Below are 230,686 nucleotides of genomic sequence, written 5' to 3'. Positions count from 1 at the left end.
ATGCGATTGATGAAGCCTTTGGTGATTTCGAAAAAATGAAAGAAGAATTTAAAACTGCTGCAACTGGTCGTTTTGGTTCTGGTTGGGCTTGGGTAGTTGTCAATAATGGAAAACTAGAAATTACCTCTACACCAAATCAAGATACGCCACTTTCAGAAGGTAAAACACCTATTTTAGGTTTAGACGTTTGGGAACATGCTTACTATTTAAAATATAAAAATGTTCGACCTGACTACATCGCAGCTTTCTGGGATGTTGTGAATTGGGACCAAGTGAATAAAAACTTTGAAGCAGCAAAATAATTTTGAAGTAACGAGACACTCATTTCTTGAGTGTCTTTTTTGGTTACTTGTGAAGTTTCAAGGGTTTAAACTTAAAATTTTTTATAGAGAATTTTGCTCTTTTATGAAAAACGTTGAAAACTTATCGGCTATGTGAGAAAATGAACTGTAAAAATCGTAAATAGAGGTGTGCCATGAGTCGTTGGAAGAAAGTCATCGTTGGAATATTAATTCTCGTAAATTGCCTAGTTGGAGGCGCAACAATTTATGCGGTACAGGTAACAAAAGACGCTAGTCAAATGGTGGACAATATTCGTCAAACTGTTAAACGAAACAGTTCAAGGGCAGATAAAGATACACCAAATATTGATAATGCTGAGCCGTTCTCGATTCTTTTATTAGGCGTAGATACTGGAGATTTAGGTCGTGATGAACAAGGGCGATCAGATAGTATGATGGTAGTAACGGTTAATCCTCAACAGAAGAAATCCACTATTGTGAGTTTGGGTAGAGATACACTATCGAAAATTGTTGGGTATGGTACCAACGATAAATTGAATCATGCCTATGCTTTTGGCGGCGAGGGTATGGCGATGGACACCATCGAAAATTTATTAGATATTCCAATTGATCATTATGTAACGATTAATATGCGTGGTCTGAAGGACCTAATTGATGCAGTTGGTGGTATTGAGGTTGATAATCAATATGATTTTGAGCTTGATGGTATCGAAGTTGCAAAAGGTAAACAAACCTTAGACGGTGAGACAGGTTTGGCTTATGCACGTATGCGTTATGAAGATCCAGAAGGTGATGTTGGTCGTCAAAAACGCCAACGTGAAGTTGTTACAAAGATTTTGAACAAGGCAATGTCGATCAATGGTGTAAGCAATTATCGGAAGATTTTAAAAGCTGTTGAAAAGAACATGAAAACAGATCTTTCTTGGGATGATATGTTAGATATTGGGACAGATTACTTGCCAGCCTTTAAAAAGATTGACCAGAAACAACTGGATGGCGAAAGTCAGCTGATTGACGAAATTTATTACCAAATTCTCGGAACCAATGAATTGCTCAATATTCAAAATACTTTGAAGAAGCAATTGAATCTACCAACAGCTAAAACTTTACCCAATTTGGCAGACCCTGACTCATACAATTTGTTTTATGATGATACAGATGGTAGTTCTTCAGAAGCTGGTACTCAAGATACAACTGAGTATGACGCTACCAATACTTACGATCAACAAGGCACCTATGATCCAGGAACAGCCAACGACTACGGAAATACCTATAATACAGAAGATACTACTGGTTATGATCAAAACCAACAACAGTATGACAATGGCTATAATCAACAAGCACCTGCTGAGGACTATTTGCAGCCTGCGACAGGATATGGCTACTAAACTAAATATTACACAGGCTAGGCAGAAATTTCTGTCTAGTCTTTTTTTTACTGACAAAAAAATGGTTTGCTTTAAGTAAAAAACAAACCATTTCCAAGACTATTTTTTTGTCAGTTTTACAACGACTTCACAGCGAGCAGTTTGGGGAAACATATCAACTGATTGCAGGTAATCAACAGTGTAAATTTTTGACAAGGGCTTAAGATCTCTTGCTAATGTTGAAACATTGCAGGAAATATAAATCAATTGTTGGCTAGGTTGTTTTACTATAGCAGTCAATAACTTTTCGTCCAGCCCTGTTCTGGGTGGATCAACGATAATAGCATCAGGTTTAAAGCCTTCTCTCAACCATTTGGGCAGCAGTTCTTCAGCAGAGCCTACTTCATAATGGGTATTTGCTAACCCCATTTTCGAAGCATTCTTTTGCGCATCTTGAATAGCTTGAGGAATTATATCCATTCCTCTGACCTCTTTGGCCTGATCAGCTAAAGACAACCCAATCGTACCAACACCACAGTAAGCATCTACAATAGTCTTATCTTTTTTTAAATCTAAGGCTTTCAAAGCTTCTTCATACAAAACTTTGGTTTGTGACGGATTCAACTGGAAAAAAGCCCGAGCAGAGAGTTCAAAAGAAACTTGATTGATTTGTTCATCAATTGTTTCTTTTCCCCATAAGTGGATCGTCTCATCTCCCATAATCAGAGAAGTTTTTTTATCCTGAATATTTTGCATCACCGAAACGACTTCCGTACAACGCTGATTCAGTTCACGAATAAACGCATTTACTTGAGGAATTTTTTTTGTTTTTGAAATAAGGACTAATTGAACTTCTCCAGTCTCAATACCTATACGAGCCATCAATGTACGCAAAATTCCAGAATTTTTCTTTTCATTATAAATGGGGATTGAATATTTTGTCAGCAACTGTACAGCTGTATTCATTACCTGTTGAGTTGTTGGTTGTTGAACGAGACAATCGGTAATCGGTACTAAGTGGTGTGAATTATTCTGATAAAGACCGGCTTCCACTTGATTCGTTTTGTCATTCTTCCGCAGTTGAAACTGTGCTTTGTTACGGTAGCGCCAAGGATTTTCCATCCCTAGAGTACTGCGGAGTTCGTATTGCTGGAAGCCCTCCGGTTTGTATTTTTCCAGAGCTTGCTTTAATAAATCTTTTTTAAAGATCAGTTGTTGGTTATAAGCCAAATGCTGCAGTTGACAGCCGCCACATTCTTCATAAACAGGGCAAGGAGGTGTGATCCGAGCATTGCTTGCCTCCTTGATACGAACCAACTCTGCTTCAGCGTAACGAGGAGTAGCTTTAGTGATTTTGGCAATGACAGTTTCTTTAGGGAGAGCTCCCTTGACGAAAACGATGAGCCGCTTATAATAAGCAATGCCTTCGCCGTTAATACCTAGTCGCTTAATTTTTAGAGTTAGAGATTGATTGGTTTTCAATTGAACAGCCATAATCTGCTCCTTTCTGGCTACATTTTAGCATAATTTTACCAAAGAAGCTGTTTTCTATGATAGAATTAATGTTCGCAAAGGAGGTCTATCAATGATTATTACTATCAGTAAAGTAAACAAGGGCCGGAATGCTTTTTACGAAGTAGAACTGTCTAACGGAGAAGTTTTGCGTGTTTCAGAGGATACATTAATTACTTATCGTTTATTAAAAGACCGAGAAATTACCGAAGCAGAAATTACTGAAATAAAAAAAGCCAGTAATGAGGATGCGGGGTTTCAATTAGCATTAAACTATTTAAGTTATCAGATGCGGACAGAAAAAGAAATTTATAGCTATTTAAAGGAAAAAGAGATCGACTTTTCTGATCGAAAGAAAATTGTTGCGCGTTTAAGAGAAATGAATTTGCTAGATGATACAACATTTGGTGAGAGCTTTGTGCGAACTCAAATGCGTTTAGGTGACAAAGGCCCCCGTGTTATCAGACAAAAACTTAAAGAAAAAGGACTAAATGACCAAGACATTGAAATAAGTCTTGGTCTATACGAAGAAGAGATACAATACGAGATCGCTTTACGTTCAGCTGAAAAAGCTATGCGGAAATTCCATGATAAAAGCGTAAGAGAAACACAGCAGAAACTGCAACAAACGTTGATGACGAAGGGATTCTCTTCTGACATTATCAAACTAGCAATTGACGGATTGGATTTTGAAGAAGTGCAGGAACAAGAAGAAGATGCACTAGAAATACAAGGTGATAAGCTTTGGCGAAGGAATCAACGTTTTGATAGAGCTAAAAGAAAGCAAAAAGTGAAGCAAAGCTTATATCAAAAGGGCTTTACATTAGATGCCATTGATGTATTTATTGCGAAAAAAGAGGAAGAAGAAGATGAATAACAATTCTTGGGAATCTTGGACAACAGAGAGGATTCAGCAATTTCAAGTTGAATTTTTGGAGTGGTATCAAAAGGAAAAAAGAAATTTGCCATGGCGATACAATCAAGATCCTTACCGGGTTTGGATTTCGGAAATCATGCTGCAGCAAACACGAGTAGATACTGTGATTGACTACTACTATCGTTTTATGGAAGCTTTCCCTTCAATAGCAGATTTGGCTGAAACACCGGAAGATAAGTTGCTGAAAATCTGGGAAGGGTTGGGTTATTACTCACGAGCTAGAAACTTACAAACTGCAGCCAAACAAATTTTGAACGAATTTAGTGGTCAATTTCCTCATACCATTGATGATATCAGATCTTTAAAAGGAATTGGTCCTTATACAGCGGGAGCAATTGGTAGTATTTCTTTTAAACTGCCAGAACCGGCAATAGATGGAAATGTAATGCGGGTAGTCAGCCGGTTATTTTGTATTGAAGCTGATATTGCTAAAGCCAGCAGTCGGAAAATTTTTGATGAAGCGATGCGGAAAATCATCAGCCATGAAGAACCAGGAGATTTTAACCAAGCAATGATGGATTTAGGTTCATCTATTTGTACTCCGACTGCACCAAAGTGCGAAGTGTGTCCGATACGTGAGTTTTGTTTAGCTTTCAAAGAACAGCGCCAAACGGAATTCCCAGTAAAAAGTAAAAAAATGAAGCCTAAGGATGTTTACTATGTGGCAGGAATAATTGAAAACAACCAGCAGGAATTTTTATTGGAGCAGCGGCCTGATTCAGGATTACTAGCCAGCATGTGGCTGTTCCCATTAGAAGAAATTTCAGCTGCAAAATTCACGGAACTAAAAAGCAGTTATACAGAAGAGTTGAATCTCTTTTCTAGTGAACTAGTAGCAGAAGACAGTCCAATAATTTTTTCTGCTGATCCGGTAGTTTGGCAGAAAAAAATACTGGGAGAGGTCACCCATATCTTTAGTCATTTGCGTTGGCACATTTTAGTTTTTTATGGTCGAACGAATGATACACTTATAGATCGCGGTACATGGGTAAAAAGAGCAGATTTTGATGACTTCGTTTTTCCAAAACCTCAGCAAAAAATGCTTGGAGTATGGGAAAAGAATCAAACATCTGACAATCATTGGTAGGCAAGCGCCTGATTTATTGCTATAATAATTTTGATGTCGGTGTGATAACACCCAAACAAATGCGAAAACTAAATTTCGCTGAGGGAAGGGTAGCTATGGGAGTTCCAAAAGAAGGAGAGTTTATAACCATTAAGAGTTATAAACACGACGGCAGCTTGCATCGAACGTGGCGGGATACCATGGTATTAAAAACAAGTGAGTGCTCGATTATCGGATTGAATGATCATACATTGGTCACCGAATCAGATGGTCGCAGATGGGTTACTCGTGAACCAGCAATTGTTTATTTTCACACGAAATACTGGTTCAATGTAATAGCAATGATCAGAGAGAAAGGAGTTTCCTACTATTGTAATCTAGCATCACCTTATGTATTGGATGATGAAGCTTTAAAGTATATCGACTATGATTTAGATGTCAAAGTCTTTCCAGATGGAGAGAAACGACTGTTAGATGTTGATGAATATGAAGCCCACAGCAAACAGATGCATTACTCCAAGGAAATTGATTTTATTTTGAAAGAAAATGTCAAGATTCTCGTTGATTGGATTAACAATGGCAAAGGTCCTTTTTCTCCAGGCTATATTGATATTTGGTATGACCGCTACAAGCAATTGTCGCGGAAATAAAAAGAAACTGCTGATTTGAATCAGCAGTTTTTTATAGGTCTTTTTTCATGTGAATATGATCAATGCCGACTTCTTGGAAAACTTCACCATAGGTCTGATAATCATGTGCTTTATAAAATGTTTGAGCACTTAACTGAGCATCTAGCCGAATCTGTTGGAAGCCTTGCTGCTTAGCAAAGAGCTCAGCTTCCTGAAGAAGAGCATCTCCCAATTTTTGACCACGAAATTCTTTTAGGACAGCCATTCGCTGTAGTTTCAACTCTTGTGTATTCAACGGAAGCAAGCGAACAGTAGCCGCAGCGTTTTGTTCATCGGTATACAGGACGAAGTGAATGCTGTAGGCTTCATCCTTATCGATTTCTCGTTCTAAAGGAACTCCTTGTTCTTGAATAAACACCTTGTGACGGATTTTGACAGCGTCCAAATAGATCTCGCTCATTGTATCTTTAGTGATTAAGATTTTCATTTTTTTCACCTTCCTAGTTCAAAAAAACTGCTTCAATGGACTCACTGTTGTATACTATATAACAAATCATATAAAAGAGGTATCTAAATGTTTGAAAAACTCAAAAATTCAAAATTGATGTTCTGGTCTTTAGAGCTATTGATTTTAGCAACCTTGATTTGGGTTTCGTCGCGGATTGATTTTGTCTTTCAACCGATTGGCACATTTTTCACGACGTTATTTGCTCCGGTCTTGATTGCTGGCTTTTTGTATTATTTATTAAATCCCCTTGTACGATTACTGACTCGTTTAGGAATGAAACGGATTTTGGCAATAGCTCTCATTTTTCTTTTATTAATCGTGCTGATTGTTCTGATGGTCATGAGTATTATTCCTAATCTGATCCAGCAATTGGCTTCACTGGCTGCCAGTATACCAAGCTTTATCTTGGATATGCAATCCTGGCTGAAGGAAATCAGTGATCAGGCAACTCATTTTCCTTTGTTCCAACAATTGGATGTCGACAAATACATCAATAATCTTGATGTTTCTGCGGGGACAATTTTACAACAGTTCTTAGGAGGAGTGACTACTAGTTTAAGTTCATTAATTAGCAAAATAGCCACAGTCGCTGTCTTGCTTGTTACAGTGCCGTTTATTCTATTTTACATGTTGAAGGATGGCGAGAAATTAGTTCCTAATATCGAACGAGCTTTACCTGCGAAACAACGTGAAAATATTAAAGAGTTATTAGGACAAATGAATAAGACCTTGTCAGACTATATTAGTGGTCAGGCAATTGAATGCTTATTTGTTGGAACGTTTACTTTTTTAGGGTACTTATTAATTGGCGTCGATTACGCCTTCTTGTTTGGAGTTATTGCTGGATTGACTAACCTGATTCCTTATTTAGGGCCTTATCTAGGTTTAGCACCTGCACTAATCTACAGTTTTTTTGATAGTCCAGTTAAAGCACTTTTGTGTATCGTTATAGTTGTAATTGTTCAACAAATTGATGGAAATGTCATTTACCCCAACGTAATTGGTAAATCTTTAAATATCCATCCCTTAACTATCATCTTAATTCTATTGGTTGCTGGGAACTTAGCAGGTATTTTAGGAGTCTTTCTAGGGGTTCCCGTTTATGCAATTTTAAGAACACTGGTGATTTTTATTGTAAAAATTTTCAAGGAAAGTAAAAAAGAGGAACGGGAACAAGAGATTTTAAGTTAAATTGCAACAAAGATTGCATAAAAACTAGTGTTGTGATACGATTTTATTGTGGCCGAGTGCCACTTTTTTTTAACAGTTTATAAAATAAGGAGCGAATGCAATTATGAATGCTGACCCCGATAGTCAGTCGTTAGTCTTCCAACTTTTACTATTAGTTGTGTTGACTTTGATCAACGGATTTCTTGCTGCGGCAGAAATTGCGGTTGTATCAGTTAATAAAAACCGTGTAGAACAAAAAGCTGAAGAGGGAAATCTTAAATCCAAGAAGCTTTTGGAAATCATAAGACACCCAAACAACTTTTTATCAACAATACAAGTTGGGATCACTTTAGTTAATATCTTGTCAGGGGCTTCCTTGGCAGATAGTCTCTCTGCTCGTTTAGCACCTGTTCTAGGTGGGACTGCAGTAGCTAAAACTCTCGCGAATGTATTAATCATGCTTTTGTTAACTTATGTTTCAATTGTATTTGGTGAATTATATCCTAAGCGAATTGCTATGACCCATACAGAGAGTGTGGCCCAAGTAACATCAAGTGTGGTTAGAAAATTAGGCGTCATTGCTAAGCCCTTCGTTTGGCTGTTAACAGCTTCAACGAACCTGCTGGCTAAGATAACACCAATGAAGTTTGATGATGAAGATACAAAAATGACTCGTGATGAAATGCGGTACATGCTTGAAAACGAGGGCATCCTTGAGACAGAAGAACTTGAAATGCTGCAAGGTGTTTTCTCTTTAGATACAAAAGTAGCCCGTGAAGTCATGGTTCCCCGTACCGATTCATTTATGATTGATATTAATGACCCGGTAACTGAAATTGTCGATGAAATTTTAAGTGAGAGTTATTCACGTATTCCTGTGTACGATGAAGATAAAGACAAGATCATAGGAATCGTTCATACGAAAAACTTACTGAAAGCAGCAAGAGAATGCGGCTTTGAAAACATCGATCTGCATAAAATTATTCAGGAGCCGTTGTTTGTACCAGAAACTATCTTTATTGATGATTTATTGTACGAGTTGAAAAAGACGCAGAATCAAATGTCTATTTTACTAGATGAGTACGGAGGAATGGTAGGCCTGGTAACTTTAGAAGATCTATTGGAGGAAATCGTTGGCGAGATTGACGATGAATCCGATGAAATTGAAAAACTTTATGAGAAGGTTTCAGATACGGAGTACTTAATCAATGGAAAAATGTTGATTGATGAGTTTAATGAAGAATTTGACACTAGTCTTCATATGAGTGATGTAGATACAATGGCTGGTTATTTGATCACTGCACTAGGGACCATTCCTGATGAAGGTGAAAAACTTTCTTTTGACGTTGACAATTTAACCTTGATCTCTGAAGAAATGGAAGGCTCTAGGGTATTAACCGTCCGCGCAATTTTCCATCCTGATGAAGATAAAGGTGTAGAACCTGAAGAAGAACGTCGTTTGTTTACTAAGGATTTTGAAGATGACGAACCAAGAAGATAACCGTTAAGGACTAATCTCGTTTAGAGAATTAGTCCTTTTTTTATCAAATTTCTTCTCCGTAGTCGACAGGTTTATCATATTCACCTGGGGCATAATCGTAGGTGTGTCCATAGATGAAAACTGGCATACCGATATAACTGTACTTGTAAATTTTCTCCACTTTATTTAAGGGTGTGTTGATGCAGCCGTAGCTTCCAAATCCAGTTTTAAAAGCTTCAGGGTCGCCAAAGGCTTCTTTTTTGTGTTCAGTATCATGTATCCCAATTTCGGTGATGGTTTGACCATAGCTCAAAAAAGGCATCCAGTAGTTCACTGGCACACGGTAGCTACCATCACCTGTGATGAGCGCTCCGCTTAAGTAAGTATTTTTTTGTTTATCCATAATTGTGTGAAAACCAGGGATAGTGGCTGTTTCTTTGATAAATTGACCAGTAATCACATTGGTACTAACCACTTTTTTACCCTTGTGAAAGCAATACATTTTTTGATTTTCTAAATCAACCTCAATATAATTTTGTTTTACGTGCAGCGGTTGCTTTGATGGATTACCTTTTAAAGGAAGCTCGATTGACTCAATTTTGCTGTCTAACAATTGTTTATTTAATAATTTTACTGCTTTTTCTGTATCAATGTACCAACCGTAGTTACCGACATTTTTAAAACGCAAATGTTCGCCATGCACATTTACAAAATCAACGGGACGATCGATTGTGGAATACTTTTGATTTAGTTTTTGAACCAATTGAGTAGTCAATAAAGAATCCAGCGTTCCAGACTCATTTACAGAAGCAATAATCATATTTTTTGATAAAGGAATTTTCTTTTTAGCAATGATTAATGATCTATCCTCAGTTAGAAGCTGGTTCAAATCTCGAACGGTTGATTTTAGGTTTTCACTTGTGAGCTCAGGTTTAACATAAAAGTCCGTTAGCTGGTATACCTCCTTCAAACTTCCAACAGTCATATCTTGATAAAGAACCTTAATCAATTGTTGTCGATCGATCTGAGTGCCTTGCTTCTCGGGCTGAATTACAAATTTCTGATTTTTATGACTTACAAGTGCTGATTGATTTTCTATCTCAATACCAAAGTCAGCAGCATTGATTTGGGTAGTTACCTGTTCCATTGTTCTATTTGCTAGGGGCAGTAAAGTAGAGGAATGGTGCAGATTAGCTTTTAGAAAATCCTCCGAGATCTTGTAAGGCTGGTCGATTGTTAAGAGAATCGGAGTATTATTTTGTGTTAAAGAGATAGAAACTGTTTGATATGTTTTTTCTAATTTCTTCTGAGATTGTTGGATAGTTAAGCCGCCAACTGAAGTAGTATTTACTTTTGCCAAGGGGAGGAAATGGCTCCTGAAATAGATAAAAAGAAAGAGCGAACTCAGAAACAGCAAGAGTAAGAAATTTTTAATAAAATTTTTGGATAAATACATAAGATTCTCCTTTAAAATGAGTTAGACTAAAGCAAGGGTGTAAATAGACGTTTTCGAAATATTTGTAATCATATTGTAACACAAGAAATATTTTTGTAAATATAGTCGATTAAAAAGTATGTGCTTTTTTAATAAAAAGTTTTCAAAAATCAGAAAGGGATGAAGATTTTCTGTAAAATCGTTTTCAACTTTCCTATTTCTGGGCATCCATGCTATACTAATTGGGTTGAAATTTGTTAAAGGGAGTAAACTCATGAATAATCCTAAATTAAAAGAACAGGTTGACAGTCGTCGTACATTTGCGATTATTTCCCATCCAGATGCCGGGAAAACAACGATTACTGAACAACTTTTACTATTCGGAGGCGCAATTCGCCAAGCTGGAACGGTCAAAGGTAAAAAGACCGGAAACTTTGCAAAATCTGACTGGATGGATATTGAAAAACAACGTGGGATTTCAGTTACCAGTTCAGTAATGCAATTTGACTATGAGGGTAAACGTGTCAATATTTTAGATACACCAGGGCACGAAGATTTCTCGGAAGATACTTATCGTACATTAATGGCGGTTGATAGCGCTGTGATGGTAATTGATAGTGCAAAAGGGATTGAGGCACAGACAAAGAAACTATTCCAAGTTGTTAAACGACGAGGAATTCCTATTTTTACTTTTATAAATAAATTGGACCGAGATGGTCGAGAACCACTAGATTTATTAGAAGAGTTGGAAGAATTGTTAAACATTGAATCTTATCCGATGAATTGGCCAATTGGTATGGGTAAAGGACTTGAAGGTCTTTATGATATTCATAACAAACGAATTGAGTTGTATCGTCCAGAACAGTATGAAGGTGAACGGTTTGTTGAATTAACTGATGGTGAAATTGCTGGTGAACATCCATTAAAAGAACAATCAATTTATCAGGATGTTCTAGGTGAAGTAGAATTAGTCCAAGAAGCTGGTGATGCTTTTGACTTGGAAAAAATTGCTAAAGGGGAACAAACACCAGTATTTTTCGGATCAGCCTTAACTAATTTTGGCGTTCAGACATTTTTGGAAACCTTTGTTCATTTAGCGCCAAAACCCTACGCGCATAAAACTGAAGAGGGAACTGAAATTTCCCCTTATGAAGATGAATTTTCAGGTTTTGTGTTCAAGATTCAAGCCAATATGAATCCTAATCATCGTGATCGGATTGCTTTTGTACGAATTTGCTCAGGTACTTTTGAACGCGGAATGGATGTAAACTTAAATCGAACAGATAAAAAGATGAAATTGAGTAATGTAACCCAGTTTATGGCAGATGCTCGAGAAAATATCGAGGAAGCTGTTGCTGGTGATATTATTGGGATTTACGATACTGGTAACTATCAAATCGGAGATACACTGTATGAAGGAAAACTAAAAGTTGCTTATGAAGAACTGCCTTCTTTTACACCGGAATTATTTATGAAAGTTACCGCAAAAAATGTTATGAAACAAAAATCTTTTCACAAAGGAATTAATCAGCTTGTACAAGAAGGTGCAATTCAACTGTATAAAACCTATCTTACTGACGATTACATCATAGGAGCGGTAGGACAGCTGCAGTTTGAAGTTTTCCAATATCGGATGCAAAATGAGTACAATGCAGAAGTAGTTATGACGCCAATGGGACATAAAATTGCTCGTTGGATTAAACCAGAAGACTTGGATGAGCGAATGAGCTCTAGCCGAAATATTTTGGCTAAAGACCGTTTTGATCAACCACTATTTTTATTTGAGAACCAATTTGCTATGCGTTGGTTTGCCGATAAATATCCGAACGTAGAATTGAAGAGTTTGATGTAGAATATTACGGACCACTTTTTAGAGGAGATGTTCAATGTTAAAACAGCTTAGTAAGTACAACCATTTACTGATTCTATTCATCTTGAGCATTTTTTTTATGATGCCGATGTTTTTGTATTCGGGTATCATCCATTTTAGCATGCAAGACACCTATTTTCATTTATCGCGTATAACTGGAATGAGTAATGTATGGACTAGTCCAGTAAATTACGCGTCTTTTCACCATAATGGATCAATGATCAACCAGTTTTATCCCTGGTTGACCATTTATCCTGCTTATTTATTCTATAAAATAACTGGGAGTATGGTTTGGGGTTATAAAATATATTGTTGGTTCATCACCTTGGCAACTTTACTTATTTCTTATTATTCAATGTTCAAAATGAAAAAAAGTACCAATATTGCTCTGATATTTTCAGCTGTCTATACATTTTCGGCATATCGGGCTACGGATCTTTTTTATCGAGGGTCTTTAGGTGAAGCTGTGGCAATGACCTTCTTTCCGATGGTTTTAGCAGGGACGTATGAAATTTTTATTGGAAATGAGAAAAACTGGCGCCTTTTAACCTTTGGTATGACTTTAATTGTCTACACCCATCTACTTTCCGTAGCGATGCTTGCGGTACTGATTGCTTTCTTTCTAATCATTTCTTTTCCTTTTTGGACGAACAAAGTGAAACGTTTAAAAGCATTGTTTAAAGCGACAGGAACGACTGTTCTGCTTTCTCTGGCATTTATTGTTCCATTTTTAGAACAAATGACTCAACTGAATTTGTACACTCCTAAAGGTGTATCTTTGGAAGGGTTTGACTATCGCCGTCTATTAGGTAATTTGATTTTTAATCGCATCAACGGATTTTCAATCGGTTTGTTTTTATTGCTAGCTATCTTTATGACCATAGTAGGTTGGAAAAAATTGAAGAAACCAGATATCGTCATTTTCATTGTTGGCGTACTGATGTTTATCTCTACAACAAGATTATTGCCTTGGGATAAGCTTAGCACAACACCGTTGTTAACTATTCAATTTGTATGGCGTTTGAATGCCATTGTAACTTTGTTATTGGCCTACAGCTTTAGTGTTTCCTTTGACTCTAAAAAGGCAGTTGTAAGAATAAATAGACAGATATTACTATTGCCAATTATTGTAATTCTTCATATTGTGTCTATTTTTAATCTTTATAATTCAGATAAAGTATACAATTTAGTAGCAAGAAATGATGACATGAGAACGGTAATTCAAGATAGTGATATAACAGGAATAGATAATTTACTGCACAACATTGATTATGCCAATCAACGAGTAGTAGAGAATATGGATGTGGTCGCTAATTATAAGTTTGTCCTGAATGGAAAAGAAATTAAACCTGAGTTCAACTTAACGGATAGCGAAGTTACGATTGTTTTAAAAGGTATAAAGGACTCTAGCGATTTAGTAACACCTCTTTATCGATATATTGGACAAAAGGTTACTGTCAACGATAAAGAAACCAGAACGAAGCTATCTTCTTCGGGTACAACTGAATTGCACATTCCTAAAGGCAACTCTAAGATTAAAATTTCTTATCGCTATACTCGATGGGCTGTGATCGGTCGGACGATCAGTGTAATTGCCCTTATAGTTATATCAGTACCTAAGAATCTAGTCCAAAAACTAAAGAAAAAAGGCGAACCCGCGAAGCAGTGAGTAATCACTACTTCGTAAGTTCAGCCTCTTTTTTTGTTATGGATATCTCAACAAGTCCTGGCGCTTCGATCATAGTCAAATTTTCAAAATCATAACTATCATCCTTTAGTTTTCGTCTAAAGTATTTATGTATAAAATCGATCTCTTTTTGCTGTATGTTTCGTTTGTCATTTTTAATCACGATTTCTGCATGTTTGTACGCGTCAGTGAAGATGACTGTTGTATTGCCAATGGTATAAACTTTGATCATGTTCGCATCTGTGTTCTCAAGTTGATTAAATACTAAACGCGAATGGCTATTAGTAACATTCACTAGTTTCATGGACAAGCTCCTTCCCTGAAAATTACATTCCTATGATAATTATATAAAAAAATTCAAAAAAAATGAAGAGTAAAGCTCAAAAAAGCTGAGATAGATTTCTATCTCAGCTTTTTTCGCTTACTCTTTGCCATCTTCTTTGACTAAACGCTCTGGTTTAGAGGTAATAACAATGTTATCTTCTTTATCCAATTTTGCCTTAAGCTCACGGATAGTTGGATGGTCCAGATAAAATTCAGCAATTCCGTCTTCAATAGTTTCTTGTATTGTTCGACGAAGAGGGCGAGCTCCCATGGATGGGTCGTAGCCAAGATCTACTAATTTTTCCTTAACATTGATAGGAACATCTATATGCAGCTTTTGACCAGCTAGCATATTGTTTACATCATTAATCATCAAAGAAACTATTTCCATTAGACTTTCTTTGTTTAATGGACTGAATTCAATGATTCCGTCAAAACGATTCAAGAATTCTGGAGCAAAGAAATCTTTTAGTTGTCCAAGGACGGAACGAGTCGTTCCTTCTCGAGCTGCGCCAAAGCCAACATTAGCCTCAATTTTGCCAGTTCCAGCATTGCTTGTCATGATAATCAAGGTGTCCTTAAAGCTTACTGTTCTCCCTTGAGCGTCTGTTAACCGACCATCATCAAGTATTTGCAAGAACATGTGTAAAACATCTGGATGAGCTTTTTCAATTTCATCTAGCAGGATTAAGCTGTACGGGTTACGACGAACACGTTCAGTTAATTGCCCAGCTTCTTCATAACCGACATATCCTGGAGGAGAGCCAATCAATTTTGAAACACTGTGTTTTTCCATATATTCAGACATGTCGAAGCGAATCATTGATTCTTGTGATCCAAACATTTCGTAAGCAAGTTGTTTAGCTAATTCTGTTTTACCAACACCAGTAGGTCCGACAAATAAGAAGGAACCGATTGGTCGATTCTTCTTATTCAAGCCCACGCGATTCCGGCGAATGGCTTTAGAAACTTTTTCTACGGCTTCATCTTGACCGATTACATGTTTCTTCAAATCGTCTGCTAAGTTTTTCAACTGTGTTTGTTCTTTTTCTTTAAGGTCGCCAACAGGGATACCAGTTTGTTTTTCAACAATAGACTCCATATCTTTCTCCGTAATGACAGGTATTTCTTCATCACTTATTTCGCGATCTTTCATTCGTTGAAGTTTGTTGATTTGGTCCCGATAATAAGCTGCTTTTTCAAAGTCTTCCTCCTGAGAAGCTAACCCTTTTTGTTCTTCAGCTTCGGCCAGTTTTTTATCGATTACTTTTGGATCAACAATTTGAATCGTCAAATTCTTTTTCGAACCCGATTCATCCAACAGATCAATGGCCTTATCCGGCAAGAAACGATCTTGAATGTATCGGTTAGATAGTTCCGCGGCTGATTTGATTGCTTCATCAGTATATTTCACATGGTGATAGTCTTCATAACGAGGTTGCAAACCTTTCAAAATCTCAATAGTCTCTTCAACGCTAGGTTCATCAACTCGCACAGGTTGCATACGACGTTCCAGCGCAGCATCCTTTTCGATGATGCGGTATTCATTTAAAGTAGTAGCTCCCACCATTTGCATTTCGCCACGGGCAAGAGCTGGTTTTAAAAGATTTCCAGCATCCATATTTCCATCACCAGCTGAACCAGCACCAACTATTTCGTGTACTTCATCAATAAATAAGATAATATTTTCAGCTTGACGTATTTCCTCAATTAATTTTTGCATGCGCTCTTCAAATTGACCGCGAATGCCCGTACCTTGAACTAATGAAGCAACGTCTAAACGAATAACTTCTTTGTCCATTAGTTTTTGCGGAACATCACCATTGACAATCTTTTGAGCTAATCCTTCAACTACCGCTGTTTTACCAACACCGGGTTCACCAATTAAAACTGGATTATTTTTAGTACGGCGATTTAAAATCTCTATGACACGTTGAATTTCATCGTCTCGTCCTACGACAGGATCGATGTTTCCATCACGTGCGGATTGAGTAATATTAATTCCAAATTCATCAAGAAGTCCGCCGCCATTCCCACGAGGGGGCTGTTGTCCATTGAAACCATTTCCGCCGCCAAATTGGGTAGGGGGAGTTTGGTCCACGGCACCTTGCTGCTGCATTTGTTGAGACATGGATCGGAATAAGTCATCTAGACTTCCAAATCCGAATGGATCGTTTGCTGCCATTTGTGGAGCACCTCCTGTAGCTTGATTTTTTAGTTTTTGATAGCAACTCTGACAATAGTCCAACTGTTTTCGTTGTCCATTGACATTTGCATACAAATGAATCGTTGCTTCATTTTTATGGCAATTTTGGCAAAGCATTTTATTCACCCTTTCACCTTTTCTTCCATTGTACATCTAGGAAGGGATTCTCGTAAAAAGATACGCTGGTCAAAAGTTTGACTTTATCTGACCTTAAGTCATATTATACTGACTTCTACAATAAAATCAAGTGGAAGGCTCAAAAAATTAGCACTCGCATGCCGAGAGTGCTAATCACAGAATTTTCTCATGAAAATCTTTTTCTAGGAGAGCAAGTGTTATGAAAAAAAGAATGAAAACAGAAAATTTCAGCGATTATTTCATGAAAAAGAGGTATTTTAAGAAAGGGCATACATTTCGTTGAAAGAAATCGTATAAAATTGTTGTATCGATAACCAAAAAATGGTAATCTTTAGGAATGAAGGGCTTGAAGAAACAAGTAATGTTGCGAAAGCCCTAACATAAAAACAAAATTTTCTTGTACAAAGGAGAACGGTCAATATGGAAAAAAAAGATTTTCACGTAGTAGCAGAAACAGGGATTCATGCACGTCCAGCAACATTATTAGTGCAAACTGCAAGCAAATTTAACTCTGATATCAATTTGGAGTATAAAGGAAAATCAGTTAACCTTAAATCAATCATGGGCGTTATGTCTCTAGGTGTTGGCCAAGGTTCTGACGTTACTATTTCTGCTGAAGGTGCTGACGAAAAAGAAGCAATGGAAGCAATTGTAGAAACTATGAAGAAAGAGGGACTATCTGAATAATGGTTGAAATGCTAAAAGGTATTGCCGCTAGCGACGGAGTTGCCGTTGCGAAAGCTTACTTGCTAGTTCAACCGGATTTGTCTTTCCAAAAGAAAAGTATTGAAGATACAGCTGCTGAAGAAAGCCGTCTTGATGACGCTTTAGCAGCTTCTTCTTCAGAACTTCAAAAAATTCGGGATAAAGCTGCAAAAAGCTTAGGTGAAGAAGAAGCACAAGTGTTTGATGCCCATTTAATGGTTCTATCAGATCCAGAAATGATCGGTCAAATCAAAACACATGTTCAAGATAATAAAGTAAATGCAGAATCAGCATTAAAAGAAGTTACTGATATGTATATTGGTATGTTTGAAGCAATGGACGATAATATGTACATGCAGGAACGTGCAGCAGATATTCGTGACGTAACAAAACGCGTAATGGCACATCTGTTAGGTGTAAAATTACCAAATCCATCAATGATTGATGAAGAGGTAGTAGTAGTAGCTCATGACTTGACACCAAGTGATACGGCACAACTAAACAAAAACTTTGTAAAAGCCTTTGTTACTGACATCGGCGGACGTACTTCTCATTCTGCTATTATGGCGCGCTCGTTGGAAATTCCGGCTATTGTTGGAACAATGGAAATTACTTCAAAAGTAAAAGAAGGCGACATTTTAGCTGTAAATGGTATTGCTGGTGAAACGATTATCAACCCTACTGATGAGCAGGCAGCTGAATTTCTTAAAGTTGGTGAAGACTACGCCGCTCAAAAAGCTGAGTGGGAAAAACTGAAAGATGCTGAAACAGTAACGGCTGATGGCAAACATTTTGAACTAGCTGCTAACATTGGAACACCAAAAGATTTAACTGGTGTACACAACAATGGCGCTGAAGCAATTGGTTTGTACCGTACAGAATTCTTGTATATGGATTCTCCTGATTTCCCAACTGAAGAAGATCAGTTCGAAGCATACAAAGCAGTTCTTGAAGGTATGGGCGAAAAACCTGTAGTGGTTCGTACCATGGATATCGGTGGGGATAAAGAACTCCCTTACTTGAAACTTCCTCACGAAATGAACCCATTCTTAGGCTATCGCGCATTACGTATCAGTTTATCAGAGCTAGGTGAAGATATGTTCCGTACACAGTTACGTGCATTATTGCGCGCTTCTGCTTACGGTAATCTACGTATTATGTTCCCAATGGTAGCGACTCTTAAAGAGTTCCGTGCTGCTAAGAAAATGTATGAAGAAGAGCATGAAAAGCTTGCAAAAGAAGGCGTTAAAGTATCTGATACCATTCAAGTTGGTATCATGATTGAAATTCCGGCAGCAGCAGTATTAGCCGATAAATTTGCAAAAGAAGTGGACTTCTTTAGTGTTGGAACAAACGATTTAATCCAATACACAATGGCAGCTGACCGCATGAACGAACGCGTTTCTTATTTATACCAACCATATAACCCTTCAATCTTACGTTTGATTAAAAACGTTATTGATGCAGCACATGCTGAGGGCAAATGGGCTGGTATGTGTGGAGAAATGGCTGGCGATCAAACAGCTGTACCGTTGTTAATGGGTATGGGTCTTGATGAATTTTCTATGAGTGCTACGTCTATTCTTAAGACTCGTAGTTTAATGAAACGTCTAACTACTTCAGATATGGCTGAATTAGCGGATAAAGCATTGAACGACTGTGATACAATGGAAGAAGTTGTAGAACTAGTTGAGTCTTACGTAAAATAGTTCATATTCAACGCCACTGTCTACTCAAGGCAGTGGCGTTTTTATTTGTCCAAATTAGGACTTCCGATTGATAGAATTAGATTCGCCCTATGGTATAATGGATTTGCTGTTGAAGAGGAGTGAATTGATTGAAAGTCTTATTATATTTCGAAGGACAATCAGTTATAGGCAAATCTGGGATCGGTCGAGCCCTAGTCCATCAAAAACGGGCATTATCATCTATAGGGATTCAGTACACATTGGATCCATCAAGTACCGATTACGATATATTGCATGTGAACACTTATGGCCCCAAAAGTGCTAAACTAGTAGCTAAAGCAAAAAGACTAGGTAAAAAAGTTATTTACCATGCTCATTCTACTGAGGAGGATTTTCGGAATTCTTTTATTGGATCAAATAAACTAGCACCATTTGTTAAAAAATGGTTGGTTCATTTATATAGTCAGGCTGATTTTTTGATTACTCCGACTCCTTATTCAAGAGAACTTTTAAGAAGTTACGGATTGACGCAACCAATTGCTGCAATTTCCAATGGAATTGATTTACAGCGTTATTACCCAAGTAAAGAAAAGGAAAAGGCTTTTCGAAGTTATTTTTCGTTATCCGAGGAACAAAAAGTAATCATTAGTGTAGGGCTCTTTTTTGAGCGTAAGGGACTGATTGATTTTGTTGAGATTGCTAAAAAAATGCCAGATTATACGTTTATTTGGTTTGGCGACGTTCCTATGTACTCAATTCCACACAATATTCGTAGAATTGTAAAAGTAGACCATCCAAAAAATGTACTGTTTCCTGGATACATCAAAGGAGAGGTCATTGAAGGTGCCTATTCGGCCGCTGATTTATTCTTTTTTCCTTCTTATGAAGAGACGGAAGGAATTGTCGTACTCGAGGCCTTAGCCAGTCGGCAGAAAGTCTTGCTTCGTAATATTCCAGTTTATCATGGTTGGATGGAAAATGGTGTCAATTGTTACATGGGAACCTCCAGACAAGAATTTATTACTTTAATTGAACAAATTACCAGTCAGCAACTATCGAATATAACTGAGGCAGGCTTTAAGACAGCCCAGAGTAAGAGTATTACAGAAATTGGTCGGGAGCTGCAGATTGTTTATCAGGCGGTACTTGATGAATCATACAATCAATCGATGTATCAACAAATCGTTGAATAGTTTGGAGGAGAAAACGTGCGTATTGGTTTCTTTACAGATACCTACTTTCCGCAAGTTAGTGGAGTGGCAACATCAATCAAAACCCTAAAGGAAGAGTTGGAGAAAAAAGGACATGAAGTCTACATATTTACCACGACCGACCCGGATGCTGAAGATTTCGAGAAAGATATTGTGCGAATGCCAAGTGTTCCATTCGTCTCATTTAAAGATCGGCGAATTGTAGTTCGAGGTATGTGGTTTGCCTATCAAATTGCCAAAGAACTAGAGCTGGAATTAATTCATACCCATACTGAATTTGGGGCAGGATTGTTGGGTAAGATGGTTGGCAGCCGTTTAAAAATTCCAGTAGTCCATACCTATCATACAATGTATGAAGATTACCTTCATTATATCGCTAACGGAAAAGTTGTGCGTCCAACGCATGTAAAACATTTTATTCGTATGTTTATCAATCGGTCAACAGGTGTAGTCTGTCCAAGCCAACGAGTAGTAAACACATTAAGACGATATGAAGTAGAAATTCCTATGCGAATCATCCCAACAGGGATCGAAATTGGAGAATTTATTCGTCCGGATATTACGGATCAGATGCTAAAAGATTTACGAAGTAAGTTAGGAATTACTGATGATCAGTTGATGATACTGTCCTTAAGTCGAATTTCTTATGAGAAGAATATACAGGTCATCGTTCAACAGTTTCCCAAGGTGCTAGAAAGGTTACCTAATGTACGATTAGTAATTGTCGGTAAAGGTCCCCATAGAGAAGCTCTAGAGGAGCTTGTGGAAGAATTGGGGCTTCAAGAGTTTATACAATTTACTGGAGAAATCCCTCACGATCAAGTTGCAGTCTATTATCGTTCTGCTGACTATTTTGTGAGTGCATCAACTTCAGAAACGCAAGGATTAACCTATGCGGAAGCAATCGCCTCAGGCACGCAATGTGTGGTCGAAGGAAATGATTATTTAGAAGCGCTCTTGGATGATGAACGTTTAGGAGTAACTTTTGAGAAGGATGAGGATTTTTCTGAGTCTTTAATCAATTATGTTAGTAAAGGGTTCATCTTGGATGATACATTGAAAGAGAGAAAATTAACCGAAATATCCGCCCAGAAGTTTGGTGATGAAATAATTGATTTTTATCAGCAAATGTTGGAGTATTATCAGAATAATCACCAAAAGTCGTCTCTTAGTCAAAGACGTCCTGTAGAAAAGGTTCGAGTAAAAATTGCTTCACTGAAAAATTCAGTAGATAAATAAGGTCTAAATCCATCTCTTCAGGTATACTAGAGATGGATTTAGTTTTTTTAGGAGGGATTAAATTTATGGAATTAGGTTTTATAGGCACAGGCGTTATGGGGAAGGCAATTGTTGCACATTTAATGAGCGCAGGGCACAAAGTTAATGTATATAACCGGACTAAAAGTAAAGCTGACGAATTAGTTGAAGGTGGTGCTGTTTGGCAAGATACACCGGCAATGGTAACCGAAAATTCAGAAATAGTTTTTACGATGGTTGGTTACCCTAGTGATGTAGAAGAAATCTATTTTAAGAAAAATGGCATATTTACCGTTTCAATTGAAAATAAAATTTTAGTGGATTTGACAACTTCTACTCCTACTCTAGCTAAAAAGATTCAACAAACAGCTATTGAAAAAGGAGCAGATGCATTGGATGCACCTGTTTCTGGTGGAGATCTTGGTGCAAAAAATGCTACATTAACGATCATGGTTGGTGGCCATTCATCTACTTATGAGAAAGTTGTTCCTTTATTTAAAATTATGGGAAAAGCCGTTTCACTTCATGGAGATGCCGGCAGCGGTCAGCATACTAAAATGGCCAATCAAATTATGATTGCTGGCACCATGACAGGTATGACTGAAATGCTGGTTTATGCTCAAAAAGCTGGCTTAGATTTACCTCAGGTTTTAAAAACACTAGGTGGCGGTGCAGCTGAAAATTGGTCCATGATGAATTATGGTCCGAGAATCTTGAAAGAAGACTATTCTCCCGGTTTCTTCGTAAAGCATTTTATCAAGGATTTAAAAATTGCTCTTGATGAAGCGGCAGAATTATCTTTGGAACTTCCAGGAACCAAGCTAGCTGTCGAATTGTATGAACAATTAGCTAACGATGGATATGAGAATGATGGGACCCAAGCTTTAATTAAATTATGGTGGTCTGAAGGGAAAGTTGGCTTTTACAAAAATTAAGAATTATTTTGGCAAAATCAATGCAAGATAAGGTCTGATTTGATACAATAATACAGAATGATTGGAAGGGAGGCACCTAGATGAAACACTCGCAATTAGTTGCCATTATTAAGCGCTTGGAAGCTATGACAGAATCCACAGATAATGAAGTTCAAGTTCGCCGTTTTGAAAAAGATGGAGTCGAAAAATGTACGGTAACTTACGATAGTACAACTGAAACATTTGAATTGACTGAAAGTGATAGTAAACAAACATACCAATTCGATAATATTGATATTGTCGCAATGGAAATTTACGACTTGATTCAATAAAGCGGGGGAACCCGTTTTTTTGTTTCCTTTATGTTGCATATTATTTGAACTTATCTTTCTTTTGGAAGATTATAGAATATGTAAGTAGAAGTGGAGGAAATAAAATGTTAGACAAAGAAGTTTACAATCAATTATTTAAGCCATCTTTTTCCAAAAAGACAGAGGTAGTTTATTGGGATGGAAGTGTAAAGGAATATGGTGAAACTTCGGGTGAGACAGCCTTTAAAATTACTTTTCATGAAAAAATTCCAGTAAAGGACTTGATGAACAATGCCTCGTTAGCTTTAGGTGAAGCCTACATGGAAAAACGAATAGAAGTGGAAGGGAATCTACAGGAGCTGATTTATGATGTCTATAATCAGGCAGAAGGTTTCTTTCATAATAAGAATTTTAAAAAATGGCTGCCGAAAGAAAAGCATACTAAGAAACAATCGCAAACGGACATTCACAGTCATTATGACTTAGGAAATGAATTCTATGAGCTTTGGCTAGACCCAACTCTAACCTATTCTTGTGCTTACTTTGTTACACCAGAAGATACATTGAAGCAAGCGCAAATTAATAAAGTCCATCATATATTAGATAAATTGTTTATTAAGCCAGGAGAAACCTTGCTAGATATTGGTTGTGGCTGGGGAACGTTAATTTTGATCGCAGCCAAAGAATATGGAGTTAAATCAACAGGTATCACTTTGAGTGAGGAGCAATATCATCATATTCAAGGAATAATTCAAAAGGAACATCTTGAAGATAAGGTGTCAGTTCGTCTAATGGATTATCGAGATTTGAAAGACGAAACCTACGATCATATTACAAGTGTCGGGATGTTTGAACATGTTGGTGCAGAAAATTTGTCCGAATATTTTAATGTAGTGAAGAAAAATTTGTCAGCTAAGGGAACAGCACTCATTCATGGAATTAGTCGACAACAAGGCGGAGCAAAGAATGCTTGGATAAATAAATATATTTTCCCAGGGGGGTATATTCCAGGTGTTACAGAGCTTGTGGGTCACATGACGGAAAATGATTTACAGCTGATCGACTTAGAAAGCTTGCGCAGAGATTATCAACTTACGTTAGAGCAGTGGACTAAAAATTTTCATGAGGTTAAGGATCAAGTGGTGGAACAAAAAGATGAAGCATTCTACCGAATGTGGGACTTGTATTTGCAAGCATGTGCTGCTTCTTTCCAGGCCAGCAACATTGATGTCATTCAGTATTTGCTGACACATCCAAATAATAATGATATCCCTATGCACCGCAGAGGATAAAAGCAGGAGTGATCTTTTTTGATCACTCTTTTTGTTGTTCTTGTTAAGAAAATTTTATAAAATGAATATTGAGTACATTGCAAGCTGAAAAGTAGTAAATATTTCAAGAAAAGCTTTGATGTTCAAAGTTTCTTAACGTTTGGATTATCGAAATTTTTGCTTTTTGACTACACCAATTTTCTGTAAAATGACAAAAGCGGCTTGCATTGAAAATAAAAATAGGATATAGTTTGATCATCAAATGATTTGAATGTCAAACTAATTGGGTGAGGGAAAATGGAACACAATTGGGAAGAAATGAACAACTATTTAGTGACTATCTTTAATGACGTTCTGTCAATTGAAGAAAATGAGCTGAAAAAATCGAGGTTTAGAGATCTAACAATCACTGAAATGCATACGATAGATGCAATAGGTATGTATAAGAAGAAAACCACGACGGAAGTAGCACGGGAGCTTTTGGTCACTGTAGGAACCTTAACAACATCGATAAATCGTTTAGTGAAAAAGGAATATGTTGAACGTATCCGTAGTGAAGATGACCGAAGAGTAGTCAAACTATCTTTAACAAAAAAAGGAAAGTTGGTTTTTCGTGTTCATCAGCACTTCCATCGCGAAATGGTACGTCATGCGACAGAAGGTTTAAACACTGAAGAGCAGGAAGTTTTCTTACGAGCACTGAAAAATCTATATGAATACTTAGAGGAAATCAAATGAGCATCGATCAATATGGAAAGATTACGGCAACTGCCCGTTATCTTCCAAACAATATTGTTACAAACGATGAATTGGCTCAATGTATGGATACATCAGATGAGTGGATTCAATCAAGAACGGGAATCAAACAGCGCCATATTGCTGAAAAGGAGAATACATCTGATCTTTGTACCGAAGTGGCTCAGAAATTGTTGGCTAAAGCACAATTAGATGCGTCTTCATTAGACTTTATAATCGTTGCGACAATGTCTCCTGATTATTCGTCACCTTCTGTTGCATGTCAGGTGCAAGGGAGAATTGGTGCTCGTCAAGCGATGGCTTTTGACCTAACAGCTGCTTGTGCTGGTTTTGTCTATGCTTTAGCAACGGGGGAAAATTTTATTCGTACCGGGCTGAAAAAGGGAATAGTAATTGGTGGTGAAAAGACTTCTAAGCTAATTAACTGGGAAGATCGTTCAACAGCTGTTCTTTTTGGAGATGGTGCAGCCGGCGTATTGCTGGAGGCTGAGAATAAACCCTCGATCATTCGTCAGATGCTGCGAGCAGATGGAGAACGTGCTAATTCATTGGTTGCTGGTTTTAGACCAACAAAAACCAAGTTTTATCAAGACGACGATCAGTCAGGTCTAACCATGGATGGTCGCGGTATTTGGAACTTTGCATTAAACGATGTTGTCGAAGATCTTCAAGCTTTTGTTGAGGAAGATCCCATTGACCTTTATCTTTTTCATCAGGCGAATCGCCGGATCATTGAAAAAATGGCTAAGAAATTAAAAGAGCCGATTGAAAAATTCCCAATGAATTTGACTAACTATGGCAACACTTCCGCAGCGAGTATTCCAATTTTATTAGACGAGCTGGTAGAAGCAGACATTATTCATTTGAATGGTTCACAAAAAGTGGTATTAACAGGTTATGGTGGTGGTCTTGCCTGGGGCAATCTATTACTGGAACTATAACTGTTTACAAATAATTTAAGAATATTAAATGGAGGAAACAACTCATGACTTTTGAAAAAATCCAAGGAATTATCGTAGAAGAACTAGGTGTAGAGAAAGAGAAAGTTGAATTAACAACAAATATTCAAGAAGATTTAGAAGCGGATAGTTTAGATCTATTCCAAATCATCAATGAAATTGAAGATGAATTTGACGTAAAAATCGAGACAGAAGATGGTATTGCTACTGTAAAAGATTTAGTTGAATACGTGGAAAAACAACAAAACGCATAAAGGACTAATGGCGAGGCGAGAGCCTGGCCTTTCCTTATATTAGGAGAAAATTTATGAAAACAGCATTTTTATTTAGCGGCCAAGGAGCTCAATATGTTGGTATGGGGAAAGAACTTTATCAACAGGAACCAATTGTTCGTCAAACTTTTGAAGAAGCTAGTGACTTATTAGGATACTCAATGAGCCAGCTTTGTTTTGAAAAAAATCAGAATATTCACGAAACGGAGTATACCCAACCTGCTATTTTAACTGTCAGTACGGCATTTTTACGTGTAGTAGAAAAAATGGGTATTACTAAGAAGGCGGTTGCTGGTTTGAGTCTAGGTGAGTATACAGCGCTGGTTGCAGCAGGGGCTCTAGATTTTGGAGATGCTGTTCAATTAGTTCAAAAACGAGGTCAATACATGAGCGAGGCAGTTCCTAGCGGTAACGGGAAAATGGTTGCCGTATTGAATACTCCGGCAGAAGTAATTGAAGATTGTTGTCAGCAAGCTTCTTCAATAGGTGTTGTTTCTCCAGCCAATTACAATACTCCGCAGCAAATTGTTATAGGTGGAGAAACTACAGCGGTTGAGAGGGCAGAAGAATTACTTTCTGCGGCAGGGGTTAAGCGAATGATTCCATTAAATGTGAGTGGACCTTTTCATACAGCTTTATTAGAGCCAGCCAGTCGTCAGTTAAATAAAGCACTGCAAAAGATCATATTTCATGACTTCAACTGTCCAGTTATTTCAAATACAACAGCAAAAGAAATGCCAGTTTCAGAAATCGTGTCCTTATTAACGGCTCAAGTGATGTCTCCAGTACGATTTAGCGACAGTATTCTTAAATTGAGAGAAATGGGCATTGAACGGATGATCGAGATTGGTCCTGGTAAAACATTAACTGGTTTTATTAAAAAAATTGATCGCTCGATTCAAACGAGTCGAGTGGAAGATGCTGAAACATTGCTGGATACAATTCAATTATTGGGAGGAACCGATGGAATTAGCGAATAAAACTGTCTTTATTACTGGTAGCAGCCGTGGAATCGGCTGGGGAATTGCTCAAGCCTTTGCTAAACAAGGTGCCAACATTGTACTAAATGGTCGTAAAGAAATTTCACCCGATAAGGTAAGCGAGATTGAAGCGCTTGGTGTCAACTGTACTTTTATTTGTGGTGATATTAGCTCATTTGAAGATGCGGGACGAATGATTGCTGAAACGAATGAAGTTTTTGGTTCGATTGACATCTTAATAAATAATGCTGGAATTACCCAAGACAAATTGTTGCTCCGGATGAAGCCAGAAGAATTTGATGCCTGCTTAAATATCAACCTTAAGGGTACGTTTAATATGACTCAGCAAGTCTTGAAACAGATGATGAAGCAACGTAGTGGAACTATCATTAACATGGCAAGCGTCATTGGACAAATTGGTAATGTCGGTCAAAGTAATTATGCTGCTAGTAAAGCTGGCGTGATAGGCTTTACTAAATCAGTTGCTAGAGAAGTTGCCCCAAGAGGTATTACTTGTAACGCATTAGCCCCAGGTTTTATCGCCACAGAAATGACGGATCAATTAAGTGACAAAATAAAACTGCAAATTGAAGACCAAATTCCATTGAAACGCTATGGCAGTGTCGAGGATGTGGCTAAAGCAGCTGTATTTTTAGCAGAAAATAAATATTTAACAGGTCAAGTGATTAATGTCGATGGTGGCATGGTCATGTAAAGAAAGGATGTATAAAATGAATCGTGTTGTAATTACCGGATACGGTGTTGTATCACCTATTGGCAATGACAGAGAAACATTTTTAACTAACTTAAAACAAGGAAAACACGGTATTGGTCCTATTCAGCAATTTGATGCTTCTGAGACCGGCATTACTATGGCTGCAGAAGTTAAGGACTTTCCTTTAGAAAAATATTTCGTCAAAAAAGATACAAAACGTATGGAACGTTATTCTTTATATGCTATTTATGCAGCTTTAGAAGCGATGGAAATGAGCGGTATTAATACTGAAGACGAGGATATGGAACGAGTAGGTGTCATGATCGGTTCTGGTATTGGCGGACTTGGAACGATTCAAGACCAAGTTTTACGTATGGATGCCAAAGGTCCTGGCCGAGTTTCTCCAATGTTTGTTCCTCTGGCTATTGTAAATATGGCGGCTGGCAATGTTGCTTTACGTATTGGAGCGAAAGGTATTTGCACGAGTACGGTTACAGCATGTGCAAGCGGCACTCACTCGATCGGCGAAGCTTTCCGAAATATCAAGCATGGTTACTCTGATGTTATGATCGCAGGAGGAGCCGAGTCTTGCATTAACAAGATTGGTATTTCTGGTTTTGCAGCTCTTACGGCGTTAAGTGATTCTACAGATGCCGCTCATGCGTCAATTCCTTTTGACAAAGATCGTAACGGTTTTGTAATGGGTGAAGGTGCTGGTGTTTTAGTATTGGAATCATTGGAACATGCACAAAAACGCGGAGCAACTATTTTAGGTGAGGTTGTTGGATATGGCGCGACTTGTGATGCTTACCATATGACTGCTCCAGATCCAGTGGGTGCTGGTGCCGCGCGTGCGATTACTCAAGCAGTTCAAGAAGCTCAAATTGATCCTGCAGATGTGAATTATGTGAATGCTCACGGGACAAGTACTCAAGCAAATGACAAAGCAGAAAGTAAAGCAATTGCTCATGCTTTAACTGATAAGGTGTATGTCAGCAGTACTAAATCCTTAACTGGACATTTGCTAGGTGGAGCTGGCGGTGTGGAAGCTGTAGCTACTTTGTTAGCGATTCAAGAACAATTTATTCCACCAACAGCTAACATTAATGAGGTTGATCCTGAAATTGAAGCAAATATTGTGGTAAATGAAGCCAAAGAAACTGTAGTGAATTATGCAGTAAGTAATTCACTAGGTTTTGGCGGACACAATGCAGTGATTTGCTTGAAGCGCTGGGAGGCCTAGTAAAAATGGACATCAAAGAAGTCAAAGAATTGATGGAGCAGTTTGACCGCTCCTCTTTAACTGAATTTGACCTTCATGAAGGCAGTTTTGAGTTATACATGAACAAAAATAAAGGTAGTCGGCAAGCAGCTCCGACTGTTGAAATTGAGAGAGTTGCTGTAGATCAGCCTAAAGAAGTAGTAACAGCTGAAGTTGAAGTCAACGCGACGTCAACTTCAGCTCAACCAGAAGTTGGAAACATTGTCTCTTCACCAATTGTTGGTGTCGTTTACCTGCAGCCCTCGCCAGATCAACCAGCTTTTAAAGAAGTGGGGGATTCAGTGGGAAAAGGTGAAACAGTATGTATCATTGAAGCAATGAAGCTGTTGAATGAAGTTGTTAGTGATTTTGACGGAACAATTGTTGATGTTTTAGTAGAGAATGAAGATGTTGTGGAGTATGGGCAACCTTTGTTCCGTATCAATTAAATTTCTAAAAAACTAGAGAATTCATAATATGATTAGGAGTGAAAATATATGATGACCATTGAAGAAATCAAAGAAATCATTCCTCACCGTTATCCTATGCTGTTGATTGACCGTGTAGAGAGTGTGGAACCAGGGAAATCAATTGTAGCTAAGAAGAATGTTTCAATCAACGAACCGTTCTTCCAAGGACATTTCCCCCATGAGCCTGTTATGCCGGGTGTACTAATCGTTGAAGCAATGGCTCAAGCTGGAGCGGTAGCTTTGCTGTCAATGGACGAGTTTAAAGGCAAAACCGCTTATTTTGGCGGAATTGACAAGGCGAAATTCCGTAAAAAGGTAGTTCCCGGTGACACGTTAGAAATAGAAATAGAATTAACAAAAGTTCGTTCTTCTGCAGGCTGTGGCAAAGGAATTGCACGAGTTGATGGCAAAAAGGTAGCCGAAGCAGAATTGACCTTTATGATTGGATAGATGTCTATGTTTTCAAAAATATTAATTGCTAACCGTGGTGAGATAGCAGTTCGAATTATTCGCGCTTGTCGAGAGTTGGGAATCCAAACGGTTGCCGTTTACTCTGAAGCTGATAAGGAAGCCTTGCATACTGAGATGGCTGATGAAGCGATTTGTATTGGACCGGCTCGGTCAAAGGATTCTTATTTAAATATGCAGGCAATTTTGAGTGCAGCACTTGTTACTAATGCTGAAGCGATTCATCCAGGTTTTGGCTTTTTATCTGAGAATAGTTTGTTTTCGACGATGTGTCGGGAATGCAGCATTAAGTTTATTGGACCTAGTGAAACAACAATTGATGAAATGGGAAACAAAATCCATGCGCGTCAATTAATGAAAGCTGCGGGCGTTCCAGTTATTCCTGGAAGTGATGGCGCTATTCATACTCTGAAAGAAGCTGAAAAAATTGCGGACACTGTAGGGTATCCAGTAATGTTAAAAGCTGCAGCCGGAGGTGGGGGTAAAGGAATCCGCAAAGTTTTGAAAAAAGCTGAGCTGGAAAAGAACTTTAATTCTGCCAAGGCTGAGGCTAAAGCAGCCTTTGGCGATGATTCAATGTATTTGGAGAAAATCATTTATCCCGCACGTCATATTGAAGTTCAAATCTTAGGAGACCAAGCCGGAAATGTTATTCATTTAGGCGAACGTGATTGTTCTTTGCAAAGAAACAATCAGAAGGTGCTGGAAGAAGCTCCATCGATTGTAATTGATCAAAAACAACGAGATATGTTAGGATCAATTGCTGTCAGAGCGGGGAAAGCGGTCAATTATGAAAGTGCTGGAACCATTGAATTTTTAAGAGATGAAGCAGGTAATTTCTATTTCATGGAAATGAATACCCGTATTCAAGTTGAGCATCCAATTACTGAAATGGTCACGGGGATTGACATTGTCAAAAAACAGATTAAAATTGCATCAGGGGAACCACTTGGTTTAAAACAAGAAGAAGTCACCTTTAAGGGACATTCAATTGAATGTCGAATCAATGCTGAAAATCCTGCATTCAATTTTGCTCCATCACCTGGTAAGATTCATACACTGCTTTTGCCAAGCGGAGGTTTGGGATTGCGTGTGGATAGTGCTATGTACAGTGGTGTGACGATTCCACCTTATTACGATTCAATGATTGCTAAAATTATTGTTCATGGTGAAGATCGCTTAGATGCGCTAATGAAAATGCAGCGTGCTTTAGGAGAATTCGTTTCTGAAGGTGTTATTACTAACGTAGAATTTCAAATGGATTTAATCAGCCATCCTAATGTACTTTTTGGTGATTATGATACAAGCTTTTTACAGACTACTTTCTTACCTGAGTGGCAAGAAAGTGAGTAGGAGGAAGATAGATGGGACTTTTCAATAAAAAAAAGAACTATATTCGTATTAATCCCAATCGTAATCAGACTCCCACGAGCAAACCTTCTGTTCCGGATAACATGTGGGCCAAGTGTCCTAGTTGTAAGCGAACATTATATAAGAAGGAAATGGGGGACGAAAAAGTTTGTCCTCACTGCGGATATAGTTTCCGTATCAGTGCTTGGGAAAGATTAGCGATTACCATTGATGAAAAGAGCTTGGAAGAATGGGACAATCAACTTCCAGCAAAGAATCCCATCAACTTTCCTGATTACGAAGATAAATTAGTGAAAACAAAAGAAAAAACTGGCTTGGATGAAGCAGTCCTCACGGGCAGGGCCCTAATTAAAGGTCGCCCACTTGCCATAGGTGTGATGGACACGAATTTTATTATGGGCAGTATGGGGACAATTGTGGGTGAGAAAATCACTCGCCTATTTGAACGGGCAACCAAAGAAAGACTACCAGTCATCCTGTTCACAGCTTCAGGTGGTGCTCGGATGCAAGAAGGAATATTTTCTCTTATGCAGATGGCCAAAATTTCTGCTGCTGTCAAACGTCATAGCAATGCAGGACTTGTGTACATTACTGTATTGACTGATCCTACGACTGGCGGTGTGACTGCCAGCTTTGCAATGGAGGGAGATATCATTTTGTCTGAGCCGCAAACCTTAGTTGGCTTTGCAGGGCGTCGAGTGATCGAACAAACCATTCGTCAAAAGCTGCCGGATGATTTTCAAAAGGCCGAATTTTTGTTAAGCCACGGATTTATTGATCAAATTGTTCCTCGCACAACACTACGGTCCAGGCTGGCAGAATTGCTGGATTTTCATCAAGTTAAAGGATGGTGTCATGAATGAGTCTGTCGGCAGGAGAAGTTGTAAAACTGGCGCGTTCTACAGAGCGATTAACTAGTTTAGACTTTTTTGAAGGGGTATTTGAAGGATTTCAGGAATTTCATGGTGATCGATTTTATGGTGATGATCCCGCTATCGTTGGCGGTGTGGCTTATCTAGATAATAAACCTGTTACAGTTATCGGTGTCCAAAAGGGTGCCAATCTAAAAGAAAACATGGAACGAAATTTTGGACAACCGAATCCAGAAGGCTATCGTAAAGCAATGCGTTTAATGAAGCAAGCTGAGAAATTTGGACGTCCAGTTATTTGTTTCGTCAATACACCAGGTGCTTTTTGCGGAGTTGAAGCAGAAGAGCGGGGTGAAGGAGAAGCCATTGCCAGAAATCTATTAGAGATGTCTGATTTGAAGGTACCGATTATTTCCATTATTACGGGAGAAGGCGGTAGCGGTGGAGCACTTGCTCTAGCTGTAGCAGATAAAGTTTGGATGATGGAGCACAGTATTTATGCAATATTATCTCCAGAGGGTTTTGCTTCCATTTTGTGGAAAGACGGCAAACGTTCAGAAGAAGCAGCTGAATTAATGAAAATTACGGCTTCAGAGCTGTTGGAATTAGCAGTCATTGATAAGATTATTCCTGAAACCTTCAGAGGTGAAAATTTATCGCAAGACAAAATGTTGCGTATGCTAAAAAAATCATTGATTGAAACTTTAGAAAAACTAAGTAAATACTCCACAGAAGAATTGATTGAACAACGCTATCAACGCTTCCGGAAATTTTAACAGCAGAGACTCTGCTGTTTTTTTATGCTTAAATTCGGTCTTTTTTTAAATAATTATGCAATAAATACTCGACATTTTGTAATAATATGCTATACTAATTTCAATCAAGAATTGGAAATTAGGAGGAAACAAAATGAAAAAGGGTCTGTTATGGGGGATAATTTGTTTAAGTATGTTAACTCTATCTGGTTGCGGAAGCTCAAATGAGGCTGAAGATAAATATGATACCATCAAAAAAAGTGGTGTTCTTAAAGTAGCAACATCACCTGATTATGCGCCGTTTGGTTTTCATACCACCATTGATGGCAAAGATCAGATAGTCGGTGCTGATATTGATTTGGTTGAGTCCATAGGTGAAAAGATGGGTGTAGAGATTGAATGGTTAGATATGAGTTTTAATAATGTTCTGGCAGCTACTAAAGAGGGAAAGGCAGATATGGCTGTGTCAGCAATTTCAGTTACCGATGAACGCGAAGATAGTTTTGATTTTACGACGGATTATTATACATCTCCTCAAGTAATTGTCATCAACAAGAAAAATCAAGATTCGTTAAATTCGATTGAAAGTCTGGCTGATAAAAAAGTAGGAGCTCAAAAAGGAACGATCCAGGAAAATATTGTCAAGAACCAATTGGAAGGAACTCAGCTTGTTTCAATTGAAAGGCTGCCAAATATTTTTATTGAAGTGAATAATGGTTCATTAGATGCCTTAGTAGTTGAAAAAATGGTTGCCAATTCTTATGTAGAACAAAATCCTGAGTTAATGATTGCCAAAATTCCTTTAAAAAGTATGAAGGAGGATTCATTTTCAATTGCTGTCCCGAAAGGAAACCCCAAATTAATGGGGGAGCTAGATAAATTAATTAATGAAATGAAGGAAAATGGTGAGATTGAAGAAATGGTTAATAAAAATAGCGAGCTAATGAATACAGTCAGCAAATAAATCTTTATACAATACAAAGAAAAAAAGCCACTTAATGAATAAAAATGACCGTTTTATCTATATATATGCATCGTTTTTCTGTTTTTTTTGAAATTTCATGCTATAATGAGTTCATTCGTCAAATAGAAAATTTAGGGGGAATTAGGATGAAAAAAATGACCGGCTTAGCAGTAACACTTTTAGCCTTAGTAGCGTTAGCAGCTTGTGGTGGTGGAGGTAATACTAGCAGCTCTAGCGATTCTAATGGAGCAAAAGAGAATCAATTGGCAGCTATTAAGGAATCAGGAGTTTTAAAGGTGGCAACTTCGGCGGATTTTGCACCATTTGAATTTCATACAATGGTTGACGGCAAGGACCAAGTTGTAGGAGCAGATATCGATTTGGTAAATGAAATAGCTAAGGAGCTTGGTGTTAAGTTAGAAGTTTCAGATATGAATTATAATACGGTTTTGGCTTCTTTGAAAGAAGGAAAATCGGATATTGCAGTAGCGGGTCTTTCTGCAACTGAAGAGCGTAGAGAACAATTTGACTTTTCTGATGATTACTATAATCCACCACAAGTGATGGTTATCAATAAATCAAATGAAAGTACATTGAATAGTATTAAAGCTTTTGACGGCAAACAAGTTGGCGGACAAAAGGGCTCAATCCAAGAAGATGTAATCAAAGAACAACTACCGTCTGCTCGTTTAGTTTCAATTGATAAAGTACCAAACATGATTGTTGAAGTGAACGGAGGTTCACTAGATGGTGTCGTTTTAGAGGAAACAACAGCAGAGTCTTATGTTCAGCAAAACCCAGATCTAATGATTGCTAATGTTGAACTAAAAACAAATGACGACGAAGCATATGCTATTGCTTTGAAAAAAGAAGGCAGTAACGAGTTGAAGGATGAAATCAATAAAGTAATTAAAAAATTGAATGATGAAGGCAAGATCGAAGAATTTGTTAAGAAAAACAATGACCTTGCTAATTCATCAGCAACTGAAGAATAGAGGGCATTGACGTGGATTTTTCGTTTTTAGATAAGTATTTTCCTTATTTTATTTCGGGAACTGGTGTAACAATAATCATTTCATTAGTCACCGTCTTATTAGGTACCTTAATCGGACTAGTAATGGCTTTAATGAAATTATCTAAGAACAAACCATTGAATTGGTTAGCTAATATTTATATTGAAGTTTTGCGTGGAACTCCTATGCTGCTTCAAATTATGATTGGTTTTCTCGTGTTACAAGGTTTGTTTCCTTCAAGAGATCTGGAAGTAGGCGTTCTCACTGTTGATCTGGGTCGTCTTTTTCCTGGGATGGTAGTTTTGTCGCTAAATTCAGGAGCCTATGTCGCCGAGATTATTCGTGGAGGAATTACCGCAATCAACTATGGTCAAAGTGAAGCAGCATTTTCTTTGGGGCTTCGTCCGTCTCAAACGATGCGTTATGTTGTTTTGCCACAAGCATTGCGAAATATATTGCCTCCTTTAGGTAACGAATTTATCACTTTGATTAAGGATTCGTCTTTACTAACAGCAATTGGAATCAATGAATTAATGGGCTCGGCGCAAATTGTTATTTCAAGCTCGTATATTCCATTGGAACCGTACTTTATTGCCGCAGCTCTTTACTTTGTGATGACGTTTGCCACTTCCCGTTTGTTAAACTTGTGGGAGAAAAAACTTGGTAAAGGTTATCAACGATAGGAGGAGATGGCAATGACGGAAGCTTTAATTCAAATCGAACATTTAAGTAAAAAATTTGGTGAGAATGAGGTATTGAGAGATATTTCTGCTAAGATTCAACCGGGAGAAGTTGTGGTTATCATTGGCCCATCAGGTTCAGGTAAAAGTACTCTTTTACGTTGTATTAATTTACTGGAAGTGCCTACTTCAGGTATGATTAAGTTTGAAGGTACAGATATTACAGACAAGAAAACAGATATCTTTAAAACAAGAGAAAAAATGGGAATGGTGTTTCAACAATTTAATTTGTTTCCTAATATGACTGTTGTTGAAAATATTACCCTTTCGCCAATCAAAGTAAAAAAGATGACCAAGGAAGCAGCAGAAGCCGTTGCTCATGAATTGTTAATAAAGGTTGGACTTTCTGATAAAGCAGATGCTTATCCACAATCATTATCCGGCGGACAACAGCAGCGGATTGCCATTGCTCGAGCTTTAGCAATGCAACCAGATGTAATGTTGTTTGATGAGCCGACTTCAGCTCTTGATCCAGAAATGGTCGGAGACGTACTGGCAGTCATGCAGCAGTTGGCTAAAGAAGGTATGACAATGGTCATCGTTACCCATGAAATGGGCTTCGCCAAAGAAGTTGGTGATCGGATTCTATTTATGGATGGCGGCGTAATTGTTGAAGAAGGAACCCCAATTGAGGTTTTTGAGGAAACAAAAAATACACGAACCATCGATTTTTTATCAAAAGTATTATAAACGATTGGGTGATTTCACCCAGTCGTTTTCTTTTGGTGACAAAAGTGGAGTTTTCAAGGGTTTTGCGTTATAATGTAGTTTTGTAGAAGTATATTTTAAGAAAACATAGGAGTGGCCATGTTAGATAAATACAAACCGACCTGGATGGTGGATGCCATCTATCAAATTACCCCTGAACAGTTGAAGAAACAAGGAATCAAAGCGGTGCTAACCGATTTGGATAATACTTTGATAGCTTGGGATAATCCAGACGGTACCAAAGAATTGTTAGATTGGCTAAAAGTTATGGATGAAGCTGGAATTCCGGTCGTTGTGGTTTCAAATAATAAGGCGAGCAGAGTAGCTCGAGCAGTGCAGCAATTTCGTTTGGATTTTGTTTCGCGAGCAATGAAGCCCTTTTCTGCTGGAATTAAGAGTGCACAGAGTAAATTAGGTTTGTCCAGTAATGAGATTATTATGATCGGTGATCAGATTATGACGGATGTGCGAGGTGCAAATGCTGCTGGAATAAGAAGTGTTTTAGTACGCCCAATTGTTGATACTGATAATTGGAATACTCAAATCAATCGTTTTTTTGAACGGAAAATTATGCGCTATTTGTTGAACAAGTACCCTGAAATGAAATGGAAGAGTGGATTATAATGGAAGAAGAAATATATTGTATCGGTTGTGGTACCAAAATCCAAACGGATAATCCCAAAGAATTAGGGTATAAACCTCAATCAGCTTTAGAAAAAGGTCTGAAAAATGGAGAAGTCTATTGTCAACGTTGTTTCCGTTTGCGCCACTACAACGAAATTCAAGATGTTGCCTTAACTGATGATGACTTTTTAAGATTGCTAAATGAACTAGGTAAAACAGATGCCTTGATTGTTAACGTAGTAGATATTTTTGATTTTAATGGGTCAATTATTCCTGGATTGCATCGATTCATTGGGAACAATCCGGTATTGATGGTGGGAAACAAAGTTGACCTTTTACCAAAGTCCTTGAAAAAGGGGCGCTTAACTCAATGGATGAGAGAACGCGCCTATGAAGAAGGATTACGGCCGATTGATGTGCTGCTAACCAGTGCCCGCAAATCAAATCAGATGCAAGAACTATTAGCGAAAATTGAAGAATATCGTGAAGGCCGCGATGTATACGTCGTGGGTGTAACAAATGTTGGAAAATCAACTTTAATCAATCAAATTATTAAGCAAACTGCTGGTGTGCAAGACTTAATCACGACTTCACAGTTTCCAGGAACAACTTTAGATAAAATTGAGATTCCTTTAGATGATGGTCAGTATTTGATTGACACGCCTGGGATTATCCATCGTCACCAAATGGCTCATTATCTTGGAACAAAAGATTTGAAAATTATTGCACCTCATAAAGAAATTAAGCCGAAAGTCTATCAATTAAATGCAGGACAGACTTTGTTCCTGGGTGGTTTAGCTCGTTTTGATTTTATTCAGGGGGACCGAGGTTCTTTTATTACTTATGTAGCCAATGATTTGACGATCCACCGCACCAAGCTTGAGACAGCTGACGAATTTTATCAAAAACATGTGGGCGGCCTATTGCAGCCGCCGCGTCCTGGTGAAGTTGAAGAATTCCCGGAGCTGGTTCGCTTTGAATTTTCAATCAAAGAAAAAACTGATATTGTCTTTGCTGGATTAGGCTGGGTAACGATTTCTAAACCAGCTGTAATTGCCGGTTGGGCACCAAAAGGCGTGGATGTATTAACACGAAAAGCGCTAATTTAAAGGAGAAAAATATGACATTACGAGGAAAACAAAAACGCTATTTACGTAGTGAAGCACATCATCTTCAACCGATATTTCAAATTGGAAAAAATGGTGTTAACCCAGCTATGTTGACTCAAATCAATGAAGCGTTGGAAAAGCGTGAATTAATAAAAGTAAACTTACTGCAAAATACGGACGAAGTAGCCGAAGAAGTAGCACATACACTTGAACAAGAAGTGCACTGTGAGATTGTTCAGATTATTGGTCGTGTATTAGTCTTATACAAACCATCAACTAAAGAAAAATTTCAAAAGATTTCGCGTGAAGTAACAACAATCTGATTGGAGGAGTAGACGTTGTATCAGCAAAGTGTAGTAACGATTCCCAAAGTAGAAACAATGGTGGATACACATGAAGCTAAAAAACAGGTTGGACTTTTAGGCGGGAATTTTAATCCCATTCATCTTGCACATTTGATGATAGGAGAACAGGTCGGTCAAAAGTTAGGTTTTGATCGTGTAGAGCTTTTGCCATCGTATCTGCCTCCTCATATTGATGAAAAGAAGACGATTGATAGTCAACACCGCTTGAACATGGTAGAATTAGCCGTTGAAGATAATCCTCATTTGATCGTTAATACAGTCGAATTGATGCGTAAAGGGAAAAGTTATACTTATGATACAATCAAACAATTAACAGCAGAACATCCTGACACCGATTACTATTTCATTATTGGGGGAGATCAGGTAGACTATTTATCAACTTGGCATAAGATTGATGAATTGGCGCACTTGGTTCAATTTGTTGGTGTGAAACGGCCAGGTTATGAGGTAGAAAGCTCATATCCTATTATCTGGGTGGATGTGCCACAAATTCAATTATCTTCCAGCTATATTCGTCAGCAAGTTAGACAAGGTTGTTCGATTCGCTACTTGGTACCAGAGAAGGTTCGTGAGTATATCGAAGAAGAGGGGCTGTATCTAAATGAATTATAGCAAGCATTATTCACAATTGGATCGGGAAACTTTAATACAAGCTGTCCAAATGCGCATGAGCGAAAGACGCTTCCAACATGTATTAGGTGTAGAAGAAACGGCGATTGTTTTAGCAGATCGATATGGCGCATCAACTGAAAAGGCCAGCATTGCTGCTTTGACACATGATTATGCTAAGGAAAGACCTGACGAAGAATTTCAACTTGCTATTGAGCAAGGGGATTATGAGAATAAAAAGGAATTATTGAAGTTCGGCAACGCCATTTGGCATGGTTTGGTAGGCGCGGACTTTGTAAAGCGTGAGCTTAATATTGACGATGAAGAAATTTTGCAAGCTATCCGGTTACACACGACTGGTGCTGCCGATATGACTATGTTGGATAAAATTATTTACGTAGCAGACTATATTGAACCGGGACGCAACTTTCCTGGTGTAAATGATGCGCGAACGATCGCTCTACGTGATTTAGATGAAGCTGTTGCCTTTGAAACAACACATACATTAAGATATTTAATAGAAGAAGAACGATTGGTTTACCCGAAGACGATCGAAACATATAATCGTTGGGTAGCTGGGATACGTTAAGGAGGAGAATTACCATAGATAGTAAACAAATATTGGAAATTGCTGTAAAAGCTGCTGATTCAAAACGAGCAGTAGATATCGTTGCTCTAGATGTTTCTGAGGTATCGTTGTTAGCCGATTATTTTCTGATCTGTTCAGCCAATTCTGATCGACAAATTAATGCGGTTGTTGAAGCAATTGTGGAAAAAGAAGAAGAAAATCAGGTAAAAGTAAAACGTGTTGAAGGAAAAGACGGCGGAAAATGGGTACTGATTGATTTGGGTGATTTGATTGTCCATGTTTTCAGCAACTCTGAACGTGAATTTTATAATTTAGAAAAGCTTTGGTCTGATGCGCCCATGGTGAACATTGACGCTTGGTTAGATTAATGGCTTATGAAACTTTTGCATTGGTTTATGATGAAGTAATGGATGACAGTCTATATCAAAAGTGGTTAGACTTTTCACTGCGTCATTTACCATCGGATAATCGTAAACTATTAGAGTTAGCTTGTGGAACAGGTGCCTTAGCGGTTGCTTTTGCTAAAGCAGGTTTCATGGTAACTGGTTTAGATCTGTCTGAAGAGATGCTGATGTTGGCTCAAGATCGAGCGCTATCGGAAGGTACAGAACTCCAATTGATTGTGGGTGATATGCTGGATTTAACCGACATTGGCACTTATCAGGCAGTTACTTGCTTTTCTGATTCACTTTGTTACATGGACAGTCAAGAACAAGTATCGAAGGTTTTTCAGGGAGTTTATGATTTATTGGAAGATAATGGGGTCTTCATTTTCGATGTCCATTCACTTTATCAAATGGATTCTGTTTTTCCAGGGTATAGTTTTCATGATCAAACGGAGGAGTTTGCTTTCCTCTGGGATAGTTACGCTGGGGAAGTTTCTCACAGCATTGAACATTTCCTGACTTTCTTTGTCAAAGAAGGCGATCGGTTCGAACGAATTGATGAACTACATCAAGAGCGAACTTATCCGCTGGAAACTTATCAGGAAATGCTGAAAACTGCTGGGTTTCAAAGTGATGTTTATGCTGATTTTGAAGACGAAGTGCCTAATGAATTGAGCAAACGCTGGTTTTTCGTTTGTCATAAGTAAGATGAGACAGTCATTGTCTCATCTTTTTTCGAAAGGAGACAGTTTATGCGTAGCTGCGGGATTATCGTAGAGTACAATCCATTTCATAATGGGCATCGTTACCATGCTGAAATGGCTAAAAAACTAAGCGGAGCTGACGTTGTAATTGCAGTAATGAGTGGAAACTTTCTGCAACGGGGTGAGCCTGCATTTATGGATAAATGGATGCGAGCAGAAGCTGCTTTAAATAATGGTGTTGACTTAATTGTGGAATTACCTTTTTCTTGGGCGGTTCAATCAGCGGACTATTTTGCTAAGGGTGGTATTAAACTGCTCCAAGCATTAAAGTGCGATGCTCTTTGTTTTGGAACAGATAGCCAGGAAACGATCGATTATATGCACTATGGGCAACTATTTGCTGACAATCAAACAGCTGTTGATTGTCTATTTCAACAATTACCTGTTGGGATGAGTTACCCGGAGAAAATGGCTGAGGTGGTTCGACAGTTATTTCCTACGATTCAAGAGTTTCCGCCTAATCATATTTTAGGCTTAAGTTATGCTAAGGAAAACGCTAAATATCCTAATCCGATGGCTATCTATCCCTTAATTCGTAAAGACCAGGGATATCATGATGTTGAGATAGTGAGTGAACATTTTGCTAGTGCTACTGGAATTCGCAAAGCGTTTAATAGGGGGGAAGATATTACATCCTTTGTTCCCAAAGAAACTAGTGAACAATTAGAACAGTCGATCTCTTGGGACAATTTCTGGCCGTTTCTCGCGTATCAATTGACAGTCAACACTGCTGATCAGATGATAGACATTTACCAAATGAATGAAGGTATTGAGAATCGTTTGAAAACCATTCAGGCGGATAACTTTACTGCTTTTTTGCAGCAAGTTAAAACAAAACGCTATACAGCAACCCGTTTACAGCGTTTATTTACATATTTCTTGTTGCAGGTTAGCCCAGAGGAGATCAGAAGAGAACAAGAGCAAAGTAGGCTGCATATATTGGGGTTTACTAAACGTGGTCAAGAATATTTGAGTCAGCATAAAAAAAGTTTTAGTTTACCAGTGGCTGCTAAAATTGGTCTGGAAGAAAAAGAAAGCCATTTTCTAACTTATCGTGCTGATCAGCTCTACCAGCTTATTCATCCGGTAGAACAAAATTTAGGTCGTACGCCGATTCGATTGTAAAAAAATCTTTTAAAACTTAGTAGTTATGGGTATAATGGGAAAGTATGAAATTAACGAAAGTGAAGTGAAATTATGGGTCGTAAATGGGCAAACATCGTTGCGAAAAAAACAGCAAAAGATGCAAACAACAGTCGAGTTTATGCAAAATTTGGTATTGAAATTTATGCTGCAGCTAAATCAGGTGATCCAGATCCACACGCGAACCAAAAGCTACGTTTTGTTATTGAACGGGCAAAAACTTACAATGTACCAAAGCATATTATTGATCGAGCGATTGAAAAGGCAAAAGGCTCCGGTGATGAGAATTATCAAGAGCTTCGTTATGAAGGCTTTGGACCAAATGGCTCAATGGTAATCGTTGACGCGTTAACTAATAATGTGAACCGTACAGCCGCTGATGTGCGGGCTGCTTTCGGCAAAAATGGCGGGAACATGGGTGTTTCTGGAGCGGTTTCTTACATGTTTGACAATACTGCTTTATTTGGTTTTTCCGGTGAAGACGCTGATGAAATTCTTGAATATTTAATGGAGCAGGATATTGATGTAAGAGATGTCGTTGATGAAGAAGGACAAGTGATCGTGTATGGCGAGCCTGAAGACTTTAACAGCATTCAAGAGGCATTAAGAGCTAAAGGAATTACAGAATTTTCTGTGGCAGAGATGCAAATGATTGCTCAAAATGAAGTAACCCTGAGCGGGGATGATTTAGAAAAATTCGAAAAAATGATCGATGTGCTGGAAGAATTAGAAGATGTTCAGCAAGTTTTTCATAATGTAGAATTCGAGGTTTAGAAAAGCGCGCTGTGTTTTTGCACAGCGCGTTTTTTTGTATTTAATTGCGTTACATTAAGCTAAGAAAGATTTCCATTAGTACTAGGGCTCCTGAAACTAAGGCCCGCCAGAACCGATTGCTGATCTCAAGTTCACGGTAATGAATAGCAGAGGTTCCGCAAATGTATAAACTTCCGATAATACCAAGCAGTACTATTCCCGCAATCATCCAACCATTCATACAAAACGCCTCCTTGTTACTATTATACTCCATTATATCGGTAAAAACCTTCAGACCAAAGTCTTATTTTATATTAACCAAGTAAAGACGAGGTCTCAAGCAGAGAATAGAAAAACACAGCCAAGAGGGACTGTGTTAAACATGTTCTATTTGATAAAGCTCTTCTGGCATATGTTCCAGCAATGGACTTTTTTGTTCAATTGTCAACAGTTTCAATTCATGCATCGCACGAGTACATAAAGTATACAAGATTAATTTGTCTTGTTCTGTATTATAGTTTTCCGGAGAGATATTCCAGCCGTAAACACGGTCAAACTCTAACCCTTTAGCTAAGTAAGTCGGAATGATAATCAATGACTTTCGCATAAAATCTTCTTCATTAATTAAAAGCTGTATTTCTTCTTGCTGATCAGTAGACAACTGATTGTATAGTTCTTTGCAATCCTCTACGGTTTTGCCAATGATTGCTGTTCGCCAATATTTCGCTTTTTCAGCTGTTTGATTAAGCTCATTTATTAAATGACTGAGCATGGCGGATTGATCCATTGAGTAATAGATGGACGGTCGATCTCCTTTGCGAGCGGTCAACTGCACACGGTTTTCCTGTGTTAGGAACTGATTGGCAAAATGGGTAATTTCTTCAGTTGAACGATAGCTAGTTGTTAATTGGTGATGTGTTATGGATTGCTCAGGAAAGATCGCTTCCAGCGCTTCAACCATGCTTTCATTACCAAACACTTTCTGGTTCAAATCTCCGGAAAAAGTATAAGTAGCTTTAGGATAAAGCTGTTTTAATAAGGCAACTTGAGCAGGTGAAAAATCTTGCATCTCATCAATAAAAATGAATCGTGCTTTTTGCTTAACATGTAATGGATACATAGATTTCATCAATACAAACATTAAAGTGCCATCTTCAAGACTAAGATCACGACGTTGAAAGTCTTTACGTAAGGTTAGTAACATATCTTGCCAATCGTTTTTTGTTAGCTGATAACGATTGAGCAGATCATCAGGAATAGTTTGCAGAAAATGCAAATACTGCTTGCCGTAGTTAATAAAGGTAAAACGCATGATTTTTCGTTTGATTGGGCGCATTTTTTTGCGGACAACCTTTTGTTGGAATTGTCGTTGCATACGTCGTTCAGCTTTTTCAGAATCTTCTAAGTTAGGGTTGTCGATATAAGCCTGCTGCAGTAATTCATCTGCTGCTTGCTTGACCCAATCCTTTTTCATTTCATCTTTTTCTAAGCCACCGAGTTTTTTCAATAGTTTAGTTTGCAGCAACTGCATCCGCTGATACATTGGTAAACCAGGGTTAGCCTCTTGGTACCAATTTCTAATCTGTTCTTTTTTGATAAGAGGCGATCCGTCTAAAGTTAAATCTTTAAACAATGGACCAAGCGGTGTTATTTTTTTGCAATAATAAGCCAATGCTTTGACAATCATCCAACTGCTTTTTGCTCGCAGTACGCGGTCATCTTGTCCAGATAAGAAAACTTCCTCATGACTTTCTTCTGTATGAATTTGATAAAGCGGCAACAGTTTCCCTAAAAAGCTTTTGAAGGTTTCAGTAGGAATTCCACTTTCTCCTAATGAAGGTAAAACTGTTGAGATATAGTCAGAGAAAATATGGTTAGGTGAAAATAATAGGACGTGTTCATTATCCAACCATTTCCGGTTGTGGTATAAAAGGTACGCAACTCGTTGCAAAAGAGCTGAAGTTTTCCCACTGCCTGCGATTCCTTCTACTACCAATAGTTTGCTATGAGTATCACGAATAATCTGATTTTGAGCTTTTTGAATAGTGGATACAATATTTTTCATATGATTAGATGAAGCTTCGTCTAAAATTTCTAACAAAAAATCGTCGTTTATTGCTTCAGATGTATCTACCATCGAAAGAATTTGACCATCACGAATTTTAAATTGGCGTTTGACCAACAATTCTACATCTACAGTGATATCATAGGTTTCATAATTAGTTGCTCCAAGTTCACCTTCATAATAAAGGTTGGCAATTGGGGCACGCCAGTCAATAATCACTGTTTCTTCAGTAGAATCCCGCAAAGAAGCAATCCCTAAGTACAAGGTTTCAGCTTCCGCATCTTCCTTAAAATCTATTCGGGCAAAATAAGGATTTCCTCTCATCAAACGCAGAACTTTCTGTCTTTTTTCTTGAGAAGCCAGCGTTTGATAGCGAACGAATAGTTCTTGTTCATGTTGGCGAGTGTCCGCCATTGTTTCAGCTAACGCCTCAAACGAACCGGATTGAATTCTTTGTCCAGCATTTTCTTGCATATTTTTTTGGAATTGCGTTTTATTTTTATTTTGTTGTTTATCTAGTAATTGTTGTTCTAGTTCTATTAACGTAATAGTTTGTTGCAGATGTTGCTGCTCTTCCTGTCTAGCATTCATGAATGGTTCCTCCTCGCTGATAACAGCATATTAGTATAGCACAAAAAGTAGTAAAAGTAATCTTTACTGGACAGTCTATTTTTAAGCGATGAAATGACTCTATATTTACTTTAGATGATGGCTGCCATTAAAAGCATTGCGGTAACTTGGAACAGTAGTATAATAAAATGGTAGTAATCATTTAAGAGGAGGAATAAGGGATGCCATTTGTTCATATTGAATTAGTTGAAGGAAGAAGTCAGGAGCAATTAACTAGAATGATGGAGGAAGTAACTGAAGTTATATCCAGAAATACAGGAGCTCCTAAAGAAAATATCCACGTTATTTTAAACGAGTTAAAAAAAGGTACTTACGCAGTAAATGGCAAGTGGAAATAAATAATTTTGTTTATGGGTTGCTTTTTTAGAATCTAAGTGTTTTAATGTGAATATAAATTGATTGTTGATGAAAGACACCTGAACTTGATAGCTGTTTAACAGAGAGGAAAAGCTTGGCTGAAACTTTTCTAAACATCGCACAAGTGATGACCACTTTCACAGACCTCTGTAAAATGCAGGGGCGGTAGGAGCGCCGTTATCGCATTGAGGAGCAACTTTGCTCAAAGATTAGGTGGAACCACGTTGATTCGTCCTAGTACCGTATATGGTACTAGGACTTTTTTTATTTTCAATCAAATGAAGGAGGAATTTATCTATGGCAGTAAATATTTCATTTCCAGATGGTTCGGTCAAGGAATTTCACGAAGGTGTAACTGGACGAGAAATTGCAGAAAGTATTTCAAAATCATTGGCCAAAAAAGCGATGGCTGTAGTTGTAAATGGTGAACTAGAAGATTTGACTCGTCCTATTGATCAAGATGCCGAGTTAAAAATTATTACCGATAAAGATGAAGAGGCGTTGTTTTTGATGCGTCACTCAACAGCACATCTAATGGCACAAGCAATGCGTCGTTTGTTCCCAAATATTCATTTTGGAGTAGGACCAGCGATTGACTCAGGTTTTTACTATGATACTGATAACGAGGATGGCCAAGTTTCTGAAGAAGATTTTCCAGCAATTGAAAAAGAAATGAAAAAAATTGTGAAGGAAAATCTGCCAATTGAGCGCAAAGTAATGAGTCGAGAAGAGGCTTTAGATTTCTTCAGTTACGATCCATATAAAGTAGAATTAATTCAAGATTTACCAGAAGACGAAGTGATCACTGCTTATACACAAGGCGAATTTACTGATTTGTGTCGTGGACCACATGTTCCTTCAACAGGAAAAATTAAAATTTTCAAATTATTGTCAGTTGCGGGAGCTTACTGGCGTGGTAATTCAGATAATAAAATGATGCAACGGGTTTATGGAACTGCCTTCTTTAACCAAACTGATTTAGATGAGTTTTTGCGTTTGCGTGAGGAAGCAAAAGAACGAGACCATCGTAAATTAGGTCGTGAATTGGACTTATTTATGATTTCACCAGAAGTCGGTTCTGGCCTACCATTCTGGTTGCCAAAAGGTGCAACCATTCGACGCGAGATCGAACGTTACATTGTTGATAAAGAATTATCTATGGGTTATGAACATGTGTATACTCCTGTTTTGGCTAACACTAGTTTATATAAAACTTCCGGTCACTGGGATCATTATCAAGAAGACATGTTCCCAATTATGGATATGGGGGACGGGGATGATTTAGTCTTGCGTCCAATGAATTGCCCACATCACATGATGGTTTATAAAGATCGGATTCACTCTTACCGAGAATTACCAATTCGACTAGCTGAACTAGGCATGGATCATCGCTACGAAAAATCTGGTGCATTATCCGGGTTGCAGCGCGTTCGTGAAATGACTATGAATGATGCACATATTTTTGTTCGTCCTGACCAAATCAAAGAAGAGTTCCGTCGTACTCTAGATCTAATTTTGGAAGTGTACAAAGACTTCGGGTTTGAAGACTACCGTTTCCGTTTAAGCTACCGTGATCCCAATAATACTGAGAAGTACTTTGACGATGATGAAATGTGGGAAACTTCTCAAAGTTTGCTGAAAGAAGTAATGGATGAATCTGGTTTTGAGTACTTTGAAGCAGATGGTGAGGCAGCCTTTTATGGTCCAAAATTAGATGTTCAAGTACAAACAGCTTTAGGAACAGAAGAAACATTGTCCACTATTCAATTTGACTTCTTACTGCCTGAACGCTTCGACTTAACTTATATTGGTGAAGATGGTAAGGAACATCGCCCAGTCGTTGTTCACCGTAGTGTTGTTTCAACAATGGAACGTTTCACTGCTTATCTGATTGAACAATATAAAGGCGCCTTTCCTACCTGGTTGGCACCGGAGCAAGTTGTGGTCATACCTGTTTCAGTTGAACATCATGGTGATTATGCTTATGAAGTGAAGAACCGTCTAAAAGTAGAAGGTGTTCGAGTGGAAGTCGACGAACGCAACGAAAAAATGGGTTACAAGATTCGTCAGGCTCAAACTCAAAAAATTCCATACATTTTAGTTGTAGGGGATAAAGAAGTTGACAGCTCCTGCGTAAACGTTCGTCGTTATGGCAGTGAAGAGCAGGAAGTGCAAGAGTTAAACATCTTTGTTGAAGCGATCAAAGATGAAATCCAAAACTTTAGCCGTAATCGTTAATTACAATATAGACAGGAATAATTCTCTTAAGTAGGACAGATAAGGTTCTGCTTAAGAGAATTTTTTTGTCCGAAAAGTCAGAAAATTGAATTGATTGTGGATAACATTTTTATTTAGACCTTGAAGCTACCCCGATTTGGACGAATTGATTCAATTGAAGTTTTCCACATTTTTTAATGAAGGAAAATGTTTCACGCACCTTTGGGGGGAAGATGAATAATTTTGCTTATTTTAAAGGTTTTTCTCTTTATATCAAACTAAAGAAAATCTCCCTGTGAAACAGAACAGTCAACTAGTAAAAAAAGTTTAAACTAAGGAATAATTTAATCAAATCTTCTTTTTAAAAAAAATATTATCGGATACAATAGTAAAGGTAGACAAAACGAAAGGAATTTCTTATGAAACAAACCAACCCATTTAATAGATGGTTCGACAAACTAAAAGCTGCTGATGAAGCAGGACGTAAACACAATAAAAGCCATGTACCGTTTCGACTAAATTTCTTGTTTTTTGTTATTTTTACTCTATTTGTTTTACTAGTCGGGCGATTGGGCTATTTACAAATTGTTAATGGTGATGAGATGAAGGAGCAGTTAAAAGCCTCTACAACCATTAAAGTTACTGGAAGTACTCCCCGTGGTTCAATTTATGATGCAAATGGTGTTGCGTTAGTAGACAATCAATCTAATAAAGCCATTACCTTTACCCGAGGGAACACTATGGAAGGTAAAGATATTTACGAAATAGCTAATAAATTGAATGCTTTGATTGATGTTCCTGTAGATGAAAATCTAACTGAACGGGACAAGAAGGATTATTGGTTAGGCGATCCGGAGAACTTAAAAGCGACTGAGGATCGTTTGTCCTTTAAAGAAAAGAATTTGGATTCTTCTAATGAATACCAAAAACTGGTCGATAAGGTAGAAGACAATGAGATTCAATTTGATGAAAATCAGCTGAAGGCGGCAACTATTTTTAAGCGAATGAGTGGTGCTTCGGCTTTAAGTACAGTTTTTATCAAGAACGAAGATGTTACTGACCAAGAATTAGCCATAGTAGCAGAACGAACAGCAGAATTGCCAGGAGTCTCTACGGGGATTGACTGGCAACGCAAGTATAACGATGAGCTAGATGATTCCTTGCGCAGCATTTTAGGAACAGTTTCCTCTGTACCAGCGGAAGATTTAAAGGAATACCTGAAAAAAGGCTATGCTCGAAATGACCGTGTAGGAACAAGTTATCTTGAGAGACAGTATGAGGATGAACTGCAAGGTAAAAAGAGCGAATACGAAGTTTCTCTTAATCAGGAAGGAAATGTTACTGGTCAAAAAGAAATTAGTGAGGGTGAAAAAGGCTCTAACTTGATGTTAACAATTGATACCAATTTCCAAAAGAAAGTGGAGGATATTGTGAAAAGTCACTACCAGACATTAGTTGACAATGGTCAAGCGCAATATTCACCAGGTGTTTATGCGGTTGCTCTAGATCCAAATAATGGACAAGTAATGGCTATGACCGGTTTTTCTCATACTCCAGGAAGTAAACAGGTAGAGGAATTTACTTTAGGAACTATTCTAAATAACTTTGAACCTGGTTCCGTTGTGAAGGCTGGAACAGTGACAGCTGGCTATGAAACTGGAGCTATTACCGGAAACGATGTTCTAATTGATGAACCAATTAAATTGGCTGGAACGGCTTTAAAGGGTTCGATTTACAATAAATCGTTGGGGAATAGAATGCCATTAGATACTGTAAAAGCATTAGAAATTTCTTCCAATGCTTATATGATGCAGATTGTTCTAAGAATGTTGGGAGTAAATTACAGCTATAACATGAGCCTACCAGAAAGTGCCAGCTCGAAAGAAATGTATGATAAGTTGCGAAATGCTATGGCTGAATACGGTATGGGGGTTAAAACCGGCATCGATTTACCTGGCGAATCCTCAGGTTTAGTAAATACTAAATTTGGGCAACCGGATGGACCTGGTGGTGGGAATTTGCTGGATCTGTCTTTTGGTCAATACGATACCTATACAGCAATGCAACTTGCTCAGTATGCAGCTACTGTAGCTAATGGTGGCACAAGAATTGCTCCTCATGTTGTTAAGGGAATCTATGCTAATAATGATAGTGGTGGTTTAGGCGGTATGCAAAAAGAAATTACTGGTCAAGAATTAGGCAAGGTAAATATAACGCCAGAACAGATGGGAATTATAAAACAAGGTTTTTATCAGGCTGTTCATGGTAGCGATGGATATACTACTGCTAAAGATTTGCAAACTGCAGCTCTAGATACCTCAGCTAAAACAGGTACTGCAGAAACTTCTGTAACTGTGAATGGACAGGTCGTCCAAACAATTAATAGCAATTTGGTGGCCTATGCACCTTCAGATGCACCAAAAATTGCAATTAGCGTTATGCTGCCTAACCTTTCTGTGGATCATGATGATACAAATAAAGCAATTGCTAAAGATATTATCAATGCCTACGCAGAAATGTACGGTGGAAATTAGAGAAAAGATCAATCGATCTTTTCTCTTTTTTTTAAGCAAAGCTTAGTCTTAAAAAAATTTCCGTCATAAATTATTAAAAAGTTGAATAAGACTGGCATAACCCAAGACAGAATGATAGGTGAATCGCTAGCACTGCGAGTATACTTTTGTAAGATACAAAAAGCTGGGAGGAATTATTTATGTCAATTTACGATTTTACGATTGAACAAACTGATGGATCAAGTAAGAAAATGACTGGCTATCAGGACAAAGTTTTGCTTATTGTAAATACCGCTACTGGATGTGGGTTCACCCCGCAATATGAAGGGCTGCAAAAGCTGTATGAAGATTATCAAGCAAAAGGATTTGAGGTATTGGACTTTCCATGTAATCAGTTTGGAAACCAAGCACCTGGAAATAATGAAGAGGTAGCAACTTTTTGTCAGATAAATTATCAAACAACTTTTCAAACCTTTGGCAAAGTAAATGTTAACGGAGAAAATGAGTCTCCACTCTATACTTACTTAAAAGCTGCGCAAGGTGGTTTACTTAACAAAGACATCAAATGGAATTTCACCAAATTTTTAGTAGATCGTCAGGGTAAAGTAATAAAACGCTATGCACCACAGACCAAGCCAGAAGAAATAGCTGAAGACATCGAAGCGCTGCTCAATTGACGTCAAGTAGAATTACTTAACGAAATTGACGAAAATACTAGTCAAACCTTTTAAAACATGGTATGATGTTCAAGTCTGAGAGTTATCTTGGAAAGATTGCTATGTATGGGAGGGAAAGACATGCGCGTAAACATTACTTTAGAATGTACTTCTTGTAAAGAACGTAATTATCTAACGAATAAAAACAAACGTAACAATCCTGATCGTTTGGAAAAGAAAAAATACTGCCCACGCGAACGCAAAGTTACTTTGCACCGTGAAGTAAAATAATAGTAGTAAGGCCGAAATCTTTCTTTGTGAAGATTTCGGCCTTTTTTTGATAAAATAAAAACCGGAATCTCAAAGGATTCCGGTAAAGAGTTAGCTGATTTTTTTCCGTTCTCTTCTGGCCCACATTGGTAAGATCATGCCTAACAATATCAACACAAAAGGTGTCAAAATATTTGAAATTAGTTGGAAAATCCAAGAAGAAGGATCGGCTGCATAATCTGCTTTAGGAATCATTCCCAGGATACAGGCAAAGGCAGTAAAGACAAAACACCATAGGCCGACAATAAATCCTAATTTCGGATTTTTAATAAATTTGTATTCCGATTGGAACTTCTTGATTTGTCGATTCAACATCATATAGGCAAAGAATACCCAAATATAACGCATCGGCATTACCACCGAATTCAGATTGGTTAGCCATTTAACTAATTCACTCATGTTTTTGATACCAAAGATTGGCAAAATAATGATGATACTAACCAGCACACCTGTTAACAGATAACCATTAATCAAAGTTCCTTTGTTATTACGTTTACGCAACCAGCTAGGAACAAACTCAGGGTCAGCCTCAGATAATAAAATTTTCAACGGAGCATCAATTGAGAAGGCCAAGGCAGATGCTTGAACAGCGGTTTGAGCAAACCCGTAAACAATCATGAAAAAGTCGCCCACGCCAAAGTGATTACCCAAAATTTGAAAAGCACTGTAGGCACCATTGGCCATCAAATCTTCTGGGATACGATGACTGTTAAACAATAGACCCATAGCAACTGATCCTAAAACCGCACTCAAACCAATCATTACAGCCATAAAGATCATTGCTTTAGGGAAGTTCTTTGTCGGACGATCAATAGAGTTTACATAAGGAGATATTTTTTCTGCGCCCCTGACAGCAAACACCAGCATGGATATGGTGGCAAAATAACTTAAATTAAAATCGGGAATATAAGTGCTAAGTTGATTCATTTGTGGCGTAGCTGCTGTAAAGGAAGAATCCATAAAAGGAATCGCTACCGCCAGAATAATAAATAGAATTGACATAATCAGCATCGCTGATCCGGCAACACTTCCGATTACTTTCAAGGTCGTTAAGCCCTTTGTTGATAAGAAAAGGAAGAATAAAAAAATAAGCAAAGAAACAATGGCAACTGTTTGAACACTCATACTGGTCGCTACATCACCGTTTCGTTTAAATACCCACCCAAGTGCTATTAAAACGGATTGGGGTTTTTGCGCCAAATAAGTGATGTGAACCACCCAATAAGTCCAAGCCGCGTAGTAAGCCAAGCGGTGACTATTTGTCGTCTCCTTAATCCAAGAGCTGACACCCCCTGCATTACTTTTAAAGGTTGAACCAAGCTGCCCAACAATCAATGCATAGGGAATAAAATAAAGAGCCATAATTAAAATCCAGGAGGTGACTACCGAAATACCTTGTTGTGCATAGTTGTTAACAACGTTACCAAACCCCCATACCATACTAAAGGCTATCATCGACACCGTAAACCAACGAATCTTCTTCTCGTCCATCATTTTTCTCCAATCTTTTTTTTGAGAGAGCCCAACTAACCAATTTTCTTATTAACTGACAAGATCACTCCTTCACAATAAGTATAAAACGTTTTCTATCTCTTAAATGAAAAGGTAAAAAAAATTTCATTTATCCAGAAAATCTATTTTAAATTTCACGATAAAACAGCGGTTTTACAGCATCAAAAAATAATTTTTTTCTAATGTCTCTCACGGTAAACTAATCTTGAGGAATAGCTGATTTAATGTAACCGTATTCCTAGCTTTGCTCTTTACAAATGAAAGGAAAAGTTGAAAAATATTCATAGTTTCATAAGGAAAACCTAAACTTCAAGTGTTAAAACAGAAGATAACGTATTTTGTCTGTTTTTGTAGAACGATTTTTATTGACTACTTCTACAAGAATCAATCCAGCAAGCAGCAATTTTTTTCCAAAAAAGAGGAGTGATTTATTTGCGGAAAGTACCACCGATTTTAAAACCAATTGCTCTTTTGACAATCTCGATTTTAGTGGCTACGGCTACTGGTGTAGCAAATGGCGCAAGTTATCGTCAACCAAGTACCGGAAGTTCGAGTACAACAGAGCCCAGTACTAGTGAAGGACCGACATCTTCTACAACTTCAACTGAGAATCAAATGACGCCAGAATCTAATTCTGTCAATGAAAATATTCAGCCTAGCACACCCAGTTCTTCTCAGGGAAATCAGCGAAATATCCCTGAAAGCTCAGCAGCAGATTCTTCAAATGAAAGCCAGACAGTTCCGTCTTCTGGCCAAACCGAAGAAACTGTGCCTTCGCAAGAACAAGACAATGTTCCGGCACAACAGCAGAATCAACCGGCAAGTTCACCTGAAACGAGGGACGCACAATGACCTTTTTACTAGATATTATTAATGGGTTGAATAAATTTTTGGGGTATCTGGACATTAGTCCGAAGTATTTAAATCGCGGATATACGGTTCTGAGTATTTTTCCAACCGTGTATATTTTGCGGATTGTGTATGGACTATGGTTAAACCAAAATTACCTTCAGTTTTTCTTATATAGTATTGTTTTTATCGTACTCGTGTACTTTTTGATTTTGAATGTCTTCTATTACTTTTTAGATAAGAATAGTAAACTGGATGTTACCCAGCTATTTGTTAAGTACCTGCCTGATGATGCTTTTAACATTCAAGTCGAGGGAAAAAAGACCAAATCAATGCCAACTGAGGATGCCAAAGAAATTCAAGTTGATTTTGTAGAAGACTATCAATTGAAGTTGGCAGGAAATATTCAAGCTTTAATTGATGCCAAGGAATTGGCAGTAAGAGATATTGAAAAGGAAGAGGGATTTTTGATTAGTGAAAATACCTTGTATCCTTACTATTATTTGAAACAGGAAAATGCAACAACTTACTCCTTGCAAATTGGAACTAGTTATCACGACTTAGAAAAAGTAGGGGAAATTCATCAAACAACGGAATTGCATCCACTAGGTTTGTTTATTGTAGGTGGAGATTTCATCAAGAATGGCACCCGTTATCATGAACCTTATCGGCTGAAGCTGTTAGCTCGACCAGAAGCTCCCAAGAATGATGGGGCTAGAAGCCGCAGACATAAAAAATAGCAACAGCTCCTCGCAATTATTTTTGCGAGGAGCTGTTTTGATTATTTCAAGACTTCTTTGATGCTCTCTACCATTTTGGTATAAGCAATCGGTCCATTGTACAACCAGCTTGTTTCGGGACCAAACTCATGCAGCTGATTATTTTTTACAGCTGGAATATTTTGCCATAATGGATCTTCAAACATAGCTGCCCCTTGATCACTGTTAACTAAAAACAAATAGTCAGTATCTAATTGAGATAAACTTTCTAAAGATACAGCTGACCAATCGGAGGTGGCTTTTTCGCTAACTTCTTTGGTCAAGGTTGGAACTTCAAAGCCAAGGTCGTCGTAAAGCAGTCGGCCGCTAGAACGATTTTCAGCTACCATAAAGGCTGAATTATTAGTTACCCAAAGAACAGCAGCTGATTTTCCATCAATTTTATCACTTAACTCTTTTTTAGTTTGTGTGATTAAAGTTTGATAGTCTTCCTCTACTTGTTTAGCTTGGTTTTCTTTATTAAAGACTTTCCCAATCTCGTTTAGTTGCTCTTCCCAGGTAACACCATCCCCATTTTTTACTACATAGGTAGGTGCGATTTTAGCGTATTCTTTGTACTTTCCGCCTTCAACAGTCGCATTGGAACCGATTAATAAAAGATCTGGTTCATATTTCAATACTTCTTCGTATGGCAAATCGTAGTTAATAGTAGGTATATCTTCTAACTCATCCTGCAGATAACCTTGGATGCTGCCTTTGCCGACAGTCCATTGAGCGACTGGCTTTTCATCCAGTGCTACTAAATAATCTTCTAGATACGAAGCAATTACTCGTTTCGGCTTTTCTGGTATCTCAACTTTATGATCTTGTGCATCAGTAAGCTGACGCGTTGATGTATCGTTGGAGCTAGATTCAGTTGTACCTGATTGACCGCAGGCGGCCAATCCTACCAAAGCAAACAGTGCTGCTGCCGCTAAAACAATTTTTCTATTTTTAATCATAATGAACTCCTTTATGCTTTAATTGAGAATCCTTCTCAATAGCCATTATTACTGAAAGTCTCAGTAGTGTCAACAACGAATTTATCTTAAGAATGGTTGACGTACAGAAAGATTAAAGGGATAATTGAGAATGGTTATCAAAGGAATGGAGAATACATATGACCAGATTAACAACAACAGAGCTTTCTGTTGGTTATGATAAAAAAATAATTTTGAATGATGTAACCATTGAAATCCCGGATGGTAAAATTACTAGCTTAATCGGGCCGAACGGAAGCGGCAAATCGACATTGCTGAAGGCGATGTCTCGTATTTTGCTGCCCAAAAAGGGTGAGGTACTGATAGATGGGAAAGATATCCATCAGATGGATACCAAAACCGTCGCACAAAAAATTGCTTCGTTGTCCCAAACTAGTGATCAAATAAGTGGTTTGAGTGTGGAGGAGCTGGTAGCGTATGGAAGGTTTCCATATCAAAGCGGTTTTTCTGGCTTGAAAAAGAGCGATCACCAGTGGATCGAGTGGGCTTTAGAGGTGACAGATTTGATTAATCTTAAAACTCGACCATTAAATACACTCTCTGGCGGACAGCAGCAACGAGTTTGGATTGCTATGGCTTTGGCACAAAATACTGATATCTTAATTTTAGATGAGCCGATTACTTTTTTAGATCCGGCTCATCAATTAGAAATTTTGGAGCTGCTGCAGGAGATTAATCAAAAGGGAAAAACCATTTTGATGACGATCCATGATTTGAACCATGCTTCACGATTTTCTGATCATATTCTAGGAATGAAGGCCGGGAAATTAATTTTTCAAGGCACGCCTTATCAAGTCTTTACCACTGAAAATATGGCAGAATTATTTGAGATTGAAGCGATCTTCTATTCCTCTGTTAGTCAGCAGAAGCCGATGATTTTGTCTTATGAGTTATTAAAGCGGGGGAAGACAGATGAAACGTAGAGTTTTTTTTATTGTGACAAGCCTGCTTTTGCTGGTAGCCATGGTGGCTTCCTTGAAATATGGAGCAGTCTCGATTACCTGGCAGGAAATTGGAAATTCCTTTACTTCATTTGATGTATCTGAACAGGGACAGCAACTGGTCCGCACCTTACGATTGCCGCGTATGCTGGGATCAGTACTAGTAGGTGCTGGTTTTGCGACTGCGGGTGCTTTAATGCAAGGGATTACTAACAATCCGATTGCTGACTCTGGCTTACTTGGAATTAACGCTGGCGCGGGTTTGGGATTGGCGCTGGTATTTGCAGTCACAGCAAGTCCTGCTCCTTTAATGGCGATTATCGCTTCTTTTTTTGGCGCATTTGTGGCGTTAATAATTATCTATGTCGCTTCCTCAAAACTTTCGATAGGTTTTAATCCGATTCGGATTGTCTTATTAGGTGCGGCTTTAAGTGCTTTCTTTTCGGCAATCAGCCAAAGCATTAGTTTAGTTTTTCAATTGAATCAGGATTTAACCTTCTGGTATGTTGGAGGAACGGCTAATATTTCGTGGCAGCAGCTGCGTTGGGCTTTTCCGCTAGTACTTTTTGGTTTATTAGGAACCATCTTTTTGGCGCCGCAAGTAACGTTATTAAGTATGGGAGATGAAACAGCAATTACTCTCGGCAAAAAGCCTGCAACAATAAGAAAATGGAGCATGGTTCTTGTCTTGTTATTAGCTGGCACCTCCGTTTCCTTAGTTGGAGCAGTTAGTTTTGTTGGTTTAATCGTTCCTCATGTGGTTCGTTATTTTGTTGGACAGGATTATCGAATGGTTTTGCCGGCGTCGGCGTTAACCGGTTCATTGTTCTTTATAGTTGCTGATATTGCTTCGCGCTTGATTGCACCTCCTCTGGAAACTCCAGTTGGCGTGCTGGTTACCATTATTGGTGTACCCTTACTGCTCCTGCAGATCAGAAGGGGGAGTGTGACATGAGGAAGCGAATTAGCTGGCCGGTTTTAGCAGGGCTGCTGATCATCGGTTGTTTATTGAGTCTGACACTAGGAACCCTGCCTTTAAGTTTGGAGGATTTATTCCATGTTATAGCTGGTCAGGGGACTGCTGCACAAAAATTAATTGTTGTTGATTTTCGTTTACCGCGGTTGCTGATTTCTATTTTGGCCGGTATGGGACTGGCGTTATCTGGTTATCTTTTTCAAACAATCACCCATAATGATTTAGCTGATCCAGGGATTTTAGGAATTAACGCTGGAGCTGGATTTACAGTACTGGTTTACTTAGGATTTTTTGCAAATAATCAGGCGAGCTGGATGCTGCCTTTAATTGCTTGTTTGGGAAGTATTAGTGCTGCATTCCTTGTCTATTATTGCGGGAGACAGGCTGAAAAAATTGTTCCTAACCGTTTGCTTTTATCAGGTGTAGCGGTGAATGCTGGGATTTCGGCGTTGACCTTAATTGGCACCATCCGAGCGTCGGAGGACAGCTATACATTTGTTACCAGCTGGTTAGCAGGTACGATTTGGGGAACCACTTGGCAGCATTTTTTTCTATTATTGCCCTGGTTAATAATCCTTTTTCCTTTTCTCTTAATGCGGGGAAGAACCTTGCGCGTGATGAGTTTAGGGGATGAAACTGCGATCGGATTAGGTGTTCGTTTGAAGGTTTCTCAATTGTTTTTCCTATTGTGTGCTCTTTGCTTAGCTGCAGTTAGTGTTTCAGTAGCCGGCAGCATCAGCTTTATTGGATTGATTGCTCCGCATATTGCGAATAATCTTGTAGGGAAAAAGAATAATGTCAGTTTAGTGATGACAGGGATTATTGGCAGTTTGCTGTTGCTTTATAGTGACATTGTTGGGCGACTGATTTTAGACAGCGGCGAAATAGCAGCTGGAATCATTGTATCAGTAATTGGAGCTCCTTATTTTGTCTATCAACTGCTTAAAAACAAACATTAGGAGGAATTATTATGGCTTGGACAACCGTGTGGAGTCATGCGCAGCGCGGATTTGCATCTTTTGGAACACCCAAGGGAGAAGTTCGTCTGCGTTTCCGACGTTTCCCTCTATTAAAAAGGATTCGGTTAGTATTTTCTAATGAATACGGAACTGAGCCGCTAATAATTCGCGAATTAACCTGTCAAAATGAGCTAGTAGCATCAGTGTTCAACGTTCTACCCGGAAAGCTTTATCGGACGGGCAGCATATTATTAGATGAAAAACTCCCTAATTGGGAACTTGCTTTCTCGGCAGAGCAGGTTGTTAGCGGCTTCGGCTTTGTGGATAGTGATCTTATTGGACGACCAGAAAAATTAAGTACGATGAATTTTTGTCCGGGCTTGCTGGCAGTTGAGGCTGAGCTTAAGGATAGTCAATGCGTGATTGCTTTAGGTGATTCTTTAACTGAAGGAGCTACTTGGTTAGCACCGCTGCAGCATAAATTGAGAGCTGAAGGTATTTTTCTGGTGAATCAGGGAATTAATGGCAGTCAGCTATTACAGGATAGTAGTGACCGCAGAACCCAAGATCAGCGAGAATTCTTTTATGGATTTGATGGGCTGACTCGACTTCAGCATTGCTTTGCAAGTCATCAAGGAATCAGTACGGTGATTTTTTCATTGGGAATCAATGATTTGTTGAGTGAAATAGTTACTTTGGAAGAAATGCAGCAACGAATGGAGCAAGTAGCTGCTTTATGTGAGCAACAGCAAGTTCGACTTTTCGTTTGTGGAATCACGCCTTTTTCAGGAAATGAAAAAGCTACACAAGCAAATTTAGCATTGCGCAGGGAATTGAATCGTTGGCTTCGGCAACGATTTCAGGCAAATTTTTGGGATTTTTCACCGATGGTTGGGGACGGCGAACAGCTGCTTTCGACTTTTGACAGCGGGGATCATTTACATTTTAATGCTGCCGGTGGACTTGCTATTGCTAGAGGTATTGATTTAGAATTGTTAAAGGGGAACTAACCCCCTTTTTATTTATGCTTTTTTTTGGTAGTATCGTTGGATAGGAGATGGATCTATGGAAAAAAACAAGATGCGTCAATTGATGATCGAAAAGTTGAACAAATTAGCTGTTGATGAGAGTCGTCAGGAGCAGATAGAATCAATTTATCGCCGATTTTTTCAAAGTGATCTTTGGCTTTCAGCAACCAGTATTGCCGTAACTATCGCCACCGATTTTGAATTTCCTACGGCACCTTTGATCCAGCAAGCTTTGTTTGAAGGAAAAAAAGTTGCTGTCCCTAAATCATTGCCAAAACGTCAGCTAGTATTTTATTGGATCAATGAATCAACCACCTATAAACTCTCTAAGTTTGGGGTAGAGGAACCAGTCAGTCAGGATAAAGCTCAACCTGAGGAATTGGATTTAGTCATTGTTCCAGGACTAATCTTTAAAGAGAATGGCTATCGTATTGGTTTTGGCGGCGGTTTTTATGATCGCTTTTTGGCGGATTATTCTGGAAAAACAGCCAGCTTTGTCTTTATCGAACAACTAATGGAAAACTGGGAGGAAGCACTTTTCGATCTGCCAGTTCAACAATTATTCATTGGAGAAACGGAGGAACAATGAGAAAAAATCAACCTTATGTAACGTATACTTTTTTAGGGATCAATACAGTGTTTTTTTTACTGGAATACTTAATTCCTTCTTTACGAATCAATGAACGCTTGGGAATGTTTATTCCCTCAGTTATCTTAGGTCATGAATATTGGCGGTTTTTAACGCCGATGGTCATTCACTTTGGCTTGATGCATTTCGTTCTAAACTCAGTTGTCTTGTACTACATGGGACAGCAATGTGAAGCGATTTTTGGTCACTGGCGTTTTGGACTAGTGTATCTGGTGAGTGGTTTGATGGGGAATATGGGCAGCTTTGCCTTTAATGGATTGGGCGTCTTGTCTGGTGGTGCCAGTACAGCGATCTTTGGGTTATTCGGAGCTTTCTTAGTCGTAGGGTATCATTACCAGGACAATCCGGCAGTTCAGGGATTGACCCGGCAGTTTGGACTATTCATTTTGCTGAATTTAGTTTTTGGTCTATTTGATTCCTCCATCGATTTATGGGGGCATTTAGGCGGATTGTTGGGTGGAGCATTATCTGGCTTGATGTTAGGGGTTCCTCACGGAGAAGATCGGTTTTCAGTCCGCGGACGTATTACCGGGGGATTGTTTTTCATCTTTTTTGTTGTTATAGCAGTGTTGTTAGCATATCGCAAGATTGGACTGCCTATTATTTAAAATCGGGAAATTGTTTCCCGATTTTTTGTCGGCTATTCAAGAAAAAATATACATAGAAGCTTTGCCGGTTGAAACAGAATAAAAATTGCTGCTTCTTTGAGAACGTGTCAATTTTCTCTGTAAAAAAAGGGCATTTACCTGTATAATATTTGAGGATGTGTATTGAATGGAGAGTTTGTATGATGTGCAGCAATTGCTTAAGCAATTTGGCATTTATGTTTATGTAGGAAAGCGTATTTATGATATTGAACTGATGCAAATTGAGTTGAAGAATTTGTACGAGGGACGATTGATTGATCATGATACCTATTTAAACGGCTGGCGCATTTTAAAAAGAGAGCATCACATTGAAGAAAGTCGGGAAGGTGAACACTGATGGATAAAAAATTATTGGGAATTGATTTAGGCGGCACGACCGTAAAATTTGCGATTCTAACTCAAAATGGCGAAATCCAACAAAAGTGGAGCATTGATACTAATATTTTGGATGAGGGAACGCATATTGTACCGGATATTGTCGAATCAATTAATCATCATTTGGCATTATATGATATGAAGCCTGAGCAATTTATGGGCATTGGAATGGGAACCCCTGGAAGTGTCAATATTACAGAGGGAACTGTGATCGGAGCGTATAATTTAAACTGGAAAACCTTGCAGCCAGTTAAGGAAATGATTGAAAAAGGAACAGGTATCCCTTTCTTTCTTGACAATGATGCAAATGTTGCAGCATTAGGTGAGCGTTGGAAAGGCGCTGGTGAAAATGATCCTGACGTTGTTTTCGTAACACTTGGTACAGGTGTCGGCGGCGGAATTGTCATGAATGGGCAATTGCTTCATGGTGTAGCTGGCTGTGCCGGCGAAATTGGACATGTTACTGTAGACCCAGAAGGCTTTGAATGTACATGTGGCAAACGCGGCTGTTTAGAAACCGTAGCTAGTGCAACGGGTGTCGTTCGGGTTGCTCGTCAATTGGCGGAGGAATATGCTGGTGGTTCTGAGTTGAAAGCCCGTTTGGATAATGGGGAAGACATTACTAGTAAAGATGTATTTGAGTTAGCAGCTACAAATGACGATCTTGCATTACGAGTGGTTGATAAGGTTACCTTCTACTTAGGATTGGCTTGTGGAAATATCGGCAATACGTTGAATCCTTCAGCAATTATTATTGGTGGCGGCGTATCTGCTGCTGGAGAATTTTTGCGTAGTCGGATTGAGGTTTATTTTGAACAATTTACGTTCCCTCAAGTTAGAAATAGTACAAAAATTAAATTAGCTGAATTAGGTAATGAAGCTGGAGTGATTGGTGCTGCTTCACTAGCACGATAATCTTGAATTAAGAAGGGAAGTTTCGTATGTCATTTTGGTGGACATTAAATATTATTTTATTAGCGGTGATTCTCCTATTCGTCGGGTATGAGGTATTCGTTCGAATTATGGTGAAACGCTCAGCAAAAATGCTGACTCAAGAGGAGTTTCAAGCGGGAATGCGCAAGGCACAAGTGATTGATGTGAGAGAACGGGATGAGTTTAATGCCAAGCATATTCTTGGTGCCCGCAGCTTTCCGTATTCTATGTTAAAGGAAACAAAGAGCTCACTACGCAAGGATCAGCCAATTTATATTTACGATTTCAATAAATCGGTTAGTGCGCGAGCAGCTAACCTGTTGCGTAAAAATGGCTATACTGACTTGTACATTTTAAAGGGCGGCATCGAAGAGTGGCAAGGCAAGGTGAAAAAGAAAAAAATTGATTAATTGAAAAAAAAGATTGTGATAGAGTTTCTTCAGTCACGTCATTTATCCGTTTTTTAGGGCTTGTGGCATTTCGTATGTCAAAGCCCTTTTTTTGCGTTATTTACTTTACCAAGCTGTTGTTTTGAGTTGCACTTTCGTCTATTTTTCTTTACTCTTGAATTGAGGTGAGGGAAATGATAAAAATCAAACGAGCTTACGAAGCAGCTTCGGCTGACGATGGCTATCGTGTACTGGTAGATCGTATTTGGCCTAGAGGAATTTCTAAAGAAAAAGCTGCTATCAATGAATGGTTGAAGGAAGTAGCCCCTAGTAATGAGTTGCGAAAATGGTTTGATCATGATCCGGCAAAGTTTTCTGAGTTTTCTGAAGGATATCTAGAAGAACTGAAGGATGTTGATCATCAAGCGGCCTTTGAACGACTAAGTCAATTAACTAAAGAATATGATCCGCTTACTTTAGTTTATGGTGCTAAAGATCAGGAACATAATCAAGCAGTGGTGCTAAAGGAAAGGTTGGAGCAAATCAATGGGTAAGATTGCGGTTGTTGGTGCGGGGCCTTATGGGTTGATTATGTTGGATCGTTTAGTTCAAAACTACAATAAAAATGAAAAGTTGGAGATTTTGTCCTTTGACCCTGATGGACCAGGTGGTAAAGTTTGGAGCCCGCAACAAAATGATGCTGTTTTGATGAATAGTGTAATGGAGCATGTGACTCTGTTTACAGATCAAACATTGATCTCTGGAGGAGCTGTCGCACCTGGGCCGAACTTATATGAATGGAGCAAAAAAGAAGCACCCGATTTTATTAAACAAGAGGTAAAAGAAAATCAGGAGGATTTTTTAACTCAAGCGGCTTCGTTGGGAAGAAATGATTGCTGTCAACGCAGGTTTTATGGGTTGTATCAGCAATGGTTCTTCTTAAATTTGAAGGCTCATTTAACCGAACGAATTACTCTGACCTTTCGTCGAGAAGCGGTAAAAAATATAATTATTGAGGACAAAATTACGCTAATTGCTAATGAAGAACACTTGGTAGATCAGGTGATTTTGGCAACCGGACATGCTGAAAATGAATTATCTAAAGAAGAAGAACGACTTTCAATTTTTGCTGAAGAGCAGGGATTGACGTATCAACCACCCAAAAATCCAGCCACAGTTTCTTTAGAAAATATCAAGCCTAATGAAGATATAATCTTGAGAGGAATGGGTCTTAGCTTTTTTGATTATATTGGATTACTTCCTAAATATTGGGGAGGAACTTTTATAGAAAAAGACCAAGAAATACAGTACCAACCATCTGGCAGAGAAGGAAAAATAATAATTGGCTCTGGTAGAGGATTACCTTATCACGCTCGACCAGTTAATCAAAAGCGAGCTGGGGAAGATGCACAGCCGCAGTTGCTTACTGATGAGCGGCTTGATCAGTTTAAGCCGGGTGAAGGAGCTGAATTTTTCGACCTGTTGAGAAAAGAAGCTGAGTTAGTCTATTATGAGAAAAAATTGGCGGATACCTCGATTGATGTGGAAGCATTTCTGGCTGGGTACCGTGAGGAAGATCGAAAAAGTGTTTTGACACGCTTTAATGTTCCGAAAGATCTTCAATTGGATTGGGAAGATCTTTTGAATCCGGGAAAAGTAATTGATCCGCAGCAGTTTCCAGCTTTTGTTCGTGAATATATGAAAAAAGATATCTGCGAAGCTGAACAGGGCAACATGACTGGTGCAATTGCTTCAGCCTTGGATACCTTGAAAGAGCTGCAGTTGCCAATACACAAACTGATTGATCGGGAAGCATTTACACCAAAAGAATACTGGGAGGAACTGTGGGGGAAATACAATCCAGACTATGGATTTTTGACAGTGGGACCGCCAGTGATTCGGATGAAGCAGCTAGCTGCTTTGGAGAAAGCAGGAGTCGCTATTTTCTTAGCTCCGGATATGGCTGTTGAGTGTGAGGGAAATCAATTTGTGGCTTACAGTAAGAAAAACGAAGCAGTGACGTATGCTGCTAATCATTTATTGGAGGCCCGGATACCGTCAACGAATTTTCGGCGAACCCTTAACCCACTGATTCAAGCGCTGAAAGAACGAGGTTTTTTAGCCCCTCATACAGTAAACGTAGAGGGCGAGCTGCGGGAAAGTGGTGCGATACTGGTAAGCCGCAAGACCCACCAAGTAATCAATCAACAAAATCAAGTCTTAGAAAAGCTTTACTGCTATGGTGTGCCAGTTGAAGGTTTGGATTGGTTGAATGCTTCTTCACCAAGACCCAAAACCAGTGATCGTATTTTTGAAATGGCAGATCAGATCGTACAATCGATCTATCAAAAATAACGCAAAAAAAGAAAGCAAACTGCTTTCTTTTTTTAACGAGCAATCCGTTTTCTACGGGCTTTTTTACGGTTTTCATCAACTTTAGATTCTTTTTCTTCTAATGGTTCAATGACTTTTTTCTTCACACCTACTAAAAAGCCGGCAACGATTGCTGCAGTTGCTAAAGTTCCTGTGAAAAATCCAGATGTAAATTTACGCATAACATTTAGCCTCCCTCTTATTACTACTTTTATTATGAAACAAAATGACTAAAATGGAAAGCTAAAAGATTAGTTAGCGAAAATTATTTAACAAAGCTTGGCTTGTTGAGAAGGAATTGGGTATAATAAGAGTTATTAAAACATGATAAGGGAGAGAAAAAGATGGAGCGTTTAAATTCTGATCAAGCACCAAAAGCTTTAGGTCCTTATTCTCAAGGAATGGTAACTGGCAATACGGTCTTTTTATCAGGACAATTAGGAATTGATCCAGCTACAAATCAATTAAAAGAAGGCGTGGAAGAGCAAGCGAAACAATCTTTAGCCAATATCAAAAACGTATTGTCAACGGTTGATTTGTCATTGGAAAATGTAGTGAAGGTGACTGTGTTCTTGAAAGATTTAGATCATTTTGCAGCGGTAAACGAAATTTACGCGGATCATTTCGAAGAACCATACCCAGCTAGAAGCTGCGTTCAAGTTGCGAAGCTTCCAGCCGATGCGCTAGTTGAAATTGAAGTAATTGCTGAAAAAGCATAAAAATGTACAGGTAAATTCCTACTGCTAGGGATTTACCTGTTTTTACTTAGTAAATTCGAAGGATCATCGATACTTTTGAGATAGGTAGTAAGATTGGCAGATCATTCTTTGGTAAAACAACTTGTATTTTTTTAGTAAAAATATTATAATTTTTTTAGTAAATATTTTAAAGGAGTGAAGATATGTCAATTTTAGTTCTAGGTGGGGCAGGATATATCGGGTCGCATACGGTCGACCGACTAATTAATCAAGGATATTCAGTAGTAGTAGTGGATAATTTGCTGACAGGACATCGTGAAGCGGTTCATTCTAAGGCGGCATTTTATGAAGGGGACTGTCGAGATCAGACGTTTATGCGGGAAGTTTTTCAAAAAGAAACGATTGAAGGGGTCGTCCATTTTGCAGCTAGCTCACTAGTTGGCGAATCGGTAGAGAAGCCTTTGAAATATTTCAATAATAATGTAGTTGGTATGGAAATGCTGCTGGAGGTTATGGAAGAGTTCAAAGTGAAGAATATTGTCTTTTCTTCTACTGCGGCAACTTACGGCGAACCGGAAGTTTCACCAATTAGTGAGGATACTCCCACTAATCCTAAAAATCCTTACGGCGAAAGCAAGCTGATGATGGAAAAAATGATGCACTGGTGTGACAATGCTTATGGTATGCGTTATGTAGCCTTGCGCTATTTCAATGTTGCAGGTGCGAAGGCCGACGCTTCCATTGGAGAAGATCATGATCCAGAAACTCATTTAGTCCCAATTATTTTACAGGTTGCACTGGGACAAAGAGAACATTTGACAATTTTTGGCGATGATTACAATACGCCAGATGGCACATGTATTCGTGACTACGTCCAAGTAGAGGATTTGGCAATGGCTCACATTTTAGCGTTGGAATATTTGAAGGCCGGAAATGAGAGCAACGTCTTTAATTTAGGTTCTAACAATGGTTACTCAGTGAAGGAAATGCTGGATGCTGCTCGAGAAGTAACTCAAAAAGATATCCCTGCAAAAATTGGTCCTCGTCGAGCAGGTGATCCTAGTACGTTAGTCGCTTCAAGTGAAAAGGCTAAAACCGTTCTAGGCTGGCAGCCTGAGTATACAGACATTCAAGAGATCATTCAAACAGCCTGGAATTGGCATGTCAGTCATCCGAATGGATATGAAGACTAGGAGGAAAAGTAATGTTGATTAGTCAAATAGTTAGAGACTTTGTCAGCCTCGCGATTCATTCTGGTGGTTGGATGGATATGGACCGTATCTACTTGGAAAATCAGGTAATCAGACTGATTGGTGAAGATGGGCTGGAAGCAGCTGAAATTCGTCCGGTAGAAGCTTCTGCCGCGGAGTTGGTTCAACCATTAGTGGCACAGGGAGTAAAGAATCAGGTGATTGGTGAGCTTTCGGCTGAAAAGGATATTCTGGAATCGCAGCTGATGGATTTCATGACACCGCCGCCTTCAGTAGTAAATGCGTATTTTGCACAGTACTATGCTAAAAATCCTAAGGAAGCGACGGACTATTTCTTCCAATTAAGTCAAACAAACAATTATATCAAAACACAGGATATTGCTAAAAATATTGTGTTTCCTGCCGAGACCGAGTATGGAACTTTGGAGATTACGATCAATCTTTCGAAACCAGAAAAGGACCCTAAGCAAATAGCCGCAGAACGTGAAGTGGTTCAGGTGGATTATCCGAAATGTCTTCTGTGTATGGAAAACGAAGGATATAAAGGCAGATTGAATTATCCAGCACGTACAAATCATCGAATTATTCGAATGAATTTGGATGGCGAAAGCTGGGGATTGCAATACTCACCTTATGCTTATTATGATGAGCATTGTATTGTTCTTTCTGAGGAACACCGTCCAATGAAGATTACGCGGGAAACATTTGCCCGTTTACTGAAGATTACTGAGGTCTTACCTCATTATTTTGTCGGCTCAAATGCTGATTTGCCGATTGTGGGCGGTTCTATTCTGTCCCATGACCATTATCAGGGGGGACGTCATACCTTTCCAATGGCAGTAGCACAAGTAGAAAAAGAAATTGAGTTGGAACTATTTCCTTCTGTTGCGGCTGGAATTGTAAAATGGCCGATGTCAGTGATTCGTTTGCAAGGCAAGCAACCTAAGGATTTAGTAGCCGCTGCTGAATACATTTTTGAATCATGGAAACAATACACGGATGAAAGTGTTGATGTTGTTGCTTTTTCAACGGATGGAACGCCTCATCACACGATTACACCGATTGCTCGACGTAAAGGAGACCTTTTCGAACTGGATCTTGTCTTGCGAGATAATAATATTTCTGAAGAATTTCCTGATGGGATTTTCCATCCCCATCCTGATGTTCAGCATATCAAGAAAGAAAATATTGGTTTGATTGAAGTTATGGGACTGGCAGTATTGCCTCCACGTTTGAAAGAGGAAATGCAAGAGGTTGAAAAATACTTAGTGAATCGATCAAATGAGATACAGGCATATCAACAGGAGTGGGCAGATGCTATTAAGGCTGAACATGCAATTACTGCTGATAACGCAGAGGAAATTCTGCAGCAGGAAATTGGGAAAGTATTCGCGCGTGTTTTAGAAGATGCCGGTGTATTTAAACGAGATGAAGCGGGGCAGGCGGCCTTTGCACGCTTTACTGCGGGATTATAGTCAGGAGGAAATAAAATGGCGACCATTCGCGATATAGCGGAATTAGCTGGCGTTTCTCCGGCGACAGTCTCACGGGTGCTTAATTATGATCCGCAAATATCAGTGGGCTTGGAAACTAAACACAAAATCTTTCAAGCAGCTGAAGAGTTGAATTATACCAAGCATAAGAAAAATAGTAAGACAGAAACAACTGTTCTACGTTTAGTTCAATGGTACGATGCGGAGGAAGAGTTGGCTGATCTCTACTATTTAGCTATCCGTCTAGGAATTGAGAAACGGGCGGAGGAACTAAACATTCAAGTGAAGCGCGAAGCTTTGACAGAACTAACGACCTTAAAAACGGTAGGAACAATTGCTTTAGGAAAATTTGATACGGAACAGATCAAACAAATTCGCGAAGTGGATGAGAACCTGCTGTTTGTTGATTACGATGCAACTTCGGAAGGTTTTGATTCATTAGTTGTTGACTTCAATCAGAGCGTAGATTCGGTTATCGATCACTTTGTGGCCCGAGGTCATGAAAATATTGGAATTTTAGCCGGAATTGAACATACCAAACAAACCCATCAGCCGATTCTGGACCCACGTTTAACGGCTTTCGAGCAAAAAATGCGCCGGTTGAAGCTTTATAAAAAGGAGTATGTTTTGCAGGCTGAGTTTAGTGTTGAAGCTGGAAAAGCTGCAATGGCAACCTTTTTACAGCAGCATTCAAAGCTGCCTACTGCCTTGTTCGCTTCTAGTGATGCATTGGCTATAGGCGCTATGCAGGCAATTCAGGAAACAGGAATGAGTATTCCTGAAAACATCTCAATTATTGGCTTTAATGATGTGAGTGTTGCTAAGTATGTTTCACCAAAGCTTTCAACCATCAAAGTGGAAACCGAGTGGATGGGGGAATTAGCGGTATCCACCGTTTTGGAACTGGCCAAAGAGTGCGCCCCTGTTTCAAGAAAGATTATGCTGGGAACGAAGCTGGTTCTTCGCGAGTCAACCAAATAACAAAAGAAGCCTGGGAGGTTCGCTAAAAGCGATTCTCAGGTTTCTTTTTACTGTCGAGGCAAGCATGATAAGAAGATGCAGGATGTTGGTTCTCTAAAACTCATTCTATCAGAGAGAAAAGAATGAAATGTTGCTCACTTGCCTCGTTTCCTATAGTAAGGTTTATTTATTTTAGAAACAAGATAAATTGCTGAATTAAAAATTCAAAATATTTAAGAAAAATATTTAAAACAAATAATTGGGAATTTCTTCACTTTCAAGTAAGAACAAAGCTTAAAAACATGCGATTCCTTAAATAAATTAAGCACAACTATATTGAAAAAAGATTTTATGGTAAAATGTGGCTATCTGAAAGCGGGGAATCAATAAATATGAAAATCTTAGCATTCGATACGTCGAATCAAACGTTGGCTGTAGCAGTTTTAGAAGATCAGCAGACGGTCGCATCATTTCAGCTAAATCGTAAAACGAATCACAGCTTAACCTTGATGCCGGCGATCGAACACCTAATGAAGGTGAGTGGTCTGACACCTAAAGAGTTGGACCGTATCGTAGTAGCTCAAGGACCAGGATCTTATACAGGGATTCGAATTGCTGTGACAACGGCTAAAACATTAGCTAGTACACTGAATATAGATTTGGCTGGAATTTCCAGCTTAAAATCATTAGCTGCTAATATCCATGATTCTCGTTTGATTGTTCCGATTATGGATGCTCGCCGGAATAATGTATACGCGGGTGCTTATCAATGGAAGCAGGGCCAGCTGACTACAATTATTGCTGACCAGCACATCTCCTTAGACGACTTGCTAAATGAAATTAAGGAAGAGGCAGTTTTTGTAGGGGAAACCGAAAAATTTACCGAACAGATTCAAGCCGTACTTCCAACTGCTAAAATTGAAACAGATGACCGAATAAATCTTCCAAATGGAGTCACATTAGGACAATTAGGTAATGTGACTGAACCTGCAGCGGATATTCAGGATTTTGTACCGGCGTATTTAAAGCGAGTCGAAGCAGAGGAGAAATGGTTGGAAACACATCAGCCAGGGGATGAGAATTATGTTGAAAAAGTTTAGCGGTTTGCTCCGAACGGTTGTAAAGCGCAAGCAGCAGCCCTTTGAAGCTCGCAACGTCACGATAAAAGAGCAGGAATATTTTCTGCGTAGTATCAACGACTATGACATAAAAGAATTGATTGCTTTGGAAAAGGATGTTTATTTAGGTGAGGTACCTTGGACAAAGAGTGCTTTTATGGCGGAAATCCATTCACCAATCCCACATTTGTATATCTGCTTGACGCACCAGGAAGAACTGGTGGCATTTATCGGCGCCCGAGTGATTGGCAATGATGCACATATTACGAATGTTGCGGCTAAAAGGGTATTTCAAGGTCGTGGACTAGGCACCTTTTTGATTGACGAAGTGGAAAAATTCGCTATAATGAAGAGCTGTATTACTATGTCCTTAGAAGTGCGGATTAGTAATAAGGATGCTCAGCGTTTATACCGTCGCTTAGGTTTCGAAGGACAAAAAATTCGCAGAAATTACTATACTGAGAATAATGAAGATGCGCTGGAGATGGTTAAGCCATTAGAGGAAGAAAAATGAGCAGCGAAACTCAACTGGAGCAATTATCTCAGCAGCTATGGCAAATCAATACAGCTGCCTATGGTGGAACCTCGCCTTGGACGGTTACTGAATTTTACAGTGATTTGCAGCAGAAGCATAGCCATTATTTGTTAGAGGAAAAATCAGCATTGATCGCCTTTTTAGGATTCCATCAGGTGCTGGATGAAATTGAAATCACTAACATAGCAACCTTGCCTGCCTACAAGCGGCAAGGGGTGGCTGAAAAAATGTTTAAGCGTCTTTTTGAGTATGCTTTGCAGGAAAAGGTGGAACAAATATTTTTAGAAGTACGTGCGTCCAATTTGGCGGCACGTCGTCTTTATGAAAAGATGCATTTTGAAGTGATTGGTGAAAGGAAACATTACTATCACTCACCAGTGGAAGATGCAATAATTATGAAATGGAAAGCAGGGAGCACTTACGGAAACGAATGAATATATATTAGCTATCGAAAGCAGCTGTGATGAAACTAGTGTTGCGGTGATCCAAAATGGTGAAACTGTGCTATCAAATATTGTCGCTTCGCAAATTAACAGCCATCGCCGTTTTGGCGGAGTTGTTCCAGAGGTGGCAAGCCGCCACCACGTAGAACAAATTACTCTTTGTTTAGATGAAGCATTAGCTGAGGCCGGAGTAACACTGGATCAGCTGCAAGCAGTAGCAGTAACTTACGGACCAGGATTAGTAGGGGCTCTGTTAATCGGTTTAAGTGCCGCCAAAGCCTTTGCTTGGGCCCACGGTTTGCCTTTGATTCCAGTGAATCATATGGCTGGCCACATTTATGCAGCTCGTTTAGTTCAGCCGTTGGAATTTCCACTGATGGCTTTATTAGTCAGCGGTGGACATACGGAATTAGTATACATGGTTGAAGACGGCTCTTACGAGATTATTGGTGAAACACGGGATGATGCCGCAGGTGAAGCCTACGATAAAGTAGGCCGGATCTTAGGCCTTTCTTATCCTAGCGGTAAGGAACTGGATCAATTGGCTCACCAAGGGGAAGATACCTATGATTTTCCGCGGGCCATGCTGAAGGAAGACAATTTTGATTTCAGCTTCAGCGGATTAAAAAGTGCTTTTATCAATTTAGTGCATAACGCTGAGCAGCGTGGGGAAGTCTTAGATACAGCTAATTTAGCTGCCAGCTTCCAGGCAAGTGTAGTGGAGGTACTAGTGACGAAAACAATTCGCGCTTGCAAAACCTATCCAGTGAAGCAGCTAGTAATTGCTGGCGGAGTAGCGGCTAACCAAGGCTTGCGTGAAGGAATGAAGCTGGCTTTAGCTGAGGAACTGCCAGAGCTTGAGCTAGTGATCCCACCATTGAAATTATGTGGCGACAATGCAGCAATGATCGGAGCTGCAGCACATGTAGAGTTGCAGAAGCAGCATGTAGCAGCGATAGATTTAAATGCAAATCCAAGTTTAGCCTTTCAACACATTTAAAAAAAGCGGGTGCCTCTATCCTAATCCTAGGACGGAGGCACCCGCTTTTTAAATTTTAAGAGACAATTTGCCGATACCGGGGCAAAGCTTTTACCGCACTAATTACTAAGCTGACGGCTAGCAATTTGTCTAGATAATCCGTTCCAATTTGGACTAAAAAGACGCTTAAGGTTTGATTGACTCCTAGGCCATGAATTACCTGAACGATCAAACTTGAGCCAGAAGAGGTAATCCCACCAAAGAGCAGAACCGTAATCAAAGAAGCGCTTATCGTTCCAGGCAACGTAATTGCCAAAGCCTTCAAGGGTAATGACCAGCTGGCCTTTTTATTATGAAGTAAAACGCCGGCCATAAAGCCGACACACAGCTGAACTGGCGCAAAATAAAGCGAAAATAAATCAGTAGTCACGCCAGTAAATAAGGCACTGCATAAACCGGTAAGAATACCAGCCCCAGGTCCTAGGACTGTGGCTGCGAAAATAGTACCGACTGTATCTAAATAAATGGGCAAGCGTAAGAAGAGCGCTAAATTTCCCAATACAATATTTAAAGCAACTGCTAAAGCAATCATCGTTAATCGTGGTGCTGTTTTTTCCATTCGTCTCATCCTAACTGTAATAGGTTTAGATCAGAAGCAATCATTGCCTCTGGTGCATCTAAAAGGACGGTTAAAAACTGGGTGAAAAAAGCTTTGGTATTAACGGTTTCCAAAATTTTAGTGTTGGGTTTCTTTTTCCAAAAATTGTAATGATCAACCAGAGTTTGGCCAATACTTAGGCTTTCGGTTTCTACGGTAGTATAGCTTTCAAAACCGGTACAGATTTCTGGAGAAATATAATAAGCAACGGCTAATGGGTCGTTGATGACACAACCTAACAAATGCTCATACTCCCAATGAAAATCAAAATAGAACTGGGTAATTCTTTGTAAATAGTCATGGGTATCCGGATTAATGCGTCGACAGTATTCGAGTATCGTTGGACTAAAAACAATTTCTCGCGTTACATCCAAACCGACCATTTCAATTAGTTGACCCAAGTTTTCATAGACTAGCTTGGCTGAATCGGGGTCACACCAATAATTATATTCTGCAACGGGGGAACAATTTCCGTGGCTTTTATAGGTGCCGCCCATAGTAACGAAGCGCTGCAGATTTCTCCCCAGCTCAGGATTGAACTGCAATGCGAAGGCAATGTTAGTCAAGGGTCCCAAGGCTAGAATACCGACTGTCCGCTTTTGGGCAAAAAAGTCTGCCAGAAATTTCTCAGCGCGTTCCTCTTGTGGTTGAACTTGGGATTGTCGATTAATGTCGCTTTCGCCTAATCCATCCATGCCATGGGTATCTTGTGCTGACACGTAAGGCCTTTTAAGAGGTGCCTTCGAGCCGCAATACACTGGGATGTCTAACCGGTCACAACGCTCCAGTACTTTGAAGGCATTGTTCACGCCGATATCTACCGGCGCATTTCCGGCGACGACAGTGATGGCTAAGACCTCTAACTCTGTTGATTTGATCGCATATTCTAAAGCCAGGGCGTCATCAATCCCTGGATCGCAATCAATAATCACTTGTTGCATTTTTTCCTACCTCCTTTGTTGAGATTCTTAGTTTTTTATTCTGGGAAGTTTCCGAACCAGTCCGGGCAAAAGCCTGATTTTAAATGCACTTCCTTATAATAGAGGAAAATCAGAAGATTTAAAAGAGGCATTGCTATTTTTTGAATTATCCGGTATCATGTATAAAAATAAGAAAATTTACTAAATAACGATTAAATATACAAAAGGAGGAACAGGATGAATTCAGTGTTTCAAGGGAAGAGCTTTCTAAAGGAAAAGGATTTTACAAAAGAGGAATTAATGTATCTGATTGATTTTGCTGCACATTTAAAGGCGATGAAAAAGCAGAATATTAGTCATCGCTATTTGGAAGGAAAGAACATCGCCTTACTGTTTGAGAAAACTTCTACTAGAACGCGTGCGGCTTTTACCACAGCAGCGATTGATTTAGGGGCACATCCTGAATATTTAGGCAAAAACGACATTCAGCTTGGTAAAAAAGAATCAGTCGAGGATACTGCTAAGGTGTTGGGAAGTATGTTCGACGGCATCGAATATCGCGGCTTCTCACAAGTAGCAGTGGAGGCATTGGCTGAGTTTTCTGGGGTTCCAGTTTGGAATGGACTAACCGATCAATGGCATCCGACACAAATGTTGGCTGATTTCTTGACGGTGAAGGAACAGTTCGGCAAAATTGAGGGACTTACCTTAGCTTACGTAGGGGATGGACGAAACAACGTGGCAAATTCCCTGTTGATTACCGGAGCGATCTTAGGTGTGAACACGCACATTGTGACGCCTGAAGAACTGTTCCCTGAAGCTAAATTAGTTGAATTGGCGCAAGAATACGCCAAGGAATCAGGAGCTGAAATTTTGATTACCGCGGACATTGATGCTGGGGTAAAAGGAGCAGATGTTCTTTATACCGATGTTTGGGTATCCATGGGTGAAGAAGCCGAGTTTAAAAAACGGATTGATCTGTTACTGCCTTATCAAATCAATCAAGCGATGGTAGATAAAACCGGCAAAGCAGAAACGATCTTTTTACATTGTTTACCAGCTTTCCACGATGTACAAACGGAAGTTACCCAGGAAATTAAGGATACCTACGGTCTGGCAGAAATGGAAGTGACCGATGAAGTCTTCCGAGCATCCTACGCCCATCAGTTTGAACAGGCAGAAAATCGCATGCATACAATTAAAGCAGTAATGGCGGCAACCTTAGGAAATCTTTTTATCCCTGAAGTTTAGTCTTGACTTCTCGCTGGTATCTGGTACTATGAAAGCCAGATAAAATATTTCATCAAGGAAAAAGAGAAGTCTATTGGGTAGTTTTTTTAGCGAGTCTGGGAGGGTGTGAGCCAGATAAACCAAGATAGAGGGCGCACTTTGGAGATGAAACGGCAGCTACCGTTATAGTAAAGCAGGTCGTAAAGACAATAAGAGTGGTACCGCGGGAAAGTCTCGTCTCTGATGAAGGAATCTTCATCAGGGGCTTTTTTTATTGCTTAAGGAGGAAAAAGGATGAACAACAAAGAGATTGTAGCACAGGCAGTTTATGAAGTAGTTAAAGAAGATTTAACACTGGAGGATGTAGCACGCTTACTAGAAAACCCTAAGTCAGCAGACCATGGGGATGTAGCTTTTCCAGCATTTTCGTTGGCTAAAATCTACCGCAAAGCACCTCAGCAAATTGCAGCGGATTTAGCCGGAAAAATCAATCCTGAACATTTTGAAAAGGTTGAGGTAGTCGGACCTTATTTAAACTTCTTTTTGAATAAAGAAGCTGTTTCCGGCAACGTATTAAAAGAAATTATTGAAGCCGGCAGTCAATTTGGTGCTAGCACGATTGGTAACAATGGCAATGTAACGATTGATATGTCTTCACCTAACATTGCTAAGCCTATTTCAATGGGTCATTTAAGATCAACAGTAATCGGCAATTCCATTAGCTTAATCTTAAGCAAGGTTGGTTATCAACCAGTTAAGATCAATCACTTGGGCGACTGGGGCACGCAGTTTGGTAAATTGATTGTAGCCTATAAAAAATGGGGCTCTGAGGAAAAGGTAAAGGCTGAACCGATCAGCGAACTATTGCGTCTGTATGTACAATTCCATGAAGAAGCAGAAAACGATGCAGCTTTGGAAGATGAAGCACGGGCCTGGTTCAAGCGGTTAGAACAAGACGATGCAGAAGCAGTCGAGCTATGGGAATGGTTCCGCAGTGAATCGTTGAAAGAGTTCAACAAGATTTATGACATGCTGGAAGTCAGCTTTGATTCATTCAACGGCGAAGCCTTTTACAATGACAAAATGGATGAAGTCGTGACGATGCTGGAAGAAAAGCATTTGCTGAAGGAAGACCAAGGGGCAGAAATTGTTGACTTAGAAGCCTACGATTTAAACCCAGCGTTAATTAAAAAATCAGATGGTGCCACCTTGTATATTACCCGGGATTTGGCAGCGGCGATTTATCGCAAACGGACTTACAACTTTGTGAAGTCATTATATGTGGTAGGTAATGAACAAAGTATTCACTTTAGACAATTGAAAGCAGTTCTAAAGGAAATGGGCTTTGACTGGTCTGACGACATGAAGCACATTCCATTTGGTTTGATTACCCAAGGTGGTAAAAAGCTGTCTACTCGTAAAGGTAAAATTATTTTACTAGAGGAAGTATTGAACGAAGCAACCGAATCGGCTTTAGCACAGATCGTTGAGAAAAATCCGGATCTGCCAAACAAAGAAGAAGTTGCTCGCCAAGTAGGTGTCGGCGCCGTTATTTTCCATGATTTGAAAAATGACCGCTTAAACAACTTTGACTTTGAACTGGGAGAAGTGGTTCGTTTTGAAGGGGAAACTGGACCTTATGTTCAATATACGCATGCCAGAGCGATGACTATTTTGGATAAAGCTGACTTTGCGCCAAGTATAACAGGAGCGTATGCCTTAAATGATGCGGACAGCTGGGAAATCATCAAGCTATTGCAAGCATTCCCTGATGCGGTTTCTCAAGCGGCAGAGCAATATGAACCTTCTGTTATTGCTAAGCATTCATTGAGATTGGCACAAGCGTTTAATAAATATTATGCACATACTAAGATTTTAGTAGATGATGAGCAAAAGGACGCTCGTTTAGCTTTAGTTTATGCAGTTACTACGATTCTTAAAGAAGATTTGCGCTTGCTAGGCGTTCACGCACCAAACAAAATGTAAAATCGAAGGCCATCTCATTCAATTAAGAGATGGCCTTTTTTTAAAAACGATGAGGAGGAAGCCGCATGAAATTAATTTTGGATTTAGATACGGGAATTGATGATGCTTTAGCTTTAACTTATGCATTAGGCCATCCAGAAGCAGAAGTGATTGGTGTAACTACTACCTTTGGCAATGTAACCCTTGAACAAGCAACGGCAAATACTTTGGATTTATTGTCACTTTTGAAACAGGAGGATACCCCAGTTTTTGAAGGAGCAGCTTTTCCTTGGGGAACGGCTGATTATCAGACAACGGATGATTTGCATCGGATACATGGCTTCAATGGGATCGGAAAATGTTTCACTTCTTAAAAGCAAGCGGATCAGTGAATCAGAATCTGTTGTGGACTTCTTTCTGCGTGCAGCGGAAACCTATGGGAATGAGTTGACAATTGTAACTGCTGGACCTTTAACTAATTTAGCCGAAGCGATTAAAAAGGATGCCGAAGTCATGAACAAAGTCGGACGGATTGTTATGATGGCCGGTGCCTTAACTATTCCAGGGAATTTAAGTCCATTTGCTGAAGCGAATATTTATAATGATCCTTTGGCAGCAGAATTTGTTTTTACGAGCGGCGTTTCCTTTACGATGGTGGGTTTGGACGTGACACTTCAAACCATGATTACGCAAAAGGATATGGAACAATGGACTACTATTCAAACTGAGGCAGCTCAAGCCATTACTGAAATGACGACTTACTATTATACGAATGAGTACGGTGAGGGAGAGTTTGGCGGAGCACTGCATGATCCTTTAGCAGTAGAGGTTGCCTTAAATTCAGAAATTCTGACTGAGACTTTAGCAATCAATCTAACCGTTGAGACTACCGGTCCTTCAATCGGCAGAACCATCGGAGAGCTGGCTCGTTTGAATCAGCCGTTAAAGACAGCGGTCGTCGGCTTATCAGTGGACAGCCCTCAATTTTTAGAACGTTTTTTCACAGTTACAAGTCAGATTTTAGCAAATAATTAACTATTTCTGATTCATCAGCAAAAGCAATCGAGAAGTGCAAAACTCGCAAAAAGACCGAACTTTTTGAGGGTGGCGGACCTTTCCGATTGCTTTTTTTCTAGGACTTTCTAAAAATTAAATAAAATGAACTTCCCATTTGGTTAGTGCAATGAGTAAATAAGGTGGGGAGTACTTAGTGAAATAAATCATTTGTTGCAGGCTGTTCTGACAAGGTTTTCAATTTTTTCTTTAGAAAAAAATGGGCCATTTTGCAAATTTAGCAAAGGGAAAGGGCAGGCGGTTGCACTTATCAAAGTGCAACAGGTTTGTATTGCACGATAGTAAGGATGAACTTATAGTTACACATGTAAGGAGCTAAAGCAGGATGCAATTATCAAAAAGAGAAATTAAAGTTTTATTACGGCTGTTGGAAAATGAAGATAGTTTAACGACAAAAGAACTAGCCGAACATTTTCAAGTAAGCGTGCGCACAATTAAATATGACTTGGATAATATTCGACTGTGGTTGAATGATCGCGAAATTATACTTCATGCTCAACGAAGTAAAGGACTTTGGTTTGAATTAACCAAAACGCAGCGTTTAACTTTAAAAAATGAGTTATTAGAAGAGGAACGCTTTGACATTTTTCCTGATCAGAAATTACGGGTTGAACAAATTGTTCTAAAGCTGTTGTTTACTGAAGAGGCGACAACAACGAATCAGCTAGCCAATTGGTTAGGTGTTTCGAAAAACACCATTATTACTGATTTAGAAAAGGTCGAGCTGTTTATCGCTTCGTATCAATTAGAGTTGAAACGGCAAAGCGGACAAGGACTGTGGCTAAATGGATCGGAGGAAGCTTGTCGTTCATTGATGGATTATCTTTTGCATCACAACCTTACAGAATACGATATCTATCAAATTATGAATCGACTGACGAATCACGATCAGCCTAAACAGCCTATTCACATTGGAAAAGGCTTACCGTTTTATGAAGTCTATCAGGTAATTGTTCAGCAAACCTCACAACTGTTAGATCCGATGGTTACTAACGAATTTGACTATGCTGAATTGTTAGCGATTACCTTTAGGGTAGCCATTTCAGTTTGTCGTTTGCAGATGAACCATGCAATTGGTGCTTTTGTGATGATGGGAAATGTCCCAGAATTATTGAAGAAGCAGGATATACCCATGATGCTGATGCAGGCGGTGTTTGGTGTCTACGATCTGCCGTTGTTTAAGGATGAATATGAGTATATTTGCAGCGACCGTGCCAAGGGGAATGATCAGGAGGATATTCTGAAGCTGACCATTCAGCTGGTTCGGCACATATCTGAAGAGTTAAATGTATCCTTCAGTGATGATGCTCAGCTAGTCACCAACTTGTTTGCTCATTTATCTCTGCGCTTAGGGAAAAGACATCTTTATCCCAATGAGTACAATCCCTTTGTTGAAGACATCAAGTCGCTACATCCGCAACTTTTTACCGCAATTGGAAAGGCGTGTGAGCAGATGCCAGCTACGAAACAGCTGGTTAACGACTCTTTCATTGCCTATATTGCTCTGCACTTCTTAGTTTACTTTGAAAAAGAGAAATTTGAAAAAGGGGTTGCCCGAGTCGTTTACGTCTGTTCAACAGGCTTAGGAGTCACCAATTTGATCCAGCAAAAAATGGAAGAGGAAATTCCCAATGTAGAAATTGTTTGTTTCGCTTCCGTGTTGAATGCAGCTAACGTTATCAAAACCTACAAGCCTGATCTGGTTATCAGCATTTTCCCAATGGAGGACTTGAACTGTCCGACGATTAAGGTGAATGCCATTCCTTCAAAAGAGGATATCCAGAACATCAAACGCTTTACGCGACAAACTTTAGGGGATAAACGTTCGCTTTCAACCCCGATTTTCCGTATTCCTGAGTTAAGCTCGGAGGAATTATCGCGAGAGGTAATACTAAAAGGGTACGTCATTTACGAGGGGCTGAAAAAAATCTCCGGCAATCTGCTAAAGCGTGAGACCGAAGAAGCCTTTTTATTGCATGTTTTTCTGATGGTTCACCGAATCATGTTTAAGCATCAGTATCAATTAGAGGGCAATGTAAATCCCGATATTCTTTCATTGAATCAAACCTTATTTAAACAAGCGGAGCAATTATTTTCCGAAAATGATTTAGCCGTTAATGAGGCAGAATTAACTGCACTGTTTAATTATGTCGACAACAGGTAGAAAGGAGGACCGAAATGCAATTAACTGAAGAAAGCCAAAAAATTCTGCAAAGCAATCCTTATAAAGAGGAGCTGCAGGAGGTTGTTGACTATACTGCACAATTGCTGCAAGAAAAAATGATCCGCCCGACGGATCTTCAATGGACCATTTTAATTAATCATTTAAGTGAGATGGTCATCCGTGAAAAGGAAAACCGGACAATTTTAGAAGTTGATCCAGCAATGTTTTCAGAAGTATCGGAGGAAGCGCTGCTGATTTCTCAGTTAGTCGTTGATAAAGTTGGTCAACTGCCAAAAGATGAAACCTATGTATTATCCATTCACTTTGAAAGTGCAAAACAAAACGAGGAGGAAACAAAATGATTACAGTAGTTATCGCAGATCGATTAGGTAAAGGACAGAATGTAGCAAAAGGAGTAGAGGCAGCTGGCGGAAGAGCAGTTGTTGTTCCAGGTATGGGTGCGGATATGCGTTTAGGCGATGTAATGCAGCAGGAAAATGCGGATATGGGCATTTCGTTTTGCGGAAGCGGCGGCGCGGGAGCACTAACCGCAGCTACTAAATATGGATATTCAGAACGCCACGGTATGCGTTCAGTTGAAGAAGGCGTAACCGCTATTCAAGATGGAAATACAGTCTTAGGGTTTGGTTTTATGGACCAAGAAGAATTAGGCAAACGTTTGACGGAAGCCTACATAAAAAAATACGGAGAATAAAAAGGAGCAGGTACAGTGAACACGACAGAGAAAAAACAACAAATAATTACCGTTAACGGACGAGGGGAAACGAAAGCAGCGGCCTTTTCAGATGCCTTAAATCAAGTACAAAAGCAAGTGCTCAAAGGAACCTCAGACGTGATTTTGCGAATTGAGCCTAAGTCGGTCACTGTACTTTCTGCTGAAGAACAAAAATATACGGAGCGCTTCTTGTTTTTCTTCTTCCCGCGGGAACGAGTGAATTACAGCGTTAAGCTGGATGTCGAAGTGGAGCTGTTGATGATTGACATGGCATCAGTTCCTTTTGAGTCAGTAGTACAAGCAGCGCCAGATGCCGTAAATGTACCATTTTTATCAAAAAAAGTGTAAGAGGGTGAGACGAAGTGGAATTTGTAATTATTTTATTGAAATCATTGATTATCGGCGGTTTGTTAGGCTTCGCCGCAGGTGCGGGAGCAGCAAGAATGTTTCATGCTCCAAGTACGCAGGGGCTAGGGGCTTTTCGAACATTGGGGGAAATGAACGCCTGTGAAGGCGACCCAGCTTCCCACTTTTCTTTCGGTCTAGGATTTTTCTTCAATGCTTGGGCATCAGCAGTAGGTGCCGGCGCGTTCACACAGGATGTTACTCACCGGGTTATTCCTAACTGGGCAACAGCCGCATTGTTGGTTAAAAACAAAAATGTCGAAGAAACTATGCATAATCCCAAGAAAATGGGGATTTCTGGTGCTTTAATCGGAATGGTGCTGGTTGCTTTCCTAAATACGACTGCAGCAGCGATTCCAGAAGCTTTGCAAGTAACAGCGGTTGCCGTATTAGTGCCAGCGGCTACAACGTTGATCAATATTGTTATGCCGGTTCTATTCTGGTTGGCAGCGATTGATGCAGGTAAGCGTTCTGGGTTTTGGGGAACTTTATTCGGTGCATTTGCTCAGATGATTATGGGCAACGCGGTTCCAGGTGTGGTACTAGGGATTTTAGTTGGTAAGGGTGTTGACGAACAAGGCTGGACTAAGATCACTAAGATTATCCTGACAGCAGCGATCTTGTTGTTTGTATTTAGTGGTTTCTTCCGCGGGTTTGATTTGCAGATGCTGGAAAGCTTCCGCTTGGATGCACCAAACTGGTTAAACAACTTACATGATGTCTTTACGGTAGAATAGGGGGCTTTTAAATAATGGAATTTACAGGACTAACAGAAGAACAGAAAAAGAAAAGTTTTTGGTTTGGTGATTGGGCCTTTCCAATTTTAGTAGGGCTAATGTCCTCCGCTGTATTCACAGGGACTCACATGTATGTTGAGTACGGGGTTGGTGCGTTTAACGAAGTGTCAATTGTTGCGATGCTTAAAGCCGGTTTAGATGGCGGGTCTTATGGAGCGGCAGCTGCCTTTGGTGCCAGCTTCCTATTTGCCAGAATTTTAGAAGGATCACTGGTAGGGATTTTGGATTTAGGTGGTTCAATTCTGACTGGTTTAGGGATTGGTATTCCAGCTATCTTCCTATCAATGGGGATTGATGCGCCGATTAAAAGCTTCCCGTTAGCACTATTAACAGGTGCAGCGCTGGGCTTAGCAGTAGGCGGGATCATCATTTTGATTCGGAAATTTACGATTAATCAGTCTAATTCAACCTTTGGTGCAGATATTATGATGGGTGCTGGTAACCAGTCTGGCCGTTTCTTAGGACCACTGATCATTTTGAGTGCAGCTTCAGCTTCTATTCCAATCGGGATTGGTTCCACGATTGGGGCAATTATTTTTTACAAATGGAAAAAACCGATTGCTGGTGGCGCAATTTTAGGCGCAATGATTTTAGGGGCGTTATTCCCAGTAACCTTGGAACAATAGGAAAAGAGGAAGATCAATGTCGGAGACAGTATTAAAAAATGGCCGCTTGATTACAGGTGAACCTTGCGAAGTTGTTTTTGCAGAGGGCAAGATAGTTGAGGTTGCAGAAACCATTGAGACAAATGGACGAGAAGTAATTGACTTAAATGGAAAGTATTTCTCGGCCGGCTGGATTGACAGTCATGTTCATTGCTATCAAGAAATGAATTTGTATTACGACTATCCAGACCAAATTGGTATTGAAAAAGGCGTAACGACAGTTGTTGATGCCGGAACAACCGGTGCTGAAAATATTGCTCGTTTTTATGAATTGGCGAAAGAAGCTAAGACTAATGTTTATGCCTTGTTGAATATTTCGAAGTTTGGAATCGTTGAGCAGGATGAGCTGGCTGATTTGTCGAAGGTTCAATCAGATTTAGTGAAACAGGTGTTAGCTGATCTGCCAGAATTCATTATTGGAATTAAGGCACGTATGAGCAAGACCGTTATTGGTGATAACGGGATTACACCGTTGAAATTGGCTAAAGAAATCCAAGCTGAGAACCAACAGCTGCCTTTGATGGTTCACATTGGCTCGGCGCCGCCTGAATTGAATGAAATTCTGGATGTTATGAGCAAGGGCGATATTCTTACTCATTGTTTCAATGGTAAGCCTAACGGTATAATGGATCAATCAACTGGAAAAATTAAAGAGTTTGTTTGGCAAGCTTATCGTGATGGCATCTTGTTTGACATTGGTCACGGCACTGACAGCTTCAATTTCACGGTTGCTGAAGCAGCCTTTAAGGCGAACATGCTGGCTAATACTATCAGTACCGATATTTATATTCGTAATCGTACAAATGGTCCGGTTTTCGACTTGGCAACGACCTTGGAAAAACTGCATACAGTGGGTTATTCTTGGCCGCTGATTATTGAAAAGATCACTTCGGCGGCGGCTGATCAGTATCATTTATCCCAAAAGGGACGAATTGAGGCGGGGGCCGATGCAGATTTTACTATCTTTAAGCTGATTGATGAAGAAAAAGAATTAGTGGATTCGAATGGTAATTTTCGTCAGGCAAAACAACAGATTATTCCAGTACAGACAATTATTGGAGGCGTAAGCTATGACAATCAGCTATGACAAGTTTGACCTGAAGCAAGTAATTAATGCTTCTGGTCGCATGACGATTCTTGGGGTATCAAAGGTCTCGGAATCGGTGATAGCAGCCCAACGTTTTGGGAGAGAACACTTTTTTGAAATGAGCGAGCTGGCCGTACAAACCGGCAAATACCTGGCTAATTTACTGAAGGTAGAAGACACTCAGATCGTTTCCTCTGCTTCTGCGGGAATCGCTCAATCGGTAGCCGCGGTTATTGGAAAAGGAGATATGTATCATGTGTATCATCCCTACACAAATCGTCTGCAAAAAAGAGAAATTGTCCTACCGAAAGGGCACAATGTAGATTATGGAACACCAGTTGAAACGATGGTTGATTTGGGTGGTGGTCAGCTGATTGAAGCGGGTTATGCCAATATGTGTTCACCTGAACACATTGAAATGATGATCACTGACAATACGGCGGCGGTTCTTTACATCAAGAGCCATCACACCGTTCAAAAAAGTATGTTAACGGTGAAGGAAGCAGCGGAGGCCGCTCATCGCCATCAACTTCCTTTGATTGTAGATGCGGCAGCTGAAGAAGATCTGTTTCAATATATTGAGGCGGGTGCTGATCTAGTTATTTACTCGGGAGCTAAAGCAATTGAAGGCCCTAGTGCCGGTTTAGTTATTGGGAAAAGTGAGTACGTTAAATGGGTTCGTCTGCAAAGTAAAGGAATCGGCCGAGCAATGAAAATCGGCAAAGATAATATCTTAGGCTTTACCCAAGCGGTGGAGGATTACTTGACTAACGGCAGTGAATCAGGTGATTCCATGAAAGAACGTTTAGCGCCATTTGTTGAGGCAGTTAATCAGCTTGCTGATTTGCAGGCGACAGTGGTTCAAGACGGTGCCGGGCGCGACATTTACCGGGCAAGCATGAAGGTCAATGGTAAAAAGACTGCTAAACAGGTGATTGAAGAATTAAAAGCAGCTGATCCGGCGATCTATACCCGAGAATACCAAGCCAACAATGGCATTATTGAATTTGATATACGTTCAGTTAATCAAGCTGAAATGGATGCAATTGTCCAACGACTAAAAGAAATTATGGAAGAGGAATAAAACATGTCATTGATCCCAAATTATTTAGAAGAACGAATTTGCTTAAATGTATTAGCGAATTCGGTAGAAAATGCCAAAGCTTGTTACGAAGCAGCAGAAGGACACGTTGTTTTAGGGGTTCTTTCTAAAAACTATGATAGCGACGAAGCAGCAATTGAAGATATGAAAAAATATCAGGAGGAAACCGACAACGCATTATCCGTTGGTTTAGGGGCTGGCGATCCGAACCAAAGTCAAATGGTCTCGCGCATCTCCGCTGTTTTGCAGCCGCAGCACGTTAATCAGGTATTTACTGGAGTAGGAACTTCCCGAGCACTTTTGGGCCAAAAGGATACGGTGATTAATGGTTTGGTTTCACCGACAGGGAAAGTTGGCTACGTCAATATTGCAACTGGTCCGTTAAGTTCACAGGCGCCAAGTGGAGAAGTACCGATTGAGACGGCTATTCAATTATTAAAGGATATGGGCGGCAGCTCGATTAAATATTTCCCAATGAAGGGCTTGGCTCACAAGGAAGAATATCAGGCAGTTGCTAGGGCCTGTGCTGAGTATGATTTCTATTTAGAACCAACTGGCGGAATCGACTTAACCAACTTTGAAGAAATCGTTCAGATTGCTGTTGATGCCGGAGTGAAGAAAATCATTCCTCATGTTTACAGTTCAATTATCGACTCAGCAACGGGTGATACGAAACCAGAGGATGTTCAAACGTTGTTAGCTATGATGAAAAACACTTTGAAATAGAAATGGCCCGCACGTTCTGACTGAATGTGCGGGTTTTAATCGTTATACCGATACGGAAGATTGTCTAACTAACTCTTTATCATGGATAAAATAATCCAACAGTTCGGTCAGATTTAGTATACAAAGGTCTGCACCAGCTTGATAAAAACGATCCATGACCTTTTGGATCAGCTGATCTTTGTCGGTTACTGACAAGTCGCTGTATTCTTCTAAGGATAAGCCCATCTCGGAACTGCCTTCCACCACTGCAATCGTAAACACCCCAGCATTTTTTCCTTCCTGAACATCGGCAACTGTATCGCCAACCTTCACTACTTCTGCCACAGATAGATTGTTGAAATGCTGCATGTTTTGGAAAATCATATAGGGATGGGGTCTGCCTAAGTTACCAACTGCATCAGGAGTAGACATGAAATCTGGACTGTAGCCGGCTATTTTTGCTGCTGCGGTAACAATCTTCATCATTTCATTAGTATAGCCAGTTGTTGAGCCAATATTAATTCCGTGTGCTTGCAGCTGCTGAATAACCTCAGCCGTTTCTGGCTTCAATTTTGAATATTTGGCTAAATCTTCGAATAGGAAAGTTTCAAAACGCGCATAAATTTCCTCAGTATCGGTATCTTGCGGTGGCTGTTGATAGCTGTTCAGCCATTGTTCTTGAACAGAAGGCAGCTCCAGTAAGATTTTGATATGTTCTCGTTTTAACTTCCCCATTGGTTCACGAATTTCATCAAGAGATAGGGTAATCCCTTTTTCATCAAAGGCCTTTTTGAAGGCTATGACTGGAGCCATACAACCAAAATCAACGGTTGTCCCGGCCCAATCAAAAATAATTGTTTTAACTGACATAGGCTACCTCCGAATATTTTTCAATGATCTCTGCTAAGCGATGAATATCTTCTGGATAAATCTCACCGATGTTGCCAATGCGGAAGCAATCATGGTCGCTGATTTTTCCTGGATAAATTACAAAGCCGTTGTGCTTCAAATGGTGATAAAAATTATTGAAATCAAATGGCCGGTCCTGAGGATACAGGAACGAAGTGATGAAAGGCCCCTGATATTTTTGAATAAAGGTCTCATAGCCTAATTCACTCATTTTTTGTCGCAAAAGGTGATTGTTGGTCAAGTATCTCAAATAGCGTTGTTCAATCCCGCCTTCTAACTCTAATTCCTTCAAGGCCTGTAAGAAAGCTAATACCGTATGGGTAGGGGAGGTAAAACGCCATTTGCCATCTTTTTCCATCGCCTGATATTGATCGTAAAGATCGAGGGAAAGTGTGCGCGCATAACCTTTTCGTTTCTCCAGCTCTTGTTTTTTACAAATGACAAAGGAGAAGCCGGGTACACCTTGAATACATTTATTGGAGCTGGAAATCAGAAAATCAATTGACAGCTGGGAAATACTCATCGGGATGCCGCCGAAACTGGACATGGCATCCACAATAAACAACAAGTTGTTTGCTTTAGCTAAGGCAGAGATTTCATCCAACTCATTTAGAATCCCGGAGGTTGTTTCACTATGCACCATTGCGATGGCGGAAATGCTTGGGTGGTCGTTCAATAGTTTTTGCACCGCTTCGGCTTTAGGTATTTTATTTTCCGGCACTTCGTAAACAGTGTGAGTGATGTTGTGTCGCTGACACATCGCTGCCATCCGCTGACCATAAGCTCCGTTTGTGCAGATAAGCAAATGATCTTCAGGAGTGATCACCGTGCTCAAAACAGATTCCACACCGAAGGACCCGCTGCCTTGCATTAGGACAGTGGTGTATTCTTTTTCTGATACCTCGGCTAAGTTCAGCAGACGCTGACGGATTTCCTGAGTGATTTCTTTGTAGTCCTGGTCCCAGGTGCACTGATCTGTCAGCATGGCTTTTTTTACGGTCATAGTGGTGGTCAAAGGACCTGGAGTTAATAGTTTATACTGCATGGTAAGCCTCTCAATCTACTAATTTTTGGTGCTGCTCTAACAATTCAGCGGTTAATTCTTCAGGGAACACTTTTTGATCACTGGCTATTTGGACACTATCGGCTTCTTCACCGTCATAAATAGGACTGGGATAGATCGCCAGCAAATCTTTGCGTCCTTTTTCCATAATCGTGTTTAGCATTTTTTCTGCTTCAGGATTGGTAGCGTCGCCTTTGTTAATTACTGCTAACGATTCAGTTAGAGTGTAAGTTCCCTCGGCAGGCTCTACGTATTCAATCGGCAAACCTTCATTTTTATCCTTCACAGCTTGGTGGCGCAAGCCAAAGCCAAGAGCGACTTCACCTAAACGAACTTTTTTAATCGGACCAGAACCAGAGCTTTCCAAGTGATCGCCGGCATTGGCATAAATATCTTTCAAAATAGTTTTCGCTTCGTCTTCACCATAATTATCAATCAAGGCTTGGAACAAAAGCCAAGCAGTGGAAGATTGCTTGATATCTGAAATTGCCAAGACACCTTTGTATTTGGAATCAGCTAAATCTTTTAAGTTTTTAGGGACTGCCAGCTTTAGTTCTTTCATCATGTCGGTATTGTAGAAAATGGTTCCTTCTTGCATGGTAAATGGTGCAGCGTAGGTTGGGATTTCAGTTAAAGGATCAACTGTTAGCTTCAAATCCTTGAACATTTCGTCTTTCTTTTGTGCACTGGTTAAATAGAAGGTACTCATGGTTACTAAATCTGCTTCAATGTTAGTACCTTCTGCCAGCAGTTTTCCGCCCAGTTCAGAGGTTCCAAAGGATTGCAGGGTGTAGTTGCCCTCGAAGCCATTTTTGTCTAAAACATCTTTGATCACTTCAACGGGTTCTTCATCAGCATTGGTGTAAATAACTACCTTTTCGTTTGCGGCGTTACCGCTGCTGCAGGCGCTTAATAAAAGGGCTAAGGCGGTGCAGCCAAGTAGGGCGAAAATTCTTTTTCTGTTCATTGGTTAATCCCCTTTTGATAAGTTGAGTTAGCAACTGCATGATTAAGTTAATCAGCAGCAAAAATAGAGAAAGCATAAAAATATCGTTAAATCGGCCAAAATGCTGAAGCTCTTTTAGTTTGGCGGTAATAACTATGGTATTGGCACTGGTCAAGAAAACCACGGCGCTGATCGTTACCATTGAATTGAAGAGGTAATAGGAAAACATATCGACGATCGTTAGCTTAGAGTTGGGTATCAAAATACGCCAAACAGTCGTAATCCAGCGATCGCCCATCAATTTTGCGGTATTTTCCCAGTTCAGATTCATTTTTTGCAGAGCCTCTTTAGCCATTTGATAGGGTGTAGCAAAATAATGAACCACCGTCACAATTACTAAGATCATTAAAGTGTTGTGGAGACTGCTGTTAGCGAAGATCAGCAGATAAGCCACACCCAAAACCATTCCGGGAATCGAATTAGTAATCGTTGAGACACTGTCAATTAGTTGATTGATCGTATAGATTTTCTTTTCTCTAGACGTCATCAAAGCTGCAAAATAGGCAAAGATTGTACCGATTACAGCAGTCAACAGAGCCATCAGTAAAGAATTCTTCAAGGTAGTCAGCAAGCTGTCATCCTGCAGGAACGTAGTAAAGTTCTGCAGGGTTGGCTGCAGATTAAAAGGCCAATTAGTTAAAAATGGAATAACCAGCAAAATCAGAAAGACTCCTAAGATAAATACAGACGTCAGAATAAAGAGACTGCGAAAGGCCCAATCTCTAAAACGGTTCTTCTTTAAGACGAGTGCTTGCGGTTTTTCGTAACGAACGACCTTCTTCTGAAGATGATTCAAAATCAGAATACTTATAATAGAAGGAAACAGCATCGTTAGTGCTACCAGGGAACCATATTGAAAATTGGGGATGGTCCCCATAAAGCCGTCATATAACAGAGTCGTAATAAAAGGCGTCTGCCCACCAACAGCACTGGGAATCCCAAAATCGGTAAAGGACATGAAAAAGCCTTGTAAAAAAGCCACGGCCAAAACGCGATAAAGGGGACTGAGAACTGTCCGATGTAAAGACTGCCACCAAGAATCACCCATTAGACGTGAGACAAGAAATAAGCGGTTGTCCAAGTACGCCATGGAATTGTTGATCAAAATGAAAATGGGCGGCAAAGTATAGATAATGAACCCTAGCAAAATTCCAATCGTGCCATAAATGTTGAACCATTCATGCTGCAGCAGCTTTGTCCAAAGACCTTGCTTGCCGAAGGCGTAAATCAGAACAAAGCCATAGGTGATTGTCGGCAGCAGCATGGGAAATTGTAAAATCCCCGTATTTATTTTCAAAAAGCGGCTGCCGGCATTAGTAAAATTGTTTCCGTAAGCAAGAAAGAAGCCTAAAAGAGTCGAGCAGCTGGCGGCAATCAAAGAAAATTTCAAGCTGTTCAGAAAGGACAGCTGCCATTTTTGATCAAAAAAATGCTTTAGACTTTCCACCAGAGTGCCATTTTCTACTGACAAAGCGGTCAGGACTACTTTTCCTAATGGTAAAACCAAAAAGATGAGAAAGAATACTAGAATGAAGCCACTAGTGATTCTTTTTAAGGACCAGACTTCTCTCATGCTTCCGCCCGCTGCAAGGCTTGTTGGAAAATTTGCTGGATGTTTTGCTGCTTAACCATTAGCTGATTAATGATAAATTCCTGAACAAAGTGACAGGAAGCTTGAGTCATGATTTCTACTGGTGAACTGTATTGAGCAATACGGCCATTGTCTAAAACCACGATTTTGTCTGACATGGTTAGCGCTTCTTCCGGATCATGGGTTACGATAATAATGGTTAAGGAAAGCTTTCGAGCAATCTCCTGAATTTTTTCCTTAATCGATTCTTTGATAACACCATCTAGTGCGCTTAATGGTTCATCCAACAGCAGCAAGTCAGGCTTCATAACTAGGGTACGACCTAAAGCAACGCGCTGTTTTTGCCCTCCGGACAATTGCTGAATCGGTTTATCGAGATGCTTTTCCAGATTTAATAAGCGAATCAGCTCTTGGACCTCTTCCTCAGAAGAACAATTTTTCTTGTTCTTTAAGCCGTAGGTCAGGTTCTGATAGGCAGTTAGATTCGGGAACATGGCATAATCCTGAAATACGATATTGAAAGGCCGCTTCTCCATGGGTGTATGGGTAATATCCTTTTCTCGAAAGAATAATTTGCCGTCGCTGGGTTCTTCCAAACCTAAAATAATATTTAGCAGCGTTGTTTTTCCTGATCCTGATTGTCCTAAAATAGAAACGATTTCTCCTGTGTTGATTTCTAAACTGATCTCTTCTAAAACCGTACTTTGCTGAAAGTTTTTTGAGATATTTTCCAGCTTCAACATAATTACCAGCTCCTTGATTTATTTTTTTCGTGCATCCTTTTCAACTGAACCCTTGTGTGGGTAGTTCGTTTTCCTTTGATTGAAGTATAGCGAAGCTTTGTAAAGGTATAATCAAGGATGTGAAAAGATAAAATAAAGTTTGTTATGTTTGTGTAAATAATGTTAAGATTTTTTGCTGTACGAGGTGTCAAGACACACTGGGAGAGGAAGAAGGATTCATTGATGAAGCTTTTACGTTTAGCTATGTTTTTAGGTTCTGTTTTATTATTGGCAAGCTGTGGGCAAAAAGAGGCGCAAACCACGGAAGAAAAGGATACACCCAAAATTGCGCTGGTTTTAGGGTTTGGCGGGGTCGATGACCGCTCGTTTAATCAAGCAGGCTGGGAAGGATTCAAGGATTGGGGCCATGAAAAAGGCTTAAAGGAGAAAAAAGACTTCCTATATATAGAAACAAATCAACCACAAGATAATAGTACAAATGTTAATCAAGCAGTCGAGAATGGTTTCAACACCATCATCAGTCTCAGCTATTTGCAGGCAGATGCAATCAAGGAAGCGGCGGTTGCCAATCCTGATTTAGATTTTGCTTTAGTCGATGGAGAGATAGAAGACCAGAAAAATGTTGTTTCGGCTACGTTTAAGGATCAGGAGAGTGCTTATCTAGCTGGGATCGCTGCAGCCTATACCACTCAAACGAACCGGGTAGGTTTTATTGGCGGGATGGAAGGGCCGGTAATTCAACGTTTTGAAACTGGTTTTGAGAACGGAGTAAAAGATGGTGCGAAGGCACTAGGAAAAGAAATTACTGTTGATAGCCGTTATGCTGCTTCGTATGATGCACCAGATCGCGGAAAGGCGATTGCTTCTTCCATGTATGAGGAAGGGTCAGATATTATTTATCAAGCAGCAGGCAGTACCGGGGCTGGTGTATTCCAGGAGGCCAAGACTCGTAATGAACGAGAAAATAGTCAAAAGATTTGGGTGATCGGCGTTGACCGTGATCAAAACGATGAAGGTGTCTATCAAACACCAGCAGGGCAAGAGGATAATTTTACGTTAACCTCTACCTTAAAGAATGTTGGAGCAGCGGTTTCGGAAATTGCTGAGGCTAGATACAATCAGAAATTCCCTGGCGGTGATCATTTGGTTTTTGGCATTAAGGAAGCTGGTGTGGATTTGACGGAGGGTCAGTTAAACGAGGAGGCTCTTCAGGCAGTTGCGAAGGCAAAAGAAAGAATTATTGCCGGAGATCTAACTATTTCGGAAAATTAGCGAAGAAAGAGGCTGTGACATAAAACGTCACAGCTTCTGAAAACCGTATAATCGGTGTAAGTTAAGCAACTCCTTCAGAAATAAGCCGATAATCATAAAAATATGAGAAGCTCCAAGTAGGTACTGTTCGACATCAACTCCAATACTCGTTGTGTCTCTCAGCAAATTTAGGATTATTCGGCTTATTTCTCGGAGCTGAGCGTTGCTGTCACAACCTCTTTGTCCTAGTTAATAGTTGTAGAATGCGGATCTTTCAAGAAAGCTGCAACTTGTTGTGCATCTTCGTCGGTTCGTGAAATAATAATGATCGTATCGAAGCTGGCCATAGTTGCTACGATTGTTTGGAAGGTTAGATCATCCAAAACAGCAGCCAAAAGGTTGGCGTTGTCAGGAAGTGTTTGGATTACCGTCATGAACTGAACTCGTTCGACTTTTACGATCACTTCGTCAATCATTCGGACTAAACGCTTCGTATCTTCATCATCAGACGGCTGGTTAGGCTCTTGAAACAGTTCGAAACGCGGACTGCCATCCTCATCGATGGTTTTGACGATCTTTAAATCACGGATATCACGGGAAATCGTTGCTTGAGTAGCAACCACACCTTGTTCTTCTAAATAGGTCATTAATTCGCTTTGGTTGCGAATGGAATGCGTGACGATAATTTGTTTGATTAATTCATGCCGATCTTTTTTACGCATAAAAATTCTCCTAATCGATTTTTATGCAACAATTATAACAGAAATACGCAGCTTTAGCAGGTCAATTCGATAAATATTAATCAGATTCTTTTACTTGGAAAATTAGCGGGAAATGATTGATTTCTATCTAGTCCTACTGTATAATTACTAATTGTGTGTGGGCGACCACAGACAAATCCACATCTTAATTTTATTGGCAGCAGGGTGCTTCATTGGAAGTCTGCCGCTGAGTTTGACAATTAAGAGAGGGAACAAAAAACCAAATTGGAGGAAACAAAACATGTCAGTATTGTCTATGAAACAATTACTAGAAGCCGGCGTACATTTCGGTCACCAAACTCGTCGCTGGAACCCAAAAATGAAGAAATACATCTTCACAGAAAGAAACGGAATCTACATCATTGATTTGCAAAAAACAGTGAAATTAGTAGATGCAGCTTACGATTACATGAAAAATGTTGCTGAAGACGGCGGCGTTGCGTTGTTCGTAGGTACTAAAAAACAAGCACAAGAAGCAATTAAAGAAGAAGCAACTCGCGCTGGCCAATATTTCGTTAACCACCGTTGGTTAGGCGGAACTTTGACTAACTGGGATACTATCCAAAAACGTATCGCTCGTTTGAAAAACATCAACGCTATGGAAGCAGACGGTACTTTTGAAGTATTGCCTAAGAAAGAAGTTGTTGGTTTAAATAAAGAACGCGAACGTTTAGAAAAATTCTTGGGCGGTATCGCTGATATGCCTAGAATTCCAGATGTAATGTACATCGTTGACCCTCGTAAAGAGCGTATTGCGGTTCAAGAAGCACATAAATTGAACATTCCAATCGTTGCTATGGTTGATACAAACTGCGATCCTGATGAAATCGACGTAGTAATCCCTTCAAATGATGATGCTATCCGTGCCGTGAAATTAATCACTGCTAAAATGGCTGATGCATTTATCGAAGGCAACCAAGGTGAAGATCAAGTAGCTGAAGCAGACTTCGTTGCAGAAGATGGCGGACAAGCAACTTCAATCGAAGAAATCGTTGATGTTGTAGAAGGCGACAACACTTCTACTGGATCAGCAGAATAATTTCGTAGCTCAAGCTGCTTCAAAGAAAATAACAACCTTTGAAGCAGCTTTTTTAAAAAATTAGAGGAGGCCCATGAAGATGGCACAGGTAACAGCTAAGTTAGTAAAAGAACTACGCGACATGACTGGCGTAGGTATGATGGATGCGAAAAAAGCATTAGTAGAAGTAGAAGGCGAGATTGAAAAAGCTGTCGATCTTTTACGTGAAAAAGGTATGGCTAAAGCTGCTAAGAAAAATGACCGTATCGCTGCTGAAGGTTTAGCTTCAGTTGCTGTTAACGGCAATGCTGCAGCAATCGTTGAAGTAAACTCAGAAACTGACTTCGTTTCTAAAAACGAAATGTTCCAAAACCTAGTGAAGGAAATTGCTGAACTAGTAGCTGCTAACAAACCAGCTGACATGGACGCAGCAATGGAATTAAAAACTTCCAAAGGTACAGTTGCTGAAGAATTAATCGAAGCTACCCAAGTTATCGGTGAAAAAATCAGCTTCCGTCGTTTCAAAGTATTGGAAAAAGGCGACAATGCTGCTTTCGGCGGATACTTGCACATGGGCGGACGTATCGCTGTATTAACCGTTTTAGACGGAACTACTGACGAAGAAATTGCTAAAGACGTGGCAATGCACGTAGCAGCAATCAACCCTCGTTATGTTGATGAATCTCAAATTCCTCAAGAAGAATTAGATCATGAGAAAGCTATTTTAACTGAACAAGCTTTAAACGAAGGCAAACCTGAAAAAATCGTTGAAAAAATGGTTGTAGGCCGCCTAAATAAATTTAAAGCAGAAATTTCTTTAGTTGACCAACCTTTCGTTAAAGATCCTGACATGACTGTCGAAAAATACGTTGCCTCAAAAGGCGCTTCTGTTAAAGAATTCGTACGTTTCGAAGTTGGCGAAGGCATCGAAAAACGTGAAGATAACTTTGTTGAAGAAGTTATGAATCAAGTGAAAAAATAATTCTGTTTTTTAACAGTCGGGAACGCATGTGAAATTGCGCTCCCTTTTTTTAAGCGAAATCAGATAAAATGGCTTCAAATAAAGCAGAATATGCTAAAATGGCTATAGAGTGACAGTGGGGGAATCGAAATGAAAGAACCAAAATACAAACGAGTAGTACTTAAACTAAGCGGTGAAGCATTAGCCGGCGAGGAAAAATTCGGCATTAATCCGCCAATTATCCAAGATATTGTTGAAGAAATCAAAGAGGTCCACGAGCTGGGAATCGAAATGGCGATTATCGTCGGCGGCGGCAACATCTGGCGCGGACAAATCGGTGCGCAAATGGGCATGGAACGGGCACAAGCTGACTATATGGGCATGCTGGCAACCGTGATGAACGCATTGGCTTTACAAGATGCTTTAGAAAACATCGAAGTACCAACCCGCGTACAAACATCTATCGAAATGCGCCAAATTGCTGAACCATATATCCGCCGCAAAGCGGAGCGTCATTTAGAAAAAGGCCGGATTGTTATTTTTGCTGGTGGTACCGGAAATCCGTATTTCTCAACCGATACAACTGCTGCGTTACGGGCTGCTGAAATCAATGCAGATGTCATTTTAATGGCGAAAAACAATGTAGATGGTGTCTATTCTGCAGATCCAAAGCTGGATCAAAATGCGATTAAGTTTGATGAATTGACTCATTTGGATGTCATTTCTAAAGGATTGCAAGTAATGGATTCAACCGCAAGTTCACTAAGTATGGACAATGATATTCCGCTTGTTGTCTTCAATTTGAATGAACCAGGAAATATTAAACGAGTTGTTCAAGGTGAAAATATCGGAACAACTGTAAGGGGGAAATAACATGGCAGATGCAGTAATGAACGAAGCGCAACAAAAGATGAAAAAAGCAGAAGAATCTCTGCAACGTCAACTAGGACAAATTCGGGCTGGACGTGCGAATGCCAGCTTGTTAGACCGAATCACGGTTAACTATTACGGAGCACCAACACCGGTCAATCAATTGGCATCAATTACTGTTCCAGAAGCACGAGTATTAATGATTACACCTTTCGATAAAAGCACAATCGAAGACGTTGAAAAAGCAATTTTAGCTAGTGATATTGGCTTGAATCCGGCAAATGACGGGAACGTAATCCGTTTAGTGATTCCTCAATTAACAGAGGAACGTCGGAAAGAATTAGCTAAAGAAGTGAAAAAAGAAGCTGAGAATGCTAAGGTTGCTGTCCGCAACGTACGTCGTGATGCGATGGATGATTACAAAAAGCAGCAAAAAAATAGCGATATTACTGAAGATGACTTACGCAGCATGGAAAAAGACATCCAAAAATTAACCGACGATAGCGTGAAAGAAATTGACAAAATTGTCAGCGAAAAAGAAAAAGAACTACTAGAAGTTTAATTAGAAGTTAAGGCAGCTGTCCAGCTCTTTAGACAGTTGTCTTTTTTTATGGAAATTAGAATCTCTAAATATGCCAGAAAATGCTTGTAATCAGAGATTTTTATTTAGGCAAATGTTTGAAAAAAACTAAATACCTGCGGATATGCGTAGGCAAGCTTTAGGTTTATTGCTATAATGGCAAATGAGTTGCCGGTCCAGCTTCTTTAATCAATGAGTTGTTTATTGGTTTTTAAAGCTGATTAGTTGGCGGGCATTTGTCTTGAAGAATAAGAATTGAGGGGGAAAATTAATGGTATTACGTTTTTTTCCACAAAAAGAGAAATATACACCAGAAGAAAGTGAACTGACTTTCAATCCAGAAGGTGCAATTCCTAAACATGTGGCAATTATTATGGACGGAAACGGACGTTGGGCTCAAAATAGACGACTTCCGCGAGTGGCCGGACACAAAGAAGGCATGGAAACCGTTAAGCGCATTACTAAATATGCCAATAAATTAGGGATCAAGGTATTGACGCTGTATGCTTTCTCAACGGAAAACTGGAAACGTCCTGAGGATGAAGTGAAATTCTTGATGCAATTACCGGTGGACTTTTTTGATACGTTTGTCCCTGAGTTGATTGCTGAAAATGTTCAAGTAAAGGTGATGGGCTATGAGGAATATTTGCCAGCTCATACCCAGGATGCGGTTAAACGCGCGATCGAACAAACAGCTTCTAATGATGGCTTGGTATTGAATTTTGCTCTGAACTACGGCAGCCGGGCTGAAATTGTCAGTGCAGTGCAGACAATTGCTAAAGAAGTAGAGAAGGATCAAAAGAAGCCAGAAGATATTAATGAAGAAACGATTGCCAGTCATTTAATGACCGGTTTTCTGCCAGCAGATTTGCGGGATCCTGAATTGGTGATTCGTACCAGCGGCGAAGAACGGATCAGTAATTTTCTGCTGTGGCAATTGGCTTACAGTGAATTATTCTTTACCAAAGCTTTGTGGCCTGATTTCGACGGTGCTCATTTGGAGACCGCGATCGCTTCATTCCAAAACCGCAATCGCCGTTTTGGCGGGTTAAACAAGGAGGATACTAAATGAGACAACGAGTAATTACGGCTGTAGTGGCCTTGGCAGTCTTTTTGCCGATTTTATATGTAGGCGGCATTGCGATTGAGCTGGCTGCAGCTGCTTTAGCCGGTGTCGGCGTATATGAGTTATTCCGCATGAAGGGCTTAGCAATTTTAAGCTTTGAAGGAGTACTTTCGATTTTAGGAGCAGTATTTTTAGTACTGCCGGCGGAGCGCTGGTTTCCATTTTTAAATGATACATCAGGCAACTTTTTATTATTTTATTTAACAGTCATGATTATCTTAGGTTTTTCGGTTGTTTCGAAAAATACTTACACGATTGATGAAGCTGGTTTTCCAGTTATTGCCAGTTTATATGCCGGAGTAGGTTTCCAAAATCTGGTCATCGCTCGCTCAGAAGGCTTGGCAATGATTATCTTTGCTTTCTTTATTGTTTGGGCAACAGATATTGGGGCGTACATGGTTGGCCGCAAGTTCGGTCAGCGCAAGCTTTGGCCGGATATTTCTCCCAATAAAACGATTGAAGGCGCGTTAGGTGGAATTGCTAGTGCCTTGGCAGTAGCGGTTATTTTTCTAATTGTACAGCCTAACTTAACCCAACATAATTTAATAACGATGCTATTATTCACGATTGTTTTCTCAGTGGTTGGTCAATTTGGTGACTTGGTGGAATCGGCAATCAAACGACATTTTGATGTGAAGGATTCGGGTAATATTTTACCGGGACATGGCGGAATTTTGGACCGGTTTGACAGTATGCTTTTTGTCTTTCCTATGATGCATTTGTTAGGTGTTTTTTAAAAAGCTCGCGTTAAGAGCTTTTTTTTCGTGGTTTTATGATACACTAGCTCTAAGAAAAAGCTAAAGGCAGGTAAGCTTATGCGTACAGTGATTACATTTTTGATTGTTTTTGGAGTATTAGTTATCGTTCACGAATTTGGCCATTTTTTCTTTGCCAAGCGTGCTGGTATTTTAGTTAGAGAATTTGCGATTGGGATGGGACCTAAAATTTATGCCCATATGGGTAAGGATGGGACCACCTACACGCTACGTTTATTGCCGATTGGCGGTTATGTGCGGATGGCCGGCTTAGAGGATGAGGAAACCGAATTAAGTCCTGGGATGCCGATGTCATTAGAGCTGGATGCGCAGGGGCATGTTCAGCGTATCAATGTCAGCAAGAAGGTTCAACTGCCAAACAGTATTCCAATGGAGCTGATTGCGGCTGATTTAGTGGATGATTTAACCATTAAGGGCTATGAGAATGGCGATGAAAGTCAAGAAGTTGAATATACAGTCAATCATAATGCGACGGTTATCGAAGAGAATGGTACAGAGGTTCGTATCGCGCCGAGAGATGTTCAATTCCAGTCAGCGAAAATTGGGGCGCGGATTTTAACGAACTTTGCAGGACCGATGAATAACTTTATTTTGACAGTTATTTTGTTTATTGCGTTAGCCTTTATGACTGGCGGAGTACCGGTCTACAATACTAATCAAATTGGACCTGTTGAAGCGGGCAGTCCGGCAGCTGAAGCTGGCTTGAAGGAAAATGACCGCATTGTTCAAATCAATGATAAGCAGGTTGCTTCATGGGAGGATTTAACGACTGAAATTCAGAAGAATCCCGGCAAAGAAGTAACAGTGGTTGCCACTGAAAATGGGCAAGAAAAGACGCTTTCGTTAACACCGGAAACCTCTAAGGTAAACGGTGAAAAAATTGGTAAAATCGGTATTAGTGCCTTTATGAAGACGGGCTTTGTGGACAAGATTGTTGGCGGAGTTACCCAAAGCTGGAATGTAGTGACTCAAATCTTTAAAGCGTTAGGTTCACTATTCACCGGCTTCAGCTTGAACAAGCTGGGTGGTCCAGTGATGATGTACCAATTGTCTTCTCAGGCGGCTAGCCAAGGCGTGCGGACAGTGATTTCCTTGATGGCTTTTCTATCAGTCAATTTAGGGATTGTTAACTTGCTGCCGATTCCAGCCTTTGATGGTGGAAAAATTTTGTTAAATATTATTGAAGCATTACGAGGAAAACCAATGGATCCAGAAAAAGAAGGTTTAATTACGATGGCCGGCTTTGTATTCATCATGGTATTGATGATTCTGGTTACCTGGAATGATATATCTCGCTTCTTCTTTTAACTGATCAAGGAACTCGCTGCGGCGGGTTCCTTTTTTCGAATGGTTTAGCGGTTAGATTTTTAAGTTTAAGCTTGTGGCTTGATGGGATAATTTTAATGCAAAGCTCAAAAAAAACAGTTATACTAGATAGTACTTGAAAAAAGTGAAGGAGATGTTCTTTTGTCTCAAAATCGGGAATTATTCGAAAATTTATTGCGTCAAATTGAGCTGAGTGATGAGGACCAGCAGCATCCGTTTATTCAAGCGGCTGAAATTAAACAAGTGGTGGTCCATGAAAAGTCACGGGTGTGGGAATTCTTTATTCAGGCACCGCAAATTTTGCCAGCTAAGCTATACTATGCCTTTCACCAGAAATTGGTGCTGGCCTTTCAGTCAATTGCCCAGGTTAAACTACATATTGAAGCAGCCGATTCCCAGTTTAATGAAGAATTGCTGCAGCATTATTGGCGTTTGGCTTTAAGCGAACAGGATTGTGATACGCCGTTAGTTAAACAGGTGTTAAGCAAACCGCTGCCAGTCCTGCAGGATAAACGGATTGTCCTTTTGATTGATAATCAAACGGTCATTCCTTTTTTGAAGCAGCAGTATTTGCCGTTAATTGAAGATAATCTGGTTTCTTACGGTTTTCCTAAATTGCGGATTGATCCTGAGGTGGATGAGGAGCAGCAGGAACGGGTTTTGAAGCTGTTTGAAGAACGCAAGCAGGAACAGGATGCGGCTTTCCAAGAAAAAGCTGCTGAAACTATGGCGCAGCACGAAGCGAAGAAGAAGGAAAAATCAGAAGCGGCCTTTGATGGTCCGATTCAAATGGGCCGCAACATTCCAGCGGATGAAGCGATTATGCTGATGGGAAATATTTTGGAGGAAGAACGCCGGGTAACGATCGAAGGCTTTATTTTCGATAAAGAAGTTCGTGAGCTGCGTTCCAAACGTAAGATCCTGATTTTAAAAATGACGGATTACACCTCTTCCTTCGTAGTAAAGAAATTCTCTAATGGCGAAAAGGATGAAAAGATTTTTGACGCGATTAGTGAGAAAAGCTGGATTCGGGTTCGCGGAAGCGTTCAGGAAGACACCTTTATGCGGGATTTAGTTATGAATGCTCAGGATATTCAAGAAGTGAAGCATCCTGACCGCAAGGATTACAGCAAAGAAAAACGGGTGGAGCTGCATTTGCACTCTAATATGAGTACGATGGATGCGACCAACAGTATTAGCGACCTAGTTGCTCAAGCGGGCAAATGGGGGCACAAAGCAATTGCGATTACTGACCATGCCGGCGCGCAGGCTTTTCCGGATGCCCATGCGGCAGGTAAAAAAGCGGGAGTCAAGATTCTTTACGGTGTCGAGGCCAATGTGGTTGATGATGGGGTATCGATTGCCTATAATGATCAGCACATTGCCTTAACTGATGCTACTTATGTTGTATTTGACGTGGAAACGACCGGTTTGTCAGCTGTTTATAACAAGATTATCGAGCTGGCGGCGGTCAAAATGCACAAGGGAAATGTCATTGATACCTTTGAAGAGTTCATTGATCCAGGCCATCCTTTGTCAGAAACAACGATTAACTTAACTGGGATTACTGATGAGATGGTTCGCGGGTCTAAATCGGAAAAAGAAGTGCTGCAGCTGTTTGAAAAATTCAGTGAAGGAACGATTTTAGTGGCCCACAATGCGGCCTTTGATATCGGCTTTTTGAATACCAGCTATGTCCGCCATGATATTCCAGAAACGACGAATCCGGTCATTGATACTTTGGAGCTGGCGCGTTATCTGTACCCGGAATTTAAACGGTTTGGACTAGGTGTCTTGACGAAGAAATTCGGCGTAAACCTAGAACAGCATCACCGAGCGGTCTATGATGCAGAGGCAACAGGCCATTTAGGGTGGATTTTTGTTAAAGAAGCGATGGAAAAACACGGGATGCTTTACCATGACCAGTTGAACGATCATGTAGGTGAGGGAGATTCCTATAAACGGGCCCGACCTTTCCATGCAACCTTACTGGCTAAAAATCAGGATGGGTTGAAGGATCTGTTTAAACTGATTTCCATGTCGAACATCAATTACTATGAACGGGTACCACGTATTCCTCGTTCACAGCTGAAAAAACTGCGGGAAAATATTTTAGTCGGTTCGGCTTGTTCTCAAGGTGAGATTTTTGAAGCCATGATGCAAAAAGGGGTCGAAGAGGCGAAGAATCGTGCGAGCTTTTACGACTACATTGAAGTCATGCCAAAGGAAGTTTATGCCCCGTTGCTTGAACAGGAGCTGGTGAAGGATGTAGCGGATCTGGAAGATATTATTCGCAATTTGGTGCAAATCGGTAAAGAACTGGACAAACCAGTCGTTGCTACGGGGGACGTCCATTACCTTAATAAAGAGGATGCCATTTATCGTAAAATTCTGGTTACCTCTATGGGCGGTGCCAATCCTTTGAACCGCCACAGTCTGCCGGAGGTTCATTTCCGGACTACAGATGAAATGCTGCAGGCTTTTGCTTTTCTAGGGGAAGAGCTGGCAAAACAAGTCGTTGTCGATAATACGAACCTGATCGCGGATACTTGCGAAGAGATCGTACCAGTGAAGGATGAATTGTATACGCCTAAGATTCCGGGATCAGAGGAAGAAATTAAGCAGCTGAGCTATACTCGGGCGAAGGAGCTTTATGGTGATCCACTGCCGGAAGTAATCGAAAAACGCTTGAAAAAGGAACTGGATTCGATTATCGGTAACGGCTTCTCGGTTATTTACTTGATTTCACAAAAACTGGTGCACAAGAGTAATCAGGATGGCTATTTGGTTGGTTCACGGGGATCAGTCGGTTCCAGTTTTGTGGCAACCATGACCGGGATTACTGAAGTAAATCCTTTACCGCCTCATTATTATTGTCCAGAATGTCAGTATTCGGAATTCTTTGAAGACGGCTCCTACGGTTCTGGTTTTGATATGCCGGAGAAGGCTTGTCCTAAATGTGGTGCACGTCTGCATAAAGACGGACATGATATTCCTTTTGAAACCTTCCTAGGCTTCCATGGGGATAAGGTTCCCGATATTGACTTGAACTTCTCTGGAGATTATCAGGCAGAGGCTCACAACTACACCAAGGTATTGTTTGGTGAGGAATATGTCTTTAGAGCCGGAACGATCGGTACGGTAGCAGATAAAACGGCTTATGGTTATGTTAAGGGCTACGAAAGAGATCATAACCTGCATTTTCGCGGGGCAGAAATCGATCGGTTAGCCAAAGGTGCTACGGGAGTTAAACGGACGACGGGTCAGCACCCGGGTGGGATTATCGTTATTCCTGATTATATGGATGTATATGATTTTACGCCGATTCAATATCCGGCGGATGATCAGAACTCCGAATGGAAAACGACTCACTTTGACTTCCACTCAATTCACGATAATGTATTGAAGCTGGATATCCTGGGACACGATGATCCGACGGTAATTCGGATGCTGCAGGAGTTGTCTGGGATTGATCCTAAAACGATTCCGACCGATGATGCCGAGGTAATGAAGATTTTTGCTGGTCCACAGGTATTAGGAGTGGAATCAGACCAGATTTATTCTAAAACGGGTACGCTGGGGATTCCAGAGTTTGGGACTCGCTTTGTTCGAGGCATGTTAGAGGAAACACATCCTTCAACCTTTGCCGAGCTGCTGCAAATTTCTGGTCTTTCTCACGGAACCGATGTTTGGCTGGGGAATGCCGAAGAAGTTATCCGCCGTGGCGACGCTACCTTAGCTAACGTTATCGGTTGTCGGGATGACATCATGGTTTATCTGATGCATGCTGGTTTAGACAGTGGAATGGCCTTTAAGATTATGGAGACAGTGCGTAAGGGATTATGGAACAAGATTCCTGATGAGTTGCGGGAAACTTATTTGGCAGCAATGCGGGAGAACAACGTGCCGGAATGGTACATTGACTCTTGTTCGAAGATTAAATACATGTTCCCGAAAGCCCATGCGGCTGCGTATGTTTTGATGGCGCTGCGGGTGGCCTACTTTAAAGTGTATTACCCAATTCTTTATTACTGTGCATATTTCTCTGTTCGGGCCGATGATTTTGACTTAGTCGCGATGGCTAAAGGCAAGGACGCAGTGAAGGCTGCCATGAAGCTTATTACGGATAAAGGTATGGATGCAACAACGAAAGAAAAAAATCAGCTGACCGTATTGGAATTGTGTAATGAAATGCTGGAGCGAGGCTTTACCTTTGGCATGATTGATTTGTACAAATCAGATGCGACGGATTTTGTGATTGATGGGGATACCTTGATTGCCCCATTCAGAGCCGTGCCAGGCTTAGGAATGAACGTGGCGAAACAGATTTGCGAAGCACGCAAGGACGGAATTTTCTTGTCTAAAGAAGATTTGGCCGGTCGTGGGAAAGTTTCCAAGACCTTGATCGAATATATGGATGCTCAGGGCGTATTGAAAGATCTGCCGGATGAGAATCAGCTTTCATTATTCGATATGTAAAGAAAGAGATAAATACCTAGAGGAATCGGTATGCAAACCGCTTCTATGAAAATGGGTTGGTTGAATTTTCATTCCAACTGTGGTATTATAACAATGTAATCAGACAGTGAGGTGAGTGAGCGGATTTTTCGCTCACTCTTTTTAATGGATTGAAAGCAAGAAGGAGGCTGACAGCTTGAGCAGCGTAGTCGAAACCATCACTGATTTAGTGATGCCGATTTTAGAGGATCAACACTTTGAATTGGTAGAGGTTGAATTTGTTAAAGAAGGAAAAAATTGGTTTTTGAGAGTGTTCATTGACAAAGAAGGTGGCATCGACATTGAAGAATGTGCATATGTCAGCGAAAAATTGAGTGAAAAGCTGGATCAAATTGATCCTGATCCGATTCCTCAAGCATACTTTCTTGAAGTATCCTCCCCTGGAGCTGAACGTCCATTGAAAAAAGAGGAAGATTATCAAAATGCACTAGGACAGTACATTCATGTCTCTCTTTACCAAAATGTGGATGGTCAGAAGCAGTATGACGGATATTTAAAGGAATTAGATAAGGAACAATTGATATTAACCGTAAAAATCAAGACCCGCATCAAAGACATCACTTTTGACAGAAGCAATATTGCAAAAGCACGTCTCGCAATCGAGTTTTAGGAGGAAGAATAATGAGTAAAGAAATGCTGAATGCATTGAATACTTTAGAAGCAGAAAAGGGCATTTCGAAAGAAATCGTCATTGATGCTTTAGAAGCAGCTTTGGTTTCTGCGTACAAACGTCATTATGGACAAGCACAAAACGTAGAAGTCCAATTTGATGAGAAAAAAGGCGATATTCATGTATATGCAGTCAAAGAAGTAACCGAAGAAGTAATGGATTCACAATTGGAGGTTTCTTTAAAAGAAGCTATGACGATTAATCCAGCTTACGAAATCGGCGACATGATCCGCTTTGAAGTAACACCAAAGGATTTCGGCCGTATTGCTGCTCAAACCGCGAAGCAGGTCATCTTGCAGCGTGTCCGTGAGGCGGAACGCAACATAATTTACACTGAGTACAGTGCCTATGAAAAAGACATTATGCAAGGGGTTGTTGAACGTCAGGACAACCGCTACATTTATGTAAACTTAGGAAAAATCGAAGCGGTTCTTTCTAAACAAGATCAAATGCCAAATGAATTCTACCAACCTCATGACCGCATCAAAGTGTATGTTTCTCGCGTAGAAAACACATCAAAGGGCCCACAGGTTTTCGTGAGCCGCAGTCACCCAGACTTGCTGCGTCGGCTATTTGAGCAAGAAGTTCCTGAAGTATATGACGGAATTGTTGAAATTATCAGCATTGCCCGTGAAGCAGGCGACCGTGCGAAAGTAGCGGTTCGCTCGAATGACCCGAACATCGATCCAGTGGGAACCTGTGTAGGTCCTAAAGGGCAGCGGGTTCAAGCGATCGTTAATGAGCTGAAGGGTGAAAACATGGATATTGTTGAATGGAACGAAGATCCAGCAGTATTTATCGCCAATTCATTAAACCCAGCACAGGTTGAGGATGTTATTTTCGATACTGAAAATCCTAAAGTGTGTACCGTTGTTGTACCTGATTACCAATTGTCACTAGCAATCGGCAAACGTGGACAAAATGCACGTCTGGCAGCTAAGTTAACCAGTCATAAGATTGACATTAAATCAGAATCAGACATGGAAGAATTCTATGCGAATTATGACGATGGTGATTTTGATGAAAGCTCAGAAGCTCTTCAAAGCGTATTCCCAGAAGGCTTTGCTGAACGATTGGAAAATCCGGAAGAATATGCTGAAGAAAACACTGAGGAACTGGCAGAAGAACAGAGTGAAGCAGTAGAAGAACCAATTGAAATCACTCCTGATATGACAGAAGACGACATTGAAAATGTTGCTTTTGATCAAGAAGAAGATTAATCGCGTAGGAGGCATTTTATGAAAAAAAGAAAAGTCCCTTTACGTAAATCCGTCGTATCTGGCGAGATGAAACCGAAAAAAGAGTTGATTCGGATCGCGAAATCAAAGGAAGGCGAAGTTGCAATTGACCCTACCGGCAAAATGCCCGGCAGAGGGGCCTATGTTGCAATTGAGCCGGAAGAAGTCCAGCAGGCCTGGAAGAAAAAAGTTTTGGATCGGGTATTGGAAGTAGACCTTTCTGATGACTTTTATCAAGAGCTGCTAGATTATGTGACCCATCAAAAAGCCAGAAGAGAGCTCTTCGGCAATGAATAGACAAAAGGCCTTAAACTTATTGGGCCTGGCAATGCGTGCAGGCAAACTGATCACTGGGGAAGAACTTACCATTAATGAAATCCGCAGACAAAAAGCTGCGTTGGTTTTAGTTGCTTCTGACGCCAGTGAAAATACAAAGAAAAAAGTAACAGATAAAAGCAATTTTTATCAAACGACCTGTCTGATTGAATTCACAGAAAGTGAGTTAGCAGCCGCTATTGGCAAACCCCGCAAGGTAATTGGGGTGATGGACCAGGGCTTTGCTAAAAAGATGGTGTCGTTAATACAAGGTTAGGAAGGTGATTGCATGGGAAAAAAACGAGTATATGAATTTGCCAAAGAAATTAATCAATCAAGTAAGGATGTTGTAGACAAGGCCAACACATTGGGGATCGATGTTGTTAACCACATGGGAGCTCTTTCAAATGACGATGAGTCAAAACTGAAGAAGGCTTTTACTGGAAATGCACAACAACCAAAACCAGCAAATACTCAAGCAAAACCATCAGCTAACCAGCACGAAAAACCTAAATTTAAGAGCTCTAAAAATAACCCAAATTTCCAAAATAGAAAAGGAAATCAAGACAGCGTGAGAAATTCAAATAATAATCAACAAAGCAATCCCAACCGGGACAATCGTCAAGGACAAAATAACCAAGGTCAACGCCCAGCGGGCAACCAAGGTCAACGTCCAAACAATCAAGGACAAAGTGGCCAACGCCCAGCGGGTAACCAAGGTCAACGTCCAAACAATCAAGGACAAAGTGGCCAACGCCCAGCGGGTAACCAAGGTCAACGTCCGAACAACCAAGGACAAGGCGGCCAACGCCCAGCGGGTAACCAAGGTCAACGTCCAAACAATCAAGGACAAGGTGGCCAACGCCCAGCGAGTAACCAAGGTCAACGTCCGAATAACCAAGGACAAGGCGGCCAACGCCCAGCAGGGAATCAAGGTCAACGTCCGAATAACCAAGGACAAGCCGGTCAACGCCCAGCAAGTAATCAAGGTCAACGTCCAGCTCAAGGTCAAGGCCAGCAAGGGAATCAAGGCCAACAACGCTCCAACACACAAGGCGGAAGCAATCAAAACCGCAACCGTAATAATAACTTCGGTAACCAAAATCGCAACAATAATTTTGGTGCTAACCGCAACAAGAACAAATTCAATAAAAAAGGAAAAAAAGGCAAGTATCAACCAAGCCAAAAACCGCCAGTTCCAGCACGTAAGTTCCGTGAACTGCCTGAGGTATTGGAATACACTGTCGGCATGAACGTAGCCGATATTGCCAAGAAAATTTATCGTGAACCAGCAGAAATCATTAAGAAATTATTCTTGGTGGGAGTTATGGTTAATCAAAACCAACCGTTGGACAAAGATACGATTGAATTACTAGCAACAGATTATGGCATCGAAGCGCAAGAAAAGGTTCAGATTGATATTGCTGATATCGACCGGTTCTTTGAAGGTGAAGAAGTAGACGAAGAAAAATTGGTTCCACGACCACCAGTTGTTACTATCATGGGTCACGTCGATCATGGTAAAACAACCTTATTGGATACCCTGCGTCATTCACGGGTAACCAGCGGTGAAGCCGGCGGGATTACACAGCATATCGGTGCGTACCAAATTGATATTAACGGCAAGCCAATTACTTTCTTGGATACTCCAGGACATGCGGCCTTCACCAGCATGCGTGCTCGGGGCGCAAGTATCACGGATATCACTATTTTGGTTGTTGCAGCTGATGATGGGGTTATGCCTCAAACAGTTGAAGCTATCAACCATGCGAAAGCGGCGAAAGTGCCGATTATCGTAGCAGTGAACAAAATTGACAAACCAGGTGCGAATCCAGATCGTGTTATGCAGGAATTAAGTGAACATGAATTGGTTTCTGAAGCATGGGGCGGCGATACAATTTTTGTACAAATTTCCGCGAAATTCAATCAAAATATTGAAGAATTGCTGGAAATGATTCTTTTAGTCGCAGAAGTGGAAGATTTGAAAGCTGATCCGACTCAAAATGCTATTGGTACAGTAATTGAAGCCCGTTTGGACAAAGGAAAAGGCCCTGTGGCTACTTTATTAGTTCAACAAGGTACTTTAAATGTCGGTGATCCAATTGTAGTTGGTGATACCTATGGTCGGGTTCGTGTAATGACGAATGATATTGGTCGTCGCGACAAGACTGCTGGACCAGCAACACCAGTTGAAATTACCGGGTTAAATGATGTTCCTCAAGCCGGAGACCGTTTTGCAGTCTTCGCGGATGAGAAAACAGCACGGGCAGCCGGTGAAGAACGGGCAAAACGTGCCTTACAAGAGCATCGCAGTTCCAATGCTCGCGTAACGTTAGACAACCTGTTTGAATCATTAAAAGAAGGCGAATTGAAGGACGTTAACGTAATTATCAAAGCGGACGTTCAAGGTTCAGCTGAAGCATTGGCTGCATCATTGAAGAAAATCGATGTTGAAGGGGTACGAGTAAATATCGTCCATTCAGCAGTTGGTGCCATCAATGAAAGCGACGTTACTCTGGCAGCAGCAAGTAACGCCATCATGATTGGCTTCAATGTTCGCCCAACACCGCAAGCAAGACAACAAGCAGAAGCCGAAGAAGTAGATATTCGCTTGCACCGGATTATCTATCAAGCGATTGATGAAATTGAAACAGCGATGAAGGGTATGCTTGATCCTGAGTACGAAGAAAAAATTACTGGTCAAATGACTGTTCGTGAAACATACAAGGTTTCTAAAGTCGGAACAATTGCCGGCTGTTATGTCAACGAAGGCAGCATTTCCCGCGACAGCGGCGTCCGCGTTATTCGCGACAGTATTGTTATCTTCGAAGGCAAGCTAGCCAGCCTGAAACGCTTCAAGGATGATGTGAAAGAAGTTAAGATGGGCTACGAATGTGGTGCCATGGTTGAAAACTTCAATGACCTTAAGGTGGACGATGTAATCGAAGCCTTCATCATGCAAGAAATTAAGAAAGCCTAAAAAAGGAGGCAGTTTTTATGCCTAACTATCGAGATCGTCGAGTTGCTCAAGAGATTTTGAAAGAAGTCAATGATATCTTGCGTAAACGCGTTCGTGATCCACGGGTTCAAAACGTGAATATTACGGATGTGCGCGTGACGGGAGACCTGCAGCAGGCAACCATTTTTTACAGTCTGTTGTCGGATAAGGCTTCTGACAAGCAAAAAGCACAGGATGGTTTGGACAAGGCAAAGGGCTTGATTCGTCGAGAACTTGGTCAAGCACTGTCCATTTACAAAACACCTGAGCTAGTGTTTGAATTAGATGAATCCGTTGAATACGGCTCAAAAATTGATCAAATGATTCGCGATCTAAATAAAGAGTAAAGAAAAGGCCTGGGTGAAAATGCTTCACTCAGGTTTTTTTTGCAAAATAAGGAATTTCCTGTTAAAGTGTAAAGGGTTTTAAGCAAAATAGCTTGAGGAGGCTGTTGGAGATGAGTACAGAATTCGATAAGCGTATGCGTCAACTACATGACGAATACCTCAATTGTTCTCCAGAAGAAAGAAAATTAATTAGACAACATATGAAGAAGAACAATCTGCTTTTGTATCGCAAAACAGAACGGATGAAGCATGATCTTTTAAGGATGGAAGCGAAACGGGCGCAGTTGTCTTTAGATCAGGACTCAAAAGAATTAACCGAATTGGAAAAACGGATTATTGACAAGAAAATAGAATTTCTAAAAATATTAGCAAAAGTCAGAGAGAAGCAAGCCAGAGGTCCTAAATGATCCTAATTGAGATCATTATTTTTCTTGCTTTAACAATCACTTTGTCCAACGTGTTGGCTAAGGTGTTTCCGTCTATTCCGATGTTTATGATTCAAATTGTGTTAGGGATTTTGCTGGGGCTGACAGAAATTGGCCGCTCCATCAATTTTGAACCCGAGGTTTTTTTGGTAATGATTATTGCGCCGCTGCTTTTCCGAGAAGGGGAAACAGCGGACATTCCGGCTATTTTGAAGCATAGCTGGACCATTTTATTTTTAGCCTTTGGCGGGGTGATTCTCACCTTGACCGGGGTGGGCTTTGCCTTGCATGCGTTGCTGCCGGCAGTCCCGCTGGCGGCCTGCCTGGCCTTTGGTGCGGCATTAGGCCCAACTGACGCGGTAGCGGTGAATTCACTGGCAAAAAGGCTGAAAATGCCGGATTCGGTGATGCATATTCTGGAGGGTGAAGGCCTGTTGAATGATGCTTCCGGCGTTACCGCCTTTCAGTTTGCGGTGGCCGCTTTAATGACCGGTCAGTTTTCAGCAGCGGATGCTTCTTTGACCTTGCTGCTTTCGACTTTGGGCGGTGTGTTGGCAGGGATTATCGTCGTTTATATTAAACGTCAGTCGATTCAGCTGATTGAGCGGATCTCCGCCAGGGATATAACTGGGTATTTGCTGATTGAATTGACCTTGCCATTTTTGGCTTATTTAGTTGCTGAGCTGCTGCATTCTTCGGGAATTATCGCGGCGGTCGTTTGTGGAGTGTTGGAATCTCGACGCTTTAGCAAAATCAGCTTATTCGATGCAGAACTGTCCAATGTTACTGAGACCAGCTGGCAAACCATTAGTTTTACTCTGAATGCGCTAGTGTTCCTCTTTCTGGGGATTGAGCTGTCCCAAGTATTTTCACCAATTTGGAATAGCGAAACCTACGCCAATCTGCACTTATTCTTTATTGTAGGTGTGATTACCGCACTGCTCTTTTTAATTCGATTTCTTTTTATTACCTTATTTTATTCCTTTACCCGGGGATTCCGGAAAACGCATCATTATCTGCATGAGCGTTTGTTATTGACGGTTGGTGGTGTCAAAGGAACTGTCAGTATTGCGACGATTTTTATTTTGCCAGCGACGATTGGTGGTATTGATTTTCCTGAACGCTCGCTGCTGCTATTTATTACCGCTTGTGTGACCTTTCTTAGTCTAATTATGGGCATGATTTTACTGCCGATTTTATCAGATGGCGAGGTAACTCCGGTTTCGAATCCAAGACAGGCGGGAATTTACCGTGAAGTGATTGCTTGTCTAGAGGAGGATATCGAAAATCCTGAGCTGAGTGAGCAGGAGGTTTTTGCAATTCAAGCGGTGATTACTAATTATCAGGACCATATTCAAGAGCTTTTTACCGAAACAATGTCTGAAAGCAGCCAGCAGGAATTTCAAGAGGTGCAGGCCTTAATGCTTTCGATTGAGCGGGATGGCTTGGATGAAAGTTATCGACGTCGGAAAATAAATACCGAATCCTATCGTTTGTATTCGATGTTTATTTCTCGTTTCCAAAATTCGATTCCTCATCAAGTCCTGTCGTTTCTAGGCTTTTGGCTGATTGTGGTTCAGCGAGTTATTCGGGTAATTTTACATCCAAAGCTATTTTTGCAACGTCGGCGAACTCGAGGTCAGCGAAGTGTCATTGATCGGCGGGATGTTTCAGCAGTGAGAGAAATCTTTTTACAAAACAGCGAAGCAATTTTAAATAGTTTGGAAAACTTGAGAGATGTTTATGATGAAGAATTGATTGATTTCTTTGTCGAAGAACGCAAAAATTTGATGGAACAAGTCAATAAAAAGGGACTTTTTGGAACCATTTTGATTCAACAAGATCCTTTGTATACTAAGGAATTGCTGCGGGGCTATTATTTGGAGCGAAAAATCATTGATGAGCATGAGGTTGGCGGCGATATTTCCACCTTTGAAGCCAATGATTACCGTCATCGGGTCAATTTGCTGGAATCTTACGCTATGCGTCAGCCGGCGGATGCGCCGCTCCGTTTTATTCTTCGCAAGAAAAAAGCTAAAAAATCTTAAGAGAACCTCGTCTGTTTATTAAAAATGGACGAGGTTTTTTTGGTGCAATTTTTTCTTTGTCTTTTCTGCATTTAGCTATGGTATAATGGCAACGTTGAAATTTTAGGAAAATGGAGCGATATAATGGACGGTATCTTGCCTTTGTGGAAAGAACGGGGAATGACGAGTCACGATTGTGTATTTAAATTACGCAAGATTTTAAAAATGAAAAAAATTGGTCATGGGGGGACCCTTGACCCTGATGTGGATGGCGTTTTGCCGATTTGCATCGGTAAAGGAACCAAGGTTATTGAGTATTTGCAGGACAGCGGCAAAATTTACGCGGGTGAAATTACGTTGGGTTATTCTACGACGACTGAGGATGTCAGTGGTGAGCTGATTGAAAAAAAGCGGGTGGAAACCCCTTTTTCAGCGGAAGAAATTGATGCTGTCATGAAGAAATTCGTGGGCACGATCACACAAATTCCGCCGATGTATTCAGCGGTAAAAGTTAACGGCAAACGGCTGTATGAGTATGCCCGGGCCGGCGAAGAAGTGGAGAGACCCCAGCGTCAAGCGGAGATTTATGCCTTTCAACGGGTGAGCGAGCCGGAGTTTGATGAAGCAGCCGGAACTCAAACCTGGCGCTTTGAGGTTTCTTGCGGAAAGGGAACGTACGTTCGTACTTTGGCGGTTGATTTAGGCGCGGCTTTAGGCTATCCGGCACACATGTCTGATTTGACTCGCTTAGCCAGCGGCGGTTTTGTTGCCGGTCAAGCAGCAACCTTGTCGCAGGTTCAGCAATTGATGGACGAGGAGCGGATGGATAAGATTTTGCAACCGATTGAAACAGCGGTTCAGGAATTTTCGCGGATTAATTTGTCCGATGACTTGTGGCAAAAGGTTAAAAACGGTCAGCTGCTTCCCTTGAAGGAATTAGGCTTAGAAGCAGCGCCTGAGGATTTGATTGCGTTGTTCTACCAGGATAAACTAGTCAGCTTGTATGGGGTGCATCCTCAGCGATCGGGTTGGCTGAAACCGAGTAAAGTGATTCGCAACGAATAAGACTCGTTGTTTTGATAAAATTGGTCTAGTTGATAGTAAAGGAGATAATGATGGAGATAATTAAATTACGCCACCCTTATCAGCCGGCGGAAATTCCGACCGATGAGGTGGTACTGGTTCTGGGCTTTTTTGATGGCGTGCATCGCGGACATCAGGAAGTAATTGAAACTGGACGTAAACTTGCGAAAGAAAAAAATTTGAAGCTGGCTGTAATGACCTTCAACCAGCATCCGGCAGTGGTTTTCCAAAAGGTGGACCGCAATCCGGTTAAATATTTGTCTAATCTTACCCAAAAGGAAGAATTAATGGCGCGCTTGCAGGTAGATATTTTGTATGAGGTTGCTTTTACTTCCGCCTTTGCTGCTCAGCCGCCGCAGGATTTTGTTGATCAATACATTGCCGGACTTCATGCAAAAGTAGCGGTATCCGGCTTTGATTATACCTACGGCAAAGGAGCCGAAGCGGATGTTGCCCATCTGCCGGAGTATGCCAAGGGACGTTTTGAAGTGGTAATGGTGCCTAAACAGGTGGATCATGAAGAAAAAATCAGCTCCTCACGGGTTCGTCAGCTGCTGACGGATGGAAATCTGGAAGAAGCTAATCGTTTGCTGGGGTACGTTTATGAGACTAGCGGGGTCGTGATTCATGGCGATGCTCGGGGACGTGAACTAGGCTATCCAACCGCGAATATTCAATCAGATGAGCAGATGGTTTTGCCGAAGGTCGGGGTGTACGTCAACGAGATTTTAGTTGGCGGTCACTGGTATCCGGCGATGGGCTCGATTGGACATAACGATACCTTTGGCCCTCATCGCCAGAAAACAGTCGAACTGAACATTTTGGACTTTAATCAAGATATTTACGGGGAAGAGGTTCGAGTACGCTGGCTGCACTTTATTCGAGGACAGGTGAAGTTTAACTCAGCTGAGGAGCTGATTGCTCAACTGGATGCTGATGAAGTAGCCACTAGAGATTATTTTGCATAAAAGGAAGATCACCAGGCCCGATTGGTCTAGTGATCTTTTTTTGTATTTCCCTTTTTTTAATAAAAATTCGGAAATATGGGTAAATTTTTTTACTTTCGGGAAATCCTTTGGTGGTGCGTTTTTTGTTTTTTTAAGTATTAGTTTATAAAAATTACCTATTGACAACCCTTTCAAAATAATTTAGCCTAAAAGCGTCGACACGAGAAATACTATTTCACAAGAAAAAAGGAGGTCTGTAAAATGACTGAACATACATTAAATTATCAGCAATTATTTCAGCTTCAGCGTTCTACGCTTGAAACTCGTATCAGCAATTATTACGACGAGAGTCGTGATTCAAAAAATACTATCAAATATTTGATAGCGCTTCAAATTAGAGACGAACTAAGCAGCAAGGATTTTAGTTACGTATTAGGCGGATTAGTTCGCCATATTTTCTTAGAAACCAAATCTACCCGTGCACTGCGCCGCTATTATTATCTTTTCCGCGAATATTTTGCCCTAGATGAGTGGAAGCTGTTAACCTCCCGCTTATTCGCTATTACCATGTTTGTTGCTGAGAAAATCAGCAAACTGAAGGATCAATTCGCCAAGCTGGTTCCGGAAACTTTCTCGGTTCCGTGACGAGGCACCTTAACGTAAACCTAAACAGTAATCCATTGACTATAGATACTCTAAAAACGAAAGGAATGAAACTATGTTAAGCTTAGCTGCAACCTTTGAGAACAGCCAAGGCGGTTTACATCGCTTAAACTTGAAAGATCCAGATCGAAATAAACCTGCCGAAGAAATTCGGGCGGGATTAGAAAAATTAGTACAGTTGAATTTATTTGAAAAAGGCGAGGTGGGACTGTTCAAGAAATTGGTCTGTGCCAAATTTGTCGAAACCATCGAAAGACCTATCTTTGATTTACGTCAGAAGAATTGCAGAGCAGCAGCCTCAGACGCTGAAGTTCAGCCTGAAACAGCTCAAGCAACACAAACATCAGTATCAGTCGCTCCAGTTAAAAAAGATCTGATCCCTTTGAATTCTGTTCAAGCGCTTCAATCGGAATCAGTTGCACCAATTGCACCAACCGCTTTAGAAGTACCGCAAATAGAAATTAAAATTCCAGAGGATTTCGATGCTTCGGCACTAACGGAGGATGAGCTGCTTGCGATGTTGACGGCTCAGTTACCGGCGGGGGCTACTTTGGAGAGCTTTAAAACAGCTGATATCGTTTTTAACATTGAAGGCTCCGAGGATAAATTCCCCAAAACAGACTTAACGGAAATCCTCACCGGAGTTCCGCAGCAGGCAGCAGCAGAAAAAGCTGTAGAGCCGGTGACGGAAAAAAGGGTCGATTGGGTACCGAAGCCCAAATCAAAATTCAGGCATCTGCTGTCAGGTCTTCCTTGGGATAAACGCAAGCGTAAAAAGACCCTGAAGCAGTTTAAAAAGGGAACGCAAAAAAGAATAGCCGATTGAAAAACTAGTACTAGGTTCGCATTTTTTGCTAAAGGGGATACGATCGATCCCTTCAAAAAAGCTGGAGACAAGCAGCCGATTCTTTGACACAAATTTTCACCTGAAAAAATCTTTTTCAACAGGTATAATAAAGAGATCAGTTTGATTTTTTAGAGGAGGTGACCCATCTTTCTGGGATGTGGGCCTTTTGAAAGCTGACTGTAAATATAGTGAAAGGGGGACAGGGTGAGTAGTTTGTAAGACAAGGAGGAACGGTATGAAAGAAAAACAAGGAATTTTTTACGGCTGGTGGATTGTTGCCGGCTGCGTCGTGATTACTGCGACGATTGTTCCGCTAGTAATGTCGTTGTCCGGCAAATATGCTTTAGCCGTGATTGACGAGCTGCAAATCAGCCGCAGCCAGTTTATGCTGGTGAACACGATTGTTCAATTGGTGGGGATTGTTCTATCACCGCTGGTGGCGAAGCGGATTGCTGCAGGACAAATGAAATTATTACAGGTTGCTGGGATTATTGGTTTTTGTATTAGCTATTTTACCTATTCCTTAGCGCAAAGTGCGATTCACTTATATATTTCTTCCCTTTTTGTAGGCCTATTTTATTGGATGTCGACGCTAATTCCGATCAGCTATATGATTACCATGTGGTTCAAAGAGAAGCGTGGATTAGCCATGAGTATTGCGATGGCCGGAATTGGGATTGGCGGAACGATCTTTTCACAGGTGGTAACGTTGTTTCTGACGAATTACGGTTGGCGCACCACCTATCAGTTGATGGCGGGGATTGCGCTGCTTTGTTCTTTGCCGATCGCTTTATTGGTGTTCAAAAGCTCTCCAAAGGAAAAAAATTTGCAGCCTTATGGAGCTGAAAAGGAACCGCAACAGCTTTCTGAAGGAGCGGTGGAAGAAAGTGCCAACTCTTCGTTAACAGTGAAGGGCTCATATACAAAATTCTTCTTTTGGCTGGCTATGCTGGGCATGTTCTTAAACGGTTTAATAAACTCCGGTGCCTTATCGAATTTCCCGGCAGCGATCCAGGAAATGCATAATCCAGCGGTTTCGGCCAATATTATTTCTATATATTCTTTTGTCGGAATATTTGGAAAACTGATTTTAGGCTGGGTCAATGACAAGTTTGGTGTAGTCATCAGCAGTTTTTTTGGCTGCGGCGCCTTTTTGCTGGCCTTTGTGTTGATGCTGAATGGACAAAATACAACTATTTTGTATCTAATGGCTTTTTCCTTTGGGCTAGGTACGCCAATCGGGACAGTATCTCCGCCATTGATTACCGCCAGTGTCTTTGGACAAAAAAATTATCCTGAAGCCTATGGTTTAGTGACGAGTATCATGACTATTGGTACAGCTTTAGGTTCAGTTTTTGTGGCCAGTATTTTGGATACCACTGGATCCTTCCAGATCGCTTGGCTTTGCATGATTGCCTTCACTGCCTTAACGTTGTTTGGCTGGGTTGGTTCTTATGTGACTTCTCGCCGGTATTTTGGCGGAAAAGCCGATCGTTTGGAAAGTGCCAAATAACCTATTTCTATACAAGGAGGAATTTTTTTGAGTTTGAAGGAACAGCTTTTTAGTGCGCTTCGGGAAAAAGAAGTAAGAATGATTGAAATTCGCCGGTACCTGCATGAGCATCCGGAATTGTCTTTTCATGAAACGGAGACAGCCAAATACATTGCCGATTTTTACAAGGATAAAGAGTTAGAAGTTACAGTGGAAACCCAGATCAATGATGAAAATGGCATTATTGTCACAATTGATTCAGGCAAACCAGGGAAAACCTTGGCGATTCGTGCCGATTTTGATGCTTTGCCTATCGAGGAGGCGACTGACCTGCCTTTCGCTTCTAAAAATGAAGGGGTCATGCATGCTTGCGGGCATGATGGTCATACGGCCTATATGCTGGTTTTGGCGGAAACATTAGCCGAAATGAAGGATCAGCTGCGAGGAAAAATTAAAGTCTTCCATCAGCCGGCGGAGGAAACTCCACCAGGAGGAGCAGTGGGGATGATCAAGGCCGGCTGTTTAGAAGGCGTAGATAACGTTGCCGGAATCCATGTCATGAGTACATTTCCGTTAGGCAAGGTTTATTATCGCGAAGGTGAAATCCAGTCAGCCCGTTCATTCTTCAAATTGACTATCAAAGGCAAAGGCGGACATGGTTCTTCACCTCATGAAGCCAATGATGCGATTGTGGCGGGCAGCTATTTTGTGACCATGCTGCAAACGGTTATCAGCCGCCGGATTAATCCCTTTGACATGGGCGTGGTGACGATTGGTTCCTTTGACGGGAAAGGCTCTTTCAATGTCATCAAGGATCAGGTAGTTTTAGAAGGGGATGTTCGTTCCATGAGTGAACACGCCCGGGATATTATCGATGCAGAGATTAAGAAGGTTTGTAAAGGTGTGGAGGCGGCCTTTGGCGTGGTCTGCGACTTGGATTACACCACAGATTATCCGGTTCTTTACAATGATCCTGCATTTACTAGACAAGCGGCTGAAATCTTGAAAAATACCCCGTTGGATCGAGTGGAAGCCATTGAAGTAACGGCGCCTATTCCACCATCAGAGGACTTTGCTTATTTTGCTGAAAAAGTGCCAAGTACCTTTATTTATGTTGGTGCCCAGGTAGAAGATAAGCCAGCATATCCTCACCACCATCCTAAATTTGATATCAATGAAAAATCCCTGCTGATTTGTGCTGAGGTGATGGGAAGCATTGTTGTGGATTATTTGGTAGAGTAAAAGAGTGTGCACTTTTAGCAAAGAATATTGTATTAAATTTCATTATGCGTAGTTTTGAGCAATAATGATTTCAAGTGACTTGCCTGTAAGAGCATGAAATGTGTTGACTAAGTAATTCTCTTAGGAGGGGACTTTCTGATTTGTAGCAGAAGACAACTGAAAGTGTATTATTATTTTCATTTTTCTGATCTGTAAATAAGTAAATACCAGAAATCAATAAGCGTAGAATTCCTAGTAATGATTGAAACCAATAATCCTATGTTACAGAAAATATGCTGCCATTGGTATTGATTTTATTGTTAGACCATACGGGAGTTCTCACAGATCAAAGATTTGATTATCTAATCCTGCTTACAATTGGTTCTTCACCTCTTAAGTAGCAAAATTTATCTCACTGAAACTTGTTAAAATTTTTTTGCTTCTTTCTCTAAGACTCAATACACTGGGCTTGAATCTATAGAGATATTAAAAGAACCATTTGTTAAATAGGTTGTTCACCGCATATAACAGCAATAAAATTACGAAGTTTCAGGTCATATCCCAGAAATCGAAAAAATATGAGCAAAATATCTGTATTATTTCTCATGCTAGTGAAGCACCTGGGATCGTAAATATTTTGGACTATGATTATCAGTTAGCCATTTAAAGGCTAATTAGATATATTCAGTGCTGGTAACTCCGTATAAAAATCGTACCCAGTAAATTTTTTCGGGATTGAAATCATGGAACTGGAGGAAGCTGTCCAGCAGCTGTGGCAAAAAGATATTTATGCCGAAAGCGACATGGGCTGCACCGGACCAGTAATTCTAGTTAATGAGCAAAAGGACCAGTCAGCTAGGCAAACTTTGACTGAAGCCAACTATTTGTAAATAATTTAACTGCAGACGGAAATGGTCTGCAGTTTTTTTTCGTACTGCCTTGACTCTCCCCTTACGTCAGACTTTAGACTAAGGAGGAAAGGGAGGATGTTCATGAAACCATTAATCCTAAAAGAGGTCTCACATAATAATTTGAAGGATGTCAGCTTAGAAATTACCAAAAATCAGTTGGTGGTCTTTACCGGCGTATCTGGTTCGGGGAAATCCAGTTTAGTTTTTGATACCATCGCTGCGGAGGCTCAGCGACAGATGAATGCCAACTATCCGGCCTTCGTCCGTAATCGCATGCCTAAATACCGCAAACCTAAAGTTTCACGGATCGAAAATTTGAATCCGGCAATTGTGATTGATCAGACACCTTTAGGCGGTAACCAGCGTTCCACCGTCGGCACGATCACGGAAATTTATTCTTTGTTACGACTGTTGTTTTCGCGGATAGGGATACCCCAAACATTATCAGCGGGGCACTTCTCCTTCAATAATCCCCAAGGCATGTGTCCAACTTGTTCGGGATTAGGGTTTGTTAACCAGATTGATTTTAACAAACTAATGGATACGACAAAGTCCTGGAGCGAGGGCGCTATGCTGGATACCAAGTACGCTATCGGCAGCTGGTATTGGAAGCAATATAACAAAGCAGACTTTTTTGATAGTTTTGTTCCTTTAAAGGATTTGCCGGAAGAACAGTGGAATCAGCTGATGTACGGCCATCCTGAACGGGAGTTGGAACCGGTAAATCCTAAATTAGAAGGGATTAAGCGAAATTACGAGCGGATTTTACTAAAACGGGATCTGTCGGCATATGGGAAGCATTATGAAAAGAAACAACAGGATCTTTTGCAGCAAGGTTTGTGTCCGGATTGTCAGGGGAAACGGCTGAATCCTGTTTCTTTATCAATCACGATTAACAAACGATCGATTGCTGATTGTGTTCAGATGGATATGCGTCAACTGCTTAAGTATTTGAAGGGACTGAACTATCCGGCGGTTTCTGATGTGATTGAGGAGCTGCGGCGCCAGGTTCAGCGTCTGATTGATATCGGTCTGGATTACTTACATTTGGATCGCCAGACGCCGACGCTTTCTGGTGGGGAAGCACAGCGAGTGAAGCTGGTGAAGCATATGGGCAGCGCGTTGAACGGTATGTTCTATATATTTGATGAGCCTAGCACCGGGATGCATGCCCGGGATGTTTCGCGGATTAATCAGCTGCTGCAGGATTTGCGGGATAAGGAAAACACGGTTTTTGTGGTGGAGCATGATCCTGACGTGATTGCGGTGGCCGATGAGATTATCGACATTGGTCCCTTGGCCGGGAAAAACGGCGGGGAGATTACCTTTAGAGGAAGTTATCAGGGCTTGTTGGCTTCCAACAGCTTAACTGGAAAAGAGATTTTGCAGGCGCCTCCGTTGAACACTCAGCCGCGACCTTGGCAGGAAAAACTGACCATTAAGAATGCTAATCTTCATAATTTGAAAAATGTAACGGTGGATATTCCTAAGCACATTTTGACGGTCGTTACTGGAGTAGCCGGTTCGGGAAAATCAACCTTGATCACGAAGGTTTTGCCGCAGCAGTTCCCGGAAGAGCTGTCTATTATTGATCAGTCTCCGATTAATGCAACACCACGGGCAACGCCGGCGACCTTCATGGGAATTTATGATGAAATTCGACGTTTGTTCGCCAGAGAAAATAAAGTCGATATCGGCATGTTCAGCTTTAATTCCAAGGGCGCCTGTCCTACCTGTCAGGGCAAAGGGGAAACCACTGTCGAGCTGGTTTTTATGGACCCAGTGGTGAATGAATGCGAAATGTGCCAAGGTAAGCGGTTCTCGTCTGAAGCAACGAGTTATCAATACCGGGAGCACACGATCTTGGATGTGCTGGAAATGACTCCGATCGAGTCTAAAATGTTTTTCCAAGAAATAGGCAGTAAACGGATGAAGGAAAAATTACAGGCTCTAATCGATGTGGGTTTGACCTACTTGCCGATTGGTCGGGCACTAACCACTTTATCCGGTGGTGAACGGCAGCGGCTGAAGCTGGCTAAGGCGATTAATCAAAAGGAATCGATTTTTGTTTTGGATGAGCCTACGACGGGACTGCATTTGTCGGATATACGTCAGCTCAATGGACTGTTTCAAAAGATTGTTGATAAAGGAAATACACTGATTGTTATCGAACACCATAGCGAGATTATGAAGCAGGCAGATTGGATCATCGATATCGGTCCCGATGGCGGGGTGAAGGGTGGTCAGGTAGTTTTCTGCGGGACTCCTGAAAATTTATTAACCAGCGGAACGATTACCGGCGAGTACTTACAGAAAAGTATGAAGCAATAAAAAAGGGCCTCCTGCAGAGTTTTTGCAGGAGGTTTTTATCAGTTAGTTCGAAAAAAGATGTATTTTTCTATATTCCAAATAAAAGTTTTTCGGTCTATTAAGTTGATTACACTTGTCGAATGATAGTCAGTTATTAATTGCTTAGTTGTCCTGAATTAGCGTTTGAAATGAGATATCCTTGTCCTCAGGTATGCTTTTAATAAAAATCTTTGATCCTCTTTCAGAAATAGTACGTAAGGTTTCGATTTCTTGCTTGGAAAGAGAAATATTTCGATAAAATTTTTTTCTTCTTTCATGGGCTCCAACTCCACCTAAATTTAGTTCAGGAATGTCAACTCCTGAATTGAGCAATTTCAAAACAGTGTCAGGATACTTGAATAAAAGCATAAAGCTGTCATTTGTTTTGTTAGAATGAATAAACTCTATAGCTTCTGAGATTGATTTTATAAAGATATTGATCTTAGGAGGTATAGATAGGGTGATGACTTGCTTCAAAAAAGAGTTGTTTGGAACTTCATCATCAATAATCAATACATTTTTTGCCCGTGAGTATTGTATCCAACGTGTAACAACTTGACCGTGGATTAAACGATCATCAATTCTTGCTAAAACAATTTTCATAAATAGTCACCCTTTTCTTATATTCCGTACAAATCTTTAAAAATTTCGCATACAAAAGCATACTCATTAGAAGGTATCATGATATCAAAAATATTGTTTAATCTTGATAAATGTATTTCAACCGAGTGAAAAAGACTGCTGTTTGTATTGATGAAATCTCTCAGTTTAGGAAAATTCATCGTTTCGCGTTTTATCACTCGTTCCAACATGAAGGAACAATGAACGACAAAACGAACCGTGATTTCTTCACTATTTTCGAGATTAAGTTGCGTTAATAAATCTTCAAGAATAGTAAAAAGGATATTAGCAGTTTTATTTGGATCAAGAAAGACTAAAGAGTCAGCTAGTAGAGAATGTGCGAGCTTATCGATCAATTCATTATCAAAGGATTGGGTCACGACCTGCAATTCTCTTTTGTTATCTTCACGCTTAAAATCTGAAATTGAATAATTTTGCAGTTGGATTTTTTTGATTATTTCTAATAATAATGGTAGTGAAACCGGGGAGAAAGTTTGACATTGGATGTTTAATTCACTTTCAATCAACGAATGAATCGTGGTCAACGGTTCAATGTCACTAGCAATGATTACGCCATTCCCATTGTTGATCGATTTTATCATAGTTTTAAATTCCTTGATAAATGTTCTAAATTCTCGATCATCTTCTGATACATAGTCAATCGCATGAAGTTCTATTGGAGACAGGCTAAGAGTATTGATGTATTTTATGTACGTCAGTCCAATATTCTCACCGTGACATAGGATAACAATAGGAAGTTGTTCTTTTTTGGAAAGCTGATTCAAATACATAAAATAGCAAGCTGCTAAATCAAATTCTTCATTGGTAAGAATAATACCTAACTCCTTTTTTAAATGTTTCTTTATTTCTGTTGCCTTAGTAAAAAAACGATTTGCTTCAATCGGAATTTTTACAAATTTTTTAGGCTTGTATACACGCTTTTTTTCCTCAAAATAAGTTTCTAGGTAGTGGGCAAAAGCGACTAATCCCTTTTTTTCTTTTTCACTAGTCTTTTTACTGTATTGCTGCTTAATAATTAGCCAAAAAGGACCTGCTTTTATTTGTTGAACTTCTGACTCAGAAAGACTGAAAAATTGATTGTAAATGATCATGCATTCATCCATAATGATTTGAGAATTTCCTATGATGCTCGTGTTTCGTTGTTCTTCGGTCAGTCGTTTTTTTATGAGTTCAGTATTGTCCTGCGTTTGAGGGACAAAATAGAGCGAGTCAGTTTCCCAACAGTTCAAATAGCTGTTTAGTTCTGCCACTAATGGATTGGTAATCGTGATTCGTTCTAAGACAGTATCTGAAAGTTCATCGAAAGTTATTTCGGCAATCATTTGATTATCAGATTTTGCAGCGAATCTAGCTCTGCTTACAGCTGAGAAAATTTCTTGTTCCAGTTGAGCCAAATTATTTTGGTAGTTGGAAGTAACGAGACAACTCAAGATATCTTTATGCACCTTAATGGATTGATTGCTTATGTTGGCAGCCTTCTCTAAAAAATGAAGACAAAATTGTATTTTTTCCGCTATTGGTTTTTCGCAGAAATTTGGCAATAAAACCGATTGTGTCACAGGACTTGTGACTTCTTCTTCAACCAGAAAGACAATGGACGTGTTAAGTATTCTTTCCTTAGAGGGTTGATTAAATTCATAAAAATAACCGCTCTCACCAATTTGCCTTAAAAGCCGGTAGATCATTTTTGGGAGACACTCTGCTTTATCAATGACTAGTAATCCATGCTCAAGTTTAGTCAGCAAACCCTTTCTTTTTGAGTTTTCATAAATAGAACCCAGTAGTAAATCAGCATATTTTTCTTCAGATAAAATCAATTTTTCAACGTCAATAAAAAATGGTTTTTCGTGTTTGGTAAATACACCAGCTTTTTTTCCTTCATCAAATAAATAATTCACTAAGGTTCTTTTTCCCGTATTAGCTGCTCCATATATTGTGAACTGGTTGATGAGCGGTTTAGGGAAAAAATGACTAGTTAACTGTTGTGCCTGACGATACAGACTACCATTTGGTGAAAAGAAACCATAATAGTTTTGTGATAAACTTATTTCATTGCTTTTTTCTTCACTTGCATGCTCAGACAGGAATTTTTTCAGATCAATTCCTGCTTCTAAAGTAGAAGGAATAAAGACCGTAGGGAAAAATTGTTCTACAACATTTTTAGAGAAGTAATAAGTTGGCTTACCTTGAATTTTGGCGAGCAAACCATTGTTCCACAAATTGTTTAATATCCTGGATACATTTGATCGATCAATTGCTAGATCAACACTCAAACTCAGTGCATCCCGACCAAATTCTTCATACCTGTCTTTCAAAATTGCCTCTTTAGTAGAACGATCTACTTCAAGCAAAATTTCTTCTTCTCGACTTAATTTCAAAAAAATCACCTCACAAAATTGTGCAAATAGCTGCCTTCTAATGATTTTTATATTACCATGAAAGCGTTAAACGTGTATACATTTTTTTGTTTTTCCTTTCTTAATACACGGGTTTTACACAGTTGGAGATATTAGTGTTTTAACAATGAGGATTTTACCAATAAAATAAGATTCCATTACATTACACTGATTTCATAAGTGTATAAAAAAACACAAATTTTGTGGTAGAAGATATCCGTGATATATTCTCATTAACAAATGGAAACGCTTTAGGAGGATTTGCATGAAAGTTTTAGTTACTTCCAATAGTTTTGGAAAATTTAGTAATCAGGCAAAAGAGTTATTGGAGAAAAATGGTTTCGAGGTGGTTTTAAATAAGTACAAAAGAATTATGAATAAGGAGGAATTTATTGGGGAAATTGCAGATGCAGAGGCTGTGATCTTGGGGACTGAAATTTTAGATGAAGCAGTTTTGAAAAAAGCCCCAAAATTAAAAATGGTTTCACGGTATGGTGTTGGCATTGATAATATTGATACTGCATACTTAGAAAAATACGACATTGGCTTAACTGTTACAAAAAATAGTAATAACGAAGCTGTGGCAGATTATACTGTTGCCTTGATGTTAGATGTTTGTCGTGGTGTCAGCTATGCGGATCGCATGTTAAGGACAGAAGGCTGGAAAAAGAAGGAAGGCATTGATCTATGCAATAAAAAGGTTGGAATTATTGGGCTTGGGGCAATTGGAAAAGAAGTGGCCAAAAGAGTGAAGGGATTCAATTGTGAACTACTAGCTTTTGATCTTTTCTATGATGAAGACTTTTGTACTAAATACAATGTCAAGAAAGCTTCAATCGAAGAAATTTTGAAAGAAGCTGAAGTGATCACACTACACATTCCGGGCGATCCTTCTTCTCAGCCTTTAATCAACCAGGAGAGTATTAAACAGATGAAAAATGATGCGGTGTTAATCAATACAGCTCGTTTACAATTAGTTGATGATGAAGCAATCAAAGAAGCTTTAAATTCTGGAAAGCTTTTCGGCTATGGGGTAGACGCTCAGTTGTCTGTTGAAGATATAGATACCGATTATTATACGATGGACAATGTCACACTGACCCCTCATAATGCGGCTGTAACAGTAGAAGCAAGTAACAAAATGTCCTATATATCGGCGAAAAACGTGGTTAATTATTTGAAAAATCAAGGAGGAAAATGATGAAAGAGATTGTATTTACTAGGATTGATGATCGGCTGATTCATGGACAGGTCATGACAGCTTGGCTGCAGCTGTCTAAAGCTTCAGAGGTGGTCATCTCAGACGATAAAACCGCAAAAGATTCTTTTATGACGGTGATTATGAAAGGGTCGATGCCAGCTAAAATCGGTTTGAAAGTATTATCTACTGAAGAGTCGGCTAATTATTTGAACGCAGAAGGGAATAATGGAAAAGTTTTTCTTCTAGTCAAAACACCGATGGAATTAGAAAAACTTTCCGATCAAGGAGTGAAAATTCCAAGTGTTTGTGTGGGCGGCATGGGAGCAAAGACTGGTCGAGAAGTGCTTTATCGGAATATCTCAGCTAACGAGGAAGAAAGACAATCGTTAAAAGCATTAGCACAAAAAGGGATGGATGTATTTATCCAGGTTTTATCTGAAGATACACCAATGAAAGTTGAAAACGTACTTAAATAGGGGGAATAAACATGCAAATCAGTATCTTTCAGGCAATTCTTTTAGGAATTCTTTATTACTTAACTGTTGCCTCGCCGCCATGGTTAGCTGGACTAGGTTCAGTTTCCTTGAGGCAGCCTATCGTATCGGGAACGGTTGTCGGTATTATACTTGGAGATCCGATTCAGGGGCTGATCGTTGGGGCTACTATCAACACACTGTTTTTAGGTTTTATTGTGACTGGTGGAGCGATTGCCAGCGAACCTGGAATCGCGGGTGTAGTTGGAACCGCTTTGACCTTGATTACTGCTTCAGATCCTGGAGTTGCCTTGACTTTAGCGGTACCTTTTGGCCTTGTAGGAACATTAATATGGAATTTTAGAATGACCATCAATTCTTTTTTTGTTCATTGGTTGGACAAAGAGGCTGAAGAAGGAAATCTGAAAAAAATGTGGTTTATTCAGTTGGTTCCTGGACAGCTCTTAACTTTCGCCCTATCAGCTATTCCTGTTTTTGTCATTGTTTATTTTGGAGGGGACGCAGTTAAGTCAATTCTGGATATACTAGCAGGAACGCCGTTGGAAATATTGACGACTATCGGTGGGATTTTACCAGCATTGGGGATTGCTTTAACCGTACGAATTATAAGTAACCGCAAAGGGATCATCCCATTTTTCTTATTAGGATTTTTTACGATTAGTTATTCAGGAATACCGATTATTTTGCTAGCAATTCTAGCTGCAATATTAGCATATTTCTATACAGATCTTAAATTCCCAGAAAGTCAGGAGGGCTAAAAGGATGGAAGAAACATTGATTAAAACTAAAACATTAACGAAGGCGGATTTGAATAAAACATACTGGACTTGGTGTTCGATGTGTCAGGCGATTTATAGTTTTGAACGGCTGCAAGCACCTGGATTTTTGTCTGCTATGTCTGGCCCTATTCAAAAATTTTATGGGGATAACGAAGAAGAGAAACGAGAGGCTATCAAGCGCCACATGGAATTTTTTAATTGTGAAGCTTGGCTGATTGGTCCGATCATTGTTGGGATTACTCTTTCAATGGAAGAAGAACGGGCGAATGGCTTACCGATATCTAATGAAGATATCAGTGGAGTTAAAACTGGGTTAATGGGACCATTGGCGGGAATTGGAGATACGTTGAGACAAGGAACACTGATCCCTATAATTGGTTCAATTGCGATTGCGATGGGAGTTGCGGGCAACTTCTTAGGACCCATTTTTTATATGGTAGCCACCTTGGGCATTAATCATGGGATTTCTTATGGTTTGTTCCGCGGGGCATATAAAAAAGGAAAAGAAGGAATTAATGATATCTTTGCCAGCGGAAAATTAGAAAAATTAATGACTGGTGCAACGGCAGTGGGGGCTATTACCATTGGAGGTTTGGCGGCCAATACAGTCAAATTGACTACAGCGCTAAAATTTACTTTTGGAGAAAATGATCTGGTTATCCAAGAAATCTTGGATAAAATTATTTTGAATATTTTACCTTTGGGATTGATTTTTCTAACGTTGCATTTGCTTAACAAAAAGGTCAGCTCAAGTAAAGTATTAATTATTTTAATTCTAATTGCTATTGTTGGTGTGTTGATTGGGTTATTTTAGGAGGAAATAGGATGATAGGTGTTTTAGTAGCGACGCATGGAAATTTGGGGAAAGAGTTAATTGCCACATCCAACTTGATTTTTGGTGAGGTAGACCAGATCGAGTCTGTGGGGTTAAACCATGGAGACAGTGTTGAAGGCTTGAAAGAGCGCATTATTGAGGCTGTGAAAAGATTGGACCAAGGAAAAGGGATGCTTATTCTCACAGATTTGTATGGAGGCAGCCCGACAAATATGGCAGCCATGGCAATGAACGAACTTGGAGCAACCCATACTATTGAATGTATAGTAGGTACAAACCTACCCATTTTATTGGAAGTTTTAAGTATGAGAAAAACAATGGAACTGGATCATCTCGTTGATCATTGCATGGAGCTTGCTGAGAATAGTGTCATTAACTTAAGAGAAAAAATAAACTTTTAGAATAGAAGGCGAAAATATGTGTAAAGAAACGGTTCAATTTATCGAAGAAAACAAAATTGTAGCAATCTGCCGTGGTACCTATGGCAATGAGCTGATTAATTTAGTCATCGCGTTAGAAAGAGGAGGCGTACGCCTCGTAGAAGTTACCTTTGATCAAAATGATGAGGCGTGTCTTACAAAAACACCTAAAGCAATTAATGAATTATCCCAAACGTTCAAGGGGAAAGTTAGCGTGGGAGCAGGCACAGTAGTTACAGTAGAACAAGTCGATGCCGCATATAAAGCGGGAGCAAAATATATTATTTCACCGAATACAAATGCAGAAGTAATCAAGCAGACAAAAAAACTAGGCTTAGTTTCTATTCCAGGTGCTTTGACACCAACTGAAATTTTAGAGGCTTATGAGGCAGGCGCTGATTTTGTTAAGGTATTTCCAGTTGGTTCGCTGGGATTAGGCTACGTAAAGGATATCAGAGGTCCGATCAATCATGTTAAGCTGATTGCCACCGCAGGAGTAACTCCCGACAATTTGGCTGATTATTTAAATGGAGGATTCTCGGGTGCTGGAATCAGTAATTATCTGACAAATAAAGAGCATATTGCTGCGGGAGACTATGATGTACTGACTGAGCACGCTCGGGAATTAGTGCAAATTGTTTCTGCTAACTAATCAATAAAATTGTTAGGAATTTAATAAGAGATTGAATAGGAGCAAATAAAAATGAAGTTTTTCTTAGATACGGCAAACATTAATGAAATTAAACGAATCAATGAACTTGGACTGGTAGATGGTGTGACGACAAATCCAACAATCATTGTGCGAGAGTGTAAGAAAAGGTGATTAAGGAAATCTGCGCTCTGGTTGAGGACCCTGTAAGTGCAGAGGTCACTTCGATTGATGCAGATGGAATGATTGAGGAGGCCAGAGAAATAAGTCAGTGGGCAGAAAATGTTGTTGTCAAAATTCCTATGACAGAAGCAGGATTAAAGGCGGTAAATATAATTTCTAAAGAAGGGATTAAAACAAATGTGACATTAGTTTTTTCTGTTGCGCAAGGTTTAATGGCTGTTAAAGCAGGTGCTACCTATATTAGTCCCTTCTTGGGACGGTTAGAGGACATAGGAACGGATAGTTACGAGTTGATTGAAAATTTACGCACTGTTTTGGATAACTATATGTTCAAAACAGAGATCATTTCAGCAAGTATTCGCGGCTTAGGCCATGTGGAAAAAGTAGCAGAGTTAGGTGCAGACATTGCAACTATTCCTGGAACGATCTTCCCGAAATTGTGGAGTCATCCGTTGACGGACAGCGGTATTGAACAATTCGAGAAAGATTGGATGGCTTACCAGAAATAGAAAAGAGTATCAGCATTTGTATAACTGTTAGGGTAATAAGCTCTTATCGTTTCAACTTGATGTAGAATGGAGTTGATTAAAAATGAACAAAAGGAAACCTATTGTTATAATGAATTGGTCTATGAGACAAAACCTTGTTGCAGAAGCAAAAGAATATGCAGGTGAAATTCGCGAGCGTGAGTCAGAAAACCAAGTAATTGAAATTGTACTTCTGCCTTCAATGGGAACAATTCAACAAGTTGCTGAAGTTCTTTCAGGAAGTCTGATTCACTTCGGCGCTCAAAATATGGCAGTGATTGATCAAGGTGAGCTCAGTGGTGAATTTTCAATCCAATCTTTGGTTGAGATGCAGGGGAAGTTTGTTGAATTGGGACACTGGGAGCGGAGAAAGCTATACAACGAAACGGACGAAACAATTAATAAAAAAGTAAAATTGGCTCTACAATACAATGTTTCTCCCATTGTTTGTATCGGTGAAATGGAAGAAAACGAAGCAAATAATGTCCTCGATGAAATAAAAAATCCAAATTATGAAAAAGATTTGAAGAGTGAACTTTTTTTACGAGTCTTTAATTCTTTATATGGGATTGACCGTGATAAGCTAGATAAAATCGTTATTGCCTACACACCTGCTTGGGCCGTCGGGAAAACAAAGGCTGCAAGTGCTCCGCACATCAAGCGAGCCGTTTCAATCATAAGGGATTCTTTGAAGGAAATGTTTGGAGAAAAAGCGAAGAATACTCGAATCGTTTATGGCGGTACCGTTAGTCCGGAAAATACGAAAATCATGTTAAATTTAGCTGATTTGGACGGAGTTCTTTTAGGGCGCTTTGGAAGTAAGCCAGAAAGACTGCACGAAACAGTCGAAGTCGTCAGACAGGCTAAATGCTGATAATTTATTGGAATTTATAAAAAGGAGAAATGTTTCTCCTTTTTGTTTTGCTTCTGTTTTCCAGGAGTAAGAAAAAGGAAATTACAGTTAAAATGTTGAGAAAGGATAAGCGGATGAGAAGATAGGGGAATAAAAAAAGAGAGTGTGTTAAAATCACTTAGAGCATAAGAGAGGATTCTTTTATCAAATTACCTATCTTATGTTTCTATTATTTATCAATAGACACTTCTGAAGAGTTTCGCTAACCATGGATTAACCGAAAAGAGGACGTTTAGGATTTAAATGATAGGATGCAAGGTTTAAAATTGATATAGCCTTTTTTGAGAGGAAAATTGAAAAATGACACATATACATAGAACTAACAATGACGATGTTTCTGCCTACATTCACATTCCATTTTGTGAGCATATCTGTTACTACTGTGATTTTAATAAAGTATTTATTGAAGGACAACCAGTGGACGAGTACATTGAAGCGTTGCTGAAAGAGGCGCAGCTGCTGCAGGAACAATCCCCAGCTACTAATAGTAAAACTCTTTATGTAGGGGGTGGCACACCGACTTCCTTAAGTGCTTCCCAGTTGGATCGTCTGTTAAATGGTTTGCGGGAAATCATGCCATTTACTGAAGGAGAATTTACAGTTGAGGCGAACCCTGGTGATTTGACAGCCGATAAATTAGATGTCATGAAAAACTACGGCGTTAATCGTTTGTCGATGGGGGTGCAAACCTTCGATAATCGGCTGTTAAAGAAAATTGGCCGCAAGCACACTGCTGAGGATGTGTATCAAACAATTACTTTATTGGAAGAAAAAGCTTTTTCCAATGTTTCAATTGATTTGATCTATGCGTTGCCAGGACAAAGTCTAGAAAGCTTCCGAGATACAGTGAAACGCGCCCTGGAGTTGGACTTACCTCATTATTCGTTGTATTCACTGATTCTGGAAAATAAAACGATGTTCATGAACTGGGTACGCCGGGGCAAGCTGCAGATGCCGGATCAGGAACTGGAGGCTCAAATGTTCCTAGAAACGATTGAAGCCATGACCAAAGCTGGACGTTTGCAATACGAAGTCAGCAATTTTGCCGCACCAGGCTTTGAAAGTCAGCACAATTTAGTTTACTGGAACAATGAAAATTATTATGGAATCGGAGCAGGTGCCAGTGGCTACTTAGGGAATTTACGCTACAAAAATCATGGACCGATTCAACATTATTTAAAGCTCTTAAAAGAGCAGCAGCTGCCAGTGATTGAAGAAGAAATACTCACTCGCAAAGCGCAAATTGAAGAGGAAATGTTTTTAGGTTTGCGGAAGCTGTCAGGGGTGGAAAAACAAAAATTTTATCAAAAATTTAATTGTTCACTAGGGGATATTTATCAAGAAAAAATCGATCAATTAGTTGCTCAAGAGTTATTGGTAGAAACGCCAAAATCCTTGGTGCTAACGCAAAAAGGACTGTTTCGTGGAAATGATGTTTTTGAGCAATTTTTAATCGAAGAAACAAATTAGCACTCTTGTGTCGAGAGTGCTAATTTTTGTATGTTATTGCTTGACTTCTAGTGTCAGTGTGATATATTAGTAATCGAGTTAGCACTTATCAAGAAAGAGTGCTAACCAGAGGGTGAAGAAAAATGTTAACAGAACGACAAAATTTAATTCTTAGTTTAATCATCCAGCATTTTACTACCAACGGACAACCGGTTGGGTCAAAAAAATTGATGGAAGAAGGCGTCAATGCTAGTTCAGCGACTATTCGAAACGACATGAAGGCATTGGAAGAATACGGTTTGTTGGAAAAGACACATTCTTCTTCTGGACGAGTTCCATCCATGAAAGGCTATCGCTATTACGTGGATCATTTATTGACGCCAGCGAAGGTCACGAAGCAAGAGGTGGATCAGATCCGATCTTCTTTAAAAAAAGATATTCATGAGATTGATGATATCATTCAGCAATCTGCGGATATTCTTTCACAGGTAACCAGCTACACTGCTTTTTCATCAGGACCAGAAATGAAAGACCGTAAATTAACGGGTTTTCGAATTGTACCTTTAAATGACAAGCAGATTTTAGCCATTATCGTAACGGATCGTGGCAACGTTGAAAGCCAAGTTTTTCGTATTCCTGACAATGTAGCTAGTAGTGATCTGGAAAAAATGGTCGCGATTATCAATGATCGGTTAGTTGGTGAGCCACTTCTGACAGTGTATCAAAAACTGCGGACGGAAATCCCTATGATTCTGCACAGGTATTTTCAAACCACTGATGGGATCTCAAATTTGTTTGATATCATTTTAAATGAAGCTTTTGAAGAAAAGGTTTTTGTCAGTGGTGGAATGAATATTTTAAATTACAATCATAACCCAGATGTACATCAATTTAAGATGATGTATTCCTTCATGGAAAACCCTAGTGAACTGACACAATTACTGCTACCTTTTAATTCGCCAATCCATATTCGGATAGGCTCGGAACTGGGCAACGAGCTTTTTGAGAACATGAGCCTGATCCAAGCAAGTTACGAGATCGAAGGACATGGAAAGGGTATAATCGGATTGTTGGGACCAGCAAGTATGCCTTATTCCCGAATGTTTAGCTTGATCGATGTATTTCGCAGGGAGTTGGGAGACAAGCTGGCGGATTATTATCGTTCGCTTGATCTTGACCAATAAAGGAGATGCGGATTATGAAAGAAGTCGACAAAGAAGCAGTAGATATGTCTGGCGTATCTGAGGAAGAAGCCGAAGCAACCGCTAAAGCTTTTGAAAATAAAAAAACGAAATATGAGGAATTTTCTGAAGATGCAGTAGATGATTCCGGAATGACTGAAGAACAAACTGAAGCATTTGCGGAAGCATTCGAAGAAAGCAAAGAAGAAAAGAAGTAAATTAGACTCCCTTTTAAATCATCTGAATCAAAAATGAGGGAAGAAAGGTGGGCCCCAACGTTGAGTGAAGAAGAAAAAAATGAGCAACAACAAAATGAGGTTGAAACAAGCGCTGAGGAAATGACGGAAGAAGTAATCGAAGCAAGCCAAGAAGAACTTTTGCAAGCAAAAGTAGAGGAACTTGAAGACCAATACTTGCGAGCAAGAGCAGAAATTGCCAATATTACCAATCGCAACCGCAATGAAAGAGAACAGCTGCAAAAATACCGTTCTCAGGATTTAGCAAAAAAATTATTTCCAGCAATAGATAATTTAGAGCGGGCGATGGCAACTGAAGTTTCCAATGAACAAGGTGTCAGTTTGAAAAAAGGCGTAGAAATGGTTCTGGAAAGCATGCATCATGCATTGAAAGAAGAAGGCATTGAAGAAATTAAAGCTTCGGGAGAGGCCTTTGACCCGAATCTTCACCAAGCAGTTCAAACAATTCCAGCCGGTGATGATGTCGCGGCGGATACTATTGTTGAAGTCCTACAAAAGGGCTATAAGTTACACGATCGTGTGTTGCGGCCAGCAATGGTTATCGTAGCACAATAATATAGATAAAAATTATAAAAGGAGTGCGTTCAATTATGAGTAAAATTATTGGTATTGACTTAGGTACAACCAACTCTGCTGTAGCAGTTTTAGAAGGTGGAGAAGCAAAAATTATTGCTAATCCAGAAGGAAATCGTACAACACCATCAGTTGTTTCTTTCAAAAATGGTGAGATTCAAGTAGGGGAAGTTGCTAAGCGTCAAGCGGTAACCAACCCAAACACAATTTCTTCGATTAAACGTCACATTGGTGAAGCAGGTTACAAAACTGAAATCGAAGGAAAATCATATACACCTCAAGAAGTTTCAGCGATGATTCTACAATACATCAAGGGTTTTGCTGAGGACTACTTAGGTGAAAAAGTTGAAAAAGCAGTTATTACTGTTCCTGCATACTTTAATGATTCTCAACGTCAAGCAACCAAAGATGCTGGTAAAATTGCTGGTTTGGAAGTTGAACGTATCGTCAACGAACCAACTGCGGCAGCACTAGCATACGGTTTAGATAAAACAGATAAAGATCAAAAAATCTTGGTATTTGACCTTGGTGGTGGTACTTTTGACGTATCAATCCTTGAATTAGGTGACGGCGTATTTGACGTACTTTCAACAGCTGGAGATAACAAGCTAGGTGGGGATGACTTTGATAACAAAATCATTGATTACTTGGTTGCTGAATTCAAAAAGGAAAACGGTGTAGATCTTTCATTAGATAAGATGGCAATGCAACGTTTGAAAGACGCCGCTGAAAAAGCGAAAAAAGATTTGTCAGGCGTAAGCTCAACTCAAATTAGTTTACCATTTATCACTGCTGGCGATGCTGGTCCTTTGCATTTGGAAACTAGCTTGTCTCGTGCAAAATTTGACGAAATTACTGCTGATTTAGTTGAACGTACAAAAATTCCAGTACGTCAGGCATTGAAAGATGCTGGATTGTCTCAATCTGAAGTTGATGAAGTTATCTTAGTTGGTGGCTCAACTCGTATTCCTGCTGTTGTTGAAGCAGTTCGCAAAGAAACTGGTAAAGAACCAAATAAATCAGTAAACCCAGATGAAGTAGTAGCAATGGGTGCTGCTATCCAAGGTGGCGTAATTACTGGTGATGTGAAGGATGTTGTTTTACTAGACGTAACTCCTCTATCATTGGGTATTGAAACGATGGGTAGTGTATTTACTAAATTGATCGATCGCAACACAACGATCCCTACAAGTAAATCACAAGTCTTTTCTACCGCAGCAGATAACCAACCAGCTGTTGATATTCATGTTCTTCAAGGAGAACGACCAATGGCTAGCGACAACAAAACATTAGGTAGATTCCAATTGACAGATATCCCACCAGCACCACGTGGAATTCCTCAAATTGAAGTAACCTTTGATATCGATAAAAATGGTATTGTAAATGTTTCTGCCAAAGACTTAGGAACACAAAAAGAACAAAAAATCACAATTAAATCTTCTTCAGGTTTGTCTGATGACGAAATCGAACGCATGGTCAAAGACGCAGAAGCAAATGCAGAAGCCGATAAAGCCCGCAAAGAAGAAGTCGACTTACGTAATGACATCGACGCTTTACTATTCTCTGTTGACAAAACATTGAAGGAATTAGAAGGCAAAGTGGATGCGGATGAAGTGAAGAAAGCTGAAGATGCGCGCGAAGAGTTGAAGGCTGCAGTTGAAGCTAACGACTTAGAACAAATGAAAGAAAAACGCGATGCATTGAACGAAATCGTTCAAAACTTAACAGTAAAACTTTACGAACAAGCAGCACAACAACAAGCTCAAGAAAATCCAGAAGCAGCGCAAGGCGGCGCGGATGATGTCGTAGATGCTGATTTTGAAGAAGTAGACGATGATGATAAGTAGTAATTAGCCTGTCGATAAAAAGCCAAAGTCATCGCTTTGGCTTTTTATTTTCCTTTAAAAAATTGGCTTTTAGATCAAAAAAATCCGAGAAAATACTCGTATCGATTTTGAATTATGATACAATACATAAGATGTTAAAAAGATGGAGGGAAGCCAATGGCTAACAAACGCGATTATTACGAAGTCCTGGGGGTCCAAAAAGGGGCTTCGGATGATGAGATAAAAAAAGCATACCGCAAGCTTTCCAAGCAGTATCACCCAGATATTAATAAAGAGTCTGATGCCGAAGATAAATTTAAGGAAATTTCTGAAGCTTATGAAATATTAAGTGATCCTCAGAAACGGGCAGCCTATGATCAGTATGGACATGCAGGAACTGATCCCAACTTTGGTGGTGGCGCTGGCGGATTTGGTGGCTTCGGCGGTGGAAGCGGAGGCTTTGGCAACGCAGGCTTTGGCTTCGAAGACATTTTCGAGTCATTCTTCGGTGGTGGAGGTCGGCAAGCTGATCCAAATGCTCCAAGACAAGGTGCTGACCTGCAATATTCAATCAATTTGGATTTTGAGGAAGCTGTTTTCGGCGTAGAAAAAGAAATCAAATACAACCGGGAAGAAGTCTGTCATACTTGTCATGGTAACGGTGCTAAACCAGGGACAGAACCTGTTGTCTGCCATAAATGTCATGGTTCAGGATCGATTAATGTGGAACACCAGACTCCGCTTGGCCGGGTAATGAGCCGACAAACCTGTGATGTTTGTCATGGTACCGGTAAAGAAATTAAAGAACCATGCCCCACTTGTCATGGCTCAGGTCATGAAAAACGTCCACACACTGTAAAAGTGAATGTGCCTGCAGGTGTAGAGGATGGTCAACAAATGCGTTTGGCTGACCAGGGAGAAGCAGGCGTAAACGGGGGTCCTTATGGCGATTTGTATGTGGTCTTCAAGGTAGCCCAAAGCGATATCTTTGATCGTGAAGGTGCAGAGATTTATTACACTTTACCATTGAGTTTTGTTCAAGCGGCTTTAGGAGATGAAGTAGCTGTTCCAACTGTTCATGGTGACGTGAAATTAAAGATTCCAGCTGGAACTCAAACGGGTACGAAATTCCGCCTAAGAGGCAAAGGAGCACCAAAATTACGCGGTAACACTACTGGTGATCAGCAAGTAACCGTACAAATTATTACACCAAAGAACTTAAACGAGCAGCAAAGAGACGCTTTACGTGCCTTTGCTGAAGCGGGTGGTCAAACGGTGACAGAACAAAAAGACGAAGGTTTCTTTGGGAAAGTTAAAGATGCATTCGGCGGAAAAAAATAAAGTAAAAAAGTGATCCGAAATTAAATCGGATCACTTTTTTTGATGTGCAGTTGCCAGTATTGTCGCAGAAAGAAGAAGGACATGCTCAATGTAATCAGTTCTGTTAATGGTAAACTAATCCAAACACCCAGTAAATTAAAGCTTTGAGCCAATAAAATTACAAGCGGAATCAGCAGGAAATATCCCCGAGCCAAGGCTAGCATGAAAGCTTGCTTTGCCTGTCCAACAGCAGAAAAGAAAATACTAAAGACCACATTGAAGCTGGAGGCAAACAACGATAGAAAGAAGATCGGAATGCCGAAAGCCGCAATCTCGGTTAAAAACTGATTATTGTCGCGATTAAAGACTTGAATAATTGGATATTTGAGAAAGAAAAGTACAATATACAAAACGATTGCAAGGCTGGCACTAACCTTCAATCCGTAACGCAAAATTTGCTGAATTTTCTTGTCATCTTTTATGCTGGCTGCCTTGCTAACTAGCGGCTGAATACCTTGAGCTACCCCAGTGAAAAGAGATAAACCAACGATCAATACATTAGCTAAAACGCCATAAGCTGCTACTGCAATATCTCCGCTTAATGATAGAAGGACTTGGTTGAAAACTAAAATACTAACCCCAGTACTCATTTCGGCCAAAAAGGATGACAGCCCCAGCTGCGTACTTTTCCAGACCGTTCCAAGCTGCGGAATGGTCCAATCGAAGGAAATCTTACGTTTTGAAAAGCGTCTGTGAGTGCTTAAAATCAACAAGCTTACCACTGGAGATAAAACTGTTGCCAGGGCGGCCCCAGACATTCCCATATGGAAGATGAACACAAATACATAGTCAAAAATAATATTAAATATACTGGAGCTTATCATGGCCTTCATTGCTAATTGTGGATTCTGGTCATTTCGAATAAATGCCAAGCATAGATTGTTTAAAATAAAGAAGGGACCCATGATCATAATAAATCGCATATAGGTAGTTGTATATGCGATGGTATCCGTGCTAGCGCCTAATAAGCCAGCAATAGGATGAGCAAAAAAGATGCCAAGTACCGTGAAAAACAAACCAATAACTGTTCCGGCTACTATTAACTGAGAAAAGTAATTGCTTTTCTCTTTGTTCAAAGAAAAAAGAGTAGCACCGCCCATGCCTAAAAGCAACCCTAAACCACTTAACAGATTGAATAGTGGCAGGGCAATATTCAAGGCTGCTAAGCCCATTACCCCAACTCCATTCGCAATAAAAAAAGTATCTGCTAAAATGTACAACGATAAGCCTAATGTACTAAAAACACTCCGTGTGACATAACCCTTGATTTCTTTCATTTTTTAACCTCCAAAAAAAAGAGCAGCTGCTATCCTCCATTGGCCTATGGGATAGTCAACTACTCCAAACAAAACCCGGCGATTTTGCTTAAGTGTCCGTTTAATTTCCTTCATTCTAGCAATTCTTGCTTTAAAAGGCAATGTTTATTTTTTAAAATTGTAATACATAATCCGTTCGCCGTTTGCTGGATCATGTTCGTTCGAATCAATAAATCCCAGCTTTTGATAATAAGCAAAGATCTTTTCATTTTCTTCATGAGCACTTAGATAGACTCGATGAACAGGAAAAGTTTGTTGCATATGTTCTAGTAGTAAGGGAATAAAATGCTTGCCATAACTTTTTCCTTGAAACTGCTGATCGATCATAATTCGATCCAGCCACATGCTTTCTTCGTGAAGCGCACCGATCATCGCAAAGCCCACTAAAGTATTCTCATCATATAGGGCCAAAGGGTGCCAGTGCAGAGAATAGTCATAAGCCGCCTCCAATAATGATTGGGCATTGCTCTCAATGAAATTTGCTTGCTTAGAATGAACTTTTAGCTGAACTACTTGGCGCCAATTTTTTTCATTTACTGGTTGAAGGAACAAATTCATGTTTCCACCTCGTCTAATTAATCTCTTAGCATCAAACGTTTGAGTCCACGGTAACGAGCTTGTGCCTGAACTGGGGCGTTGTCGGTAACCAAAAGAGCAATCATGACATATCCAATCCAGCTGTCACGGGAATAAAGCACATATTCCGGTACCCATTCGGTAGCGTATTTGTCTTTATATTCCTTTAAGCCGCCGAAGGAATAGAAACGAGAGCCAAAGTTGTAAACTAGATAAGCAATTCGTTCTTGAATAAAGCTCTTACGCGACGTTCCAACATTGGCCAATGGAGCCATTCCTAGATCAAAATACTGAATTTCTTGATCACGCATGTATTCAAACAAGTTAATGAATAAGAAATCCATTGATCCGCTGGGTGCTTGAGAAGGGCTGTGACGCATTAAATCAATTGTACCAATTTCTTTTGTATAAGTTGGCATGAAATTAGCAAAAGCCACAATTTGTTCTTCCGCATCCTTCACCACTGCAATAGGAGCTCGTTGCAAGTAATCCTCGGAAAAGAAGCCGAGAGAAAACCCTTTTTCCTTACGACCATCCAGCCACTCGTCCGAAATCTTTTTTAGTTGTCCCATTATAACAGAATCAAAGGGCGGCTGCAGCACTTCGAAGTGGTAACCTTGTTTAATGTTTTTATTGAAGCTAGAGCGTTGCCCCTTCATTTTCTTGCCGCTCAAGCTAAAATCTGGTAAATAAACATGAGCCTTCTCACCAAACTTAATAAAATCATAACCGAATTCATGCAGGATCATAACCATTTCTTCGCTGGTTTCATAAAAGACTGGTAAATAGTTGTACTGATCGGCTGCTTGAATCAATTCTTCCGTCGCAGCTTCAAAGTCTTCTTTTTTACCAGAAGGATCCCCCATTACCAAAAGTTTATTGTTAAAGGTAGCCAGCTGGAAGTAGACGGTGTCTGCTTCGCCATCATTGTATATATAAACTTCTTTGTCTTTTAGGAAAACCAATTGGCTATCTGGATTGCCACCATAAGTCGTCAAAATTGCTTGTACTCGGTCCTCGTCTAAGACTTCGCCGATCTTTATTCGTTTCCCCTTTAGATAGCGGACAAACAGCAGTACCATAACCGAAACAATTAGAATAGCAATAAAACCAGTCATCCAAATACGCTCACTAGGAAATAAGAAAAATTCTGGCAAGTGGTGGCGGTGATGAATTGTAGGACTGTTGTAAACGCCAATAATGACATACAACAGTGTCAAGCCGCCAACAATGATGCCATCAATTGTTAGCCATTCCGCTGAATACACTAGTTGTTCACGATAAAGCTCTCCTTTGGAAAAAATGACGAACAGCAGCAGTAAAACTAAAAAGATGCCACTAGAGATGTGAAAACCAGCTAGTAGTGAATACAAACCAGTCAAGATAACCAAAAAAATCGTAGGATAATAAGCTCTTTTTACTCTAGCTGAAACCGCCCGACCTGCGATAATCAACAGGTAGCCTAATAAGATCGCTGGGAAGATTACAATTACTCGCGAACGAATCGGATTAAGATGTTGCAGAAAACGGAAGCGAATAAAAGCTTCTGGAATAGTTGCAGATAGAACCAGCATAATTCCCGTGAAATACAAGAAAAATGTCTCTAGCTTATGGGAGAGTTCCTTTAATAAGTCGATGGGAATATTATTATAACGGTCATTTAAGGTAGTGCCGACATTTTTAATGAATAAAACGACTCCGATTAGGAAAGGGATAATGTAATAGAACAACCGATAAAGCAAAATCCATGCGATTACTGTTTCTCTATTAATACCTAATGCGGATAAACCAATAATCATCATCAAATCAAAGCTGCCTAATTCGCCAGGAATCATAGAAGCAATACCGATAACAGTAGCAGCGATAAACAAAGGGATAACCTGAAGGACATTCATATGAATTCCCATCAGTAATCCTGTAGTAATAAAGGCAGTTAAAACCCCAGTCCATTCTAGAAAGGAAGTACCCACTAATTGGAAACGCTCTTTATTTTTCAAGTCTCCTAGATATTCACCTTTACCAAAAAAACTTAGCCCAAAAACGATTGGAAAATATAAACCACCGCCAATCAACCAGATCCAATACTGTTTAAGGTATTGATTGGTCTGATCAAAAATAACTAGAAAAAAGGAAATTAGGGCAAAGATGGATAACCCTGACATGGTAAAGACTAAAATTTTTGACAGAGCCTGTACAACTTTTTTACCGGAGGAATCCTTGCCGTAAAACTCTGAACGTAGGCCGGCGCTGATGAAACCGCCAAAGCCAGCAATGTTGTTTAAGGTGTTAATTAACCAGCTGGTTTCCAGTAGATAACTCAGCTTTGGCTTTTGTCCCAATAATTTGTTTAAAATAATGTCATAACCAAACATTGGGGTAATTGAGATAAAGGAAATCACCGCCATTAAGACAATATTACCTTTGCTAATGTTGCTAAAGGTGGTTCCTAATTGATCAAAAGAGACCGTTTTTCCAATGTTACCTAGTTCGACGCCAACGATCACAATAACTGAAATCAGGAAAATTGTTTTCAATTTTTTTGCATGGGTTTGAAACCAGTTCATGATACTTTTCACTTAATCACTCCGCTCTTCCAATAAAAATTCTAACACCTCTTGATTGAAGCGTTTGGGGTTTCTGCGAGCAAACATGTGTCCTTGGCCTGAGACAATTGCAAAACTAGCGTTAGGAATTGACCGGGCAATATACATAGAATGCTGCGTCTTTACCACATCATGCTTGCCAACAATAACTAAAGTTGGCGCCTTAATTTTTTCTAAATCTTCAGTAGATAAGCCGATTTCACTGAACAACAGCCGCAAAATAGGTAGAAAGTTCCGCATACCCTTATCCACAAAAGATCCCAACCAGACAATGCTATATTGAATATAACTTGCCAGATGAGGCAGCAGTCGAATGCCGCTAGGGAAAGTATTCCCAGCGTTAAGAATCAGGTGGTTAATCCGATCAGGATACATGGAAGCAAAGACCATCGCTAAATTAGCACCATCGCTAAAGCCTAATAAATCAGCCTTTTCAATTTGTTCCAACTCCATAATATGATGCAAGTCTTCCGCCATTAACTGGAAGTTAATTTCAGGCCGCATATTAGTAGAACGACCGTGTCCTCGGCTATCAACAACAAATACCCCGAAGTGTTTACAGAAGCTGTTAATTTGTTTAGAAAAATAGCGACCACTTCCGCCGTTGCCGTGCAACAGGAAGAGGGCTGGACCATTTCCATATGTTTCGTAATAAATTTGCGAACCGTCGGGCATACTCGCAGTTTTCTTTTCGCTCTTCAAATCATCACCTACTTCTATCAGTATACCGATTTTCAATCAAGTTGAACAACAATTAGGATGTTGTCGAAAATTAACGCTTTTTTACGAATGATTAAAGAAATGTAAAATGCTTGTGATTCTCTTCCAAAAGTTGATTTACATCTTGTAATATAAAGGAAATGATGAAAATAGTTTGGATGAAATCAAATGAAATTTTTTAGAAAAATTTTGAAATATACTATAAGCATACTCTTATTAGCCGCTCTTTTGCTAGGCCTTTTTATCGGCTATCGTACCTATCAATTCACTAAAAATGTTAATGAGTACCGAGATGAAGTGGAAATCGTTGCTCAAGAACATGGGGTACAGGAGTTCACAAATACCATTCTGGGTATTATGTATACAGAATCAAAAGGAATTGGCACAGATCTAATGCAAAGCTCGGAAAGTGCCTATGGAAGTCGTGGTCAAATTACTTCCCAGCAGGAAAGCATTGAATATGGAGTAGAACATTTTGCCGAAAGCTACCAACTTGCTCAACAAGCTGGATGTGATTTGTCGACGGCTATTCAGGCTTATAATTATGGTTTTCAATACATTGATTACGTGAAAAATAATGGTGGTGAGAATTCAGTTGAGCTGGCGGAGCAATACTCGCGGGACGTTCTCTCGCCAGGACTAGGAAACAGTACTCAAAATCAATACCGTTACGTAAAACTACAGTCCCTTTTATACAATGGCGGCTACTTATATAGTAATGGCGGCAACATGTTTTACGCTGATATCGTGGTCATGAATGAGAAGTTGGTAGATTGGTTTCAAATGATTCAAAAATGATCTTGAAAACTTGAAAAATACTGGGAATATGCTATACTGATATTTGTATAATTTTGCCTTAAAAGTCGCTCTGATTAAGAAATGAATTGGAGCGATTTTTGTAGCTGTTATCGTATTTTTGAAAAGCTCAGGTGATGAGAATTGGCACAAAGAATTCCTCAGGAAGTAATTGATGAAGTTCGTGAGCGCACGAACATTGTTGAAGTCGTTGGGCAGTATGTTCAGTTGAAGAAGTCAGGCAAGAATTATGTGGGACTCTGTCCGTTTCATGAAGAGAAAACCCCATCATTTTCAGTTGTAGAAGACAAACAAATTTTCCATTGCTTCGGTTGTGGGAAAGGCGGGAATGTCTTTACTTTTTTGCAGGAGCTGGAGGGACTTAGTTTTCCTGAATCAGTGAAGAAAGTCGCTGACATAGAACAGATCTCACTAGGAGTTGAAATTTCCACTGAACCAACCGGAGAAAGCTCCAATCGGTTGCAGCCACTAATTTCCCTCCATGAGAAAATTCGAGATCTGTATCATCACATTTTGGTAAATACGAAAGCGGGTGAAGAAGCCTTAGCATATCTTCACAAACGCGGATTAAGCGATCAGCTGATTGATGAATTCAAGATTGGTTTTGCACCTAATCAGCGAGATTTTCTGGTTCAGATTTGTCGTAAGGATCGGGTGCCAGAAGATATTATGGCACGCAGCGGACTATTTATTCAGCGAGACGACGGACGTTTTAGTGATCGATTTTATCAGAGGGTCATGTTCCCACTAAATGACTCCCGTGGGAAGACAATCGGCTTTTCCGGACGTCTTTTGCAAACCCAAGATTTCCCGGGAGAAGATCAGCCCAAATACTTGAATTCGCCAGAAACGGAATTGTTCAACAAGCGTGAAGTGTTGTTTAACTTCGACAAGGCTCGAAATGAGATTCGCAAGCAAGGCGAAGCCATTTTGTTTGAAGGATTTATGGACGTGCTAGCCGCTTGGCAGGCCGATATTAAGATTGGCATAGCCTCGATGGGAACCAGTCTGACTGAGCAGCAAATTATGGCAATTGAACGAATTACCAGCCATGTGGTTGTCGCCTATGATGGAGACCGAGCAGGATTAGCTGCAACTGATCGCGCATTGGCAATTCTAGGTGCTCATAGTCGTTTATCTCTTTCAGCTGTCACTATTCCTGAAAAGATGGATCCAGATGAATATTTACGTAAATATGGCGCCGAAGAGTTGCGGAATTTATTGCAGCATGGCCGTCAGACACCGTTTGTTTTTCAGATGCATTACCGTAAAAAAGACGTGAATCTCGACAATGAGAACGATCGACTCACGTATTTGAATGGCTTGGTTGAAGAATTAGTGAAGGTTCAATCGCCAGTGGAGCAGGATTTATATCTTGGCCAGCTGGCAGAAGACTTTAACTTAACTCGAGATAGCCTGAAGCAGCAGTTGCGGCAGGCTCGTCAAACTTCACGTATGGAACGTCGACAGCAGACCCCTCAACAAAGGGCTACTACCGTTACTGCCGAGCCTAAGACTATTCTTTCCCGTCAAGAAAAGGCGGAACGAATGCTGATCTATCGGGCAATGAATGAGACTAGCGTACGTGAACAGCTGGTGCAACAGGAATTTCAATTTATCCATGATCGCTATCAAGAGTTGCTACTCTACTTAGATAGTTATATGATGGTTCATGGACAGTTCGTTTTGGCGGACTTTTTGAACTATTTAAAGGAAGACTCGATGAAGCAATTGGTTATCGATATTTCCGTTTTACAAATGTCAGAAGATAGCAATGAACGTGAAATCTATGACTTTATGCAGGTGATTGCCCAATCTAGTATCGCTGATGAAATTAAGCAACGACAAAAAGAGCAGCTAGAAGCTAGAAAAACGGGAAATCAGCAGCGGGAATTGGAATTAACGATTCAAATTATCGAATTGACAAAGCGCTTGAAACAAGCCTAAATGTGAAAGGGGCATTTATTTAATGGCAGACGTAAAAAACAACAAAGAGTACCAAAAAGCTTTAGCAGCACTTCTTAAAGAGAAAAAACCTCTTGGACAAGTTGTGTATGATGAATTAACCAATCGATTGGCTACACCTTTTTCCTTGAATGCTGAGGCAATGGATGCATTGATCCAAAAGGTTGAAGATGCTGGAATTAGTGTAGTAGACGAAAATGGTGAACCTTCTAAAGCCAGCTTAAAGCAAAATGAAAAAACAGCCAAAGCTGCAGAAGCGGAAGATTTATCTGCCCCTACTGGTGTAAAAATTAATGACCCTGTACGTATGTATTTAAAGGAAATCGGTCGTGTACCGTTGCTTACTGCCGAAGAAGAGGTTCAATTAGCTTTATTGATCGAACAAGGAGATCAAGAGGCAAAGCAGCGTTTGGCTGAAGCCAACCTGCGTTTGGTAGTTAGTATTGCGAAACGTTATGTTGGTCGTGGTATGCAATTCCTGGATTTAATCCAAGAAGGTAACATGGGATTAATGAAGGCTGTAGAGAAGTTTGATTACCGTAAAGGATTTAAATTTTCAACTTATGCAACTTGGTGGATTCGTCAAGCAATTACTCGAGCGATCGCTGACCAAGCACGGACTATCCGTATTCCAGTCCATATGGTTGAAACCATCAATAAATTAATTCGGGTACAACGTCAATTACTGCAAGATTTAGGTCGTGAACCAACGCCGGAAGAGATCGGGGCAGAAATGGACCTGCCAACTGAAAAAGTTCGCGAAATTCTTAAGATTGCTCAAGAACCGGTTTCATTGGAAACACCAATTGGTGAAGAAGATGATTCTCATTTAGGCGATTTCATCGAGGACCAGGAAGCGACCAGTCCTGCTGAGCATGCAGCCTCTGAAATGTTGAAGGAACAGCTTGAAGATGTTCTAGATACTCTAACTGACCGAGAAGAGAACGTTTTGCGTCTGCGTTTTGGTTTAGACGATGGACGTACACGTACTTTAGAAGAAGTGGGGAAAGTATTTGGCGTAACACGGGAGCGTATTCGTCAAATCGAAGCTAAAGCATTACGCAAACTTCGCCACCCATCACGTTCTAAACAATTGAAGGATTTCTTGGAATAAGCATCTTGTAAAGCTTTTGTCACTCTGACAAAAGCTTTTTTTTATTTTTTTATTTAAAATAGCTGTGAAGTTATTGGAACTAAGGAGAAGTTGTGGTAGATTAAGGCGTAAGATTGAGAAAAGGAGCCGATTTCAATTGCATAAATGTCCTAACTGCCGATTTGAACCTGTCGACGGATTAGCAACTTGTCCCAATTGTGGTTTTTCCTTAGTGTCAGTAGATGATACTTTGCCTGAAGATAAAAATGATGAGATTGAATGGTCTGAGTTGTCTCAGCTGTCAGTTGAATCTGTTCGGGAAATGTTTGCTGAGGATAAAGCAGACGACCCGGAAGAAAACATGAAAACCCAAAACGAAGATAATGCGGACGATACAAATCCAATTTTGGCACAATATATTCGCGAACATAAAGGAGAATACATTCCTAGAAGAGATGTTGAACCCAACAAAGAAGAAAAAACAGAAGCTGAAAAAAACGAGCCTGATGGGCAGCAAGCAGCAGAAAGTCTAGAAACTTCGGAAGAAGCGATCAAGTCAAAAGCTGTTGAACCAGTCGAACCAGTTGTTGAGGAATCCCCAACTGTCGATAAAATTTTACCTGCTGAACCAGAGACGGTGGTACCTGTTTTGGCGGAAAACATCTCTTCAGAAGAAGACGAACAAGCTTCGGAGACAGAAGCAAAACCGCAAGAAACAAATTTTGGCGGTGGAAACACCCATTCAGGGGACAATGAGCCGCCTAAAAAGAACCGCAAAAAGTGGTACATCACTTTAGCGGCTGTAGCATTGCTGGGGATTGGTGGAGGCTACTATTATCATACTGAGAAAGAAGCCGAAGCACAGAGAGTTGCTGCTGTGAAAAAGGAAAACAAAGAGATCGATACGCTGGAAGAGACGATTCAGGAGTTTTATACCGATGACAAGCAAGTTTTCATAAGAGCAGACAAGCTAGGTCAAAACACCAGCAAGTTAGCTGAAGAAATTGCTAAACATAAGGACAGCTCTCGTTATAAGGAGTTGGACACTTCCTATGAACGTCTGTTAGACAAAATGAATAGTATCCAGGAAGTGAATCTACTATTTACTTCTCCAGCGATTGATGGTGATAAAGTAGCGGACAATTTACAATTGAAGGCGGATCAGCCGGTAGATTTGGCCGTCAATACCGGCGATCAAAGCTTCAACGATTTACTGAATCAGGCAATTTCACAAGCCAAAGATCAATATGAAAAAATTGAAGAAGCTAAAAAAGCCCTTAGCCAAGTAATTCAAGACGGTAGTGTATTAGAAGGCGTGACCAGAGAACAATACAATTCAGCTAATGATGCACTGAATGCAGTAACAAACCAAACGTTAGTGGAAACTCAAAAAGCTGATTTGAAGAAGGTAGATGACACTCTTACTGAAAAAGAGAAAAAAGCTGAAGAAGAACGGTTAGCTGCTGAAAAAGTTGCTCAAGAAAAAGCCGAGCAGGAAAAAGCTGCTCAAGAGCGTCAAAAGTCTACGACCAATTCTGGAGGTCCTAACCAACCAATCGTGGGATCTGATTCAGATCAGACAGCTGATTTAAGCAATGCTGCCTGGGGATGGAATCCTGGAGTTAAAGAAAAGGTAATACAAACCTGTCTAAGCCGAGGATATATCACAGAAGGCGGTTATTATGTAGAACCGGCTCGTATTGAGAACGGCGAAGGCTATTACAATTTATATGCTACTACCAATCAAGCGTCGTTAACTAAAAATTTAAGTCCGTCCGATTTGCCAATGTATGTCGTTACAATTAACTGTAAAACAGGTTGGTTTAAGGGGAATGGCGGAAACTAGATGAGTAAAGCCGGGGAAGGATTTCCCTGGCTTTATCTGTGAACTTAAGCAAATTATGAGTTAAAACTGAGCATGAAAAAGGAGAACAGATATGAATGAATTAATCGGACAAGTTTTTACAGCACTGATTATGGATGAAAACGAAGAAACCTATTTTGTCCAAAAAAATGGAGTAACCTTCCGTTTAGTCACCGATCAGGAGCATAAAATTGGTGATGCGATTGAAGGCTTCGGCTATATTAATCAGAAAAAAGAAGCTGTTTTTACAACAATACTGCCGAAAATCCGTATAGGTAACTATGCTTTTGGCGAAGTGACTAATGTACGTAGAGATTTGGGAGCTTTTGTCGATATTGGTTTACCTAACAAGGATGTGGTAGTTTCTTTGGATGAATTGCCGTCAATGAAAGAGCTCTGGCCTAAAAAAGGTGACTATTTAATGATCACGTTACGAGTAGATGAAAAGGAACGCATGTGGGGAACATTAGCTGATGAGACAATTTTTCATTCTTTGAGCCGCAAAGGATCCATAGAAATGCAAAACGAAGACAAAAAGGGGATCATCTATCGCTTAAAAGTAGCAGGGTCATACTTGCTAACTGAAGATTTTTATATCGGTTTTATCCACCCTTCTGAACGCTACTTAGAACCTCGTCTCGGTGAAGCTGTAGAAGCCCGGGTAATTGGTCTTCGTCCCGACGGTGCTCTAAATATGTCTTTGAAGCCTCGGGCTCACGAAGTAATTAATGATGATGCAGCCATGATTTTGACCATGCTGCAGCGTAAAGATGATCATCGCCTGCCATTATGGGATAAATCGGCTCCGGAAGAAATCAAGCAAACCTTTGGTATCAGTAAAGGACAATTTAAGCGAGCAATTGGTCATCTATTGAAGGAAAAACTAATTATTCAGGAGACTGGAGAAATTCGGTTAAAAAACTAATTGAGAATCACTTGCGAAACTTACGCGGATAAATTATAATGATTCTTATCAAATCAATAAAAACTGATATTCCAGTTTATAATAATTATAATCAAGTGAGGTATTCCTATGAATGCAGCGTTAGCGCTACAAAAGACAAAAAAACAATTGCATGACTCTGGTTTTAAGTTGACGCCTCAGCGGGAAGCAACCTTGCTGGTATTGCTGGAAAATGAGAAAGATCATTTATCTGCGGAGGAAATTTACTTTCTTGTAAAACGGAAAAGTCCGGAAATTGGCTTAGCTACTGTTTATCGTACCTTGGAAATTTTAACGGATCTGCATATCGTGGACAAGGTTAGCTTTGATGATGGCTTAGCCCGATATGATTTACGTAAGGAAGGTGCTGAGCATTTCCATCACCACTTATTGTGTTTAGAGTGTGGGAATATCGAAGAAATTGAAGAAGATTTGTTAGGTGACGTGGAACAAATTGTTGAAGCTCGTTTTCGTTTCCAAGTGAAGGATCACCGGTTAACCTTTCATGGCATTTGCCAAGCCTGCCAAATAAAAAATGAGCAGAATTCATAAATAGATGCTTCGGCAAATACAGCCATCACAGGTCCCTTGAAAAGATAGTGAGACGAGACTATCCATTCAAGGGACTTTTTGGTATGATAAAGCGAAAGTGGTGAGGAAATGGATGAACAAATCAAAGAATATTTGCATTATTTGACGATCGAGCGGGGCTTGTCTTTAAACACTCGGGCCAGCTACGAACGAGATTTGAAACAATATCTCCTATTTTTGAATGAAAAGGATGTCAAGAACTGGCAGGATGTCGATCGCTACACTGTTGTGGATTTTTTAGCGTTACTTTCTCAGGAAGGCAAAGCTTCAACCACAATCACCAGAATGATTTCCAGTTTACGTCGGTTCCATCAATTCTTACGTCAAGAACGCTATACAGATCATGATCCTATGCAGCACATTGAAAGTCCTAAGAAGGCTCAGAAGCTGCCTCAGACTTTGTCGTTGGCTGAAGTGGAACGTCTAATCGCTGCGCCGGATACTAGCACGACCCTAGGAATCCGTGACCGTGCTATTTTGGAAGTGATGTATGCTACTGGCTTGCGAGTTAGTGAATTGATTGGCTTAAAGTTAGGAGATATTCACCTCGAGATGGGCCTTTTACAGACAATTGGTAAAGGGGATAAGGAACGAATTGTTCCGTTAGGTGATTATGCGATTCATTGGCTGGAGCGTTACATAAATGAAGCTCGGCCCATATTAACCAAGAAGAATCAAAATGAACCCCATTTATTTGTAAACAATCACGGGAAAGGACTTTCACGTCAAGGAATCTGGAAGAATTTAAAGCAAATTGTCATTAAAGCCGGTATTACCAAAGACGTTACGCCCCACACATTGCGCCACAGCTTTGCAACACATTTGTTGGAAAATGGGGCGGATTTGCGAACGGTTCAAGAATTGCTGGGCCATGCTGACATCTCGACAACTCAAATTTATACGCACATTACGAAAAGACGTATGACTGAAGTTTATAAAGAGTTTTTCCCACGAGCTTGATTGGAGGAAGAAGATGATTACTCATTATCGAAAAAACCAGCGAAAAATTGCAATGGGACTATTGAGCTTTCATAAGTATTTGAAAGAAGAACATCCGAGATTGAAAGAAATTGAGCATTATGAAGAAGGCGAGCCATATCAGTTATATTGCTATTATTACGATGAGGCGACTAATAATGTTCAGGGCGTATTAGGCATTGAACAGTTGAACAACCAAGAGATTATTCTCCATGACATCAGTCTGAATCCTTCCTATCGAGGAGAGGGACTGGGCTTTGTGATGCTGGATCAATTGCAGGAGCATTTCCCTGAATACCATATAATAGGAACGACTGCCACCGCTGCCTATCTGGCCAAGTGGAAAAGAAAGACAGGAAATTTAGATGGAACAAATTAATTTGAAGTTGGACGTTTTTGAAGGTCCGCTAGATCTGCTGCTGCATTTAATTAAGCAATTGGAGTTGGATATTTACGATATTCCAATTGCTGAAGTAACCGAACAATACATGGATTTTATTCACGCTATGAAAACCTTGGAGTTGGAATTGGCTGGGGAGTATTTAGTGATGGCCGCGACCTTAATGTCGATCAAGAGTCAGATGCTGCTGCCCAAAGCAGAGCTTGACTATGACTACGAAGAAGAAGTCGGGGAAGATCCGCGAGATGCGCTGGTTCAACAACTTTTAGAGTATCGTAAATATAAATACGCGGCTTCCGTACTTTCTGAAAAAGAGGCTGAACGAAGTCTCTTTTATACTAAGGCACCGATGGATTTATCTGATTACGAAGAAGAGCTGCCTCCTTTACCAGACAATCAGCTAAACACGATTGATTTATTCTTGGCTTTGCATGATGTTTTGCAACGTAAAAAGAATAATCAGCCAATTGAAACGACTGTCAGCAGCGATTCTGTTACGATTGAAGATAAAGTGAAGCAAATACATGCTCGTATCGAAGCAATGAAAACCCAAGAAAGCCTATCATTGGATAGCCTTTTTTCACGTTATACCAAGGATGAAATGATTACTACCTTCATGGCTTTATTGGAATTGATGAAAAACGGTATCGCAGTAGTAAGCCAAATAGATACCTATGGACCAATAGTTATTACTAAAGGAGCAGCAAAATGAATCAACTAAGTCAAATTGAAGCCCTGCTGTTTGTAGTAGGGGAAGAGGGTATCGAGCTGGAGGAGATAGCTTTTACATTGGAACGGGCAACTGCTGAAATTTATCAGTCCCTTACAAGTTTGCGAGAAAAATATGAAACTGATGCAACGTCAGCCTTCACTGTTTTAGAGGTAGGGAATCGTTTCGTTTTAACCACCAAGAAACATTTTGCCCCTTTATTAAAAGAATTTGCTCGTTCACCTTTAGCAAATCGCTTAAGTCAGGCAGCCCTAGAAACTTTGTCCATCATTGCCTATAAACAGCCGATTACTCGAGGGGAGATTGATGAATTGCGGGGGGTTCAATCTAGTGGTGCGGTTCAGACACTGGTTTCTCGCCAGCTAATCGAGGAAAAAGGTCGAGTTGAAGGACCAGGTCGGGCAATTCTTTATGGAACAACCACATATTTTATGGATTATTTTGGTTTGAAAGATTTAACCGAGTTGCCAGATGTTCAACAAATGGAGACCGATCTATCAGATGATGAAGAAACACTGGATTTATTCTATGATCGTTTTAAAGAAAAGGATGAAAGTTAAATGGAAAGATTGCAAAAAGTTATTGCTCACGCTGGGATAGCCTCACGCCGTAAAGCAGAGAGTTTAATTACTGAAGGTCGGGTTCAGGTAAATGGTGAAGTGGTAACAGAACTAGGCACGAAAGTTTCCAAAAAAGAACGGATTGAAGTGGATGGAGTGCCGATTTACCAAGAAGAGCCTGTCTACTATTTGTTTTACAAACCACGAGGCGTTATTTCGGCTGTCTCAGATGACAAAGATCGTAAAGTGGTGACTGACTATTTCATCGGCGTTCCTGAACGTATTTATCCAGTAGGACGCTTGGATTATGATACATCAGGAATCTTACTGTTAACTAATGATGGCGATTTTTCTCAACGCTTGTCTCATCCAAAACATCAGGTAGACAAAGTATATGTTGCTAAGGTAAAAGGTTTTGCGGACAATAAAACCTTGTATCCATTAACCAAAGGTATCATGATTGAAGGACGAAAAACGGCGCCTGCCCGCTTTGAGATTTTATCCACAGATCGCAAGGCTGGGACTAGCATCGTCGAGTTGACCATTCATGAAGGCCGTAATCATCAGGTGAAAAATATGTTAGCAGCAGTCGGTCTACCAGTACAAAAGTTGAAACGAGAGCGTTATGGTGACCTAACTTTGAAGGGTCTCCGTCCTGGGGAATACCGTCGTTTGAATGCGAAGGAAATTAATGGACTGCGCAATAGTTCACAATAAAAGCGGGTTACTTGTTTTTTGTTAGTAAAATTGCTATAGTTAAGATATAAAATAAATAATAATTTTAGGTTCGTCTTCAGGGGCAGGGTGAAAATCCCGACCGGTGGTGATAGTCCACGAACTGCGCAAGCAGCTGACTCGGTGAAAATCCGAGACCGACAGTATAGTCTGGATAAAGAAGATAGGCTTATTTGGGTATGAATGTATTCAAGTAACTCTATGCTTTTTCTGAAGCATAGAGTTTTTTTACGTACAGACAGCCTGATTAGCTTCGATGAAGATGATTCCAAACAGGAGGAATTGTTAGTGAAGAACGTAAAGTTACAAAAAATGACAGCCGTAGCGGTGGCCGCAGCCATGGGATTAATTCTGCAATTTATTGCCTTACCAATTATCCCGATATTTCCCTTTTTAAAACTGGATTTCAGTGATATTCCAGTCTTGATCAATATGTTTATCTTTGGTCCGCTGGCCGGTGTTGCAACAGCATTTGTTCGCTCATTGCTTCATCTAGTAACAACAGGCTTTTCGATTGATAATTTAATTGGTGATTTAGCTAGTTTCTTAGCGTCCAGTATGTTTACCTTGCCGATTTTTTACTTGTTTAGACAACAAACGGCTCGTAAAAAAGCTATCGGAATTGGATTAGGTATTTTGGCCATGACTATTTTTATGAGTATTGCTAATTACTTTGTGATTACCCCGCTTTATTTAAAAGCGTTTGGTTTATCCGCTGGCGAAATGCTGGGTATGAGCTTGGGAAAATATATATTAGTGGGAATTGTTCCGTTCAACCTGATTAAAGGTATGGTAGTCAGTGGTGCTTTTCTGATCCTGCATGCTAAACTATTGCCATGGCTGAGTAAGAAAACTATAACCAACCATCATCACAGTTCAATATAGCAATTACAAGGCCCACCAATTATGGAGGGCCTTTTTTACGCGTTCAAAATAAAGTTAGACGGGTAAAAAGTTAACAAATAGTTGACAAATTATTTCGTCAAATCTTTTTTCTTTTACGTATGTTATAGTGGATTATGCAGAAGAATGGCATGGGCGGGACAGCGTTTGGCTGATTGAACTACCTCAGACTGTTCCTTTTCAGGAATAAATTCTTGCAGTGCGTGAGGCTCATCGATGAAGGTAACGATGCCTTCATCTGTATAATCAAAAAATTGCGGTGCCAGTGCCTGACACAGACCACAGGCAATGCAGCGCTCTGGCAGAATCTCGCATTTCATAACTTTCACCTTCTAGGAGTTTTTCTATGACAGACTTTATTTTAGCTTTATTTCACACGGGACACAAGTTGCGTATCTCCACCTTATATCATTTATTAATTGGCAAGCGAACCAGCTCAGTATTGCTCCATGGATTTTTCTATCGCAATCTGCCGTTTTTTGACAGTTTTTCTGAGCTGGATGAAAAGCAGTTTAATCAATTAGTTGACCAGTTAATCCGCAAAAAAATGATTGAACAAATCGAGGGTTTCGGCCAGCTAACTGAAGCTGGACAGCTCCAATTGCAGACTTCAAGAGTAACCCAGCTAGTTGATCTAAATGGATTGCGCTATGGACGTGAGCGGGAGCGAATGTGGCAGCTGAGTTTATTGGGTGTCCAAGTTGCAAGCTATTTGACTTACCACAAAAATGAATATATTCCTTTAGATTCCCGCCCCTTGTTCTTATACCAAACAAAAAGGTGGGTACGTCAATCTGGGAAAGATTTTTTGATAGCTTTTCCTAGAGAACTGCAACATATTTTTGCATCTTTAAATAAATATCAAGCTAATTTCCTAGCTAATCAGTTTAGCGGACATGAACAGTTTGGTCGGGTGGCTTTCCAGCTTCTACCAGCAGAATGGCAGGAGGTTCCGTGGGATCGACTATATTATCAGAATGCAGTCGATGCCTTTCTCCACCAAGCATTGCAACAGCCTAATTTTCGTCGACTGCTGAAGCAGTTGGATCAATTAAACTATAATCAAAGTATGCTGAAAACCCGTAACCTATATTTGAGAGGTCTCTCTATTGAGGAGATTGGGAAACAACGTAACTTGAAACAGGGAACTTTAAATGATCATTTTATCGAATGGGCTTTGGTGGCAGAGGATTTTCCATTTTCTGATTTTCAATTGATTGCACCCGCTTCTGAAAGTGAAATGTTGATGTGGCGTTATCAAGAGTTTGCGGAAATACCGTATTTAAATTTCCGTTTGTCTCAGATTTTATTTTTAAAGGAGCAGGATTATGAACGCAAAACAGCTGCTGATTGAGCGCTTTGGCTATCCCTCATTTCGGCCAGGTCAAAAAGAAATTATTGAGGCTCTTTTAGTGGGGAAATCTGTGCTGGGAATGCTGCCAACTGGTACAGGGAAATCTCTTTGTTATCAGCTCCCAGGTTATTTATTTGAAGGAACGGTTATTGTGATTTCTCCGCTAATTTCATTAATGGAGGATCAGGTGACTCAGCTGCAGCAATTAGGGGAGAGAAAAACAGTCGCGCTAAACAGTTTACTTTCTATGTCAGAAAAGCAATATGTCTTAGAACATCCTTCCACATACAAATTTATTTTTATGAGTCCGGAAATGTTTTTATCTGACAAGACTCAACAAGCTTTAGGAAGGATAAAAATAGCTTTTATTGTAGTGGATGAAGCTCACTGTGTTTCTCAATGGGGTGTTGATTTTCGACCAGAGTATTTGAAGCTAAGTGAAGGCATCCGATTTCTAAATCAGTCGCTGATTTTAGCGTTAACAGCCACGGCCACCCCTGAGGTAAGACAGGATATTCAACAACTGCTCTTCTCACAAACGGTTAAGGAAATCGTTTATTCGGTTGACCGCCCTAATATAAGTCTATTTGTGGAAACTGGTGAGAAGCAGGAACGACTGCTAGAATTGCTGCCTAAGCTTTCAGGAGCCGGAATTATATATTGTGCTACTCGTAAGCATGTTGAGGAACTGTACGAACGTTTGAAAAACCGGGAGAGAATTGCCTATTATCATGGTGGTTTGACCGGTCAAGAACGACGCATGCTGCAGCAGCAATTTATTGCTGGGGAACTAAGAATTTTGATCGCTACCAATGCATTTGGCATGGGGGTGAACAAAAATGATATTCGTTTTGTAATTCACTACGATTTACCATCTTCTCCAGAGGACTATTTGCAGGAGATTGGCCGTGCCGGTCGAGATGGACAATTCAGTCAGGCGATATTGCTTTATAATGAAGGAGATGAGTATATTCATCAGTTTCTTCATCAACAAAGCGTCGACAGTCGTCGGTTGTTTGAAATAAAAAAACAGACTGCTGATTTAGTGTTGGATAACCCTTTAATTCAAAAGTGGGAAAAACTTTTTCCTAATCAATCTCAGGAACTAATTGATCTTTTAGAACAACGAGAAAAGATTAGAAAAATCCAATTACAAGAAATGCTCACCTACATTCAGTTGACAGGTTGTCGAAGAAAATACTTGGTTAATTACTTTGGACAGCAGTTAGGAAATCAGCCGAAAGACTGCTGTGACAACGATGGAGCTTCTATAAAAACAGCTGAAGAATCACCAGAGCCAATAATTTTCTCAGAAGAATGGTCGGTGATATTACTAAAATTATTTAAAAAAACGATGAAAGATTGAAATAGTGAGCCACTTTTTTTCATGCTATGGTATAATACTTGGCGACAGCAATTAGGAGGTAAGATAAAGTGAGTAGAAGAGATCGCAACAGAGAAACAAATAACGAGCCTTGGGATCAGCATATTTATGAAACAGAAGAGGAAGAGTACGCATCACGTCAGTCTCGTCAGCAACAAAATAAAGGCGGGAACACTCGCTTCTTAACAATTCTAGTTATTTTGCTATTATTGTTGATTTCAATTCCAGCAGGTGCCTATTTCTGGATCACTCGTGATACTGGAAAACCAGCGGCCTCTCCTGAAAGTACGACACAAGTGTCTTCTTCATCAACTGTAGAGTCAACTGAGTCAAGTACTAAAGAATCTTCGAGCACTTCAGAGAGCTCAGAAGATACAGCTGCCCAGCAGCAACAAGCTGCTCAAGAGGCGCAACGACGTCAGCAAGAACAACAAGCTGCTCAAGAAGCACAGCAACAACAACAGCAACAAGCGCAGCAACAGCAACAGGCTCAACAACAACCGCAACAACAACCGCAAACACCTAGTGGCTCAACTGCAACGGTGCAAGCAGGTGAAGGTTTGCAGCAAATTGCTAACCGAACAGGTGTACCAGTTGAAACACTTGCAGAATTAAACGGCATCACAATTACTGGTGATACCTTCTATCCAGCAATTAATCCTGGTGAAGAACTGCGCATTCAATAAGGATGAATATTCAGCCGTGATCAACTGATTGCGGCTGATTTTTTGGAAAGGAAGAAGCGTGTGGAAAAAATCGCTATTGCTATTGATGGCCCAGCCTCTTCAGGCAAGAGTACCGTAGCGAAGCATTTAGCAAAAGATTTTCATTTCATTTATGTAGATACGGGCGCAATGTACCGAGCGGTTACTTATTTAGCTATCCAGCACAATGTCCCCTTTGACCGGGAAGCTGAGCTAGTTCAATTGATAAAAAAATATCCGATATCCTTTGAACAAACTGCTAGTGGTCAGTTGGTGTTTGTGAATAATCAGAATGTAACTGAAGAAATTCGCCAGTCTGATGTCACTTCAGCTGTCTCAGAAGTCTCTGCTCATGGGAAGGTTCGTGAACAACTGGTACATATTCAACAGGAATTAGGATCAGCTGGTGGAGTAGTAATGGATGGACGTGACATTGGTACAACTGTACTGCCTAATGCAGAAGTGAAGATATTCTTGGTTGCGAGTGTCGAGGAACGGGCGCAACGCCGCTATAAAGAAAATTTGTCTAAAGGAATGACTACTGATTTTGATTCCTTGAAAGAAGCGATTGCACATCGCGATTATCTCGATTCTCATCGCACTGTTTCACCACTCGTTCAGGCAGAGGATGCAGTTAAAATCGATACTACTGGAATGTCTATTGATCAGGTAGTTGCGAAGATTCAAGAGGTTATTTTGGAAAAAGGTTTCGAAATTACGTGAAAAATCATGGAATAGAGCGATTTTTGTACTCTTTTTGCGAAAAAGAGAAGAAATCGCTTTATTTTTTATGTGTAATATTCTAAAATAGAAACTGTAGTCTATTTACGTATGAATTGTTGGTTAGGAGGACAAACGTCATGACAGAATTAGAACAGAATCAAATGGATAACGAAAATGTTTCCATGGAAGCAGCAATGGAAAGCGTCCAAGAAGTAAAAGTCGGTGATATCGTCAGAGGTGAGGTTCTTGCCTTAGAGGATAAGCAAGTCATCATCGGTATTGAAGGCGCAGGAGTTGAAGGGGTTGTTCCCGCGAAAGAACTTTCCACTCTACCTGTCGAGGATATTAGTGAAGAAGTTAAGGTTGGCGATGTCCTTGATTTAGTTGTCATTTCCTCTATTGGAAAAGACAAAGAGAACGGCAGCTATCTTCTTTCTAAACGTCGTTTGGATGCTAAGAAGGTTTGGGAAGATATTGAGAAAGATTATGAAGCCGGAAAAATCATTGAAGCACCGGTCACCAGCAGTGTTAAAGGTGGTTTGGTAGTGGACGTTGGTGTACGCGGATTCGTCCCTGCATCAATGATTGATGATCATTTTGTGGATGATTTCTCTGAATATGTCAACAAAACATTGGCTTTCAAAATCATTGAAATTGAACCTTCTGAGAATCGTTTGATCCTTTCACATAAAGCGGTTGTAGAAGCAGAAAAAGCTGAGAAGAAACAAGAAGTTCTTGCTGGCTTGCATGAAGGTGACGTAATTACCGGTAAAGTTGCACGCTTAACCGATTTTGGAGCATTTATTGATCTTGGTGGTATTGATGGGTTAGTGCACGTTTCCGAAATTTCTCATAGCCATGTCGGTAAACCCTCAGATGTACTCTCTGTTGGTGAAGAAGTGGATGTACAAGTATTATCAGTTGATCCTGATAAAGAACGTATTTCTCTTTCAATCAAAGCTAACTTACCTGGACCTTGGAGTGGGATTGAAGAAAAGGCTGCTACAGGTACAGTATTAGAAGGTACTGTTAAGCGTTTGACCAGCTTTGGTGCATTTGTGGAGATATTCCCAGGTGTCGAAGGGTTAGTTCACATTTCTCAAATCTCTCATAAGCATATTGCCACTCCTCATGAAGTATTGCATGAAGGGGACACAGTACAAGTGAAGGTTTTAGAAGTTCATCCAGATGACCATAGAGTAGCTTTATCGATTAAGGCACTGGAAGAAAAACCAGAAGAAGAAAAAGCAGAACCAGAAAATACTTCCTATGAAATGCCGGAAGAAAGCACCGGATTTACGATGGGAGATATTTTAGGGGACGCCTTGAACGAAAGTTCAGATGAAGATTCTAACGAATAATAAAGAGAGACGTACAAATTGTGCGTCTTTTTGTTTGAAAAAAACCTAAATTCATCGAAATTTAAACTCCCTTCTCTTGCAAGAGGGGAGTTCTTTCGTTAAACTAAGGAGAATTGCCAGTTCTACTTCGCTAGATTAGTTGAATTAGTTAGTAGAATAGGTATACGCACAAGAGTAAAGTGAATTTGATAGAATTTCCATTTAAACAAGTGAGTATCGCAAATAAGCGAAATGGCATTCAAGTGAAAAAATTTCACAATAAACTATAAATAAGGAGTACAACCATGTCAAATCCAACTATTGCTATTGTTGGTCGTCCCAATGTCGGTAAATCAACGATTTTTAATCGAATCGCTGGAGAGCGGATTTCAATCGTTGAAGATACACCAGGCGTAACTCGTGACCGTATTTACGCGAAAGGTGAATGGTTAAGTCATGAATTTTCCATCATTGATACTGGTGGGATCGATATGATCGATGAACCATTTATGGAACAGATCAAACATCAAGCGCAAATTGCGATTGATGAAGCGGATGTCATCATTTTTATTACCAGTGGTCGTGAAGGTGTAACTGATGCCGATGAATCCGTAGCAAAAATTCTATATCGAAGTAAAAAGCCAATTATTTTAGCTGTCAACAAAGTAGACAACCCTGAGATGCGCAGTGAAATTTATGAATTCTATTCGCTAGGATTAGGAGAACCTTTCCCAGTTTCGGGAAGTCATGGCTTAGGCCTAGGGGATGTCTTAGATGAAGCAGTGAAGCATTTCCCAGATAATGTCGAAGAGGAAGACGATGAGAGCATCAAATTCAGTTTAATTGGTCGTCCGAATGTAGGTAAATCGTCATTAATTAACGCTATTTTAGGTGAAGACAGAGTAATTGTTTCTGATATTGAAGGGACCACTCGTGATGCGATTGATACCCACTTTGTTGGAGACTCCGGTCAAGAATTTACCATGATAGATACAGCTGGTATGCGTAAACGGGGCAAAGTATATGAAAATACTGAGAAATACAGTGTTATGCGTGCAATGCGTGCAATTGACCGTTCAGATGTCGTTTTAGTGATTTTAAATGGTGAAGAAGGAATTCGTGAGCAGGATAAGCGAATTGCCGGCTATGCCCATGAAGCAGGTCGCGGCATCATCATCGTGGTGAATAAATGGGATCTAGTCGAAAAAGATACTCACACCATGAAGAAATTCGAAGAAGAGATTCGCGAAGAATTTGCTTATTTGGATTATGCACCAATCATCTTTGTGTCAGCTGCTACTAAGCAGCGCTTGAATAAGTTGCCGGAAATGATTGAAGATGTCAGCATGAATCAAAATCTGCGAGTTCCATCAGCGGTTCTAAATGACATCATAATGGATGCAGTAGCGATTAACCCAACACCAACGGATAAAGGGAAACGATTGAAGATTTTCTATGCTACACAAGTAGCAGTTAAGCCACCAACTTTTGTAGTTTTTGTTAATGAGGAAGAATTGATGCATTTCTCTTATGCTCGTTTTTTAGAAAATCAGGTTCGTAAAGCATTTGGTTTTGAAGGAACACCGATCAAAATCTTGCCGCGTCGCCGAAAGTAGGACATTTTACCATACTTTTTTTGACCTGACAATTATTTTTCTTTTTCGACTATAAAAGAATGAATTTTGTGTCATAAATTGCTAAAAACCTTGCTATCACAAGGTTCATATGCTATCGTTATAAAAGAATATTGACCAAATCAATATTTCAACACTAATAGCTGGACCACTCAGCTGTTAGATTAATGATGTATAAACATCAGACTCATTTCTCAGGAGGTGAATTCATTCATGGCAAACAAAGCGGAATTGATCGAAAAAGTTGCAACTGCTACTGATTTAACTAAAAAAGACGCAACCGCAGCTGTTGACGCAGTCTTTGCAACAATCCAAGACGCATTAGCAGAAGGCGAAAAAGTTCAATTGATCGGTTTTGGTAACTTTGAAGTTCGTGAACGTGCGGCTCGTAAAGGACGTAACCCACAAACTGGAGAAGAAATCGAAATCCCAGCAAGCAAAGTACCTGCGTTCAAACCAGGTAAAGCATTAAAAGATGCTGTCAAATAATGACAGTTAAAAAACCGTTAGGGCTCCAGGGCTCTAACGGTTTTTTTGTATATAGTAAAGTCAAGGTCGTACCAAGCGGAGGCCTACATAGAAGGACATGGCGGCCATCGTTAAGCTCCACTATTCTTTTCTTTGGAGATAATACCAAACAAGACAAAGTACCACGGTGGAGACGACAAAGCCGATTAAATAGTAAACTAGCCATTCATCGGGCTCCCAGTGATGATAATTAAATATCCTGATGGTAAAAAAGAGAACGGGCATACAAAGTAAGGTAATAATGGCCTTTTTTTTAGTCATTTTGGCTGAAAAAGATAAAATGACTACACAAAAGAAAATGAAGGGGACCCAAAAGAGTATTCTGCTCAACCATATCATGCTTAACAAATTCCTTTCAGTATGTAACATCAAAAGTATACCAAATTATTTAAAACCAACTATGAGAACTTAAAAATAAATTGCAGATAATCTCATTAAATAAAATTATTCGAGAATTATTCACTATATTCATTGAAAAGAGAATATTCTCGTTTTTCGAATGAATAAGTCATTCTGAATAAAAAGTTTAGTAGAATATGCTGATTATTTGCCAAGAGAGATAAAAAAGTATTCTTAATGCTACTTTCTGGAAGTGTTTATATTATAATAATAGTACGAAATGAAAAGGTGGTGATGAAGCATATGGACTATTGCTATCAGCAAGAATCATTGAAAACCCAAGTAACTTACGGAGAAACCGTTGCCTCAATGATGAGGGAAAAGAATTTAAGCAATTATCAAATAGTAATTTGCGGGAATCAACGTTATTATGATTTATACGCAGATAAGCTGGCACAATTTATCCCAGCTTCCAGCCGACATGACTGGTTTATCACCACAAACCAACGTTATTGCAATGATATGAATCATTTTGAAGAGTTTATCTTTTTTCTCAAACGTTTTAGTCAACAAGAGAATTTCTTATTTATTGGGATAGGCAACGAAGGTGTGATGGATCTGACAGCTTTTCTGCATCATGTTTCTAATTTTGAAGCAGACCTGTGGCTCTTACCAGTATCCATTCGAGCTTTTGCTCAAAGTTTAACCTTTCAGCATGAAATTGTTTTGGCGGAAACTATTCAACCAGTCATGGAGATCACTGAAGCGCCAGACAATGTTCTTTTTGATCACACGATGGCGGATCAACAGTCTGATGGTAAAATGGTGGATTTGCTCAGCTTGGTTCGTTGTGGAATTGTTAGTGATCATACTTTTTTACAAAGGTTGTACAGCACGTATCCTAATCGGCAGCTGTTAATGCAGCGTTCCTTTTCCGCCTTTATTGAATCGATTTTGAGCTATTATCAAAAGGATGGTAAAGCGATCAAACAATTTGGTAAAGCTTTTGAGTTGGCTTTTTTTCGAGTCGAGAATGGACATTTGCTATCCAACAGCATGAAGAATATGTTTGGCTTGTTAATGGAACTTTGTTGGAATGTCTGTACAAGAGGTTTACATTTCAATTTTAAAAATTTTGTGATATGGTTGGGGCAATTAGGCTATCCGGTCGATCTTCCTGATCCAATATCGTTGGGAGAGTACGGCGAGCAAGTAATTTTATTAGCAAAAGAACACCTGCTGATCGAACTGGAAGCTGTCGGAAAAGCAGGGACATATCAGGTTCCGACTCAACTGGAACTGGTGGATACCTTTGATCATTATCAAAAATTAATAGAAGAAATTAGAGGGAATTAAATGGCAAGTTATAGTGAAAAAATGTTAACAGCTCTAGAAGCTGAAAATTTAGCCGAAGCAGATAGTCTGCTTGAACAAGCTTTAAAACACGATGAACCAGAAATATTAGCCAGTTTAGCGATAGAACTTCAAGCACTAGGCTTTTTAGAAGAAGCCAAAAGAATTTATCAAAAACTGATCACTGAATTTCCAGAGGAAGACAGCTTTTATTTATACTTAGCAGAAATGGCAATCGAGGACGATGAAATTGACCAAGCCTTTGAATATTTGGAAAAGGTTCAGCCGAAGAGTGACAACTATGTAGAAAGTTTATTAATTACTGCTGATTTGTATCAAGTTCTGGGGATTCCAGAGGTTAGTGAAGCGAAACTGCTTCAGGCACGAAATGCGGCACCAGAAGAACCATTAATTATTTTTGCCCTGGCAGAGCTGCATTTCTCAAATAATCAGCTAGGTGAGGCGGTAGATGAATATAGTCAACTGCAAAATCAAGGACTCAATGAGGTTGCTCGCGTATCCATCAACGAACGCTTGGGAACAGCTTATAGCCTGTTAGGTGCCTTTGAAGATGCATTGCCATTTTTAGAACAAGCACTGGAAGAGGATCGTACTGCTGATCGCTTATTTCAAATCGGTTTTACTTATTATCAATTGCATGATTACCAACGAGCAATGATTTATTTGCAGGAAGTAATTGATTTAGAACCAACTTATCAAAGTGCTTATTATTATTTGGCTGACTCTATGAAGGAAGAGGAATTGTTGGAGGAAGCTTTTGAAATAGTGGAACAAGGGATTAAAGAAAATCCTTTTCAAGTCGAGCTGCTGCATTTATCCTCAGAGATCGCTTATCGTCTTAAGGATAGTCAAAAAGCTGAAGAAATGCTGCAACAGGCGTTAAAATTAGGTGAAAAAACTGACGAAACTTTATTGACACTAAGTAATCTATACTTAAATGAGGATCAGCCGGAAAAGGCAATTGAAATGATTGAACGAATGGACGAGCAAGACAATCCTTACGGGGAGTGGAACTTAGCTCAAGCCTATAACGAAATTGAAGAGTTTGCCCAAGCTAAACAGCATTATCAGCAAGCTTACGAACAGCTTTCTCATGAACCAGAATTTTTAAAGGAATATGGGATCTTTTTACGAGAAGAAGGTTTAGTAGAGCAAGCTAAACAATTGTTAACGGTGTACTTAGAAATGGAACCGGGAGATTTAGAAGTTGTGTCACTTTTGGAGGATTTACTATAAGGGGTGATTAGATGATTGATGTAACTGAAAAAAGAGAGTTCCTCGTTTGGTTAATCAACAATATTTCCTTTCGTAGACGGGAAGTTATCTGGATTTTGAACTATTTAATTAATCATGAAACTATTTTGAAAAATGTTCATATTGTCGAAAATGCCAACTACACAAAACGTGGATTAACCATCCGGGATATTACACAAGAAGATGAGCCCATGAGTTTACATGTTCATGGTCAAACTTTTTCGAATAGCGATCAAATTTTTCACGAGATTCGTTTGCATTGGACTCAGCCCTTATATTTAGAATGTGTTTTTCCTGATTCATGGCAAAACGCCCAATACTTATCAGTGCTTGAAGATAATCCAGAAGCTTCCTGGAACGATTCTGTCAGTGAAGAAATCATTCGTGAAGTTGAAGAGCACATTGCTCGGGAAGAAAAAGAAGCGAAGTTGCGATTATTAACCAATCAAATCAATCAAGCATTAGAGAAGGGTGAAAAAGAGGCCTTTTTGGAATTATCTAATGAGATTAATCGTTTAAAGATGTCAATTTGCGAAGATGAAGTAACTAAATAAAAAGAATGGCAGAGGCTATCTGATTAATAAGCCCCTGCCATTCTTTTTAAGGTTTTTTTAGGAAAAATCTCCGACGATGCGGTTTCAAATAAGTAAAACCTTCTCCAGCTACATCATGAACATTGATAATTGAAATAAATGCGTGTTCATCCACAGAATGAATAATTTTTTTCACTTCATTCAGTTCTTGCTGAGAAACAATAATATAGACGATCTTTTTCATTTCAGAAGAAAATCCGCCTTCTCCATGCAGGTAAGTAACACCACGCTCTAAATGCTCCATTAACAAAGCGGCAATCGCTTCGCTTTGATTAGAAATGATCATTACCCCCTTGGCTGCGTATCCTCCGGAAGACAGAACATCCACTACACGGCTAAACACAAAGGACACGATCAAGGTATACATCATTCGTTTCAAATCAAGATAACTTAAGGACATAAGCAAAACGATGGCATCAAAAATAAGCAATGACTTTCCCATTGTAAAGCCATTTTTCTGTTCTAATATTCGGGCGATAACATCAGCACCGCCGGTTGTGCCACCATAACGATAAACAAGTCCACTTCCAAATCCAGCAAATAATCCCGCAAGCAGCGAAACAATAAACAAATCGTGATCAAGGTTAATGGCGAAAGGGATTCTCTGCCAAATCCACAAGAAAACAGATAAGCTGACCGTTCCTAAAATTGTATAGTAAAATGACCGTTTTCCTAAAATTCGTCCACCTATCAAAATCAGAGGAATATTAATAATCAGTGTAGTGTAGGCAGGATCGATGCCAAAAAGTGCGCGAATAATCAAGGTGATCCCGGTAACGCCGCCTTCAGCTAAATGATTGGCAATGTTTAAATAGACCAAACCAAAAGCATAAATAGCTGTCCCGAAAACGATGAAAAAAACTTCCTTTGCACGTGTTATAGTTGTTGTTTTCATAAGCCCCTCCTCTAGCAATTCTCCTCATTCAACATATCATGAAAGACAAATACTTACAACAACTTGATAGGAAACAAAGCCCATTTTTGTTAAGATAGAATGGAGGTGGTTTGATGGAAGAAAAAACATTAGCAGCGATGCAAAAAGAAGTAGACACATACATCCAACAATTTAAAACAGGTTATTTTTCTCCTTTGGCTCAAATGGCTCGTTTAACTGAAGAAGTCGGTGAATTGGCGCGAGAAGTGAACCATTATTATGGCGAGAAGCCAAAAAAAATTGAGGAAGAACCTAAAACTGTTGCCGAAGAGTTAGGTGATGTTTTGTTCGTTACGTTGATTATGGCTAATTCAATGGACATTAATCTAACCAAAATCTTTGACCAAAATATGGAAAAATTCAATCAGCGGGATCGCCTTAGGTTCGAACGTAAAGATGGCAAAGGGGCAAACGAATGAGATTAGATACATTACCAATTGAATTTCAGGGCGCGATGCCGATTTTACGGGAACTTCAAGAATCAGGATTTGAAGCTTATTATGTCGGGGGCAGTGTTCGGGATATTTTACTAAATAAACCCATTCATGACGTGGACATTGCCACTAGTGCGTTTCCAGCTGAGATTAAGCAGCTTTTTCGCCGAACAATCGATGTAGGAATCCAGCATGGAACAGTTATGGTGGTCACAAAAGATACTACCTATGAAGTGACGACTTTTCGAACGGAGTCTACTTATCAAGATTTTCGTCGACCAGATCATGTGGAATTTGTCCGCTCTTTAAAAGAAGATTTGAAACGAAGAGATTTTACTATTAATGCTTTGGCTGTAGGAATTGACGGCGAAGTGATTGATTTATTTGATGGCTTAAGCGATTTGCGGTCTAGAAAACTCCGGGCTGTTGGCAACCCCTATGAACGCTTCCACGAGGATGCCTTGCGGATGATGCGAGGTTTGCGTTTTATTAGTCAATTAGGTTTTAGCTTGGATCCTGAAACCTTTGAAGCAATTCGTGAATATCATTCATTGCTGGCTAAGATTTCTATAGAACGGATAAATGTCGAATTTGTAAAATTACTGATGGGCTCTTCCCGTCAAGCAGGAGTAAAAGCTTTTGTTGAATCCGAATGCTATGTTTACTGTCCTGGTTTGAGCAATTATGGTGAAGCGCTTCTGCGATTTGCAGATTTAATCGGTCCTTCTATCCCTACAGAAAAACAAGCTTGGACACTTTTGATTGCAATGCTGGGCCTGAAGCAAGACCAAATCAAAGTTTTTATGAAGGAATGGAAATGTTCCAATCAATTAATCAAGGATGTCAGTCTAATGGTTCCAGCCTTATCTTTCCGTCTTAACCAAGAATGGGATAACTGGAACTTGTATCAGTTGGGTCGTGAACTTGCCGTATCGGTTGAGCATTTGCTGCTTTACTTTGGCAAGGAACCTAATCAAGCAAAAGTTCGCTTAATGTACCAAAATTTAGCTATTCATAATCTGCAAGAGTTAGTTCTTAAAGGTGATGAGCTGATTCAACAATTCGATTATCCTAAAGGCCCCTGGATTAACAAGGTTTTACGTGCTATGGAACGTGAAGTCATTGAAAAAAATCTAGTGAATGACCAAACAGCTTTACTGAATTTTGCTCAAGCCTTTATGGAGGAGGAAACCCATGGATAAACACATGCTTTCTTACGATGTAACAGAAAATATCACAGCTGAAAAGGTCGGATCAGGCGACCTGCCAGTCCTTTCAACCCCAGCTTTACTAGCTATGATGGAAAACTGTGCCAAGGAACTGCTAAGTACGCAATTGTCTGATCAAGAAACAAGTGTAGGTTCCTCCGTTGAGCTGAAGCATTTAGGCCCATCACCAGTTGGAGCTACCATTAACGTCCAGGCGGTCATTACTGAGCACACCAACAAAAAAGTGACGTTCCAAATTGAAGCCTATGAGAACGCGAAAATGATCGGCCAAGCCCTTCACACGAGGGTAATTGTCGATAATGAGCAATTCATGAGAAAAATGAAGGAAAATCACAATATGTGACCGTTTGCTATAATGTGTGATATGATTAAATTACACTAATTATTGTTAGGAGAATGACTATGGCTAGAGAAATGACTGCATTAAAATTTTACTTCCGCAATGGAGAAACTTGGACGATCGAACGTCGATATATTGGTGATTTGTGGATTAAACAAATTACGACAAGTTTTGGCCGCATCAATGGCAGCGAGTTTGTTGAAATTCATCCGTGTGCCGGCTTCAAAATTGAAATCTATCAAGAAGGCGACCATGTTCAAACAGCTGATATCAACTTAGGTGGTTTGGAAATGGGAATGTTTGATCGTGCGAAAAAATTTGAAGACATCGAACGTATGGAAATCATTTACCGTAGCGGTCACCCAGATTCAGTATACTTCCCTTACAAGGACAAAGATAACGAAGGCTTAGACAATATCTATCAATCAACCAAAGAATCAGAAAAAACAAAAAGTCTATACATCGTAATCGACCCTGAAAAAACTGTCGACGACGTATACGGCGATCGTTTCTAAAATACTCGCAGCCAAACGGAATTCCCCCGTTTGGCTTTTTTTGTTAGTTCTACTTCTCCCAGCAGACAAAATAATAAACTCCAAACTAAAAAATCCACAATATATAAAACCAAGCAATTTACCAGAATGATAGGCAAACAACGATCCAACTCATTTTTCCAATCTATCGAAAAATGAGTTTTTTTAGAAAAATCCCTGACATAAGAAAAACTTAAAAAAGAAAGGTACCTGAAGACTTGCAATATTAATCAGGTACCTGTATAATAAGATTATAAAGAAAGGTACCTTACTAAAAAGGAGAGAATTACCATGGAAAACTTAAGTGAACAATTAATGAAGATGCAACATGAATTACGGCGCTATCACCACAGACAAATGGCTAAGAATCAAACGTTAGGTCCGCATCGAGGCCAAGGCAGAGTATTGGCTCTTTTGAAGATGACGCCGGAAATTTCTCAAAAGGACTTAACCTTTGTTTTGGGCATGCGACCTCAATCTGTTGGCGAGCTTTTGCAAAAGCTGGAAGACAAAGAATGGATTACCCGGGAAGTATCTGAGATCGATCGCAGAGTGATGATTGTCCGTCTAACGGAAGCTGGTCAGGGAGCGGCTGATAAGCTAGATGAAAATCCTGCTTTAGACGAGGAATTATTTGCTCAGTTTAGTGAAGAAGAAAAAGCAGAATTTGCCCGATTAATCGATAAATTATTGGAAGAGTTAAATACCGAAATGGAAGAAGATCCAGAAACCTTTGGCGGCGGTCACGGTTTCGAAGGAGAAGGACATCACCATCATGGTCCGAATTGCGGATATGGTCCAGGACATGGACACGGCCCAGGAAGAGGTCCAGGTCATCATCATTTCCATCCAGAACATTTTACTGGTTTCTGGCAATAAAAAAATGAATGGCTGTAAAGGGATCAGAAGCATTCCTTTGCAGCTCTTTTTTTGTTACAATAGCCAAAGAGAAAAATTGAGGATGATTCGAATGAAAGAATTACGCGTAACCGATTTGTATAAAACTTTTGGTGATAAAACTCTATTTGATCGCATCTCATTTTTAATCCATGAAAAGGATCGAATTGGATTGATTGGGGTCAATGGAACCGGAAAAAGCAGTTTGTTAACGATTTTAGCTGGTTTAGATAGCGGAGATGGCGATGTATCAGCTATTGAGAAAGGCAGCGATTACCGGATCAGCTATTTAGCTCAGGAACAGGATTTCCCTCCTGAGATGACTGTTCTGGACGCGGTTTTCCAAGGCGACAATCCTTTAATGCAAACCGTTCGATCTTATGAGCAGGCACTGATGAATCTGAATGAGGATACATTGGACGCTGGATTGCAGGAGCGTTTTGCAAAAGCTGAAGAAGCCATGAATGAACAGAATGCCTGGAATGCCGACAGTGAAGCCAAGTCTATTTTGAACAAACTGGGCATTGCAACCTTGGACAAGCAGATTAAAGAATTGTCTGGTGGACAAGTTAAGCGAGTGGGCTTAGCTCAGGTATTGATTGATGCTCCCGATTTACTGCTGCTGGATGAACCAACCAACCATTTGGATTACGAAGCGATTCTGTGGCTGGAAAATTATTTGAAGAACTATCAAGGTTCCCTCTTAATGGTGACCCATGACCGTTACTTTTTGGATCGCGTGGTCAATCGGATTTTTGAACTTTCTTTTGGCAAACTTTATGAGTACCAGGGAAATTACGAAGCTTATGTGATAGAGAAGGCAGAAAGAGATCGGGTTGCACAAGAGCAAGAAGGTAAACGAGTGCAACTGTACAAGCAGGAATTAGCCTGGATGCGTGCCGGTGCCAAAGCTCGAACCACCAAGCAGCAGGCCCGGATTCATCGCTTTGAAGATTTAGAGGAAAACCTGCACCAAGTTAAAACCGACGGTCAGGTGGAAATGAATATCGCCACTACTCGGCTAGGAAAAAAAGTTCTGGAGCTGAAGGATGCTTCTTATCAAATTGAAGGCAAACAGCTGCTGGAGCATTTTGACCTGTTAATTCAAGCCCGAGAACGTCTAGGAATCACTGGGAAAAATGGCGCTGGTAAGTCTACTTTGTTAAATATTCTAGCCGGCCGAATTGAAATTGACAGCGGAATTTTAGAAGTAGGCGAGACGGTTCGTTTAGCTTATTACACGCAGCGAAATGAAGAAATGAATCCTGAGCAGCGGATGATTGCTTACTTGCAGGAAGCTGCCGAAGAGGTGAAGCAGCGGGATGGCAGTCAAATTGGTGTAGCCGAATTACTGGAACGGTTCTTATTTCCACGGTTCATGCATGGTACTGTAATCGGCAAACTTTCCGGTGGTGAAAAACGCCGATTGTACTTGCTGAAATTATTGATTCAGCAACCCAATGTTCTACTGCTGGATGAACCCACCAATGATTTAGATATTGCTACTTTAACCGTGCTGGAAGATTATCTGTTGGATTTCCCTGGAGCAGTCATTACTGTTTCTCATGACCGCTACTTTTTAGACAAGGTAGCCGAAAAGCTGCTGATCTTCAACGGCAATGCCAGTATTGAAAGTTATTTTGGTTCCATCATTGATTATTTAGACAAGCAAACTCGGCGGGAAAAAGCGGAAAAGACCGCTAAAGCACCTGCCTCAGTAAAAGAGAAACCCCAGAAAAAGAAATTGTCCTATCATGAAAAAAAAGAATGGGAAACCATAGAAGATACGATTGCCGAGCTTGAACAGCGTATTGATAATCTAACCGAGGATATGAATCATCAAGGCGATGATTTTACCAAACTGCAGGAGCTGCAGCAGGCAATCACAGAGACTGAACAAGAGCTGGAAGACAAAATGACCCGTTGGGAATATTTAAGTGAACTTATGGAGGGACAATAAGATGGAACAAGCATACTTGGATCTTGGAGAAAAATTGTTAACAGAGGGTCATCAAAAAGGCGATCGCACGGGAACTGGAACTAAGAGTCTTTTCGGCTATCAAATGCGCTTTGATTTAAGTGAAGGGTTTCCGTTGTTAACTACGAAACGGGTACCTTTTGGTTTAATTAAAAGTGAATTGCTGTGGTTCATCAAAGGGGATACCAACATTCGCTATCTTTTACAGCACAACAATCATATTTGGGATGAATGGGCCTTTGAACGTTACACCCAGTCTGAAGACTACCGAGGACCAGATATGACTGACTTTGGTCATCGTGCTTTGCAGGATGAAGAATTCAATCAGCAGTATCAAGCAGAAATGAAAGCATTTTGTGAGAAAATTCTAGCGGATAAAGCTTTTGCGGAAAAATATGGAGAATTAGGAAATATTTACGGTTCACAATGGCGTCATTGGGAGACTAGAGACGGTGGTTTTATTGATCAGTTGGGAGATGTCATTCAAATGATCAAAACGAATCCCAATTCACGTCGGTTGATTATTTCAGCATGGAATCCTGAAGATGTTCCGTCAATGGCCTTGCCTCCTTGCCACACGATGTTTCAGTTTTATGTAAATGATGGTAAATTGAGTTGTCAGCTGTATCAGCGCAGTGCGGATGTCTTTTTAGGTGTTCCATTTAATATTGCCAGCTATGCGTTGTTGACTCATTTAATTGCCCATGAGACGAATTTAGAAGTAGGCGATTTTGTCCATACCTTAGGCGATGCTCATTTGTACTCCAACCATGAAAAACAAATGCAGGAACAGCTAAGCCGTACACCAAAGGCTTTTCCAACCTTACGCTTGAATCAAAAGAAGCAATCGGTTTTTGATTTTGAGATGGAAGATATCCAAATTGAAGATTACGAACCAGCACCGGCAATTAAAGCGCCGGTTGCGGTTTAGGAGAAAGCTATGTTAATTGCAATTTGGGCACAAGACAAGAATGGGGTAATTGGTAAAAATGATCACTTACCATGGCGTTTGCCAAATGACTTGCGTTTCTTTAAGGAAAAAACTGTAAACAATACGATTGTTATGGGGCGCAAGACCTTTGAAGGAATGGGTGGTCGGCCGCTTCCTAACCGTCAAACGATTGTTTTAACCCATAATACCGCATATGAGAATAATCAAGTATTGGTAATGCATTCGTTAGAAGAAGTTCTACACTACAGTCAACAAACTGAAATGATTACTTATATTGCTGGTGGGTCAGCAGTGTATCAAGATTTTTTACCTCAATGTGATTTCTTATACCGGACAACCATTGACCACGCTTTTGAAGGGGATGCTTACTTCCCTTCAATCGATTGGAATAACTGGCAGTTAATCAAACAAACCCAAGGTACGGTTGACGAAAAAAATCCTTACCCTCATGTGTTTGAAGTTTATAAGAATAACAAAGACCGGACCTAAAAGGGGTTCGGTTTTTTTCAAGATTCTTTAAAATGTGTGCTTTACCATGATTTATTTTAAGCTCTCTGCTATACTGAGATTAATTTCAAAACGATCTGGAAAGAAGGATAGGAATGTCTAGAGTTAAAATTGTTACAGACTCTTCTTGTACATTTGAAAAAAAATACCAAGAAGAATTAGATATTACAGTCATCCCATTGTCAGTGATGATTGACGATGTGGTGTATCCCGATGATGATAAATTGACGGGCGAGAAATTTATGGATATGATGGCAGCAGCCAATGCATTGCCTAAAACCAGTCAACCGCCAATTGGTTACTTTGCGGAATTATATGATGAGCTGGGAAAAGATGGCAGTCAAATTGTTTCAATCCACATGACCCAAAGCTTAAGTGGTACTGTTGAGGCTGCGCGTCAGGCGACTTTTTTGACCAATAGTGATGTAACGGTGATTGATAGTGGGTTTATTGACCAATCACTTGCCTTTCAGGTTATTCGCGCTGCTGAACTGGCTCAAACTGGAGCCAGCTTAGAAGAAGTGCTGGCAGCTGTTGAACAAGTGAAGGAAAAGAGTCGATTGTTTATCGGCATTTCTTCTTTGGACAACTTAGTTAAGGGTGGACGAGTAAGTCGTGCCACAGGTGTTTTATCTAACATGCTAAATATTCGAGTTGTCATGGAGCTGGAGGACGGGGCTTTAATTCCAGTGGTTAAGGGTCGTGGTAAGAAAACCTTTAGTAAATGGCTTGATACCTTCAAAGAAGAATTGAGCAAGTTTGCTCATGTTAAACGTATCGGGATCTCTCATACAGGTAGAACCGATTTTATTGAAGAAGCAAAAAATACTTTACAAGAAATGTTTCCTGAAATGGAAATTCCGGTTTTGCATACAAATCCAATCGTAGCCACTCATACTGGCAAAGACGCATTTGCGATTATGTACTATACCGAATAGTAAAAAAGCCTCTATCCATAGAGGCCTTTTTTATCGATAAAGAAAGGTCACTTGATTAGCCTGCTTTGGTAAGGTTAATGCTATAAGGTTTCCAAACTGATTGAGTTTGCGAAGCCTTTCTTAATTCAATGAGGAGGCGAAACATTGAAAAAATATGTCACACCACTGATTCCAATAGTGACTGCTGTACTAACCTTCGTCTGCTTGTCTTTTTTATTACCTAAGGCTGGATCACTGATAAAAGCAGAAACACGCAGTGACAATGATAACTATAAACAAACGGTTCATTTTGTGGCTTTAGGGGATTCACTGACACAAGGCGTAGGCGATGAAACCAATCGTGGTGGTTTCGTTCCGTTAGTCGCAGACAGCTTAAAAAATCAATACAATCTTTCAACGGTTCAGACTGAAAATTTTGGGATTTCCGGCGAGCGAAGCGATCAGATTCTTAAACGACTTAATAAAGATGAAGAGCTGCGACGTAGTCTGGAAAGTGCTGATATGATAACATTGACGGTTGGCGGTAATGACCTATTACAGGCATTCCAAAAAAATATTACCGCAACCTCGGCTAAAAAATTCAATCAGTCGATTAAAAAGTATCAAAAAAATGTTGAAAAAATTCTGATTGAAACTCGAAAGTTGAATAAAAACGCACCAATCTATATTCTAGGAATATACAATCCTTACTATTTAAACTTTTCTGATATCAAAGAAATGCAAACTGTTGTAGATAACTGGAATGAAGCAACTAAAGACTTAACGGAAGAAACTAGAAATAGCTTTTTTGTGCCGGTAAATGATCTGCTTTACAAAGGGTTACCTGAAGGCAGCACGAAGAACAGTGCAACTATGAATTCGACAGCTGATTCTTCAAATGAATCCTCAACTGAGCAGACTACCGAAGGAGCAACTGTTAAGAACAATGTATTATACGATGGAGACAATTTCCATCCTAACAATCTTGGTTATCAAATAATGGCAAATGCTGTAAAAGAAGAAATGATTAAAACCAATGAATTATGGCTGTTGAAGGAGCGTAAGTAAATGAGGAAAAAAATAAACGGATGGAAGATTGCCTTTTTAGTGTTAGTCGGTATTTTAATAGGTAGCGGAATTTTCTTGACTACCCGAATCTTTTCTACTCGTGAGACCAACTTGCCGCCAAGCAGCGCTACAACGGTTCCAGAAGGCTCACCAGTATTAACCATGAACATGGACAAAAAGAAATTAAACACTGTAATGGATTATTTTTTAACTGATTTTCAAAAGGATTCAGATGTTAAGTATGAATTCTATTTAGAAAACCAAGCCCTGCTTAATGGGCAATTCAATTTTCTAGGTGCAAAAATAAACTTTTATCTTTATTTCGATCCCTATGTTATGGACAATGGAAATGTACAGTTGAAGGCAAGAGATCTTTCTATAGGGACCTTGAATTTGCCGATAAGTGAAGTGATGTCGATGATTACTCGCAGTTACAAGTTCCCGGATTGGGTGGAAGTGTCAGCGAAGGATCAAACTATTGAATTAAAATTAGATCAATTCAAAATGAAAAATGGCATGTTCATAAAAGCCGATCATATCGATTTGGTAGGCGACGACATTCAGTTTAGCTTATATTTACCAAAAGAAAAGTAACGCACTAACTTTGTTGACTCAGTATTTATTAAGAATGATGGAGTGACCTATGAGAAGAAGTTTTTATCATTATATCCTGACAGAGCGTGGGAACAATCTGAAGGATCCTAAGCAAGCCTTTGCAGCGGCTGTCAGTAAGGATATTATGTTTCCCAAACAATCGGAAGATTATCATGAAGTTGCCGATTACTTGGAATTGAATACCAACTACATTGATTCAATGGATTTGTTTGATCAGCTTTGGGAGTATTATCTCGAAAATAATCAATAAATTAACGGGAAAAGTCTGAGAGGGCTTTTCCTTTTTTTTTACTCGTGCTATGATGAAAATAAGTGAAAGGGTGTTGTGTTTTGCAGAAAAAAACAGTTTCTTTATCCTTCTATCTAGTTTCCTTATTTTGTACCATTGTACTCACAGCGGTAGTTGTTTTTTTCTTAGAAAAAACACAGTTTACCCATCAGGAATCGGTCATCAAAGTTACGCGCAGTGAATTAGATGAGGTTCAAGATCTTTATGATTTGATTAGTACAAATTATGTGGGAAAAGTAGATAAAGAAAACCTGATTAAAGGAGCCTTGTCGGGTATGACGGAATCCTTGAATGATCCGTATTCGGAATTTCTATCTGCTAAAGAAACTAAGAAGTTGGATGAAGCAGTTTCGGGAAGCTTTGAGGGAATTGGTGCTAATTTGCAGTTGAAAGATCGCTTGCCAACAATTGATCAGGTGCCAATCAAAGATTCACCAGCAGAAAAGGCTGGACTTAAATCGGGAGATATCATTTTAGAAATTGATGGGGTATCTACCCAAGGACAATCGCTGGATGAGACTGCAAGTTCAATTCGCGGCAAAAAAGGGACCGAGGTTCATTTAATGATTCAGCGAGGAACTGAGAAGTTCAGTGTCAGTATCAAACGGGGCGTTATTCCCAACGAGACCGTTCAAGGGCAAATGGACCAAGAAAATTCTGAAATTGGAGTTGTTCAATTAACGAACTTTCGTGAAACAACCGCACTCGAATTTCGAGATACTATTGAAGAATTACGCAAGGCCGGAGCAACTTCTTTTGTAATCGATATACGGCAAAACTCTGGCAGTCTGTTAACGGAAGCTGAACGTGTTGCTAGTTATTTTTTGGCAGATGGCGACACGATTGTTCAATTTGCGGACGAAAAGGAAACTGTCGGTGTAGAAAAGGCCGATAAGAAAATCGATTCCGGTTTTAAAATCAAAGAACCTGTGGTTTTTCTTGTGGACCAGGAAACGGCTGCTGGGGGAGAATTATTGACTGCTGCTATTAAAAGTAAAGATATTCCGGTTATTGGTACTCGAACTTTTGGTAAAGGAACCGTTCAAAATGTACAGCCTATTGGTGAGGAGAGCTATGTTCAGCTGACTATTTTAAAATGGTTAACACCAGAGGGGGACTGGATTAATGAAAAAGGAATTGAACCAACGATTGAGGTTGGAAAGCCTGGTTATGCTAGCTTGCCACCGTTGTCTCGCCAATCAAATTGGCGTATAGGCGATCAGGGAGAAGTTATTACTAATTTGAATGCGATGCTAAATGCTTTGGATTTTGAGACAGAAGGCGATCAATTTGATGAGAATACCCGTCAAGCCGTCATTCAAATTCAAACTGACAATAACTTACCTGCAACTGGTGCGGTGGATGTTCAAACTTCTCAGGTCATTCAAGAAAAGTTGTTTGAACTAGTTAAAGCCAACGATACTGCGTATAAACGAGCAATAGAAGTTTTATCTTAACAGCAGAGTTTTCTCTGTTGTTTTTTATTGGTAAAGTGAGGGGGTAATCCCCTATAATGGAACAAGAGGGGGAAGAGCAGGATGAAAAAAAGGCAAGACCAGCTTTGGTTAGCAATAAAGTATTTTTTGATTGCGCTCTTTCTTGGCGTAATTATTCGTGGATTCTTACTTATTCCGGTTCCCGTAACTGGGAATTCAATGAATCAAACCTTGAAACAAGGGGATATGATTGTGATGGAAAAATTTACAAAGGTCCAGAGATTTGATGTTATCGTATTTAAGAAACAAGATGGAACTACTTATATTAAGCGAGTAATTGGTCTGCCAGGCGATGCCATTCGCTATGAACAGGATCAGCTTTATGTGAATGATGAACAGGTTTCTGAAACTTTTTTAACGAATAATCAAACCCATGATCACGAAAATACTCCTTACACAACCAATTTCAATTTATATGATCTGATTGGTTTAGATCAGCTTCCGAAAAATGAATATTTCGTATTAGGAGATAATCGACGCATCTCAAAAGACAGTCGCTCCTTTGGTACTGTTGATAGCCGTGAAATTATGGGGAAAGCTAGATTGGTTTATTACCCCATAAGTGATTTGAAACTGATCCATTAATTACTTTCGCGGAAGAAAATCATTTAGGAATTTTTTTAAAGAATAAAACGATGATAAAATAATGATCGTTCTTTAATTATCTTTCGTCTCAAAAAAATCAAATTTTATGGTTCGGTGAAAAAAATTGTAGTTTTTTGTTTTCTCTTTCAAGGCTGATACAAAGCGTTATCGGTAATAGCATATTGTTATTTCAAAGACCTTTTAAGAAAAGGTCTTTTTTTATTTATTAAAATATATCTTCTTTGCAAAAATTTAATGGTTGAATTAATGGACAAAAAACATTTTTTTTAGTAAAAATATTGAATAGATATTTTATTAACAAATTTTGTCAGTTACTAGATTCAATTGTTAGTTTCAAACGCGATAATCAGAAATGTTCAGGTGGGGAAGGGTTATCGTGTAGATGCAAAAGTCCTGATACAACGACGCAAATTAATATAGAAAGTAGTGAAAATAATGCAACAAATTTTATTGTTAACCAAAAACGTATTATCCGAGGAAAGACTACAAAGAAACTTACAGGTGTTAAATTATGAGGTTTTTGGCACCTCTAGCTTTTTAGAATTAAATAGATACAGCCAAATTAATGAACAGTTTTTAGAGTACTTCCAATTTGTCATTTTAAGTAAAACAGTTTCTAATGAGGAAATATATGAGATTTTACCAACACTTAAACGTCACAAACTAACAATTATTAGAGTCTTCGAAGCAGAACCAACTGAAAAAGGAAAAGCTTTCCTTGAAGATGCAGGGATTAAACATTGGATAATTGAAGACAGTCCTTCAGAGTTATTGAGAGAAAAAATGCAACAAGCTTTGCTTTCTGATACTTATCCAACAACCCAAGGGAATAATGAGCCTGACAACGGTGTACCTTTCAATCGTCAGAAAGTTGAAATTAAACTGGCGAATGTCATTAAGCATTTGTCAAAACAAGAAACAGAGTTTTTCAAAATTATCTTTTCTGCTATGTCCCAACCTGTTACAAGAGAAGAATTGTGCGAACGCCTATGGGGGGATAAAACAACAAACTCACATTTGAGTACCTTGTCTAGCCTATCTAAAAGGATCGAACAAAAATTTAACAAGAATGGTTTTCCAGGTTCGATCGTTAAAACACAATGGGGAGACGGATACACTCTTTCTAATGAGTTTTCTGATCAAGTTGCAGCAATTCGCCGGTCTCCGGAAATTGTTACCCACTTGTTTAATGCAGCTTAATAACTTTATTTGTAGGAAGAAGGTTCTCGTCATGAGGCCTTCTTTTTCCTTTATAATGGCGAGAACACGGTAGTGAACTAAAAAAAGATGCATTGATCAAAAGATTATCACTTAAATCTTTCAGTGATATGGTAGAATATCTGAGGAAGAATCTGCCGATTGACTAATTAATATTAAAAGGAGGAAGAAGGTTCTATGACAATTCAATGGTTTCCTGGCCATATGGCAAAGGCCAGAAGAGAAGTATCTGAGAAGCTGAAATTTGTCGATATTGTTTTTGAGTTGGTTGATGCTCGTTTGCCGCACTCTTCCCGCAATCCAATGCTGGATCAAATAGTGCAGCAAAAACCGCGACTAATTTTACTAAATAAAGCTGATTTGGCTGATCCAAATCAAACAACTCGCTGGATGGAATGGTTTAAAGGGCAAGGATATGAAGTGCTGTCCCTAAATGCCAAAGATGATAAAAGCGTTAAGCAAATTGTGCCTGCTGCTAAAAAAGTTTTAGCTGATAAATTGTCTCGTGATAAAGAGCGGGGAATCAAGCCGCGAGCAATTCGTGCTATGGTATTAGGGATTCCCAATGTAGGGAAATCAACGCTGTTGAATCACTTAGCAGGGAAGAAAATTGCTAGTACTGGCAATAAACCAGGAGTAACCAAAGGTCAGCAATGGCTGCGTTTTGGATCACAATTAGAACTGTTGGATACGCCTGGGATTTTATGGCCGAAGTTTGAAGACCCCGAGGTGGGTAAACGCCTAGCTCTAACAGGTGCGATAAAAGATGATCTATTGCATTTAGACGACTTGGCAATTGATGAGTTGGGCTTTTTGCGCCGTTTCTATCCAGAACAACTGAAAGAACGTTACAAGCTCTCTGATGAGGAGATGTTTGAGGAATTGCCTGAGCTGTTAATGCTGATTGCTCATAAGAGGGGATTCAAGGATGATTATGAACGGGCTAGTGAAATGATGATTATTGAGTTGCGGCAAGGCCGGTTAGGTCGCTACACGCTAGATCGGTTTGAGGAGTACACAGAATAATGGAAAAAATGTCAATTCAGGCAGTCAAAGAACTGCTAAAGGAAATTACCGATGAGCAAGATGTGCGCTTGCTTCCTTTAAAATCAGATGAACGTAAAGGTGTTAAACTAGCGCTTAAACAATGGCAAAAGCAACAGGAAAAAGCAGCGGCACTAGTCGCTCGCTATCATGAAATGTCTGTTTTTGAGAACGAAAAGAAAGCAATGGGTTTTCAAGCGATCGCTGGAATTGATGAAGTGGGTCGCGGTCCTTTAGCTGGTCCGGTGGTGGCGGCAGCAGTTATTCTAAATGACGATCATCAAATCATTGGCTTAAACGATTCTAAGCAGCTTTCGGCAAGTAAACGTGAAGAACTGGTAAAAGAAATAAAAAAACATGCTAAAGCAATTGGGATTGGCGAAGCAAGTGCTGAAGAAATTGATCAATTGAACATTTATCAGGCTACTAAAGTCGCGATGCAGCGAGCATTAGATCAGTTGCCGCTTAAACCAGATTGTTTATTAATTGATGCGATGGTATTAGATAACGGCCTTCCTCAAGAAAAAATAATTAAGGGGGATGCTCGTTCTGTATCCATCGCAGCTGCTAGTATTATTGCAAAGGTCTATCGTGACAAGCTTATGGCAGATTACGGCAGCGAACATCCAGCCTATGGTTTTGAACAAAATGCTGGATATGGTACCAAGCAGCATTTAATGGCGATTGATAAATTTGGTGTTTTATCACTCCACCGAAAAACTTTTGCTCCAATTCGTAAAAAATAAAATGTAAATCTCTCTTTTTTGCTTATCTTAGTAGTAGGCAGTAAGAAAAGAGGGATTTTTTTGGAGAAAACTATTTTTTTGTTACATTTAAGTGTCACTAGAGGCATTGGTCCAGTCACTAAACAAAAAATTTATCAGTATGCTAAAAAGTTGGATTGTTGGCAGTTCTCATCAGCTGAACTGTTTCCGTTTACTAGGGGAAAAGGATTAGGCGACTGGGAGAATTGGACTAAAGAACGTTTGATTGAACTGAAGGAACACCATAGTTTGATCACTATAGAGGATGAGAGGTACCCGTCGCAGCTAAGACTAATACCGGTGCCGCCATTAGTTTTATTTTACAAGGGTAATTTAAAGTTGCTGGAAAGAGAGGGGCTGTCGGTTGTAGGTGCCCGAACCGCGTCGGATTATGGCTATGGGGTTCTTCGCCGTTTTATGCCAGAGTTGATGAAGCGTCAATTTGTTATCGTCAGTGGTTTGGCTAAGGGAATTGATTCCTTCGCTCATCAATTTGCTATTTCAAATCAAGGAAAAACCATAGGAGTGATTGGCACCGGATTGGATATCTGCTATCCTAAAGAAAGTGGTAATTTACAAATTGAGATGGCTAGAAATCATTTAGTGCTGAGCGAATATCCGGATGGAACTCGACCGGCCAAATTCCACTTCCCCATGCGTAACCGAATTATTGCGGGACTGGGTCAGGGTGTGTTGGTAATTGAAGCCAAGCAGAAGAGTGGGTCCTTGATTACCTCTCAGCAGGCTTTGGATTATGGGAAAGAAGTATTTGCAGTACCAGGAAGTGTATTGGATGGACGTTCTGCCGGGTGTCACCAATTGATTCAAGATGGCGCAGTTTGTGTTGAAAAAGTCCAGGACATTCTTGATTCCTTACAATTATTGAAAAAAATTTATTAGTCGGCACTTGACAAATAAAAATCGAATCGCTATGATAGGCTACGATTTGCCAGTAATTTACCTGTATATAATAGTAGAAAAAAATTTAGGGAGGCAAAAACGTTTGGCCTATAAATATTTAGTGATTGTGGAATCACCTGCAAAAGCAAAAACAATTGAAAAGTACCTTGGAAGAAATTACAAAGTAGTAGCGAGTGTTGGACATGTAAGAGATCTGCCAAAAAGCAAGATGGGAATTGATATTGAGAATAATTACGAACCTCATTACATCTCGATTCGCGGAAAAGGCGACGTCATCAAAAGCTTAAAGCAAGCCGCTAAAAAAGCTCAAAAAGTCTATCTCGCAAGTGACCCGGATAGAGAAGGGGAAGCAATCGCCTGGCATTTAGCTTACCTTTTAGGTTTGGATTTAGAAGATAAGAACCGCGTTGTGTTCAACGAAATTACAAAGGATGCTGTAAAAGCTGCCTTTAAAGAACCCCGCTCAATTGATGTTTCATTGGTGGATGCTCAACAAGCGCGTCGGGCTTTAGATCGTTTAGTAGGATATTCAATTTCGCCTATTTTGTGGCGTAAAGTGAAAAAAGGCTTGAGTGCTGGGCGTGTACAATCTATCGCCTTGAAAATTATTATCGATCGTGAACAAGAAATTCGTGAATTTATTCCCGTGGAATACTGGAGCATTGACGGAAACTTTAAAAAAGAAAAGAAAAAATTTAAGGCCAATTTCTGGGGCGTGGACGGTAAGAAGCGGAAATTACCAAATGCGGAATCTGTAAAAGAAATTACCCAACGAATTGACGGTAAGGACTATCAGGTAACTAAGGTAGAGAAAAAGGAACGAAGACGTAATCCTGCGCAATCTTTTACTACCAGTAATATGCAACAGGAAGCAGCTCGTAAGCTGAATTTTCGGACGCGTAAGACCATGATGGTTGCTCAACAACTGTATGAAGGAATTTCTTTGGGTAAACAAGGAACCGTCGGATTAATTACTTATATGCGTACAGACTCGACTCGTATTTCAGACACAGCGAAAACTGAAGCAGCAGAATTCATCGAAAACAAATATGGCAAAGAGTACTCTCAGCATACCGCCCGTAAAACAAAAAATCCTCAAGGAGCACAAGATGCCCATGAGGCGATTCGTCCAACCAGCGTAAACCGTACACCTGATGAAATGAAGAAATACCTTGATAAAGACCAGCTAAAATTGTATACCTTAATTTGGTCACGATTCGTCGCTAGCCAAATGACTGCTGCAGTTTTAGATACTATGAAGGTAACTTTAGAACAAAATGGTGTAATTTTTATCGCTAATGGTTCTAAGATTAAGTTCAAAGGGTTCATGCAGGTCTATGTTGAAGGCCGCGACGACGGCAAGGAAGACAAAGAAAACATCTTGCCAGAGCTTGCTGAAGGCGATGTAGTTCAGTCTGACAATATTGAACCTAAACAACATTTCACTCAGCCGCCAGCTCGTTTTAGTGAAGCAACATTGATTAAAACGCTAGAGGAAAACGGTGTGGGTCGTCCGTCCACTTATGCTCCAACATTGGAAACTATTCAGCGTCGTTACTATGTAAAACTGACTCAGCGTCGCTTCGAACCTACGGAGTTAGGAGAAATTGTTAATTCTCTGATTGTTGACTTTTTCCCACAAATCGTAGATGTAAACTTCACGGCAGAGATGGAAAATGGGTTGGATAAAATCGAGGAAGGCAAGGAAGAATGGGTCAAAGTCGTTGATCGTTTCTACAAACCCTTTGCTGTCGAGCTAGAAAAAGCTGAAGAAGGTATCGAGAAAATCCAAATCAAGGATGAACCTGCGGGCTTTGATTGTGATGTATGCGGACATCCAATGGTAATTAAGCTTGGCCGTTACGGTAAATTCTATGCCTGCAGCAACTTCCCAGACTGTCGCAATACTAAACCAATCATTAAAGAGATTGGAGTCGAGTGTCCGGTTTGTCATAAAGGACAGGTAGTCGAAAGAAAATCCAAGAAAAATAGATTATTCTATGGCTGTTCTCGTTACCCAGATTGTGATTTCACGTCTTGGGACAAACCAGTCGGCCGCAATTGTCCTAAGTGTGACAATTATTTGGTTGAGAAAAAGGTTAAAGGCGGCAAGCAGGTAGTCTGCATGAATGGAGATTATGAAGAAGCTGTTCAAAAATAGTGTAAGCGAGGAATGAAATGGTAAAAACGGTCAATGTTATTGGTGCGGGACTTGCAGGAAGTGAAGCTGCTTGGCAGTTAGCTCAAGCAAACGTACTGGTAGAATTATACGAGATGCGTCCGGTTCAATCAACACCAGCTCACCAAACGGAAAAATTTGCTGAGCTGGTCTGCAGCAATTCTCTGCGAGGGAATAATTTAACTAATGCGGTTGGAGTATTAAAAGAAGAAATGCGCCGCTTAAATTCGGTGATCATTCACTCGGCAGACGAAACAGCTGTTCCGGCAGGTGGAGCATTAGCGGTGGATCGCGAAGGATTTTCTGCGCTAATCACTGAGAAGGTGAAAAATCATCCTTTAGTAACTGTGCACAATGAAGAGATTACTAAACTGCCTGAAGGAATTACGATCGTTGCGACAGGCCCGCTTACCTCTAAAGCGTTAGCAGAAGAAATTGCATCATTTAATGGTTCTCATGGCTTCTATTTCTATGATGCAGCAGCACCTATTATTGATGGAACTACAATTGATCGTGAAAAAGTTTATCTGAAGTCTCGTTATGACAAAGGAGAAGCAGCCTACCTGAACTGTGCAATGAATGAAGAGGAATTCATGACTTTTTATGAAGCTTTGATATCAGCTGAAGTAGCAGAGTTGAAAACCTTTGAAAAAGAAAAATTCTTCGAAGGTTGTATGCCGATTGAAGTAATGGCAAAACGAGGGATTAAAACAATGCTCTTCGGTCCTATGAAGCCAGTTGGCTTGGAAGACCCTAAAACAGGCAAGCGTCCTTATGCTGTTATTCAGTTGCGTCAAGATAACGCAGCTGCTTCTATGTACAACATGGTTGGCTTCCAGACTCATCTGAAGTGGGGCGAACAAAAACGTGTATTTCGGATGATTCCAGGGTTAGAAAATGCTGAGTTTTTAAGATACGGTGTAATGCATCGAAATAGCTTTATGAATTCACCAGAGTTGCTTCGCCCGACCTACCAAAGTCGTAATCGCGATGATTTATTCTTTGCAGGCCAAATGACTGGGGTAGAAGGATACGTAGAAAGTGCCGGAAGTGGACTGATTGCCGGAATAAATGCAGCTCGTTTAGCTAAAGATGAGCCGCTGGTGGAGTTTCCGCGGGAGACGGCTCTAGGGGCCATGTCGTATTATATTACTCATGCTGAGGGGAAACATTTCCAACCAATGAACGCCAATTTTGGCTTGTTCCCAAGCTTACCTGAACGAATAAGAGATAAAAAGCTGCGCTATGAAACCTTAGCTCAGCGAGCTTTAGACGCTTTAGCTCAAATGGAACTATAATGGGATTACCCGCCGCAGAAATTTGCGGGGGGTTTTTCTTTTAGTATTCTAAGGAATTGTAAACAAATTCGTGAAAAATCAATAAATTCTGACAATTTAATTGTATTTAAAAACCGGTTGTGCTAAATTTGGATTATGTTTGTGAGGTGAGCTTATGACAAACGAGGAATGGATTCAGGCTTTTATGCGTTATTTGATTACTGAACGCGGGTATTCTGTCAAAACAAAAGAAGCTTATCTAAGAGACTTAACAGCCTTTTGCGAGTTTCTAGAAGACTCTGGAAGTGCAGATCTGCTGGCAATTGATCATTTAGATGTACGCGTTTACTTGGCATTTTTAAATGATCGAGGGTATAGTCGGAACACGATTAGTCGTAATATTGCGAGTTTACGTTCCTTTTATCAATATATACTGAAGCAAGAGAAAATGGAGGAAAATCCTTTTTCCTACGTTCATTTAAAGAAAAAGAAAAATCGCCTGCCTCGCTTTTTTTATGAGAAAGAAATCGATATTCTTTTTCAAAGCTTAGAGGGTGATAGGCCCTTGGATCAGCGCAATCGCGCATTATTAGAAGTTTTATACGGTGCAGGGCTGCGGGTCAGTGAATGTGCCAATTTGACGTTCTCTGTGATTGATCTTGATAACAGTGTTATGTTGATTCATGGAAAGGGCAATAAGGACCGTTATGTCCCATTAGGTTCATTTGCGGCAGATGCTTTGCAGGAATATCGTTTAGACGGTCGTAAACGGATCATGGAAAGGTTTCAAAAAGATCACGACTATGTTTTTATCAATCATCGTGGAGATCAGATTACTCCCACTGGGATTGAATACGTGTTGAATCAGCTAATTAAAAAGAGCAGTCTATCTTCAAGTATTCATCCTCATATGCTGAGGCATACCTTTGCCACACATCTGTTAAATAATGGGGCCGACCTAAGAACAGTTCAAGAGCTGTTAGGCCATGCAAATTTATCTACTACACAAATTTATACTCATGTGACAAAAGAAAGTTTACAAAAAAGTTATCGCTCGTTTCATCCACGAGCTTGAATTTAGGAGGAATAGCAATGGCTGAATCACAATTTCATTCTACAACCATTTGCGCTGTAGAGAAGGACGGAAAATTAGCGATGGCCGGCGACGGTCAAGTGACAATGGGACAACAGGTTGTTATGAAAGGCAGTGCACGTAAAGTGCGTCGCATCTATAATAATCAGGTTGTTGTAGGGTTTGCTGGGAGTGTGGCAGACGCTTTTACCTTGGAAGAAAAATTTGAAGGAAAACTAAACGAATACAACGGTAATCTACAGCGCGCTGCGGTTGAACTAGCACAGGAGTGGCGTACGCAGCAAGCGATGAAAAATTTGGAAGCTTTACTGATTGTCATGAATAAAGATGACATGCTGCTTGTTTCTGGTAATGGTGAAGTAATTGCTCCTGACGATGGTATTTTGGCGATCGGTTCAGGTGGTAACTATGCTTTGGCCGCTGCCAGAGCCTTGAAGCAGCACAACCCAGAAATGTCTGCAAAAGAAATTGCCGAAAGTGCGCTAAATATCGCCGCAGATATTTGTGTCTTTACCAACCATAATATTATCGTGGAAGAGATGTAAAGGAGAATGTTGAATGTCTGAAATTAATAAAACGCCTAGAGAGATTGTCAGCGAATTGGATCAATATATCATTGGCCAAAATGACGCGAAGCGCTCTGTTGCGGTGGCTTTACGCAATCGTTATCGTCGTATGCAGTTAGAAGAAAGCATGCAGCAGGAAGCGACCCCTAAAAATATATTAATGATTGGACCAACAGGGGTAGGTAAAACTGAAATTGCTCGTCGTTTGGCTAGAATTGTCAAGGCACCTTTTGTTAAGGTGGAGGCGACTAAGTTTACGGAAGTCGGTTATGTTGGTCGTGATGTAGAATCCATGGTGAGAGATTTGGTGGAAAATGCAATTACGATCGTTGAGAAGCAGCAATACTCTCAAGTATATAGTAAAGCCTTGAAGCGAGCTAATAAGCGGTTAGTGAAGGTTTTAGTACCTGGAATCAAGCGTGAACAAAAGAAATCAGGTAATCCGTATGATCAAATGATGAATATCTTTAACCAAACGCAACAGGCTGAGCCGCAAGAAGAATTGACAGAAGAAATCAAAGTCAATCGTAAAACAATTTTGGAACAGCTGGAAAAAGGCATGTTGGACAGTCGTGAAGTTACGATTGAAATTGAAGAGCCTAAGAAGTCAATGCCAATGATGAACAATGGTCTGGAGCAGATGGGTATTGATTTAAACGATACGTTAGGTGCCTTAACGCCCACTAAGAAGATTCAACGAACTGTCACTGTTAAAGAAGCTCAGGAGCTGCTGGTTAAAGAAGAACAAGCTAAATTAGTCAATGAAGCAGATATCCATACAGCTGCGATTAAACTAGCCGAAAGCTCAGGAATTATTTTTATTGATGAGATCGATAAGATTACTTCGAAATCGCAACAAAATTCTGGTGAAGTATCTCGCGAGGGGGTTCAACGGGATATTTTACCAATTGTCGAAGGATCACAGGTAAATACCAAGTATGGGGCGATCCAAACCGATCATGTTTTATTTATTGCCAGTGGTGCCTTCAGCTTCTCTAAACCTAGTGATCTGATTCCTGAATTACAAGGTCGTTTCCCAATTCGGGTAGAGTTAGATGATCTAACTGCTGAAGATTTCGTTCGGATATTAACAGAACCAAACAATGCTTTGATCCAGCAATATATAGATTTAATCGGGACTGAAAATGTAAAAGTAATCTTCACTCAGGAAGCAATTGAGAAATTAGCGAAAATTGCTTTTGATGTAAACCGAGAAACCGATAATATCGGTGCCCGTCGATTGCACACTATTTTGGAAAAATTGCTGGAGGATCTACTTTTCGAAGCACCAGACATGCAAATGGGTGAAATTACAATTACTGAGGCTTATGTTGATGAAAAACTGGCTTCGATTGCACAAAATAAAGATCTAAGCCGCTATATTCTATAATTTGGAGGGGAAATGATGGAAACCTTATTAGAAAAAACACGCCAAATTAACAAGTTAATGCAACAAAAAAATGCCTTTGAACCAGCTGCGGAGCTACCTTATAATAATATGGCTCGCATCCTTGGCGATGTGCTGAATTCATTGTCATACATCATTGATTCAAAAGGGAAGCTTTTAGGATTCAATGAAAAGATTGATATTAACAATGATCGTGTCAAGTCATTCCTTGTTGATCGGCAATTTCCTGATAGCTATGTAGGCGAGCTGAAACAAGTTATCAAGACTGAGGCTAATATTCCAAGTGGCAGTTCAGGAACGGCCTTTCCTACAGAACGCTCTCAGTACTATCCTAATGGGGTAACCACTATTGTTCCGATCTTTGGTTCCGGTGAACGTTTAGGTACGATTGTACTTGCCCGAACTGAAGAGTCCTTCACTGAGGATGATTTAGTGTTAGCGGAGTATGGGGCAACTGTTATTGGTATGGAGATCTTATATCAGCAGTTCCTCCATGTGGAAGAAAAAGTTCGTAGTCAAACGGCTGTTCAAATGGCTGTTAGCACACTTTCTTACAGTGAGCTCAAGGCTGTTAAAGCTATTTTTGAAGCTCTAGAAGGCGATGAAGGCCGTTTAACAGCTTCTAACATCGCTGATAAAATTGGTATTACTCGATCTGTTATTGTAAATGCTTTGCGTAAATTGGAATCAGCAGGTATTATAGAGTCACGCTCGCTAGGAATGAAGGGAACTTATTTAAAAGTATTGAATCCTTTGTTCAAAAAAGAATTGGTTAAACATCAATAGAGAGGCGGAAGCTTATGACAGTAAGGATTCAAAATGACTATTTACAGGCAGCGATCAGTGAAAAAGGGGCCGAATTAACCAGCCTTAAGGCTAATGACATCGAATATATGTGGCAGGCTGATCCAACCTACTGGGGACGTCATGCACCGATTCTTTTTCCCTTTGTCGGTCGCTTGAAAGATGATCAATATAGTTATAAAGGAAAAAGCTATCCAATGTCACAGCACGGTTTTGCACGAGATGAAATGTTTGAGATGGCGGAGCAAACGGATGAGAAGGTTGTTTTGACTTTAAAAAGCAACGATAAGACTAAGGAAATTTATCCTTTTGATTTTCTTTTATCTGTTAGTTATGAAGTTTGGGGAGAAGGCCTTCGTGTACGTTTTAAGGTGGAGAATACTGGCAACGAGGAAATGCTGTTTGCCTTAGGAGGACATCCAGCCTTTAATGTGCCATTAGAAGAAAGTTTGAAATTCGAGGACTATTTCTTCTCATTCTCACCGCAAAAATCAAGAGTGAAAATCCCGTTGGACGGACCATTTGCTAATTTAGATCAAAAAACGATTGGTCAGACCAATACTAATATTCGCATTAGTCGTGATTTGTTCCAAAACGACGCGTTGATCTACGAAACAAAAGGATTGAATACCTTTACCATCAGAGCGGAAGATTCGCCTCACAGCGTGACACTAGCCTACAATCATATTCCGTATGTGGGTTTTTGGTCACCCTATCCAAAAGAAGCCCCATTTGTTTGTATTGAGCCTTGGTGGGGATTTGCTGATCCAATCGACAGTACTGGTAAGCTGGAAGATAAACCAGGTATGAATCGTTTAGCACCCGCAGAGGAATTTAAGACACAATTTTCTATTACTGTAAGATAAAGAGAACGCCGGAAAATTCTCCGGCGTTTTTTTGTTTGTATAAAAAATTAATCAAATACAACCTGCCAATTAGGATCGGCATTTGCTTCAAAACACAAAGTAATCTGTTCTTTGGTCGTTTTCTCCTCGGCTAATTCTGGTAGATCTGACAAAGAAAACCAGTCGATTTGCAGAGTTTCGATGTTTTGTTCAAACTGACCGCTTAATTTTTGGCATAAGATAAATACTTTGCACACACCGTAAGCGTAACGAGGAGGATTGTGACGGTTCCGATCTTGAAGAGCAATAACTCTAAGCGTTTCTGCCTCAAAACCAGTTTCTTCTTTCACTTCTTTTAAGACATTGTCTCCTAACGATTGATTGATGTCTACCCAGCCACCAGGTAACGACCATTTTCCATTGTTTTCTTGAACAAGCAAAATTCTGTCGTTCTTGAAAATAGCAGCTCGGGTATCTAGCTTTGGTGTAGGGTAGCCAGGTTCCTCGGCAAACAATTTTCTGATTTCGAGCTCAGGCAAGGGGGACTGAGCCGCTAGCATTTCCACAGACAATGAACGAATACGTTCAAACCGTTCAGCATCAAAAGGATCTTTGGTATAGGTAAGACCTGCTTGAGCTATGGCTTGCAGTTCTACCGCCCAGTCGGTTAATCGATCGTTAATGTTCATTAGGAGACTCCTTTTTATTTAAGCCGAAAGAGACACGATTTTCAGTTCCATTTTTGATTCGTTGAATATTTTCGCGGTGTCGGTAAATAATGTATGTAGTTAGTACCAGACAAATAAGGGTCAGCAGCCAGTTATGCCTAGGAAGTATTGCCGGCCAAATGATAGGCAATATGATCGTCGAAAGAGTAACAAAAATAGCCGAAAGAATACTGGTTGCACTCACCATGCTGGTAATATACAAAACAATTAGAAAGAACACTAAGGAATAAAAGAAGAATAGAGGGCTGTAACCCAGCAGCATCCCAGCACTTGTAGCAACGGCTTTACCTCCTTTGAATCCGGCAAAGATTGGCAAGGTATGACCAATAACTGCGACTAGACCAAACCATAAAGGATTAATATCTAAGTGGAAAATCATAGGCAAACAGGTAGCCAGGGTTCCTTTTAAAAGATCGATGGCGAAGACAACAAAGCCCGCAGGTTTTCCTAAAATTCGAAAAGTATTGGTCGTGCCAGTGCCACCGCTGCCGTACTCACGAATATCTTTTTTAAAGAAAAGTTTTCCAATCCAAACCCCTGATGGAATTGAGCCTAAAAGATAAGCTAGCAACAAAAGCATAGCCATTTTCATTGTTTTTCCCCATTTCATTGTTGTTAGAGTTATTTTAACAGATTTGAAATAGGTGAACAAACATCAAAGCAATGATATACTAAATACTAAGAAAGGCGGTTGTTTTATGCAATTTGAAAACCCTAGTCAAGAGAAGATTTTTGAATATTTAGATACAGCCAAAGTGATAGCGGTGGTGGGCTTTAGTGAAAACCCAGAAAAAACCAGCCATCAAATCGCGCAGTTGTTAAAAGACGCTGATTATACTGTCTATGGAGTAAATCCTAAGTTAGGAGGTCAGAAGATCGCTGGCATCGAAGTTTTTTCTGGATTATCAGAAGTTCCAGAGGCAATAGATATTGTCGATATTTTTCGTCGCAGCGAGTTTTTACCGCAGGTGGCAAAAGAATTTTTGCAGACGGACGCAAAAGTTTTTTGGGCACAACTTGGTTTAAGCAGTCAAGAAGCGGCAGAAATGCTGCATGAAAAGGGCCGTACCGACATTGTTATGGACCGCTGCATCAAGATTGAATTGGCTAAAAGAGTCTAACAACCAGTTGATTTTCTGCTAAAAAATTGATAAAATGCCTTCTCAGGTCATCAGAAGGCTTTTTTTTTGAGCTTTTTTAGCGTATCATAGCAATGATGTATTTTTAGATAAGGAGCTGTTAGCTTGGCTAGGAAAAGTAATAATGAATACAATGACGCTTCGATTCAGGTCTTAGAAGGATTAGAAGCTGTAAGAAAAAGACCTGGTATGTATATTGGATCTACCGATGGACGTGGTCTACACCATTTGGTATATGAAATCGTTGACAACGCAGTGGATGAAGCACTGTCTGGCTTCGGTAATGAAATTGATGTCACGCTGTACCCTGATAATAGTATTAAGGTAAGTGATAAGGGCCGAGGAATGCCTGTTGGAATGCACGCTTCTGGGATCCCTACAGTCGAAGTTATCTTTACAATTTTGCATGCTGGAGGAAAATTTGGACAAGGCGGCTATAAAACTTCTGGCGGGTTACACGGTGTCGGTGCCAGTGTGGTGAATGCCTTGTCGAAATGGCTGACGGTTACCATCGTACGCGATGGTGTCGAATATGTGCAGAAATTTAAGGATGGTGGAAAAGCACAGGGCAGTTTGAAAAAAATCGGCAAAACGCGACAACCGAATGGAACCAGTGTCCATTTCATGCCGGATGATACAATTTTTTCAACAGTCCGCTTTTCTTACAGCACTCTTTCTGAACGGTTGCGGGAATCAGCTTTCTTGTTAAGAGGTGTAAAAATTACCATCACTGATTTACGGGAAGAAGAAGTAAAAGAAGAGGTTTTCCACTTTGAAGAAGGAATCAAAGAATTTGTTGAGTACCTAAACGAAGACAAGGATACTTTGACACCAGTAACCTACTTTTCTGGAGAAAAGGATGGTATTGAGGTTGAGTTCGCTTATCAATACAATGATGGCTATTCAGAAAATGTTTTATCTTTCGTAAACAATGTCCGAACAAAGGATGGTGGAACTCATGAGGCTGGGATGAAAACCTCAATGACGAAAGCCTTTAACGAATATGCCCGTAAGACTGGTTTGCTGAAGGAAAAGGATAAAAACTTGGAAGGTTCAGACTTCCGTGAAGGTTTGTCCGCAGTTCTGTCAATCCGTGTGCCAGAAAATCTGCTGCAGTTTGAAGGCCAAACCAAAGAAAAATTGGGTACACCTGCGGCTCGGGGAGTAGTAGATAACGTCATCGGGGAGCAAATGGGCTTCTACTTGCAGGAAAACAGCGAAACAAGTCAAATGCTGGTACGTAAAGCGATCAAAGCTAGAGAAGCTCGTGAGGCGGCTCGTAAAGCGCGAGAAGAGAGCCGAAATGGCAAGAAACGAAAAAAAGGCGAATCACTTTTATCTGGTAAATTGACACCAGCACAATCTCGTAATGCGCAGCGCAATGAATTATTCCTAGTCGAAGGAGATTCAGCCGGTGGATCAGCGAAACAAGGCCGAGATCGTAAATTTCAAGCGATTCTTCCACTGCGCGGCAAGGTTATCAATACCGAAAAAGCGAAACTACAGGATATTCTGAAAAACGAAGAAATCAACACCATGATTTATACAATTGGAGCTGGTGTTGGTGCAGAGTTTGCAATCGAGGATTGCAACTATGATAAAGTTATTATCATGACCGATGCGGATACCGATGGCGCCCATATACAGGTGCTATTGTTGACCTTTTTCTACCGTTACATGAAGCCCTTAATTGAAGCAGGTAAGGTTTATATTGCTTTGCCACCTTTGTATAAGGTATCTAAGGGGTCTGGCAAGAAACAAGTTATGGAGTACGCTTGGACCGATGATGAGCTGGAAGGCGTTATTAAACGAATTGGCAAGGGCTATATGCTTCAACGTTACAAAGGGCTTGGTGAAATGAACGCTGAACAGCTATGGGAAACTACAATGGATCCTGATCACCGGACACTGGTTCGGGTAAGAATTGATGATGCAGCACAAGCTGAACGCCGAGTAACAACTTTAATGGGCGATAAAGTTGAGCCGCGTCGTAAATGGATTGAAAGCCATGTCCAATTCACTTTAGAAGAAGATGGGAGCCTGCTGGAAAACAAGGATGAGATTCAGCCTTCGGTTTCCAACGAACTGCTGGATGAAGAAAATTTTGAAAACATAGAATTGTTTAATGAGTAGGTGGTGGTCGACAGATGGAAAATAAACAATCGATTCAAGAATTAACGTTAGAGGAAGTCATGGGTGACCGCTTTGGTCGTTACTCAAAATACATTATCCAAGAACGGGCATTACCAGATGTTCGAGATGGTTTAAAACCAGTACAACGTCGTATTTTATATGCTATGAACAAGGATGGTAATACTTACGATAAAGGCTTCCGAAAATCAGCTAAATCTGTCGGAAATATTATGGGGAATTATCATCCTCATGGAGACAGTTCGATTTATGAAGCAATGGTACGTATGAGTCAGGACTGGAAGCTACGAGAAGTTCTGATTGAAATGCACGGAAACAATGGATCAATGGATGGCGATCCGCCAGCAGCAATGCGTTACACGGAAGCACGTCTTTCCCAGCTGAGCGGAGAGATGCTGAAAGATATTGAGAAGGAGACAGTTGATTTAGTTTGGAACTTTGACGATACCGAAAAAGAACCGACTGTTTTACCCGCAGCTTATCCTAATCTGTTAATCAATGGATCTACTGGGATTTCAGCGGGATATGCTACTGAAATTCCAACGCATAATTTATCTGAAGTTATTGATGGAACTATCTATTTGTTGGATCATCCCAATGCCAGCCTGGAAAAAATTATGGAATTTATTCCAGGACCTGACTTTCCGACTGGTGGTATTTTACAAGGCAAAGATGAGATCAAAAAAGCTTATGAAACCGGCAAAGGGAAAGTAATTCTACGTTCAAAGACGGCAATTGAGCCATTAAAAGGTGGAAAACAGCAGATTGTGATCCATGAGGTCCCTTACGAAGTGAATAAGGCGATCCTAGTGAAAAAAATGGACGAAATTCGTTTGAACAAAAAAATTGATGGTATTGCCGAAGTTCGTGATGAAACCGACCGTACAGGTCTTCAAATTGTAGTAGAATTGAAGAAGGACGCAAATGCAGAAGGTATTTTGAATTACTTGTTTAAAAATACGGATTTGCAGATCAATTACAATTTCAACATGGTAGCCATTGATAATATGACACCGCAGCAAGTTGGCCTAAAGCATATTTTAGCCAGCTACATTCAACATCGCCAGTCAGTCATCACGAAACGCAGTCAATTTGAGTTGACTAAAGCTCAAAAACGACAACACATTGTTGAAGGCTTGATGAAGGCTTTATCGATCTTGGATGAAGTGATTGCAGCGATTCGTGAAAGTAAAGACAAGCGAGATGCGAAAAACAATTTAGTTAAAAAGTTTGAGTTTACTGAGGAGCAGGCGGAAGCAATAGTGAACCTGCAATTGTATCGTCTAACTAACACAGATATTACTCAATTGAAAAAAGAAGCAGATGAATTATCCGCTGAAGTGAAAGAATTACAACTGATCTTGTCTAGTGAACGAGAATTGAACAAAGTGATGAAGCAAGAGCTGCGCCAAATCAAAAAGCAATACGGTAATGGTCGCTTAACTAAGATTGAAGATCAAATCACAGAAATCAAGATCGAAACCGAGGTGCTGATCGCTCAGGAGGACGTTGTAGTATCTGTTACCCAAGAAGGATATATGAAACGCAGCAGCCTGCGTTCCTACAATGCATCTCAACCAGAAGAACTGGGAATGAAGGACGGGGACCGCGTCTTGTTTGCTCAGAAAATGAATACGTTAGATCATGTACTGATTTTAACTAATCGCGGCAATATGATCTATCGTCCAGTTCATGAGGTAGCGGATTTGAAATGGAAAGACGTGGGTGAACATATTTCACAAACGATTACCAACCTAAAAGTCGATGAAGAAATTATGGCAGTCTTTCCATATAAAGAGATTGATGCCAATCAATTATTTGTCCTCATGACTAAAGAAGGTATGATTAAGCAAACCCGCATGACCGAGTTTTCACCATGGCGCACGTACAAGAGTCGTCCGACTGCAGCAATCAAGCTGAAAAGCTATACGGATCGGGTAATTGCAGTACGCTTAATCAAAAATACTAAAGATCTTGATGTGTTTATCGGAACTTATCGAGGCTTTGGTCTGCGCTATCCTCTAGAAGAAGTACCTGTAGTAGGGGCTAAAGCAGCGGGTGTTAAGGCTGTTAATCTGAAAGACGGCGATCATGTTGTTGGTGGCACATTAATCTTATCCGAAGGGGATTCACCAATTACCCTAATCAGTCAACGAGGAGCAGCAAAACGGATGTTGGCTCAAGAATTACCGCAACTGGGCAGAGCAAAACGCGGCCTAATGATCTTCAGAGAGTTGAAGAAAAATGCGCACCGCTTAGTTTATCTAACAGATGCCACAGAGGGTGAACTTGAGTTGCTGACCCAAAAAGGAACGACTCAAACAGTGGAAATTGCTAAAATCCCAGTCAGCGATCGTTTGGCCAATGGTTCATTTGCCATAGATGAGAAGACAGACGGCGAGGTATTTGCTGTTTACGAAACGAAACAGTGGGATGAACAATAGTATTAACTGTATTATATAATTTGAATAAAAACGGCTATCTGTATTAGTACAGATAGCCGTTTTTTCGCTCACATAATACCTGATAAAGGTGAGTTTGTAAGAATTATTAATAAATAGAACATGTTTGATATTCTTGATATAAAAGGGATGTTACCGATAACAGGCACAGAAAAAGTGACTTGTTAAAGTTTTTACATGAAACTATTGCAATAGCTTTAGAATGTGTTATACTGTGTCTGTAAAGCTGTAGCAATTAAAAGGGTCATAATTTTCTAAGGAGGTCTCTCTTAAATGGGAACTGCAACAAAAGAGCTTGAAAAGTTGAATGTAATTGAAAAAGAAGCATGGAATGGCTTCAAGGGTACAACTTGGAAGACAGAAGTAAACACACGTGATTTTATCCAAGCCAACTACACACCGTACGAAGGAAATGCTGAATTCTTGGCAGAAGCAACAGATGCAACCAACAAATTATGGGGCAGACTGCAAGAACTGCAAAAGCAAGAACGTGAAAACGGCGGCGTATTGGATATGGAAACTGACGTTGTTTCCTCAGTAAATGCATACGGTGCAGGTTACATTGACGAAGAGTTGAAAGACGAAGAAAAAGTTGTTGGTATCCAAACTGACAAACCTTTAAAACGTGCATTCATGCCTTATGGCGGTATTCGTATGGCTGAAGAAGCATTGGAAAGCTATGGATATACTCCAAACCCTAAATTCACTGAAATCTTCAGCGAATATCATAAGACACATAATCAAGGTGTTTTCGATGTTTATACACCAGAAATTCGGGCAGCTCGTCGTAATAAGATTATTACTGGACTTCCTGATACTTATGGCCGTGGACGTATTGTTGGCGACTATCGTCGTGTAGCATTATACGGAATTGACTACTTGATGCAAGAAAAATTAAAAGATCATGCAAACGTTGGCAATGGCCAATTCACTGACGAAGATATTCGTTTGCGTGAAGAAGTTAACGATCAATTTAAAGCATTGAAAAAAATGAAAGAAATGGCAGCAGCATACGGCTACGATATTTCTCGTCCAGCTGAAAATGCGAAAGAAGCTGTACAATGGGTATACTTCGGTTACCTAGCTGCAATCAAAGAACAAAATGGTGCAGCAATGTCAATCGGCCGTGTATCAACCTTCTTAGATATCTATATTCAACGTGATATCAATAAAGGCTTGATGAATGAAGCTGAAGCACAAGAGTTAATCGACCATTTAGTTATGAAATTACGTATGGTTAAATTCGCTCGTATCCCTTCATACAACGAATTGTTCTCAGGAGACCCAGTATGGGCAACTCTTTCAATCGCTGGTATGGGTATGGACGGACGTACATTAGTTACTAAAAATGATTTCCGTTTCTTACGTACTTTGCAAAATATGGGACCTTCTCCAGAACCAAACTTGACAGTATTGTACTCTTCTCGTTTGCCTGAAGGCTTTAAAGATTATGCAGCGAAAATTTCAATTGAAACTTCTTCTATCCAATACGAAAATGACGACGTTATGCGTCCAGTTTGGTTAGATGACTATGCAATTTGCTGCTGTGTGTCTGCAACTCAAACGGGTAAAGAAATGCAATTCTTTGGTGCCCGTGCAAACCTTGCCAAAGCTTTGACCTATGCAATTAACGGTGGAGTAGATGAAAAATCTAAAACACAAGTGGGACCTAAATACCGTGCAATTACTTCTAATGATGCGTTAGATTTTGAAGAAGTAATGGAAAAATATGACGATATGCTTGAATGGTTGGCAGGTATGTATGTAAATACATTAAACTGCATCCACTACATGCACGATAAATATTATTATGAAGCAGCTGAGCTTGCTTTGATGGATACAAACTTGAAACGTACCTTTGCAACTGGTATTGCTGGATTCTCTCACGTAGTAGATTCATTAGCAGCGATCAAATATGCAAAAGTTTATCCAGTTCGTGACGAAGACGGCTTAGTGATTGACTACAAGACTGAAGGCGAGTTTCCTAAATACGGAAATGATGATAACCGTGCTGATGATATTGCTGTTTGGTTATTGAAGACTTTCTTGGAAAAATTAGAGCATTACAAAACGTACCGTGATTCTGAACCAACAACTTCTATCCTGACAATCACTTCTAACGTAGTTTACGGAAAAGCAACTGGAAGTTTGCCAGATGGACGTCCTGCTGGTGCGCCATTATCTCCTGGTGCTAACCCATCTTACGGTGCAGAACAAAACGGCTTGTTGGCTTCATTAAACTCATTGACTAAATTGCCTTATGAATATGCTTTAGACGGCATTTCAAATACACAAAGTATCAACCCTGATGCTTTAGGTCATGATGAAGAAGAACAAATCGAAAACTTAACAAACGTATTGAACGGCTACTTTGACCAAGGTGCGCATCACTTAAACGTGAACGTATTCGGCAAAGAAAAACTAGTTGATGCAATGGAACACCCAGAAAAAGAAGAGTACGCAAACTTCACCATTCGTGTTTCTGGTTACGCAGTTAAATTTATTGATTTAAGTCGTGAACAACAATTAGATGTTATCAGCCGTACATTCCACGAAAAGATGTAAGAACTGAAAACAAAGTAACGCAAGTAAGGGCGGATGGACGGAGGTCTATTCGCCTTTACCCATGTTTATAAGGAGGAAATGTTTATGTCGACAACGACTGAACAACCCATCATTGGAAATGTCCACTCAATTGAAAGCTTTGGCTCGGTTGATGGCCCTGGCGTTCGATTTATCGTCTTTATGCAAGGCTGCCGCATGCGCTGCCAGTTTTGTCATAATCCTGATACTTGGCAAATTCACGATCCAAAGGCTAAGAAACGTACGGCCGATGATCTCTTACAAGAAGCAATCCATTACAAGAGCTATTGGGGTAAAAAAGGTGGAATCACAGTTAGTGGTGGTGAACCCTTGCTGCAAATCGATTTTCTAATTGACCTATTTAAAAAGGCTAAAGCGCAAGGAATCCACACTACATTAGATTCATGTGGCAAACCCTTTACCTTTGAAGAACCATTTTTCTCTAAATTTGAAGAATTGATGCAATATACCGACCTGATTTTATTTGACATTAAACAAATCGATGATCAAAAGCATAAGGAATTAACTGGACATGGCAATGCCAATATTTTGGACATGGCGAAGTATTTATCCGACATCAATAAGCCGGTTTGGATTCGCCACGTATTAGTACCCTTTAGAAGCGACTATGACGAATTTTTAATTCGATTAGATACATTTATTAAAACCTTGAAGAACGTGGATAAAGTAGAAATTCTGCCTTACCACACGATGGGTAAATACAAATGGGAAGAAATGGGCTTGAAATACCCATTGGAAGGAATTGAACCGCCAGCGGATGAACGAGTGGTCAATGCAAAAAAACTTCTCCATACAGAGGATTATAAAGGCTATCTGAAACGATAAACTTTCGAGAAAAGAGCGACTGTTGGTTGCTCTTTTCGTTTTTTTTGATATCATTAAGAAGAACTTATTTAAAGGAGCGAATTGATTATGACAAAAGTTTTAGTTTTTGGTCACCAGAATCCTGATACAGATGCAATTGGCGCAGCGATTTCCTTTGCAAATCTGCAAAAAGAATTGGGGATAGATGCTGAAGCAGTAGCTTTGGGTACCCCTAATGAAGAAACCCAGTATGCTTTGGATCACTTCGGTTTAACAGCCCCTCGTGTAGTAGAAAGTGTTGAAGCAGAAGCTGCTGATGTTATGCTGGTGGATCACAATGAATTCCAGCAGTCAATTTCAGACATTGAAAAAGCTAATATTTTAGCAGTAGTGGACCACCATCGAATTGCTAATTTTCAAACAGCAGATCCTTTGTACTATCGCGCTGAACCAGTTGGTTGTACATCAACTATCGTATTAAAACTATACAAAGAAAAGAATGTGGCAGTGCCAAAAGAAATAGCTGGTCTAATGCTGTCAGCGATTGTTTCTGACACATTACTATTCAAATCACCTACTTGTACTGAAGAAGATGTAGCAGCAGCAAAAGAGCTTGCTGAGGTGGCTAACGTTGATTTAGACAGCTATGGGCTAGCGATGTTAAAAGCTGGAACTAACTTGGCTGATAAATCAGAAGCTGAACTATTAGACTTGGATGCGAAAAGCTTCCCAATGGCGGATAAAACAGTCCGAGTTGCTCAAGTAAATACTGTTGACTTAGACGAGGTATTTGCGCGTCAAGATGCATTAAAAGCAGCCATGATTGCTGAAAATGCTGAGAAGGGTTATGATCTGTTCTTGTTGTTGGTTACCAACATTTTGAATTCAGACTCTGAATTATTAGTAGCTGGTGAACCGCGTGAGAAAGTGATTGAAGCCTTCAACGTTCAATTAGCCGATGATCGGGCCTTCTTACCAGGTGTCGTTTCTCGTAAGAAACAGGTTGTTCCTCAATTGACAGCCGCTTTTGAAGCTTAAGAGTTAAGAAGAGGATTTAAAAATCCTCTTTTTTTGTATATTTTTTTAATTGGTACTATACTTTGAAATGGAGTTATTATGGATATTTTAACAACTAATCAACAATTAAAAAGGAGTCTTTCCGATCCAGCAACAAATAGATTGATTGCTTACTTTTATCAGCTGGAGCACCCTGTGATTCTGAGGGAAATACGTTCTGTGTTTTCGGAGGATATGCAGTTGGATAAGCGTTTGGATTTGTTGATTCAGACGGGTGTAGTGGAACGGAAAGATCGGCGTTATCGCTTGCTCTTGCCGGTTTATCAAGATTTTCCCCAGAGTGCTTTGTACAAGCAATTAACACAATTAATTGGGACGGATGAGTTAATCAGTTTTGTAGAACAGTTTTATCCGGAAGAATTAGCGGGACCATTGGCTGTGACCTTTGATCTACCATGTAGAACTTTTTTAGAGAATAATTCATATGAACTGGTTACGTTGAACGCTCAGGGGATTACTTCACTTACATTGCCCAATTATTTCTATTATCAGCAGGAGAAACGACCTGAGTCATTCGGGTCTCTGGAAAAGCTTCTAGGTGATGTACATCCAGGTTTCTTTTTTAATCAGGTGGAGCTTTTACTGGCGGCACTTTTAAAGGGAAAACAACCGAAAAGAAATTCAATCTTCCTAAAAAGTTTAGTCATGACTGAGGTTGCTTCAGCTGGTCCTGAATGGAAGCTTGAAGTACCAGTGGTACAGGAGGAGGCTGAACTGGGAGAGGTTGCTAGTTTGTGGCAGCAATACGATGAAACGGAACGCTACTTTGCTTTTTATCAGCTTTTGCTGCGTTTGTTAGGATCAAAAGACTCTTTCACCTACATTATTCAAAAGAAGGCGTAATAAATGAAAAAAATAGCCAAGCTTGTTGCTTTGCTTCTCTCATTTTTGTCAGTAATCGGGTTGGTTTATTATGCTCAGATTCGTTACTTCAGCCCGGGCACCCTGACCAAACAAAAAGGGGTGCGCTATTCTAATATCCCAACTGTTTTTATTCATGGTTATCAAGGGAGCTCACTTTCTTTTGGGCCCTTGTTGAAGCAATTGGAGTCGGAGAATATTGCTAAGCGAGAGATGACCATCGTAGTGAAGTCCGATGGGAAGCTGTCTGTCGAAGGGGAGCTGACTAATAATCACGACAACCCAACAATTATGGTCTTATTCAGTGAAGACGTGACGGACGAGATTCAACAAAGTAAGTGGATTGCTAAAGTCATGCATTATCTATATCAACAACATGTGACCACGTTAAATTTAGTTGCTCATTCAATGGGGGGTGTATCTACCTTAAGATACCTGCTGGAATATGCTGACAACAAGGTACCTAGAGTAGCAAAATTAATAACGATCGCAGCTCCCTTTAACGATCTGGAAATTGCGGAAGATACGGAAGAGATTTTTGCCTATGAACTAACGGAGGATGGACCCGTTGGTCAGACTCCAATCTATGAATATTTTGACCAAGCTATGAATCGGTTGCCAAATAACTTAGCCATCTTAAACGTGGCTGGAGATTTGCAGGATGGGACAGACAGTGATGGTTCAGTTTCTACCCACAGTGCGTTCTCTTTGCGTTTTTTATTGCAAAAACATACTAAAAACTATCAGGAATTGCTGATCAAAGGAAGAAGTGGGGGTCACTCTGCGATTACCCGCAGTAAGAAGCTTCGAGACAATTTAATCGCTTTTTTATGGCGCTAGCATAACTAGAAAAACCGGTGAGAGAACGATCTCGCCGGTTTTTCTAGTTTTCAGTACTGGATGCTAAGGTGTATTTTGCCGTTTTCTCAACTTTTTGGTCCAGAAACCACCTGAAATATATTTAGGTTCATAGGAAATGATGAAGGCTCGACCTTCAACTTCTTTAATCAAACGATAAAGATTTTGCTCTGTTTTTCGGGGAGATAAAATTTCGAGGACCATTCGTTCACCTTCCAGTCCTTCGGCATAAGATTGAGTGACACCGTAGCCGTTATCCCGCAAGATACGGGGCAGACTCTTTTCTTGTTCAGTATTTGTAGGCAGGATGACAGTAACCATCATGTAGCCTAGTGCCAGCTTATCTTCAATTTTAATGCCAACACTAATTCCGATAGCATAGCCTAAGGCGTAAGCGAACAGATTGATTGGGTTATCCAGCCGATCCAGCACCATTGAAAGACCCATAATGTAAATAGTAATCTCAATCATACTTAATAAGGGGGCCAATATGCGGTAGCCCTTCATTGTCAGCATAAAACGGATGGTATTCAGCGCTACGTAGGCAAAATTAATGCCAAAGGTCATCAGAAGCATCAGTGGATCTAACATGATAAATTCCCCCTCTCTTTCTAGGGTATCGGTTCTGTTATCAAAAGGCAAATACTATTGTTTATCACTAATAAATCCAAATAATTAAATAACGTTAGTAATAATTACGGTTGTTATTTGTCTCTTTTAGAATTATTTTAGACAAAAAACGAAAAAAACGAAATAAAATAACCATTATGATATAGCATTTCAATTCTAAGTATATTATAATGAAATTAGAATGATGTTAATGCTTATTTTATTCCGTCAAATCAAGGGTTTAACCTGAATTATTTGCGGAAGTATGTTATTATAAAGTAGAAGGGTCGAATACAAAATGAGGAAACGTTCATTCTTTGAAAGCAAAATTTTATTCTTTTTCACAAAAAATAGTTAAGGTGATGAGCATGGAAGAAAAGATTAACGAACTATCCGCAGAAATAAGTCGCGCAAAAAATAACTTTTTGACCGGTGAGAATTATTACGTGCAGCATTTGTTGGGAGCACATAGAATTTCAGAAGGTAACTACTGCTTCCGTGTCTGGGCACCTGAGGCTAAAGCTGTTTTTTTAGTGGGGGATTTTAACGATTGGGAAAACAAACTTTCAATGAATCTTGATGCTGAAACAGGAATTTGGGAAATTATCACCGACCAACCTAAAGAGGGCGATCTCTACAAATTTAATGTTCGACAATCGAATGGGCGAGAGATCATGAAAATTGATCCTTTTGCAATCCGTTTTGAAAAAAGACCTGGGGATGCAGCAGTACTATATACAATTCCTGAAAAAAAGTGGCGTGATGGACTATGGCGTGGACGTAGTAAACGAACCAATGCGCTAAAAAGACCGATGAGTGTTTATGAGGTTCATGCTAGCTCTTGGAAACATCATGAAGATGGAACACCCTACAGCTTTGGTGATCTTACCAAGGAGCTCGTACCTTATTTAGCTGAAATGGGTTATACCCATGTAGAATTTTTACCTTTAATGGAACACCCGCTGGGACGTTCATGGGGGTATCAGCTGATTGGCTATTTTGCTTTGAGCTCCTATTATGGAACACCCGAGGAGTTTCAGGAGTTTGTTGAAGCCTGCCATTTAAATAATATTGGAGTTTTTGTCGATTGGGTTCCTGGTCATTTCTGTATTAATGATGATACGCTGCCTTATTATGACGGGACAGCACAATTTGAATACAGTGATCCTGACCGTGCGAAAAATGTTCGTTGGGGGTCGATTAATTTTGACCTAGGCAAACCACAAGTGCAAAGTTTCTTAATTTCCAGCGCTTTGTTCTGGATTGAGCTTTACCACATTGATGGTATTCGAGTGGATGCAGTATCCAGCATGTTGTACCGAGACTATGACGATGGCCCTTGGACACCAAATCACGAAGGCGGCAATCGAAATTTTGAAGGCTACTATTTCTTACAGAAGCTTAATTCGGTCATTAAGTTGGCCCACCCAAATGTTTTGATGATTGCTGAGGAAAGTTCTTCTGAGACCCAAATTACCGGAATGACCGAGACGGGCGCTTTAGGGTTTGATTACAAGTGGAATATGGGTTGGATGAATGACGTGCTGCGTTTTTATGAGATGGATCCGATTTTCCGTAAAGATCATTTCAATTTAGTCACTTTCTCTTTTATGTATATGATGCAGGAGAATTTTATTTTGCCGTTGTCACATGACGAAGTGGTTCATGGGAAGAAGAGCCTAATGCACAAGATGTGGGGTGATCGGTACAAACAGTTTTCTCAGTTGCGCAACTTGTATACCTACTTTATGACCCACCCTGGGAAAAAATTGCTATTTATGGGAAGCGAATGGGGACAATTTCTAGAATGGAAGTTCGATGAAAGTTTAGAGTGGGTAGACCTGAATGATTCGCTAAACAACCGCATGCAGCAATTCACCGCTGCACTCAATGATTTTTATAAAAATCAGCCGGCCTTATGGGAGCTGGAGAATACCTACGATACGATCGAAATCATTGATGCCGATAATACTTCAGAATCAGTACTTTCTTATTTACGACAAGGAAAACGCAAAAAAGACTTTTTAATTGTTGTGTTGAATATGACACCTGTAGAACGCAAGGATTTCCATATTGGGGTTCCTTATCCAGGTACTTATAAAGAAATTTGGAACACAGAAATGGAAGAGTTTGGTGGTACTTGGACTAAGCACAATGAAGATTGTGAGAGTGAACCAAGTGCATTTAAAGATTATGAGCAGCTAATCCGAACCACGATACCTGCTTTTGGCGCAGTCATTTTCAAACCTGAGTCAATTGTTTTAAAACGGAAAAACAAATAATAATTTGAGAGGAGGTTGATGAAGGATTTCCTTCATCATCCAAAAATGAAAACAGAAATTTTAGCTATGATTTTAGCTGGGGGAAAAGGGTCACGTTTGGGTAAGCTAACACAAAATATTGCCAAACCGGCAGTCCCTTTCGGCGGAAGATATCGAATCATTGATTTTACTTTAAGCAATTGTATTAATTCTGGCATAAATAATGTGGGAGTTGTCACACAATATCAACCACTTGCCTTAAATAGTCATATCGGGAACGGGTCCAGCTGGGGCTTTGACAGTTTAAATGCCGGAGTTACCATATTGCAGCCGTATTCAAGTAATGATGGTAGCAAGTGGTTTGAAGGGACTGCTCATGCCATCTATCAAAATATGGATTATATCGACCAAATGGATCCACAATATGTGTTGATATTGTCAGGCGACCATATATATAAGATGGATTATGAAGCGATGCTTGAGAACCACAAAGAAAACAACGCTGCTCTTACAGTGGCGGTTATTGGTGTGCCGATTGAGGAGGCCTCTCGTTTCGGTATTATGAACACCGATGAAAACGATCGAATCATTGAATTTGAGGAAAAACCAGAAGAGCCTAAGAGTGATCTGGCCTCAATGGGGATTTACATCTTCAACTGGAGTCGTCTGCGCAGCATGCTGTTAAACAGTTACCAAAAAGATGATCACATGCTTGACTTTGGTAAGCATGTAATTCCAGCTTATCTGGAAGGTGGAGATAACGTCTTTGCGTATCGCTTTGAAGGCTACTGGAAGGATGTTGGAACGATTGATTCTCTATGGGAAACCAGCATGGAATTTATTGATCCGGATCACAGCTTAAACATCCGGGATAAAACTTGGCGCATTTCAGCTAAAAATACTATTTCACCACCGCATTTCTTTACGGATACAGCCGATGTTAAGGATTCATTAGTGGTTGATGGTTGTTATGTTGCTGGTGAGGTGAATCACAGTATTTTATCTAGCGATGTTCAGATAAAAGAGGGCGCTGAGGTGAAAGACAGTGTGATTATGCCAGGTGCAACCATTGGCAGGAATGCAAAAATTAACAGAGCTATTGTCGGTGAACATGCGATCATAGGTGATAACGCTGTTGTAAATGGCGAAGAGGAGATCGCTGTTGTAGGTTATTCAGAAGTGATTGGAGTGTCGATTGATGAGAGCTAATAAAATGTGTGCTATTTTAGGAAATGTACATGAATGCCAAGAATTAATGCCTTTAACAGAGAAACGTCCATTGGCAACGTTACCGTTTGACTGTAAATATCGTATACTGGACTTTACTTTGTCCAACGTGGTGAATGCTAACGTGAAATCAGTATACATGGTATTTAACCAAGGATTAACGCAATCAGTTTTTGATCATATTGGCGGCGGTCGTGAATGGCATTTAGATAGTGTGGACAGTCGCTATTTCATCCATTTCTATCAAGACTTTTTACAAAAGCGGGCAGAAGGCCGTCCTTATTATGAAGCTGCAATTGATTATTTGAAAAAATCAAAAAGCAAGTATACAGTGTTTATCGGCAATAAAATGCTGTGCAACATTGATCTTCGGGCTGTTTTAAAGATTCATCAGCAGCACGATAGTGAGATAACTGTCGTGTATAAAAAGATGCCAACAAACCAAATTGCTTATCAAGACATCATTTTAGATATTGATGAACATGGTGTAGTTGATGGGCATCATGCTTATTTTGATGATGCTGCAGAATCAGAATCCAAAAATCTGAGCATGAACATTTTTATTGTTCGTACCGATTGGTTAATCAATGCATTAGCAGATGGACAGAAAAAAGGCACCCCCGTTGCCATTCAAGATTTCTTGACTTTATGTATGGATAATCATAAAACTTCAGCTTATGAATATACTGGTTTTCTGAGTAATATTTTTGATGTAAAAGCCTATTATGATGCGAATATGGCTATGCTGGACTCCAAGAAATTTACTTCTTTGTTGTATTCGAATCAAAAAATCTATACAAAACTGAAAAATGAAGTGGCAACCTATTATGCACCAACTTCGGATGTCCACAATAGTCAATTTGCTACCGGCTGTATTGTTAAAGGGAAAGTAAGAAACTCTCTATTCTCTCGCAGTTCAATCGTTGAAGAAGGGGCGGAAGTAAGGGATTCTATTGTTATGGCAAGTGCCGTTATCAACCAAGGAGCGGAAGTCTCTTATGCCATACTAGATAAGCATGTTAAAGTTGACCCTGGCGTGAAAATTGTTGGAACACCTGAGAAGCCGCTTGTGATTAAAAAGAATACTCATGTCACAAGTGATATCTATGGAGGAACAGCGTAATGAAAATTTTATTTGCTGCAGCAGAATGCGCTCCTTTTTTCAAAACAGGAGGATTGGGCGATGTAGCAGGTGCTTTGCCGAAAGCATTAAAGGAAAAGGGTGCAGAGATTCGAGTGGTTTTGCCCTATTTTTCCAAGATGGGGGAACAATACAAGTCGAAGACAGAGGACTTGTTCAATTTTGAGGTAGAGGTAGGTTGGCGCAAGCAATACTGCGGCGTTAAGTACTTAAAGCACCAAGGGATTGATTACTACTTTATCGATAATATGTATTATTTTAATCGACCGAACTTGTATGGTGATTATGATGATGGGGAGCGTTTTGCTTTCTTTCAAATGGCTGTAATTGAAATGATGGAGAAGATTGATTATATTCCAGATGTGGTTCATGTGAATGACTACCACACAGCGATGATTCCTTTCCTCTTAAAGGAAAAATATCGTTGGATTCAAGCCTATCAACAGATTCGTACAGTGTTGACGATTCATAATATTGAATTTCAGGGACAGTATGATAGCTCGATCATGGCCGATTTATTTGGTATGGGTATGGAGCGGTATGCTGACGGAACGATTCGTTACAATAATTGTGTTAATTTTATGAAGGCCGGTATTCTGTATGCGGATCGCGTAACTACGGTGAGTCCTTCTTATGCTGAGGAGATCAAAACACCTGAATTTGGTTCAGGCTTAGATGTAATCTTACGTATGGAAAGTGGAAAATTAAGCGGGATTGTTAATGGGATTGATTATGAAATGTTTGATCCAACAAGTGATCCAGCGATCTTTACTCATTATGACAGTAAACAGTTGGATAAGAAACTCGAAAACAAAACTCAACTTCAAGAATTGCTGGGACTTCCGGTTCGTAAAGATGTTCCTATGATGGGGATTGTTAGTCGTTTGACTTATCAAAAGGGCTTCCACCTGCTGCTGCAGGAAATGGAGAATTTGATGCAATTTGATGTGCAATTAGTCTTAATAGGAACAGGTGATCCAGATTTTGAGCGGGGCTTTCGTTACTTCGGGGAAAAATACCCAGAAAAAGCCAGTATTCAAATCGCCTTTGATGTACAATTAGCTCAGAAGGTTTATGCTGGTGTCGACATGTTCCTGATGCCATCCGCTTTCGAGCCTTGCGGACTTTCGCAAATGATTTCGATGCGGTATGGAACTTTACCGGTGATTCATGAAATCGGCGGGTTAAAGGATACTGTACAGCCATATAATCCAATAACCAACGAAGGAACGGGCTTTGGTTTTGTTGATTATCAATCTTATTTCTTAATGAATACCTTGAAGCAAGCAATTGAGCTTTATCAACAGGAGCCAAAGGTATGGAAGAAATTGATGAACAACGCAATGGCAAAGGATTTCAGTTGGGATGTTTCCAGCCAACGCTATCTAGAGTTGTATCAACAAATCAGTTAAACGGTCAGAATCTCCGGCTGGATTAGTCGTAGGTTCTGATTTTTTAAATTAAATAAGTAATGAGTGTGTCAAAACAGGAAGAATTAGTGGCACATCAGTTGATTTACCAAGTGTTTCTTAGTCATAAAGGAGAAAATCAAGTGGAAAAAAACGAATTCAAAAAGCAGTTTAAAAAAAGATTGGCTGAAAAGTTTGCTATGGAAGTGAAAGATGCTTCAGCTAACGAACTATACCAAACGTTAGGATCGATCATGACCGCTAATTATTCGCAGGATTGGCGACAGACTTGGCAAGATTACCGCGATCAGCAACAGAAACAAACTTACTATTTTTCGATTGAATTTCTACCAGGGAAAATGCTTAAAAGTAATTTATTAAACATGGGCTGGTTGGAAATGATTGAAGAAGCTTTGCAGGAGATGGGAATTTCCTTGAATGACTTAGCAGAAATTGAGCCTGATATGGCTTTGGGAAATGGCGGTTTAGGACGATTGGCTTCTTGTTTCATGGACTCGATTGCTTCTTGCGGGTTACCTGGAAATGGAAATGGAATTCGCTATGAATACGGCTTGTTTAAGCAACGTTTCGTGGACGGTTATCAGGTGGAGCTGCCAGACGAATGGCTGCAAAAAGGGAATATCTGGGAAATCAGAAAAGAAAGTAAAGCTGTAGACGTTCATTTTGGCGGTAACGTTTATTTGCGGGAAAATACTAAAGGTCAGTTAAGACCAGTTTATGAAGATGGATATAGTGTTCGGGCGGTACCTTACGATACTGGAATGGTGGGCTATCAGAATAATATCGTCAATACTATGCGCTTGTGGAGTGTAGAAATTCCTGCCGAGGAAGAAGATCGTTACCGAAGCATCGAGGATCGACGAATGATTAAGGATTTAACCTCAGTTTTATATCCAGACGATTCGAATGATGCTGGCCGTAAGCTTCGTTTGTCGCAGGAATACTTCTTTGTTTCTGCTGGAGTACAGAGTATTTTGCGCTACTATAAACGACTAGGCTTTTCTTTCGATCAAATTAATCAATACATTGCGATTCATATTAATGATACTCATCCAGCAATGTGTGTCGCAGAATTTATGCGTTTATTGGTAGATGAAGAAGGATTACCTTGGGAAAAGGCATGGAACTTAACGGTTAAGGTGATGAGCTACACCAATCATACCATCATGGCTGAAGCACTGGAAAAATGGTCGATTCCGATGATGAGAGAGGTTTGCCCACGGATTTACCAAATCATTGAGGAAATTGATCGTCGGTTTGTAGCTGAAATGACGGGGGTTCAGCCGTTTGATTTGATCGAACGTACCCGGATTATTCAGCATGGCCAGATCCATATGGCACATTTAGCAATTATTGGCTCTCATTCAACTAACGGAGTAGCCAAATTGCATTCTGATCTGTTGAAGGGAGTTGTATTGCATGACTTCTATGTGCTGTATCCAGCTCGTTTTAACAACAAAACTAACGGGATAGCTCAAAGACGATGGTCACAGTTAGCCAATCGCAGTATGACAAAGGTGTTAAACAATACGATCGGTACCTCATGGAACAGTGATCCTAAAGATTTGCGCCTTTTAATGAATTATGTGGATGATGACAAGGTATTGGATGCTTTAGATGAAGCCAAACATGAAAATAAAATAAATTTAGCAGAATATATTAAACAAGTAAAAGGGATCGAAGTGTCTCCAGATGCCATTTTTGATGTACAAATCAAACGACTGCATGCCTACAAACGGCAATTGCTAAACCTATTACACATTGTGAAGCTGTATTTTGATTTGAAGGAAAATCCCAATTTGCCGATTCATCCAAGAGTCTTTATTTTTGGTGCTAAAGCCGCGCCAAGCTATCATTATGCTAAATCAGTGATTAAGGTCATTAATGAGACAGCAAACTTAATTAACAACGATCAAACGATCAATGGCAAATTGAAAATCGTCTTTTTGGAGAACTACAATGTGACCTTAGCTGAACGAATTATTCCAGCTGCGGATGTGAGTGAACAAATTTCACTGGCTTCAAAAGAGGCGTCTGGAACTTCAAATATGAAGTTAATGCTAAATGGCGCTGTGACGGTCGCGACTTTAGATGGCGCCAACATTGAAATTCGTGATGCTGTTGGAGATGAAAATATCTCAATTTTCGGGTTGACTGAAACAGAAGTATATCGTTACTATCAAGAGCACAACTATAATTCTTCTGAGCTTTATCATAACGATCCGGTGATTCATAAAGTCCTAAATGCTTTTGTGGATGGAACGATTCCTAATATCACGGTGGAAGGACAAGAAATTATCGATTCCTTGATAAAATATAATGACGAATTCTTTGTCCTACGCGATTTTGATGCCTATTGCGATGCGCAGGAATCAATTAATGAGGCTTATCAGGATCGACGACGTTGGAAGCAAATCAGTCTGAGAAATATTGCCAATGCCGGACGATTCTCTTCCGATGAAACGGTGAAACGTTATGCCGAAGATATTTGGCAAATAGAACCAGTTTTTGCTCATGACAGCGAAAGAGGAGCGAAACAACATGGCACATATTTATTATAATTCATGGATGGAACGTTACAAATTTCCTTTTGGTGCAGTAAAGGAAGGCAAGCGAGTCGATTTTTGGATCTCGGTTCCTTCCGAACTGGAGACCAGTGTCTTCTTTGTTGTTCGCAAAGAAGGCAGCAGTATTGGTAAAATCAGTTTTCCGATGAATAAGGCCGAAGAGGATCGCTACCATTATCAATACAAGGTTGATCAAGGCAGCGGCTTGTATTTTTACTATTTCAAAATTGTTCATTTTTGTCCGGATGGCAGTAAACGCACCTTGTTCTACGGTTTTGATGGACAAGGGGGCGAAGGGAAAATTGAACATCAAGAATCCGAGGTAGGTTCTTATCAGATGACTTGCTTTGAGAAGGCAGAAATTGCGCCCAGCTGGTATCGTGAAGCGGTTTTTTATCAAATCTTTCCTGATCGATTTGCGAATGGAAATCCCAATGGCGAAATCAGTTCACCTAAAAAAAATTCGTTTATCTATGCAACTGAAGATGACGAACCCATGTATATCCGCAATAAAGATCAGGAAGTGGTTCGCTGGGATTTCTTCGGCGGAAATTTAAAGGGAATTACTCAAAAGATTTCGTATTTTCAGGAATTAGGCATTACAGCTTTGTATCTGAATCCTATTTTTGAAGCCAGCAGCAATCATCGCTATGATACCAATGATTATTTTGCGATTGATCCAGTGCTGGGAACAGAAAAAGATTTTGTAGAAATGCTGCAGGCTTTACATCAGGCTGGAATTTCAGTAATTTTAGATGGCGTATTTTCGCATGTCGGTAGGAACAGTCGTTACTTTAACCAAGCTGGACTTTATGGCGAAAAGGAAGGTGCTACTCGTAATCCGGACAGTCCTTATTATCCATGGTTCAAATTTAAGCAGTACCCTAATGATTACGAAGCATGGTGGGGTGTTGCTGACCTTCCAGAAGTTGATAAAAATAATAAAAGCTTTCAGGAATTTATTTATGGTGATGTCGAAAGTGTCCTAGCTAAGTGGACCACAATAGGTGTTGATGGCTGGCGGTTAGATGTTGCTGATGAATTAACGGATGAATTTATTGGTGGAATTCGCAAAAATTTATTGGGGTATCAAGATAAAATATTAATTGGCGAAGTTTGGGAGGATGCCTCCAATAAAATCGCTTATGATCAAAGAAGAAGATATGTTTTTGGCGATCATTTGCAAGGAGTCATGAACTATCCGCTGCGACAGCAGATTATGGATGTTTTGAATCAAACCCGTTCTTTTGAAAAAGTTTGCCAGGAAATGATTCGTTATCAAGAAAATTATCCGGAAGACTTCTATTATAATCAATTGAACAATATTGGCACTCATGATACCGAACGAATCTTGACGATGCTAGAGGGCTCCATTGATAAATTGAGTCATGCCTGGGGACTATTATTTATGATGCCAGGAATTCCATGTGTTTATTATGGTGATGAAGCTGGTTTAACTGGCGGGAAGGATCCAGAAAATCGCAAGTTCTTTCCTTGGCAGAATGTTAACCAACGTATTTATACTTCCTGTAAAAATTGGATTCAGCGCCGGAAAAAGTATGGCTCAATGAAATATGGTGAATTTTTCCCAGTCTATTCGTTGGAGAATGATATTTTTGGCATAATCCGCTATAATGCTGAAGAATATACCGTTTATTTAGTGAATGTTTCTGATCACTCCCGTAAGATTCAAATGGAAGACTTAGCGAGTCCTCGTCAGTATCGTGGCGAGTATACAATTTTGCAGGAGTTGAGTGAGGGAATCGAACTGGCTCCTCATCAGGAGTATTTCGCTGCTAAATCTTTAGTCGAATAAAGGTTTCTGTAAAGACTTTTATCAATTGCTAAGCTTTTTTTCGTCATTTGTGCTAAACTAATAAGAAATCAGAAAACGAGGATGGTTTTTATGGAAAATCAACCATTTGGCGGAAGACGCGCACGCTTTCCAGCCTATGACGATGATAAAGGTGTAAAATTGAATCAAGGCAGTCAGCGGGTATTGTTTGATGGTAACGACGATTTTATTACTGATTATAAATTAGATGCGAAAGAAGTATTGGAACGGGCAAATCGTCACACCACTCGTTCTCGCAGAGTACAAGTGGATGAAAAGCCGCGGGAAGAATTGGATCGGCACCGGATTAATCTGCCAACGTATGAAACACGGGCTCGTGAACAAAAGCGTGCGCCACGTTCGCTGTTTGCGGATTCTAAACCTGTTACCGAAAGTAACAAGAAGGTCAGTTTTCGCGAGGAGACACGAAATGCCACGCCTTTCAAACCCAAACACGTTCCAGAATCGCTAATTCCTGATGAACCGGAGGATGCGATTCCATTGCAGGAGCTTTATACCAGCATGCGCAGTTCAAAGCAGTCTTATCTGCTATTTGACACTGGGGAAACAGCTTCACATCAGCCATCTATTCAGACAAAAGATGCGAAACATCGACACTCGTCTCGATTAGATCGATCGCTGCAAGGAATTATGACAGACGATACGCGAATTTTAGAAAACAGTAAATATTTCCATGAATAAGGAGGATACCTTGTATCTTCCTATTCTTTTGAGGTGAGTAAATTGAACAATCCATTTGATGAAAAAATTGAACAGTTACGCAAAGGTGAAATCGAAACGATTGAAGTTTCCAAAGACGAATTTTTTATGTTTCGTGAAGCTTGGATCAACCAAGAAGATAAAAAATATTTTCGCGGTATTGCGGGTTTAAATGGCAATATCGTTTATGTCTATGATACGACAACCGTTTAAAAATTGACTTTTTTTACGATTATCGCTATGATAAAAAAGATTTCGCGGAAGTGATGGAATGGCAGACATGCAAGATTGAGGGTCTTGTGAGCGTAAGGCTCGTGTGGGTTCAAATCCCATTTTCCGCATAAAGATAAGTAAAGTCAGAGCCAATCAACATTGTGAGGATGTTGGTTGGCTTTTTTGTACGCTCATTTTTTATGGAAATTTAGGAACTGAGTTGTTTAATGACCAATCAAAATTTTTAGAAAAAATAGTTAGAAAGATAAGTTTGAGCTTTCTGGCTCAAGAGATAATAGTATGCTATTTACAAGGACATATGTTCACCATGGACGCATGGTAAAAATAGAATGGAGGGAAAGTATGGCAATAAACTGGGGCTGGCCGTTTCCTAAAGTGGGAGAAGGCAACTTCTTAGGCGGTCAACTATTTGGCAAAAATCCAGGTGGGGAATTTAGACCCAATGGATTCCACAATGGACTTGATTTCGGTTCGATTGACCATCCAGGAAATGAAATCTGTGCAGCACATGCGGGAAAAGTAGTTTTTGCTGGCTGGGCACCGTCTGGATACGAAGCACTCGGAACAGTGATTGCTACTAAGAGTGATGATGGATATTATGTGGTTTATCAAGAATTCGGTACTAGCACTGCAAATGTACATGTAAAAATAGGCGATTTGATAACACTCGGTCAAGTAATTGGAACAAGGAATACCAGTCATTTGCACCTTGGGATTACAAAGAAAGACTGGTTACAGGCTCAATCAAGTGCATTTTCTAATGACGGAACATGGTTAGATCCGCTAAAAATTATTCGTGAAGGACTTAAGGATGACGGTCAAATTAGTATAGAGGAGGATAAAAATTTGCTTATTTATTGGAAACAGCAAAAAGTAGGTTCAACAGTCTATGATGCCTACTTGCTAAATGGAAACAAAAGAATGTATATTCATAACAATACTTTATTGAACGAATGTCGAGTACTGACTCGTTTATACGGAAATACGAAAGAAGAGCGTTTTTACAATGACGCCTATCGAGTATTGGCATTAGAAGCAACAACCGACCTTGTAGAATTTAAATATTATGCTAATAAGTAATTTAAATTCGGATAGGTGATCAAGTTCTAGCCGTAATTGGCTAGGACTTTTTACTTATCCTCCAAGTGACAAAACTGTTAGCTGGAAATACAACCTGAGACTGAACAGTTAAACTCTTTCTTTCGTTATGCTTAGTTCCATAGAAGAAAGGAAGATGTTTAATGAGTATCCTAAGAAAAATGGTCGCAGTAATCCTGATGGGAGGAATTATTTTATATGGCAGTACCTTTTTTACGCGAAATTCATCAAGTGAAATTGCGGGTGTCATGGATCAGCTTAATCCCCTAGTGAGTACGGGCGAGCTTTATGTGAAAACAGAAAAGCCTCAAAGTGTTAACGAATATGGAACGGCTGCATATCAACAAACTGCAGCGAATGCAGATGGCAAGACGAGACCTGTTGCTTTCAATGGGCTGAGCGAGTTGAAAGTAGACCATTATTTGAAGCTAACCAATAAAGGTGCCCATATTGAGAACTATGAAGAGGTTCCTAAGGATCAGGTTCCAGAGAAAGCCCTGCAGCAAATTGACAAATAAAAGCTATTAATTATAACTATAATTCAGGCATCTCTTCATGACAGTGACATTGAAGCAATGTATATTCTGTAATGAAACTCTTTCAATTTGCCAGAAAAATCCATCCAAGTTCAGCTGTAGGTTACTAATTTTAAAAGCTCTCTCGCTTTTGAGTACATTTTTAGTTAAGTGTGCTTGCGAGGGATTTTTTGTTCGTAAAATAAAAGCTTGCTAATCGTTATTTTTGCTCATTTAGAAGGACCCAGCTATTTCCGTTTATTCCGCTTTCGCTTCTTTTTACCACCGGTTTTATTTCGAAGGGCTTTTTCTAGTTCGAGGTTCCTGTCTTCTTTTGATTTACCGTCAAAAGGATTAAAATTTTTCCAGCTGCTCATTCGATCCATTGGGGGTTTAACAGGCTTCTTTTTAGATTTGGTTGCTTCATTTTTCTTATCCGTCTCTTTAGCTGGAGAAAATGTATTTGACTTGGATACTTTCGTAATTTCTGAGGCTTTACTATTAGACGCAGTGTTTTTAGTCGAAAGTTTTGCTTTTGTATCTTTTTTTTGCTGTTCTTGAATCACTTGCTTTGGTTCGTGTAAAGGGTCTTCTTCATTACGAATATCAAAGTCGCGGTACCGTTCATCGATAGCAAAATCCATCCAAACGACTTTAGTAAATTGACGCAAGCCATCCTTTTGAAAGATCGTTAACTCACCAAAGATATTCAAAATAGCCATTCGTTCTTTAGCAGAAAGAGGAGATACAACATTACTAAGATTCCAGTTATGCATTTTTCCATTTTCATCCAAAAAAGAAGTTTTCAAATTTAGTTTTCGTTCACCAATTTGTACACCAGAGGTTAAAGCTGGACGTAGAGGTTCAATATGCAATCGAGCTTCCGCGGTCAGTTGGTTATATTCGGCTTCATTCTTGTATAAGTGATTGATGACTATTTGCCACTCCTTACTCGAGAAATAGTCTTCAAAATAAATGCACAAGTGGCGTACAGAAGCATCTACTTCACCGTTCAAAAACACTTTACGCATTAAGTCCTTTGCCAAGTAGGAAAAATCTCCCGTATAAAAAGCGTTACGCAGCATAACTGCTACAGCCGCTTGAATAAGATGAGAAACATTCTTGGTTTGAGTATAAAAATCAGCAAATTTTAATTCTAAATTATTCCTGTTGCGAGTTCCAAAGATTGTTCGTTTATGAAGTTCAGTTGTTGTCATACCTACATCTCCCTTTTTTATACGCTTTCATTTGTAAAACGATTGGTCACACTTTTTCGATTCTATTTGCCATATTCAGATTTGTAAAAGAATAGTGGAATTCGTTTTCATGAATATCATATATAATCGTTTCAATAAAATCAATAGTAAAATCAAAAAAACGAATATCCAATATATTTACATAGTATTAAATAAATGGATTGGAACAGTTTTAGACAATTACAAAAAGCGCTAATTAGTAATCTTATTAAGCAGAAAGGGCCAATTTTTAGTATAGATTAGCCATTGTAATTCTATTGCTATAATTTTTTAAATTATTCGGAAAAATATTTCGATAAATTGTATGAGTCGATTAAATAAAGAACTGTAAAAAGACACAATCTTAATTTTGAGAAAGTATCTTTTTACATTCACGAAAGGCTTGGATAAGTTATTTTAGTACTAGCAATTGGTTGCTCTAGTTTCCTCCATAGGCTACAATAGGATAGAAAATGTGAATATGCATATTTTGGAGGAAATTGTACATGGAATCCATTGGACAAGTCTTAAAAGACTTCCGTAAACAACATGGAATGACACAAAAGGATTTATCACGCGATATTTGTTCGCAAAGTGTCTTGAGTCGAATCGAGAACAATGAAGAAATTCCTAATATCCTGGTGATGCAACAGCTTTGCCAACGCTTGGGTATTACGATTGATCAATTAATGGTGGATTTTTTACCGAAAGAACTGCTGCTGAGGAAGTATTTTCAAAAAATGTATTTCTTAATGCGCCATCAGCGATTTGCTGAAATTCGGGCTATCCTAAATTATTTAGAGGAAAAACGTCGGATTGTTTTGGATAAGGATCTGCAGCAGTTTTATTACTTTAAAGCTGTTTGCGCTTTTTATTTAGATAATAATCCTAAGCAGGCCTTAGATAATGCTCGAAAGGGCTTGGATATTTCGGTTTCGAAGAAGTATCAAGGGTATTTCGATAGTAAAATATTATTGATGGCCTTCGCGGCTAAAATGAACGATCGGCTGGAAAAAAATGAGGAAGCTGATCGACTGTATAACAAAAGTATTGAACTCTTTGAAACCACGATGTGTGACTATACAGAAAAGATTGAATTGAGTGAATTATTTTTGGATTATGCGTTATTTCTACTAGGGCGTAATGAGTACCAGCAGGCTGACAAAATTATTGATTTGGGCTTGCGTTGGAATCAGCAGCAGGCCAGCTGCTACAAATTAAACGAGCTGTTAACCTTGAAAATGACGATTCTAAAAATGATCGGCGAGGACAAGGATTCACAACGGTATCGAGAGTGGTTAAATGCTACCACCAAATTAAGAGATTTCTTTTAAAATGGTCTACACCATTCTTGACAGAATCCCTGATCAGTAGTACTTTTAAACTATCAAGCAAGAAGGAGCGCTTAAGGATGAAAACATTTATTTATGCGGACAAATTCTTTTTGAAATCCGGCGTAAAAGAAGCAGGCTATTTAGAAATTACAGATGGAATTTTTGGTGATTATACGAAGGAACTACCTGATGCAGAGGCAAACGTAATTGACCAGTCAGGCAAGTGGATTGCACCAGGACTTGTGGATACTCATATACACGGCTTTAAAAACCATGATGTAATGGATAATGATGCAGAAGGCTTGAAAGTCATGTCTGAAGGACTTCTTTCCTGTGGTGTAACCAGTTTCTTGCCGACAACGTTAACTTCTACCAAGGAACGTTTGAAGGATGTTGCAGAAACGATCGGAAAAACCTACCAAGAAGTACCAGGTGCAAAAATTCAAGGGATTTACTTTGAAGGACCTTTCTTCACAGAAGAACATAAAGGGGCTCAAAACCCAAGCTATTTCGGCGATCCGGATGTAGATACCTTCAACGAATGGCAAGAAGCTTCTGGTGGTTTAATTAAAAAAATCGCCTTGGCACCTGAACGTAAAGGTGTCGAAGAGTTTGTCAAAACGGTGACGGATGAAGGTGTAGTGGTTTCTTTGGGACATTCAAATGCCACTTTGGAAGAAGCCCAAGCAGCGGTTGAGGCTGGAGCAAGTGTTTTTGTTCATGCATACAATGGCATGCGCGGTTTGAATCATCGTGAACCAGGAATGGTTGGCGCATTGCTATCATTGCAGCATGTTTTCTCTGAGCTGATATGTGATGGACACCATGTACACCCGCAAGCCGCTGAAATTTTAATGGAAAAAGCGGGACATGATCATGTGGCATTGATCACCGACTGTATGATGGCCGGCGGTATGCCAGATGGCAACTATAATCTAGGCGAATTTCCAGTTGTTGTAAAAGAAGGAACGGCTCGCTTAGAATCCGGTAATTTAGCTGGAAGTATTTTGAAGCTGAAGGAAGCAATCAAAAATGTAGTTGACTGGAATATTGCTACTCCAGAAGAAGCAATTATGATGGCAACTTATGTACCAGCTGTCAGCTGTAAAATTGATGACCATTGCGGTATGATTGCTAAAGGCAGAGCGGCCGATTTCATTGTGCTGCAACCAAATATGGAATTAGAAGCGACTTATTTAGATGGTGTTGAACGTTACCATAATTAAATGCAAAAGCTCGATCTGAACGGATCGATTTTGTAGGGACCTTGTAAATCCAAACCGGGTTTGCGAGGTCTTTTTGGTTTCCTTATGGTAGACTAATAAGGAGGAGGACGACACAACATGGGTTATATTGAAGTAATTAATGAAACGAAGCGTTACAAAATGGGAGAGACGGTGATTCATGCAAACGACAAAATTACCTTCACCATTGAAAAAGGAGAAATAGCAGTGATTCTAGGACCCAGCGGTGCTGGAAAATCAACTGTACTGAACATTTTGGGCGGTATGGATAGTTGCGATGAAGGGCAGGTAGTGGTAGATGGCACTGATATTGCCACTTTTAACAATAAAGAATTGACTACATATCGTCGCAACGATGTTGGGTTTGTTTTTCAATTTTACAATTTAGTTCCCAATTTAACAGCGAAGGAAAATGTGGAGCTGGCTTCACAGATTGTTTCGGATGCCTTGAATCCAACTGAAGTATTACGTTCTGTAGGTCTAGAAGAACGAATGGATAACTTTCCAGCGCAGCTTTCAGGTGGTGAGCAGCAGCGGGTTACTATTGCTCGGGCTTTGGCAAAACGGCCGAAGCTGTTATTGTGTGACGAACCGACTGGAGCATTGGACTTTGAAACAGGAAAACAAATACTAAAAATTTTGCAAGATACTGCTCGAAACTATGGCACAACAGTGGTAATTATCACTCATAATTCAGCAATTGCTCCAATGGCTAACCGCATTATTCGAATTAACGATGCGAAAGTCCGCAGTCAGAAACTGAATGATACGCCTCTTTCGATCGATGAGATACAGTGGTAAGGAGACGATGACATGAATAAGGTTTTATGGCTGACTAGTTTACGGGAGATTCTTCGCTCCAAAGCCCGTTTTTTGTCAATTTTAGGCATTGTTTTTCTAGGGGTGGCCTTCTTTGTTGGCTTAAGTGCGACTGGACCGGATATGATCCAAACGGCGGATGAATACTATCAAAAGCAGCAGTTAGCAGATGGACAAATTTTTACACCGTTGGGTATGAGTCAAGCAGCTCTTGATGACGTTAAGAAAATGGACCAAGTAGCTCATGCAGAAGGTCGTTATTTACAGGATGTTTTTCTGGCAGACAAAGATCAAACGATCCGCCTCTACAGCTACGATCAGGATCAGAAACTGAATCGATTAAAGGTCGTTAAAGGTCGTTTGCCTAAAAATGATCGAGAGATTGCTTTGGATGAAATTGCTGAGACAAATCATTCTTATCAGGTAGGAGACAACTTTTCTATTAAAGGTCAGGAGGATTCTTTAGCAAATCAAGAATTTACGGTTGTTGGTTTCGTGGAAAGTCCCCAATACATTGAGAATTTTTCGCGCGGAAATACAACGTTTGGCAAAGGCACGATTGATTTTTTTGCTATTCTGTCACCAGATAACTTCAAGCAACCAGTTTTTTCAGAAGTATTGGTTCAATATAAGAATTTAAAAGGAGTAACCGCCTATTCGAAAACTTACAAGGATCGCTGGGAGACCGATCAGGAGAAAACGGAAGAGGCATTAAAAAAGAATGGGGAGAAACGGCTGCAGGAGCTGAAAGAAACCAACCAGAAACAAATCGATGGAGCTAAGGCACAGCTGGAAGCAGGTAAGCTTGAAGCCACTCAGCAGACTCAGCAGCTAACTGAAGCTGAAAAGCGTCTAGAAACTGGAAAAAGTGAATATGCGGTCAGTCAGAAAGAATTTGAAGCTAAAAGCCAAGCTGCCCAGGCTCAAATTGACGAGCGAGCAAATCTTTTGGCTCCACAGCAGCAGGCCTTAACCGATCAAAAAGAAGAATTAAGCAAACTGCAGAATTTGGAGGAACGAAAGAAGCAAGCTGCTGAACAAACAGAGACTTTAAAAGTACAACGTGAGCAGGCTGTATCAGAGATGAACCAATTAACAGCTGAAAAAAGTCAATTAGAACAAATTCGTGATCAAGTTGCTCAAGGAAATATTCAGCAGTTGCAGGGGGTCGCGCAACAGCTGGGCGCACCAACCTTTGGTGATGTCATTCAGGCCGTTCAGCAGCAAGATGCACAGCAGGTTCAGACAACTGTCAACCAGCATTTAACCCGCATCAATACAGAAATTCAGCAACTACAGCCAAAAGTAACTGACTTGGAAGCTCAATGGGCAGAAAATCAACAGATTCTTGCAGCTGAGATTCCTTCAGCCGAAGAACTAACCACTATTCAAACTCAAATTGATGAGCTGGAAGACTGGTTAGCCACAGGGACACAACAGCTGGAAACCGCGAAAACGGAACTGGCAGCCAGTCAGAAGCAAGGAGAGGAACAGTTAGAAAAGGCTAAGAAACAGCTGGATCAGGCGCAGAAAACCTATGATGAAGGGCAAAAAGCTTTGCAAGCAGCTAATTCAGATACCTTGGGTAATGCGCAAAAGGAAATCGAGGAAAAAGAAACTGCTTTGGCTAAGCTTGATCAATTAGAATATACGGTTCAGGGCCGCAATGACAATCCTGGATACAAGGAATATCAGGACAATGCAGATCGAATTTCATCTTTGGCTACAGTATTCCCGTTAATTTTCTTTTTGATTGCCGCTTTAGTCACTTTGACAACCATGACGCGAATGGTTGAGGAAAAACGCAGTGAACTGGGAACCTTTAAAGCTCTGGGATACTGGAATCGGGAAATTTCGCTGAAGTTCATCCTATATGCGGCCTTAGCCGGTGGTGTCGGAGGGGGACTGGGCTTAGCAGTCGGCTTCTATCTTCTGCCAACTATTATCTTCAATGCTTATGGGCAGTTGTATAATTTGAATCAGGTTGTTACACCCTGGTATGTTAGTTATGCGGTTGCTGCCATGTTCGTTGCGTTGCTTTGTTCGGTTGGAACAGCCTTATTTGTCCTGCGTTACGATTTAAAAGCTACACCAGCAACGTTAATGCAGCCGCGGGCACCGAAAAAGGGTAAACGAATTTGGCTGGAACGAATAACTCCGATTTGGTCTCGTTTAACCTTTATCCAAAAGGTCACCATGCGGAATTTGTTCCGCTACAAACAGCGGATGCTGATGACGATTCTAGGAATCGCTGGCTGTATGTCGATGTTGATTACCGGTTTTGGTTTGAGGGATTCAATCGGAGATATTGTACCGATTCAGTTTGATAATATTTTGCAGTATCAAGGAACGGTTGTCTTTAGTGATCCATTATCTGAACAGGAAACAACGAATTATCAGCAAGAGTTAGATAAGTTATCTAATTTCAAGGATCATTTAGGCATGTCTACAGAGATGTTTACTGCGGAAACTGGTGAAGTGAATCAGCAGGAAATCTCTTTGCATGTACCAGAAGATAGTAAAAAGCTAAGCGAGTTTATTTCTTTTAATGATCGCAAAAGTCAAAAGACGTATCAGCTAACTGACCAAGGAGTCATTATTAATGAGAAGCTGGCAGAGCTATTTGAGCTGAAACGTGGCGATACATTAGCAATTAAGGCAACCGACGGGAAGAAATACAAGGTTAAAATCGCCAATATTGCTGAAAATTATGTAGGACACTTCATCTATATGACGCCAAAATATTACGATCAGCTATTTGGTCGGACACCGGATTACAATACGGATCTGCTGTTGTTTAACAAGCAGCCTCCAAGCAGTCAGGAAAATACGATTGGACAGCAATTGATGGGACGCGATAAAGTGATTAGTGTAGCCTTCTTGTCGGAATCACGAAACGCTTTGAAGGATACCGTAGAGAGTCTAAATGTAATTATGTGGGTATTAATTGTGTCAGCCGGACTATTAGCATTTATTGTGCTGTACAATCTAACCAACATCAATATTTCAGAGCGAATTCGCGAGCTGTCAACGATTAAAGTATTGGGCTTTTATAACAATGAGGTAGTGGCTTACGTTTATCGGGAAAATGTGTTGCTTACCTTAATTGGGATAGTTGCAGGCATGTTTTTAGGTAAAATTGAGCATCGCTACATCCTGAAAACTGTTGAATTAGATGTCACCATGTTCTCACCAGATATTCAACCATCAAGTTATCTGTATTCAGCTTTGATCACGCTATTCTTTGCTTTAGTTGTAGGTATATTAATGTACTTCAAACTGAAGAAAATCAATATGATTGAAGCCTTGAAGGCGAATGAATAAAAGAAAAAAAGAGGATCAGTCTTTCGACTGGTCCTCAATTTGTTGTCGGACTTTTTCCAGCATCTCGGAAAGTCCGGCTTCCTTCTTTCTTAATTCGATCAAATCTTCCTTGATTTGTTGTTCCTTTTCGATCTTCGGCGGGGTAACAATCCCATTTAATGAAATTGCAATAACCGTGCCGATAAAGGTATCCAGCACCCGGTTCAAGGCATAGATGGTTGATTCACCCTGAGGAATACTAAGAGAAATCAGCAACATAGTGGCAATGGCAGAAACAATTCCCGAGTTATTACCGATCCCGTCTGAGATGACGATTACCAGAATAACTAATAGCGGCAAAACGGTTAATTCCACATAAAAATCATTTTCAAAAAAAGCCTGTATGTAAAAATAAATCAGTGCCAGCAAACCGCCAATTGAATTGCCCAAAATCCGTGACCGGCCAAAAGAAAAGCTGGTATTCAGATCTTGACGCAAGGAAAAAACAGCTGCCAGTGCTGCGATCAGCGGACTACCGCGATCTAATACATGAAAAAGAAGGATACAGATCATTACAGCCAATGCTGTTTTGAATGTCCGCATCCCTAAACGGAAACGGCCAAGGTGCATGAGGGGTTCCTCCTATTATCTTCTTACTATTAGTTTAACGGAATCCCCACCAAAAGACTATAAAAAAAGACGCGATTCCATCACGTCTTAAGATTTCCATGCTTGAGTCATCTGATCCAGCAAATCAATTACATCTTTAGTGAAGTACAATGATTGATTTGGCAACTCCTGCTGTATCATTTTAACCATGTTTTCAATTTCATAATTCATCGCCTCAAGGGTAGAGCCGCTTTCGATAAATTCTTTCGTGCCATCATTAAAAAAGATTTGTGCTTTATCCGCTCGGGGATAATCATCCACCGTAATATAACCATTTTCGAAAGCAACGATTCCTTTTTTTGGCATTTTTGCTTGAAAGGTTAAACTAACGGAAGCTAGTTCATTTTTTTCGTTTTGCAGAATCGTTACCGATTGCTCATCAACACCTGTTGAGAAAGGCACCATGGCTGATGCAACTACGGTTGGTTGAGCAGTCATAAACCAGCGAGCAAAGGAAACCGCATAGGTACCAATATCTAACAAAGCTCCACCAGCTAATTCTGGATTAAAGAACCGGTTGTTCGGGTCGGGATCTTTGTAGCTACCAAAAGGTGCTTGGACCATTTTTAATTTGCCCAGTTTGCCAGTATCGATTAGTGAGTGTAGTTCATGGAATAACGGCATATTGAAGATCGTCATGGCTTCAGCTAAAATCAAGCCCTTTTGTTCAGCTAGTTCAATCGCTTCGTTCAACTCTTGCCGATTCATAGTGATGGCTTTTTCACACAGTACATGTTTTCCAGCAGTTAAGGCTTGCAAAACATGCTGAATATGTTGACGATTAGGTACAGCAACATAGATAATAGAGATAGCTGGATCTGCCAGCATTTCTTCATAGCTGCCGAAAGCTTTCGGTAAGTGATAGGTTTGGGCAAATTCTTCTGCTTTTTCCAAGGTGCGAGAAGCACAGGCAGTTAAGCGGCTAGTGGTTTGATCGAAGCTATTCGCAAATTCATCAGCTATTTGTCCTAATCCAACAATGCCCCATTCAAGTTGTTCCATAAAATTCTCCTTTTCATATGCTTAATAAAAGTATCTGTACAATGTTATAATAGACTTGTTCAAACTGAATAACAAGAAAACCGCGTTCTTTTATCGCAGTTGAAGTCGGGCAATAATTCTTAAATTATTTCAATCATTCGAGTAAAGCACTGTCTTTTTCAGCTGTGATCAGTAAAATAATATAGGAGGGATTTTCTGTGAATCCAATTTATTTAGATTTAGTGTTAAATACCATTTTAGAACAATTTCAATCGGAAGAAGACTTTTACCACAATTATTTAGGCATTGAGGAGGCTCAATGGCAGCAATGGAAAAAGGGCAGCAACAATCTTCCGCCTGAAATCAGTCAAAAGATCAAGAATCTGTTTAGCGACTACGAATGGATGCTGAGTCAAAAGGTGATTCGTCAAGCCTTCTTGTTCCCAGAAAAACGTCAAACTGCGGTTGCGGAGTATCGAGAAATGAAAACCATCGTGGCACAAAAGTGGATTGCTTGCGGTTTAGGGACAGTTGAGCTGATTCCCTACAAAAATAAAAATGATGAAGAAAAGCAGGATTATATTGATTTACGGGTGACGATTAATTATGATAGCTGGGGTTACAATGACATTTTGAGTTTCCGATTACCAGCGCGCGTTCAAAACCAAATCGAAAGCTCGCAAACTCAAACTGCCTTGTTGGATTGGGTAAATGAAAACTTGACCGAAACATATACCTCATTAGAGGATTAATGAAAGGAATTTTCGCTTGAAAAAAACAGTTGGATTGCTTTCCATGATTGCTATGTTTGGAATGACTGGCTATTCATTATTTTATAGCAACAAAGGAGAAGATACGAATGCTGGTAAAATTACCGAAGCATCAACGTATTCCTTCGAACAATCGTCAGATAAGAAAAAAAATACCCCTAGCGATTTACCTAAAGCGGATCCTAATTCTTGGGATTTGGTATTAGTGGGACCGAAAAACGAAATTAGCCAAGAATTGGATGAAAGTCAATTAGCAACTCTTTCTGATAATAGTCATCAGGTTGATAGTCGAATTGCTTCTGATTATGAAGCTTTTTCAGCTGCAGCCACTGAGGCAGGCTATCCATTGGTAGTCGTTTCCGCTTATCGGTCGGTAGCTGCTCAGCAAGAAGTCTTCAGTACAAATGTAAACAGCTTAATGAGCAGTGAAGGCTTGTCAGAAGCTGATGCAATTACCAAGACTAAACAGACTATTACAGAACCCGGGTACAGCGAACACCATACAGGTTTAGCAATAGATATTGTTGATCAAGATTGGTATAACAATTATTCCAGCCAAGTGTTGGATGCTTCTTATGGCAGTCAACCGGGAGCCAAATGGATTGCTGAAAATGCCCCTAAATATGGCTTCATCATTCGATATCCAGAGGGCGAAGAAGACATTACCGGAATCACCTATGAACCTTGGCATATTCGTTATGTTGGCAAAGAAAATGCTGAATATATAACGAAAAACAATCTGACATTAGAGGAATATTTAAAGTTGTTATCGTCAAATTAAGGAGGCACTATGCCGACAAAAAAATATAAAAAGCGAAAGCGCAAGCTGTCTCTGCCCTTCATTTTTGCAGGGCTGCTGCTAGTCGGCATTGCTTTCGTTTTTTCTATACATACGTTATCAGAACATGCTGTCGAACAGTCAGCCAATAATGAACAAATGAGTCATGAAGAGTTTATTCAGCGTTTAGCTCCTCATAGTAAGCAGCTGCAGCAGGGCTATGGTATTTTGCCTAGTATTATTTTAGGCCAAGCCATTTTGGAGTCCAACTGGGGGCAATCTTCATTAGCCAACCAGTACAATAATTTGTTTGGAATTAAAGCCTACGGCAACCAGGCAAAGGTAACGCTGGAGACTCAGGAGTACGTCAATGAAGCATGGGTTACCATTCAAGGAGATTTTCGGGTGTATGATTCCTGGGAAGCCTCAATGGATGATCATACAATGCTTTTCGTTAACGGAACCACTTGGAATCCCGGCCTTTATGAGAAAGTTCTAACAGCAGCTAACTATCATGAAGCCGCTCAAGCCTTGCAGGATGCGGGCTACGCCACCGATCCCACCTATGCGCAAAAAATTGTAAGTGTAATAGAAACATATAATTTGTCGCAATACGATCAACCATAGTAAACTGATCGTACCAGGTGTTGAGAGAGGAGGAATTCCACATGGAGAAACACAGTGTACCTGAGATTATGACTGAGCTGCGAAGCGATATCGTTCGTGTACCCAAAGTGATTCAGCAGGCAACTGGCTTGATGATTTTTGGTAAAAGGATACGATCGATCATATTTACTACTGATATTGCGATTATTCGTAATACCGACGCAGATGCGGTCATCGCTGTTTATCCTTTTACCCCGCATCCAGCCATTACCAAAAGTATAATTGAGGCAGCCGATATTCCAGTTTTTTCTGGTGTAGGCGGTGGACTGACTCATGGTCAACGCTCAGCCTTTATGAGTATTTTTGCCGAAGCGCAAGGCAGCCTGGGTGTCGTAGTTAACGCACCCACGCCAGTAGACACTATCAGAGCAGTGAATGATGTCATTGATATTCCGGTAGTTAGCACAGTAACTTCCATTCATTCACAAATTGATGAAAAGCTTGAAGCAGGTGTACAGATTATTAACATCAGTGCAGCCAAAGATACCGTTGATACAGTAAAATATTTTAGAGAACGCTATCCGGAGCTGCCAATTATGGCAACCGGCGGTCCAGATGAAGAAACAATCGCGAAAACGATTGAGGCTGGAGCAAATGCTATCACATATACACCACCTTCTAATGGTGCTTTATTTAGTAAGAAGATGGAGAAATATCGCAAGCAGGAAAAAGAAAACGAATAAAACCTTAGAGAAACGAAAGCCGCTGCTATTGGCTTAGGTTTCTCTAAGGTTTTTTTAGGCGTTACACAACAATTCTTCCGTTTGAACCAGCTGCTTTAGTGCAGGCAAGAGCTGTTCAAAAGCCGTTAGTTCGATATCATGAATTGGCAAAGTTTCTTTAGATAGTTTTCGTTGGCGATGGTTAAACCACAGCGCCTTCCAGCCAGCACTTTTTGAGCCAGCAACATCATTATCAAAATTGTCACCGATATATAAGGTTTTCTTAGGCACTAGGTTGAATTGCTTTTCAGCAAGTTTAAATATTTCCTTGTCGGGCTTTTCATAGCCAGTTGCTTGGGAAATAATGACATGATCAGGATGTACCCAGTTTAATAAATCCAGCTGCATGATTTTTTTATGTTGATGGTCAGTGGGACCATTGGTAATAATCCCTAGAGCAATTTCCTGCTCTTGTAGAAAATCGAGGGCTTTGCGAACCTCTTGATGCATAACAATGGTGTCTAATTCTTTCTCATAGACCTCTTGAAAGGCTAGAGCCGTCTCATCAGTGATGGTCGGATAATTTAATTCTTCCAATGATCGGCAAATCCGGAAGTTTCGCATGTAGGTCAGCGTCCAATCACCAGTAATTACCTTATTAAAATTCTCATCGCTATGCACCCGAAAACGAATATATAGAGGATGCATGTCTTGCGAACGTACAATAGGAAATACTTTTTTGACGGCATTACGAAATGGCTGCTGCTGGTCATAAATGGTATCATCAACATCAAAAATTATTGTATCGAACAAATTAGAAACACGCCTTTCAGTTTGTTGAAATTTTCACGAACATTTACATCGCTATTCTAGCTTAAAAAACGATCAATGAAAAGAGGGAAATCCTTGATAAATAAAGGTTTTCTTTACTATATTTGTAAAAGCTTGATTTAACAATTTTCAGTTTTTTTCACTAAAAAAAAGATTTTCTTTTCAAATTCTAATCTTGTATAATGGGAAGAAACAAAGGGGGAGTCTTATGCGTAGAAAAGAAAGGCAAGTCACTGATCTTGAGGAAATCAAAGCATTAGTTGAAACGTGTCAGGTAGTACGAATTGCTTTTAATGGACCAGAATACCCGTACATTGTTCCGGTCAACTATGGCTACAAGTGGGAAGAGGAGCAATTAATTCTTTATGTTCACGGGGCAACACAAGGGGAAAAAATCAGTCGTCTTCAGGCTGATGAGAAGGTTGCCATTGAAATGGACGACAAGCATGCACTGATTGAAGGCGGCAATCGAGCAGACAGATATTCGTATGCTTACGAAAGTATCATTGGTTTTGGCAAGGCTGAATTGTTAAAAGACGTCGAGGAGAAACGTTATGCTCTTCATGCGCTAATGGATCATGCAGCCAAAGGGATGTCTTTTGATGAAATCCCTGAGCGAATGATTGAGCGGACTGGTATTATCAAAATTACCATATCTGACTATACGATG

224 protein-coding genes, 1 tRNA gene, 1 pseudogene and 2 riboswitches (2 of these 228 cut by a window edge) are annotated in these 230,686 nt (G+C 39.9%); of the genes and pseudogenes, 193 read left to right on the top strand and 33 right to left on the bottom strand.

Annotated elements, in window-relative coordinates; all coding sequences use genetic code 11:
- Both IGI46_RS15805 and IGI46_RS15800 read left to right on the top strand, forming a co-directional pair.
- Nucleotides 1-302 carry the 3' end of a superoxide dismutase gene (locus IGI46_RS15805; protein ID WP_429973813.1) on the top strand. Its footprint begins 307 nt before the window's first position, so only the last 302 of its 609 coding nucleotides appear in the window; its start codon lies beyond the left edge, outside the window; it ends in the stop codon at nt 300-302.
- Between the two features lie 173 nt (nt 303-475).
- On the top strand, nt 476-1,690 hold the full coding sequence (locus IGI46_RS15800) for an LCP family protein (protein WP_207702277.1): 1,215 nt from the start codon (nt 476-478) through the stop codon (nt 1,688-1,690).
- A gap of 99 nt (nt 1,691-1,789) precedes the next feature.
- Here IGI46_RS15800 and rlmD read toward each other — a convergent pair whose 3' ends face one another.
- Entirely contained in the window at nt 1,790-3,163 is a 1,374-nt protein-coding gene (gene rlmD, locus IGI46_RS15795) for a 23S rRNA (uracil(1939)-C(5))-methyltransferase RlmD (protein WP_429973812.1), read from the bottom strand.
- A 94-nt stretch (nt 3,164-3,257) separates the two neighbouring features.
- Here rlmD and recX point away from each other — a divergent pair, with 94 nt between their 5' ends.
- From recX to ntdP, 3 genes are all read left to right on the top strand, one after another.
- A complete protein-coding gene (gene recX / locus IGI46_RS15790) occupies nt 3,258-4,058 on the top strand; it encodes a recombination regulator RecX (protein ID WP_429973979.1) in 801 nt (266 codons plus the stop codon).
- Nucleotides 4,051-5,205 (top strand): A/G-specific adenine glycosylase, encoded by a 1,155-nt coding sequence (gene mutY / locus IGI46_RS15785; protein ID WP_429973811.1) that lies wholly within the window; start codon nt 4,051-4,053, stop codon nt 5,203-5,205. The genes recX and mutY overlap by 8 nt, the downstream gene beginning before the upstream one ends.
- A 95-nt stretch (nt 5,206-5,300) precedes the next feature.
- Complete coding sequence (gene ntdP, locus IGI46_RS15780; RefSeq protein WP_207702279.1) at nt 5,301-5,834, top strand: nucleoside tri-diphosphate phosphatase; 534 nt, start codon at nt 5,301-5,303, stop codon at nt 5,832-5,834.
- A gap of 31 nt (nt 5,835-5,865) precedes the next feature.
- On the opposite strand, the gene IGI46_RS15775 is transcribed toward ntdP, so the two are convergent.
- Nucleotides 5,866-6,300: a GNAT family N-acetyltransferase gene (locus IGI46_RS15775; protein WP_429963955.1), complete on the bottom strand. Its 435-nt coding sequence runs from the start codon at nt 6,298-6,300 to the stop codon at nt 5,866-5,868.
- An 87-nt stretch (nt 6,301-6,387) separates the two neighbouring features.
- On the opposite strand from IGI46_RS15775, the gene IGI46_RS15770 reads away from it, so the two are divergent.
- Both IGI46_RS15770 and IGI46_RS15765 read left to right on the top strand, forming a co-directional pair.
- Nucleotides 6,388-7,512: an AI-2E family transporter gene (locus IGI46_RS15770; RefSeq protein WP_429963954.1), complete on the top strand. Its 1,125-nt coding sequence runs from the start codon at nt 6,388-6,390 to the stop codon at nt 7,510-7,512.
- A 103-nt stretch (nt 7,513-7,615) separates the two neighbouring features.
- Nucleotides 7,616-8,992, top strand: coding sequence for a hemolysin family protein (locus tag IGI46_RS15765; RefSeq protein ID WP_207702282.1), 1,377 nt, complete (start codon nt 7,616-7,618; stop codon nt 8,990-8,992).
- 43 nt (nt 8,993-9,035) lie between these two features.
- Here IGI46_RS15765 and IGI46_RS15760 read toward each other — a convergent pair whose 3' ends face one another.
- Nucleotides 9,036-10,331, bottom strand: a complete 1,296-nt coding sequence (locus IGI46_RS15760) for a L,D-transpeptidase (protein WP_429973810.1) — start codon at nt 10,329-10,331, stop codon at nt 9,036-9,038.
- 349 nt (nt 10,332-10,680) lie between these two features.
- Here IGI46_RS15760 and IGI46_RS15755 point away from each other — a divergent pair, with 349 nt between their 5' ends.
- Together IGI46_RS15755 and IGI46_RS15750 are read left to right on the top strand one after the other, a co-directional pair.
- Nucleotides 10,681-12,258 carry a peptide chain release factor 3 gene (locus IGI46_RS15755; protein WP_429973809.1) on the top strand — a complete coding sequence of 526 codons (1,578 nt, stop codon included), beginning with the start codon at nt 10,681-10,683 and terminating at the stop codon, nt 12,256-12,258.
- A gap of 34 nt (nt 12,259-12,292) precedes the next feature.
- Nucleotides 12,293-13,945, top strand: a complete 1,653-nt coding sequence (locus IGI46_RS15750; protein ID WP_429973808.1) for a 6-pyruvoyl-tetrahydropterin synthase-related protein — start codon at nt 12,293-12,295, stop codon at nt 13,943-13,945.
- 7 nt (nt 13,946-13,952) lie between these two features.
- On the opposite strand, the gene IGI46_RS15745 is transcribed toward IGI46_RS15750, so the two are convergent.
- Nucleotides 13,953-14,267: a DUF1827 family protein gene (locus IGI46_RS15745; RefSeq protein ID WP_207702286.1), complete on the bottom strand. Its 315-nt coding sequence runs from the start codon at nt 14,265-14,267 to the stop codon at nt 13,953-13,955.
- Between the two features lie 117 nt (nt 14,268-14,384).
- Entirely contained in the window at nt 14,385-16,610 is a 2,226-nt protein-coding gene (locus tag IGI46_RS15740) for an AAA family ATPase (protein WP_429973807.1), read from the bottom strand.
- A gap of 441 nt (nt 16,611-17,051) precedes the next feature.
- Between IGI46_RS15740 and IGI46_RS15735 the strand changes: the two genes are divergently transcribed.
- The 31 genes from IGI46_RS15735 (at nt 17,052) to IGI46_RS15585 (ending at nt 42,652) form a co-directional block, all read left to right on the top strand.
- Nucleotides 17,052-17,318 (top strand): phosphocarrier protein HPr, encoded by a 267-nt coding sequence (locus IGI46_RS15735; RefSeq protein ID WP_010759545.1) that lies wholly within the window; start codon nt 17,052-17,054, stop codon nt 17,316-17,318.
- Nucleotides 17,318-19,045: a phosphoenolpyruvate--protein phosphotransferase gene (ptsP, locus tag IGI46_RS15730; RefSeq protein WP_429973806.1), complete on the top strand. Its 1,728-nt coding sequence runs from the start codon at nt 17,318-17,320 to the stop codon at nt 19,043-19,045. Before IGI46_RS15735 ends, ptsP begins: the two co-directional genes overlap by 1 nt.
- A 128-nt stretch (nt 19,046-19,173) precedes the next feature.
- Complete coding sequence (locus IGI46_RS15725; RefSeq protein WP_429973805.1) at nt 19,174-20,217, top strand: glycosyltransferase; 1,044 nt, start codon at nt 19,174-19,176, stop codon at nt 20,215-20,217.
- Nucleotides 20,218-20,232: 15 nt separating this feature from the next.
- Complete coding sequence (locus tag IGI46_RS15720; protein WP_429973804.1) at nt 20,233-21,474, top strand: glycosyltransferase family 4 protein; 1,242 nt, start codon at nt 20,233-20,235, stop codon at nt 21,472-21,474.
- Between the two features lie 65 nt (nt 21,475-21,539).
- On the top strand, nt 21,540-22,427 hold the full coding sequence (locus IGI46_RS15715) for an NAD(P)-dependent oxidoreductase (RefSeq protein WP_429973978.1): 888 nt from the start codon (nt 21,540-21,542) through the stop codon (nt 22,425-22,427).
- Between the two features lie 80 nt (nt 22,428-22,507).
- The gene (locus IGI46_RS15710; protein WP_010759540.1) at nt 22,508-22,738 is read left to right on the top strand and encodes a YkuJ family protein; all 231 of its coding nucleotides are present in this window, start codon (nt 22,508-22,510) and stop codon (nt 22,736-22,738) included.
- A 104-nt stretch (nt 22,739-22,842) separates the two neighbouring features.
- Complete coding sequence (locus tag IGI46_RS15705) at nt 22,843-24,009, top strand: class I SAM-dependent methyltransferase (protein ID WP_429973803.1); 1,167 nt, start codon at nt 22,843-22,845, stop codon at nt 24,007-24,009.
- Nucleotides 24,010-24,285: 276 nt separating this feature from the next.
- Nucleotides 24,286-24,726: a fatty acid biosynthesis transcriptional regulator FabT gene (gene fabT, locus IGI46_RS15700; protein WP_207702293.1), complete on the top strand. Its 441-nt coding sequence runs from the start codon at nt 24,286-24,288 to the stop codon at nt 24,724-24,726.
- Nucleotides 24,723-25,685, top strand: coding sequence for a beta-ketoacyl-ACP synthase III (locus IGI46_RS15695; RefSeq protein WP_429973802.1), 963 nt, complete (start codon nt 24,723-24,725; stop codon nt 25,683-25,685). Before fabT ends, IGI46_RS15695 begins: the two co-directional genes overlap by 4 nt.
- Before the next feature lie 44 nt (nt 25,686-25,729).
- On the top strand, nt 25,730-25,957 hold the full coding sequence (locus tag IGI46_RS15690; RefSeq protein ID WP_207702295.1) for an acyl carrier protein: 228 nt from the start codon (nt 25,730-25,732) through the stop codon (nt 25,955-25,957).
- A 53-nt stretch (nt 25,958-26,010) separates the two neighbouring features.
- Complete coding sequence (fabD, locus tag IGI46_RS15685) at nt 26,011-26,955, top strand: ACP S-malonyltransferase (RefSeq protein WP_429973801.1); 945 nt, start codon at nt 26,011-26,013, stop codon at nt 26,953-26,955.
- Nucleotides 26,939-27,670, top strand: coding sequence for a 3-oxoacyl-[acyl-carrier-protein] reductase (gene fabG, locus IGI46_RS15680; RefSeq protein WP_429973800.1), 732 nt, complete (start codon nt 26,939-26,941; stop codon nt 27,668-27,670). Before fabD ends, fabG begins: the two co-directional genes overlap by 17 nt.
- A gap of 16 nt (nt 27,671-27,686) precedes the next feature.
- The gene (gene fabF / locus IGI46_RS15675) at nt 27,687-28,913 is read left to right on the top strand and encodes a beta-ketoacyl-ACP synthase II (protein WP_429973799.1); all 1,227 of its coding nucleotides are present in this window, start codon (nt 27,687-27,689) and stop codon (nt 28,911-28,913) included.
- 5 nt (nt 28,914-28,918) lie between these two features.
- Entirely contained in the window at nt 28,919-29,380 is a 462-nt protein-coding gene (gene accB / locus IGI46_RS15670) for an acetyl-CoA carboxylase biotin carboxyl carrier protein (RefSeq protein ID WP_429963942.1), read from the top strand.
- Between the two features lie 51 nt (nt 29,381-29,431).
- Complete coding sequence (gene fabZ, locus IGI46_RS15665; protein ID WP_034694593.1) at nt 29,432-29,851, top strand: 3-hydroxyacyl-ACP dehydratase FabZ; 420 nt, start codon at nt 29,432-29,434, stop codon at nt 29,849-29,851.
- Between the two features lie 6 nt (nt 29,852-29,857).
- On the top strand, nt 29,858-31,222 hold the full coding sequence (locus tag IGI46_RS15660; RefSeq protein WP_429963941.1) for an acetyl-CoA carboxylase biotin carboxylase subunit: 1,365 nt from the start codon (nt 29,858-29,860) through the stop codon (nt 31,220-31,222).
- 11 nt (nt 31,223-31,233) lie between these two features.
- Nucleotides 31,234-32,103, top strand: coding sequence for an acetyl-CoA carboxylase, carboxyltransferase subunit beta (gene accD / locus IGI46_RS15655; RefSeq protein ID WP_429973798.1), 870 nt, complete (start codon nt 31,234-31,236; stop codon nt 32,101-32,103).
- Entirely contained in the window at nt 32,100-32,885 is a 786-nt protein-coding gene (locus IGI46_RS15650; protein WP_207702302.1) for an acetyl-CoA carboxylase carboxyl transferase subunit alpha, read from the top strand. The genes accD and IGI46_RS15650 overlap by 4 nt, the downstream gene beginning before the upstream one ends.
- A gap of 133 nt (nt 32,886-33,018) precedes the next feature.
- Nucleotides 33,019-33,828 carry a transporter substrate-binding domain-containing protein gene (locus tag IGI46_RS15645; protein ID WP_429973797.1) on the top strand — a complete coding sequence of 270 codons (810 nt, stop codon included), beginning with the start codon at nt 33,019-33,021 and terminating at the stop codon, nt 33,826-33,828.
- Nucleotides 33,829-33,974: 146 nt separating this feature from the next.
- A complete protein-coding gene (locus IGI46_RS15640; protein WP_429973796.1) occupies nt 33,975-34,823 on the top strand; it encodes a transporter substrate-binding domain-containing protein in 849 nt (282 codons plus the stop codon).
- An 11-nt stretch (nt 34,824-34,834) separates the two neighbouring features.
- Entirely contained in the window at nt 34,835-35,524 is a 690-nt protein-coding gene (locus IGI46_RS15635) for an ABC transporter permease subunit (protein WP_207702305.1), read from the top strand.
- Nucleotides 35,525-35,536: 12 nt separating this feature from the next.
- The gene (locus IGI46_RS15630; RefSeq protein WP_278253094.1) at nt 35,537-36,271 is read left to right on the top strand and encodes an amino acid ABC transporter ATP-binding protein; all 735 of its coding nucleotides are present in this window, start codon (nt 35,537-35,539) and stop codon (nt 36,269-36,271) included.
- Between the two features lie 117 nt (nt 36,272-36,388).
- Nucleotides 36,389-36,913, top strand: coding sequence for a YqeG family HAD IIIA-type phosphatase (locus tag IGI46_RS15625; RefSeq protein WP_207702307.1), 525 nt, complete (start codon nt 36,389-36,391; stop codon nt 36,911-36,913).
- Entirely contained in the window at nt 36,913-38,022 is a 1,110-nt protein-coding gene (gene yqeH, locus IGI46_RS15620) for a ribosome biogenesis GTPase YqeH (RefSeq protein WP_429973795.1), read from the top strand. Before IGI46_RS15625 ends, yqeH begins: the two co-directional genes overlap by 1 nt.
- A gap of 11 nt (nt 38,023-38,033) precedes the next feature.
- Nucleotides 38,034-38,345 carry a ribosome assembly RNA-binding protein YhbY gene (gene yhbY, locus IGI46_RS15615; protein ID WP_207702309.1) on the top strand — a complete coding sequence of 104 codons (312 nt, stop codon included), beginning with the start codon at nt 38,034-38,036 and terminating at the stop codon, nt 38,343-38,345.
- Between the two features lie 57 nt (nt 38,346-38,402).
- Nucleotides 38,403-38,999 carry a nicotinate-nucleotide adenylyltransferase gene (locus IGI46_RS15610; RefSeq protein WP_429964981.1) on the top strand — a complete coding sequence of 199 codons (597 nt, stop codon included), beginning with the start codon at nt 38,403-38,405 and terminating at the stop codon, nt 38,997-38,999.
- Complete coding sequence (gene yqeK / locus IGI46_RS15605) at nt 38,989-39,585, top strand: bis(5'-nucleosyl)-tetraphosphatase (symmetrical) YqeK (RefSeq protein WP_429963936.1); 597 nt, start codon at nt 38,989-38,991, stop codon at nt 39,583-39,585. The genes IGI46_RS15610 and yqeK overlap by 11 nt, the downstream gene beginning before the upstream one ends.
- 29 nt (nt 39,586-39,614) lie before the next feature.
- The gene (rsfS, locus tag IGI46_RS15600) at nt 39,615-39,953 is read left to right on the top strand and encodes a ribosome silencing factor (protein WP_207702311.1); all 339 of its coding nucleotides are present in this window, start codon (nt 39,615-39,617) and stop codon (nt 39,951-39,953) included.
- On the top strand, nt 39,953-40,678 hold the full coding sequence (locus IGI46_RS15595; protein ID WP_429973794.1) for a class I SAM-dependent DNA methyltransferase: 726 nt from the start codon (nt 39,953-39,955) through the stop codon (nt 40,676-40,678). The genes rsfS and IGI46_RS15595 overlap by 1 nt, the downstream gene beginning before the upstream one ends.
- A 45-nt stretch (nt 40,679-40,723) precedes the next feature.
- On the top strand, nt 40,724-41,860 hold the full coding sequence (locus IGI46_RS15590) for a nucleotidyltransferase (protein ID WP_429963935.1): 1,137 nt from the start codon (nt 40,724-40,726) through the stop codon (nt 41,858-41,860).
- Nucleotides 41,861-41,932: 72 nt separating this feature from the next.
- Nucleotides 41,933-42,652 (top strand): YebC/PmpR family DNA-binding transcriptional regulator, encoded by a 720-nt coding sequence (locus IGI46_RS15585; protein ID WP_429963934.1) that lies wholly within the window; start codon nt 41,933-41,935, stop codon nt 42,650-42,652.
- A gap of 49 nt (nt 42,653-42,701) precedes the next feature.
- On the opposite strand, the gene IGI46_RS15580 is transcribed toward IGI46_RS15585, so the two are convergent.
- A complete protein-coding gene (locus IGI46_RS15580) occupies nt 42,702-42,872 on the bottom strand; it encodes a hypothetical protein (RefSeq protein ID WP_207702314.1) in 171 nt (56 codons plus the stop codon).
- A 135-nt stretch (nt 42,873-43,007) separates the two neighbouring features.
- Complete coding sequence (gene helD / locus IGI46_RS15575) at nt 43,008-45,287, bottom strand: RNA polymerase recycling motor HelD (protein ID WP_429973793.1); 2,280 nt, start codon at nt 45,285-45,287, stop codon at nt 43,008-43,010.
- Between the two features lie 200 nt (nt 45,288-45,487).
- On the opposite strand from helD, the gene IGI46_RS15570 reads away from it, so the two are divergent.
- From IGI46_RS15570 to rpmG, 5 genes are all read left to right on the top strand, one after another.
- Nucleotides 45,488-45,664, top strand: a complete 177-nt coding sequence (locus IGI46_RS15570) for a 2-hydroxymuconate tautomerase (protein WP_429963932.1) — start codon at nt 45,488-45,490, stop codon at nt 45,662-45,664.
- A 316-nt stretch (nt 45,665-45,980) separates the two neighbouring features.
- Complete coding sequence (thrS, locus tag IGI46_RS15565) at nt 45,981-47,921, top strand: threonine--tRNA ligase (RefSeq protein WP_429963931.1); 1,941 nt, start codon at nt 45,981-45,983, stop codon at nt 47,919-47,921.
- A 398-nt stretch (nt 47,922-48,319) separates the two neighbouring features.
- Nucleotides 48,320-50,434, top strand: coding sequence for a penicillin-binding transpeptidase domain-containing protein (locus IGI46_RS15560; protein WP_429963930.1), 2,115 nt, complete (start codon nt 48,320-48,322; stop codon nt 50,432-50,434).
- A gap of 179 nt (nt 50,435-50,613) precedes the next feature.
- Nucleotides 50,614-51,090, top strand: coding sequence for a glutathione peroxidase (locus IGI46_RS15555; RefSeq protein ID WP_429963929.1), 477 nt, complete (start codon nt 50,614-50,616; stop codon nt 51,088-51,090).
- A gap of 105 nt (nt 51,091-51,195) precedes the next feature.
- On the top strand, nt 51,196-51,360 hold the full coding sequence (gene rpmG, locus IGI46_RS15550; protein WP_278253095.1) for a 50S ribosomal protein L33: 165 nt from the start codon (nt 51,196-51,198) through the stop codon (nt 51,358-51,360).
- Nucleotides 51,361-51,450: 90 nt separating this feature from the next.
- On the opposite strand, the gene IGI46_RS15545 is transcribed toward rpmG, so the two are convergent.
- Entirely contained in the window at nt 51,451-52,890 is a 1,440-nt protein-coding gene (locus IGI46_RS15545) for an APC family permease (protein ID WP_429963928.1), read from the bottom strand.
- 453 nt (nt 52,891-53,343) lie between these two features.
- Between IGI46_RS15545 and IGI46_RS15540 the strand changes: the two genes are divergently transcribed.
- Nucleotides 53,344-53,763 carry a hypothetical protein gene (locus IGI46_RS15540; protein ID WP_429963927.1) on the top strand — a complete coding sequence of 140 codons (420 nt, stop codon included), beginning with the start codon at nt 53,344-53,346 and terminating at the stop codon, nt 53,761-53,763.
- Nucleotides 53,760-54,500 (top strand): DUF6681 family protein, encoded by a 741-nt coding sequence (locus tag IGI46_RS15535; protein ID WP_429963926.1) that lies wholly within the window; start codon nt 53,760-53,762, stop codon nt 54,498-54,500. The genes IGI46_RS15540 and IGI46_RS15535 overlap by 4 nt, the downstream gene beginning before the upstream one ends.
- A 41-nt stretch (nt 54,501-54,541) precedes the next feature.
- Here the strand turns inward: IGI46_RS15535 and IGI46_RS15530 are convergent, their stop codons facing one another.
- Nucleotides 54,542-55,480, bottom strand: a complete 939-nt coding sequence (locus IGI46_RS15530) for an ABC transporter substrate-binding protein (RefSeq protein ID WP_429963925.1) — start codon at nt 55,478-55,480, stop codon at nt 54,542-54,544.
- 158 nt (nt 55,481-55,638) lie between these two features.
- Here IGI46_RS15530 and IGI46_RS15525 point away from each other — a divergent pair, with 158 nt between their 5' ends.
- The 11 genes from IGI46_RS15525 (at nt 55,639) to IGI46_RS15475 (ending at nt 64,771) form a co-directional block, all read left to right on the top strand.
- A complete protein-coding gene (locus IGI46_RS15525) occupies nt 55,639-56,442 on the top strand; it encodes an ABC transporter ATP-binding protein (RefSeq protein ID WP_429963924.1) in 804 nt (267 codons plus the stop codon).
- Nucleotides 56,432-57,415 carry a FecCD family ABC transporter permease gene (locus IGI46_RS15520; RefSeq protein WP_429963923.1) on the top strand — a complete coding sequence of 328 codons (984 nt, stop codon included), beginning with the start codon at nt 56,432-56,434 and terminating at the stop codon, nt 57,413-57,415. Before IGI46_RS15525 ends, IGI46_RS15520 begins: the two co-directional genes overlap by 11 nt.
- Nucleotides 57,412-58,395: a FecCD family ABC transporter permease gene (locus IGI46_RS15515; RefSeq protein ID WP_429963922.1), complete on the top strand. Its 984-nt coding sequence runs from the start codon at nt 57,412-57,414 to the stop codon at nt 58,393-58,395. Before IGI46_RS15520 ends, IGI46_RS15515 begins: the two co-directional genes overlap by 4 nt.
- Nucleotides 58,396-58,406: 11 nt before the next feature.
- Entirely contained in the window at nt 58,407-59,405 is a 999-nt protein-coding gene (locus IGI46_RS15510; RefSeq protein WP_429963921.1) for a GDSL-type esterase/lipase family protein, read from the top strand.
- Nucleotides 59,406-59,460: 55 nt separating this feature from the next.
- Entirely contained in the window at nt 59,461-60,012 is a 552-nt protein-coding gene (locus tag IGI46_RS15505; RefSeq protein ID WP_429973792.1) for a 5-formyltetrahydrofolate cyclo-ligase, read from the top strand.
- Nucleotides 60,009-60,680, top strand: coding sequence for a rhomboid family intramembrane serine protease (locus IGI46_RS15500; protein WP_429963919.1), 672 nt, complete (start codon nt 60,009-60,011; stop codon nt 60,678-60,680). Before IGI46_RS15505 ends, IGI46_RS15500 begins: the two co-directional genes overlap by 4 nt.
- 166 nt (nt 60,681-60,846) lie before the next feature.
- Nucleotides 60,847-61,056: a YqgQ family protein gene (locus IGI46_RS15495; protein WP_429963918.1), complete on the top strand. Its 210-nt coding sequence runs from the start codon at nt 60,847-60,849 to the stop codon at nt 61,054-61,056.
- On the top strand, nt 61,056-62,009 hold the full coding sequence (locus tag IGI46_RS15490) for an ROK family glucokinase (RefSeq protein WP_429963917.1): 954 nt from the start codon (nt 61,056-61,058) through the stop codon (nt 62,007-62,009). The genes IGI46_RS15495 and IGI46_RS15490 overlap by 1 nt, the downstream gene beginning before the upstream one ends.
- A gap of 26 nt (nt 62,010-62,035) precedes the next feature.
- Entirely contained in the window at nt 62,036-62,437 is a 402-nt protein-coding gene (locus tag IGI46_RS15485; RefSeq protein ID WP_429963916.1) for a rhodanese-like domain-containing protein, read from the top strand.
- A gap of 173 nt (nt 62,438-62,610) precedes the next feature.
- On the top strand, nt 62,611-62,970 hold the full coding sequence (locus tag IGI46_RS15480; RefSeq protein ID WP_429963915.1) for a DUF488 domain-containing protein: 360 nt from the start codon (nt 62,611-62,613) through the stop codon (nt 62,968-62,970).
- Nucleotides 62,963-64,771: an FAD/NAD(P)-binding protein gene (locus tag IGI46_RS15475; protein ID WP_429973791.1), complete on the top strand. Its 1,809-nt coding sequence runs from the start codon at nt 62,963-62,965 to the stop codon at nt 64,769-64,771. The genes IGI46_RS15480 and IGI46_RS15475 overlap by 8 nt, the downstream gene beginning before the upstream one ends.
- A gap of 32 nt (nt 64,772-64,803) precedes the next feature.
- Here IGI46_RS15475 and IGI46_RS15470 read toward each other — a convergent pair whose 3' ends face one another.
- On the bottom strand, nt 64,804-64,971 hold the full coding sequence (locus IGI46_RS15470) for a DUF3042 family protein (protein WP_207702335.1): 168 nt from the start codon (nt 64,969-64,971) through the stop codon (nt 64,804-64,806).
- A 162-nt stretch (nt 64,972-65,133) separates the two neighbouring features.
- On the opposite strand from IGI46_RS15470, the gene IGI46_RS15465 reads away from it, so the two are divergent.
- The 8 genes from IGI46_RS15465 (at nt 65,134) to tsaD (ending at nt 72,247) form a co-directional block, all read left to right on the top strand.
- Complete coding sequence (locus tag IGI46_RS15465; protein ID WP_429963913.1) at nt 65,134-65,508, top strand: RidA family protein; 375 nt, start codon at nt 65,134-65,136, stop codon at nt 65,506-65,508.
- A gap of 182 nt (nt 65,509-65,690) precedes the next feature.
- Nucleotides 65,691-66,680 (top strand): UDP-glucose 4-epimerase GalE, encoded by a 990-nt coding sequence (gene galE, locus IGI46_RS15460; RefSeq protein WP_429963912.1) that lies wholly within the window; start codon nt 65,691-65,693, stop codon nt 66,678-66,680.
- A gap of 11 nt (nt 66,681-66,691) precedes the next feature.
- A complete protein-coding gene (galT, locus tag IGI46_RS15455; RefSeq protein ID WP_429963911.1) occupies nt 66,692-68,173 on the top strand; it encodes a UDP-glucose--hexose-1-phosphate uridylyltransferase in 1,482 nt (493 codons plus the stop codon).
- A gap of 15 nt (nt 68,174-68,188) precedes the next feature.
- Nucleotides 68,189-69,172: a substrate-binding domain-containing protein gene (locus IGI46_RS15450; protein ID WP_429963910.1), complete on the top strand. Its 984-nt coding sequence runs from the start codon at nt 68,189-68,191 to the stop codon at nt 69,170-69,172.
- A 371-nt stretch (nt 69,173-69,543) separates the two neighbouring features.
- Entirely contained in the window at nt 69,544-70,251 is a 708-nt protein-coding gene (gene tsaB / locus IGI46_RS15445) for a tRNA (adenosine(37)-N6)-threonylcarbamoyltransferase complex dimerization subunit type 1 TsaB (RefSeq protein WP_429963909.1), read from the top strand.
- The gene (gene rimI, locus IGI46_RS15440) at nt 70,235-70,783 is read left to right on the top strand and encodes a ribosomal protein S18-alanine N-acetyltransferase (protein ID WP_429963908.1); all 549 of its coding nucleotides are present in this window, start codon (nt 70,235-70,237) and stop codon (nt 70,781-70,783) included. Before tsaB ends, rimI (IGI46_RS15440) begins: the two co-directional genes overlap by 17 nt.
- Entirely contained in the window at nt 70,780-71,238 is a 459-nt protein-coding gene (rimI, locus tag IGI46_RS15435) for a ribosomal protein S18-alanine N-acetyltransferase (RefSeq protein ID WP_429963907.1), read from the top strand. Before rimI (IGI46_RS15440) ends, rimI (IGI46_RS15435) begins: the two co-directional genes overlap by 4 nt.
- Before the next feature lie 4 nt (nt 71,239-71,242).
- Nucleotides 71,243-72,247, top strand: coding sequence for a tRNA (adenosine(37)-N6)-threonylcarbamoyltransferase complex transferase subunit TsaD (gene tsaD, locus IGI46_RS15430; RefSeq protein ID WP_429964979.1), 1,005 nt, complete (start codon nt 71,243-71,245; stop codon nt 72,245-72,247).
- Nucleotides 72,248-72,302: 55 nt separating this feature from the next.
- On the opposite strand, the gene IGI46_RS15425 is transcribed toward tsaD, so the two are convergent.
- Together IGI46_RS15425 and IGI46_RS15420 are read right to left on the bottom strand one after the other, a co-directional pair.
- The gene (locus tag IGI46_RS15425) at nt 72,303-72,845 is read right to left on the bottom strand and encodes an ECF transporter S component (protein WP_429973790.1); all 543 of its coding nucleotides are present in this window, start codon (nt 72,843-72,845) and stop codon (nt 72,303-72,305) included.
- Between the two features lie 5 nt (nt 72,846-72,850).
- On the bottom strand, nt 72,851-73,825 hold the full coding sequence (locus IGI46_RS15420; RefSeq protein WP_429963905.1) for a nucleoside hydrolase: 975 nt from the start codon (nt 73,823-73,825) through the stop codon (nt 72,851-72,853).
- 21 nt (nt 73,826-73,846) lie between these two features.
- Nucleotides 73,847-73,891: riboswitch (PreQ1 riboswitch) on the bottom strand.
- A 150-nt stretch (nt 73,892-74,041) separates the two neighbouring features.
- Between IGI46_RS15420 and argF the strand changes: the two genes are divergently transcribed.
- From argF to dagF, 13 genes are all read left to right on the top strand, one after another.
- Nucleotides 74,042-75,055, top strand: coding sequence for an ornithine carbamoyltransferase (gene argF, locus IGI46_RS15415; protein WP_429973789.1), 1,014 nt, complete (start codon nt 74,042-74,044; stop codon nt 75,053-75,055).
- Between the two features lie 273 nt (nt 75,056-75,328).
- The gene (gene argS / locus IGI46_RS15410) at nt 75,329-77,020 is read left to right on the top strand and encodes an arginine--tRNA ligase (RefSeq protein WP_429973788.1); all 1,692 of its coding nucleotides are present in this window, start codon (nt 75,329-75,331) and stop codon (nt 77,018-77,020) included.
- 65 nt (nt 77,021-77,085) lie between these two features.
- On the top strand, nt 77,086-77,373 hold the full coding sequence (locus IGI46_RS15405; RefSeq protein ID WP_429973787.1) for a nucleoside hydrolase: 288 nt from the start codon (nt 77,086-77,088) through the stop codon (nt 77,371-77,373).
- A complete protein-coding gene (locus tag IGI46_RS15400) occupies nt 77,318-78,034 on the top strand; it encodes a nucleoside hydrolase (RefSeq protein ID WP_429973786.1) in 717 nt (238 codons plus the stop codon). Before IGI46_RS15405 ends, IGI46_RS15400 begins: the two co-directional genes overlap by 56 nt.
- Before the next feature lie 364 nt (nt 78,035-78,398).
- Nucleotides 78,399-80,237 (top strand): BglG family transcription antiterminator, encoded by a 1,839-nt coding sequence (locus IGI46_RS15395; RefSeq protein ID WP_429973785.1) that lies wholly within the window; start codon nt 78,399-78,401, stop codon nt 80,235-80,237.
- Nucleotides 80,238-80,251: 14 nt separating this feature from the next.
- Nucleotides 80,252-80,599, top strand: a complete 348-nt coding sequence (locus IGI46_RS15390) for a PRD domain-containing protein (protein ID WP_429973784.1) — start codon at nt 80,252-80,254, stop codon at nt 80,597-80,599.
- On the top strand, nt 80,596-80,952 hold the full coding sequence (locus IGI46_RS15385; RefSeq protein WP_207673511.1) for a glycine-rich SFCGS family protein: 357 nt from the start codon (nt 80,596-80,598) through the stop codon (nt 80,950-80,952). Before IGI46_RS15390 ends, IGI46_RS15385 begins: the two co-directional genes overlap by 4 nt.
- A 15-nt stretch (nt 80,953-80,967) precedes the next feature.
- Nucleotides 80,968-81,321, top strand: a complete 354-nt coding sequence (locus IGI46_RS15380; protein WP_429973783.1) for a DUF4312 family protein — start codon at nt 80,968-80,970, stop codon at nt 81,319-81,321.
- 14 nt (nt 81,322-81,335) lie between these two features.
- Nucleotides 81,336-82,115 (top strand): DUF4311 domain-containing protein, encoded by a 780-nt coding sequence (locus IGI46_RS15375; protein ID WP_207702351.1) that lies wholly within the window; start codon nt 81,336-81,338, stop codon nt 82,113-82,115.
- 14 nt (nt 82,116-82,129) lie between these two features.
- On the top strand, nt 82,130-82,801 hold the full coding sequence (locus IGI46_RS15370; protein WP_207702352.1) for a DUF4310 family protein: 672 nt from the start codon (nt 82,130-82,132) through the stop codon (nt 82,799-82,801).
- A gap of 16 nt (nt 82,802-82,817) precedes the next feature.
- Nucleotides 82,818-83,927, top strand: a complete 1,110-nt coding sequence (locus IGI46_RS15365; protein ID WP_429973782.1) for an amidohydrolase/deacetylase family metallohydrolase — start codon at nt 82,818-82,820, stop codon at nt 83,925-83,927.
- Complete coding sequence (locus IGI46_RS15360) at nt 83,911-85,011, top strand: DgaE family pyridoxal phosphate-dependent ammonia lyase (RefSeq protein ID WP_429973781.1); 1,101 nt, start codon at nt 83,911-83,913, stop codon at nt 85,009-85,011. The genes IGI46_RS15365 and IGI46_RS15360 overlap by 17 nt, the downstream gene beginning before the upstream one ends.
- A gap of 3 nt (nt 85,012-85,014) precedes the next feature.
- Entirely contained in the window at nt 85,015-85,755 is a 741-nt protein-coding gene (gene dagF / locus IGI46_RS15355) for a 2-dehydro-3-deoxy-phosphogluconate aldolase (RefSeq protein WP_429973780.1), read from the top strand.
- Nucleotides 85,756-85,797: 42 nt separating this feature from the next.
- On the opposite strand, the gene phnX is transcribed toward dagF, so the two are convergent.
- The 5 genes from phnX to IGI46_RS15330 are packed head-to-tail and all read right to left on the bottom strand — an operon-like array spanning nt 85,798 to nt 91,046.
- Nucleotides 85,798-86,604, bottom strand: coding sequence for a phosphonoacetaldehyde hydrolase (gene phnX / locus IGI46_RS15350; RefSeq protein WP_429973779.1), 807 nt, complete (start codon nt 86,602-86,604; stop codon nt 85,798-85,800).
- The gene (gene phnW, locus IGI46_RS15345) at nt 86,594-87,688 is read right to left on the bottom strand and encodes a 2-aminoethylphosphonate--pyruvate transaminase (RefSeq protein ID WP_429973778.1); all 1,095 of its coding nucleotides are present in this window, start codon (nt 87,686-87,688) and stop codon (nt 86,594-86,596) included. Before phnW ends, phnX begins: the two co-directional genes overlap by 11 nt.
- A gap of 10 nt (nt 87,689-87,698) precedes the next feature.
- Entirely contained in the window at nt 87,699-88,673 is a 975-nt protein-coding gene (locus IGI46_RS15340; RefSeq protein ID WP_429973777.1) for an extracellular solute-binding protein, read from the bottom strand.
- The gene (locus tag IGI46_RS15335; protein ID WP_429973776.1) at nt 88,597-90,285 is read right to left on the bottom strand and encodes an ABC transporter permease subunit; all 1,689 of its coding nucleotides are present in this window, start codon (nt 90,283-90,285) and stop codon (nt 88,597-88,599) included. Before IGI46_RS15335 ends, IGI46_RS15340 begins: the two co-directional genes overlap by 77 nt.
- Nucleotides 90,282-91,046 (bottom strand): ABC transporter ATP-binding protein, encoded by a 765-nt coding sequence (locus IGI46_RS15330; RefSeq protein ID WP_429973775.1) that lies wholly within the window; start codon nt 91,044-91,046, stop codon nt 90,282-90,284. The genes IGI46_RS15335 and IGI46_RS15330 overlap by 4 nt, the downstream gene beginning before the upstream one ends.
- A gap of 219 nt (nt 91,047-91,265) precedes the next feature.
- Between IGI46_RS15330 and IGI46_RS15325 the strand changes: the two genes are divergently transcribed.
- Nucleotides 91,266-92,318, top strand: coding sequence for a BMP family lipoprotein (locus IGI46_RS15325; RefSeq protein WP_429973774.1), 1,053 nt, complete (start codon nt 91,266-91,268; stop codon nt 92,316-92,318).
- Between the two features lie 224 nt (nt 92,319-92,542).
- Here IGI46_RS15325 and IGI46_RS15320 read toward each other — a convergent pair whose 3' ends face one another.
- The gene (locus tag IGI46_RS15320) at nt 92,543-93,019 is read right to left on the bottom strand and encodes an arginine repressor (RefSeq protein WP_429963889.1); all 477 of its coding nucleotides are present in this window, start codon (nt 93,017-93,019) and stop codon (nt 92,543-92,545) included.
- Nucleotides 93,020-93,299: 280 nt separating this feature from the next.
- Between IGI46_RS15320 and rpsB the strand changes: the two genes are divergently transcribed.
- The 24 genes from rpsB to IGI46_RS15200 all read left to right on the top strand — a co-directional run bounded on the left by rpsB (nt 93,300) and on the right by IGI46_RS15200 (nt 121,748).
- Nucleotides 93,300-94,097 carry a 30S ribosomal protein S2 gene (rpsB, locus tag IGI46_RS15315; RefSeq protein WP_429963888.1) on the top strand — a complete coding sequence of 266 codons (798 nt, stop codon included), beginning with the start codon at nt 93,300-93,302 and terminating at the stop codon, nt 94,095-94,097.
- A 79-nt stretch (nt 94,098-94,176) separates the two neighbouring features.
- On the top strand, nt 94,177-95,058 hold the full coding sequence (gene tsf, locus IGI46_RS15310) for a translation elongation factor Ts (protein WP_429963887.1): 882 nt from the start codon (nt 94,177-94,179) through the stop codon (nt 95,056-95,058).
- A gap of 129 nt (nt 95,059-95,187) precedes the next feature.
- Complete coding sequence (gene pyrH, locus IGI46_RS15305) at nt 95,188-95,910, top strand: UMP kinase (RefSeq protein ID WP_429963886.1); 723 nt, start codon at nt 95,188-95,190, stop codon at nt 95,908-95,910.
- 1 nt (nt 95,911) lies between these two features.
- Nucleotides 95,912-96,469, top strand: coding sequence for a ribosome recycling factor (gene frr, locus IGI46_RS15300; RefSeq protein WP_429963885.1), 558 nt, complete (start codon nt 95,912-95,914; stop codon nt 96,467-96,469).
- A gap of 289 nt (nt 96,470-96,758) precedes the next feature.
- Nucleotides 96,759-97,559: an isoprenyl transferase gene (locus IGI46_RS15295; RefSeq protein WP_429963884.1), complete on the top strand. Its 801-nt coding sequence runs from the start codon at nt 96,759-96,761 to the stop codon at nt 97,557-97,559.
- Nucleotides 97,556-98,350: a phosphatidate cytidylyltransferase gene (locus IGI46_RS15290; RefSeq protein WP_429963883.1), complete on the top strand. Its 795-nt coding sequence runs from the start codon at nt 97,556-97,558 to the stop codon at nt 98,348-98,350. The genes IGI46_RS15295 and IGI46_RS15290 overlap by 4 nt, the downstream gene beginning before the upstream one ends.
- A gap of 78 nt (nt 98,351-98,428) precedes the next feature.
- Nucleotides 98,429-99,697: an RIP metalloprotease RseP gene (gene rseP / locus IGI46_RS15285; RefSeq protein ID WP_429963882.1), complete on the top strand. Its 1,269-nt coding sequence runs from the start codon at nt 98,429-98,431 to the stop codon at nt 99,695-99,697.
- 159 nt (nt 99,698-99,856) lie between these two features.
- The gene (locus IGI46_RS15280; RefSeq protein ID WP_429963881.1) at nt 99,857-104,194 is read left to right on the top strand and encodes a PolC-type DNA polymerase III; all 4,338 of its coding nucleotides are present in this window, start codon (nt 99,857-99,859) and stop codon (nt 104,192-104,194) included.
- Nucleotides 104,195-104,369: 175 nt separating this feature from the next.
- Nucleotides 104,370-104,843, top strand: coding sequence for a ribosome maturation factor RimP (gene rimP / locus IGI46_RS15275; RefSeq protein ID WP_429963880.1), 474 nt, complete (start codon nt 104,370-104,372; stop codon nt 104,841-104,843).
- Nucleotides 104,844-104,854: 11 nt separating this feature from the next.
- On the top strand, nt 104,855-106,123 hold the full coding sequence (nusA, locus tag IGI46_RS15270; RefSeq protein ID WP_429963879.1) for a transcription termination factor NusA: 1,269 nt from the start codon (nt 104,855-104,857) through the stop codon (nt 106,121-106,123).
- 18 nt (nt 106,124-106,141) lie between these two features.
- Nucleotides 106,142-106,438: an RNase P modulator RnpM gene (gene rnpM, locus IGI46_RS15265; RefSeq protein WP_429963878.1), complete on the top strand. Its 297-nt coding sequence runs from the start codon at nt 106,142-106,144 to the stop codon at nt 106,436-106,438.
- Entirely contained in the window at nt 106,431-106,733 is a 303-nt protein-coding gene (locus IGI46_RS15260) for a YlxQ-related RNA-binding protein (protein WP_010759451.1), read from the top strand. Before rnpM ends, IGI46_RS15260 begins: the two co-directional genes overlap by 8 nt.
- A gap of 12 nt (nt 106,734-106,745) precedes the next feature.
- Entirely contained in the window at nt 106,746-109,436 is a 2,691-nt protein-coding gene (gene infB / locus IGI46_RS15255) for a translation initiation factor IF-2 (RefSeq protein ID WP_429963877.1), read from the top strand.
- A gap of 17 nt (nt 109,437-109,453) precedes the next feature.
- Nucleotides 109,454-109,801: a 30S ribosome-binding factor RbfA gene (rbfA, locus tag IGI46_RS15250; protein WP_207702527.1), complete on the top strand. Its 348-nt coding sequence runs from the start codon at nt 109,454-109,456 to the stop codon at nt 109,799-109,801.
- A 110-nt stretch (nt 109,802-109,911) separates the two neighbouring features.
- Nucleotides 109,912-110,208, top strand: coding sequence for a hypothetical protein (locus IGI46_RS15245; protein WP_207702526.1), 297 nt, complete (start codon nt 109,912-109,914; stop codon nt 110,206-110,208).
- Nucleotides 110,205-112,274: a cation:proton antiporter gene (locus IGI46_RS15240; RefSeq protein WP_207702525.1), complete on the top strand. Its 2,070-nt coding sequence runs from the start codon at nt 110,205-110,207 to the stop codon at nt 112,272-112,274. The genes IGI46_RS15245 and IGI46_RS15240 overlap by 4 nt, the downstream gene beginning before the upstream one ends.
- Before the next feature lie 123 nt (nt 112,275-112,397).
- A complete protein-coding gene (gene truB / locus IGI46_RS15235) occupies nt 112,398-113,318 on the top strand; it encodes a tRNA pseudouridine(55) synthase TruB (RefSeq protein WP_207702524.1) in 921 nt (306 codons plus the stop codon).
- A 50-nt stretch (nt 113,319-113,368) separates the two neighbouring features.
- Nucleotides 113,369-114,304: a riboflavin biosynthesis protein RibF gene (gene ribF / locus IGI46_RS15230; RefSeq protein WP_207702523.1), complete on the top strand. Its 936-nt coding sequence runs from the start codon at nt 113,369-113,371 to the stop codon at nt 114,302-114,304.
- 240 nt (nt 114,305-114,544) lie between these two features.
- Nucleotides 114,545-114,928, top strand: coding sequence for a hypothetical protein (locus IGI46_RS15225; RefSeq protein ID WP_207702522.1), 384 nt, complete (start codon nt 114,545-114,547; stop codon nt 114,926-114,928).
- A 73-nt stretch (nt 114,929-115,001) separates the two neighbouring features.
- Entirely contained in the window at nt 115,002-115,772 is a 771-nt protein-coding gene (locus IGI46_RS15220) for a DUF2922 domain-containing protein (RefSeq protein ID WP_207702521.1), read from the top strand.
- 256 nt (nt 115,773-116,028) lie between these two features.
- On the top strand, nt 116,029-117,306 hold the full coding sequence (locus tag IGI46_RS15215; protein WP_207702520.1) for an MFS transporter: 1,278 nt from the start codon (nt 116,029-116,031) through the stop codon (nt 117,304-117,306).
- Between the two features lie 78 nt (nt 117,307-117,384).
- The gene (locus IGI46_RS15210; RefSeq protein ID WP_429973977.1) at nt 117,385-118,527 is read left to right on the top strand and encodes a M20 family metallopeptidase; all 1,143 of its coding nucleotides are present in this window, start codon (nt 117,385-117,387) and stop codon (nt 118,525-118,527) included.
- Nucleotides 118,528-119,249: 722 nt separating this feature from the next.
- On the top strand, nt 119,250-119,396 hold the full coding sequence (locus IGI46_RS15205) for a hypothetical protein (RefSeq protein ID WP_207702519.1): 147 nt from the start codon (nt 119,250-119,252) through the stop codon (nt 119,394-119,396).
- A 102-nt stretch (nt 119,397-119,498) separates the two neighbouring features.
- On the top strand, nt 119,499-121,748 hold the full coding sequence (locus IGI46_RS15200) for an ATP-binding cassette domain-containing protein (protein ID WP_207702518.1): 2,250 nt from the start codon (nt 119,499-119,501) through the stop codon (nt 121,746-121,748).
- Between the two features lie 141 nt (nt 121,749-121,889).
- Here IGI46_RS15200 and IGI46_RS15195 read toward each other — a convergent pair whose 3' ends face one another.
- Entirely contained in the window at nt 121,890-122,369 is a 480-nt protein-coding gene (locus IGI46_RS15195) for a PTS system mannose/fructose/N-acetylgalactosamine-transporter subunit IIB (protein WP_207702517.1), read from the bottom strand.
- Nucleotides 122,370-122,386: 17 nt separating this feature from the next.
- Nucleotides 122,387-124,786: a PRD domain-containing protein gene (locus IGI46_RS15190; RefSeq protein ID WP_429973773.1), complete on the bottom strand. Its 2,400-nt coding sequence runs from the start codon at nt 124,784-124,786 to the stop codon at nt 122,387-122,389.
- Between the two features lie 283 nt (nt 124,787-125,069).
- Between IGI46_RS15190 and IGI46_RS15185 the strand changes: the two genes are divergently transcribed.
- From IGI46_RS15185 to dnaJ, 14 genes and pseudogenes are all read left to right on the top strand, one after another.
- Nucleotides 125,070-126,005 (top strand): phosphoglycerate dehydrogenase, encoded by a 936-nt coding sequence (locus tag IGI46_RS15185; RefSeq protein WP_429973772.1) that lies wholly within the window; start codon nt 125,070-125,072, stop codon nt 126,003-126,005.
- Nucleotides 126,005-126,481: a PTS sugar transporter subunit IIB gene (locus tag IGI46_RS15180; RefSeq protein ID WP_429973771.1), complete on the top strand. Its 477-nt coding sequence runs from the start codon at nt 126,005-126,007 to the stop codon at nt 126,479-126,481. The genes IGI46_RS15185 and IGI46_RS15180 overlap by 1 nt, the downstream gene beginning before the upstream one ends.
- An 11-nt stretch (nt 126,482-126,492) precedes the next feature.
- A complete protein-coding gene (locus IGI46_RS15175; protein ID WP_429973769.1) occupies nt 126,493-127,257 on the top strand; it encodes a PTS mannose/fructose/sorbose/N-acetylgalactosamine transporter subunit IIC in 765 nt (254 codons plus the stop codon).
- A 4-nt stretch (nt 127,258-127,261) separates the two neighbouring features.
- The gene (locus IGI46_RS15170) at nt 127,262-128,092 is read left to right on the top strand and encodes a PTS system mannose/fructose/sorbose family transporter subunit IID (protein WP_429973768.1); all 831 of its coding nucleotides are present in this window, start codon (nt 127,262-127,264) and stop codon (nt 128,090-128,092) included.
- A gap of 11 nt (nt 128,093-128,103) precedes the next feature.
- Nucleotides 128,104-128,514, top strand: coding sequence for a PTS sugar transporter subunit IIA (locus IGI46_RS15165; RefSeq protein WP_429973767.1), 411 nt, complete (start codon nt 128,104-128,106; stop codon nt 128,512-128,514).
- 16 nt (nt 128,515-128,530) lie between these two features.
- Entirely contained in the window at nt 128,531-129,184 is a 654-nt protein-coding gene (locus tag IGI46_RS15160; protein WP_429973766.1) for a bifunctional 4-hydroxy-2-oxoglutarate aldolase/2-dehydro-3-deoxy-phosphogluconate aldolase, read from the top strand.
- A 51-nt stretch (nt 129,185-129,235) separates the two neighbouring features.
- Nucleotides 129,236-129,873: pseudogene (gene fsa / locus IGI46_RS15155) on the top strand (fructose-6-phosphate aldolase).
- Nucleotides 129,874-129,955: 82 nt separating this feature from the next.
- Nucleotides 129,956-130,765 carry a triose-phosphate isomerase gene (locus IGI46_RS15150; protein ID WP_429973765.1) on the top strand — a complete coding sequence of 270 codons (810 nt, stop codon included), beginning with the start codon at nt 129,956-129,958 and terminating at the stop codon, nt 130,763-130,765.
- A gap of 339 nt (nt 130,766-131,104) precedes the next feature.
- A complete protein-coding gene (hemW, locus tag IGI46_RS15145; RefSeq protein WP_429973764.1) occupies nt 131,105-132,274 on the top strand; it encodes a radical SAM family heme chaperone HemW in 1,170 nt (389 codons plus the stop codon).
- Between the two features lie 122 nt (nt 132,275-132,396).
- On the top strand, nt 132,397-133,437 hold the full coding sequence (hrcA, locus tag IGI46_RS15140) for a heat-inducible transcriptional repressor HrcA (RefSeq protein ID WP_429973763.1): 1,041 nt from the start codon (nt 132,397-132,399) through the stop codon (nt 133,435-133,437).
- Between the two features lie 14 nt (nt 133,438-133,451).
- Entirely contained in the window at nt 133,452-133,652 is a 201-nt protein-coding gene (locus tag IGI46_RS15135; protein WP_429973762.1) for a hypothetical protein, read from the top strand.
- Between the two features lie 60 nt (nt 133,653-133,712).
- On the top strand, nt 133,713-134,246 hold the full coding sequence (grpE, locus tag IGI46_RS15130) for a nucleotide exchange factor GrpE (protein ID WP_429963871.1): 534 nt from the start codon (nt 133,713-133,715) through the stop codon (nt 134,244-134,246).
- A 35-nt stretch (nt 134,247-134,281) separates the two neighbouring features.
- Nucleotides 134,282-136,111: a molecular chaperone DnaK gene (dnaK, locus tag IGI46_RS15125; protein ID WP_207702503.1), complete on the top strand. Its 1,830-nt coding sequence runs from the start codon at nt 134,282-134,284 to the stop codon at nt 136,109-136,111.
- 156 nt (nt 136,112-136,267) lie between these two features.
- Entirely contained in the window at nt 136,268-137,431 is a 1,164-nt protein-coding gene (dnaJ, locus tag IGI46_RS15120) for a molecular chaperone DnaJ (protein ID WP_429973761.1), read from the top strand.
- Nucleotides 137,432-137,451: 20 nt separating this feature from the next.
- Here the strand turns inward: dnaJ and IGI46_RS15115 are convergent, their stop codons facing one another.
- The 4 genes from IGI46_RS15115 to IGI46_RS15100 all read right to left on the bottom strand — a co-directional run bounded on the left by IGI46_RS15115 (nt 137,452) and on the right by IGI46_RS15100 (nt 142,667).
- Nucleotides 137,452-138,747: an MATE family efflux transporter gene (locus tag IGI46_RS15115; protein ID WP_207704448.1), complete on the bottom strand. Its 1,296-nt coding sequence runs from the start codon at nt 138,745-138,747 to the stop codon at nt 137,452-137,454.
- Nucleotides 138,748-138,891: 144 nt separating this feature from the next.
- A complete protein-coding gene (locus IGI46_RS15110) occupies nt 138,892-139,344 on the bottom strand; it encodes a GNAT family N-acetyltransferase (protein ID WP_429973760.1) in 453 nt (150 codons plus the stop codon).
- A 17-nt stretch (nt 139,345-139,361) separates the two neighbouring features.
- The gene (gene mprF / locus IGI46_RS15105) at nt 139,362-141,926 is read right to left on the bottom strand and encodes a bifunctional lysylphosphatidylglycerol flippase/synthetase MprF (RefSeq protein WP_429964977.1); all 2,565 of its coding nucleotides are present in this window, start codon (nt 141,924-141,926) and stop codon (nt 139,362-139,364) included.
- Between the two features lie 12 nt (nt 141,927-141,938).
- A complete protein-coding gene (locus IGI46_RS15100; RefSeq protein WP_429963864.1) occupies nt 141,939-142,667 on the bottom strand; it encodes an alpha/beta fold hydrolase in 729 nt (242 codons plus the stop codon).
- 186 nt (nt 142,668-142,853) lie between these two features.
- Between IGI46_RS15100 and IGI46_RS15095 the strand changes: the two genes are divergently transcribed.
- The 12 genes from IGI46_RS15095 (at nt 142,854) to IGI46_RS15040 (ending at nt 154,245) form a co-directional block, all read left to right on the top strand.
- The gene (locus IGI46_RS15095) at nt 142,854-143,483 is read left to right on the top strand and encodes a lysozyme family protein (protein WP_429973759.1); all 630 of its coding nucleotides are present in this window, start codon (nt 142,854-142,856) and stop codon (nt 143,481-143,483) included.
- 141 nt (nt 143,484-143,624) lie between these two features.
- Nucleotides 143,625-145,448, top strand: a complete 1,824-nt coding sequence (dnaG, locus tag IGI46_RS15090; protein ID WP_429963862.1) for a DNA primase — start codon at nt 143,625-143,627, stop codon at nt 145,446-145,448.
- A 22-nt stretch (nt 145,449-145,470) separates the two neighbouring features.
- Entirely contained in the window at nt 145,471-146,580 is a 1,110-nt protein-coding gene (rpoD, locus tag IGI46_RS15085; protein ID WP_207704442.1) for an RNA polymerase sigma factor RpoD, read from the top strand.
- A gap of 136 nt (nt 146,581-146,716) precedes the next feature.
- Complete coding sequence (locus IGI46_RS15080) at nt 146,717-148,405, top strand: cell division site-positioning protein MapZ family protein (RefSeq protein WP_429973758.1); 1,689 nt, start codon at nt 146,717-146,719, stop codon at nt 148,403-148,405.
- A 91-nt stretch (nt 148,406-148,496) separates the two neighbouring features.
- Nucleotides 148,497-149,348 (top strand): CvfB family protein, encoded by an 852-nt coding sequence (locus tag IGI46_RS15075; protein WP_429973757.1) that lies wholly within the window; start codon nt 148,497-148,499, stop codon nt 149,346-149,348.
- Nucleotides 149,349-149,456: 108 nt separating this feature from the next.
- Nucleotides 149,457-149,918, top strand: coding sequence for a Fur family transcriptional regulator (locus IGI46_RS15070; protein WP_207704439.1), 462 nt, complete (start codon nt 149,457-149,459; stop codon nt 149,916-149,918).
- A 108-nt stretch (nt 149,919-150,026) separates the two neighbouring features.
- Nucleotides 150,027-150,917: a site-specific tyrosine recombinase XerD gene (gene xerD, locus IGI46_RS15065; protein ID WP_429963859.1), complete on the top strand. Its 891-nt coding sequence runs from the start codon at nt 150,027-150,029 to the stop codon at nt 150,915-150,917.
- Nucleotides 150,918-150,930: 13 nt separating this feature from the next.
- Nucleotides 150,931-151,314 carry a GNAT family N-acetyltransferase gene (locus IGI46_RS15060; protein ID WP_429973756.1) on the top strand — a complete coding sequence of 128 codons (384 nt, stop codon included), beginning with the start codon at nt 150,931-150,933 and terminating at the stop codon, nt 151,312-151,314.
- Nucleotides 151,301-152,047, top strand: coding sequence for a segregation/condensation protein A (locus tag IGI46_RS15055; RefSeq protein ID WP_429973755.1), 747 nt, complete (start codon nt 151,301-151,303; stop codon nt 152,045-152,047). The genes IGI46_RS15060 and IGI46_RS15055 overlap by 14 nt, the downstream gene beginning before the upstream one ends.
- Nucleotides 152,044-152,625, top strand: coding sequence for an SMC-Scp complex subunit ScpB (gene scpB, locus IGI46_RS15050; protein WP_429963857.1), 582 nt, complete (start codon nt 152,044-152,046; stop codon nt 152,623-152,625). Before IGI46_RS15055 ends, scpB begins: the two co-directional genes overlap by 4 nt.
- Nucleotides 152,626-153,342, top strand: a complete 717-nt coding sequence (locus IGI46_RS15045) for a pseudouridine synthase (protein ID WP_429973754.1) — start codon at nt 152,626-152,628, stop codon at nt 153,340-153,342. It begins immediately after the preceding gene.
- A 68-nt stretch (nt 153,343-153,410) separates the two neighbouring features.
- Nucleotides 153,411-153,529: riboswitch (FMN riboswitch) on the top strand.
- Nucleotides 153,530-153,648: 119 nt separating this feature from the next.
- On the top strand, nt 153,649-154,245 hold the full coding sequence (locus tag IGI46_RS15040; protein ID WP_429973753.1) for an ECF transporter S component: 597 nt from the start codon (nt 153,649-153,651) through the stop codon (nt 154,243-154,245).
- Between the two features lie 122 nt (nt 154,246-154,367).
- Here IGI46_RS15040 and IGI46_RS15035 read toward each other — a convergent pair whose 3' ends face one another.
- Nucleotides 154,368-154,583: a ferredoxin gene (locus tag IGI46_RS15035; protein WP_429963854.1), complete on the bottom strand. Its 216-nt coding sequence runs from the start codon at nt 154,581-154,583 to the stop codon at nt 154,368-154,370.
- Nucleotides 154,584-154,609: 26 nt separating this feature from the next.
- On the opposite strand from IGI46_RS15035, the gene IGI46_RS15030 reads away from it, so the two are divergent.
- The 10 genes from IGI46_RS15030 (at nt 154,610) to IGI46_RS14985 (ending at nt 165,451) form a co-directional block, all read left to right on the top strand.
- The gene (locus IGI46_RS15030; RefSeq protein ID WP_429973752.1) at nt 154,610-155,617 is read left to right on the top strand and encodes a helix-turn-helix domain-containing protein; all 1,008 of its coding nucleotides are present in this window, start codon (nt 154,610-154,612) and stop codon (nt 155,615-155,617) included.
- The gene (locus IGI46_RS15025) at nt 155,592-156,983 is read left to right on the top strand and encodes a RecQ family ATP-dependent DNA helicase (RefSeq protein WP_429973751.1); all 1,392 of its coding nucleotides are present in this window, start codon (nt 155,592-155,594) and stop codon (nt 156,981-156,983) included. The genes IGI46_RS15030 and IGI46_RS15025 overlap by 26 nt, the downstream gene beginning before the upstream one ends.
- A gap of 68 nt (nt 156,984-157,051) precedes the next feature.
- Nucleotides 157,052-157,687 carry an SAG1386/EF1546 family surface-associated protein gene (locus IGI46_RS15020; RefSeq protein ID WP_429973750.1) on the top strand — a complete coding sequence of 212 codons (636 nt, stop codon included), beginning with the start codon at nt 157,052-157,054 and terminating at the stop codon, nt 157,685-157,687.
- 60 nt (nt 157,688-157,747) lie between these two features.
- On the top strand, nt 157,748-158,428 hold the full coding sequence (gene cmk / locus IGI46_RS15015; RefSeq protein WP_429963851.1) for a (d)CMP kinase: 681 nt from the start codon (nt 157,748-157,750) through the stop codon (nt 158,426-158,428).
- Between the two features lie 137 nt (nt 158,429-158,565).
- A complete protein-coding gene (rpsA, locus tag IGI46_RS15010; protein ID WP_207704427.1) occupies nt 158,566-159,789 on the top strand; it encodes a 30S ribosomal protein S1 in 1,224 nt (407 codons plus the stop codon).
- 284 nt (nt 159,790-160,073) lie between these two features.
- Nucleotides 160,074-161,384 carry a ribosome biogenesis GTPase Der gene (gene der / locus IGI46_RS15005; protein WP_429963850.1) on the top strand — a complete coding sequence of 437 codons (1,311 nt, stop codon included), beginning with the start codon at nt 160,074-160,076 and terminating at the stop codon, nt 161,382-161,384.
- Between the two features lie 231 nt (nt 161,385-161,615).
- Nucleotides 161,616-161,891, top strand: a complete 276-nt coding sequence (locus tag IGI46_RS15000; protein ID WP_010759397.1) for an HU family DNA-binding protein — start codon at nt 161,616-161,618, stop codon at nt 161,889-161,891.
- 681 nt (nt 161,892-162,572) lie between these two features.
- Complete coding sequence (locus tag IGI46_RS14995; RefSeq protein ID WP_429963849.1) at nt 162,573-163,625, top strand: hypothetical protein; 1,053 nt, start codon at nt 162,573-162,575, stop codon at nt 163,623-163,625.
- Nucleotides 163,626-164,879, top strand: a complete 1,254-nt coding sequence (locus IGI46_RS14990) for a tetratricopeptide repeat protein (RefSeq protein WP_429963848.1) — start codon at nt 163,626-163,628, stop codon at nt 164,877-164,879.
- An 11-nt stretch (nt 164,880-164,890) separates the two neighbouring features.
- On the top strand, nt 164,891-165,451 hold the full coding sequence (locus IGI46_RS14985) for a YpiB family protein (protein ID WP_207703247.1): 561 nt from the start codon (nt 164,891-164,893) through the stop codon (nt 165,449-165,451).
- Nucleotides 165,452-165,497: 46 nt separating this feature from the next.
- On the opposite strand, the gene IGI46_RS14980 is transcribed toward IGI46_RS14985, so the two are convergent.
- A complete protein-coding gene (locus IGI46_RS14980; protein WP_429963847.1) occupies nt 165,498-166,385 on the bottom strand; it encodes a YitT family protein in 888 nt (295 codons plus the stop codon).
- Nucleotides 166,386-166,498: 113 nt separating this feature from the next.
- Here IGI46_RS14980 and IGI46_RS14975 point away from each other — a divergent pair, with 113 nt between their 5' ends.
- The 25 genes from IGI46_RS14975 (at nt 166,499) to IGI46_RS14855 (ending at nt 190,425) form a co-directional block, all read left to right on the top strand.
- Entirely contained in the window at nt 166,499-166,843 is a 345-nt protein-coding gene (locus tag IGI46_RS14975; RefSeq protein WP_429973749.1) for a nucleotide pyrophosphohydrolase, read from the top strand.
- Nucleotides 166,840-168,060, top strand: coding sequence for a CCA tRNA nucleotidyltransferase (locus IGI46_RS14970; protein WP_429963846.1), 1,221 nt, complete (start codon nt 166,840-166,842; stop codon nt 168,058-168,060). The genes IGI46_RS14975 and IGI46_RS14970 overlap by 4 nt, the downstream gene beginning before the upstream one ends.
- Complete coding sequence (locus IGI46_RS14965; RefSeq protein WP_429963845.1) at nt 168,053-168,430, top strand: thioesterase family protein; 378 nt, start codon at nt 168,053-168,055, stop codon at nt 168,428-168,430. The genes IGI46_RS14970 and IGI46_RS14965 overlap by 8 nt, the downstream gene beginning before the upstream one ends.
- Nucleotides 168,431-168,489: 59 nt before the next feature.
- The gene (locus IGI46_RS14960; RefSeq protein ID WP_207703242.1) at nt 168,490-168,942 is read left to right on the top strand and encodes a hypothetical protein; all 453 of its coding nucleotides are present in this window, start codon (nt 168,490-168,492) and stop codon (nt 168,940-168,942) included.
- Nucleotides 168,943-169,251: 309 nt separating this feature from the next.
- Nucleotides 169,252-169,839, top strand: a complete 588-nt coding sequence (locus IGI46_RS14955; RefSeq protein WP_429973748.1) for a MarR family winged helix-turn-helix transcriptional regulator — start codon at nt 169,252-169,254, stop codon at nt 169,837-169,839.
- A 91-nt stretch (nt 169,840-169,930) separates the two neighbouring features.
- Nucleotides 169,931-171,817: an ABC-F family ATP-binding cassette domain-containing protein gene (locus tag IGI46_RS14950; protein WP_429973747.1), complete on the top strand. Its 1,887-nt coding sequence runs from the start codon at nt 169,931-169,933 to the stop codon at nt 171,815-171,817.
- A gap of 1 nt (nt 171,818) precedes the next feature.
- Nucleotides 171,819-172,766 (top strand): thymidylate synthase, encoded by a 948-nt coding sequence (locus IGI46_RS14945; protein WP_429963842.1) that lies wholly within the window; start codon nt 171,819-171,821, stop codon nt 172,764-172,766.
- 9 nt (nt 172,767-172,775) lie between these two features.
- Entirely contained in the window at nt 172,776-173,276 is a 501-nt protein-coding gene (locus tag IGI46_RS14940; RefSeq protein ID WP_429973746.1) for a dihydrofolate reductase, read from the top strand.
- 113 nt (nt 173,277-173,389) lie between these two features.
- On the top strand, nt 173,390-174,232 hold the full coding sequence (locus IGI46_RS14935; RefSeq protein ID WP_207705165.1) for a DegV family protein: 843 nt from the start codon (nt 173,390-173,392) through the stop codon (nt 174,230-174,232).
- Between the two features lie 144 nt (nt 174,233-174,376).
- On the top strand, nt 174,377-175,279 hold the full coding sequence (locus IGI46_RS14930; protein ID WP_429963840.1) for an SGNH/GDSL hydrolase family protein: 903 nt from the start codon (nt 174,377-174,379) through the stop codon (nt 175,277-175,279).
- A complete protein-coding gene (locus IGI46_RS14925; protein ID WP_429963839.1) occupies nt 175,280-175,873 on the top strand; it encodes a YpmS family protein in 594 nt (197 codons plus the stop codon).
- 49 nt (nt 175,874-175,922) lie between these two features.
- Complete coding sequence (locus IGI46_RS14920; protein WP_207705162.1) at nt 175,923-176,144, top strand: YozE family protein; 222 nt, start codon at nt 175,923-175,925, stop codon at nt 176,142-176,144.
- A gap of 80 nt (nt 176,145-176,224) precedes the next feature.
- Nucleotides 176,225-177,640, top strand: coding sequence for a S41 family peptidase (locus IGI46_RS14915; RefSeq protein ID WP_429963838.1), 1,416 nt, complete (start codon nt 176,225-176,227; stop codon nt 177,638-177,640).
- 81 nt (nt 177,641-177,721) lie between these two features.
- Nucleotides 177,722-178,264 (top strand): signal peptidase I, encoded by a 543-nt coding sequence (gene lepB / locus IGI46_RS14910; protein WP_429963837.1) that lies wholly within the window; start codon nt 177,722-177,724, stop codon nt 178,262-178,264.
- Between the two features lie 456 nt (nt 178,265-178,720).
- The gene (locus tag IGI46_RS14905) at nt 178,721-179,485 is read left to right on the top strand and encodes a helix-turn-helix domain-containing protein (protein WP_429963836.1); all 765 of its coding nucleotides are present in this window, start codon (nt 178,721-178,723) and stop codon (nt 179,483-179,485) included.
- Between the two features lie 195 nt (nt 179,486-179,680).
- Nucleotides 179,681-180,529 carry a ribosome biogenesis GTPase YlqF gene (gene ylqF / locus IGI46_RS14900; protein WP_429963835.1) on the top strand — a complete coding sequence of 283 codons (849 nt, stop codon included), beginning with the start codon at nt 179,681-179,683 and terminating at the stop codon, nt 180,527-180,529.
- On the top strand, nt 180,529-181,293 hold the full coding sequence (locus tag IGI46_RS14895) for a ribonuclease HII (RefSeq protein WP_429963834.1): 765 nt from the start codon (nt 180,529-180,531) through the stop codon (nt 181,291-181,293). The genes ylqF and IGI46_RS14895 overlap by 1 nt, the downstream gene beginning before the upstream one ends.
- A 60-nt stretch (nt 181,294-181,353) precedes the next feature.
- The gene (gene dprA, locus IGI46_RS14890; RefSeq protein WP_429973745.1) at nt 181,354-182,211 is read left to right on the top strand and encodes a DNA-processing protein DprA; all 858 of its coding nucleotides are present in this window, start codon (nt 181,354-181,356) and stop codon (nt 182,209-182,211) included.
- A 103-nt stretch (nt 182,212-182,314) separates the two neighbouring features.
- A complete protein-coding gene (gene topA, locus IGI46_RS14885; RefSeq protein WP_429963832.1) occupies nt 182,315-184,393 on the top strand; it encodes a type I DNA topoisomerase in 2,079 nt (692 codons plus the stop codon).
- A 17-nt stretch (nt 184,394-184,410) separates the two neighbouring features.
- Nucleotides 184,411-185,709 (top strand): methylenetetrahydrofolate--tRNA-(uracil(54)-C(5))-methyltransferase (FADH(2)-oxidizing) TrmFO, encoded by a 1,299-nt coding sequence (gene trmFO / locus IGI46_RS14880; protein WP_429963831.1) that lies wholly within the window; start codon nt 184,411-184,413, stop codon nt 185,707-185,709.
- 154 nt (nt 185,710-185,863) lie between these two features.
- The gene (gene xerC / locus IGI46_RS14875) at nt 185,864-186,763 is read left to right on the top strand and encodes a tyrosine recombinase XerC (RefSeq protein ID WP_429963830.1); all 900 of its coding nucleotides are present in this window, start codon (nt 185,864-185,866) and stop codon (nt 186,761-186,763) included.
- 17 nt (nt 186,764-186,780) lie between these two features.
- On the top strand, nt 186,781-187,326 hold the full coding sequence (gene hslV / locus IGI46_RS14870; protein WP_207705152.1) for an ATP-dependent protease subunit HslV: 546 nt from the start codon (nt 186,781-186,783) through the stop codon (nt 187,324-187,326).
- A 13-nt stretch (nt 187,327-187,339) separates the two neighbouring features.
- On the top strand, nt 187,340-188,737 hold the full coding sequence (gene hslU / locus IGI46_RS14865) for an ATP-dependent protease ATPase subunit HslU (RefSeq protein ID WP_429973744.1): 1,398 nt from the start codon (nt 187,340-187,342) through the stop codon (nt 188,735-188,737).
- Nucleotides 188,738-188,752: 15 nt separating this feature from the next.
- Nucleotides 188,753-189,541, top strand: coding sequence for a GTP-sensing pleiotropic transcriptional regulator CodY (gene codY, locus IGI46_RS14860; RefSeq protein WP_207705150.1), 789 nt, complete (start codon nt 188,753-188,755; stop codon nt 189,539-189,541).
- Nucleotides 189,542-189,555: 14 nt separating this feature from the next.
- Nucleotides 189,556-190,425, top strand: a complete 870-nt coding sequence (locus IGI46_RS14855; RefSeq protein WP_429963828.1) for an aldose 1-epimerase family protein — start codon at nt 189,556-189,558, stop codon at nt 190,423-190,425.
- A 47-nt stretch (nt 190,426-190,472) separates the two neighbouring features.
- On the opposite strand, the gene IGI46_RS14850 is transcribed toward IGI46_RS14855, so the two are convergent.
- Nucleotides 190,473-191,093 (bottom strand): NUDIX hydrolase N-terminal domain-containing protein, encoded by a 621-nt coding sequence (locus IGI46_RS14850; protein ID WP_429963827.1) that lies wholly within the window; start codon nt 191,091-191,093, stop codon nt 190,473-190,475.
- A complete protein-coding gene (plsY, locus tag IGI46_RS14845) occupies nt 191,083-191,724 on the bottom strand; it encodes a glycerol-3-phosphate 1-O-acyltransferase PlsY (RefSeq protein ID WP_207705147.1) in 642 nt (213 codons plus the stop codon). The genes IGI46_RS14850 and plsY overlap by 11 nt, the downstream gene beginning before the upstream one ends.
- Nucleotides 191,725-191,830: 106 nt before the next feature.
- Here plsY and IGI46_RS14840 point away from each other — a divergent pair, with 106 nt between their 5' ends.
- The 8 genes from IGI46_RS14840 to IGI46_RS14805 all read left to right on the top strand — a co-directional run bounded on the left by IGI46_RS14840 (nt 191,831) and on the right by IGI46_RS14805 (nt 203,070).
- Nucleotides 191,831-192,253, top strand: coding sequence for a CoA-binding protein (locus IGI46_RS14840; protein WP_429963826.1), 423 nt, complete (start codon nt 191,831-191,833; stop codon nt 192,251-192,253).
- Nucleotides 192,254-192,376: 123 nt separating this feature from the next.
- Nucleotides 192,377-194,404: a DNA topoisomerase IV subunit B gene (parE, locus tag IGI46_RS14835; RefSeq protein ID WP_429963825.1), complete on the top strand. Its 2,028-nt coding sequence runs from the start codon at nt 192,377-192,379 to the stop codon at nt 194,402-194,404.
- 14 nt (nt 194,405-194,418) lie between these two features.
- Nucleotides 194,419-196,866: a DNA topoisomerase IV subunit A gene (gene parC / locus IGI46_RS14830; RefSeq protein ID WP_429973743.1), complete on the top strand. Its 2,448-nt coding sequence runs from the start codon at nt 194,419-194,421 to the stop codon at nt 196,864-196,866.
- Between the two features lie 291 nt (nt 196,867-197,157).
- Entirely contained in the window at nt 197,158-199,449 is a 2,292-nt protein-coding gene (gene pflB / locus IGI46_RS14825) for a formate C-acetyltransferase (protein WP_429963823.1), read from the top strand.
- Nucleotides 199,450-199,533: 84 nt separating this feature from the next.
- The gene (pflA, locus tag IGI46_RS14820; RefSeq protein ID WP_429973742.1) at nt 199,534-200,313 is read left to right on the top strand and encodes a pyruvate formate-lyase-activating protein; all 780 of its coding nucleotides are present in this window, start codon (nt 199,534-199,536) and stop codon (nt 200,311-200,313) included.
- 87 nt (nt 200,314-200,400) lie between these two features.
- The gene (locus IGI46_RS14815) at nt 200,401-201,330 is read left to right on the top strand and encodes a manganese-dependent inorganic pyrophosphatase (RefSeq protein ID WP_207705141.1); all 930 of its coding nucleotides are present in this window, start codon (nt 200,401-200,403) and stop codon (nt 201,328-201,330) included.
- A gap of 78 nt (nt 201,331-201,408) precedes the next feature.
- Complete coding sequence (locus IGI46_RS14810) at nt 201,409-202,212, top strand: DUF1803 domain-containing protein (protein ID WP_429973741.1); 804 nt, start codon at nt 201,409-201,411, stop codon at nt 202,210-202,212.
- 3 nt (nt 202,213-202,215) lie between these two features.
- Complete coding sequence (locus tag IGI46_RS14805; protein ID WP_429973740.1) at nt 202,216-203,070, top strand: alpha/beta hydrolase; 855 nt, start codon at nt 202,216-202,218, stop codon at nt 203,068-203,070.
- Between the two features lie 63 nt (nt 203,071-203,133).
- Here IGI46_RS14805 and IGI46_RS14800 read toward each other — a convergent pair whose 3' ends face one another.
- Nucleotides 203,134-203,679, bottom strand: a complete 546-nt coding sequence (locus tag IGI46_RS14800) for a DUF2179 domain-containing protein (protein ID WP_207702992.1) — start codon at nt 203,677-203,679, stop codon at nt 203,134-203,136.
- A 386-nt stretch (nt 203,680-204,065) separates the two neighbouring features.
- Here IGI46_RS14800 and glgB point away from each other — a divergent pair, with 386 nt between their 5' ends.
- From glgB to IGI46_RS14745, 11 genes are all read left to right on the top strand, one after another.
- Complete coding sequence (glgB, locus tag IGI46_RS14795; RefSeq protein ID WP_429973739.1) at nt 204,066-205,979, top strand: 1,4-alpha-glucan branching protein GlgB; 1,914 nt, start codon at nt 204,066-204,068, stop codon at nt 205,977-205,979.
- 45 nt (nt 205,980-206,024) lie between these two features.
- Nucleotides 206,025-207,167, top strand: coding sequence for a glucose-1-phosphate adenylyltransferase (locus tag IGI46_RS14790; RefSeq protein ID WP_429973738.1), 1,143 nt, complete (start codon nt 206,025-206,027; stop codon nt 207,165-207,167).
- A complete protein-coding gene (gene glgD / locus IGI46_RS14785) occupies nt 207,157-208,308 on the top strand; it encodes a glucose-1-phosphate adenylyltransferase subunit GlgD (RefSeq protein WP_207702994.1) in 1,152 nt (383 codons plus the stop codon). The genes IGI46_RS14790 and glgD overlap by 11 nt, the downstream gene beginning before the upstream one ends.
- On the top strand, nt 208,308-209,738 hold the full coding sequence (glgA, locus tag IGI46_RS14780) for a glycogen synthase GlgA (protein ID WP_429973737.1): 1,431 nt from the start codon (nt 208,308-208,310) through the stop codon (nt 209,736-209,738). Before glgD ends, glgA begins: the two co-directional genes overlap by 1 nt.
- A gap of 140 nt (nt 209,739-209,878) precedes the next feature.
- Nucleotides 209,879-212,317 (top strand): glycogen/starch/alpha-glucan phosphorylase, encoded by a 2,439-nt coding sequence (locus tag IGI46_RS14775; RefSeq protein ID WP_429973976.1) that lies wholly within the window; start codon nt 209,879-209,881, stop codon nt 212,315-212,317.
- On the top strand, nt 212,298-214,139 hold the full coding sequence (locus tag IGI46_RS14770) for a glycoside hydrolase family 13 protein (protein ID WP_429963815.1): 1,842 nt from the start codon (nt 212,298-212,300) through the stop codon (nt 214,137-214,139). The genes IGI46_RS14775 and IGI46_RS14770 overlap by 20 nt, the downstream gene beginning before the upstream one ends.
- Before the next feature lie 90 nt (nt 214,140-214,229).
- Entirely contained in the window at nt 214,230-214,859 is a 630-nt protein-coding gene (locus IGI46_RS14765; RefSeq protein WP_207702998.1) for a hypothetical protein, read from the top strand.
- Between the two features lie 42 nt (nt 214,860-214,901).
- Complete coding sequence (locus IGI46_RS14760) at nt 214,902-215,090, top strand: hypothetical protein (protein WP_207702999.1); 189 nt, start codon at nt 214,902-214,904, stop codon at nt 215,088-215,090.
- A gap of 44 nt (nt 215,091-215,134) precedes the next feature.
- Nucleotides 215,135-215,218: transfer RNA gene (locus IGI46_RS14755), tRNA-Leu, on the top strand.
- A 235-nt stretch (nt 215,219-215,453) separates the two neighbouring features.
- A complete protein-coding gene (locus tag IGI46_RS14750; protein ID WP_429963814.1) occupies nt 215,454-216,191 on the top strand; it encodes a M23 family metallopeptidase in 738 nt (245 codons plus the stop codon).
- Nucleotides 216,192-216,352: 161 nt separating this feature from the next.
- Entirely contained in the window at nt 216,353-216,727 is a 375-nt protein-coding gene (locus tag IGI46_RS14745) for a YxeA family protein (RefSeq protein WP_207703000.1), read from the top strand.
- Nucleotides 216,728-216,972: 245 nt separating this feature from the next.
- On the opposite strand, the gene IGI46_RS14740 is transcribed toward IGI46_RS14745, so the two are convergent.
- On the bottom strand, nt 216,973-217,941 hold the full coding sequence (locus tag IGI46_RS14740; RefSeq protein ID WP_429963813.1) for a hypothetical protein: 969 nt from the start codon (nt 217,939-217,941) through the stop codon (nt 216,973-216,975).
- A gap of 524 nt (nt 217,942-218,465) precedes the next feature.
- Between IGI46_RS14740 and IGI46_RS14735 the strand changes: the two genes are divergently transcribed.
- From IGI46_RS14735 to IGI46_RS14720, 4 genes are all read left to right on the top strand, one after another.
- Nucleotides 218,466-219,293, top strand: coding sequence for a helix-turn-helix domain-containing protein (locus tag IGI46_RS14735; protein WP_429963812.1), 828 nt, complete (start codon nt 218,466-218,468; stop codon nt 219,291-219,293).
- Between the two features lie 77 nt (nt 219,294-219,370).
- Nucleotides 219,371-220,519 carry an N-acetylglucosamine-6-phosphate deacetylase gene (nagA, locus tag IGI46_RS14730; protein WP_429963811.1) on the top strand — a complete coding sequence of 383 codons (1,149 nt, stop codon included), beginning with the start codon at nt 219,371-219,373 and terminating at the stop codon, nt 220,517-220,519.
- A 117-nt stretch (nt 220,520-220,636) separates the two neighbouring features.
- Nucleotides 220,637-221,338: an ABC transporter ATP-binding protein gene (locus IGI46_RS14725; RefSeq protein ID WP_429963810.1), complete on the top strand. Its 702-nt coding sequence runs from the start codon at nt 220,637-220,639 to the stop codon at nt 221,336-221,338.
- A gap of 12 nt (nt 221,339-221,350) precedes the next feature.
- Nucleotides 221,351-224,680 (top strand): FtsX-like permease family protein, encoded by a 3,330-nt coding sequence (locus IGI46_RS14720; RefSeq protein ID WP_429963809.1) that lies wholly within the window; start codon nt 221,351-221,353, stop codon nt 224,678-224,680.
- A gap of 15 nt (nt 224,681-224,695) precedes the next feature.
- Here IGI46_RS14720 and IGI46_RS14715 read toward each other — a convergent pair whose 3' ends face one another.
- Nucleotides 224,696-225,289, bottom strand: coding sequence for an FUSC family protein (locus IGI46_RS14715; RefSeq protein WP_207703006.1), 594 nt, complete (start codon nt 225,287-225,289; stop codon nt 224,696-224,698).
- Between the two features lie 87 nt (nt 225,290-225,376).
- Entirely contained in the window at nt 225,377-226,330 is a 954-nt protein-coding gene (locus tag IGI46_RS14710) for a Gfo/Idh/MocA family protein (RefSeq protein ID WP_429963808.1), read from the bottom strand.
- Nucleotides 226,331-226,527: 197 nt separating this feature from the next.
- Here IGI46_RS14710 and IGI46_RS14705 point away from each other — a divergent pair, with 197 nt between their 5' ends.
- The 4 genes from IGI46_RS14705 to IGI46_RS14690 are packed head-to-tail and all read left to right on the top strand — an operon-like array spanning nt 226,528 to nt 229,206.
- Nucleotides 226,528-227,061, top strand: a complete 534-nt coding sequence (locus tag IGI46_RS14705; RefSeq protein ID WP_429963807.1) for a hypothetical protein — start codon at nt 226,528-226,530, stop codon at nt 227,059-227,061.
- Between the two features lie 16 nt (nt 227,062-227,077).
- On the top strand, nt 227,078-227,860 hold the full coding sequence (locus IGI46_RS14700) for a M15 family metallopeptidase (protein WP_207703009.1): 783 nt from the start codon (nt 227,078-227,080) through the stop codon (nt 227,858-227,860).
- Nucleotides 227,861-227,869: 9 nt separating this feature from the next.
- A complete protein-coding gene (locus tag IGI46_RS14695) occupies nt 227,870-228,484 on the top strand; it encodes a glycoside hydrolase family 73 protein (RefSeq protein ID WP_207703010.1) in 615 nt (204 codons plus the stop codon).
- Between the two features lie 41 nt (nt 228,485-228,525).
- A complete protein-coding gene (locus tag IGI46_RS14690; RefSeq protein WP_207703011.1) occupies nt 228,526-229,206 on the top strand; it encodes a hydrolase in 681 nt (226 codons plus the stop codon).
- Nucleotides 229,207-229,260: 54 nt separating this feature from the next.
- Here the strand turns inward: IGI46_RS14690 and IGI46_RS14685 are convergent, their stop codons facing one another.
- Nucleotides 229,261-229,998, bottom strand: a complete 738-nt coding sequence (locus IGI46_RS14685) for an HAD family hydrolase (RefSeq protein ID WP_429963806.1) — start codon at nt 229,996-229,998, stop codon at nt 229,261-229,263.
- Nucleotides 229,999-230,224: 226 nt separating this feature from the next.
- Between IGI46_RS14685 and IGI46_RS14680 the strand changes: the two genes are divergently transcribed.
- On the top strand, nt 230,225-230,686 hold the 5' portion of the coding sequence (locus tag IGI46_RS14680) for a pyridoxamine 5'-phosphate oxidase family protein (protein ID WP_429963805.1). Its footprint extends 30 nt past the window's final position; 462 of the gene's 492 nt are visible here — the first part of the coding sequence; the start codon lies at nt 230,225-230,227; its stop codon lies beyond the right edge, outside the window.

This window comes from Enterococcus sp. AZ163 (assembly GCF_050498925.1).
GTDB lineage: Bacteria > Bacillota > Bacilli > Lactobacillales > Enterococcaceae > Enterococcus_A > Enterococcus_A ferrettii.
The sequence above is the reverse complement of the archived record's forward strand: the minus strand, read 5'-3'. Positions and strand labels throughout refer to the sequence as shown.

Coding starts and splice junctions, on each gene's coding strand:
- IGI46_RS15425 (WP_429973790.1), bottom strand. CDS start 72,845: ATGGAAAAAACAGCACCACGATTAACGATGATTGCTTTAGCAGTTGCT.
- IGI46_RS15580 (WP_207702314.1), bottom strand. CDS start 42,872: ATGAATGGTTGGATGATTGCGGGAATAGTACTGCTTGGTATTATCGGA.
- IGI46_RS15800 (WP_207702277.1), top strand. CDS start 476: ATGAGTCGTTGGAAGAAAGTCATCGTTGGAATATTAATTCTCGTAAAT.
- IGI46_RS14940 (WP_429973746.1), top strand. CDS start 172,776: ATGTTAATTGCAATTTGGGCACAAGACAAGAATGGGGTAATTGGTAAA.
- IGI46_RS15115 (WP_207704448.1), bottom strand. CDS start 138,747: ATGAAAGAAATCAAGGGTTATGTCACACGGAGTGTTTTTAGTACATTA.
- IGI46_RS15000 (WP_010759397.1), top strand. CDS start 161,616: ATGGCAAACAAAGCGGAATTGATCGAAAAAGTTGCAACTGCTACTGAT.
- IGI46_RS15400 (WP_429973786.1), top strand. CDS start 77,318: ATGATTTGCATCGGATACATGGCTTCAATGGGATCGGAAAATGTTTCA.
- IGI46_RS15240 (WP_207702525.1), top strand. CDS start 110,205: ATGATCCTAATTGAGATCATTATTTTTCTTGCTTTAACAATCACTTTG.
- rpmG (WP_278253095.1), top strand. CDS start 51,196: ATGGGAGGGAAAGACATGCGCGTAAACATTACTTTAGAATGTACTTCT.
- IGI46_RS15735 (WP_010759545.1), top strand. CDS start 17,052: ATGGAAAAAAAAGATTTTCACGTAGTAGCAGAAACAGGGATTCATGCA.
- rlmD (WP_429973812.1), bottom strand. CDS start 3,163: ATGGCTGTTCAATTGAAAACCAATCAATCTCTAACTCTAAAAATTAAG.
- tsf (WP_429963887.1), top strand. CDS start 94,177: ATGGCACAGGTAACAGCTAAGTTAGTAAAAGAACTACGCGACATGACT.
- rimI (WP_429963908.1), top strand. CDS start 70,235: ATGTTGAAAAAGTTTAGCGGTTTGCTCCGAACGGTTGTAAAGCGCAAG.
- fabZ (WP_034694593.1), top strand. CDS start 29,432: ATGACCATTGAAGAAATCAAAGAAATCATTCCTCACCGTTATCCTATG.
- IGI46_RS15135 (WP_429973762.1), top strand. CDS start 133,452: ATGAAAGAAGTCGACAAAGAAGCAGTAGATATGTCTGGCGTATCTGAG.
- argF (WP_429973789.1), top strand. CDS start 74,042: ATGAATTCAGTGTTTCAAGGGAAGAGCTTTCTAAAGGAAAAGGATTTT.
- hslV (WP_207705152.1), top strand. CDS start 186,781: ATGGCTGAATCACAATTTCATTCTACAACCATTTGCGCTGTAGAGAAG.
- IGI46_RS14810 (WP_429973741.1), top strand. CDS start 201,409: ATGGATATTTTAACAACTAATCAACAATTAAAAAGGAGTCTTTCCGAT.
- IGI46_RS15535 (WP_429963926.1), top strand. CDS start 53,760: ATGACCTTTTTACTAGATATTATTAATGGGTTGAATAAATTTTTGGGG.
- IGI46_RS14740 (WP_429963813.1), bottom strand. CDS start 217,941: ATGACAACAACTGAACTTCATAAACGAACAATCTTTGGAACTCGCAAC.
- IGI46_RS15485 (WP_429963916.1), top strand. CDS start 62,036: ATGTCATTTTGGTGGACATTAAATATTATTTTATTAGCGGTGATTCTC.
- IGI46_RS14850 (WP_429963827.1), bottom strand. CDS start 191,093: ATGAACATTAACGATCGATTAACCGACTGGGCGGTAGAACTGCAAGCC.
- IGI46_RS14750 (WP_429963814.1), top strand. CDS start 215,454: ATGGCAATAAACTGGGGCTGGCCGTTTCCTAAAGTGGGAGAAGGCAAC.
- IGI46_RS15710 (WP_010759540.1), top strand. CDS start 22,508: ATGAAACACTCGCAATTAGTTGCCATTATTAAGCGCTTGGAAGCTATG.
- IGI46_RS15715 (WP_429973978.1), top strand. CDS start 21,540: ATGGAATTAGGTTTTATAGGCACAGGCGTTATGGGGAAGGCAATTGTT.
- IGI46_RS15555 (WP_429963929.1), top strand. CDS start 50,614: ATGTCAATTTACGATTTTACGATTGAACAAACTGATGGATCAAGTAAG.
- ntdP (WP_207702279.1), top strand. CDS start 5,301: ATGGGAGTTCCAAAAGAAGGAGAGTTTATAACCATTAAGAGTTATAAA.
- IGI46_RS15595 (WP_429973794.1), top strand. CDS start 39,953: ATGGCTTATGAAACTTTTGCATTGGTTTATGATGAAGTAATGGATGAC.
- IGI46_RS15570 (WP_429963932.1), top strand. CDS start 45,488: ATGCCATTTGTTCATATTGAATTAGTTGAAGGAAGAAGTCAGGAGCAA.
- IGI46_RS15200 (WP_207702518.1), top strand. CDS start 119,499: ATGAAACCATTAATCCTAAAAGAGGTCTCACATAATAATTTGAAGGAT.
- IGI46_RS15215 (WP_207702520.1), top strand. CDS start 116,029: ATGAAAGAAAAACAAGGAATTTTTTACGGCTGGTGGATTGTTGCCGGC.
- IGI46_RS15530 (WP_429963925.1), bottom strand. CDS start 55,480: ATGATTAAAAATAGAAAAATTGTTTTAGCGGCAGCAGCACTGTTTGCT.
- galE (WP_429963912.1), top strand. CDS start 65,691: ATGTCAATTTTAGTTCTAGGTGGGGCAGGATATATCGGGTCGCATACG.
- IGI46_RS15500 (WP_429963919.1), top strand. CDS start 60,009: ATGAGAAAAAATCAACCTTATGTAACGTATACTTTTTTAGGGATCAAT.
- IGI46_RS15070 (WP_207704439.1), top strand. CDS start 149,457: ATGAATGCAGCGTTAGCGCTACAAAAGACAAAAAAACAATTGCATGAC.
- IGI46_RS14970 (WP_429963846.1), top strand. CDS start 166,840: ATGAGATTAGATACATTACCAATTGAATTTCAGGGCGCGATGCCGATT.
- IGI46_RS14950 (WP_429973747.1), top strand. CDS start 169,931: ATGAAAGAATTACGCGTAACCGATTTGTATAAAACTTTTGGTGATAAA.
- IGI46_RS14800 (WP_207702992.1), bottom strand. CDS start 203,679: ATGTTAGATCCACTGATGCTTCTGATGACCTTTGGCATTAATTTTGCC.
- IGI46_RS14995 (WP_429963849.1), top strand. CDS start 162,573: ATGGACTATTGCTATCAGCAAGAATCATTGAAAACCCAAGTAACTTAC.
- IGI46_RS14990 (WP_429963848.1), top strand. CDS start 163,626: ATGGCAAGTTATAGTGAAAAAATGTTAACAGCTCTAGAAGCTGAAAAT.
- IGI46_RS15185 (WP_429973772.1), top strand. CDS start 125,070: ATGAAAGTTTTAGTTACTTCCAATAGTTTTGGAAAATTTAGTAATCAG.
- xerC (WP_429963830.1), top strand. CDS start 185,864: ATGACAAACGAGGAATGGATTCAGGCTTTTATGCGTTATTTGATTACT.
- IGI46_RS15195 (WP_207702517.1), bottom strand. CDS start 122,369: ATGAAAATTGTTTTAGCAAGAATTGATGATCGTTTAATCCACGGTCAA.
- rpoD (WP_207704442.1), top strand. CDS start 145,471: ATGGCAGACGTAAAAAACAACAAAGAGTACCAAAAAGCTTTAGCAGCA.
- IGI46_RS14765 (WP_207702998.1), top strand. CDS start 214,230: ATGGAAAATCAACCATTTGGCGGAAGACGCGCACGCTTTCCAGCCTAT.
- IGI46_RS15420 (WP_429963905.1), bottom strand. CDS start 73,825: ATGCAACAAGTGATTATTGATTGCGATCCAGGGATTGATGACGCCCTG.
- IGI46_RS15335 (WP_429973776.1), bottom strand. CDS start 90,285: ATGAGAGAAGTCTGGTCCTTAAAAAGAATCACTAGTGGCTTCATTCTA.
- IGI46_RS15475 (WP_429973791.1), top strand. CDS start 62,963: ATGGGTAAGATTGCGGTTGTTGGTGCGGGGCCTTATGGGTTGATTATG.
- plsY (WP_207705147.1), bottom strand. CDS start 191,724: ATGAAAATGGCTATGCTTTTGTTGCTAGCTTATCTTTTAGGCTCAATT.
- fabF (WP_429973799.1), top strand. CDS start 27,687: ATGAATCGTGTTGTAATTACCGGATACGGTGTTGTATCACCTATTGGC.
- argS (WP_429973788.1), top strand. CDS start 75,329: ATGAACAACAAAGAGATTGTAGCACAGGCAGTTTATGAAGTAGTTAAA.
- IGI46_RS15745 (WP_207702286.1), bottom strand. CDS start 14,267: ATGAAACTAGTGAATGTTACTAATAGCCATTCGCGTTTAGTATTTAAT.
- IGI46_RS15055 (WP_429973755.1), top strand. CDS start 151,301: ATGGAACAAATTAATTTGAAGTTGGACGTTTTTGAAGGTCCGCTAGAT.
- IGI46_RS15610 (WP_429964981.1), top strand. CDS start 38,403: ATGGTGGATACACATGAAGCTAAAAAACAGGTTGGACTTTTAGGCGGG.
- IGI46_RS15740 (WP_429973807.1), bottom strand. CDS start 16,610: ATGCTTTGCCAAAATTGCCATAAAAATGAAGCAACGATTCATTTGTAT.
- IGI46_RS14745 (WP_207703000.1), top strand. CDS start 216,353: ATGAGTATCCTAAGAAAAATGGTCGCAGTAATCCTGATGGGAGGAATT.
- IGI46_RS15765 (WP_207702282.1), top strand. CDS start 7,616: ATGAATGCTGACCCCGATAGTCAGTCGTTAGTCTTCCAACTTTTACTA.
- IGI46_RS15480 (WP_429963915.1), top strand. CDS start 62,611: ATGATAAAAATCAAACGAGCTTACGAAGCAGCTTCGGCTGACGATGGC.
- IGI46_RS14955 (WP_429973748.1), top strand. CDS start 169,252: ATGGAAAACTTAAGTGAACAATTAATGAAGATGCAACATGAATTACGG.
- IGI46_RS14905 (WP_429963836.1), top strand. CDS start 178,721: ATGCAACAAATTTTATTGTTAACCAAAAACGTATTATCCGAGGAAAGA.
- codY (WP_207705150.1), top strand. CDS start 188,753: ATGGAAACCTTATTAGAAAAAACACGCCAAATTAACAAGTTAATGCAA.
- IGI46_RS15340 (WP_429973777.1), bottom strand. CDS start 88,673: ATGAACAGAAAAAGAATTTTCGCCCTACTTGGCTGCACCGCCTTAGCC.
- pyrH (WP_429963886.1), top strand. CDS start 95,188: ATGAAAGAACCAAAATACAAACGAGTAGTACTTAAACTAAGCGGTGAA.
- IGI46_RS15520 (WP_429963923.1), top strand. CDS start 56,432: ATGAAACGTAGAGTTTTTTTTATTGTGACAAGCCTGCTTTTGCTGGTA.
- rseP (WP_429963882.1), top strand. CDS start 98,429: ATGCGTACAGTGATTACATTTTTGATTGTTTTTGGAGTATTAGTTATC.
- IGI46_RS15170 (WP_429973768.1), top strand. CDS start 127,262: ATGGAAGAAACATTGATTAAAACTAAAACATTAACGAAGGCGGATTTG.
- IGI46_RS15035 (WP_429963854.1), bottom strand. CDS start 154,583: ATGAAATGCGAGATTCTGCCAGAGCGCTGCATTGCCTGTGGTCTGTGT.
- IGI46_RS15585 (WP_429963934.1), top strand. CDS start 41,933: ATGGGTCGTAAATGGGCAAACATCGTTGCGAAAAAAACAGCAAAAGAT.
- rpsB (WP_429963888.1), top strand. CDS start 93,300: ATGTCAGTATTGTCTATGAAACAATTACTAGAAGCCGGCGTACATTTC.
- IGI46_RS15640 (WP_429973796.1), top strand. CDS start 33,975: ATGAAAAAAATGACCGGCTTAGCAGTAACACTTTTAGCCTTAGTAGCG.
- IGI46_RS14690 (WP_207703011.1), top strand. CDS start 228,526: ATGGAGAAACACAGTGTACCTGAGATTATGACTGAGCTGCGAAGCGAT.
- IGI46_RS14895 (WP_429963834.1), top strand. CDS start 180,529: ATGGAAAAAATGTCAATTCAGGCAGTCAAAGAACTGCTAAAGGAAATT.
- IGI46_RS15095 (WP_429973759.1), top strand. CDS start 142,854: ATGAAATTTTTTAGAAAAATTTTGAAATATACTATAAGCATACTCTTA.
- IGI46_RS15320 (WP_429963889.1), bottom strand. CDS start 93,019: ATGCGTAAAAAAGATCGGCATGAATTAATCAAACAAATTATCGTCACG.
- accD (WP_429973798.1), top strand. CDS start 31,234: ATGGGACTTTTCAATAAAAAAAAGAACTATATTCGTATTAATCCCAAT.
- IGI46_RS15405 (WP_429973787.1), top strand. CDS start 77,086: ATGAAATTAATTTTGGATTTAGATACGGGAATTGATGATGCTTTAGCT.
- IGI46_RS15030 (WP_429973752.1), top strand. CDS start 154,610: ATGACAGACTTTATTTTAGCTTTATTTCACACGGGACACAAGTTGCGT.
- rbfA (WP_207702527.1), top strand. CDS start 109,454: ATGCCTAACTATCGAGATCGTCGAGTTGCTCAAGAGATTTTGAAAGAA.
- pflA (WP_429973742.1), top strand. CDS start 199,534: ATGTCGACAACGACTGAACAACCCATCATTGGAAATGTCCACTCAATT.
- IGI46_RS15515 (WP_429963922.1), top strand. CDS start 57,412: ATGAGGAAGCGAATTAGCTGGCCGGTTTTAGCAGGGCTGCTGATCATC.
- dagF (WP_429973780.1), top strand. CDS start 85,015: ATGTCATTGATCCCAAATTATTTAGAAGAACGAATTTGCTTAAATGTA.
- IGI46_RS15160 (WP_429973766.1), top strand. CDS start 128,531: ATGTGTAAAGAAACGGTTCAATTTATCGAAGAAAACAAAATTGTAGCA.
- IGI46_RS15385 (WP_207673511.1), top strand. CDS start 80,596: ATGATTACAGTAGTTATCGCAGATCGATTAGGTAAAGGACAGAATGTA.
- IGI46_RS15705 (WP_429973803.1), top strand. CDS start 22,843: ATGTTAGACAAAGAAGTTTACAATCAATTATTTAAGCCATCTTTTTCC.
- glgD (WP_207702994.1), top strand. CDS start 207,157: ATGAGAGCTAATAAAATGTGTGCTATTTTAGGAAATGTACATGAATGC.
- IGI46_RS15690 (WP_207702295.1), top strand. CDS start 25,730: ATGACTTTTGAAAAAATCCAAGGAATTATCGTAGAAGAACTAGGTGTA.
- IGI46_RS15775 (WP_429963955.1), bottom strand. CDS start 6,300: ATGAAAATCTTAATCACTAAAGATACAATGAGCGAGATCTATTTGGAC.
- IGI46_RS14735 (WP_429963812.1), top strand. CDS start 218,466: ATGGAATCCATTGGACAAGTCTTAAAAGACTTCCGTAAACAACATGGA.
- IGI46_RS15590 (WP_429963935.1), top strand. CDS start 40,724: ATGCGTAGCTGCGGGATTATCGTAGAGTACAATCCATTTCATAATGGG.
- IGI46_RS14935 (WP_207705165.1), top strand. CDS start 173,390: ATGTCTAGAGTTAAAATTGTTACAGACTCTTCTTGTACATTTGAAAAA.
- rnpM (WP_429963878.1), top strand. CDS start 106,142: ATGAAAAAAAGAAAAGTCCCTTTACGTAAATCCGTCGTATCTGGCGAG.
- mutY (WP_429973811.1), top strand. CDS start 4,051: ATGAATAACAATTCTTGGGAATCTTGGACAACAGAGAGGATTCAGCAA.
- accB (WP_429963942.1), top strand. CDS start 28,919: ATGGACATCAAAGAAGTCAAAGAATTGATGGAGCAGTTTGACCGCTCC.
- IGI46_RS14720 (WP_429963809.1), top strand. CDS start 221,351: ATGAATAAGGTTTTATGGCTGACTAGTTTACGGGAGATTCTTCGCTCC.
- IGI46_RS15625 (WP_207702307.1), top strand. CDS start 36,389: ATGTTAGATAAATACAAACCGACCTGGATGGTGGATGCCATCTATCAA.
- truB (WP_207702524.1), top strand. CDS start 112,398: ATGGACGGTATCTTGCCTTTGTGGAAAGAACGGGGAATGACGAGTCAC.
- IGI46_RS14790 (WP_429973738.1), top strand. CDS start 206,025: ATGAAAACAGAAATTTTAGCTATGATTTTAGCTGGGGGAAAAGGGTCA.
- IGI46_RS15395 (WP_429973785.1), top strand. CDS start 78,399: ATGCAATTATCAAAAAGAGAAATTAAAGTTTTATTACGGCTGTTGGAA.
- IGI46_RS15210 (WP_429973977.1), top strand. CDS start 117,385: ATGATTGAAATTCGCCGGTACCTGCATGAGCATCCGGAATTGTCTTTT.
- IGI46_RS15025 (WP_429973751.1), top strand. CDS start 155,592: ATGAACGCAAAACAGCTGCTGATTGAGCGCTTTGGCTATCCCTCATTT.
- IGI46_RS14965 (WP_429963845.1), top strand. CDS start 168,053: ATGGATAAACACATGCTTTCTTACGATGTAACAGAAAATATCACAGCT.
- rpsA (WP_207704427.1), top strand. CDS start 158,566: ATGACAGAATTAGAACAGAATCAAATGGATAACGAAAATGTTTCCATG.
- IGI46_RS15150 (WP_429973765.1), top strand. CDS start 129,956: ATGAACAAAAGGAAACCTATTGTTATAATGAATTGGTCTATGAGACAA.
- IGI46_RS15525 (WP_429963924.1), top strand. CDS start 55,639: ATGACCAGATTAACAACAACAGAGCTTTCTGTTGGTTATGATAAAAAA.
- rimI (WP_429963907.1), top strand. CDS start 70,780: ATGAGCAGCGAAACTCAACTGGAGCAATTATCTCAGCAGCTATGGCAA.
- IGI46_RS15495 (WP_429963918.1), top strand. CDS start 60,847: ATGGAGAGTTTGTATGATGTGCAGCAATTGCTTAAGCAATTTGGCATT.
- IGI46_RS15180 (WP_429973771.1), top strand. CDS start 126,005: ATGAAAGAGATTGTATTTACTAGGATTGATGATCGGCTGATTCATGGA.
- hrcA (WP_429973763.1), top strand. CDS start 132,397: ATGTTAACAGAACGACAAAATTTAATTCTTAGTTTAATCATCCAGCAT.
- helD (WP_429973793.1), bottom strand. CDS start 45,287: ATGAATGCTAGACAGGAAGAGCAGCAACATCTGCAACAAACTATTACG.
- IGI46_RS15165 (WP_429973767.1), top strand. CDS start 128,104: ATGATAGGTGTTTTAGTAGCGACGCATGGAAATTTGGGGAAAGAGTTA.
- der (WP_429963850.1), top strand. CDS start 160,074: ATGTCAAATCCAACTATTGCTATTGTTGGTCGTCCCAATGTCGGTAAA.
- yhbY (WP_207702309.1), top strand. CDS start 38,034: ATGACATTACGAGGAAAACAAAAACGCTATTTACGTAGTGAAGCACAT.
- hemW (WP_429973764.1), top strand. CDS start 131,105: ATGACACATATACATAGAACTAACAATGACGATGTTTCTGCCTACATT.
- IGI46_RS15390 (WP_429973784.1), top strand. CDS start 80,252: ATGCAATTAACTGAAGAAAGCCAAAAAATTCTGCAAAGCAATCCTTAT.
- mprF (WP_429964977.1), bottom strand. CDS start 141,926: ATGAACTGGTTTCAAACCCATGCAAAAAAATTGAAAACAATTTTCCTG.
- IGI46_RS15505 (WP_429973792.1), top strand. CDS start 59,461: ATGGAAAAAAACAAGATGCGTCAATTGATGATCGAAAAGTTGAACAAA.
- thrS (WP_429963931.1), top strand. CDS start 45,981: ATGGCAGTAAATATTTCATTTCCAGATGGTTCGGTCAAGGAATTTCAC.
- IGI46_RS15220 (WP_207702521.1), top strand. CDS start 115,002: ATGTTAAGCTTAGCTGCAACCTTTGAGAACAGCCAAGGCGGTTTACAT.
- IGI46_RS15450 (WP_429963910.1), top strand. CDS start 68,189: ATGGCGACCATTCGCGATATAGCGGAATTAGCTGGCGTTTCTCCGGCG.
- nusA (WP_429963879.1), top strand. CDS start 104,855: ATGAGTAAAGAAATGCTGAATGCATTGAATACTTTAGAAGCAGAAAAG.
- fabG (WP_429973800.1), top strand. CDS start 26,939: ATGGAATTAGCGAATAAAACTGTCTTTATTACTGGTAGCAGCCGTGGA.
- IGI46_RS15490 (WP_429963917.1), top strand. CDS start 61,056: ATGGATAAAAAATTATTGGGAATTGATTTAGGCGGCACGACCGTAAAA.
- IGI46_RS15060 (WP_429973756.1), top strand. CDS start 150,931: ATGATTACTCATTATCGAAAAAACCAGCGAAAAATTGCAATGGGACTA.
- hslU (WP_429973744.1), top strand. CDS start 187,340: ATGTCTGAAATTAATAAAACGCCTAGAGAGATTGTCAGCGAATTGGAT.
- parC (WP_429973743.1), top strand. CDS start 194,419: ATGGAAAATAAACAATCGATTCAAGAATTAACGTTAGAGGAAGTCATG.
- IGI46_RS15290 (WP_429963883.1), top strand. CDS start 97,556: ATGAGACAACGAGTAATTACGGCTGTAGTGGCCTTGGCAGTCTTTTTG.
- lepB (WP_429963837.1), top strand. CDS start 177,722: ATGAAAAAAAGGCAAGACCAGCTTTGGTTAGCAATAAAGTATTTTTTG.
- nagA (WP_429963811.1), top strand. CDS start 219,371: ATGAAAACATTTATTTATGCGGACAAATTCTTTTTGAAATCCGGCGTA.
- fabT (WP_207702293.1), top strand. CDS start 24,286: ATGGAACACAATTGGGAAGAAATGAACAACTATTTAGTGACTATCTTT.
- IGI46_RS15245 (WP_207702526.1), top strand. CDS start 109,912: ATGAGTACAGAATTCGATAAGCGTATGCGTCAACTACATGACGAATAC.
- dnaK (WP_207702503.1), top strand. CDS start 134,282: ATGAGTAAAATTATTGGTATTGACTTAGGTACAACCAACTCTGCTGTA.
- IGI46_RS15205 (WP_207702519.1), top strand. CDS start 119,250: ATGGAACTGGAGGAAGCTGTCCAGCAGCTGTGGCAAAAAGATATTTAT.
- IGI46_RS15510 (WP_429963921.1), top strand. CDS start 58,407: ATGGCTTGGACAACCGTGTGGAGTCATGCGCAGCGCGGATTTGCATCT.
- xerD (WP_429963859.1), top strand. CDS start 150,027: ATGGATGAACAAATCAAAGAATATTTGCATTATTTGACGATCGAGCGG.
- IGI46_RS15110 (WP_429973760.1), bottom strand. CDS start 139,344: ATGAATTTGTTCCTTCAACCAGTAAATGAAAAAAATTGGCGCCAAGTA.
- IGI46_RS15650 (WP_207702302.1), top strand. CDS start 32,100: ATGAGTCTGTCGGCAGGAGAAGTTGTAAAACTGGCGCGTTCTACAGAG.
- infB (WP_429963877.1), top strand. CDS start 106,746: ATGGGAAAAAAACGAGTATATGAATTTGCCAAAGAAATTAATCAATCA.
- IGI46_RS15755 (WP_429973809.1), top strand. CDS start 10,681: ATGAATAATCCTAAATTAAAAGAACAGGTTGACAGTCGTCGTACATTT.
- IGI46_RS15470 (WP_207702335.1), bottom strand. CDS start 64,971: ATGCGTAAATTTACATCTGGATTTTTCACAGGAACTTTAGCAACTGCA.
- IGI46_RS15365 (WP_429973782.1), top strand. CDS start 82,818: ATGTCGGAGACAGTATTAAAAAATGGCCGCTTGATTACAGGTGAACCT.
- tsaB (WP_429963909.1), top strand. CDS start 69,544: ATGAAAATCTTAGCATTCGATACGTCGAATCAAACGTTGGCTGTAGCA.
- IGI46_RS14695 (WP_207703010.1), top strand. CDS start 227,870: ATGCCGACAAAAAAATATAAAAAGCGAAAGCGCAAGCTGTCTCTGCCC.
- IGI46_RS14960 (WP_207703242.1), top strand. CDS start 168,490: ATGGCTAGAGAAATGACTGCATTAAAATTTTACTTCCGCAATGGAGAA.
- IGI46_RS14815 (WP_207705141.1), top strand. CDS start 200,401: ATGACAAAAGTTTTAGTTTTTGGTCACCAGAATCCTGATACAGATGCA.
- IGI46_RS14805 (WP_429973740.1), top strand. CDS start 202,216: ATGAAAAAAATAGCCAAGCTTGTTGCTTTGCTTCTCTCATTTTTGTCA.
- fabD (WP_429973801.1), top strand. CDS start 26,011: ATGAAAACAGCATTTTTATTTAGCGGCCAAGGAGCTCAATATGTTGGT.
- IGI46_RS14925 (WP_429963839.1), top strand. CDS start 175,280: ATGAGGAAAAAAATAAACGGATGGAAGATTGCCTTTTTAGTGTTAGTC.
- IGI46_RS15175 (WP_429973769.1), top strand. CDS start 126,493: ATGCAAATCAGTATCTTTCAGGCAATTCTTTTAGGAATTCTTTATTAC.
- IGI46_RS14710 (WP_429963808.1), bottom strand. CDS start 226,330: ATGGAACAACTTGAATGGGGCATTGTTGGATTAGGACAAATAGCTGAT.
- IGI46_RS15075 (WP_429973757.1), top strand. CDS start 148,497: ATGAATGAATTAATCGGACAAGTTTTTACAGCACTGATTATGGATGAA.
- IGI46_RS15750 (WP_429973808.1), top strand. CDS start 12,293: ATGTTAAAACAGCTTAGTAAGTACAACCATTTACTGATTCTATTCATC.
- IGI46_RS15770 (WP_429963954.1), top strand. CDS start 6,388: ATGTTTGAAAAACTCAAAAATTCAAAATTGATGTTCTGGTCTTTAGAG.
- IGI46_RS15660 (WP_429963941.1), top strand. CDS start 29,858: ATGTTTTCAAAAATATTAATTGCTAACCGTGGTGAGATAGCAGTTCGA.
- IGI46_RS14725 (WP_429963810.1), top strand. CDS start 220,637: ATGGGTTATATTGAAGTAATTAATGAAACGAAGCGTTACAAAATGGGA.
- yqeH (WP_429973795.1), top strand. CDS start 36,913: ATGGAAGAAGAAATATATTGTATCGGTTGTGGTACCAAAATCCAAACG.
- phnX (WP_429973779.1), bottom strand. CDS start 86,604: ATGTCAGTTAAAACAATTATTTTTGATTGGGCCGGGACAACCGTTGAT.
- IGI46_RS15360 (WP_429973781.1), top strand. CDS start 83,911: ATGACAATCAGCTATGACAAGTTTGACCTGAAGCAAGTAATTAATGCT.
- IGI46_RS15545 (WP_429963928.1), bottom strand. CDS start 52,890: ATGGACGAGAAGAAGATTCGTTGGTTTACGGTGTCGATGATAGCCTTT.
- glgB (WP_429973739.1), top strand. CDS start 204,066: ATGGAAGAAAAGATTAACGAACTATCCGCAGAAATAAGTCGCGCAAAA.
- IGI46_RS14840 (WP_429963826.1), top strand. CDS start 191,831: ATGCAATTTGAAAACCCTAGTCAAGAGAAGATTTTTGAATATTTAGAT.
- IGI46_RS14985 (WP_207703247.1), top strand. CDS start 164,891: ATGATTGATGTAACTGAAAAAAGAGAGTTCCTCGTTTGGTTAATCAAC.
- IGI46_RS14715 (WP_207703006.1), bottom strand. CDS start 225,289: ATGCACCTTGGCCGTTTCCGTTTAGGGATGCGGACATTCAAAACAGCA.
- IGI46_RS15260 (WP_010759451.1), top strand. CDS start 106,431: ATGAATAGACAAAAGGCCTTAAACTTATTGGGCCTGGCAATGCGTGCA.
- IGI46_RS15465 (WP_429963913.1), top strand. CDS start 65,134: ATGGAGCGTTTAAATTCTGATCAAGCACCAAAAGCTTTAGGTCCTTAT.
- yqeK (WP_429963936.1), top strand. CDS start 38,989: ATGAATTATAGCAAGCATTATTCACAATTGGATCGGGAAACTTTAATA.
- glgA (WP_429973737.1), top strand. CDS start 208,308: ATGAAAATTTTATTTGCTGCAGCAGAATGCGCTCCTTTTTTCAAAACA.
- pflB (WP_429963823.1), top strand. CDS start 197,158: ATGGGAACTGCAACAAAAGAGCTTGAAAAGTTGAATGTAATTGAAAAA.
- IGI46_RS14975 (WP_429973749.1), top strand. CDS start 166,499: ATGGAAGAAAAAACATTAGCAGCGATGCAAAAAGAAGTAGACACATAC.
- IGI46_RS15045 (WP_429973754.1), top strand. CDS start 152,626: ATGGAAAGATTGCAAAAAGTTATTGCTCACGCTGGGATAGCCTCACGC.
- phnW (WP_429973778.1), bottom strand. CDS start 87,688: ATGCAGTATAAACTATTAACTCCAGGTCCTTTGACCACCACTATGACC.
- IGI46_RS15225 (WP_207702522.1), top strand. CDS start 114,545: ATGACTGAACATACATTAAATTATCAGCAATTATTTCAGCTTCAGCGT.
- ylqF (WP_429963835.1), top strand. CDS start 179,681: ATGACAATTCAATGGTTTCCTGGCCATATGGCAAAGGCCAGAAGAGAA.
- IGI46_RS15370 (WP_207702352.1), top strand. CDS start 82,130: ATGGAATTTACAGGACTAACAGAAGAACAGAAAAAGAAAAGTTTTTGG.
- IGI46_RS14945 (WP_429963842.1), top strand. CDS start 171,819: ATGGAACAAGCATACTTGGATCTTGGAGAAAAATTGTTAACAGAGGGT.
- IGI46_RS15330 (WP_429973775.1), bottom strand. CDS start 91,046: ATGTTGAAGCTGGAAAATATCTCAAAAAACTTTCAGCAAAGTACGGTT.
- IGI46_RS14920 (WP_207705162.1), top strand. CDS start 175,923: ATGAGAAGAAGTTTTTATCATTATATCCTGACAGAGCGTGGGAACAAT.
- ribF (WP_207702523.1), top strand. CDS start 113,369: ATGGAGATAATTAAATTACGCCACCCTTATCAGCCGGCGGAAATTCCG.
- frr (WP_429963885.1), top strand. CDS start 95,912: ATGGCAGATGCAGTAATGAACGAAGCGCAACAAAAGATGAAAAAAGCA.
- IGI46_RS15630 (WP_278253094.1), top strand. CDS start 35,537: ATGACGGAAGCTTTAATTCAAATCGAACATTTAAGTAAAAAATTTGGT.
- IGI46_RS15645 (WP_429973797.1), top strand. CDS start 33,019: ATGAAAAAGGGTCTGTTATGGGGGATAATTTGTTTAAGTATGTTAACT.
- dnaJ (WP_429973761.1), top strand. CDS start 136,268: ATGGCTAACAAACGCGATTATTACGAAGTCCTGGGGGTCCAAAAAGGG.
- IGI46_RS14855 (WP_429963828.1), top strand. CDS start 189,556: ATGACAGTAAGGATTCAAAATGACTATTTACAGGCAGCGATCAGTGAA.
- ptsP (WP_429973806.1), top strand. CDS start 17,318: ATGGTTGAAATGCTAAAAGGTATTGCCGCTAGCGACGGAGTTGCCGTT.
- IGI46_RS15560 (WP_429963930.1), top strand. CDS start 48,320: ATGAAACAAACCAACCCATTTAATAGATGGTTCGACAAACTAAAAGCT.
- IGI46_RS15295 (WP_429963884.1), top strand. CDS start 96,759: ATGGTATTACGTTTTTTTCCACAAAAAGAGAAATATACACCAGAAGAA.
- IGI46_RS14770 (WP_429963815.1), top strand. CDS start 212,298: ATGGCACATATTTATTATAATTCATGGATGGAACGTTACAAATTTCCT.
- IGI46_RS14980 (WP_429963847.1), bottom strand. CDS start 166,385: ATGAAAACAACAACTATAACACGTGCAAAGGAAGTTTTTTTCATCGTT.
- scpB (WP_429963857.1), top strand. CDS start 152,044: ATGAATCAACTAAGTCAAATTGAAGCCCTGCTGTTTGTAGTAGGGGAA.
- trmFO (WP_429963831.1), top strand. CDS start 184,411: ATGGTAAAAACGGTCAATGTTATTGGTGCGGGACTTGCAGGAAGTGAA.
- galT (WP_429963911.1), top strand. CDS start 66,692: ATGTTGATTAGTCAAATAGTTAGAGACTTTGTCAGCCTCGCGATTCAT.
- IGI46_RS15695 (WP_429973802.1), top strand. CDS start 24,723: ATGAGCATCGATCAATATGGAAAGATTACGGCAACTGCCCGTTATCTT.